The sequence below is a fragment of the Symmachiella dynata genome (genome assembly GCF_007747995.1).
In the GTDB taxonomy this organism is placed as follows: Bacteria; Planctomycetota; Planctomycetia; order Planctomycetales; family Planctomycetaceae; genus Symmachiella; species Symmachiella dynata.
On sequence record NZ_CP036276.1, the window covers coordinates 1,852,401 to 2,083,086 of the forward strand.

Genomic DNA, 230,686 nt, shown 5'->3' on the forward strand with positions numbered 1-230,686 from the left:
AAAATTCAGGAGCAGGGCGAAGCTAGCCTGACTGATGAGGAACGCAAAATCCTCACCGATGCCAGCAAGAAATACAAAAACCGCCCCTAGCAACATATCGAATAACGGGTGCCACTGGCGGCTCGTCCCAATCCTGTTCGGCACGGAATTTGCGCCATGGGATATGGTAGTCGATAAAACTGCCAATTTGACGGGGAGGCGCCCTGTGGCCAGGAAGAAAGCGAAGCGGGTTTCCGATGCGGATTTGACCGGACTGAAATATCTGAAACGAATCTCTTCGCTGCTCAAACGCTTGCGGCCCGTCGGCTGCGAACGGGACAAAGCCGGCAATCGTGACTTGTTTTTTGATCAGTATTGCGGGTTGATGCTGCTGTCTATGTTCAACCCGATCGTCACTTCGCTGCGCGGCATGCAACAAACCAGCCAGCTCAAAAAAGTGCAACGCTTGCTCGGTTGCCAACGGGCTTCGCTGGGTTCGTTGTCCGAAGCGGCACGTGTGTTTGACCCGGAATTGCTGCGGGAAATCGCCGGTGAACTGCTCCAGCGCGCTCCGCAACGCGCCGACTGCGACCCGCGGCTGAAAGACTTTGCGCAGACCTTGACCGCCGTCGACGGCAGTCTGCTGAAGAAGCTGCCGCAAATCACGCAGGCCTGTTTCGCCACCCGCAACGATCGCGGTTTTAAGCTGCACGCGCACTTTGAAATCCTTAAAGGCGTGCCTGTCAAATCGGCAGTCACTGACGCCAGCGGCCAAGGACCGGCCAATGAAAAAAATGTGTTGCGCAGCCAATTGGAACCGGATCGCTGCTACGTGATCGATCGCGGTTACGAACAATTTTCGCTGTTCAACGCGATCGTCGATGTCGGCAGCAGCTACGTTTGCCGCATCCGCAACGACCGCGCGTTTACGGCTGACGAGGTTCGCGAACTGGACGAGGAGGCGCGGGCGGCGGGCGTGTTGGAAGACGCCATCGGCCAACTCGGTTCGCCCAAATCGCGACGGATTGAGCATCCGCAGCATCGCGTGCGGCGGGTGGTGATTCGCGCCGAAACGCATCCCAAGCGAGGCGGACGCAAGCGGGCCGCTGCCACGCACGACGTCGTGCTGGTGACGAACTTGCTGGACGTGCCGGCGGAAATCATCGCGTTGATTTATCGCAGTCGCTGGATGATCGAATTGTACTTTCGGTTTTTGAAACATGTGCTGGGCTGCCGCAAGTTATTAAGCGACTGTGACAACGGAATCGAAATTCAAACGTACTGTGCGATCATCGCTTGCCTGCTGATCAGCCTAGTGACCGGCCGCAAGCCGACGCTGCGGACGTATGAAATGCTTTGTTATTACTTCCAAGGTTTGGCGGATGAAGAAGAACTACTGGCCCACATAAACCGTTTGCCGCCGCACGCCACGACAAGCGTCTAACCCCACTCGCTCCGCGACTCCCCGCAGATGACGAGCCGCTCAACGCTGCGCTGAGACAACTCCCCACCCCACCAACCGCAGCCCTTGCAGCCACGCCCTCCCCCAAAAAACAAGCAAACACACCGCCACCTTGCCATCACGCCCAACAATAGCAACAATCGAGCCGAACAGGATTGGGCTCGTCCGCCAGTGCGGGGTGCATTCCCTGAAACACACAGGCGGGCAAGCCCAATCCTGTTCGGCACGGAATTTGCGCCATGGGCTTTGGTAGTCTTTCATAACTGCCAATTTGACGGAGAGGCGCCCTGTGGCCAGGAAGAAAGCGAAGCGGGTTTCCGATGCGGATTTGACCGGACTGAAATATCTGAAACGAATCTCTTCGCTGCTCAAACGCTTGCGGCCCGTCGGCTGCGAACGGGACAAAGCGGGCAATCGCGACTTGTTTTTTGATCAGTATTGCGGGTTGATACTGCTGTACATGTTCAACCCGATCGTCACTTCGCTGCGCGGCATGCAACAAACCAGCCAACTCAAAAAAGTGCAGCGCTTGCTGGGCTGCCAACGGGCTTCGCTGGGTTCGTTGTCCGAAGCGGCACGTGTGTTTGACCCGGAATTGCTGCGGGAAATCGCCGGTGAACTGCTCCAGCGCGCTCCGCAACGCGCCGACTGCGACCCGCGGCTGAAAGACTTCGCGCAGACCTTGACCGCCGTCGACGGCAGCCTGCTGAAGAAGCTGCCGCAAATCACGCAGGCCTGTTTTGCCACCCGCAACGATCGCGGTTTTAAGCTGCACGCGCACTTTGAAATCCTCAAAGGCGTGCCTGTCAAATCGGCAGTCACCGACGCCAGCGGCCAAGGACCGGCCAATGAAAAAAACGTGTTGCGCAGCCAATTGGAACCGGACCGTTGTTACGTGATCGATCGCGGTTACGAACAATTTTCGCTGTTCAACGCGATCGTCGATGTCGGCAGCAGCTACGTTTGCCGCATCCGCAACGACCGCACGTTTACGGCTGACGAGGTTCGCGAACTGGACGACGAGGCGCGGGTGGCGGGAGTGTTGGAAGACGCCATCGGCCAACTCGGCTCGCCCAAGTCGCGACGGATTGAGCATCCGCAGCATCGCGTGCGACGGGTTGTGATTCGCGCCGAAACGCATCCCAAACGAGGCGGACGCAAACGGGCCGCCGCCACGCACGACGTCGTACTGGTGACGAACTTGCTGGACGTGCCGGCGGAAATCCTTGCGTTGATTTATCGCTGCCGCTGGATGATCGAATTGTACTTTCGGTTTTTGAAACATGTGCTGGGCTGCCGCAAGTTATTAAGCGACTGTGACAACGGAATCGAAATTCAAACGTACTGTGCGATCATCGCTTGCCTGCTGATCAGCCTAGTGACCGGCCGCAAGCCGACGCTGCGGACGTATGAAATGCTTTGTTATTACTTCCAAGGTTTGGCGGATGAAGAAGAACTACTGGCCCACATAAACCGTTTGCCGCCGCACGCCACGACAAGCGTCTAACCCCACTCGCTCCGCGACTCCCCGCAGATGACGAGCCGCTCAACGCTGCGCTGAGACAACTCCCCACCCCACCAACCGCAGCCCTTGCAGCCACGCCCTCCCCCAAAAAACAAGCAAACACACCGCCACCTTGCCATCACGCCCAACAATAGCAACAATCGAGCCGAACAGGATTGGGGCAAGCCGCCAGTGCCACCCGGTCGGCGGGGGGGGGCACCCACTGCTAGTCGGTTTGTTCAATCGACGAACAAAAACTCGTTCGCGTTAAATAACAACCGGCACGCATTGGCTAGGCCATGTTGTTCGGCGTAAGCAGTCAGCGTCTGCGATTCTTGCTCGCTGGGCGCGCGTCCCAGGGCGGTCTGAAAGGCGAAGGCAATTTGCGCCGGCAGCCCTTCGGCTTGCGCTTGGGCGCGTGCAGCAAAATGTTCCGCTTGTCGCACCATGAATTTGTTATTCAGCAGCGATAGCGCCTGCAGCGCCGTGACGGTGGAGTTTCGCACCGGCACATTCTGCGAGGGATCCGCACAGTCGAGCGTTTCCATGAAGGGATCGGGGACTGAGCGGACGATGAAACGGTAAATGCTCCGTCGCAATCCACGGGGATCGTCGGGATCATATTTGTCGTACAAATAGTGCGGCGAGTGGTCATCGATGAAACCAAACAGATCAAAGCCCGGCCCATACATGGTCGTGTCCAATTTCCCACTGGTCGCCAACACAGCATCTCGTAGCGCTTCGGCTTCTAGTTGTCGGCGATTCATACGCCAGAGGAATTGGTTCCCCGAATCGATCTTCGAATTCTGTTCGTCATGCGCCGTCGATTGACGATAAGCAGCGCTAGTGACGATTAACTTGTGCAACCGTTTGAGCGACTGTCCGTTGTCACGAAAATCGGCCGCCAGCCAGTCGAGTAGTTCGGGATGCGTCGGCGTCGCCCCCATGTGACCAAAATCATTGGGGCTGTCGACGATTGCGCTGCCAAAATGGTAATGCCATACGCGATTGACGATTGACCGCCAGGTGAGCGGGTTTTTGGTGTCGGTAATCCAGGCTGCCAATTGGACCCGCCGCGCTCCTTCGTCATCGGGATTGTCGAGTTGGAATCGCGATGGCAATCCGGGGATGCAACCGACCGTTCCGGGTTGCATAATATCGCCCGGCTGTTTTTCGCTTCCCCGATTGAGCAGATGAATCTCGCGCGGCTGGCCACCGGTGGGGCGAAAACTTCCCGTATTAGGAAAATTGGTCGCAGCGGCATAAACCAACGGCGGTTTGGGCAACTTGGCCAAGGCCGCCTCAATGGGGGCCAACTGTTTTTCCAATTCCGCCACATCGGTTTTGGCTTTTTTGGCCGTATTGATTTTCGCACGGAGGTCGTTTCGCTCTGCCGTCAATTTTGCGCGTTCTGCCTCTACTTCGGCATCGATTTTATAGGGACGTGGTGCGCGATCGATCCCGGCGAACACTGCTTGCAAGCTGTAGTAATCCGCCTGGGTGATGGGATCGAACTTGTGGTCGTGGCACCGCGCGCAGTGCACTGTCAAACTGCAAAAGGTGGCCATCGTGTTCGTGACCATATCGTCCCGGTCGAGGTTGCGGGTGATCGTTTTATCAAGTGTCCCTTCACGCAGTTCTACGTGGCCCACAAAATCCCACGGCCCGGCAACGACAAAACCGGTGGCGATAATGCCATCCGGTTCGTTGGGAAAGAGCACGTCACCGGCTAATTGTTCGCGGACAAATTGCGCATAGGGTTTGTCGTCGTTGAGTGAACGGATCACATAATCACGATAGGGCCACGCATTAGGGCGACGCTTGTCTTTGTCGTAGCCGTGCGTGTCGCCATAATGCACCACATCGAGCCAATGCCGCGCCCAACGTTCGCCATACCGCGGCGAAGCCAACAACCGGTCGACCAATTTGTCATAGGCGGCCGGATCAGAGTCGGCCACGAATGCGTCAATCTCCTCCTGTGTCGGCGGCAGGCCGTGCAAATCAAACGTCAACCGGCGAATGAGCGTGCGGCGATCCGCTTCGGGGTTGGGAGTGAGTTTTTTCTGCGTAAGTTTTTCGAGAATGAACGCATCAACCGGCGTGCGGATCCACGGCGACTTCGCTGGCGGGACCGGCGGTTTAGCAAGCGGCCTGAGCGACCACCAATCGCCATCGCCCGGCTTGGGTTGGAGGATTTTTGCCTCGGGCCAGTTCGCCCCGGATTTGATCCATTGCCGCAAGTCTGCAATTTGTTCTTGGGTCAGGGGAGGGCCCCCTTCGGGCATCGCCGGATCCTCGCCGGTGACCATCTCCAACAGCAGACTTTCCTCGACCGCAGCGGCAAGCACCTCACCACTATCACCACCCTCGTGTAAGCCCTTGGCTGTAGAAAGATCCAAGCCCCCTTTTGCGTTGTCTCCATTGTGGCAACGCACGCAACGCCGTTCGAGCACTGGTGCGACCCGTTTGAGAAACAAGTCCTCATCAGCCCGTACCGCGGGCGCGAGTGCCAGGAAGATCGACAGTCCAACGAAAACGATGACACGCGGGTGCCACTGGCGGCTTGTCCGCCAGTGCGCACGGTTCTTGACTTCACGACGGCTAGAAACCGCGTCCGTAACTTGCACTGGCGGGAAAGCCGCCGGCGGCACCCGTCTTAGTGAGGCTACCAAACATTGTTGAATTGTTGCCATTCGTATTCGCATCATGCGCCTTCAACTGAAGTACTCAAATTACCTTCATTCAGTATATCTCGAACGGAAGGAAATGCCGAGTAACAACAGTCTATTGGCGTACTTTGCGGCCTTCAAATGCGAATACAAGAGAGTCCTTCATTTTTCGCACAGCGGCGCTTTTCGACATCATGCCTCGGCGGTAAACTCGGTGACTGCGAATTCAGCGATCAACACATTTATGAGGAAACAGCGATGGCATTTTTCACAGACATTTCCAAAATTGAATACGAAGGTCCCACAAGCAAAAACCCTTTGGCGTTTCGGCACTACAATGCCGACGAGATCGTCGAAGGCCGCTCGATGCGGGACCAGTTGCGATTCAGCGTTTGTTATTGGCATACGTTTCGCGGCACCGGAGCCGACCCGTTCGGCGCTGGGACCTTGCAGCGGCCGTGGGATGACGGGACCGAAAGCGTAGAGAATGCGATCAATCGCGTGCGGGTCGCGTTTGAGTTTATCGAGAAACTCGGCGCGCCGTTTTATTGCTTCCACGACCGCGACGTCGCCCCCGAAGGCGCCACCTTGGCCGAAAGCCACAAAAACCTCGACGCCGTCGCCGATGTCTTGGCCGAGGAACAACAGCGGACCGGCATCGATCTGTTGTGGGGAACTGCCAATCTGTTTTCGCATCCGCGGTATTTGCACGGAGCGGCAACCTCCTGCAACGCCGATGTCTTTGCCTACGCCGCTTCGCAAGTCAAAAAAGCGATGGAAGTCACGCATCGACTCGGCGGCGAGAACTACGTCTTTTGGGGTGGACGCGAAGGGTACATGAATCTGTACAACACCGACATGAAACGCGAGCTGGATCACTTAGCCGCGTTCATGCACATGGCGGTCGACCATGCAAAGAGCATCGGCTTCACCGGTCAGTTTTTGTTTGAGCCGAAGCCCAAAGAGCCGACGAAGCATCAATACGATTTCGATGCAGCCGCCTGCCTGAATTTTCTGCGGCAATACGATCTGCTGGATCATGTAAAACTCAACATCGAAACCAACCACGCCACGCTGGCCGGGCATACGATGGCGCATGAATTGATCTATGCGTCGATCCAAGGCGCGCTGGGAAGTATCGATGCCAACACTGGTGACCTGTTGCTGGGTTGGGATACGGATCAATTCCCGACCGACATTTATCTAACCACGCAATGCATGTTGGCTATTTTGGACCAAGGTGGCCTGGCGCCGGGCGGCGTCAATTTTGATGCCAAGGTTCGTCGCGAAAGTTTTGAGCCGATCGATTTGTTCCACGCACACATCGGTGGCATGGATGCCTTTGCACACGGGCTAAAAATTGCAGCGGCGATCCGTGCCGATGGCGTGCTGAGTGATTTCGTCAAGAACCGCTATCGCAGTTTCGACGAAGGGATCGGCGAGAAGATCGAGGCGGGGTCGGTCACCTTTGCCGACTTAGAGACCTACATGTTGGAGGCGGGTGAAGTCAGTCCCAACGAAAGCGGTCGTCAGGAGATGTTGGAGAACCTGGTCAACATGTATCTATAGCCGGCAGAACGGCTAACTCGTTTGGCTCCCTAGAAATAGAAAGAAGCGGCTGGCGCAGGCCAGCCGCTTCTTCTCGTTGTAACCCGTGTGCCGGTGGACCCGGCAGTCGTTTGTACACCAATGAAGTATGACTACTTCTTCTTTTTCTTCTTTTTGGCGGTTTTTTTCTTGGCCGCCTTCTTCTTGGCTACCTTTTTCTTAGCGACTTTCTTTTTAGCGGTTTTTTTCTTAGCCGCTTTTTTCTTGGTCGCTTTCTTCTTCTTCACGGCCTTTTTCTTGACGGCCTTTTTCTTGGTCGCCTTCTTCTTCACGGCCTTCTTCTTAGTCGCCTTTTTCTTTGCTGCCTTCTTGACAGCTTTCTTCGCTGCTTTTTTCTTGGCCACAGAAGTTCCTCCTTACAGAGCCAATTTGGTAGTCGTCTCGCCGCTGGCACCGGGCTTTAATTTCGGCAAAGACAAACCACACAACACCGAAACATGAATCCATTCCAACTTGTCGTACATGACAAGTGGCAGGAACGCTCATTGATCAACAGTCGCGTTATCAACCGCAAACATTGAATCGAAATTCAAGCAATTCATAACCGTCGAACTCTTGAAAAATTAGAGTGTTCACTTGACACGTCGACATGGTAAGCATTTCGAGAGATTGTGCAAGACGTCTGTGGAGCATTTTTCGTTTCAATTGCTTTGCTGTGAATGCTTTGCGCGAAGCGTCGCAACAATGCACTGTCATAGAATTCTGTATCGCAACAAAGAACGCGCGCAACAGCGCGCATGAAAAAACGCGAAAAACGCCTATAAAACAAGCGTTAATCGCGTACGTCGTTTTTCAGGATGCGCTGCGCATGCTACGCACGATCGCATTGACGCACTGTGAAGCATGCCTTCGAAGTAGAGTATTTCCTCTGCAAAATTTTTTTTGCAAACTTTCATTTTTTTTAAAAATACGCGCTCAATAACATGCTATCGACGTCTAAGAAACCGCGTTGAGCGTCTCTTGCATGTAACGAAAACTTTCGCGCGCGATCAGTTCAGCGCCCGGTTTGTAATCAAAAACTTCCACCGAAACCCAACCATCGTATTCAGTTTCCAACAACGCTTTGAAGATCGGCGCGAAGTCCGTTTCGCCCATTCCCGGTCCCAACAAGTTGCTGTCGTTGACATGAAAATGTCCGGTCACTTTTGCGTGACGATGTATCAATTCCGGAATCGAATCCGACTCGCTCAACATCGCTTTGACATCTTGATGCAAAATGAAATTCGGATGGTCTACCAACCCTATCAACTCCACCCCCTCGGCACAGGTGGTGATGAAGTTTGTCTCCTTCGGCGTGAGCGGTTCCATACATAACTTCACATTGCGATCACTCAAAACCGGCATCGCCTTGCGGAACACCTCAGCCGCATTGGCCAGCGCCTGTTCCCGCGACATCCCCTCCTCGAGATTCCGTTGTTGAGGTGAGCCAAACACAAGAACCTCACCCCCCAAATCAGCACATGCGTGGGCCAATTCGGCAATATAGTCCGCCGTATTACTGCGAACGCCTGCGTCGGCTGTGGTCAGATGTAGGCCTTCGGTTTTTGCCAGAAGCCAATGCAAGCCAACAACTTCCAACCCAGCGGCCTCCGCTTGCTTACGCAAGGTTTGTCGCTGTTCAGCGGTGACGTCGGTGACTCGGTCAGCCAGTGTGAACGGAGCGACTTCGATCCCCGTGTACCCCACATCAGCGATAAACTTGCATTGCCGTTCCCAATCCCAATCAACAAACAATTCTTGGCAAATGGCGAATTTCATCTTCGGTATCCTTCAATTCATTAGTACTGTTTTGCGCGGGACTCCCGACCCAGTCGGGTCATGACGGCAGTTCTTCCACTGCGCAGATTGTGTCGTCAATTTGTGAATCACCCCTCGGATTATGAATTCTGCATCGCTATGTACCCTGGCAAGCTTGGTACATATTCTGGTGGCGAGCAGGTCCTCCGCATCCGGGTTGATTACGGTCTGTAGGATAACAGTGATCACTGACGACGACGAGTCTCCTCAGCCGGTTTGTTGTTCGTGTGGCGAGAACCGGTAGAATGTTGCGTAGCCGCGTGTCTCCAATTCACCATGCCGCTGATTTGTTTTGTTAACAATCGGGGCCAAAGTGGCACATCGGTGGAATTGGATACCAATCGGCTCAGAATAACACGACCGCGACAACACGGCCGCGACACCTCGACTGAAACGCATCATGCTCACTCTTTATTTCTGGATCACACTTTGCGGTTACCTCGTAACGTTGCTATTGATCCCAGTCGTGCTGTTGCAGAAGAAGCGGCCGGTCTCAACCGTGGCTTGGCTGTTTTTGATCGTGCTCGCTCCCTATTTCGGCGCGTTGTTCTATCTCGTCTTCGGTGTCAACCGCGTGCAACGCCGCGTGATGCGTAAAACGGTCTCCGATCGCCAAATCTCGCGGCTCCTTCCTGAACTGACGCACTATCAATTGCTCCCCGGCGAAGGTCTCACCGCCAAGCAGCAGAACATTGTGCGGTTGATCAACCATCTCTCTTCCACGCGACCGACCATCGACAATCGTATCGAGTTGCTCAACGATACCAATCAGACCTTGGGATTGATCGAACAGGCGATCCTTGCCGCTGAGCATTCGTTGCATTTGGAGTACTACATTTGGCAAATGGATCGCACCGGCACACGCGTGCGGGACTTGTTGATTCAAAAAGCCGGTGAAGGCGTGACCGTCCGGTTTCTGTATGACGGAATCGGCTCGATGTTCCTTAGCCGCAAATTTCTGCGTCCAATGATCGATGCGGGCATCCAAGTCGCTGCGTTTCTACCGGGAAGATCGTTTCGTGAACGTTGGTCAATCAATCTGCGCAGCCATCGCAAAATTGTGATCGTCGACGGTCAAATTGGATTCACCGGAGGGATGAACATCGGCGACGAATACTTGGGACGCGATCCGCAACTGGGGTATTGGCGGGATACACATGTGAAGCTGCAAGGCCCGGTCGTCTTGCAGTTGCAACAAGTTTTCGCCGAGGATTGGTTTTATGCGGTCGGCGAGGAATTGACCCAACCGGAACTCTATCCCGATCCGCGCATCAGCGGCGACAACGTTGCTCAGATTGTCTCGTCGGGGCCGATCGATGAATTCAATTCGTTTCACGCGTTGTTCTTCGCCGCAATTGCTAAAGCCGAGCAGAACATCACGATGGCGACCAGCTATTTCGTGCCCACGGAACCGTTGATGTCCGCATTGACCACCGCCGCATTTCGCGGGGTCAAGGTCCGCTTGTTGTTGTCCGGACACGGGAACTATTGGTGGATGTTGTACGCGGGCCGTGGATACTACGACGAACTGTTGGACGCGGGAGTCGAAATCTTTGAATACCAAAAAGGTTTGCTGCACAGTAAGACGCTAACAATCGACGGCAATTGGTCGCTGGTCGGGACGGCGAATTTCGACGTGCGCAGTTTGTTGCTCAACTTCGAAGTCGGCGTCGCTGTCTATGATCAGGAAATGGCGCGGCAACTGGAAACCGCATTCGAGAAAGACATCGTCTCAGCGCGGGTGATTGACAGGGAGTCTTGGAATAAACGAGGTCTCGGCCGACGGTTGAGCGAAAACTTGATGAAGATCTTTTCGCCGGTCTTGTAACGTTCCCGCCATAAAGCTTACCCCCTCTCCCTCTGGGAGAGGGCCGGGGTGAGGGTTTTCGCATTACCAAGCGATGATCCATCTCACCGCATCGACCACCCATCATCTGTTTTGCACTCAAGGCAATGCATCATTCGAAGCTGTAAAAGAACGCGCGCAGAGTCGCGGAGGCGCAAAGAAGACAAAGAAAGGTTTTGGATGCTGCGTTCTTGAGAACTGAGCGGATCAGGTTCTCTTGGAGCTGCGCGTGACCAACCAGCGTTCATCAGCTCTTCACCTCAAAACGGTACCCCTCTGCGGCTCTGCGCGCGGCTTTTTCCAGGACGGTTTATCACTCGTCCTGCATCGAAAGAGGAGTCGCACCCACGGGGCAGGGGATGGATTAACTCTCCTGTTCGCCGCGTTCTTTTTCAGCAGCATCTTTCCAGGGTGATTCGGCCGGTGTGTCCGGTTTGACGTAGAACTCGCTAATGTCGAGTTGGTTTTTGGATTCACGTTCCAAGAGCGTCAGCCGTTTCTCCATGTTGATGAGCTTGGCTTTTAATTCCCCGACAAGTGACTCTTGCGAAGTCTTGGGTTGCGGACGGGGGACGGCCGGGTATCCCAGGTGCCGCTGCAGGGCGGCGAACATGTACAACGGATCGCGACCGCGGTTCGCATAAGCAATGCGTCCTGCCTTGTGTCCGAACAGCACCGGTTCGGCCGGCTGGTAGTCGGGATTGCGATTCTTGCGGCGGTACTCATCCACGGAGTACTGTGAACGCATGCAAATCAGATCGGCGAAATCAGTTGTCCCTAGCTGAAGACGCGTGCGCATGATCCATTCGGACCAATGTTTGTCATAAATCGGATCACCCGCCATCGCCTTCATGCCCGCGTCGTAGCCGAGCTTATTGCGGCTGAGGCATTCGAAGTGATAGACGAACATGCCAGCGGGGGTGGGATCCTTGATGCGATATTCCGCTTCGTATTGCAAAATCTCCAACGCCGTCCGCTGATCAAAGCGGGAATAATCGTCCTCGGCGGCTGAGATGATGTAGGTTTGAAACTCGGTGAAATAGTGGTCCAGCCGCGCCATTCCCTCGCCCATGCGTCCATTGAGAACCATCTCACCCACCAAAAATTCAAGCGCCATCGGCAATTTTGTGGTGGCCAGAATTTCCTCTTTGAGGTCGGCCAGGATCACTTGCGACGGTACGCTATCTTCTAACCGCTGACGAAACACGCGAAAGAAGTACGCCTGTTCCACATATTCTTCGGTTTCGAGCAAGGCGTGTGGCATGGGCCGCCAGGGGTCAGCGAAAGGAAACGATAATCGCCGCCTGTGCGACGCAATCGAGGAAAACCGCGGGGTCTGATGCGGAGTCGCAAGACTATTTCAACAACAATTCCGCCGCTTTATTCATATCGAGCTTCTCATCGATCAAGGTTAACTTGCCTTGCGCGGCGTCATAGACGGTTTTCAACGGCTGTAGCTCAGCGGTGGGTACGCCTTTGGTGCCGGCGACTGTCAATTCCGCCGGTGCGGCGAGTGCGGTCAGGCCTCCCAGTCCGCCATACTTCAGTGCGCCGGCCAACAGCATGGGGTCGTTGATTGACGTCACTGATTCAAATCCGAAACCGTTGGCGTCTACGATCGTTTTGTCGACCGTTTTTCCTGCCAGTCCACGAGCCAACATCGCCCACGGGCCAGCTTCGCCGGTCCCGATCAGATGAATCGTGTTGATGTTTTCATCTTCGACCATGGTGCCGATCACCGTCAAAATATCGCGAACACGATTGGCGAGTACCGAGCGGTTATAGGCCAACGTGTAGCCCGCATATTTTTCATCCAGCGCCGGGTACTTGGGTTTTTCACCCTCAGCAACAAACTCTCCGGTCAAAAACAGATCGGCCCCGACAACAGCAAAACCCTCGTCAAGTAAATCTTGCACCGCTGACTTCGGTTCACCATCTTCGGTGAACAATCCCGCCTTACCATCGGGATGCACCCACAAGACCGCTTCGCCGTTAAAGTTTGGCGACACTAATGCAATCAACGGCACTTGCTCCTGGGCACCCGTACGACCGACCAGCAATTTGTAGATGTCATAACCCGATTCGTGGACTGTATCCCGATCTTCGCGTTCCAGGTCCATCGCCTCAGGGACCCCTGTGTCCAACATCACATTTGCGGCGGCGCGAATTGTTTTGTCATACCGGGCCACGTCTGTTTGGGATTTGGGGAGGAGGCTGTCGAACATTTGTTTTTGATATTCCGTGACAGCTTCACGGAGCGACGCCGCGTCGGATGCGTTTTCGGGCAATGGATGGGCCTCGTCGAACACGCTCAATTCGGCAGGGGGGATCGGTTCAAAATCGGTTTCTTTATAAGGAGTGTCGCGTCCGATTTTGAGGTGCTGGTTCATCCAGTCATACATCCGTTCCCGGGCCACTTGGTTGTAATTGTGGCCGAACTGCGGATATGCCTTGGCGTCCACATTTTCCTGCGCTCCATACAAGGAGTACACCTGTTTCAATTCCGGCAAGCCTTTGGTTTCGATATCAATCGTCCAGTCGTTGGCTCCGGTCATGCCCAGCGGACGCGGCGCGAAGAGTGCGGCGATGGCGACATTGTTGATACCCAACCGCAAGTAGGAGGCATTCTCGCAAATGCAGCCCCCCTGCATGTTGCTGGAGACCATGACCGCGGGAAAGGCGGCCGCTGGACGAGGGTCGATCGCGCACAGCATAAACGTTTGTGTCCCGCCGCCACTGGAACCGGAGACGCCGAGACGGTCTGTATCGACATCGGGCAGCGAGGCAAGAAAGTCGAGTGCACAGAGTGAATTGTAGGTCTGCAATCCCATGAAATTTTGTAGCCGCGATAAAGCCTCAACATCGCGGAAACCTTCGGTATGGCCGATTTGCTTGCTGTCGGCGTTGCCCACCATGTCATAGTGAAAGACAACGCACCCCATGCGAGCCAGTCCCACCATGCGGGCCTGCAGCGGATACCGCGCGGCCGACATCAGGCTTTCGCCACCTCCTTCAATTTGTTTTTTTGCCGCCTCTTCACCGGCATCGTAAAAGCGGCCTTGGTTCCAGTGACCATGAGGGGCAAGCACCGCCGGCAATCGTCCGGGCCGATTTTTGGGGCGATACAAATTGCCCGTCACATAATGTCCGGGAGCCGAGGGAAGAAATACCTTCTCCACGGTGTAGTCATCGCGCTCGATTTTTCCGTGAATCGTCGGATTCGGTTCCGGGCGGGGAGGCAACGGCCACAATCCGGTGCTCACCAGCACCTGCTTGCGAATCGCGTCCGCTTCTCGCAACCAAGCCGCTTTGGTCGCTGGAGGTGCCCAGGGATGATTCTTGTCTCGCAAATGACGAGGCGTTCCCAGCCGCGCGTCCGCCGGCAATTGACCGGCGGGCAACACCCGCGTCACGTCCGCTGCCTTGTCCGCACCGCGAACGTCCGTCACGCAAATTGCAGAAACAAGGATCAAACTAACAACCAAGTATCTCATAGCAATGCTTTCCGGACCAACAATTGAGGATTATCTAAATCGAAGACAAAATTATAGTCGGCAAGTCGATTCTCAACTCTCTGACGCATGACCCGCTGTTTGGGCGTCACAAGAACAGACAGCACGCAGAAGGTTCATTGCTCGCCACTGGAGTCTTTCGTAGCCGGAGTTGAATCGTCTTCGCTGTCGGTATTGGGCTGCGCTGGCTCCTCCGCATCATTTTCATCAGAGGGGGGTGTCGCACCTTCATCGGCGGAGACATCGGCTGTCTTTCTGGCCTCTTCATTTTTTTTGAGTACTTCTAAGAGTTCCTCCTCACGTTTCATTTCTTCATAGATGCCGGCCCCGCGGCTGATGAGATCCGGCCGTTTGGCAACGATATGAAAGTCCAATCCGTCCGCTAAGGAGGGGGAACCGGTGTACATGGCCAACGATTTGGAAAACACGGTTCGATGTTGCGACTCAATTCCGAACAAAACTTGACCGGAGCAGACGATTTTCGCATCACCCTGCAAATTCGTGGTGAAATCGAATGCGTCGTCGTTGGTGTAAACCGTCAACAGCGTCTTGGCGAGCGGTCGTCCCTGTTCGTCTTCCAGGTGCACGTGGACGGTGTTGGGGAAACCATTGGTTTTCCAAGTCACATCCGCCAACGGTCCGTACTGGTTCGGAGACAATTCCTTCCAGAACCAGTTGCAGATGAGTCCCACCACAAAAATAACGACGATAAAAATAGCCCAACGTTTCAAGACGAGACCACCTTTTAACGAATACGTAAATAACCGTAGATGAACTGTTATCATACCAATCCCCTGATCGAACGTCGAGTAATTGTCGCGTTCACAGGGCGGGGAGGGCTTGACCCGCAATTCGGTGTCCCCGCATAATGCAACCAAGCAAACGGACCTTGCCGAGAGGGCAATCTATTGACATCGGAACGTACGGAACCCGAAACAAACAAATTCGCGGCACTCGCCGGAACCCTGTGGAGCGTGGCGGTCAAAGTCGCCGCCGTCGTCCTCAGTTGGATCTGGCGGAAGTCGAGGATCGTCTGCGCCTATTACTGGGAACGCCGACAGAATTTTTGGCAGCATTTCACCGAATACGCCCGTGATTTGCGTCCGGAACGGTTTGTTACCCGCGAAATTCGCGTTTCCAGCGAGGAACAATACCTCAACGCCGAATACGACGACGAGACGTGGAAAGTCCGGCTCCCCAAAATGTGCGTCGTCTGCGGCACGCCGGGTGAAGGCGCGCCCTTGACGGAAAACTATCAGGTCGAAAACCTGACCGCCCCCTTTTGGAGTGTCGTGGTCGGAACACTCTCCGGATTTGTGCTATGGATGTTGGTTTGGAACTGGTTTTTTCCAATCGGAATCATTCTCGGTTTCGCGATTGGCTACGGTCGGCATGCGACCGTCAATGTGAAGATCAAACAATGGAAGTGCGATAAGCACCGGGACTCAACCCGTTATCCACGACTACGGACATTCGCCGACTTTTTGATCATCAGTGTCGGCAGCAAGGAATTGAGACAAGAATTCAGGCATCAACGCAAAGGGGATCGCGGAGATTACGGTTCCCATGTCCCCGAGCAGACCTATGTGCCGGCGGTGGCGACTGAACCGGTCACGCCCGAGATCGAACCCATCCCGTTAGCGGAGGAAGCACATGACTCCATCGAAATCGACGAGCGGGAACGCCTCGATCCTTCCGCGATCGAGGATCAGGAACCACCGCCGTTATGACGGACCGGGAAGTCGCGACTCAACACGACTCTGGAAACCGAACATGATTTAAAGGCCACCTTGAAGTTGCGGACAACTTATTGAGTGGCACTCAACGCGTTTTCGCCTCCCGGCGAATCATTATTGCTATTCCACATTTGCCACAACGTAACAAATCGTTTTGTGGCACTGATCGGTGAGATCGAGAACATGGCTGCCAGCTCGCGCTTTCGCAGAATCTTGTCCAAAGTGGAAGGATATCTGGAACTCGAAATGCCCGAAAAAGCGCTGGAGGAGTTGGCGAAAATCGACGAACAGTATCGATCCCGCTTCTCCGTTCAATATTTGCATGGCATGGCGTATCGCGATCGCCAACAGTACGACCAGGCATTGCCGTATTTCTTACGGGCCTTGGCTGAAAAACCGGAGCGCGTCGAAGTGCTCTTGGCATTGGCGTGGTGTTACAAACGCATTGACCGCTTGGACGAGGCCATCTCCGCGATGGAGCAGGCGTATCGCGTCGCCCCACAGGAGCCGATCGTGCTCTACAACATGGCCTGTTACTGGTCGCTCGCCGGTGATAAAACCAACGCCCTCTCTTGGCTGGGCCGCGCCTTACGCATGGATCAGGACCTGCGGAAACTCATTGAAGATGAGCCTGATTTTGATACCTTGCGGCACGACCCCGATTTCGAGATGATCGTGCGCAGTAAGTAGTCATCCGTTTCACGTGCTAAGTAGTGGCCACCCGATCATCGCCTTCGGTTATGATTGTCTGTACCGCGGTTGCGTCCCGGCCACAAGCAGCATTCTCGCGTGAGGGTGCCTAGCGAGTTGCGATGAGCCCACGTCGACAACGCTCTGTCAATTTGTTGAAATTCACCTAACCTCCGCAAACTAAAAAAACTATACGTCGGGTGCCACTGGCGGCTTGTCCCACAACTGTCCGGTTTAATTCTTCGGTTCTTGTCGTAACTCTCTATGAAATTCAACACTTTCGGCAATTTTCAGGCGCGCACGACTTCAACTCACGGGGGTGATGTCGCCATCCTTTTTGTTCTCTCTGGCAAAAAGGAGCCGCGTAATGTTCGAAGGTCAGATGGTGTTTCCACAACTGTTGGCGTTTCTTCCGCGACGGATATTGGACAATTGCGTGCGACGCTATCACGGCAACAAACGTGTTCGTGCGTTGTCGTGTCGCGATCAGTTTTTGGCCATGATGTTTGCGCAATTGACCGCGCGGGAAAGTTTGCGCGATATCGAAATCTGCCTCACCGCCGTACAGTCGAAACTGTTTCATGCCGGGTTTCGCGGGCCCATCAAACGCAGCACGTTGGCCGATGCCAATCGCCTCAGAGATTGGCGGATCTGGCAGGACTTGGGATTGGCTTTGATCGACCGGGCGCGACAACTGTACGCCGCCGACCCGTTGCCCAGCGAGTTGCAAACCGCTGCCTACGCGTTGGACGCCACGGTTCTCAATCTTTCGCTGACGTTGTTTCCTTGGGCTCCTTCGCAGCGCGACAAAGCGGCGATCAAACTGCACACGCTGCTCGACCTGCAAGGCAATATCCCCTGTTTTTTGCGGATTTCGGGCACAAGAACTCGCGACTGCGCGATGCTCGACGAAGTGCCCGTCGAAGCCGGATCGCTGTACGTGATGGATCGCGACTACAACGATTACGGCCGTTTGCACCGGCTTCATCAAGCGGGAGCGTTCTTCCTGGTGCGGGCCAAAAGCAATCTCACCTACCGCCGCCAGAGATCGCAAACCGTGGATCGCACAACGGGATTGCGGAGCGATCAAATCATTCTGCTCAAAGACCGCCGAACGTTTCGGAAGTATCCCGACCGCCTGCGTCGCATCACATTTTTCAATGCCGAGACGCGCCGCCGTTTTGTTTTCATTGGCAATCAGTTTTTGCTTTCGGCAGCCGACCTGGTGGAGTTGTATTGGCGGCGTTGGGACATCGAACTGTTTTTCAAATGGGTCAAACAACATCTGCGAATCAAACACTTTGTGGGCAATACTCCCAACGCAGTGCGGACACAAATCTGGATTGCAGTGAGCACTTATGTGCTCGTCGCCATCCTCCGCCGAGAATTGCGGATCGAACGGACGATGTCCGAAATCTTACAGATTCTGAGCGTCACAATTTTCGAGAAAACCCCTATAAAAACAGTGTTAAACGAGATTCAGTTTCAATCCCAGGTACGGCAAAACCATAAACAGTTATCATTGTTCGACTTATAACCGGACAGTTGTGGGCTTGTCCGCCAGTGCGGTGGCAGGTCAAGTTTTCTATGCGAACCGACGACAAACGACGAGCACACTACTGGGCAAGCCAGCAGTGGCACCCAAAACGTGAACGAAGAACGCAATCACCCAGCGCTGTCGTACGAAACACGAACCACAACCGTTGAATTCACAAGAGTCGGAGACCGTTATGGACTCATTCGAGGATCAAGAACACCCGCCGATTACGGAACTATCCCGGCGACAGCGCCGCGTGCTGGGTGTGCTTGTGGAAAAGGCGTTCACCACGCCGGAATATTATCCACTCACCCTCAAAGCGGCGACCAACGGCTGCAACCAAAAAAGCAACCGGGCCCCCGTCTCCAGTTACAGTGAAGACGACGTCGAAGAAGCGTTGGACGAACTACGCGAAATTGGATTGGTCACAGTCATCCACACCGATGGCGGCCGTGCTCCGCGGTATCGACACTGGATGCGCAAACGTTTTGCACTCTCCGAACCGCAGTTAGCCATCTTGACCGAACTGCTGCTACGAGGCCGGCAATCGCTCGGTGAACTTCGCTCGCGCAGCAGTCGCATGGTCTCGATCGATTCCTTGGATCAACTTCGCGAAGAATTGGCGGGGCTGCAAGGACTCAACCTATTGCAAGCCAGCGGATCTCTAGCTCGTCGCGGCGTGGAAGTCGACCACAACTTGTACGTCGCCAAAGAAGGCATGACGCTCGCCACCGCTTCAGCCGACGCCCTAGACGAACCAGCCAGCCCGCGCCCCGCCCGTACACCTTCCCCAGCCCCAGCCCCGGTTCCGGCGACTGCCAGCGATGGTCGAATCGACGCACTGGAAGCCATCATTGGCGAACTCCGCACGCAAAATCAAGAATTCGCCGTGGAAATCAGTTCTCTCCGTGACGAAGTGCAGCGGTTGGAAGAGAACATGGAGCGGCTACGGTCAGAGTTGGGCGGTTAATCAGATCAGTACGAGTTTCTCGCGCTCGGTTTCGATCATCACCCTCCGACCGGTATGATTGTGGAGACATCCTCGCACTCGATTCGCCTGATCGCTGAAGGAATCCCCCCCATGAAAGCCCTCTTACTTTTTGCCCTGACCGGATTATTTGCAGCTTCAATGGCCATCACTGCTCAAGCAGCCGAGGAACAAGTTCCGCACGTCGTGTTCATCACGGGCGATGAGGAATACCGCAGCGAAGAATCGATGCCCATGTTGGCGAAGATTCTCAAGCGGGATTACGGTTTCAAAGTCACCGTCTGCTATTCGCTGGCCGAGGACGGCACGATCGATCCTGATAACCTCAGGTCGATTACCGGAATCGAAGCCTTGGACGATGCCGACCTCATGGTGCTGTTCACGCGCTTCCGCGACTTGCCCGATGAACAGTTCAACCACTTTTTGAATTACGTCAAAACCGGCAAACCAATCGTCGGCTTTCGCACAGCTACGCATGCCTTCAAATTCGACAACAACAAAAAGCACAGCGAATGGGGTTGGCGCGGCGAAAAGATCGCCCAGCTGCTGGGCCAAAATTGGATCACACACCACGGCCATTTCGGCGACGGCCACCAATTTTTAACCGACATTACAATCGCCCCTGGCGAGAAACAGCACCCCATCCTCCGCGGCGTCAAACCGTTTCAGGCCTATTCCTGGTTGTACCACGTCCAGGGTGGCGGCGATAAATTACGCGGCGACGCCCAACCGTTGATGATTGGTCGGGCCTTAATCTCGGGGCATGAAAAATCAGGCAAGACGGATCGTTATCCATTAACCAACCCTGTTGCCTGGACAAAGACCTATGAGGGCGAAGACGGCGTCCGCGGCCGCGTCTTCTTTTCCACAGCTGCGCATCCGTTTGACTTCAAAGATGAATCGGCGCGAAAACTATCAATCAACGGCATGCTCTGGGCGCTCGGCATGGAAGACCGCATTCCCGCCGCAGGAGCCAACGTCGAATTCGTCGGCGAATACGACCCCAACAATTCCGGCTATGGCAACAAGCCCAACCCCAAGGATCGCTTCAAGCCGAATCGCAAACCGGAAGAGATTTAGCCGCCAATCGATTTTGCCTGACCGTGATTATCTTGGCCACCGATTGAACACAGATAAAACACAGATTTCCGAAGTGACTTACTGAAATCCCAAACCGACGGCTTGCCGTCGCATTGTGCGTTCCGTGACAGACAACACGCCGGGTGTGTGTTTCGTGGTACGAAACCAATGGGATATGAGCAGGAGGGTAATTTTCCTAGGCTTGTAAACCCGCACTGAAACAAAGCTATTGCAAAACGGCAACCTCGCCCCACAACCATCATGCACAAATGGATCGATCCCCCGCGACTCCTTGGCGGCCTTTGCGGCTTTGCGTGAGGCTTTTTTTAGCGCAGACTACTCAACATTTCCCAGCACGTTGTTGGTGCGGAACTTGGACGGCGATTCACCCAAATTGCGGTGGGCAATCAACTCCGCCACGATGCTGATGGCGATTTCTGGCACGGTTTGCGAACCGATGTCGAAGCCCAGCGGAGCGTGGACGCGCTGTAGTGCTTCGCGCGAAATTCCTTCAGCCAACAGATCGTCGAAAATCAATTTGATTTTTCGCCGACTGCCGATCATGCCCACGTAGCTCGCTGAGGTTTCCGCCAGATGATACAGCGCCTCTTCGTCGTGGTTGTGTCCACGAGTGACAATCACACAAAACGTGCGGTGGTCAATTTCCAAACCACTCAATGCTGTGTCAATGTCGCCCACGATCAAGCGTTTGGCACGCGGAAAACGATCCAGATTGCAATACTCTTCACGGTCATCCACAACCCAGACATCGAAGTCGACATCGGCTGCCATTTCCGCCACCCGCTGTCCGACATGTCCGCCCCCAACGATGAGCAACCGACAGCGCTGCAGGAACGGCAGAAACGACACGCCCCCGGCGACATAGGCCCGTGGACGTTCCAAAATCGGCTTGAGAGACTCGATGAGTCCCGCGGGAGGGGATGTCACACTACCGCGACTGGCAAGACAGTGGCCATCGGCATCCACCAAAAACCGGTCTCCTTCGCATCCTCCGCCGGCACTTTCGGAATTAATAATCACCGCTTCGGTGCAGGGCGTGCCTGCCACGAGCGACTCATCAAGGATCCGGAAGTAATCGACGTCCTCGTCCGGACGGATCGGATCGACCAGCATCTTCATGCGTCCGCCACAGATCAATCCGTCGTCCCAACCGTAGTTGTCATCGAGTTGAAACGTCAGTAGCTCAACGTTGCCCTCATCCAATAAACGCAGCGCGCGGCGTTTGACTTCCGCTTCGACACATCCACCCCCCAACGTGCCCGCTTGTGAACCGTCGGGATAAACCAACATCCGCGCCCCAGCCTTTTGCGGCGTCGAGCCGCGGGTTTCTACCAGCGCTGTATAGGCAACCGGCCGCCGGTTTTGAATGTCTTCCTGCAATTGCCGCAACACATCTTGCATGATCGGGTCTCTTATGGGGGAACGTGAATCGCTCGTTCCTGTATTCTACGGCGGTAGCACCGCACGAACAACTGGCACGTCCACCCGCGATCACATTTGCGTTGGCGACACTGGCTGGCGAGTCACCAATATCCCAGAATTTCCGATCACCGTTAATACAGCGCCGAGGCCAATTTGCGACGGTATTCGTTGGCGACTTCAGAGTTGTCGCCGACAAGATGGAAAATATTCACCATCGTTTCACGCGCCTTGTCGCGGAGTTTGCCCACGTCGCGGGTGATGATTGACAGGCAGATATCAAGCGCTTCAGGAAATTGATGTGCTGCAGCCAAGGCGTCGGCGAGTTCTAATTGCAATTCTAGGTTGTCCGGTTCCGCGCCGGCTTTTTGGCGAATTTCGTCCACGCCACCGGCTTCGGCCGCGACAGCTCGAAATTCCAACTCCGCTTTGACCTTTTCGACTTCGTCTTCCAAATAGCCGCGATTTTCCAACTCCGCAATCATCGCCGAGCATTCCGCATCTTTTTGTTGAGCGAACAGTGCACTGATCAGGCCGACTTTAATTGCATCGTTGTTCGCTTCCAGCGCCATGGCTTCGCGAAACTTCGCCTCGGCTGCTGCCGGATCCGCTTCCTGCAGCGCGTGGCCTTCGGACAACAACGTCTGCGCCGGTGAGGGCATCAACGAATCGAGCCATTGCCGGATCTGTTCTTCCGGCAATAACCCCGTAAACTGATCGACCGCTTGCCCATTAACGACAGCGAAGACGTGCGGCACCGATTGCACGCCAAAGGCCATCGCCAGTTCTTGTTGCAGGTCGATATTGACTTTGACGAGCAGGAACTTGCCGTCGTATTCGACCGCTAGCTTTTCCAAAATCGGCAACAGTTGTTTACACGGCGCGCACCAAGTGGCCCAAAAATCAACGACCACCGGCATGCTCTGCGAACGCAGAATAACATCCTGTTCAAAGGTGTCCTTGTCCGCATCAATAATCCAAACCGATTCGTCAGCCATAATTTTCCCATTTCATCAACAAGAACGGCCTTGTGCGAAAGAGGTTCAACACCTCTTCCGCCAGCCTGTCCCCTTAAGCCGTGTTTAGGCCAACAAGTCCTTAACCGTGTCCCGTTCGCTTTGCAGTTCGGCGACGGTGGCGTCGATTTTGGCCTGGGCGAATTCGTTGTGCTCCAGCCCTTGCACGACACTCCATTTGTTGCCGTCGGTGGTCAGCGGAAAACTGGTGATCAGGCCTTCGTCGATGCCGTAGCTGCCATCGCTACAAATGGCGGCGCTAAACACGGTACCTGCCGGGGTGGGGGTGACGATGCTTTTCAGCGTGCCGAGAGCCGCATTGGCTGCCGAGGCGGCACTCGATGCGCCGCGGGCTTTAATGACGGCGGCACCGCGCTGTTGCACGGTGGCAATGAAATCGTTTTTCAGCCACTCATCGTCGCCGATCACCTCAACAGCCGACTTGCCGCCGATCTTCGTATTGAAGAAGTCCGGGAATTGAGTCGCGCTATGATTGCCCCAAATCGCCATGCCGGTGACGGCAGCGACTGGTTGTCCTGATTTTTGGGCCAATTGGGCAACCGCACGGTTTTCATCCAACCGGGTCATCGCAAACCAACGATCGCTCGGCACGTCGGGGGCATTGCTCATGGCGATCAGGCAATTGGTGTTACACGGATTGCCCACAACCAGAACACGAACGTCTTTGGCTGCAGCGGCTTGAATCGCTTTTCCCGTGCTGGTGAAAATCGGTCCGTTGATCCGAATCAAATCGCCCCGTTCCATGCCCGCTTTACGAGGAATACTGCCGACACAGACAACGAAGTTGCAATCGGCGAAGCCGGCTTCCAGGTCGTCGCTGCTGGCTTTGACGACACCTGCGAGTGTGGGATAGGCACAATCGTCCAATTCCATCTCAATCCCATCCAGCGCGCCCATGGCGGGGGGGATTTCAATGAGATGCATGATCACCGGCTGGTCCGGTCCAAAAACTTCGCCCGAAGCGATGCGAAACACGAGGCTATAGCCAATTTGCCCGGCGGCGCCGGTGACAGCAATACGGATGGGGGTTGCCATGAGGATGCTCCTGTGCAGCCAATCTTGTCAGTGAAGAGATTCCCGTAAAGGGAATCCTGGTGTTTGTTCTGTGTTTTCGCTGGATTCGTGCCTCTGACGCAGTCCGCAGCGTCAAGCGCAAGGCGAAGCATCGGTTTTAGCGATTTCCCAACATCGCGGCAACCAACGCACAACTGCGATAGGCATGAGCTGTGAGGGAACAGGCGTGAGGGCTGCTCGTGGTCGGTTGCCGGAGTTTGGCACACTGAATGTCTCCTACGAGACAGGTTCGAAATTGAGCGAAAATCTGGCTGGGTGAAAAAACGGTCGGATATCGCGCCGAACACGAAGCATGCGGTGAATGGGGGTTTTGCGTTGGGTTTGCGGCCGGCGGACAATTGCCAAATCCACCTCAACACCGTTACACACAGATCGTTTTAACATAACGACTTGCGACAATCGCCTTTGTGTTGACCCTGTAAAGCCAGCCGACAATGTCCGCCGTTGACACGTTCTGCAATGCCCAATACATTCCACGCCCTGTAGCCGACCGGGCGGATCTGTTGCCTGTTGGCGGGACCATTGTCGCCATACCCGTTATCATAGACGGGGAGAAAATTTTGCGGGCAACGTCGAGACGGATACTGCGAGCAACGTTGCTCGTGTTGCTGGGAAGCACCCTTTCCAGTTGCACGCGGCATCATGCGTCGTTGCCGCCGGATGTGGTCAGCACGCCGCGGCAAATTCCATCCGTCCCCTCGGTCGCCCGGATACGGGGGAACATTCCCACGACGTCCGTGCAACTGCCGACTCGGCCTGTCTCCCTGCCATCGGAAAACAACCCTTGGAAGCCGGACGGCCCTCCGCGAGAATGGAATTACATTGTTCTGCACCACACAGCATCACATGCGGGAAGTGTGGAACAAATTCATGAACAACATTTGGGAAAAGGTTGGGAAGGAATCGGGTATCACTTTGTGATCGGTAACGGCGACGGCATGGGAGATGGAGTCATCGAACCCACCTTTCGCTGGCGGGAACAAATGCATGGTGCCCATGCCGGTAAACGGGACTACAACCAACACGGCATCGGAATCGTGTTGATTGGTAATTTTGAAGAGACATCCCCTTCATCGGCGCAAATGGATTCCGTCATCCGACTGGTGGCCACATTAAAAAGTGAATACGGCATCTCCGCCGACAACGTGATTCCCCACAGCGAAGTCAAAGCGACAGCCTGTCCCGGCAAAAACTTTCCCTTAGCGGAAGTCGCTGCCGTTGAACTTGATCATCGCCTGACACAGAACCAACGAGACGAACCCAGGCCGAATCTGGCCGCTCAGTATAGGAGTACGACGCGATGAATACTCGATTTTCTCACAACACCGCACAAGTCGGCGGAGAGGGCCTCGACGCTTCAGCGGCCACGGATCTGATCCCAACGAGCTATTCCGCTGCGCTCCGGCGGCGGTTTGACATCGATGTCGATTCCATCGAATCCCCCGCGGCGACGTACGTCCCGGAATACTACGAATCCAACTATGCCTATCCGCTTTTAATCTGGCTGCACGACGAAGGGGGCACCGAACGGGACCTGCTCCGCATCATGCCGGAGATCAGCAACCGCAATTATTTTGGGTTGTCACTCCGCGGTCCGCTAGACGCCCGGACGGATCAGGATGGCTATCGCTGGTCGCATCTCATCGATGATGTGATCGCTGTCGAAAACGAACTGCACGAACAGGTCGGCCGCTTGCGACGGATGTACAACATTCATTCGGAACGGGTCTTCATCGGCGGCTGCGGCGACGGAGCGACAGCTGCGATACGCATCGCGCTGCGGCATCCAGAATGGTTCGCCGGCGTAGCATGCATCGGTGGAGGCATGCCGACCATGGACAAACCGCTGGCCAATTATCGCCAGATGCAAGGCAAGCGAATTCTCTTGGCGAGCGAACAAACCGCTGAGCCGTCGCATACCCGCGAATTGGGCACCTTGCTGCATACCGCGGGCATGACCATCTGCTCGCGAATGTACGAATCGGCAAAGCCGACGCATCACGAGGTTGTCCGCGATATCGACCGTTGGATGATGCAGGAATGCTACCGCACCGTGACGGTGGAATAGTTTCCTGTTACGGTTGCTCGGTGTCGCGAACCGGGCATCAGCGTCGACGCGCCTGCCGGTTTCGGTCTCGACTTGCATGCTCAGGTGCGACCAATGACGTGCGCACTGTCGGACGAGCCGACAGTGGCACCCGAACGGTGAAACGCTTACTTACCGGGATCTTGCGGATACACCAGCACGCGGTCGTGTGACAGCAGGATCAGGTCGTTGAGACCATCGCCGGTAACATCGGCAATCGCGGCTTCGCGGGGATTGGTGCCGGTCTGCTCCGAGGCATTGAGGCTCTTTTCTTCAAACACTTTGAAGTAAAACGCGTGTCGCAATCCTGTCTCGGGAGCAAAATCAAGCACCTCCACCAATTGCGACTTCGTGTCGAGGCAAGCGATGTCGACAAATCCGTCACCGTTGAGATCGCCGGCAATCAGATCCGCGAAGCGCGCCTTGTCCAACTCGGTTTCGTAGCTGGCAACCTCCTTCAACTGTGGATCGGTCTGCCCGGCGTACAGCACGCCAAACCGGCCGCTGCCGAACAGTAGCAGGTCATCACGTTCATCGCCGTTGAGGTCGGCAACATGTGTGGAGAGATAACGAAAATCGCCGATCTCCACCTCGCGCCAGGGACGAAATAGGTTGTCGACTTTCTTAAGTAATCGCAATTTCTTCACGCCCGTATCGACCAGGACGACTTCGTCCCCTGGGGTGTCATCGAGATTGATCGGAGCAGCTCCTACGATTTTGGCGCTGCTTTCCGCCGCATTAAACTGGTCGACCACTTGCCATTGTTGTTCCTCGTTGATCTTCATTTGGCGGGCGAAATTCTGTTGCGCCACCAACAAGACCGGGTTTTGCCCCGTGCTGGCAAAGACAGCACCGGCTGCGACTTTCCCCAGTCCCAAGCCGCGGCGGTTTTCCAACGGTTCGGGAACGCCCTTGTCGTTGGTCAGCAACAATTCCGGTTCAGAACCGGCAAAGACCAAAAAGTCGATCCGCCCGTCGCCGTTGGCATCGAGTTTCATCAGCTGTTTCGGTTGGTTCTTGAAGGTCAACTCGATGTCGTGCATGTCGCTTTGACCCCAATGCCGTGGCGACCACTGACCGTCTTCCTCCAATGACATAGCATGCAGGCGATATTTGGATCGGCCGCTGCGGGAAATGCAGACCAACTCCTCGCGACCGTTTCCATTGAGGTCGGCCAATTCGATTGCCATTGGCTCGTCTTCCAACGGGAGTACTATCGGAAACGAAAGTCGGCCGTGCGCCATCCGGCTGTATCCGATCGCCTTTTCCTTTTCACTGAGCACGACCACTTCGTCCCCTTTGGGATCGCCGTCCAAATTCCCAACGCGAACCTGTTGTGCATCGGTCAGACTCGGAAAGGTTTGACCTTGATCGAGGCCAGTCTTGGGATGTTGGCGAAAGACGACGATTTGTGCGCTGCCTGGATCGGTGACAACCACATCTTTCAGTCCGTCACCATTCACGTCGCCGATTCCCATATCGGTATCGCGACTGGAACTGCCCGAACCGAAACCGTAATAAATCATTTGCCCCGTTAAATCACTTTCCTGGGGCTGGGAGCGGACGACTTGATGGACTTTGACGCGTCCCGTGCGATTTTCAATCGTCAGGATTTCATCGCCCGGTTTGCCGTCGAGATTGTACAGCGTCGACGCGCGGGGCATTTCGATTTCGAAGCGATACTCCGGCCCCAAGCGGCCTTGCTGGTCTTGAAAACGGACACAAAACGGCCGGTCGTCCCCTTCCTGCGATTGATAGCTCAAATCCGCGCGACCATCCCCATCCAGATCGGTGATGCGGACCAGTCCCAATTTGCCCGATGTATTCATCACCGTTTGCGGCGCCGCCAACTTGCCGTCCGGTTGTTGATAAATCAGATAGGTTTCTTTTTTGCCCAAAACAGCAATGTCGTCTTTGCCGTCGCCGTTTAGGTCGCCGGCAGCAGTGTTCCAGCTGGCGGGGGTGACTTCGGGTAAGCGCAACCGCCGCATCGACTGCCAGTTTCCATCTTCGCCTTGGTAACGGACAATTAACTGGTCCCTCCCGCCGAAATAGGCGAGGTCGGTTCGGCCATCGCCATTAAAATCGCCGGTCGTCAACGCGGAGACCACTTTGTCCAACGTGACTTTTTTGTGTTGCAACCGGCCGTCGCTGCCGATGAAATTCGCGAGGCTCTCGCCAGGCGCCGGCTGTTCAGCCACCTGTTCGCCATCACGTTGCAACAGCAGATCGAGACGGCTGTTGCCATTGTCCACGATAATCAGATCGGTCCGCCCATCGTGATTCAAATCGGCCGGCAGCAAGTTGCGGGAGCGTTTGTTGAGTTTATAAATTTCGAGCGGCTCAAATCCGTAGTATTGAGCAAGATCGGATTTCGCAGTCTGATTTTCCTCGGCACGCGCCGGTCGGCGATATCCATCAACAAGTCCGGCAAGCACGCAGACAACAAGCAACGTCCATTTGCAAAAAGCAGCCATCGGGCGCGTCCCTTCATGGGGCTGAAAAACTATGTGAAACCCTAACTTCAAATCCGTCACGCCATGGTCCGGATCATCCTCGCAGGGGTGCCACTGGCGGCTTGTCCGCTAGTGCGATATCCCCAAGCGTCTACCGTTTGAATTCAAATCAACCGACGTGCACACTGACGGACGAGCCGCCAGTGCCACCCACCCTGTTAATTCAAATGCAGGTTGAACGGCATCAATACCAACACGCGTTGGTTGCCGAACAACCTCAAGAGTTCTAAACCTTGTAGTTGCCGTGTCAGTTCCGGGGCAATGCCATCCAACGTCCTGCGGAGCAAGGCTGTTTGGGCGGCACTACTCCGTGCATCGGCATCCATTGGCCCCAGAAATGCTTCCAACGGGTTGGGAGCTTTGGGCAGCACTTTGAGTTCCAGGTTTTTATCGGCGTCAAATCCTGCTTTGACTTTCACAGCAGTAATCGTATCGGCCAAGGTGCCGAGTTCGTCGACGAGTCCCACCTTCAAGGCTTGGGTTCCGGTATAAACACGGCCGCCAGCCAATTCCTCGAGCCGCGCCAAGTCCATCCCGCGACCCTTTGCGGCTTTGCTAGTGAATTGCTCATAAACCGTGTTGAGCAACTTCACCATCGCTGCCCGCTCGGATTCAGTGAAACCGTCGGTCGTGCTGAATACACCGGCATTCTTACCGCGACTGATGACGCTGGTGGTCACGCCGACCTTATTGAACAACCCGCCAATCGCCAATTTGCCCCCGACCACCCCGATCGAACCGGTGAGCGTGCCTGGCTCGGCAAAGATGCGATCGGCTCCCATCGCAATGTAATACCCACCGCTGGCTGCCGTATCGCCCATGCTGACGTAGAAAGGAACTTCCAGCAGTTCCAGTTCGCGCCACATCAAGTCGCTGGCCAGCGCGCTGCCGCCGGGGCTATCAACACGCAGCACAACCGCCTTCACGGTCTCATCTTCACGGACTTCACGAATCGCCTTGATCAGCGTTTCCGATCCGAGTGATTGACCGCCGAACATGCTGGATCCGCTGCGTCCGGAAGTAATCGCCCCGGTCGCATAGATCACGGCGATCTTGGGCCGTTTGCTGGAGCGTTTGGTGTCGATGCCCATCAGTTGATTCATCGTTTGTTGAAACCCGAATAACGAAAAATCGAGGTTCATCTTTTTCTTGCCGTACCGTTTCGACAATTTAACCTCAGCTTCCGGGTTTAGTTTTTCAACCGCGTCAATCAATTGGTCCTCGTAAGCCACATGGTCAATCAATCCCAGTTGATGCGCCTCAGCGGAAGACAGCGGAGCGGTATCGATGGCCGCCTCGACCGCTTTGGGGTCTAACTTGCGCGCCTCGGCGATCATCGAAATCATCTGCTCATAAAAATTGCCGATGATTTCGTTCATTTCCTGCCGAAACTCCGGACTCATCTCGGTCCGCGTATACGGCTCTGCCGCGGATTTGAATGCACCCACCCGCAACATTTCGGGTTGAATACCCGCCTTGTCGAACAGATTTTTGTAAAAGGTGATCTCAGCCCGCAGACCGGTGAGCATCAACGTGGCTGATTCGGGCATATAGATTTGATCGCAGGCGGTGGCAATCTGGTACTCGCCGCTGCTGCCTTGATCGACCCAGGCATAAACCGGTTTGCCTTTGGCGCGAATATTGCCAATCGCTTGCCGCAGCTCATTCAATTTCGCGCGCCCAATCGTGGGACCGCTGATGTTGAGAATCACACCGGTGATCTTGCGATCATCGGCCGCTTTGTCCAGCCGCTCGATAATGGTGGCCAGACTTTCTGATTTCTTGCTGAACAATGGTGGAGCCTGCGCCCCTTCGGGGTAGCTGCCGGTGATGTCCAGATGCGCCCAAGTGAGGACCGGTTTCTTTTCAGGTTTTTTCGCCGGCTTCTCAACAGACTTGGTAGCGGTTGCTTCCGCTGGCTTTTTTTCATCCGCTGCAACTACATAGGAGCAAAACAACGCGGAGACGACGAAGGCGATTGTGGCGGGCATGCGACGCATGCGAGGTTCCTCCAACAAATTCGGAAAGCCCAGCGGGCCGACGACGAAAACGCGAATTTCCGACAGGCGGCTGCATCCGGACGGGAAAATGCTCGAACCCATCCAACGGGATGGGTATCGCGAGCGATCTTTTTAAAATACGTAAAACCCGTTTCAAAAACCGGTTGCGCTTGTTTTAGAGATTTGCAGAACAGGGTCGGCAGAACGCGACAGAAGGTTTTGAAACGACTTAAGGCAGATACTTAAGTCTAAGACGCGGGATTGTAGCGGTCAAGAAGCGTGGACCGGTTACGCAGAATTGTGCAGCAGTAAACACCTGTTAAAAATCGCCGCTGATGTGCGGCGGAAATCACTTGCCAGCAGCGACCCGGTGTGCGAGACTGGAATGAACTGCCCAGCAAGGTCCTATTGCGGTCAGGTTGAATTGATCCCGCGCCACCGTCGTCGCGCGGGCAGGTGAGGAAACTCCTAAGACATTCCTGCGGAGAAGAATTCGATGAATCGTCGTTTTGTTTGGGCTTTTATAGCAATATTGGGTGCGTCACTGCTGGCCGCGCCTCAAACGGCATCCGCACAAGGTCTGATTTGGAATCTGCCCGAAGAGGACGGGACCTGGGTCCGTTATGAAGGCGATTTCAAAAACGTCGAAGCCCGGCCGGACGACGACGAAGACTTAACGATTGAAAGCAAACGCTGGCTGACAATTAGCTCCGTCGGTACCGAAACCCGCGAATACCAAGGCAAGGAAGTTCCCTGTCGTTGGATCGAACTGAAAGTCGAAACCGGCCGTTCCTCCGCCGAAGGAGTGGAAACCGGACGTTTTGGCACGATCATCTATAAAGTTCTGATCCCCGAACAAGCAGTGATCGGAAAGATCACGGACGAAGATGACATCCCCGTCACGTTTCTGCCGATTCTGGAAGGCTATCGCAAATACGGCGACCGGCCGGTCAAAAAAGTGACGGAGAAGGTTCTAGCGGTCTATCCGATAATCGCACTGATCGACCACTATCGCGACTTCAAAGCCAAGACCCAAGAGTCTGAACCGATCGACATCAAACTCGGCACCGTTCCGGCGCGAGTTTACGAAGGAATCAAACTTTCAGAAACGGAAACCAGCCGCACAAAAAATGTCGCTGACGTCGCCTTAAGCACCGATGTCCCCTTTGGAGTCGCCCAATGGTCGGTGACCGTCGAGCGCGACGAAAAAGACCAACTTGAGGACGTCGAACAGTTTCGACGCACCTCGCGGCTTGAGGTCAAAATGGAAGCGGTCGAAACGGGCAGCAACGCTCGTTCCGCAATCCAAACCCCCACCAACAACTAGCGGCTGTTGGAGTTCGAGTCGATCTGAAGCCCTGCTCGCTCACGTAAGTATTGAGCGCGCGTGCTTGCTGCCCACCTTCTCTCAGCCGCTCACACTGCGCACCGCCGATCCGACGGCAGACTGCGTCTCGCTCATTTTTTTGTGGGAATCGCGCCACTCCGCATGCTATAGAAGAGTGGTCGCACCGCGCGCAAATTGGATGGGGCGATTCCTAGCAAGTCTGCAGCAAAAAGCAGGGGGCGGATATGAGCAGAAAACTCGAGCTGATTCGAGAGAAGAAACTGCATAAACTCTTCCCGGGCAAAAAGCAGAAAAAGCTCGAGGCGAGTGGCGTCTACGTCGCGGACGAGTCGACCTGTTACGTCATTTTCGACAACCTCAACAAAGTCGGCCGGGTCGACCTGAAGTTGAAATCCTCGAAATCAAACAAGCTGATTTATCTCCTCAACGTGGGGACCGGATTCGAGGACATCACCTATGACCCGCTGAGTGATCGCTTTTACCTCATTGTCGAGGCCCTCGAAGACAAGTCACATGGCGGTTTCCGTGGACTCGTCTCGGAGTACGATGGGGATTTCATGTTTCATCGTTGCTCACAGCTTGAACCGGCATTCAAAAATAAGAACAAAGGCTTTGAGGGCGTTGAGCACATCCGCCGCGGCGACACCGAATACCTCGTCGGGCTGTGGGAAGACACGTTAGGCCAAGACGGCAACAAAGGCCGCGGCCGGTTGTATACTTGTTCCCCAAAGCCAGCGACGGCTCATGGGCCAAGCCCCGCGCCATCAATTTGCCGGCCAGCGCAAAATTCAAAGACTTCGCCGCCATCGCCCGCCGCGGAAACCGTGTCGCCGTGGTTTCACAAAAGTCGAAACGATTATGGTTGGGAGAGATTGATGAAACGTTCAGTCGGTTTGTCGAAGGGACAGGCACCACCTATCGATTTCCCAAAAAGTGCTACGGCAACGTCGAAGGGGTATCGTGGCTATGCGATGACCGCCTCGTGATGGTCTCGGATAAAAAGAAGAAAAAACAGAAAAAGTGCTGCGCCGACAAGGACCAGTCGATTCACATCTTCCGCATTCCCAGTTGCTAGCCCGCCAAGCTCCTTGGACAGCGCAGCTGTTTTTTCTTCAGCGCAGATTCGTGGACGTTGGAATGCAATGCCCCAATCCGACGGCTCGCCGTCGCACAGTGCGTTCAACGGCCTACTTGTTCGCAGACTGTTCACGCTTCTTCATTTTGGCGTGATCGATAAAAGTAAGTGTGCGATCGGTTCCACCTTTGCTGTTGGTTTCAATCCCATTACGAATGCTGCCCACAAACTTCGGCACGCCGGGACCAATCTCGACCGTCACGATTCCCCCTTGCGTCGTGATCTTACCCGCATGCAATGCTGCTCGGCAGATCATGCTGGAAAAGTCATAAGTATCCGTGCCGTAGACGATTCTTGGTCGCAAATTGCTCGGGGCAGGCGGGCACCGAAACGAGAAGCGTTGGCCGACCAGGCGCCGATAGGCAAATCCACTTCGGGTGAACTTGGTGTCCCAATCGATGCGCGGAATGTGCGCCAGGTGAATTTTATTGGTCTCATCCGAACCGGGGCCATCAACAAATGACATGCTGCGGCGAGTTTCAGGCAAGCTGTCCGTTTCGACGCCATTGCGTTTGCTGCCCGCATACTTCGGTTTGCCCGGGTTGAGCTGGATCGTCACCGTTCCACCCTCTTTCGTAATCATTCCGGCATGCAGTGCAGCAATACAAATGGAAGTGTCACTCGGATAAAAATCCGTGCCGTAGACACCGGAAAAACTTTGATCCACCGCCGCCGGCGGACACTTCACGGTGAGGCGTTGGCCGATAAATTTGTCCGCATCAAATTGAAACTTATTGAGCGTCGTGTCCCATTTGATTTCAGGAAGGACCCGAGAATCGTTTCCCGTCTCAGCGGAATAGGCCACCGCACTTCCCAAACCCAACAACAGCCCAGCAAAACTCAGCGTAAAAACTCGGCCAAACTTGGTACGGCGTTTGACCAGACCGGCGTGTGGGAGACGAGCGATTGTCATCGACATGGAAAACTTTCCTAAGCAAGTAGAGAGAGGGATTCAGCAGCATGAAGAAATATCTTCACCGAATACGGCAAACAGCTTGACGGCGTTGCACGTTGGCCTGTATTGATTCGAAATCAACAAAACGCAGACCAACGAGGCGGCAATCGCCAGGCTGTCGTGCTACTAATCCGATGGCTGGACCCATTTGGGGCAGTTTTTTTCCGCGACGCAACAACTTCGCCAGGTGGGATGTCGTGGATTCTCGGGACTGTAGAATCTTCGAACAGCTTCAGCGTTTTTCTGAGCCACTCTTGTCTGCCTGGAACTTGTTTTCCAGAAACTCTCGAAGTTCTCGATAGAGTTTTTCATGCCCTGTGGGGTTGCAGTGTAGTCCATCATCAGCCAGCAGGTTGCTCAGCTTCTCTGAATCCCAATTCTTGAAATAGTCAAGAATTGGACACGACCTCTCCTCACAGACTTGCCGCAAAACATCCGTGTAGCGCGCTGCATCTGCGCGAAGATAATACCAATCGGAGCCCAAATAAGGTGTCGTTTTCGCTTCCTCAAATGGGAATCCCGTCAGCATCAAGGTTGGGGATATTTTCAGCGAGCATTCGACCAAGGCCGCCATGGAATTTCGAAACTCTTCAATCGAGACGGCATTCTCAGAGGACTCAGCCCCTTCGCGTCGGATGTCATTAAATCCAGGATAGAGAATTAGAAGATGCGGGCGACGAACTCCTGCTTCCATCGGGAGACGCGCAATGAGACTTTCGGTGCTTTCGCCAAAAATGCCAAGTTGGTAGACAAAGTTCCTTGGACTTTGAGCTTCATGCCATATCCGCAATCGGTGAATAAATCCACCGAGTTCAAAGTCACCTCTTCCATGAATTGAACTGGAACCGAGAGCCACAATTCGCCTTGGAAACATGCTGGCGTCCCTCAGACGGTGCAAAGGAGATTCCATGAAAACGGTCTGCTACTGCAGTGATTATAAGTTGAAGCGGCTGATAACATTGCGGGAGCGTCCGGCTATGCAACGCCGATGTGTGTAAGGTGGCCCAAAGCTTCTTTAGTGTCGGCACAGCCGTGGGAGGCTGTTCGTGGCGGCCATGACCCCGTCCTCAGGAGAACCGGCTGATAGACTTTGTACTGCCGCGAAGAGTCTATCGGGAAGCCCCACGTTAGCTTGCCTTTTTATTTGTCGCGAGATACCAATTCACCATTTCCGGCGTGTTGCACAGCTTAATGAACCGGAGACGGTCCTCGTCGCTCATATCACCAAAGTCTACGTACAAGATTAGCCGCGTTGCCCCGCCCAGAACCTCAAGCCGAAAATAATTCAGTGCCCTCACAAGCGTTGACTCAAGCGTTTCGTAGTGTGTGTCGAATGCGGGGTCGTTGATCTCAAGCGAGTCGACGTATGAGAGCATTCCCTCAAGTCGCTCGTTCACGGAATCGAAGATTTCTAGGTAATCTCCACAATACGGCGTGTCGGCTACGGACCAACGGAGATCGATCGCGAGCTGTTCAAGCGATTGCTCATATCCGTGTTTGGTTTTGTATTCCCAAGCGACCTGTTTCAATCCCTGTTCGGTCAAAACAGACATCCCGATGGCTGCAATAAGCGGAACCGGGTAAATGACGTACGCATAAATCTTTTCGCCGCTGTGTTCGGCTACCCACTTGCGGTAGTGCAGTGTGAGGGCGTCGACGATTTCAGGCATCAAGTTGTCGTAATTTGGAGGCGCAAGCATTGGTAAGAGCGTAGGCATCTAGGATAATAATTGCAATCAATGCGTCGTTTTACAGCCCTAAGTCATAACCTCCGTTGAAGCCGCTGTCACAACTCCAGGCAAGACGAATAACCCCATTGCTTCGCCCCAGAGTCGCCCTCCGGCTGGATGCCACGTTTTTTCAACGAAAGCACCCTGAAGCGTCCTGAACTGCGTCACGAATTCCGGGCGGCCAACCCAATTGTTAACAGTAACAACCACAATGACATGCCCGGCAAGTGTGCCATCACTGTCCATCCCATCAACGTGGAGAAAGTCAAACAATCCATCGTCAACTGACGACATAAAAGTGGCAAGGTCGTGGCCGACGAAAAAATCGTACATTACAGAGTTGTGGTAATGCGAATATCTCGGTGCGATGGAAATCTTGTCTCGCTTGCTCTGAGTCGGCCACCAACTTGCCCAAGCAAAAATCAGCAAGCCCAAAATAGCGAAGACGCTTACCGCAACAACGCGTTCAGTCTCGGTCATTAAACATTGGCCGCATAAAGGAATCTAAAATGTCTACCATTCGTATCGTGCCGATGGACAGAATGTTTGCATGGAAAATAGCAATGCAAAGTTGAGAGCTAAGGCAACGTGGATTCGCGACATGTGGATTGAAACTCAAATTGTATACGTTGATCACTCACAATTCACGAAGATTCCCGCACGATCAGCCGTTTCCCCCGATCACACCTCAGGCCGACGCAACAACCGCGTCGCAATCGCTTCCGACCGTCCTCCCAACGCTGACAGCACCTCACGATACCCCAACAACGTCGCCAACAGCACCACCCGCTCCCAGGTCGCTGCCTCAGGGGAAACCTCGTCGGCGCGACAATCGGCGAAGAGTTGCACGACCAGCGCATCCAAAGCCTCGGTCGCCGCCTTGAGCGCCCAAGGCTCCACATCGCGCCCCATCCGCTCCAACAAGCTGCAAAAAATCGTCGCATCGCCCCGCCAAGCATCGGGCAACTGAGCATCGGTTGCAGCAGCATCCTCCCCCCGATGCAACTTCAAGCCCGCACCATTTGTCGCCGCACCATTCTCGCCCCCAACCGTCATCTATTCGCTCCCCCCTTTGAAATCGAGCCTCACACAAACGAATTGCGGTTGCGCACAAGATGGCGAGATAGGCTGTAGGGATTTCAAGCGTGAGCCCTGAGGGGACAGGTGTGAGTACCAACCAAGAGGGAAGCACGCGTTGTTTACGACGGGGTGGCAAGTGAAAAACCTATGTGCATTGAGGCTCGTTCACGAGCCTTCTCACTGCTCGGCTTGAGCCTGTGTGTCCATGGCTAAAGCCCTCACAGCGAGAACCTCCGTGGAACGGAGGTAGAATGATGAGAATGCCCCCCATAATCCCCGTCGTAAACAACGGGGCTAATACCGCTGCGCGGGAAGCCCGGTGAACCGGGCTTGCTGTACAGCGACAGTCCTTGCGGTCCGACGCAGGGTACTCGTCATTTGCCTGAACAGAGCCTTGAAGCTGTAGACTGTAGTCCATAGGGCTGGCAGATGATGGCCATTTGGAACGGCATTGAATTTACTGGCCACCGGCCACTCGCCACCGGCCACTTCGTCTGCCTACTGCCTACTGCCTACCGCCTACCGCCTACCGCCTACTAACCCTCCAGCACCCGAACCGCATCCCCCACACGCACCGTGCCCGCTTCAAGCACGATCGTGCAGATCCCGCCGTGCCCCCGCATAGCCGCATAACCACCGTCGCCAAGATTGTATTCCATTCGCGAGCAAGGGGCGCAGGGACCGGTTCCCTCTAGCACGACGTTGCCGATGCTGAACTTGCGATCCTTGAGCGCGATCAGGTTGATCCCTGATACGACAATATTTCGCCGCAATAGCCCGGGGTCGATTGGGTCGCGGCCCAAGATGGCGCCGATGAATGGCAAGTGCTCGTGCTGAATCAACGTCACTTGCCGTTTGGAATTGTCCCCTTGAGCATGATGCTCGCCCACAATGCCATGACCGACGACGATCTCGACTTCGTCCTTGGGTTGGATTGTCGCCATCCGAGCATCACTGATGCCGATCCACTCCACGCGTCCGACTTGCGGAACGTATGTTTTCAGGTCTTTATCAGCGGACATCCGGCTCTCTCCTCGTTCCATCGTCTTCGGTCGGGTTGGTGTTTCGCGGGCCAATGAGCCGCGGCGCTTGTTCGCTACAAACGGGATTCTTAGTATGACAAATGCGCCTCGGCGCGACAAACCAGTAACTAGGTCCGCCGCAGCCGGGTGATAGCCCCATGAAATGCTCGAAAACTCTGACTCTTTGTCTGTTATTCTCCCTAACCGCAGCGGCAAACGCCCAAACCGGTCCGCCGCTGGCGGGGACGAAACCGCTCCGGTTGCGGGGTGATCTTTCTCAACGGATGCGTGAGGGGATCGACAAATATCTCACTCGCGAAACGGCCGCCACTGTCCGCTCTCGTCAAAAATTCTGGAACCCCGATTATTCCTCCCGCGAAGCCTACGAAAAATCAATCGCCGCGAATCGGCGGCGCTTTGCGTATGACATCGGCGCCAGCGATGAACTTCACACCGTCGCTGCATTGGAGTTAATCGAAACGCTCGATCAACCCGCGCTCATCGCCCGTACCGACCAGTATGCCGTCTTCGCCGTCCGCTGGCCCGCTTTTGGCAATGTCTACGGCGAAGGCTTGTTGCTGGAGCCGTTGGCACAACCAATCGGTGTCGTCGTTGCCATCCCCGATGCCGATCAGACACCGGAGATGCTCATTGGTTCGGCGCCCGGTATCGCACCCCGATCGCAATTCGCCCGTCGCTTGGCCGAGCAAGGCTTCCGTGTGGTCGTGCCGGTGCTGATTGATCGTAGCGACGAATGGGCGGGCAATCCGGCGGTGATGATGACCAACCAAACACACCGCGAATGGATTTACCGCAGCGCATACCCCATGGGCCGCCACATCATTGGATATGAAGTGAACAAAATCCTCGCCCTGGTCGATTGGCTCTCACGGCAAGGCAAACCGGGCGATACGATCGGCGTTGCTGGTTATGGCGAAGGCGGGCTGTTGGCCCTCTATACGGCCGCCCTTGATCCTCGCATCGACGCCACCCTGGTCAGCGGATATTTCGATTCGCGGCAGGATGTCTGGCAAGAGCCGATTTACCGCAACGTGTTCGGACTGCTCCAGGAATTCGGCGATGCCGAGATCGCCGGGATGATTGCGCCGCGAGCTTTGATTGTTGAACATAGCATCGCCCCGGAAGTCGATGGCCCACCCAAGTTGCGGCCGGGCCGTTTGGAGTCAGCAGCACCGGGACGCTTGACGACTCCGACATTCGCCTCGGTCGACGCCGAAGTCGCTCGCGTTCGGACCCGCTTTCCCGCCCAAGCGGAGATCCGCCCGAACATCACTCTCATCGCGGGCAAGACCGGCGACCCAATTCCGTTGGGTTCCGACGACGCACTGTCGGCATTTATAAAAGCGCTGGAGATTGACCAACCATTGAGACCCGCAGGGAATCTCCCAGTCGATACCCGTAGCGACTTCGATCCCGGACCGCGCCAACAGCGGCAAGTCCAACAACTGATCGATCACACGATGCACTTGCTGGCTGACTCGCATCATGTCCGGGAAAAATTCTGGGAACCGATCAAACCAACGTCGATCGAAGATTGGCAGCAAGGGACCGCCCGCTATCGTGAAGCCATGCTGGAAGAACTGATCGGCCGTTTGCCCCCGGCGACGCTGCCCCCCAATGCCCGCACGCGGCAAATTGACGATCAGCCGAAATGGACCGGTTACGAAGTGGTCCTGGATGTCTATCCCGATGTGATTTGTTGGGGGTATTTGTTGGTCCCCAAGGACATTCAAGAGGGCGAGAAACGTCCCGTCGTCGTTTGTCAGCACGGTCTCGAAGGGACGCCAGAATCCGTTGTCACCGACGACCCCGACAAGCGCGACTCCCAGATCTATGGCTCGTACGCCGCCAAATTGGCCGACGAAGGCTTTGTGACGTATGCTCCGCACAATTTCTACGCGGGAGGCAATGAATTCCGGCAATTGCAGCGAAAGGCAAATCCGCTGAAAAATACGCTATTCGGCATCACGACCGTGCAGCACCAACAGATGCTGGATTGGCTGAGTAGCCTGCCGTTTGTCGATCCGCAGCGAATTGGGTTTTATGGGCTTTCCTATGGCGGAAACACGGCCACCCGCGTGCCGGCGATCCTTGAGCAATACGCCTGTGTGATTGATTCCGGAGATTTCAATGAGTGGGTAACGAAAACCGTCTCCGTCCATTACAATTATTGTTTCCCCCCGCTGGGCGCCTACGAAGTTGGCGAGTTCAATCTCGGCCACACCTTCAATCATTCCGACATGGTCGGCTTGATCGCCCCGCGACCGTTTATGGTCGAGCGGGGACACAAAGACGGCGTCGCGCCGGATGAATGGGTCGCAGCAGAATACGCCCGCGTCCGCCGCCTGTACGTCGAACTTGGCATCCCTGAGCGAACTGAAATTGAGTTTTTTAACGGACCTCACAAGATCAACGGCGTGGGGACGTTTGAGTTTTTACGGAAACATTTGAATTGGCCGGAGCAGTAGGCAGTAGGCAGTAGGCAGAAAAAGTGGCCGGTGGTCAGTGGCCGGTGGCCAGAAAAAAACGCCGTGCCAAGCAGCGATCATCTGCCAACCCTACGGCCTAAAGTCTACAGCCTAAAGCCTAACCACAGGCCTGTCACCTTTTTTAAAAAACGGAATCAACGCGATGCAACCTGCTAAAGAATTAATTGCGAAAGTCAATCGGGGCGAACTGACGACGGGGCCGCTGGTGATCGATCATCTCTGGCCTGGACTGATGGATCATGTGCTGCGTGCCGAAATGGATTACATGATCGTTTGTATGGAACACAGTTGCCACAACACCGAACGCGTGGCGGAGATGTGCGCGCTCGGTCGGTTGGCCAATTTTCCGGTCCTGGTTCGTCCGCCGAAACTCGATTTCAGTACGATCTCTCGCACGATGGATCTGGGCGCTTGCGGCATGTTGTTGCCGACGGTCGAAACGCCGGAGCAGTTGGATGTCGTCCGCGATGCCATCCGCGTCCCCCCGCGCGGCCGCCGCCGTCCGGGTGGAATGGGAAATCGTTGGATCAAGGATATGACCGCCGCCGACTGGGAAAAAGACGTCGAACAAGATGTCATCATCCTGCCGCAAATCGAGAGTCAAAAGGGCATGGACCACCTCGACGCAATCGTTGGCCACGAAGTGACCACCTGCGCCGCCATCGGTCCCTACGACCTTTCACACGACCTGGGCGTCGGCGCGCAGTGGGACAATCCCAAATTCCTCACAGCCCGCGACGAAATCCGCGCCGCCGCCAAGCGGGCCGGCAAAGTCATGTGGATGATCGGCGACGGCCCGTCCCTAGCTAAAGAGGGATTCACCTTTCTCTGCGTCGGCGAACCCTCGGTGATCCTGGAATCGGCGATGACACAAATCGTCAAACAAACCCGTGGCGAAGCGAGCGAAGAGTCACTGCGCGGGTACAATGCGTGAGGCAGTGGCCAGTAGGCAGTAGGCAGTAGGCAGTAGGCAGTAGGCAGTAGGCAGTAGGCAGTAGGCAGTAGGCAGAAAAAGTGGCCAGTGGCCGGTGGTCAGTGGCCAGAAGAAGGAGTGGTTGTTGGTGAGTGTGCGTGGGTGGTTTACGCCGGTTGACCGGCGTTTCCGCGAAGCGGTATTAGCCCCGTCGTTTACGGCGGGGGAAAGCTACCTCGCACAGGTAGCACACGAGGTTCCCGGCAATGTTGTGCGCGGGTCTCCCGACCCCGCACTGCCCCTGACCGAAGGTCTCCCTGCCCCCCCACCGCAAGAATACGAATCGGAAAGCCAAACAACTATGGAACGCTACCGAATTCGAACCGATGCCGTCGTCTATTTTGTGACCTACAGCATTGTTGATTGGCTCCCAGTGTTTGTTTCCGAGCAAGCATGCAAAATTGTGACCGACAGCTTCAGTTTTTGCCATGGCCAGAAAAACCTGCGCATCAATGCCTACGTGATCATGCCGACACATCTCCACGCGATCGTTTTTGATAAAAATTTCGATTCCAAGAGTTTAGAAAAAACTTTGTTCGATTTTCGAAAGTTCACCGGTCGTCAACTGAGCGATTACTGCATGCAACACGCTCCCCCATGTTTTGTTACGACCCTCAAAGCTGCGGCGAGCAAAGATCGTGAGCGCCGCTTTTGGCAGTCGAGCCGACATCCTGAGGCGATCGAAACGGAAGCATTCTGGAAACAGAAGTTGGACTACATCCACGAAAACCCTTGCCGTAAAGGGCTGGTCACTCGGGGAGCGGATTGGCGATTTTCATCCGCGCGGTATTTCGTGTCGGACGGACGAGAGAACGGTGATGTGGAAATTAGTGCTTTGGATTGGGGGTAACTGAGGGGCGTCTGTTTAGTCGTCCGGGAGACCTTTGGTCGCGGTCTGTGCGGGGTCGGGAGACCCGCGCACAACTTAGGGGAGACCCGCGCACAACATAGAGGTCACCCGCGCACAACATTGTCACCTGCGCACAACATTGCCCTTAGTCGCTCAGCCTTAACCAACCGACGTTCCGCAAACGCTCGAACTCCGCTTCGATCTCCGTTCCTTCGTAAAACGACAACCACCCGTGTAGCATCCGCTTTTCGCCGGGGGCGCAGTTGGGGAATTTGGGGTCGGAGTGTAAGCAGGGGCAGCGGGTGTTGCCCCAGGGGCGGTGGCAGTGGTCCCAAGCGGTGATGATCCAGCGGTCGCCCGCTTCATTGCGGGCGGCGCAGAATGGTTTGGAGAAGACTTTGTTGTCGTTGGTCTGTTCATTGAAACCGATGGCCGCTTTGAGCATTACACAGTTTTGCACGCGCAGGTCGCTGAGCGTTTCTTTGGTTCCGTTTTCCAACCACAGTTCCATTTTTACACCATCCCGGCCGGGCATGATCTTCGCACCAAAAGCAATGCCGTTGGGCAGTTTGCGCGTCATGTCAAACGTCCCATCGTTGCGGCGATTCCATTCGAGCGGTTTCAGCTCAATACCTTGCGCCTCCCAAATGGTGGGCACGTGCGTATGCGCCAGATAAGTCAGCCCCAGGTTCGACCAGATCGCTTCGGGAATATCGGCCACGACGTAGCTGTGATCGTCCCACGGCGTAAACACGCTGATCTTCGTATCGCGCTGCGGCCGAATTGCCCCTTCGAGAAATCCAATCCGCGGATGCCGTCCGCCCGGATAAGGCAACGTCAACAACGGTGCTTCGGCCCGACGCTGCGGTTTGGTCTCCGCTGAGATGCGCAGTCGCTTTAGAGATGATTGGATTTCCGCTTCACTCAGCCCGGTTGCATCAGCGATTTCCGCGTTGGAAAAATTGTGGTACCAGACCATATTCTGCAGCCAATACCTAAGTTCTGCGTCTCCAACCGGGGTGCGGAAATTCTCTGGGGCTGTCTCGTCGGCGCGAACGGGAGCAGCAGGGGCGATAATGGCCAGGACGACGCAAATGAACCGGAAATGGGTCAACATGGTTTTCCCTATGTGCATAAATCAGAGATTGCGGTTACCGTTCTTCGCAAGAATCTACAACCTGCGCGAATTGCCCTGGCGGCAAACTGACCGTTCGAATCCAAAAGAGTGGTCGACTTCCCGGCTGGCTGCCGACTTTATCCAACAGTCAACTGATGAAAAGGCGTAGTCCCCTCAGGGACGGCCAAGCGGGTTTTCGCTTCATGTAAGTGTCCTGAACAGTTTCTCGCTTATGGGAAGGTGGATGTCAATGTGGCACAACACCGGGAGATTCTAGCAACTGCGGGAAATTCAGTGCATTGTTGATGGCCACGAAGGAATAAAAGAATGAACATGCGATCAGTTCTTTGAGAATCGTCTTGCCTTGAAGCCAGATTCTCTTAAAATTAACAGTGGTATTATTCTAAATTTGGCCGCGAGGTGGTGAAATGAGTCACCGTGATTCATCTCCCGGGAATCCTTTGTTGTCGCCGTTTATTGCAATTTTATAAGTTCATTTTGGAGTGGAGAGCAAAGCGTGGCATTAACGCAAATTGATCGCACACTGCTCACCCGCTGCCTCGAAAAAGAGCCAGGTGCGTGGAAGGACTTTGTTGACCGATTTATGGGACTGTTCGTGCATGTCATCACGCACACCGCCCATTCTCGTAGCATCCGTGTTTCACAGGAAGACATTGACGACCTGTGTGCGGAAGTCTTCGTTACATTGTTGGCCAACGACTTTGCCGTACTGCGGCACTTCGCCGGGAAGAGCTCCTTGGCGACCTATCTGACCGTGGTGGCGCGGCGCGTGATTGTGCGCGAGATGTCGCAACGGCGGATGGCTCAAGCCATGGGGCACACACCGCCCAGCCCCGAAACCGTCGACCGTAGCGAATCGGGTGAGTCGGGACGTGTCGCGGATGAGGAAGAAGTCGAGCGGATGCTCGAAGGTTTGGACCCACGCGAAGCGGACATCGTCCGGCAATTCCACCTGGAAGGCCGTTCCTACCGTGAAATCAGTTCGGGATTAGGTGTGCCGCAAAATACGATTGGCCCCACGCTCTCCCGCGCTCGTGCAAAAATTCGTCGCAAAGTCGAACAATAATTCGGATTGTTCGCAGAACCCAATTCCTACACAAAAAAAGGGGATGGCTTTTTGAAGCCATCCCCTTTCTTATTTATCTTGCGGTTCACACTATTCTGCGGATGTTTCAGCAACGGCTGTCTCTGCTTCTTCCGTCACTTCCGGTGCGGCCGTGGCGGCGACTGCTTCAGCAGCTTCCGCGGCAAGTCGTGCTGCTTCAGCTCGTGCCGCTTCTTGAGCAGCGATTTCGTCTTTGCGGAACCAAACGCGGTCCAACGATTCAGAGACCAATTCCACAACGCGATTCTTGTTCAGCGTGCGGACGCCGGCAGCAAACGGCTCTGCGGTCATCGGGCCTTCATAGCCAGTATCGCTGATCGTCTGCAAGAACGTATCGATGTCAATCACACCGGTCGAACCCGGCAAACGACGGACGTTGTCGATTTGTTCGTCATTGGGAATATCGGCCGGCGCGTCGTTGACATGAATCGCGACGATTTCTTCAGCTTTAAGCGAGCTGAGGTCGGCCGCTGTTTCGCCCGCCATGTGCCAATGCCACGAATCGAGCAGATAACCCACGTTATCACGGGCAATTAGCTCTTTCAGTTGCTTCAAGCCAGCCAAGGAGTGGATGAATTCATGCTTGGCATCTTTGCGTAATGTGGGGGTTGCCAAGTATTCCAGTCCCAACTGCTGACCGCATTCGCCCACGACATCGGCGATTTGTTGCAGCCGGTTTTTGCTCCACTCGAGGTTTTCTTCCAGGGGACGCACATTGGAGGTCGGCGGCACGGCGGTCGTCACGCGTGTGAAACCGGTGTCCTGAGCCAATTTGGCCAATTCAGGCAGTTCCGCCAGATCCCGTTGGAATAGCGCTTCATCCTCGTCTTGCCACCGTGTGGGGAGCACCCAACTTCCGGGGGTGGAGTCGGCCGCTTGAATGATTTGCTGGCAGTACTTCAAGCCCATGGCGTTGGCCAGGGGGAGCACCAACTCGATTTGGACGTCAATCCCGCCAAATCCGTGCGTAATGGCGGCCTCAACAACCTCGGTCAAGGTTGCTTTTAAACCGATAGCTCGTGCACTTAGTGATTTGTACATCATGTCTCCTCAGTCGCTGACTGCGGCAGTGCCGCCGGTGTGATTTCTGTTTTTGGGGTCCGTATCATAGAAAAACGGTTCGAAAGTGCAAAGCTACCAGGGGTTTCCGTAGCTGATTGCCGGAGAAAAACCGCGATCGGGGTGAAATTGGCCCGGTTTCACTCCGTGCCCCGACCGCAGACCCAACTCAAAACCGTTTGGCAGACTTTAACGGTTAGGCTCAAGTTGACGGTTGTGCCGGTTCGATAGAAACCTCTGGTGGGGGGATTTTCGATTTTGACAGCAGCATTGTGTACCCAGGTTTTGGGATACCGGTGTCGCTGATTGGTCGGCGTACCCTGTCTCAGAGGCGGCGAATCTATCATGATCAACGGTTTATACCTCTCCGCTCAAGGCGCGCATACGCAACAAATCCGTCTGGATGTGGTTTCCAACAACCTGGCGAACGCGTCCTCAACAGGCTTCAAACGGGATATGACCGTTTTTGAGTCTCATTTGCCCTTTGATTTCGTCGAGGGCAATCCGAGTGATACTCCCGAGAAATTGGCCAACTCGTGGGGCGGGACCACCATTGCTGAGATCAAAACAGACTATTCGCAAAATCCGTTGCAAGCGACCGAGGGAACCTTGGACGTTGCCTTTGCGGGGCCTGGTTTCTTTAAGGTCGCCACGAAAGCCGGCAAGTTTCTGACGCGTGACGGAGCGCTCACGCTCCAGCAAGACGGCACGCTGGAAACCGCGGGCGGAGCGAAGGTCCTCAGTGACGAAGGGGGACCCATTACGGTCAATCCCTCGGAAGGGGAAATTTTCATTGGTGCCGAGGGAATCGTCAGTCAGGAAACCGAAGGCGACTTAGAAGAAGTCGGCAGGATCGCGCTGGTGGAACCGCGGTCGTATGAGACTTTGAAAAAAGTTGGGGACAACCTGTACAAAAACCTGGGCAGTGAACGACCAGCCGGGCCGGAAACTTCGCTGAAGCAAGGCTTCCTCGAAGCATCGGGGGTCAAGCCGGTGAATGAAATGGTGAACTTGATTGAAACCTCGCGGGCCTTTGAAGCCAATCTGAACATGATCAAATTTCAAGACGAAGCCCTGGGAAACTTGTTGAGTACGGTGCCGAGACTGTAGCCGGCGACAAACAACCATGAGTGACAAGATTTTATTGCGAAATGAGTCAGGAACGGTTCTGCGAAGATCGGTCGCACTGTTCACAGGACTGCTAAATAGATTTGGGGGAACCAAACCGTGTTACGAGCGTTGAATTCATCGGCGACGGGGATGCAGGCTCAGGCCTTTAACCTCGATGTGATCGCCAACAACTTGGCCAACGCGGATACGACAGCCTTCAAAAGCTCGCGGGCGAACTTCGAAGACACCTACTACGAGCAAGTCGTCTTACCGGGCCAGCAAAACGGCGTGGGCCAGCGGACTGCTGTCGGACAGGCGGTCGGCTTGGGAACGCGGATTCAAAGTACGCAGCTCGATTTTAGCCAAGGGGCTTTGCAAGCCACCGAGCGGCCATTGGACTTGGCGATTACGGGGCCGGGATTTTTTCAGGTCCTGGATCAAAATACAAATCAAATCATGTACACGCGGGCCGGCAACATTACCAAAAACGTGGATGGCCAACTGGTCATGGCATCGTCCGATATTGGACGCCCCTTGGATCCATCGATCACGATTCCCCAGGACGCGACCAACATCGCCATTTCATCCGATGGGGTCGTTTCAGTCTTGCAGCCGGGAAACCCCGACTTGCAACAAGTGGGCCAGCTCCAACTGTCACGGTTCATCAATCCCGAAGGGCTCGTGCAAGTCGGCGATAACCTGTATCAGCAAAGTGCGGCTTCGGGGACTCCGATCGTTGCCTTCGGGGGACAAGACGGGATGGGGGTTGTTCGTTCGGGCTTCCTCGAAAAATCTAATGTCGAACCGGTGAAACAACTCGTGGGGTTGATTCGCACGCAGCGCGCGTTCGAGTTGGCCAGTCAGGCAATTCAAGTCGCGGATGAGCAACTCTCGTTAGTCGCGAACTTGCGGCGATTTTAATGCAACTTAAACACGCGTCTCATAGGCACAGTCATATGTCCGTTGTGCGTCCCGTAAATTTGGCGATCTTTCTGCTGGGAGTCATGATTTCCCAGTCGACCGCTGGCGCTGCGCTGATTCATTTAAGATCGCAGTGCACCGCCTCATCGACGGTCGTGCAGTTGGGGGACATTGCAGAGATTCGAGATGCGGATCCCGCAACGGCGCAGCGTTTGGCAAACGTCACTTTTCAGCCCGCACCTGGTAGCGGGCGAAAAACTCGCGTGCGGGTTGAGGACGTCAAGTCGCGGTTGCAGGCGTTGGGCGAAAACTTGGCAACGGTACAATTCAGTGGCGCATCCATCGTACAGGTGCATGGGCCGCAACCGGTCCGGTCCGAAGCGGAGCCGCACGTCACCAATCATCAACTCAGCCAAGCCGAAAGGCGGGTGACCGGCGCGATTCAACAACACTTGGACAAGCAGGCGACCGGTGCGCAAATCACAGCATTGATGCTGCCGCGCGATGCAACCACCTTGTCCGACCTACTCAGTACTAACGTGGCCTATTGGGAAATTTCCGGCGGTCAGGCCCCTTGGACCGGTCGGCAAACGATTCAAATTCACGCCAGTTCGCCTGATGGAGGACAGGTTTTTGAAGTGGTCGTGGAGTTGTCCCCCAAGCCGCGGGCCTTGGTGTTGCGGCACCCTGTTTCGCAGGGGCATGTGCTTGGTCTTCAAGATTTGGCTTGGCTACCCGTGGCGGAATGGCCGCGACAACAGGCGGTTCTGACGGATCCCCGAGCACTTGTCGGCCAACAAGCTGTGCGGGCATTGCCTGAGGGGCGTCCATTGACGGAACGAGATATCAAACGGTTGCCGCTCATCAAACGCGGCGACACGGTGACGGTTTATTCGCGGTTTGGAGCGGTCTCAATCAAAACGGTCGCCCGCGCCGTGCAAGAGGGCGCCTATGGCGATCAAATCCCGCTCCGGACGTTGGAAGGCAATACAACGATCTTAGCCAAGGTGATTGATTTTCATATTGCGGAGATCACACCCGAAATGTCACAGCCGGATCATAACCAAGCTGGGTTGAAGGTGCGTTTCGCACCGGCGGCACGATACGGCGGTCAATAGCACACAGTATACACAGCGGACGAATCCTGCATATGGATTCGAAGTAACGATCAACAAGCAGGGAGGGCTTGGAGATGCGATGGATCATAGGATGTTTATTGGTGTACGGGGCGTTTCCGCTCACGGCGGAGGCGCAGACGACCCCCTTGGCGATGTTGAAGCGGCCCTATGAAAGCGAGCCGGTTCCGCTATTCGGCATCGAAAACCGACCGCCGCAAATACTCATGCGCAACCACGGTAGAAAAATAGTCGATAGCTCTTGGGTCTTAGCGCCGGCTCCGGTGCCTGAAGAGATCAAGATTCATGATGTGGTTCTGGTTTTGGTCGACGAACGAGCGGTGCAACAACAGCAGCGGCAATTTCAACGACAAAAGCAAGGCATCTATGCCGTGGAATTGGCCGACTGGATTGGCCTCGACAAAAAGGGAAATTTGGTCAACGCGGCCACCAATCAGCCGGCGGTCGAAGTCGAATACGAAAACCGATTGCAAGCACGCGGTAATCAAAATGTCTCAGAGTCGTTAACGTACCGCATCGCTGCCAGCGTGACATCGATTCGGCCCAATGGAAATCTGATCATCGGAGCTCGCAAGTCGATCATTACCAACCACGATGCTTGGGTGTATCACATGACGGGCGAATTGGATCCCAAACACATCGATGGCAAAGACACAATTAAGAGCGAGTACATCGTCAATCTGCAAATCAACAAACGTTCTACCGGCAAGGTGCGCGACAGTGTCAAGCGGGGTTGGATGATTCGCTTCCTCGATTTCGCCAGCCCGTTTTAATGCCGACAATGCCCAAGACTTCCTGCAACTGAGACGATTGATTTCAAAATGTTTCAGACGTTATCGCATCGCAAACTCGGAATTTCGAACATGAACACGCTCTTACGATTTGCCGGACTGCTCAGCCTGACGGCGTTGATCGTCTCGGCCCCGTTGTCGAGCGTCAGCGGAGCCGTACGTGTGCGTGACATTTGCACGATTTTGGGTCAAGAGGAGACACAACTGACCGGGCTGGGGATGGTCACCGGTTTGGAAGGCACGGGAGACAGCAAGTTCGGTCCCACGTACAAAGCCCTCCGCACGATGCTGGGCAGCCTCAATGATCGGGATCCGCGGAAAAATGCAATCGACATCAAAGGCTTGCTGGGTAGCAAAAACGTGGCCTTGGTGATTGTCTCAGCGACTGTTCCCGCGCGGGGCGTCAAACGGGGACAAAAAATCGATTGCATGGTGACGGCGGTCGGATCCGCTAAAAGCTTGCGGGGAGGCCAACTGGTGATGACCCCGTTGAGCGATGTCCGCAACGAATACACCATGGCGGTCGCCGCAGGGGCCGTTCGCATCCATGGCGAAGAATCCAAAACCAAAGGCAGCATCTCGTTTGGCGTGGAAATCAAACAGAACTTTACAGCGGACGTCATTTATGACATCGGCGACGGTGGACAGCGGCGACCGGGGTTTTACCTGCTGTTAGATCCTTCACGGGCCGGTTTTCAGTTAGCCAGCGTGGTGGCCGATTCGGTGAATGAAGATACCAAACAAGAAGCGGCAAGTTTCGGCCGTCGGGATATTGCTGATTTCGAATTGCAACAACGTTTGGCGCGTGTCCGTGACGCAGGCACGATCGCCGTTGCGATTCCACCCTCGTATCGCGACGACCCGGAAGCCTTTATCGCCATCGTGTTGGATGTGCGGATCGAGTCAGCGACGACCGAAGCCCGCGTGATCGTCAACAAATCGACCAACACGGTGGTCATCTCCGGCGAGGTGGAATTGAGCCCCGTGATTGTGACCCACAAAGGACTGAAAATCGAAGTCACCGAGGACGACGTGGCCCGCATCGATGCCTTTGTGGCGCTGGTCGATGATCAACCGGGGCAAAACGGCGTCGCCATCGCTTCGCAAGACAAAAAACTAGCACAACTGCTCGGGGCCATGGAACAACTCAAACTCCCCGCAGCGGACATCATCGACGTCATACTCAGCTTGGAAAAATCGGGCCGTCTGCACGCTCGAGTGATTGTTGTCGAATAAGCCTCGCGGGACTTCCCGGCCATTTACAAAACAAAAAACAAGTACGTCGTTCCCGAAAGAATTCACTCATGATTTCGCCTATTTCTTCCGGCATCTCCAACAACATTGCCGCCTCGACGCAACTGCAGCAAACACAGCAGGCGGTGCCGGACGAGAAAGCATTGGAAGAGAAGCAGGCGTTTCAAAAATTCGCTGCGGGGACCTTTTATCAAACGATGATCAAATCGCTCAGAAGCACCGAACGCGAAACCAAATACTTCAACGGCGGGCGAGCGGAGAAGATTTTTCAAGGCGAGTTCGACCAGCGGATTGCTTCGTCGATGGCCGAGGAACATGGCAGTCCCTTTGCCGGACCGTTGTTCGATCAATACTCCGCTATCCGGAACCGCGAGTCGATGTTAGCGGCGGCTGCTCAAACCACCAGCACTAGCGGAGCCAACCTATGAACAACCGATTACTCGAAGCGACCACGCTGTTTATGACACAGTTGGAAGTCGTCCAGGGCGAGCTGTCTGCCTTGATGGCCGAAAAACGGACGGCCATGACGCAGATCCAGGGCCACGATCTCGCCCGTATCTCGGCCGATGAAAGTGTGTTGATTACCCGGTTGCAAAAACTGCTGCGCGAACGGAATCGGATTTTAGAGTTCGCGCAAGAGCGAAATTTACCATCGCAGTCGTTGCTGCACTTGGTCAAAGCCATCGGGCTGGAGACGCGCGACGAGTTGATCGCACGGATCGAACAGGCGCAACACACAGCAGCGCAGTTACGGCACGAAAGTTGGGTGCATTGGATCATTTCGCATCGCTCATTCAATCATTACACAGAACTGATCGACTTGATCGCTCATTGCGGACAACCTTCACCCACGTACCACGAAGGGGATGATCAGTCCCACACAGGCGGCGCATTACTCGATGCTTCGATATAAATCTGGATGAATCTGTGGCGAATCGTCGGGTCTCGGCTGTGCCGGGTGGCGGTTTCACTTTACCAACGATAATGGAATCCCTTCCATGGGACTGAATTCAGCATTAGCAATTGCAGGCCGTTCGCTGGAGGTGTTCACCACCGGCATCGAAGTCGCCGGCAACAATATCTCCAACGCCAATACGCCCGGTTATATCCGTGAGCGGTTGTATCTCAATCCGAGCCAAGGGACCAAACAAGGAGCCCTGGTCGTCGGCGGCGGTGTGCTGGTTGACGGCATCCGGCAGGAGATCGACAAGTATTTGGAAACCCGCATTCACGCGTCTTCTTCTGATTTTTATGGCTCGCAACAACGGGAAGACATCTACAAGCAATTGGAAGCGACCGTTAATGAACTCAGCGACGGCGATCTCTCCACGGGCCTGAATGAATTTTTGGGAAAAATTCAGGACTTTGCTAATCAACCCGAGGTCAGCGCCGTGGCCCAGCTCGCGGTTCAGCAGGGGGTAGAATTCGCGCGGGAAATCTCCGAAATGCGGGCGCGGATTAACGACCAACGCTCGAGCCTGGGCGTCAAAGTGACCGACTTGGTGAACGAAGCCAACGTGCTGATTGATCGCATTGGGGAGCTGAACAGGAAAATCACCGAGACCGAAGCAGGCGGATTGCTTCACAGCGATGCGGGGGGATTGCGGACCGAGCGGTACAACGCAATGAACCGTCTGGCCGAAATTGTCCCGATTCGTGCAGTGGAACGCGAAACGGGTTACTTCGATATTTTCGTTGGCCCCGACCATTTGGTTTTGCAGGGAGAAGTGCAGCATCTAGAGACCGAAGTGAGCGTCGACCGCGAGGCCCAAGTGCTGAACGTCAAGGTCGAGGGGTCCATTTCCAATCTTCCCGGAACCTCGGGCGAATTGAATGGCGTGATCGACGGCCGGGATCAAATCCTGGGCGGCTTTATCGACGAGCTCGATACGTATACGCAAAATATTATCTTCGAATTCAACAAGATCCACGCTTCGGGGCAGGGGACCGAAGGATTCGATACGGTCACCGGGACCTATAGTGTGGAGGACACTGCTGCCAGTTTGGATGATGCTGGTTTGACCTTTGCACCCGAACATGGCAGTTTCGAGGTGATCATTGAAAACAAGCTCACCGGTGCCCGTGAAACAACAACCATTCAGATCGACCTCGACGGTATCAACCCCGGGCCGAATACCTCGTTAGACAGCCTGCGCGCTGATTTGGATGCCATTTCGAATGTGACTGCGACACTCACGCCGGACCGGCGCTTGGAACTTTCGGCAGGAGAGAACTACGAGATTTATTTCGCCAACGACGATTCGGGTACGCTGGCTGCATTGGGCATCAATACTTTTTTCACCGGATCCGGCTCGTCCGACATCGGTGTCAACCAAACGGTCCTAAATGACACGTCCAAGTTCGCGGTGACCCAAGGAGGCGGTTCGGGCGATGGAAGCAATGCACTGAAGTTAGCGAAGTTCATTGAGAATCCGGTCGAGGGGTTGGGGGGCGTGAATCTCAACGACTATTACGATGGGATGATTTCGGAATTGGCCCAAAACTCCGCTTCTGAAACGGCGGTCCGCCAAGGCTTTGAGTCCTTTCGAAATTCCTTGCTGACGCAAAAGCAGCAGTTTTCCGGCGTCAGTCTCGACGAAGAGGCGATCAAGGTCATGGAGTTGCAACGGTCTTACCAAATGGCAGCGCGGTTCATCGGCGTCATCGATGAATTGTTATCCACGCTGGTTTCGTTATGAGATATGGGCCGTTATGAGACACGGGCCGGAAAAGGGGGCCACTGGCGGCTTGTCCGCCAGAGCGGAATCACGAGATCCACAAGACACTGCTGGACCAGCCAGCCAGCAGAGGCACCCCACTCACCAGTGAGGTCTTGTTTTCATCGGGCTGTTCGCTTGCACGTTCCCGTTCGACCTGGGGGTGAAGTCTGGTATCCGCCCTTTTCCTATTTGAGACGCGTTAAACCGGGTGGTGTTGTCAAGATCTGCCGGTCCTGCCGGTTTTTCCCCAGCTTCCGCTGCAATGCGACGATACCGATGACACGGCGTTTTCGATTGTGCGCATCGACGATGCACGGAAACGCAGACGGAATCTGCTTACCCATACGGTAACGACGATGAGCCTTGGTCCAATACTATCTGGCAGAATTCCCAACGGAATGGTTGCCTCCCGGCTCAACTCCAATATTCAAGAACAAACGCGCATGCTGGCGCAACTGCAAGAGCAGATCTCCAGCGGAGTGCAGTTTCAATTTGCCAGCGAAAGTCCCGCTGCAGCCATACGGACAATCACGCTGCAAAAGACCTTGGAGTTGCAGGCGCAAAACCAAACCAACGTGCAGACCTCTTCGTCGTTGTTGGCAGCCAGTGATCAGGGATTGGCCACTGTGTCCGACGCGCTCAATCAGGCCAAAGCGTTAATCGTGGCTGGCATCGGTGATTCCAGTACGCAGGCCGAACGGGATGCCATGGCGTTGGAAGCGTCCAGCTTGAAAACACAAGTGCTCAACGCAGCCAACACACAATTCCGCGGGCGGTTCCTGTTTGGAGGGACCCAAACGGAATCGCCGCCGTTTACTTCGCAAGACACCTTCGTGCGTTACAACGGCGACCAGTTCAATATCAATTCCTATGCCGACAACAACTTGTTGATCACCAATAACCTGGATGGGCATTCCGCACTGGGAGCTCTGACCGAACCAGTCGGCACGGATATCGATCCGGTGCTCACGCTCGATACGCGGATCAGCAACCTGCAGGGCGGGCAGGGCGCCAACTTGGGGGATCTGACGATCACCCTCGACAACACCCCCGAGACGGTCACTGTCGATTTGAGCTCGGCTAAGACCATTAAAGATGTACAGGCGATTCTCGAAAATGCTTTCGCCGGACAACCCACAACGCTGACAGTCGCAATCAATGCCGCGCAAGATGGATTGGAATTGACGCCTTCGGCGGGCAACATTGAAGTGACTGAAGTGGGCGGAGGGACAACGGCCGCGCATTTAGGAATTGTGAGTGGCCCTGCAGCATCAGTCACCGGCGGCGATCTCGATCCGGCGATTACGTTGGGAACGAATCTGGCCGACCTCAATGGAGGGACCGGCATTGGCGCCACCGCTGGCAATGGTTTGTCAATCACCAATGGCTACAAAACTCAAGTCGTCGATATTTCGGCAGCGGTGACCGTCGAGGACTTGTTGAATACGCTGGAATTGGCCGATTTGGATCTCGATGTGGGCATCAATGAGTCAGGGACCGGCTTGGCGATTTCCAGCCGACTGAGTGGTGCCGGCTTTTCGATTGGTGAGAACGGCGGCCAAAACGCCACCAACCTGGGCATTCGTACGACGCTGTCGAGCACGTTATTAGCTGATTTCAACTTTGGGCAAGGTGTGCCGGTCGATGACGGTATCCCCTTAGAGATCCAACGACGCGACGGCACGACCTCCAGTATCGATCTGGCTGGTGCAAGGACTGTGCAGGACGTGTTGGATGCGATCAATGCGGAGCCGAATCTGACCGCAACGCTCAACACCGTCGGCAATGGGATCTCGATCGATGATACCTCTGTCGGCGGCGATCCGCTGACCATCGAGAATACACCCTTGGCCGAAGCGCTCGGCGTCGTCGGGACGGAAGCGACCGGTCCCGGCACTCCGCTCGTGGGCAGCGACACGAATCAGCGGGAAGTACAGGGAAGTTTGACGATCCTCTCCAAATTGGAAACGGCATTACTCAATGGTGACGATAAGGAGTTGCAGCGACTCAACGAAATGCTGGATGAGGAACTGCGGCGAGTGAATTTGGCCCGCGGTGATGTGGGATCGCGATTGAAAGTGCTGGATGAGGTCGGCAATCGTCTCGCCGACCAGGAAGTACAAATTCGCGAAACATTGTCGCAAGAATACGAAGTCGACATCGCCGAAGTCATTACGAACATCGCTCAATTGCAGACCTACATGCAGGCCTCCTATCAAATTTCGGCCTCAACATTGCAATTGAATCTGTTCTCATACATCTAACCGTCCGTCCGAAATGGCCTGCGGCGGTTGTTTCAAAAGTGCTCCCCTGTCGACTCGACAGCCCGCTAAATGCGATACCTGTTTTGAGAGCGATCTTAAAACACATTTTCTGGGAAAATGATCTTGTCGCAATGGGGGGCAATCGCGACACTACCGCCCCGAAAACCGAGCGCCTCTGAGCGCTGCGTGATCTTTGTGTTGGGTTGCCCCACATGTCCTGTCGAAAATTTTTGTTCCTGGCATTGATGCTACAAGCGTCCCTGACCGGCTGCGCGACGATGTCGCCCGTCCCGGCCGGCGGGCAGGTGTTTGTGCGCGGACAAAACGACGAGATGGTGTGGGAAAAAACGGTCGATGTGGTGCACGACTATTTCTACATCGAGCGTGAAAACCATTTCGATAATGTGATCGAGACACAGTACAAGGTCGGCGCCGGCCTGTTGGAGCCGTGGCAGCACGATAGCGTCGGATTCGAAAACCGATTGGAGAGTACCCTGCAGTCCATTCGGCGGAAGGCGTTTGTACATGTGACGCCGACCGGAGATGGGTATCTGATCAGCGTGCAGGTGTACCGCGAACGGGAAGACGTGGCCAGCCAATCGCAAATGTCGCCCGGCGGAGCCACCTTCCGCCAGTACATCCCGCTACAACGGGAGTTGGAAATCGATTCGACCGACATCGCACGTGGTCGATGGATTCCCCTGGGCCGCGACCCAGAGCTTGAGCAAGAGATGCTACAGTCTCTGCAGGTTCGCTTGTCCCGGTAGTCATCTGCTGGCAGTCGGAACATAAGTCCCAAACCGACGGCTTGCCGTCGTGCACGGCGTTGCTTCTCAAGCACGGTATTGCTTGTCGAGCAGAGTGACCAAATGATTTCCGACGTATAAAACATTCGGCCGAATCGTCCGCCGCCGATTTTCGAAATAGCCTCAGCACACCTGAACATCCATAAGCCTCTCCGTACGAAAATTTGCGGAGGATGCAAGGCATTTGAGATGTTCGTAGCACAGAAGCTACAGGGCAACCGGCTGTTGCATACCCCGTCGCTCCAATTGCGATGCCATAGCAGTGCCAGAGCATGCTCAACATTACGCACGAGTGTGCCAGTGCGAATTCAAAGGTGTGCGGTATCTGCGAAACACTGGCAAAGCCAGTGGCACCCCACCCAATTAGCAAATCGTGACAAACAGCTAACCGGGTGGCAAAATGACCAGTGTGACGGGAAATTGCCGAAAATCGATCACAAAGTTCGCAACGAGGATTGACAGCCTTTTTGGACTCGGCCATACTTGGAATCAAGTTGAGACTGAGTCTCAGTATCTGCCCTGGCCCTGTTTTTTGGTGCCGTTGTTGGCTGGGTGTCAAGCAATTGTCGTTGTTGTTAACTCGATTAGGATTTCGGATATGCTTCCAAAACGTGTTTCGCCAAATCGTCGCAACGGGTTTACTCTCATTGAGTTACTGGTTGTGATCGCCATCATCGCCATACTGATTTCGCTGTTGCTCCCCGCAGTGCAGCAGGCACGCGAAGCCGCGCGGCGGACACAATGTCGCAATAATCTCAAGCAAATCGGCTTGGCTTTGCACAACTATCTCGACGTCAACCGGGCGTTTCCGCCGGCATTCTCCCTCGGCAACGGTCCGGGGGGGCAGTGGTCGTTGCATGCCCGCATTCTGCCGTACATCGACGGCGTGAATCTCTACCAGACTGCCGATTTGGAGCAGTCCTATACTGCGGGGACTGCTCCTGCCAACGTACGGGTCGCTACGTATCTGTGTCCCAGTGATATCAACGACAAGCCTCGCGGCAGCGATTATTATCCCACGTCGTACGGGTACAACGGCGGGACCTATACCGTTTTTACGCACAGCAGCGACACAGTGGTGGTCGGCTCGGATACGTATATTCTGGGGGGGCAGCTGAGTGATGGTTCGTTTGGGCCGAATAGCAACACCAAGATCAGAGATTTCACGGACGGCACGAGCAACACGCTCTGTTTTGCGGAAGTGAAGGCGTTTACGCCTTATATTCGTGATGGTTTGGATGGGCCGGCAGCCGCTCCGACGGACTTGTCAGTTCTCACTGCAGGTGATTTCAAGGCCGACACCGGGCATACGGAGTGGGTCGATGGCCGCGTGCATCAGACCGGGTTCACCACGGTCTTCACGCCCAATGCGATCACGCCGATCACCGACGGGACCGATTCAGCTGAGAGTGGCGACTTCACATCGTGTCGCGAAGGGAAGACCCCCTGCGTGGGTGAGCCCGTCCGTGCAGCGGTCACCGCTCGTAGTTATCACACCGGGATGGTCTTGACCTTGTTGATGGATGGCTCGGCGCGCTCGGTCAGCGAAAACATCAGCCTGTTCACATGGCGCGACTTATCGACCCGTGCCGGTGGCGAAATCCTCGGTGAGTTTTAAGGGGTGACGGCAGAACATGCTGGCAGCGCAAATCGGCGGTGCGAAAATGTCGGTGCGGCGATTGCGTTCTGTCGATTCTCCGGCGAAGAAAACTGCCAGTCAAACTTGCTTTTGGCCCGTATTTGCTTATCATCACTGTGAGTTGCGACTCAGCGCGTTGTGACTCCATCGGGAGAGATGGCTGAGTGGTCGAAAGCGCCGGTTTGCTAAACCGGTGAACCCAGCAATGGGTTCCGCAGGTTCGAATCCTGTTCTCTCCGCCTTGTAAAAAGCCGCAGGTCACTCTGTTGTGAGTGGTTTGCGGCTTTTTTTGCGCCCCGCCTGGCTTGGCGGAGCGGCGCACTCTTCCCCTTGAGGTCTGTGGGCCTCCGTCATGGGGTGTACAAACCACTGGTTTCCGCGTGGAGGGTAGCTGGTGTGGATTCAATGTGATTCTAGTTGTGTGTTCACATTGACTCTATTCTTTGAGGTGCTGCTCTCTGCTGTTAACTTGCTTGTGTTTCGTAAGTCGCTTACCAGTATGGATATATGGTGTATGCGTGTCTGTGGGGCGTCGATTGGCATGCCAAATGCTTTATGTCATTGAAGTCTCAAAACGAATTGAGAGCAACAAGGCAATCAAAACGAACCGCGGCTGTTGCCGGGTTTCGGAACATCCAATCGAAAGGGGTAGTTATGAAAGTTTTAGCAAAAGCCGCAGTTTTGGCATTGGTCGTGGGTGCGGGGCTGTTTGTCACCGATCAGGTTTCGGCGGAACAAAATGAGATTCGTCTCGCCAGCTCACACGGTCACCGGGGTGGATTTCGCGGTGGATACCGTGGCGGTTATCGCGGCGGGTTTCGTGGGGGCTACGGTCATGCCTATCGGGGCGGATATCGCGGCGGGTTCCGTGGTGGGTACCGTGGCGGATTTCGAGGGGGTTACGGCGGTGGATTTCGCGGTGGATACCGCGGCGGATTCCGTGGTGGTTACGGTGGGTCCTACTACGGTGGATACGGTAGTGCTTACTGTGACTAGTCACACCAAGTAGCCGACCAATTTCCGGCAGGGGAGCGCACGGGGTTTTGGTATCGCCACGCTGCGATGCTGAAGCCTCGATTGCGACTCCAGGCCGAAGCTTGCTGCTAGGTTTAGCAGCGTTCTTAACAGTCACTCATCAACTCAAAAGGGCAAAGCGATGTCCACGCGTATCCGTGTCTTCATGTTCTTCGCCATCGGCCACATGGCGTTGGTCGCGCTGGGGATGGCTCATATCGGCGTGTTGCCGACGACGACGATTCCCGGCAAGGCGCTCCGCGTGTATACGGGGGTTTCCGGGGCAGACAAAGGTTACGGATTCTTTGCGCCGGGCGTGCGGCATCAGGAACGAGCGGTGTTCTTGATGACCGACGCTGAGGGGCGGCAATGGGAAGGGGACCTGGGTTTCGGGGAATCCGCGGAAGCCAACTTGCGTTTGGGGAGCACGGCAAATGTACTACGCGAGGTCGATGATGAAACGGCTTTCCACTTCATGCGTTCGATGGCGGCCAAGATGTTCCAGCGACATCCAACGGCGCAGACAATTAAAGTTCAGGTGCAAGCCTATGGAATCAAACTTCCCGGCACGTCCAATGGGGTGCCGGCGATCGATTTTCCTACGATGGCTGAATTTCGCAGCGGGCAACAGCCGGAGTGGATCGACCTTTATTCATTGACCTTTCAAGCGGACGAAGCGGGGCAAACCGTCGCTGTTTTAGATAATCAGGGGATGCTGAAATGATTGAGCGTGAAACCATAAAACGTGGCGGCCGGCGGGTCGCAGCTGCGATGACTGAATTCTTCACGGCACCCGCCTCGGCAAAACCGTTGGCCGTGTTTCGCATCGGATTGGCAACGGTGTTGTTGGCGCAGGCCTTTTCCTTGGCGGCAAATGTCACCGATCTGTTTGGGCGCGAGGGGTTGATTCAATGGGACGTCACCTACGACGGGACAGACCGCTCTGCGATGGCCTGGGCCTATCCGCATCTGAGTTGGTTTGACGGGCTGTTTGCCGCACTGGGCTTGAGCGAGTCGACCGGGGTGTATGTGATGTTTTCGCTGTATGTCACGTCCTTGGTGTTTTTGCTGGTGGGTTTCAAAACCCGCGCCGCGTGCATTGCGACGTTTGCATTGCAATTGATTCTGTCGAATAGCAGTCCGGCAACCGTTTATGGCGTCGATTCGTTTGCCCGCGTGTCGTTGTTTTATGCCCTGTGGATGCCGTTGGGAGCGGTCTATTCGATCGATGCGATCCTGCAGCGCGGCGGAGCGGTGAACTCGTCAGCGGCGCGGATTGGCCTGCGGTTCCTGCAGTTGCATATGGCACTGATGTATCTGGCGTCGGGGATTGGAAAAGGGATGGGCGCGCAATGGTGGAACGGCGAAGCAATCTGGCGAGCGGTGACGATGCCGGAACTCGCGCAATACGACATGTTGTGGTTGGCCAATTATCCGTGGTTGCCAATTTTCTTGGGTTGGGCGACGGTGATTTTAGAGGTGGTCTACATTGCTGCTGTCTGTAGTCGTCGCACGCGGCTACCGATCGTTTTGGCGGTGATTAGCATGCACGTGGGCATCGCACTGTTTTTGGGGCTGGTGTCGTTCGCGTCGCTGATGATCGTGCTCAACGTTTCGGCCTTTCTCATTCCCTCGGAACCGACCGGTTTGAAGCAAACCGCTGCCTCGTTTGACCCGCAATCAATGGTCGCCGTAGCGGCTTAATGCAGCGGGGAAGGGTGAGGCGTTTGTGCCGCGGCGACATCGTGCGTAGAATCAGAAGCATGACCGTGAGGCGTTCGCGCCGTTGGCCCGATGTTTCTGAGGATGACACACGATGTTGCGAATCTTGTTTTTCGTGGGATGTTTGACCGTTGGTTTCGCAAGCACACTGTCGGCTGCGGAGGCGCCGCCGAATATTGTATTGATCATGGCTGACGATCTCGGCTATGGCGAACTGGGGTGTTACGGCCAAAAAATCATCCGCACGCCGAACATCGACCGGTTGGCGGCCGAAGGAATGCGATTCACGCAGTGTTACTCCGGCAGCCCGGTCTGCGCGCCGTCACGGTGTGTGTTGATGACGGGCAAGCACACGGGGCACTCGTTTATTCGCAACAACAGGGCGACCAAGCCGGAAGGGCAATGGCCGATGGACGCCGCCGAATTGACGGTGGCTGAGTTGCTCAAAGCGCAAGGCTACGCCACGGCGGCGATTGGCAAATGGGGGCTGGGTATGGTCGATACGCCCGGCGATCCCAACCGGCAAGGCTTTGATTTGTTCTTTGGTTTCAATTGCCAAACCCATGCACACAATCATTATCCGGTGTATCTGCGGCGCAACGATCAGCGGGTGGAACTGGAAGGCAACACCCGTAGCCTGACCGGCAAGCAGTATTCGCAGGATCTGTTTATTGACGAAGGGCTGCAATTCATTCGCGCGCATCGCGAACAGCCGTTTTTCTTATACCTGCCATTCGCTGTTCCACATTTGTCGATTCAAGTCCCCGAAGAATCTCTGGCGGAATATACCGACGAGATTCGCGAAGAGGACTACATCCACAAGGGGTATCTTAAGCACCCCGCGCCGCGAGCGGGGTATGCCGCGATGGTGACACACATGGATCGGGGCATGGGGCAAATCATGGAATTGCTCAAAGAGTTGAAGCTCGACGACAACACGCTGGTAATTTTCACGTCGGACAATGGGCCGACTTACAATCGGCTCGGTGGTTCAGATTCCGACTTCTTCCATTCCGCCGGACAGTTCCGCGGATTGAAGGGCAGTGTCTATGAAGGGGGAATCCGCGTACCGCTCGTCGCCCGCTGGCCGGGACATATTGCTGCGGGAACCGTGAGCGATCATCTCTGCGCGCTGTGGGATATGTTGCCGACATTGATGGACGTTGTCGGAGCCGGCGAAAAAACGCCGACTGATATCGACGGCATCAGTTTGGCGCCCACTTTGTTGGCTGGTGGTGATCAACCCGTGCATGACCATCTGTATTGGGAATTCGCCGCCTACCGTGGACAACAGGCAGTTCGCTGGGGCCGGTGGAAGGGGGTGCGGCAGAATATGTTTCAGGGAAATCTGGCGATCGAACTCTATGATCTTCAAAACGATCCCGGTGAATCGAATGACGTGGCCGCTGAGCATCCGGAGGTGGTGAAAAAAATCGAGCAGCTCATGCAGTCACAGCGGACTGTCTCGGCAGCGTTTCCCTTCCCACAACTCGACGGGGATACGGCCCCGTAAACGCCCTCTAAAACAACGTTAGGACCTGCGGATGCCTCAAGCGGTTCAGAGTGGTGAGGATCGGTCTCCTGCGGCACAGCGGCCGACGAATGTGCGGTTGCTCGTCGTGATCATCGCAGCGGCAACGTCGGTGTTGTTGTATCTCGATCGGTTTTGCGTCAGCTTTGCGGCGGATTATATCAAGGAGGATTTGCACCTCACGCAGGAGCAGGTGGGGTATTTTCTGAGCGCCTTCTTTTTCTCATATGCATTGGCGCAGGTGCCGGCGGGGTGGCTCAGCGACCGTTACGGCGCGCGGATTATGCTGGCGATATACATCCTCGTCTGGTCGGTCTTCACCGCCATGATCGGAGCGGTGCATAGTTTTGCGCTGCTGTTGCTGACGCGGTTGGCGTGTGGATTAGGGCAGGCAGGAGCCTATCCCACGTGTGCCAGCGTGTTGAGCAAATGGGTACCGTTTCGCAAACGGGGGGCGGCCAGTGCCTGGATTTCACTCGGCGGACGCTTTGGAGGTGCAATTGCGCCGCTGCTGACCGCGTTTTTGATCGTGCAGTTTGTTCCCAGCGATACGCCTGTTGAGTTTCAAGCGGACGATATTAAAAATGGGCCGCGACTGTGTGCCAAGATCTTCCCCGGTGATGAAACCGCCGCCGATGGTTTGTCTGGTGTGAATGCTGATGCAGTGGGGCGGCATGTGTGGTCGCTGCTGAACGAAGAATCGCAGCACGTGGTTCGCCGCGGGGCAGCGGATTTCGAAAAACCACAACTCGCGCCGCAAGATACGGTGAAGTTGGTGGCGGCAATGAATGAACTATTGGCATCGCCGCAGCTTTACAATGAAGAGGCATTCAAATCGGCGAACTTGGCGCGGGAAACGCTGAGCACATTGAGTCGGGGGGACGACCAACGACCGCTGAGCGGTATGCAACTACGGCGGTTCAACCGGTTGCTGCTCGAAGCGGGATTTCCCAACGAGGTCAGCAAACTCTATGTGCGTGGATGGCGGCCGGTGATGTATGTGTACGGCTTCGCGGGCATCATCGTGGCAGCTGCCGTGTGGATCGTGTATCGCAATCGGCCGGAGGTGCATCCCTGGTGCAATGCGGCGGAGTGCAAGTTGATCGCTGCCGAACGTCCCGCCAATGCGCCCAGCCCGCACGGCAAGGCGGGGATGATTCCGATTGGCCGGTTATTAAAAAGCCGTAGCATGTGGCTGTCCTGCTTGGCACAGTTGGGGACCAATATCGGTTGGGTGTTTTTGGTGACATGGTTCCCGCGGTATTTGATTTCGCAACACAACGTACCGATCTTGCAGCGCGGGCTGATGGCGATGACGCCGCTGATGGTGGGAATCGCCGGGATGTATTGCGGAGGGTGGTTGACCGACAATTTGACACGGCGTTTGGGGGTACGGTGGGGGCGGCGGTTGCCGATGTCGGTCACACGATTCGCAGCGGCTGGGGGTTACGGATTGTGCTTGTGGTTTTCGACGTTTGGGGCGGAGTCGGCGATGAATTCTCCCTGGATGTATGTTGCAGCCTTTTCGCTGGTGGCGTTTTCGACCGACATGGGTGTCCCTGCCGCTTGGGCATTTAATCAAGATGTCGGCGGGCGGTACGTCGGCTCGATCCTGGGCTGGGGCAATATGTGGGGCAACTTGGGAGCCTCATTTTCGCCGCCGATCTATAATTATTTTCTGGGCGAAACACCGGGGCCGAACCAATGGAATGCGATGTTTGTCTGTTGTCTGACAGCGTTCGTGTTTTCCGGAATCTGTGGACTCGGTATCGACGCCTCGACACCCATCGCGCCGCCGGATGAAGTCTCCGTTGAGGAGGGATAGGCTGCCGTCCGCCCGTGCGAACCGTGCGACCTGCAAAGCACTGCTGGGCAAGTCAGCAGTGGCACCCGCGGTACTGCGGAGATGCTGCGCTATTGTTCCACACGTGCGGTGGCGGTACTCTAATGAAAGGGGACGACGCACATCTCCGGGAGCAATAGGGAGACGACTGGATGTTGAGGATACCGGGAAGCGGATTTCGGCTTTGCGACGGGGTTTCCCGGCGGTCGTTCCTCCAGGTCGGCGGATTGGCGCTAGGAGGCTTGAGTCTGCCACAATTGTTGCAAGCTGAGGAGCAGGTTCCCGGCGGCAAGTCGCACAAGTCGGTGATCATGGTGTTTCTCACCGGCGGGCCGCCGCATCAAGATATGGTCGATCTGAAGCCGGAGGCGCCGGCGGAGTATCGCGGCGAATTTTCTCCCATTCATTCCAATGTGCCGGGCCTCGACGTTTGCGAGCATTTGCCATTGATGTCGCAGCGGATGGACCGGTTGGCGGTGATTCGCACACTGGTCGGTTCCGAGGGGCGGCATGCGGCGTTTCAATGTTTGCATGGGCACCCGGTGCTGAATCAGCCGCCCGGCGGGTGGCCTTGTTTTGGGTCGGTGATTTCTAAGTTGCAAGGTCCGCTGAATCGCGAGATTCCCGCCAGTATTAGTTTGCAACCCCGCATCGGCATTCAGCCGTGGAGCGATCCCGGACAGCCGGGGTTTGCGGGCATGAAACATGCGCCGTATGCACCCAACGCCACCGGAACACAGGATCTGGTGTTGGAGGGGATGGATATGTCGAAGCTGAACGATCGCCGTGCGCTGTTGGATCGCATGGACCACTTGCGACGCACGTTGGATACCAACGACGCCGTCGACGGCATGAATACGTACTACCGGCAGGCGTTTGATATCTTGACCTCGGGCCGTTTGGCGACCGCTTTGGATGTCGAACAGGAAGATCCGGCGGTGCGCGAGCGCTATGGACGCGGGTCCAAGGAACCGGCCGGTTATGGCGATGCAGGTTGGATGCGGAATGAAGACTTTATCGTCGCCCGGCGGCTTATCGAAGCGGGGGCGCGGGTCGTGACGCTGTCGTTCGGACGCTGGGATTGGCACGGCCAGCCGCACGGTACGAATTTTGACAACGCTCGCGATCATCTGCCGGCGTTGGACCAAGCGTTGACGGCACTGTTGGATGATCTGCGCGACCGCGGCATGGAGGATGACGTCTCGGTCGTGGTCTGGGGTGAATTTGGTCGCACGCCGTTGATCAACAAGCGAGGCGGGCGGGACCATTGGCCCAGCGTGGGATGTGCGCTGTTGGCCGGCGGCGGTATGCGCACAGGGCAAGTCATCGGTGCGACGAATGCGCGAGCGGAACACCCGATACAACGCCCGGTGCATTTTCAAGAGATCTTTGGCACGCTGTATCACAATCTCGGGTTGGACGTGGGCAATCTAACGATCAACGATTTGACGGGTCGCCCGCAGTTTTTAATCGACTACGGCAAATATCAACCGTTACCGGAACTGGTTTAAGCCACCATGACGACACCTATCCTCAGCCTTGGTCACAGGAACGCCGCCTATTCGGTCGCGTTTGCTCGTGATGCGCAGCTGTTGGCCAGTGGTTGTCTAGATAAGACGATCTCAGTGTGGGATTTGCCGTCGGGAAAACAGCGGATGCAGTTGCGTGGACATCGCGAGGCGGTGTGTGAAGTTGTCTTTTTACCCGACGGCGTCACGCTGCTGTCGGCGAGTTTGGACAAGACGTTGCGGCTGTGGGATCTGGAATCAGGCAAACTGAAATCGACGCTGACGGGAGTGCACCAGACCTATCTGACCTGCATGGACGCGTCGGCCGATTGCCGTCTGGCAGCTTCCGGCTCGCACGACAAGAGCGTGGTTGTTTGGGATATTGCTGGTGGACAGCCATTGGGGGAACTCAAGGGGCATACGGATCTGATTACCGCCATTGCGATGTCGCCCGACGGAAAAGTGATCACCTCGGGTGGACACGATGTGCTTGTGCGACTTTGGGATGCAGAGAAGCGAGAGCCGCTTAAAGAGCTCGGTCCGCACACCGCAGCCATTCAAAGCCTCGCATTCTCGCCGGACGGAACGACCGTCGCCGCTGGTGATGACGATGGTGTGATTCGAATTTGGAATACCAAGACAGGGGACTTCACAAAGATTCGCGGCGGGCATCAGCGGACGGTGAAGTCGCTAACCTTTTCTCCCGATGGAACTCAACTCGCCTCCGGCGGGGCGGACACGACGGTGCGGATTCACGACGTGGCCACGGCGCGCGAAGTGAGGAATCTCCAGGGGCATCGCAACAGCGTCTACGATGTGGCCTTTGCCCCCGACGGCAAACAGTTGGCCTCCGCCGGTTTCGATCGAACGGTGCATGTTTGGAGCCTTTGAACGCCAGGAAGCGCGATTGGGCTGTTGAAAAAACAGCGTGCGGATATAGCGAACCACAAAGATTTTCCCTCAAGCCTGTCCCCTCAAGCCTCACGCCTTTTTCCAGACGAAGTCCAATCAGCTCTTAGACCGAATTTCGCTACGCCACTTCTCTTTAAGCGGACTTCTCTGAAATAACAGGACCTATTCAAATGGCACGTCAAAAACAGGCGCAGGTGGCGGTCACGCCGCGGGCGAAGGTCTGGTTGGAGGTCGATGGCACTTACATCTTTGGGTTGGGGATTTGCCGCATCTTGGAGGCGGTAGAAGAGACCGGTTCGATCAAGAATGCCGCTGCTGCTGTCGACAAAAGCTATCGGCACGTGTGGTCGCGCATTAAAGAGGTCGAAGCCCGGCTGGGGATCGTGCTGGTGGAAACGCAGGTGGGGGGCGGCGATCTGCGGCGGAGCACGCTGACTGAACCCGCGCGACAATTGACGGCTCGCTATCGAGAGATGCGACAACAGGTGTTTGAAATTGTCGAAGAGCAGTTTACGGCGGATATTCAGGAGATTGTGAATGGCGTGAGGAGTGAAGGGTGAGACGCGCGGTCTGCTCCTCTTTCTTGCGTGTCGCGGCGGTTTGCGTTACGATTCGACCAATTGGCACGGGCTTGCCATTTGGTCGAATCTTTGTACGTAAATGAGAGTAACGCATGACGCCGGCACTAAAACCGCATCCTGGGCTGTTGGGCAAAACCAGGTTACATCGACTGGCCCGCGCAAGCGATGTGCCATCGACCACGGAGTGGCTGATCCTGATTGGATTTGGCGTTCTCACCGCCGCCATGTCGACGCTGATTGACCTGCATCTGCGCATCCCCGGGCATGCGATTTTGAAGGTCGTCTTTCCGGTGGCGGCGGGGTTGGCATTGGTTCCGCGACAAGGGGCCGGATCGATCATCGGTGTCTCGGCGCTGGCGACGGCGATCGCTTTACGGATGCTTGGTTTTGGCGGTTCGGGTTTGGGATTTGGGGCGTTGACGAGTCTGACGGTCATCGGTCCCACGCTGGATTGGATGTTGCGGCATGCACGTTCCAGCCGCGCGGTTTATATCGGATTCGTGCTCGGCGGACTGTTCACCAATTTAGCTGCGCTGTTGGTCCGCGGGACGTTAAAGGGGGTGGGGCTGGAACACGCGGGCGGGCGTCCGCTGTCGGTCTGGCTGTCGCAAGCGGCAATCACTTATACGATCTGCGGTATCGTAGCCGGATTGTTGAGCGCCTCGGTTTGGTTTGGTGCGAATCCGCCACAGAAGCAGGAGTCGACACCGTGATTATTGTCGGCATTGATGATACGGATATCATCGGCTCGCGGGGGACCAATCAACTGGCGCGGCAAATTGTCCGCGAACTTTCAGCGGATTGGAGTTGTCTGCGAATCGTCCGCCATCAACTTCTAGACGATCCCCGTGTACCGTACACCTCAAAAAACGGTTCGGCGTCGATCACGCTTCAGCGTCGGCAAGATTCGTTGCGCTCGCCGGATCTTGTCGGCGAAACGCCGTTGGCCGTCGATTCGGTGCTGCAATGTTGCCGGCGGGTGATGCGGGACTGGTTTATCGAAGGGAGTGACCCGGGATTATGTCTGCTAACCGGGGAGTGCCCTCCGGAGGTCGTCGAATGGGGCCGCCGCTGCCAAAGCGAGTTTGTTGAGCGCGAAACCGCGTTCGCAGTTGCCGCCGCTGTCGGCGTGCACCTAGAAGCTTTGGGCGGCACCGAAGATGGAGTGATTGGAGCATTGGCTGCGGTGGGGCTGGCATGGGCACAAAACAGCGGTCGCATCATCCAGTTGGGTGAGTGGCCCGATGATCTTTCCGGAGCACAACCCGTCGACGCGCTCCGCAGTCGGGATGTGTGCGTTCAGGGATACGGGACGGACCAAAAAATCACGGATGGGACTGTCGACGTAGGAAAACATCTCCGTCCGAACGTGCGGCACGGGGCGGCGGTGCTTTTTGTTGAAGCAACCGCCACACAGTCGCCGCAGCTGTATCAAGCAGTCAAATTACCTTAAAGGTTCAATTTCGATGAAGTTCAGTGCTCCAGGTTCCACACGTTCACCGCAGCCAGCGGCTGGCAAAGGTTTTACGTTAATCGAATTGTTGGTCGTGATTGCGATCATCGCGATTTTGATTGCGTTGCTGTTGCCAGCCGTGCAACAAGCCCGTGAAGCGGCTCGGCGGACGACTTGCAAAAACAACATGCGGCAAATTGCGCTGGGACTGCACAATTATCAATCGACGCACCTCGTGTTTCCGATGGGCGTGTTGGGGACTAGCGGCAGCACGTCGAATGGACATTTGCTAACAACCTGGCAGACGCTGATTTTGCCCTACATCGAACAAGTCGCTGTGTACAACGAATACGATTTCAATGTGCGTTTCGATGACCCCAACAATGCCGCTGCGGTCATCCATGTCATTCCGACCTACCTGTGTGCCTCACAACCCGAAACCGATGTCGTCGATTTGCTGTACGGCCCCAGCCACTATGCCGCTGCATCCGGCACGACTCCCGGCGCGGATGACGGGATCTTGTATCCGCTCTCCGCAACACGTTTCCGGAATGTGACGGATGGCACGACCAATACCTTGGCGGCTGGAGAAATCAATTTCGAATTCGGCGGTTGGGCGCGAGGAGCGATCAATTCCGGCGGAGGTGGCGGCGGCGGCGGTGGGGGAGGAGGCGGAGGCGGCAGTCAAGGTTTCGCACGGGGCGTGCTCCGCTGGTGGAAGGCCTCACCCAATTGCGCCCAGCCGGGAATGAATCCGCCGGGAACGAGTTGCTCCAGCAGCGCCGAGCGACGTTTCCAGTTTTCCAGCCCGCATGTAGGCGGCAGCCACTTCTCGTTGGCCGATGGCAGCGGACGGTTTATCAGCGAGTCGATTGATGTCGACCTGTACCGCGCGCTATTCACGGTGCAGGGTGGCGAGATTGTTAATGAGTTTTAGCGGTGACCGGTTTGGCTTCTGCCTAGCCGTTTGGGTTGGGGGTATCGTTCGTCCTGCATAGAAAGGTGCGTCACGACGCACCCTACATTGTCCTCAGGCCTGTTCCCTCACGCCTCATGCCTTCTAAAACAAGCGATTGAGTCCGTTGAGGGCGGCGACGCGGTATGCTTCGGCCATGGTGGGGTAGTTAAACGTCGAGTTGACGAAATAGCGAAGCGAGTTTTGTTCGCCCGGCTGGGACATGATGGCTTGGCCAATGTGAATAATTTCCGACGCGTTGGCTCCGAAGCAATGAATGCCGAGCAGTTGCAGCGTCTCACGATGGAACAGCAGCTTGAGCATGCCCACGGTTTGGCCAGTGATCTGCGCGCGGGCTAGGCTCTTGAATGTGGATTGCCCCACTTCGTAGGGGACGCCCATCTCTGTGAGTTCGCGTTCGGTCTTGCCCAACGAACTGATTTCCGGGCTGGTGTAAATGCCTGTGGGAATATCTTCGATCAAAGCCCGCTCGCACTCGCCGTGGACCAGATGAAAGGCGGCGTAGCGGCCTTGCACATAGGCGGCGCTGGCCAGCGAAGGTTGGCCGATCACGTCGCCCACTGCATAGATGTGTTCAACGGACGTGCGGAAATGCTCGTCCACATGGAGCAGCCCGCGCGAGTCCGGTTCAATGCCGACGGACTCTAAGCCCAGGTCGTTGGTATTTCCGCTTCGTCCCGCGGCCCATAACAGGATGTCGGTTTTGATTTGTTTTCCGGACTTGAGATGCAGGATAACGCCGTTATCCACAGGTTCGACGCGCTCGTAGGACTCGCGGTGCCGGAGAATCACGCCGCGGTCCCGCAGGTGGTAGCTGAGCGCGTCAATGATTTCATCGTCGAGAAACTCCAACAGTTTGTCCCGGGTGTTGATGAGATTGACCTTCACGCCGATGTTGCGAAACATCGAGGCATATTCACAACCGATAACGCCTGCGCCAAACACGCTGATCGAACGGGGGGTTTCCTGAAGATCCAAAATCGTGTCGCTATCGTGGACCAGCCGGTGGTCGAAGTCGATTTCGGGGGGGCGAAAGGGGCGCGAGCCGGTAGCGATCACAAACGTTTTTGCGGTTAATGTCCGTTTGCCTCCCAGTTCGTCGTAAATATCGATGGTATGTGGATCGCGGAACTTCGCGTGCCCGTCGTAAACCGGGACGCTGTTACGATCATAAAAGCTTTGCCGCATATCGACCTGCCGCTCGATGACAGATCGGGCGGAGCGGCGGAGGTTGGAAAAGGATCGCGCTTTGGCGAGCGCCTCGGAATCGACGAGCCGACTGGTGAGCAAGTTGGCCACTTGGAAGACAGCGAATCTGAGCGCTTTGCTGGGAATGGTCCCTTTGTGCGTGCAGTTTCCGCCGATCATCTCCATGCGTTCGACGACAGCAACGGACCGGCCTAGCTTGGCCGCCTGCATCACGGCCCCTTCACCGCCTGGTCCCGTTCCGATTACAACAACATCATAAGTATGGTTATTCAATGGTTTTGCCGTCCGTTCACGTATCCGATAACTTCCCGCACAGTGACGCAAAGTCGTAAAAACAATTCAAAAGGTCAGGACGCAAATCCAGTGCCGCGATGAGCGTCCGGTGCTGAAATGGCAATCCCAACCGGGCCGGGGAGGGGGGATCGGTTCACGCGCCTCAGGGACTCCACAGGTTGTGGTCACAATCGAGTTTTCAGAATCGTGGTTGCCGGGAGCTTGGTCGTTGTGCATTGTTTGCAGGCAGTCGGTGCCAGCTTATTTGGCGTTTGATTGATGAGTTGGAGTTGGGACGATTTGTCGCAGCTTGAATTGTGCGAATTGCTGGGATTGCTGGTGATAGGTTCGGGAGTCTTCATTCCCCGCCACAATCGTCTGATTTCTGCAGTTATTCCGGCTAAATGTGGTTTCGGAGTCGTGAGAACGTCGAGCGTGACCTGCCCTGGTGACCGTACCATCGGTCATGGTTTGAGAAATCATACACGTTGAAGCGATGTTTGGCACGTGCTCTGCTATCAAATTGCTCAGTATGCAGTTGTTGATAGCAATAACGGCATGTTCAACAGTTAATGGGTAGTCGACGTTTGTTGAGTATTTTCTTGCGGGATCAGAAAGCACTTGGTCGGTCACCGGCAGTTTTAAGCCCCGGCATTTTTGGGCGAGGCGTCGGTAATGACCAGTATGGATATCATCGCTGTTCAGGAAGAACAGCTTGTTTTGGTAGGGAGACTGACACCCGGTGGAGATGTGGGAGTCGGCGCGACGATCGCCGCGAGAAAGGTACTGACACAGTGAGTACGGTTACACACCAGAACACTAATAAAGACGGCACATACGCAACCTCCAGTAACGGATCGAAGACGACGGTTGGCACAGCGCGGGCTGCGGCGATCGCGGCGGTGACCGGCTATTCGCCGAGTCCGTCGCCGATGAATTTTAAGGATACGCCGACCGGCGAGCTCTTTAACGCCAATGTCTTTTCCAAGGCGGTGATGAAGCAGCGGCTGCCTAAGCCCGTTTTCGCGACATTAAGCCGTACGATCGACGCTGGTGAAAAGCTGGATTGTTCTACTGCCGACGCGGTTGCGTCAGCGATGAAGGACTGGGCGATTGAAAAAGGGGCTACGCACTACGCCCACGTTTTCTACCCGTTGACCGGCTTTACTGCCGAGAAGCACGATAGCTTTCTCTCGCCGGATGGCGAAGGGGGCGCGTTGGCTGAATTCTCCGGCAAGCAGTTGATTCAAGGCGAACCGGATGGTTCCAGTTTCCCGACCGGCGGGATTCGCGTGACGTTCGAAGCCCGGGGTTATACGATTTGGGACGTCACCAGTCCCGCGTATATTATGGAAAACCCCAACGGAACGACGTTGTGTATTCCGACGGCGTTTGTCTCCTGGACGGGCGAAGCACTGGACAAAAAGACGCCAGTACTGCGTTCGATGCAAGCGTTGAACATACAAGCCCAGCGGATTCTCAAACTCTTCGGCCACACAGACGGAGCCATGGTTTCTTCCACAGCTGGTCCGGAACAAGAGTATTTCCTGGTCGACCGGAACTTCTATTTTGCCCGTCCGGACTTGTTGAACGCCGGTCGCACGTTGATGGGGGCTCCGCCGCCAAAAGGTCAAGAATTCGACGATCATTACTTCGGTGCGATTCCCGATCGCGTCTTGGCGTTCATGCTCGAAAGTGAGCGAGAGCTGTTCAAACTGGGGATTCCGGTCAAAACGCGGCACAATGAAGTGGCTCCGGGCCAATTCGAAATTGCGCCGATGTTTGAATTCGCCAACATTGCGACCGACCACCAACAGTTGTTGATGACCACGTTGAAACGGACGGCTGAGAAGTACGGCATGGCCTGCTTGATGCATGAAAAACCGTTCGCGGGCGTCAACGGTTCTGGTAAGCACGTCAACTGGTCCATGGGGAGCGCCACGCAAGGCAATCTGATGGATCCGGGCGACACGCCGCATGAAAACGCGCAGTTCCTGTTGTTCTGTGCTGCTGTCATTCGGGGCGTGCATAAATTCCAAGGCTTGCTGCGGGCTGTTGTGGCTTCGGCGAGTAACGATCATCGCTTGGGGGCCAACGAAGCTCCGCCGGCGATCATTTCGATCTTCTTGGGAGATCAACTCACCGACGTCTTCGAACAGATCAAAGGGGGAGGTGCCAATTCTTCGATTCCCAAGGGAACGTTGACCGTTGGTGTCGATGTGTTGCCGCCGCTGCCCAAGGATGCCGGCGACCGCAACCGGACCAGCCCGTTTGCCTTTACCGGAAATCGTTTTGAATTCCGTGCTGTGGGATCGAACCAGTCGATCGCCGGTCCGTTGGTGGCCATGAATACGATCGTGGCCGATTCACTGGACTACTGTGCGACGCGATTGGAAGAAGCGACCGGTGGTGATCCGAGTAAACTACACGGTGAGTTGCAAAAACTGCTGACTGAAATCATCAACGAACACGGCGCGGTTGTGTTCAATGGTGATGGCTATAGTGACGCTTGGCACGAGGAAGCTGAAAAACGCGGCTTGCTCAATCTGAAGACCACGACCGATGCTCTGCCTGTTCTGCAATCGGAAGAGGTCAAGGAATTGTTCGGTAAGTACGCGGTACTTTCTGAACGTGAATTGTCCAGTCGTCTCGACACGTATCTTGAGCAGTATTGCAACTCGATCAGTGTGGAAGTCAAACTGACACTCGAAATGGCCAGGACCATGATCTTCCCGGCTGCGATTCGGTATCAGAACGAGTTGGCTTCGACGTGTGCGAACTTGAAAATGTTAGGTTACGAATTCGATACCGATACGTTGGATACGATGACCAGTCTAGTGAAGGCGTTGCAAGACAGCATTGCTGAACTGGAAGCGACATTGGAAGAGCCGGAAACGGATGATCTGCTGGCAGAAGCTAGCAATTATTGCCATGTCGTGTTGCCGGCAATGGGCAAGGTTCGCTCGATTGCTGACAAACTGGAAGCAGTCGTGGCCGATGACTTGTGGCCGTTGCCCACCTACCAGGAAATGCTGTTTATCAAGTAATATTCGCGATTTCAAATTGCTGAACAGACAACGCGACCGGCTTCGGGAATGTGTACACCCGTGGCCGGTCGTGTTCGGGTCTGGAGCAATACAGCGGGTCTTGAAACACCATTTTCGGTTGTAGAGTGGGATGAAACGATTGTGGGATCCGAAGCCTCCGCGCCCCCTCGGGCAACGTTATCGCCTTCCTTGACGGACTCGGGACCGTTTCGCAAGATCGTCACGGGCATGTCATTGTTCTTGGCGATTTGCGTGATCGCAGTCACCGGCTATGTGGCAGCGGGCTGGGAATTGGATGATTCGATTTATATGGTGATTATCACCATCTTCGGCGTCGGTTACGGCGAAGTGCACCCGATCGATTCGCCAGGTCTCAGAGCGCTGACAATTCTGGTCATCATCGCTGGTTACGGCGCGGTGATTTATACCGTCGGTGGATTCATGCAGATGTTGATCGACGGCGAGCTGAATAAGGCATTGGGAGCCAGGAGAATGGCCAAAGAGATCGAACGCTTGGAGGGCCATACGATTATCTGCGGTGTGGGCCGCATGGGAACGATATTGGCTCGCGATTTGGCTGCGGCAAAAAAACCGTTTGTGGTCATCGATAGTGATGAGCGGCGGATCCAGGCGGCCGAGGCCCAGGGTTATTGGGTGATCAATGGCGATGCCACCGAGGAATATATTCTTGAACAGGCCGGCATCCGCCAAGCATCAGTGCTAGCCACGGTCCTTTCGGCTGATACCACAAACGTGTTCGTCACGATTACTGCCCGGGAAATGAATCCAGCGGTTATGATTATCGCACGCGGCGAAAATCCTCGAACCGAAAAAAAACTGCTGGGCTGTGGCGCGAATCGGGTCGTATTGCCGACGGCCATCGGTGCGACCAAAGTCGCACAGTTGATTATTCGACCCAAAGCCGAGAATATGTTGGAGCAAATGACCCATCAGGGGGACATGCAGGAGGAATTGGGCCACATTGGATTGCAGTTCGATGAGTTGGAAATTGGTCCCGGATCGATCCTGTTAAACAAACCGTTGAGCACGATTGAGGTTCGCGGGAATCACGGTTTTTTAATCGTAGGGATTCGGCATGCGGACGGGACGATGACATTCAACGCCAAAACGGATACGAAGCTAACGCAAGGCGACGTGGTGATCGTACTTGGGCACAAATCCGACATCCCTCAACTCGAGGCAAAATTCTCAGCCCGCGCGAATGTCCTCACCTATCGCGGAGTGAAAATAGAAAATTAATGCTGCCGCACCGCAGTTTGTCAAACGAATAGCCACCAGCGAGAACAAGGTGGATTGGTCCACAGCTCAGTCGGACGGGAAACTTGGTCTTCCCGAGTCGTTGTCATGCCATTACGATCTTTTTGAGCCTACTCGATTGTACACCCGGCAATACTGTGAGTCGCGTCTGTCGTTTTCGGAAAGTGTCTAGCTAAGCAAATGCCTCAAGCGGAATTGAATCGACTGGCCGCCGAGTCGCGGCGTGAAACCGGTGCGAACTGGAAACGGTGGGGGCCTTATCTCGCAGAACGGCAATGGGGCACCGTCCGCGAAGATTATTCCAGTGACGGCAGACCCTGGCTGCATTTTACCCATGAAGAGGCAGTTTGGCGGGCCTACCGTTGGGGCGAAGATGGGCTACTGGGGATCACCGACCGGCAATGCCGACTCTGCTTTGCCGTCGCACTGTGGAATGGTCAAGATCCGATCCTGAAGGAGCGTCTGTTCGGCTTGACCGGACCGGAGGGGAATCACGGCGAGGACGTCAAAGAGGCTTATTATTACCTCGATTCCACACCGACGCATTCTTACCTCAAAGCACTGTACAAATATCCGCAGGCCGAATATCCCTACCAGCATTTGCGGTCCGAGAATGCGCAGCGCACGCGGCACGATCCGGAATTCGAACTGACCGAAACGGGGATCTTCGACGACGGTCGTTATTTCGATGTGCAGATCGAATATGCCAAAGCGGCCTGCGAAGATATTCTCATTCGGATTCAGATATCGAACCGCGGGCCGGAGGATGCTCCGATTCATCTGCTGCCAACTTGGTGGTATCGCAATACATGGTCCTGGGGACCCACCGATGAACAGCCGAGCGTGAAACCGAGCCTCCGCCAAATCGACGGCAGCAGCCTATTGGCTATGCACGAAACGTTGGGCGAGTTTCAGATTCACGCAGATGCCGGGCCCGATCAGCAACCGCCCGGTTGGATGTTTACGGAAAACGAAACCAATACCTGGCGGATCGATGACCCAGAAAGCCGTCGTCCCTCGTGTAAGGATGCCTTCCACTTGGCCGTTGCTGAGGGCATCGAAGGCGTGGTGAACCCCGAACCAGAGGGCACCAAGGCAGCGGCGCGGTACCATGCGCTGGTCCCGGCAGGCGGATCTGTGGAGTTCCGCTTGCGGATGACAGCGACGAATCAGATTCCTGACCAACCGTTCGGTGAAGAATTTGACCGGACGTTTGAGCAGCGGATAGCCGAAGCCGATTCATTTTCGGCATCACTGGTGGACCCGGGATTGTCCGTCGACGAGCAGCGCGTTTTACGACAAGCCAATGCGGGACTGCTATGGACCAAGCAGTTCTATCATTACGTCATTCCCCGTTGGCTGGATGGAAAGAGCCCGCCGGGTCAGCATACCGGACCGCGGACCGTTCGCCGCAACAGCGATTGGGGGCACCTGTTCAACCGCGACATTATTTCGATGCCGGACAAATGGGAATACCCCTGGTATGCCGCCTGGGATTCTGCGTTCCACATGATTCCGTTCGCCGATTTGGACCCGGATTTCGCCAAGGATCAGGCGATCCTGTTTTTGCGTGAATGGTATATGCACCCTACAGGGCAGATTCCAGCGTACGAATGGAATTTGAGCGACGTCAATCCGCCCGTGCACGCCTGGGCCTGCTGGCGGGTGTATCAGATTACGGCGAGTCTGGGAGACCGGGACCGCATTTTTTTGGAGCGGGTCTTTCAAAAGCTATTGTTGAATTTCACCTGGTGGGTCAACCGCAAGGATGTTCGCGGCAAGCATGTCTTTACTGGCGGATTTCTCGGACTGGATAACATCGGCATCTTTGATCGCTCCAAGCCGTTACCGACGGGCGGACATCTGGAACAGGCCGACGGAACAGCCTGGATGGCCTATTACTGTTCCAGCATGTTGTCGATCGCGTTTGACCTGGCGGACGACAATCCGGCCTACGAGGATATGGCCTCGAAGTTTTTCGAGCATTATGTTTCGATCGCCGAAGCGATGAATTCGCTGGATGGGACAGGGCTGTGGGATGAGACCGACGGGTTTTACTATGACCATTTGCATTTGGATGGTCACAGTATGCCGCTGCGAATTCGTTCGATTGTTGGTTTGATTCCGCTATTGACCGTCGATGTGATTTACGACCGCGTTCTGGATCAGTTGCCGGGATTCCGTAAGCGGATGGACTGGTTTTTGAATCATCGTCCCGATCTCTCGAAATTTATGACCTATATGGAACGGGGCGATCCGAACCAGGATGGCAATGGGTTGCGATTATTGGCAATTCCGACACGGGAACGGTTATCGCGGTTGTTGTGGTATTTGCTCAACGAAGATGAGTTTCTCTCTCCCTACGGAGTGCGGTCGCTCTCGAAATATCATGAGGAGCACCCCTTCGAATACGATTTGAACGGTGAAAAACTGCGAGTGCAGTATTTGTCCGGCGAGTCGGACAGTGGGTTGTTCGGCGGCAATTCCAACTGGCGAGGGCCGGTTTGGTTTCCGTTGAATTATCTTCTCATCGAAGCATTGGAGCGGTATCATCAGTTCTACGGAGAGACATTACGGGTTGAATGTCCTACGCGTTCCGGTCGATATATGAATTTGCGGCAGGTCGCGGATGAGATCCGCAAACGGTTGGCGAAGCTGTTTTTGGCGGATTCAGAAGGGGATCGTCCTTGTTATACGCGGGGGGAGCGTTTCCTGAATGATCCGCATTGGCGTGACTTGGTTCTGTTTTATGAGTACTTCGACGCCGAGACCGGCAAGGGCCTGGGCGCGAGCCATCAGACGGGCTGGACGGCGTTGATTTCCCCGATCCTAAAAACTTTGGCGAGTCGTCGAGAACACGATTAGCAGCTGGCGAGATCACTGGTTGCCTGTATTTCAGTCATGTGTGGTTGATGTGCGCGTTCAGGCTTCGGTTTCGGGCTCTGCGAATGGATGCGAGTGGCCGATCATGGTGCGGTTTCATGGCTTTCGATAGCTGTGCCTTGATGCGTGCTGCCTTTGCGTAAAGTTTGGGCATGTTGAGCGGCGCGTCTTCAGATTCCTTTCAATTGGTGTTCGCTGGTAAACACTACGGAGCGCAGAATTGTCTGAGTTGTATGCAATTCCGTTTTCTGGGCTGTGCACGGCATGTGACTTGCACATGTGAACAATATGGTTGTACGTGCGGAGGTTTTTTGGACCCTAGTATTCGTTGGAAAACTCGAGGATTTCTCAGATGAGGCAAGCTTCCTATCAGTCGAAAGGCGTCTTCGACGAAATGTTTGCTCCCAATGGTCAACCCCGGGCCAGTGGAGCTCAATTCGTAGAACGACTGCAGACGTTGTCGGACGGCAGTTTGCAGCAACGGCAAAAAGCGGCTGAGTTGAGCCTGGAAAACATGGGGATTACTTTCAATGTCTATGGGCATGCCGCCGGGACGGAGAAGGTGTGGCCGTTTGACCTGCTACCACGAATCATCGATGCGACCGAATGGGCGATGGTCGAAAAAGGATTGCAGCAGCGCATTCGCGCGTTGAACTTTTTTGTCAACGATGTCTACAACGAACAGAAGATCTTCAAGGATGGCGTCGTCCCAGACGAACTTGTGCTGTCTTCAAAAACATTGCGGAAGCAATGCCAGGGGTTTCAACCGCCGCAGGGGGTATGGTGTCATATCACCGGTGTCGATCTAATTCGTGATAACGACGGACAGATCTACGTGCTGGAGGATAACTTGCGCTGCCCGTCGGGGGTCTCCTATGTGCTCGAAAATCGCGAAATGATGAAGCGGACGTTCGCGCATGTGTTTCAGGGCATGTCGGTTGCTCCGATCGAAGACTATAGCGAGCAATTGTTGCAGACGTTGTTAGATTGCGCTCCTCCAGGAATCAGCGATCCAATTGCCGTGGTTCTGACGCCGGGGATTTACAACTCGGCCTATTTTGAGCACACATTTCTCGCCCAGCAAATGGGTGTGGAACTCGTGCAAGGCTCGGACTTGGTTGTCGAAAACGGCTATGTGCACATGAACACGACGCGGGGACTACGCCGCGTGGATGTGATTTATCGCCGAATCGACGATGATTTTTTGGATGCCAAGTGTTTTCGCAAAGACTCGACGTTAGGCGTCGATCATTTGATGGACGTGTATCGCGCAGGACGCGTTACGTTGGCCAATGCTCCTGGTACCGGGGTGGCGGACGATAAAGCGGTCTATGCTTACGTGCCTGAAATCATCAAGTACTACTTGGGCGAAGATGCGATTCTGCCGAATGTTCCCACGTTTTTGTGTTCCGTGGAGAAACAGCGTAAGCACGTGCTGGCCAACTTAGACAAATTGGTGGTCAAACCGACGAACGAGTCGGGTGGATATGGGATTCTGATGGGGCCGCAAGCTTCGCAAGCGGAACGCGACAAAACGGCTGAGGCGATTCGCGCAAATCCCCGCGAATGGATCGCTCAACCGATGCTCAAGCTGTCGACCGTCCCCACGTTGGTGGGTGATGAGTTGAAGCCTCGCCATGTTGATTTGCGACCCTTTGTGTTATGCGGCAAGGAAATCTACGTGATGCCCGGCGGACTGACGCGTGTGGCGTTGCGTGAAGGATCCATGGTCGTCAATTCCTCGCAAGGAGGAGGCAGCAAGGATACTTGGGTGCTGCGGAACGGTGATGCCGTACCTCCGCTCCCAGCGATGGATGCCGGAGGAATGTTATAATGCTGAGCCGCGTTGCGAATTCTGTGTATTGGTTGAGTCGTTATATTGAGCGGGCGGAGAACGTCGCCCGTTTTATCGATGTGAATTACAACCTGACTTTGGGGGAGACCGATTCGCTCGGCAACCAGTGGGCGCCGTTGGTCTACACCACCGGTGACCAGGAGCCGTTTGAAAAAAGGTACGGGGCACCGACACGGGAAAACGTGTTGAAGTTTTTGTCGTTCGACGAGGATAACCCGAATTCAATCATCTCCTGTGCGGCCTTTGCCCGAGAAAATGCGCGGACGATTCGCGAGAGCCTGCCGTCCGTGGTTTGGGAACAACTCAACAAATTTTTCTTCATGGTCCGCACGGCCGCCAAGGTCAGTTCGACGTTGGATCAACCTCAGGAATTCTGTGAGCGGGTCCGCTTGGCGAGCCATTTGTTGGTGGGCGCCACCGATGCCACGATGTCTCACGGCGAGGCTTGGCACTTTTTGCGGCTGGGGCGGTTGCTGGAGCGGGCTGACAAGACCTCGCGGATCGTCGACGTGCAGTATTATATTTTGTTACCCGATGCACACGATGTGGGATCGGCGCTCGATGTGGTCCGTTGGTCGGCTTTGTTGAAATCGGCCAGTGCATTGGAAATGTATCGTCGGCAACATGGCAAAATTGTTCCCGAGCGTGTGGCGGATTTTCTGGTGCTGGATCGCCATTTTCCACGCGCCATCCATTTTTGTCTGATGAAAGCGCAGGAGTCGTTGCGGAATATTACCGGGAGTACGTCCGGCACGTTTTGCAATCTGGCCGAACAACGCATGGGACAATTGTGTTCGGCGATGGATTACACCAGCGTGCGGGATATCGTCCAGCACGGGTTGCATCAATATATCGACGACTTTCAAAACCGATTGAATCTGGTAGGCGCTGCAATCAGCGATGATTTTTTTACAACGCACCAGCAACGACAGGCACGCAACGCCGAAGCGTCCGGTCAATCACAGGCACAAACGCAAACACAAACACAATCGAGTTGAGATGATCCAGCGCGTCGGTGCCGTACTCAAGCTTGAAAAAAAATAGCCACAGAGTTCACAGAGGACACAGAGAGAGCGGGCACGGTGGCTGGAGCGGTTGTTGGTTGATTCGATCTGAGGCTGCGTGTGTTGCACGATAGGGAAAGTTTGCGTGATTCGTCGCAAGGGGTTTTTCTGTGGCTAGTACCTGCGTGCGTGAACGATAGTACGAAAACCACACCGCTCGGCAATTGGGTCGCAAACAGAGAAAGTTTAAACCGCAGGAAAAAATATCCACGAAAAAAACGAAAGACACGAAAAGAACTAAGTAATTCTATCTGGGATTTTCTTTTGATTCCTACTTCAGCGGCGTAAGTCCTCGTTGTTTTCTTTGAAGGTTTTCGTGTCTTTCGCGTCTTTCGTGGTTGTATTTTGATGGCGGAAAAAGCCGATTCCGGGGTGTCGTGCCCCACGAAGTACTATCTGAAAATGGATTGCCAGTAGATACAGACGGATCGCATTTGAGAGTATTTGAAACCAGTCGTTGGCATCCGTTGAACGGACAACTGATATGATACGCGTTGCACTGAACCACAAGTCCATTTATGAGTACGACCGCGCTGTCGAGATGAACCCGCACGTCGTACGACTGCGGCCCGCGCCGCATTGCCGTACGCCGATTAACAGCTATTCGCTGCGGGTGCTGCCCGGCAAGCATTTTCTCAATTGGCAACAAGATCCGCACAGCAACCATTTGGCGCGGCTGATCTTCAATGGAGAGACCACGCTGTTCGAGGTGGAAGTCGATCTGGTGGCGGAGATGACGGTTGTTAATCCGTTTGATTTCTTCCTCGAACCGGATGCGGAAATGTTCCCGTTCCAATACGAGGAATCGCTCGCCAAGGATCTACTGCCATTCCTGCACGTTCATCCGGCCGGCCCGGAATTGACGGCGCTGTTTGAGTCGGTCGACATGACACCGACGAAGACGATCGACTTCATTGTCGATTTGAACCGGCGTCTACAACAGATTGTGAGTTACGTCGTGCGGTTGGAACATGGCGTGCAAACGCCAGAGGAAACGTTAGAGTTGGGTAGCGGGTCTTGCCGGGACAGTGCGTGGTTGATGGTTCAACTATTACGGCGATTGGGGTTGGCCGCCCGCTTCGTGTCGGGGTATCTGATTCAGCTCAAGCCGGATGTCGAATCGCTGGATGGTCCCTCGGGCGCGACGGAGGACTTTACGGATCTGCATGCCTGGGCGGAAGTCTATCTACCGGGGGCCGGTTGGATTGGGTTGGATCCCACGTCGGGGTTGTTGGCCGGCGAAGGGCACATTCCGTTGGCGTGTACGCCCGAACCAATCAATGCTGCGCCGATCACGGGAACCATCGGGGAATGCGAAGTTACTTTCCGGCATGAGATGACCGTCACGCGGGTTCACGAAGATCCCCGCGTCACTAAACCGTATACCGAGGCTGAGTGGCAGCGGATCGAAGCGACAGGACATGAGGTCGACGAACTGTTGGAGCAGGGGGATGTGCGGCTGACCATGGGGGGCGAACCGACGTTTGTGTCGATCGACGACATGGATGGCGACGAATGGAAGACCGCCGCTGTCGGGCCGAACAAACGCCGCCTCGCGGGCAATTTGATCAGTCGTCTGCGACAGCGCTATGCTGAGGGTGGGTTGATTCATTACGGACAGGGCAAATGGTATCCCGGCGAACCATTGCCCCGCTGGGCGCTGACTTGCATGTGGAGAACGGATGGCCAACCGCTGTGGGACAATACCGCGCTACTGGCTGATCCGGATCAGGACTATGGGCACACAGTCGAACATGCGGAACAATTTTCTGCGGCGTTGGCAAAACGTCTGGACGTCAATCCCGACCACATTGCACCGGCGTACGAAGATGCCATGTATTACGTCTGGAAAGAGCGGCGACTGGCGGTGAATACCGAAGTGCACAAAGCCGATCTGGAAGACAAAGAGGAACGCGCACGGTTGGCCCGCGTGTTTGGACAGGGACTCACCGCAAAGGTCGGTTGTGTGCTGCCGTTGGTGCATCAATGGTGGAATGCTCAACCGCGCTGGCTGAGCGGGCAGTGGCCCGTCCGTCCCGAGCAGATGTTTTTAGTCCCGGGCGATTCGCCCATGGGCCTGCGTTTGCCGCTGGATTCGTTACCGGTTGAAGGGCCGGGGGATTATGTGTCGGTGCCGGTCGTTCCGTTTGAGCCATCCAAACAGCTTCCCGATTTCGAATTCTTTCGCCAAAACTACTCGGCCCGCCTCAATTCTCAATCGACCCGCGCACGGACGCGCGACCACGCACTTCAGCCGGTCGGACCGGGAGGAGAACTCGCGGATTCCGGTGAGAATCCGTCCGAGGACAATTCGCCGCCCGAGGAGCAGACTCCCCAAAACGACAACACACGCAAAGAATACGAGAGCGGAATTGTCCGCACGGCCATGTGCTTTGAAGTGCGAAACGGGGTTTTGCATGTGTTCATGCCTCCGGTGGACCGTTTGGAAGATTATCTCGATCTGATTACGGCAATCGAACAGACCGCTGACGAACTTGAGATGCCGGTGATCATCGAAGGCTACTTGCCGCCGTCCGATTATCGTTTGCAACACGTGAAGGTCACGCCCGATCCGGGGGTGATCGAGGTGAATGTGCAACCGGCCGAGAATTGGTCGGAGTTGGTTTCCATCGCTTCAGGGATTTACGAGGATGCCCGTTTGTCGCGGTTGGGGACCGAAAAATTTGACGTTGATGGCACGCACACAGGTACGGGAGGCGGCAACCATGTGGTTATGGGGGCGCTGACACCGGCGGACAGTCCATTTTTGCGGCGTCCCGATTTGTTGCGAAGCTTGGTGGCGTATTGGCACAATCATCCTTCGTTGTCGTATCTATTTTCAGGGCGATTTATTGGTCCGACGAGCCAAGCCCCACGAGTGGACGAAGGCCGCGGCGATGCGACATACGAATTACAAATCGCGTTTGAACAGATTCCGGAAAAGGGGCCTTGTCCTCCCTGGTTGGTCGACCGCGTTTTTCGGCATTTGCTGGTGGACCTGACGGGCAATACACACCGCGCTGAGTTTTGCATCGACAAACTGTATTCGCCCGACAGTGCGACGGGACGATTGGGATTGGTGGAGTTTCGCGCCTTTGAGATGCCTCCACACTGGCAAATGAGTCTCACACAGCAGTTGTTGTTGCGGGCATTGGTCGCACGGTTTTGGGAAAAACCTTATCAGGCCAAGTTGATGGACTGGTACCGCTCGATTCATGATCGCTGGATGTTGCCGCATTTCATTCGGCAGGATTTCAACGATGTGATTGAAGAAACCACGAAGGCTGGGATTCCGTTGGATGCGGATTGGTTCGCGCCGCACTTTGAGTTTCGTTTTCCGGTCATCGGTGAAATGGAGCAAATGGGGATTTCGCTGGAGTTGCGGACCGCTGTGGAACCGTGGTATGTGCTGGGCGAAGAACCAGCCGGTGGCGCTACGGCTCGCTACGTCGATTCGTCCGTGCAGCGACTACAAGTCAAGGCGCGGGGCATGTTCGATGCGCGTCACGTGATCACTTGCAACGGTCGCAAGGTGCCTTTGCATCCCACCGGCACGGCGGGCGAATTTGTTGCTGGAGTACGGTATCGGGCTTGGCAACCGCCAAATTGCCTGCATCCCACAATTCCTGTGGATGAGCCGTTGGTGTTTGATGTGTTGGATACTTGGCTGGGCCGCTCGGTGGGCGGGTGCAAGTATCACGTGGGGCATCCCGGCGGTCGGAATCCGGACGATTTCCCCGTCAATGCCTATGAAGCGGAGGGCCGCCGTGCTTCTCGGTTCTTTAAGATGGGGCATACTGGCGGAGCAACGACGATTCCAGACGACGAGCAGAACGAAGTGTTTCCGTTTACGCTTGACCTTCGCCGAAATCGCGTCAAAGTATAGGCTTCCGATTTTTTTTGAGTAGCGAATCGGGCGTCATGGTACAACTTCAGGAACCGAACGACATCGTGCCCACATCCCCTCTGTCCGTGAACGGTCTAATTCAAAATTACGCGCCGCCTGCCGGGGTTTATGATGAATTTATTGCCGCCGATGGAACTCCCCGCGCACACACCCGTGGCTTTTTGGATTCCATCAACGGGATCGGCCGCGAAGAGTTTGCGCGGCGATGGCAGCAAGCGCAGCGAACGGTGCAGGCCAACGACTTTGCATTTGGCGGCTACGCCACACCCGAAGACAAGTTGCGTCCGTGGGAGCTGGATGCGATTCCGCTCATGATATCCGCAGCGGAATGGGATAAGGTCTCCGCGGCGCTGACGCAACGCGCCCGGTTGTTGAATCTGGTGCTGCAGGATTTGTATGGTGAGCAAACACTGGTCAAGCAAGGGTTATTGCCACCGGAATTGTTGTACGCGCATCCGGGATTTTTGCGTCCGTATCACGGACAATTGGATCCCTCTCGTCACATGCTCCACTTCTACGCGGCCGATTTGGCGCGTTCGCCCAACGGGGAATGGTGGATTCTGGCGGATCGGACGGAAGCTCCTTCGGGGCTGGGATATGCCTTGGAGAACCGGATTGTCGTCTCGCGGATGCTGCCGGACATTTTTCATCGCTGTCAGGTCGAGCGTTTGGCGCCATTTTTTATCGCGGCCCAGGAGACGTTGCACGGTCTTGCTCCGCAACATACGGAAAACCCGCGGGTAGTGTTGTTGAGCCATGGGCCGACGAGCCTGAACTATTTCGAAGATTCCTATCTGGCACGCTATCTGGAGTACACCCTGGTTGAAGGGGGGGATCTTGCCGTACGCAACGACCAAGTCATGCTCAAGACTTTGGGCGGATTGCTGCCGGTCGATGTGATCCTGCGGCGGCAGAACAGCAGTGACTGTGATCCGTTGGAGCTGGGTTCGAAATCGGGACTGGGAATTGCCGGGCTACGACAATCGACGCGAAACGGCGCGGTGGGCGTAGCTAATGCATTGGGGAGCGGTCTGGTCGAATCGGTGGCGTTTATGGCGTTCATGCCGCGCTTGTGCCAGTTGTTGCTCGGCGAGAAACTGTTGATTCCCGGGGTGGCATCCTGGTGGTGCGGACAACCAGATGGGTTGGCGCACGTGCTCAAGAACTTGGACAACCTGATCATTCAACCGGCGTTTCGCAATCGCGGAAAAGATGGCCCCACGCGCGAGGCATTGGCGCAAATGTCATCGACGGAGTTAGCAAACACCATCAAAGCCAATCCGGTGCAATTTGCCGCTCAGGAGAAAGTGGCCCGTTCTACAGTTCCCATCTGGAGACGTGATCTGAATCCGGCCTATTTGGCGTTGCGGAGCTATCTGGTAACCGATGGCGAAAAATATACCGTTATGCAAGGGGCATTAGCCCGCACCTCCTCAGCGCTCGATCCACTCGAACTGTCGGTTCGCAAGGGAGAAGGTAGCAAGGATGTGTGGATCTTAGCTGACGGACCGGTCGATCAGGTGACCCTGTTGGAAGAGCCGGGCCGGGCCATTACGCTGCGGCGCAGCGGAGCCGAACTTCCCAGTCGAACGGCCGACAACTTTTTTTGGCTGGGACGTCAAATGGAACGCGCCGAGGCAACAGCGCGGCTGTTACGCTCCGCGGCAAGCCGACTCAGCGGCGAAACGCGGTCGACCAGCGATGTGGAAGTCCCGGTGCTGCTGAGATGTCTGGCGGACCAGGGGCAAATCGAACCAGGCTATGCGATCAACAAAATGCGCGGCCAACTGCCGGCGATTGAATACGATTTGCCCACGGCGGTCTTCGATTCCTCACAGCCCTCGTGCTTGCGTTCGATCTTGGACGAAGTCTATCGGTTGGGGGCCATCGTGCGCGATCGCATTTCATTGGACACATGGCGAATTATTCATGGCATCGACGAAGATTTTCGCCCGGCCGAACATGGGACGACGACCCTGTCGGACTTGCTGGCGATGACCGACGAGTTGATTGCCAAGTTCTCTGCGTTTAGCGGAGTGATTATGGAGAGTATGACGCGCACGCAAGCGTTTCATTTCCTGGAACTGGGACGGCGGCTGGAGCGTTCGTTACAAATCATAAGCTTGGTGAAAAACTGTTTCATCCCCATGCCGGAATTTCCCGGACCGATATTTGGGACGGTTTTGGAAGTTGCCGACAGCCTGATGACATATCGCGCGCGCTATCTGGCGAATCGGCAATTGGCGGCAGTTCTCGATCTGGTGCTCACAGATGAAACGAATCCGCGTGCGCTGGCGTTTCAGTTTGTGCAGTTGGTTGAACATGTGGAACAGTTGCCGCGCGACCAAACCTCACCCGATTACGCAGCCGAACAACGGCTGGCCATGTCATTGCTGCATTCCGTCCGCCTCATGGATATTCAGGCCATCGCCGAAGTTCATGCGTTGGGTGATCATGAACCGTTGGAACGACTGACGGCCGAATGGGAGTCCCAATTACCAAAACTTGCTGAAGCGATTTCGCATCGGTACCTCGTTCATGCAGCCCCATCTCACCAGCTTGCTGATATTAGCCCGCAGTGAATTATCACATCACCCACACCACGAAATATATGTACTCCGAAGCGGTCCCGGTGTGCCATAATTTGGTGCATCTCGCTCCGCGGACGTTGCCCAATCAAGTCCCTGATGAATTCCGACTACTGATTCATCCCGAGCCGTACTCGGTCAGTTATGGCAAGGATTACTTCGGCAACGACGTCTCCTATTTTTCGATTTATCAAACCCACCGCGGTCTCACCGTGACAGCGACGAGCGATGTGGCGGTTTCCGCCGCCCCGGAAGTTGTCCCGGACGATACCGCACCTTGGGAACAGGTGGCAGCGCAATTGAAAACGGATCGCGCGGTCGAAGTGCTCGATGCGTATCAGTATGTCTTTGACTCGTCGAGCATTCAGCGATTCCCAGAATTAGCGGAGTACGTCAAACCGTCGTTTCCCGCAGGGCGACCGATTTTGGCGGGTGTGATCGACTTAACCGCACGGATCTACAACGACTTCACCTATGATCCCCGGGCGACGACAGTCCACACGCCGATTCGGGAAGTTTTTGAACAACGCCATGGTGTTTGCCAGGACTTTGCCCATTTGCAAATCGGCTGTCTGCGCTCGATTGGGTTAGCTGCACGCTATGTGAGCGGCTATTTGAGAACCGAGCCGCCACCGGGGAAACCGCGACTGGTGGGCTCGGATGCGTCGCATGCTTGGCTAGCGGTGTACTGTGGAGAGGCCGGTTGGGTCGGCATCGATCCCACGAACAATGTCTTGGCCTCGACCGACCACATCACCATTGGATGGGGGCGTGAATACAACGACGTCTGTCCGATTCAAGGCATTATTATTGGCGGCGGCGAGCACCGCATGAGCGTCGAAGTCGATGTTGTTCCGCCCGAGGTGACGAGCTAATCTTGCTTCAGACAGCGTCTGTCACCCACACTGCAGCGCGGTGTACGAACGCAACGAACGAGTCAGTCTTCCCCGACCAATGCGCGAGATTGCTCGTCGAGATCAGTCAGATATTCGTAAACGTCGCTGGGGCGAATTTGATGATGCAGTTGCATGTTCACGGCTTTGTTCTGCATTAATGCGACCAAACGGCTCAGGAGAGTGATGTGCTGCTCCCGTCCGTCGCGCGGTGAGAGTGTCAGAAACACCAATTTGGTTAGCCCGCTGTCTAGCGCACTAAAGTTGATGCCGTCGGGGGCAACTCCAATGGCTCCGACAAAGTTTGTGACGTTTTGGGTGCGCAAATGAGGAAAGGCAAGTCCCTTGCCGATAGCGGATGTACCGTGCCGCTCCCGTTCCAAGAGTCCGTTGATGATCTCTTCAGCGTGGACGCGTTCGACTCGTTCTTCACAGACTAAGGTCTGAACCAGTCTGCTGATCACCGACGATTTCCCCGATGCTGAGCGAATCATCTCAATACAATTCGGTCGAAAAACACTGGTGAGATCCAAGTGAGGCGCAGCGGGCTTTTTTTCTGAAGGCGAGCCGACCGGGATGGCTCCGCTGTTTGGCATAGCGCTGGCACTGTTCATCGAACGTATCCCCCCCAGAATAGAAAGCTTGCGAATGGTGATACTGCGTTGAAGACGCAATCGACGTGCCAAAGTCGTCGCGAAAGTTGGGTGAGGGAATTTGTTGATGTTTCTCGCTGGAATACTTGAGTTCCTTACTAGAACGGGGCTTAAACATCGCAGTGGTTTGCAGTCCTGTGCAAGACTTTGCACGCAGTGAACCGTTAAGCAGTACTTGGACAGGGTGACCTATGCGACATTCTTCACTGAGAGACGCCGCCGCATTCTATGGGATTGGCAAGCGGCCAATGCGTGTGGAGTTGCCTCAATGCAGGCCGTAACGGCTCATTTTATAATGCAGCGTCCGCACACTGACTCCGAGTGCTTTTGCGGTTTGTTCGCGGTGGCAGTCGGAGGCAGCCAAGGCGGCTTGAATGGCATCTTTTTCGGCATCTTCGGCGACTTCCGTCAGCGAGCGGATTCGCGCCGGGGCGGTTGTGGAGGTGTGGCGAATCTCTTGTGGCAGATCCTCGACACCGATCACATCCCCCTGCACGGTCACAACCAAGCGTTCCATGACGTTGCGAAGTTGCCGTACGTTGCCGGGCCAGCGCGCAGCTGTCAACTGATGCATGGCTTCGTCCTGGAGTTGCTTGGGAGGACGATTGTGCCGTTGGCAAAAGTGCGTTAGGAAATGTTCGATCAACAGAGGAATGTCGTCGCGCCGCTGTCGCAAAACCGGGACGTGGATGGGGACGATATTCAACCGGTAAAACAGGTCATCCCGAAATGTGCCGTCGTCGATCAGCACCTGAATGTCTTTGTTCGTGGCTGAGATAATCCGCGCGTCGGAAGAGAGTAGTTCTTCACCACCGACACGATTGAAATGTCCCGACTCGAGGACGCGGAGCAGGTCGACTTGGCTTTTGGGCGGGATCTCCGTGATTTCATCAAGAAAAAGTGTGCCACTACGGGAGCGCTCAAAACAACCCGGTTTTTGTCGAGCAGCGCCGGTGAAGGCCCCTTTTTCGTGGCCAAAGAGTTCACTTTCCAGCAAGGTTTCCGGCAGAGCACCCAGGTTAATGGCGACAAATGGACCATTGCGGCGGTCGCTCAAATCATGCAGGGCGCGTGCGATCAGTTCCTTACCGGTGCCGCTTTCTCCTTGGATTAGCACTGTGGCATCGGTGTCGGCCACTTGGCGAATTTGATGAAAGACATCCTGCATCGCCGAACAATTTCCGATAATGCCGGAGATCTCACCCGCATCGGCTAGGCGGTCTCGGAGTTCGCGATTTTCCACTTGCAAGCGATGATGGTCGAATGCTCGATTGACCTGTTGGCGAATGAGGTTCAAATCGACCGGCTTGGAGATAAAATCAAACGCGCCGCGTCGCATTGCGTCCACTGCGGTTTCCACTGTGCCGTGCGCTGTGATCACAATCACCGTTGTTTCGGGCTTGCGCTCCAAGAGCAACGAGACGAGGTCCAGACCATCGCGATCACCTGGCAAGCGGACGTCGGCGATGACGAGGCGGAAATCTCCTTCATCAAACAGTTCCAGCGCCTGGTGGACGTCACGAGCAGTGGCAATGACATCCGCCTCTTTCATGAGGCCTTTGGCCAAACCGGATCGAATGTTTGGTTCGTCATCGACAATTAAAATATTGAATCCGTCGTGCATAGCGGCGTGTAATTCCGTCAATAAAAACCTTAACCCAACGGAAGCGTCATCGTGAAGGTGGTTCCTTCATCGGAACAGCGAAAATCGAGGCTGCCGCGGTGTTGGCGGATGATTTTGTCACACAACGCAAGTCCCATGCCAGTGCCTTCACTTTTGGTCGTGAAATACGGGTCAAAGATGCGGTCGCGGAGGTTCTGCGGGATGCCGGTCCCAGTATCGACGACTTCGATTTGAATCGCACTGCCGGTCGGGGTCTCAACAACTGAGGGGCGGATCGTCAATACCCCGCCTTCGGTCATGTTTTCCATGGCATTGACGAGTAGGTTGAGCAGTACCTGTTCTAGGCGTACGCGATCCGCTTGAATCGAGGGCAAGGTTGTCTCGGGAATTTCGGTGCGGAAAGCGATATTTTGCATGTCTGCGCGCGGCGCAATCAATTTGACTTGGCGATCAATCAATTTCGCGATTTCTACTTGAGAATGATTCAATTGTCCCAGCGACGCGTAGTCGCGAAAGCTTTCGAGAACTCCTCCGACACGCGTCATTTCAGTTTTGATAACGCCCAGCATTTCATGGACTTCATCCAACGTCTCGTGTCCCTCCAACTCCTCTTCCATCAATTGAACGTGCAGCGACAACGCTGCCAATGGGTTTTTGATTTCATGATGCAATCCGGCTGCGAGTGACCCAAGGCCGATGTAGCGCTCCATGCGGCGCAAGCTTTCCTCAACCAGCACGCGTTCCGTGACATCGCTGATTTGGACGACGTTTCCAATATCCTCGTTTACCCGATTTCGCAGCGGATGACAAAACGCGCGCAAGGAACGCGTTCCGCCGGTTTTGGTCACGGGAAAGTCGCGGACCAAGGGCAATGTTTCAGCAGCCCGAGATTCCTGCCGGAACTCCTCCAGCGGAATTCGCTCATCCAGCTGTCGCAACGGTCTGCCGATTTGGTCCTCATGCAGTGAGAACATCTCAATGCCGCAACGATTGATCCCGGTGACGTGACCGGTCGGATCTGTGGTGATGATCGCCTGATCGATACTGCCCAAAACGTCGTCGGCCAGGACCATGATATTTCGCAGCGATTCTTGCGAGGAGCGGTAAGCCCGCCACAGTAACACGACCGCAATTCCAGTCACAATCAGATTCAGGACGACGAGGATTGTCAGGCGGAATTGCCAGCGAAGTTCACCGGCGAGTTCTTCGGCAGAAGTCTCCGCGGCGCCAGCGGGCAAGAGTTGGATCAGATTTTGAACAATCTCTTGTTCCCGCAGAAAATCGACCATGACCCAGATGGTGACAGCCAAAGACACCACACTCAGCGTCAATAATCCGGCAATCGCCAGCCGGTAGGTACTATCGTTCTCTGTGGATTGGACTTGGAACATCGAGACTCATTGACCGGTTTGGGGGCCGGAATAGATAACGACCTGGAGGAAAAGAGACGCGATTCGATCGATTGTGGGCAGCAGACGCCCCAGGCCGATCCACGAATGTGCGTCGCCTGTCGCAATCGATCATACTGAGATTGCGATGTCGAGCCAATTACTCACTGCCGTTTTGTCTCGAGGGCCAAACCTGCCCAATCAACGGAGAATCTGGACGGATTATTGACAAGTCGTTTCAAAACCCTCCGGCGCGTCTCACTGACACTGGTCTGAACGATTCGAGAACAAGCACAACCTGTTTCTGAAACTGGTTTTAGGCCCTCAAATAGCCGGGAGCGACAAGTCGGATTGGGTTTGAGGCCGTTCCACATCTTCAACCGGCAGAAACTGAGTCTTGTCAGGGTCAAATGCGAAGACATCACCCGTCTCAAACTTATAGACCCAACCGTGCAGTTTTAGGTCGTTGCGACTCAATGCGGCTGCCACGGTGGGATGCGTGCGCAGGTTTTCGAGTTGGACGAGTACGTTTTCTTCGACTGTCAGTGTCAGGCGTTTTTCTGGGTCGGAGATATGAGTGTAGTTTTCCTCAACGATACGGCGTGTTGCTTCGGCGTGATCCAAATAGGCCTTCACGGCCGGCATTTTTTCGATGCTCGCTTGATCCAACAGTCCACTCATGGCTCCGCAGTGAGAGTGTCCGCAGATAATGATGTCCTTCACCTTCAGGGCACTCACCGCGTATTCAATCGTCGCTGCTTCTCCCCCCATGACAGCGCCGTAGGGGGGCACGATGTTGCCCGCCGTTCGTTGGATAAAGAGTTCCCCCGGTTTCGTTTGCGTGAGCCAATTGGGGTCGATGCGGGAGTCGGAGCAGGTGATGAATAACGCCAGCGGTGTCTGTCCATCGACGAGCGTTTCAAACAGCCGTTGGTTTTGGCTGAATAGATTTCGTTGGAAACGATGAATGCCTTCGATCAATTTTTGCATGTGTGTCTCCCATTGGAATTGGCTTCCCTACCGGCTCTTTTTGTGCAGAAAGTTGCATGCTTCCTGCAAATAATTGCACCCATTTTAGGGTGGACAGATCTTCACCCGTACTTTGGAGTATAACAGATGGACAGCGTCAAAGCAGGGGGGGACGGTCGTTTGGCAGTCAGTCTAATCCTCGGCAAACCCCATCGAATGCCGTTTCGGCGCGATATTGGATCCCGAAAATCCCGCTTTTTTGCTCTGAGCTGGCCCTACGACTCAACTGGCAGGGCGTTCAGGGCTTGGTCTACGTGCGACTGGTTCCGGGCGCCGATGAGGACGGAGGTCACGTCCGGACGGCTGAATGTCCAGGAGAGCGCCAGTTCAATCATGCTGCGACCGGTCCGTTCGGACTCAGCCCGCAATTCGTCCAATACACTGAACCCACGGTCAGTGAAGTAAATGGGTTGATGGCCGGGAATCACGTCGAAGCGGGTTCCGGCGGGGACCTCACCGTCGCGGCTGTATTTGCCGGTGAGAAATCCAGCGGCCAACGGGCTGTAGCTGATCACACCGATCTGTTGTTCGGCACACAACGGCAGCAGGTCGGCTTCGATATCGCGTTGCACGAGATTGTAGGGCGGCTGCACCGATTCCATCCGCGCTCCGCCGGATGCTTGGGTGATTTCCAAAGCGTCGCGTAATTGTGTAGCCGTCCAATTGCTGCAACCGATATAGCGCACCTTGCCTTGATCGACTAATGCGGACAACGCTGCCAGTGTCTCTTCCAGCGGCGTCTCGTTGTCCCAGCTGTGCAACTGAAACAGGTCAATGCAGTCGGTCTGCAACCGTTGCAGGCTCTCTTCGGCAGAGGAGAGGACCCGTTGCCGAGTGAGCGTGCCGGAGACCTTCGTGGCTAAGACGATTTTGTCGCGCACGCCACGGTCGGCGATCCATTCACCAAGGACCGTTTCCGAGGCGCCGGCGGCGTATGCTTCGGCCGTGTCGTAGAGAGTGATTCCCTGCTCATAGGCATGGTCCAGAATCGTGAATGAGGTCTCTCGGTCAATCTCGCGACCGAATGTCACGCAGCCCATTCCGATGGTGCTGACCTTCAAATCCGTGTTGCCGAGCGCTCGATATTGCACGTCGCGTTCCTTCGTTCTGGCAGAAAAATAGTGTTGATTGGGATGTCAGCGGTCGAATTGGAGTAACGATTGCCCTTCGCTGGGCATCGACTGCAGTGCGGCGGCCAGTTTTTGTTTGGCAACAGCGGCAGCGCTGCCCGCCTCGACTTGTTGTAAGGGCGATTTCTCAAGCACGTCATTCGCGACGTCATAAAACCGGCCATCGCCGTACAGTTTCCAGCGCTGGTCGCGGACGAAGCGGCTCGGCTTTGTTCTTTCCGGTCGCGAACAATAGTAGCAATAAATCCATTCGCGCGGCGTTCCAGTTTGTCCCTGCAATTGCGGCCAAAAACTACGACCATCCAGTCCGTCGGGAACGGGTGCTCCAGCCGCTTGTAATGTGGTGGGGAGCATATCGGAAAAATCGACCAGATCCTCACACACACGTCCCGCTGGGACGGTTCCGGGCTGCAGTGCGACCAGCGCCACGCGTGTCCCGGCGTCGGTCATCAGTCCCTTGCCTCCTTGGATCTCGCGACCGTTGAGCTGAGACGTGATTTTTTTGTTCGTTCCATTGTCGCCGACAAAAAGAATCAACGTCCGCTCAGCGATACCCAACTCCTCTGTCGTGGTGACAATCCGCCCAACGAGTTTGTCCATATAGGCGACCATGTCTTCGAAGTTCCGCTGCTTCTGTTTTTTATTGGCTGACTGGCTGTCGGGCGTCGGCACAAACGGGTTGTGCACGAGAATCATCGGGTAATACACCAAGAACGGTTCGTCCTTTGAGCGTTTCATAAAATCAATCAGATAGTCGCAAGCCACCTCTGGCCCGTAGTGGCTTTTGTCGAATTGGCGGTTCTTGCCATCGATCTGTAACAAGGGGGCTTTGTGCCGCTCCCCGAGACGATCGACTTGCCACAAACAGAAGTTCTCGAAACCCGCATCACCAGGTAGCGTCCCTTTGCCGCGGAAGCGCGGTTTGTAGTGCTCCGCGCCGTACAACTGCCATTTGCCGGCCACGGCTGTCCGAAATCCTGCGTCACCGAAGTAATCACCGATTGTTTTTTGACTTTTGTTGAGCACCGAGAACGCCGAATAGTTGCGGGCGTTGGAGAGGCCCGTCATCAGTTTGACACGACTGGGGGTGCAGAGCGGTTGTGAATAGCAATGCGTAAACCGCATCCCCTCTGCGGCCATTGCATCGATATTTGGGGTGCTGTACTGCCGGCTGCCGTAACAGCCAAAGCATTCGTAACCAATGTCGTCGGCCATGATCAGAATCACATTGGTCCGCGGCGTCTGCTCAGCAGCTCCGGCAACCGAGGCCAAAATGGTGGCCACAATCAGGCAAGCCATGCTGGGGGCGATTCGCATCGTCGATCCCTTTCACTCACAACGGGAGGTACAAAAGTGTCCGTCTGGACTTAGCATACCCAGAGAACCAACATGATTGAAGGAGGGCGACTACGGCGCCTCGATACGATGCTGGGAGAGTTTTTGTCGCAACGTCGTGCGGTGCATCCCTAACCAGCGAGCTGCGTGTGAGCGGTTCTGCGAACAGCGCGCGATCACCTCAGCAAGCAACGGGGGTTCGACGAGGTTGAGGAATCGTTCGTATAAGTCGCCCTCGTCGGACTCATTCTCCATCTGGTCAGTCAGCCAGGCCGCCATCAAGCCACGCAATCGGTCATCGGTCGACATCGTTTCAGCGTGTGTGGGATTCGCCGGCGGTGGTAAGTGTTCTGGAGCGATGGTCTCACTGCGAGCAACAATCGAGGCATGCTCGAGGGCGTTTCGCAATTCGCGGACATTTCCATGCCAAGGTCGCGCACAGAGTTCCCGCATCGTCTCCTCACTCAGCCGCAGGTTTGGCACACCGTTGCTGAACTTCCTGAGAAACGATTCTGCAAGGAGTGGAATATCGGTCGTCCGTTGGCGAAGCGGCGGGATTTCAATATGAAATACGCTCAAGCGGTAAAACAGGTCTTCGCGAAATTCTCCGGAGGAAACCATCTTCTGCAACGGACGGTTGGTCGCGGCCACGATGCGAAAATTTGCGGCGTGCGGCGAAGCGTCTCCGACCGGTGTGACTTCCCTGCGTTCGATGGCCCGCAATAGTTTGACTTGCAGGGGAAGGTGAATATCGCCAATTTCATCGAGGAAAACAGTCCCGGCATCGGCGATTTCTAGGAGTCCTTTGCGGTCCGTTTCTGCCCCGGTAAATGCTCCGCGGACATGTCCAAAAAGTTCACTCTCAATGACGTTGGAACTCAGCGCGGGGACACAGACCGGCAGTAATGGCCCGTTTGCCCGGCGGCTGTGCCGGTGGATGGCGGTGGCAACGAGATCTTTCCCGGTTCCGCTTTCCCCGGTGATCAGTACTGGCGTGTCGCGCGGCGCCACCAGCGCAATCTGCTTGAAGATATTCTGCATGACGGGCGACTTGCCGATCAGCAGATCCTCATTGTCCTCGGTTGGCAATTCAGGTTGTGTCGCCGAGGCGGCATCTGTTCCTTCCGTGGCGCGCAGCAGAACCTGAATGGCGTCTTCAAGCTCGAACGGTTTGGGGAGATAGTCGAATGCGCCCGCTTCGACCGCTCGTACGGCGATATCCAGACTTCCAAATGCGGTCATCACGATGATCGGCACATGGCCAAGGCGGTCGCGGAGATGTTTGATCGCCGTCAACCCATCCATCCCCGGCAATCGTACATCCAGCATCACCGCATCGGGAGCCTCCTCTTCGATCCGGGCCAAGGCTTCCTCGGCTGAGGGCGCCACGCTGACCTGATGGCCTTCATCCGTGAGCAACTCCCGGAACCCCCAACAGATGCTCGGCTCGTCATCAACAATCAAGACATGACTCATGGGGAATTCACTCCTTGCCGCAATGGTGTCGGCGTATTCAAGCGGGGCGATGCGGCTAATTCGTGGGCGGGGGTGTCGTCGTGGGCGAGGACTGGTATGGAGAACGTAAAGACCGTGCGGTTTTCATCCCGCCGCCAGGAGAGCGTTCCCCCATTGGCGGTCGCAGCCATCTCAGCGAGGAACAACCCCAGTCCAACCCCTTCAGGTTTGCTGCTAACAAAAGGCTCTAAAATACGATCCTGCATGGCATCCGGCGGACCCGGGCCGTTGTCGGAGACTGAAATCTCTAGTATGCCGTCGTTGCAACATGCCGATAACCACAACGATCCGCCAACCCCCGCCGCTTCAATGCCGTTGAGCAACAGGTTCAATATGGCCGCCTTAATGTCCGCTCCCGACGGGACGCTGAGACTGTCGTCCTGCAAGGTATCCGTGCGCTGAAAGTCGATTTGTGTGTGTCGGCAGACCGGATCAATCAGTGCGCTGACTTCATCGAGTAGCGGAGCAACTTCGGCGGGAGGGATTTTTTCAACACGGTCTTTGCCCAGCGCCAACAGGCCTCTCAACTGCTCTTCGGTCAGCGTCAATTGTTGCAATGCCACATTAAGGCTTTCGTCGTCGCCTTCATTGGGGAAGCGGCGTTGATGCAATTGGATCGCCATACGAGCGCCCGTAACGGCGTTGCGCAATTGGTGCGCCAAACCGCCGGCCAATTGCGCCAACAACCGCAATCGCTCAGTTCGCGAAAATTGATCGCGCAGTGTCGAGAGTTGGTCCGAAAGACAATTGGCCGACAAGAGAAGATCTCGGATTTCATCATCGAGCTTGCCAACTTTCGCGTGATCAAAATGTCCGTCGGCCAGCTTAGCAAACAGTCCGCGTACGGCCTGAATCCGTCGATCCAAGCGACGCGATAACATCATCGAGATGAGGCTCATGAGAAAAATGGTCACTCCGCAGACCAACAGAGGGGCCCAGATGGCATCGCGTTGAATTTGCAGCCAGTCCGCCTCGGGATAGAGGACGTACAACGAAGATGCATTTCCCATCCGCGCCGGTTTGACGTGCGCGACGAAATACCGAATACCGCCAATATCGACGGAAGGATAATCAGTCAGCGTTTCGATCGTGGCCAATTCCGGAGTGCGACTGCGGATGGCAGCGGGATCTACGGGATGGGTGAGCGTGGTGGCCAAAATTCGATCCTGCGGATCAATCGCCAGGAAATGAGACCCTGACAAGCCGCGCATTTTTTCCACAACACTTTTTGTATAGGGGAATGTTGACTGGCCGAGTGTTTCCACCACATTGCGAATTCCCCGCAAGGATTCCGCGCGGCTGCGACGGGCATCAAGGTAGGCGGTCGCCAGCGCGGTCGTGGTTACGGCAACAACCAGGGTCGCTGCGTAGGGGACCAAAATCTGGTTGCGAATGGGCCAACGCATGCGTTGCCCTCCTATACACGTCACTCGAGCAGTTTCATTGATGTCCTTACCATCATACACTCAACCTGTAGAAGATGCACACCGGGCAGGGGGCCGGAAAGTGAAACGGTGCTGTCGCAATAATGTCCGCCCGTGTCGAAAAAATGTTCAGCAGTGTTGAGCGAATTGCCAAGCCAAAACGGCTTAGCCCCCGGGAAATTCAAGTTTTCTCGCCGTTCGTGCCCTGAACATTGGCACGGCATGAGAATTGCATCTTCTCGTGATCTAGCGCGTGGCGAACTTCGTCTGCGCGAGTTGAAAGACGCTACTCGACTCCCTGGCGCTCGCGGAGTCTTGTTGACTAGATGGAATCACCTTTAGAGCTCGACAACCAGAAAACAGGAAGAAAGTCGCTCACTATGCAAAAATCCGTACACCGTCGTCAGCACGGCTTTACACTCATTGAGTTGCTGGTGGTGATTGCCATCATCGCCATTCTGATCGCCTTATTATTGCCGGCAGTGCAACAGGCGCGCGAGGCGGCGCGGCGGACGCAGTGCAAAAATAACCTCAAGCAGATCGGGCTGGCGATACATAATTATATGGATGTCGCGACCGTCTTGCCCCCCAGTGCCTGCATCAATCCCGATATCACGGCGACCGGGAACAACGGTTCATGGGGCGTGCATGGGCGGATTCTGCCCTTTTTGGATCAAGGCAATCTGTACAACTCAGTCGACCTGACCGAAGCCTGGGACTTTCAAGCCGCCATCGATGGTTTGAAGATTCCGACTTATGTTTGTCCGACCGATCCCCAAGGAGATAACGCCCGCGATCCTGGCAGCGGAAAAGTGACTTTGTATCCGACCTCTTATGCATTTAACTTTGGGACTTGGTTTGTGTTTGATCCGGTGACCGGCCGTGGCGGCGATGGCGCGTTCTATCCCAATGCCCGTTTGCGGTTTTCCTCATTCACCGATGGAACCAGCAACACGCTTTTGACTGCTGAGGTCAAAGTTTGGCAGCCTTATCGCCGCAATGGAGGACCGCCGGTCACGACCATTCCCGACAACGTCACCGATGCCGAAGCGGCAATTGCCAGCGGCGCCCAATTCAAAAACACCGGCCATACCGAATGGCCCGACGGCCGCGTCCATCACCATGGTTTCACGACGGCCATGACGCCCAATACGGTCGTCAATTGCACCGACGGCACGGACACCTTTGACTGTGACTACAACTCGTGGCAGGAAGGGAAAGACGGCGTTGCTGGAAATCCCAGCTATGCCATCATCACATCGCGGAGCCACCATACTGGAATGGTGAATGTTGTCTTGGCCGATGGTTCCACACGCTCGATTTCAGAAAATATCGACCGCTCCATCTGGAGAGGTCTTAGCACGCGATCCGGTAGCGAAATCCTCGGCGAGTTTTAGTGCGACAACGCTACATGAAGTATTTGGTGATCTCAATTTGGAGTGCCACTGGCGTCTCGTCCGCCAGTGCGTACTCGAACCGACTGTCCCAGGGACAGGGAAACCCCATCTGACACCGGCACTGGCGGGCAAGCCGCCAGTGGCACCCAATGCTGTGAGTCTCGTTTACGAGACTTGTCCCGCTGCAAGCGGGTATTAGGCCCGCCGTTTACGGCGGGTTCTGGGGAATTGATCTCCCAGGCATTTCAATCCTCGTTTACGGGGATTCCCGATGTGACGGCTTCAGCCATCATCGCATGTTTCCAAGCCTTGGCAGCGAGAAGCCTCGTAAACGAGGCTCTGTTGTGGTGAGTGATGCGTCGATTCAACCCGCCGTAAACGGCGGGCCTAAGACCGCAAAAGCGGAAACGCCGGTCAACCGGCGTCGTTGCCTCCGTTCGCCGATTGTAGTCGGAGAGCAAGCGAGTCTTCACTCCGATAGTGCGCGATGCTCCCATCCCCACACAAGCAGGACGCCAGTTCCGCTATTTCGTCGGCTTTTGCAGACGTCGTAACGAGGGGTAATACTGCACAAAGACATTGTCCACCGCACCATGTTCGGCGTGGCAGTCGAAGCATTTGTTGGTGGCAAAGGCTTTCGCGCTCTTTCGTAGTGCGGTTTGGCCCTCCTGCGGGGAGAAGTCGAAGTACGTCCAGGCATCCTTGGAATTCGCACGATCTTTGACGGCCAATTCCACCGCCAAGAATTCCCCTTCGAAGGCTCCTTGCAGTTTTCGTTTCCCCAGCGGCTTTTTCTTGCCTTGCCGATAGACGGCCATTGCGAGCATTGTTTTTTCGGGGAAGGTGCCGGTGCGTTGGAATTGTGCATAGGCGGGGGGTGTGATGTAGACGTTGGTGAATTTCTCTTCGTCTTCGTACGGGCCGTGTTCCGAATACCTCAACCCCAATGCGGCGCCGACAAAAATCCATTCGCGAAATTTGCTCGGCAGTTTCAATTCGCCCTTGTCGGTGTATTGCGGGATGTCTTTTGGCGCCTCCGTTTTTCCAACGGGTTGTTCATCACTCTGACCGCGATGTGTCCAGAATCCCAAACAAATGGCGAATGCAGCGGCGCTGATCGTGAGGCGTCGTTGGATCATGTGTGGATCGATCAATCTTCAAGGGGAATCGTGACAGGTTGTCCCTGCGCCGCCGATTGATAACCGGCCAGGATGACTTCGACCGCGTGCGCACCGAGAGCTACGGGAACGTCGCTCGGGCGGCCTTGCTGAAGGCAATCCAGAAAACTGACCGCATCGTCAGCGACCGCCGGTTGTACGGGCAGCCAATCCGTTTTCGGTTCCACTCCGCCAGCGGTTTGTGTGCTCGACCAAAATCCCATCGGATCTTCGGGATGCCCAACCGCCGGTTGCCGCCAAGCGGGGGCGTCATTGTGGATTTCTAAATGCGGCTCATACGCATCCAGATCAACCGATTCCGCTTCACCGACCAAATGGATCTTGTGAAATCCGTGCGAGGGGTGACTCGACCAGCCCGTGCGGCCGCAGGTGACAGTTGCTGTGAGACCTCCTTCCAATTCGAGCAGCAGGCAGGAAAAATCCTCGACGTTGTTGTTTTGGTGTTCGGCGAAAAAATAGTTACTCGTCGTCGCATACACGCTCGTCACGCGCCGTCCGGTGAGCCATGGGAAAAATATCAGCGGATACCAGCCGACGCAAAACAATTCCCGTTTGGAGTCGACGAACGTAAACCGATCAGCAACCGCTTTTTCCTGGCGCGGACGCGTCAGATCGGCCGTTCCGGCAATCCCCTTGGCGAACATTAGCTCATAGTGGATCGCTGACAAATCCCCTAGTCGGCCCGAATCGACGATCTCTTTTGCGCGGTACGCTGTTGGTGTATGCACCAAACTGAACAGTTGGTTGGTCACACCGGCGTCGTTGACGGCAGCGACGACGTGGCGCGCCTCTTCGACAGTCGTGCCGAGCGGCTTGTCGATGTACAGATGTTTTCCCGCCCGCGCGCACTGTGCGGCAATGCGTCCACGTCGTTCCGGTTCGGCGCAGACGCTGACAATCTGCACATCATCGCGCGCCAGCGCCGCGGCCAAATCGGGTAGCAGGGGGATTCCCAATTCCTCGGCCAGCATGCTGTTCAGCTCCGCTCGCCGCGGCGGAATATCCGCTTCATCCGTCAAGCCGATCAAACGGCAACGGGGATCGGCCGCCAGCGCCCGCGCATAATTTTCCTGATGCGTGAGATTTCCGGCAATCAACAGCAGGCCATAAGGCGGTTTGTTCGGCATGCGGCTAGCTCAGTTTGAGGACGCGGGTCGCATTGCCTTTGAAGATCTTCTGCTCAACGTCCGCGGGAAGTTTTAATTCGGTGAACAAATCAAACTGCGGAACGGCTTGTCCCGGGGCGAGATAGTCGGTCCCAAACATAATCCGGTCCTGCCGACGGATGAGGAATTCGCGGCCGAATTCCAGGTCGCGGGCAATGGAATTGTTTCCCGATCCGGCGGAGAGGTCCCCATAAATGTTGGGGTAGTTTTCCATCAAACGGTCGATGGCGCCTCCGGGTTGTACTTTGTCTTTGGGGTAGCCGCCGAGTTGTTTTTGATCCAATCCGCCGGAGATCGACGCCCACCAACCCGGCCCATGGCCGATGAAGTTCAATTCGGGAAACGTGCTGACCGCATGTTCCAACCGCGTCAATCCAGGCACATCTTTGCCGCGTATGTTGTCGATGTGAAACAGCAGGGGAATGCCGACTTCCTGACAGGCTTCGTAGACCCGCATCATCAACGGATCATCGAAATTGAGTCCCACCTTATGTTCGCCAAAACCCTTGGCCCCTTGGTCCACCCAGGCCTGTATGATTTTCACCAACCCCTTTACACCGCCACCGACCATTTGCCGCGGGTCGATGGAACAAAAGGGAATCAAGCGATCGGGATGTGCTTTGCCGGCCGCGAGGGCCGTGTCGGTCAATTGAAGAAAGGTGGTCGATTCGGGCGAAGTCAGCGGCAATACGACCGCTTTTTCAATGTCGTGTTCGTCCATCCAGGTCAGCAGGCCGTCAACAGTCAATTTTTTTGTCGGATCGGTATAGCTGCCGATGTGTGTATGGACATCGATGTATTTCGTAGCCCGCTTGGGAGCGGGTTCAGCGGCAAACAGTCCCGGCATCGTGAGCATTCCAGCCAGCGAAGCGGCTCCGGTGGCAATCGATGACGAGAATTCGCGGCGGTTAAGCATGGTGAAGATTCCTGGGGCAAGACATCAAAAGATGGTTGTTGGCGGATTTTTCAGTATAACGCACGTCGCAGCGGACCGCGAATGTCCGACTATGCCTTGGGTGTCATGCTGCTGATGCGGATGTGTCGGTCGTAATGCGCTGTGGCAATTCGCAGACCATCGGGGTGCAGGTCCATATCGCGGACCGTGTCGGGGAGCTTAACTGTATGAAACGGTTTGTCCTGATCCGGTTTCCAAAAGAACAACAACCCCCCGCCGCTGCCGCCGCAACCCCCGATCAAAAATGCGTCGGGATGATAAACCACCCGCCAAATGATGCCCTTTTTACCGTCGGAAATCTGCGAGACTTTCTTCTTTTGCGATTCCCATTCAAACAATTCCACCAGCGGCTCGTTCACTGCTCCCAGCGGATTGCTCGCCTTATGCAGACCGCCGCAAGCGAAGTACTGGCCATCGGGGCTGAGCGCCATACTGCGGATTCCGCCGTAATCGACCGCTTGTCCGCCGTTGTAGGTGTGTAACGTTTTGGCATCGAATTCCCGTACCAATTTTCCGGTGCCGACCTCCCATTGTTTCACCGCGCCGAGCAACGTGCCGGACAGGACAAACTCGCCCCCCGGATGAAAAAACGTACTGTAGACATTGCTGTCGTGCGGCGGGGATTCATGAATCAGCGTGCCATCGGCGATATTCCACAGCTTTAAGCGGTTGTCATTCCCGCCGCTGGCGAGGATCTTTCCGTCGGGGCTAACAGCCAGCGCGCGAATCCAACCATCGTGCGCAGCGACCGTGCGTTGTGGCTTGGGTTGCGCCTCGGCGACGGGCCACCAGACCAGTTGCCCATCGCTGCCGGCTGAAATCATCGTTTCGCCATCGGGGGTGAAGGCAAAGGCACGGACCCAGCAGTCGTGCTCGGGCAATGTCACCTTGATGCCGGTGTCGACCTCGAAACGATGAATCGCATAATCCTCCGCCCCGGCAAATACGTAGCGTCCCTGCGGATCGAATCGACAGCAAATGAAGCGGCTATCGTGTTTCCACTGCGTGGCGACGTGCGTTTGTTTCGGGTCGGCTGCCATATGAGGAACTTTGCTAACGGGATTTCAGGTTGCGGATTCTAGACCAACAATTCGTCGATTGCCGAAACCGCGGGATCGGCCATGGGCATTTCACGACCACCCACATGGAAACTTTGCGTGGAATCCAATCCGACCGCCTGCAAGTAGGTATGGAACAATTCTCCGTGATCGACTTCCTTGTCAGAGACGGCGGTGCCGTTCTTGTTGGTCGCACCGTAGACGGCGCCGGGATGGATGCGGCCGCCACCCAAAACCACCGACCAAGCTTTGCCCCAGTGGTCGCGGCCGTAGCGGGAGTTGATTCGTGGTGTGCGGCCGAATTCGGACATGACCACGATCAACGTGCTCTCCAACATGCCTCGCACGGCTAAGTCGTTGACGATGGCGGAAAACGAGCGGTCGAACTCGCTCACTTGTTCCAGGTGGAAATTGAAGTTTTCGTTATGCGTGTCGTAATTGGAGTGCGAGACCTGCACGAAGGTGATCCCGTTTTCCAGCAGCCGCCGTGCCAGTAAGCAATGTTTGCCGAATGCGTGTTTCCCGTAACGCTCGTGATCGGCGGCCGGTTCTTTCGAGACATCGAACACTTCGCCTTGCCGCATCAACTGTTGCGCCTGTTCGTAATTGTAGGTATAGACATCGGTCTCAGCGGTCTTACGGCGGGCCGTAAAGCGGTTGTTCAGTTGGCGGCGAAATGCGTTGCGGCGGCTGTCCGCATCCACGGTCAGTTCCGCGGCGCGTGCCGAATTTTGCGGCGGCTTGCCGTTCCCCAAAATAATGCTGGCATACTTGGGACCTAAGTAGGCGGCGTTGTCGCTGCGACCGCCGCTGCCGCCGGGAGTGATGTGGATGTGTCCCGGCAATGTGGCGTTTTCGGGAGCCAAGGCCTTGGCGGCCACTGCTCCGATATGCGGATATTTCGCCCCAGCCATTTGCCGGCGTCCGCACTCCATCATAAACCGGCCTTTGGAGTGCTCGTTCTCTTTGGTGTTCACGCTTCGCACGATGGCCAGATGGTGCATCTGTTGTGCAGTGAGCGGTAGCAGTTCGGAGATATGTGTCCCCGGCACGCTGGTGGGGATGGCGCGAAACGGTCCGCCGGTGTCGGTCTTGGGCTTGGGATCCCAACTTTCCAGTTGGCTCAAACCTCCCGACATAAAGAACAACAGCACGCGCTTTTGCGACGTTGCTAATTCCTTGGCGGCGGCTGGTTGGGTCAGAGTTCCGAGACCACCGACGATGCCCGCCGCACTCCCGGCCGCCAAGCCGCCGAGAAATTGCCGACGCGCAATCCCATGATCCGCCGTTCCACAAGCATAGTCACAACGCATGACGGTGATCTCCAGTGTTTGAGAAGCGTGAGGCTTTAGGGCTCAGTAAATTTGTCGGTTACGAAAACCACCCCCTCAAGCCTGTCACCTCAAGCCTCACGCCTATCGTTAATGTCCAAAACGAAATTCTGCCGATGTCAGCATCGCCCAGGCAATTTCCTGAAGGGCGGCTGCCTGGTCTGTTTCCGAGTCGACCTGAAGGTACTCGACCACATCAGTCGCCTCTTGCTCGGTCGGTCGTCGGCTGAAAATTGCTAAGTAGAGTTCCTCGGCGCAGGCCGCGGGGTCTTTTAATTTTTTAAGCCGATCCGTCAAATTACCGCCGGCGGGGTTCAGCCAACTTTGAATTTTTTTGCCGTTGGTGAAAAACAGGGCTTGGTCGACCGTGGCGAAAAACTCGTTCTGTGGCTGTCCGCCACCGGCGCCAAAGGTTTTTACGAACAGACGAACATTGCCTTTTAGTTTCTCATTCACTTTGGCTTCCACCAATGTTTCTCGTTGCGGCGGGGCGGGTGGATTCTTTTTATCTAATTTTGCGACAGCTGCGGAGGATTGTTGCGCGACGACTCCTGTTGCCTGCATGATGCTCCAGGACAATTGTTCCGGCGTCAGCGGCTTCAGCGCGCTGGTTGCGAACCGGCCTGCGAATTGTTCGGTCAGATCCTGGAAACTATTGTCGACCAGTGCGGTTTGCGTTTGCTGGGCCTGGAGAGCGGCTTGTAGTTTTGCGTCCGCATCGAGAGTGAGCTGTTTGGCCTGTTGCAGTTTTTCCTGCGCCGCTGCCAGTTTTTGTTGTGCGGCTTTCAATACGGCGGCGGCTTCGGCGACCTTGGCTTCGGCCTGTTTGAGTTGCTCGGTGAGCGGCGATAGATTGTTGTTTAATTGTGCGGCCAATTCTGCCAATTGCCCAGTGCTAGACTTGAGGTCTGCGTCTTCGGGGAGCACAGCCAACGCTGCCTGTCCGGCTGTGGCCGCTTCGGCGACCTGCCGGGCGAGTTTGTGTTTGTCGGCATGCTGCGCACGAATCAGCTGCGCATTCTTTAAGGCCGTGGTATGTCGTTGCTGCGGCGTGGTTACCTTGGCCAGAGCGGTTTCAACCTCCGACTCGGCTTGGAGGGCCGCCGTTTGCACGCGGGTCAATTCATTGCGTGCAGCGGCAATCTCGGCGACCAGTGCCTGTTGTTTCTCAGTCGATTGGCGATAGGCCACGATAGCGTTGAGATGCTCCCGTTGTTGCTCGCGATGTTTGGCGAGTGTGCGTGCGTCACGATAGGCATAGAGTTTTTGCAAGTACGGCTTGCGAAGTTGCTCGACCTGCTGTGTTGCCGCTGCCAGTTTATCCGCAGCGACTTTGGCGGCACTGGCTGGTGCGACCGTTTTTTCCGCGGCGGCCTTTGCGGCAACGGTTTGTTTCTCGATGAGTGTTTTGAGCGCCGCAATTTCGCCGGTCGATGTTTTTACGCGTTTGCGATAGGTTTCAGCGGCAGCCGTGAATTCGGCATCTTTGGGGAATTGTCTGACCACTTCATCCGCTTTGGTCAAAGCCTCGTTGAGCACTTTGAGCGCTTGTTCTTGTTTTGACAGCTTTTGCTTCGAATCTGCCAAGGTTTTTGCAGCGGCGGTGCTCTTTTTTTGGACGGCGGCCAGAGCGGCGATGGCTTTGGTGTTTTCCGATTCGACGTCGAACATCGCTTCCTGTGCCGCCAGTACGCCATCGAGCAGGGTGTCGACTTCTTTTTCCAACACAGCGACAGCTGCGGCCCGTTGGGCATGGTCGGCTGTGACGCGGGAAAGATGACTTTCAATGTCCGGCGAGTCAGCAGCCAATTCCGCCGGCATGTCGAATCCGCGACGATACGTTTTTGTCAGAGCCAATTCCCGCAGAAATGCGCGCATGTCAAAATTCATGGCGACGAATTCGTCGGCAAGCAGTTCCAACAACTCGGGATGCACAGGCGGATTGCTCGGGTGATGCAGGTCGACTGGTTCGACTAAACCACGGCCCATCATGTGTGCCCACAATCGATTGGCGATATTGCGATTGAAAACACGATTCGTGCCGTCGGTTGCGTGCTTCGCCAAGGCGGCGCGGCGGCTGTATTTGGGGACGGGGCGGACATCTTTGGCCGGCTTGACGGTGTAAGCCTCAGCAGCGGGAATGGCCGGGTCGTCGATGATCAATTGACCCGGCAACCGAGGACCGGTCTCGCCTTTCACAGCAGTGAATACCGACGTAAAGACCGCTTCGCCGGTGGCTGTTTCGGCGAAGAACGATTTCTTGGCTTTTTTGTCAACGAACAACGTGCCGCGTTGGAGGAACGCAAAAATGCCGTAGTAGTCATCTTGCAAGTAATCATCAATCAACGGGTGGTCGTGACATTGCGCGCATTGCATGTCGCGGCCGAAGAAAATGCGTCCGACATCGCGGGTGAGTAAATGCGGTTCACCCAGACGGTCCAGATAGAATTTGGCGGCCGGCCGCATCGCATCGTCCACGCCATCGGCACTGAGAATTTCGCGGGCCAGTTGATTGAACGGCTTGTTGGCGACCACCGAATCGTGCAGGTACGTGTGCCATTCGGGCGATTTGACATGCGTATCGCGGCGACGTTCCATCAACATCACATCCAACACCGTAGTCAGATGCCGGGCGTAACGTGGCCGGTTTAGTGCGCGGTCCACCAGGGCAGTCCGTTTGTCGGGCGAGGGATCATCGAGAAACGCACGGGCTTCATCGGCGGTCGGGATGGTGCCGTTGAGGTCCAGTGTGACCCGCCGCAAGAATTCGGCATCGGTGCAATCCCCGGCAACCGGGCCGATTTGCGTTTCGTCGATCAGCCGATCGATTCGTACATGCAGCGGATCATCGGCACGGGCTGCGGAGAGCGCTCCCAACAAAACCACCACGGTGAGACAACCGCGTCGGAGAGTCGAGGGAATGTCAAAATCCGCTTTTCGCTGCATCATGTCCCATTCTTCCGAGCGGTCATTGTGTGTAGGTTGTGTGAACTACGACACATAAACATTTATTGACATGTTACCAGACCCACGCAGCGAGCGTCAATTGTTAGATTCTATAGCGGCAATCTTTTAAACATGGTGGTGAAACAGTTTGCGCCGCTTTCGTGATTGCATTTCGGGGCGCACGCAGTAGACTCAATACCGGAGCGGCGAGCTACCAGAACAGTCTCAGCCGCGCGGTTCTTGCTAATGAATCGGGGCATACGCAGTGGACAGTCCGTCATCGCCATCGCCGAACGAACCGATAGACTCCGCTACCGATGTGGAGAACAACACAGAAGTCGAGGCCAATACAAACACCGGCAGCGAAGCTTGGACGTTATTGGCCGGGCATGTCGAGGGATTTGTCGCAGCCTGGGATGGAGAAAACGCGCCCCCTTCGATCAGTGATTTCCTTCCCGATACTGCAGGGCCGCTGCGTCGGCTGGCGCTGTTGGAAGCAATCAAGATCGACTTAGAGTACCGCTGGTTGCATCACAGTCTGCCGCGTAAGGTCGAGGAATACCTGACGGAGTTTCCCGACTTGTCCGACGAAGGGTTTCCCTGTGATCTGGTTTACGAAGAATTTCATATTCGCAAACAGGCCGGCGAAGACGTCGATCCGCAGGAGTATTTCGAGCGTTTTCCCCAACAGGTGGAGTTGATCGGCCGACATTTGGGGATTGATACGCCCTATACGCCGACGGCGCTGTTTCAGCCCAAGGCGGCGGACAAACTTTTGGAGATTCAAGCGGGGGACCGTCTGGAGGATTTTGATCTGCTGGCGACGCTGGGCAAGGGAGCGTTTGCCACCGTGTTTCTGGCCCGCCAGATTTCGATGCATCGCATGGTCGCCTTGAAAATCTCAGCCGACCAGGGAGCCGAACCGCAGACGCTGGCGCAATTCGACCACGAAAACATCGTCCGCGTCTACGATCAACGAGCATTGCCCGATGCGGGTTTGCGGCTGCTGTATATGCAATGTGTTCGCGGCGGAACCTTGCACCCCGTCGTCAATCACGTACAGGAAACACCTGCTGAGAAACGGACGGGGCGATTGTTACTCAAGGCGGTTGATCGCGCGTTGGATGATCATGGAGAAGCGGCACCGGCTGAATCGTCGCTACGCAAACGGCTGGCTGGCATGCGTTGGCCGGAGGTCATTTGTTGGATCGGCAGCCGCTTGGCCGATGCGCTGGATTATGCTCATCGTCGCGGCGTATTGCATCGCGATATCAAACCAGCCAACGTGTTGCTCACCGGCGAGGGGGCACCCAAACTGGCCGACTTCAACGTCAGTTTCAGTTCCGCCGTTTCCGATGTAACACCCGCCGCCTACTTTGGTGGCAGTCTGCCCTACATGTCACCCGAACAACTCGAAGCCTTCCATCCCGGTCACGTTCGCGAAGCCGCGTCGCTGGACGAACGGAGCGATATTTATTCGTTGGGGGTCGTGTTGTGGGAACTCTTGACCGGGTACCGACCGTTTCGCGACGGGCACTTGGAAGAGGGGTGGACGGCAACACTGGATCAAATGATCGACCGCCGTCGCGCGGGCGTGGGCGAAGAAGCCCTCAAGACGCTGCCTAGCAAAATCCCGCACGGTTTGAAGACCGTGTTGCTCTCCTGTCTCGCCGCCGATCCACAGGCCCGCCCGCAATCGGGCCATGAACTGGCGCAACAACTCGAGTTGTGTTTGCAGCCCCGGTTGCAGGATATTCTCAATCCCCCCGAACGGGGATGGCAACGTTGGGTGTTGGCGTATCCAATGGTCGCGCTGATTCTGGCGGCATTTGTTCCCAACCTCTTGGCGGCGCGTTTTAACTTTGTCGTTAACAACGTGGATATCATGCCGTTGATCGAGGCCGCTTCGCCGTTGGCCCGGCCCACGTTTGAGAAACTGGTGATGTGGATCAACGGCATCGCTTTTCCGCTCGGCCTGGGTTTGACGGGCTATTTAGCATTTCCCGTATTCAAAACTATTCGTGAGCGCGGTCGCGGCGTGAAGCACAGCGTGGAACAACTGGCGCAGATGCGCAACCGGTCTTTAGAACTGGGGCACTATGCCGCCTGCATCGGAATTCTATTATGGACGATCGCTGGGATCGCTTATCCAATTTGTTTTCGCATCGTGGTCGGCAGTAATATGCCATTGCGAGTCTATCCGCATTTTATCGCGTCCTTGTCGATTAGCGGATTGATAGCGGCTTCCTATCCGTTTTTGGTGGTGACGTTTTTTACGATCCGCGCTTATTACCCCGCCCTATTAACGCTCGATCAATTGCCGCGGCAAAACTTCGAACGGCTGTCCCGCCTGGGGCGTCGCACGCGGATTTATTTCGTGCTGTCGGTGTTGATCATTTTTGTCTCGATTTTAATTTTGGTGGCCATCGATACAAAAGCCAAATTCGCCGTCTCCTTATTGTGCGTCGCCGGAATCGTCGGTTCCTATTTAGCATTTCTACTCTATCGCGCCATCCAAGGAGACTTAGCCGTCCTCTCCATCCCAGCAATCCAATCGGGCGAGTCAGGTGACATCCACAGCGAATCGGTCGAAGCCCTTGCCTCCGGCACATGGAATCCATGATGGTGGAGGCGTGAGGCTTGAGGGGACAGGCTTGAGGAGGTAGGGGATCGCCCCCAGGCACCTTCTTTTCTGGCCACCGGCCACTCACCACCGGCCACTATTTCGGTGGAACGCCCAGCGATTTCCCGCCATCGATCCCGACAGCTGTGCCGGTGACCATGGTGGCGGCATCGCTGACCAGATACAGGACGCTCATGGCGATTTCGCGCGGGTCGGTCAGTCGGTTGTAGGCTTTAGCCAAGGGGCTGGCATCGATAAATTTTTGCGCCATCGCTTCCCGATCCCCGGTCGCTTGTAGGTCCGCTTCCATCATGCGTGTTTGACCGACCGGGCCGGGGCAGACGGCATTGATTCGCACGCGATCCGCCGCATGGCACAGGGCCAAGCTTTTGGTCAAGGAAATCAAAGCCCCTTTGCTGATCGAATAGACCGGATCGTGTGCCCGCGGCAGCAAGCCGGCATTGCTGGAGACATTCACGATGGCTCCCCCTCCGGCCGCGCGCATGTGGGGAATCGCAAATTTGCAACCAAAAAATGCGGCTTTGAAGTTCGTATCCAGGCAAGCATCCCAGTCCTCTTCGCTGACGTCGTCGATCTGCTTCACCATACCGATGCCGGCATTGTTGACGAGAACTTTCAGTGGACCAGCCGTGGCAGCTTCGTCGATGACTTGCTGTAACTCGTCGACTGCGCGGACGTCGCAACGGCGATGCTCGATGCCCAGATCGGCGAATTGCGATTCGTTGGCATCCAGCGGATCGTAGTCGGCGACAAACACCTTGGCTCCCTGTTCAGCCAGCAAGACGGCACACGCGCGGCCAATGCCGCTAGCGCCACCGGTCACAACGGCGACATGATTTTTTAGGTCGACAGAGAAATTCATGGGTGATTTCCAGTTGCAAGTGTGTGTGATGTCCGTGTTAAGCGCGAGTGATTGGAAAGGCGGTCACCTCGGCGATGTTGTCTGAGCCGGTCAAGACCATCATCAACCGGTCGAACCCGAGTGCGACGCCGGAGCAGTTCGGCAACCCGTGTTCCATTGCTGCCAGCAGCCGTTGTGGTTCGGGCAACAGCGGTAAACCCTCGCGTGTTCGTTTTGCCGATTCGCTTTCGATGCGTTGCCGCAGTTCGTCGGCGTCGGTCAGTTCATCGTACCCGTTACAGATTTCTAAACCGTTGATATACAGTTCAAACCGCTGCGCGACCAGTGGGTCAGCAGGATCGAGCCGGGCCAATGCGGCTTGGCTGGCGGGATAATCGTAAACAAATTCCGGCCCTTGCCGACCCAGGTGCGGTTCGACAAGTTCAGCGAGCAAGAGGTTCAACCAGCCATCACGGTCATCGGCGGCGAGTGTTTCCGGAATCGTCAATTGCCTTTCAGTCGCAAGCAGTCGCAGCTCTTCACAGCTTTTGTCTTTTACGCCACAGCCCAAGATGTCACGAAAGACTTCATCAAATGTGCGGCAGGGGAAGGGCGTGTCGGTGAGATGCAGTCCGGAGTTTTCAGCAGAATCGACGGCGACGGCGCGGATCAATTGCTCGACAAAATCCATTTGGTCATGGTACGTGTCCCCGCTGCGGTACCATTCGGCCATCGTGAATTCAGGATTGTGTAGCCGCCCTTGTTCGCCGCGACGGAAGGCGCGGGTGATTTGAAAAATCGCGTCCGCTCCGGCCGTTAGCAGCCGCTTCATTCCCAATTCGGGAGATGTCTGTAAGAAATACCGTTGTTCGACCACAAACGGATCGAGGTGCGCATCGACGACCGATTCTTGCGAGAGGAGCGGCGTCTCCACTTCCCAGTACCCGTGGTTGTTGAACGTTTCTCGCAGACGGCGCAGTAACTCCGCACGATATATTAAGAGCCGTAAATCAGCGGTGGGTAAAAAATCGGCAGTCATAGCGATCGGGGCCGGCGGTACGCGGTTTTCGGGAAGACAGCAATTCCCCCCTGTCATCGCGATTTTCATCCCGGCTGTCAACCAGCATCGAACCGATCGCTGCGATCCGCAATCCCTACAACTGGTTTCAAAACCCTCTGGCGCGTCGCGCTCGCACTTGAGTTCTTGATTCTCGAACAGGCGCAACCGGATTTTGAAACTGGTTCTAGTCTCATGCCAAGCAGAAGAAATCGGGTGCGATTGGCTCTGCCAGTGCAACTTCCATTGAGCGTGAAACTTTCAATGCACCGGCAAAGCCAGTGGCACCCAATTTTGGAATTAGCCCTGTGAAAGCATCAACCAAACCGTGCGCAATTGGAAGACTGGCGACGGCGCGCGATTGAGCAGGGGAGGGCGGTTTGTTTATTGAACCGTCTCGTGGGCGTTCGCGGTGCGCGTGTAGAACTCGCGATACAGCCAGACGAAGAAGAGGGTGAAGATGACCGCGGCCATGCCAATCATCATCCGCACGCCCAAGATGGAATACGGGCCGGGGACGATTTCAAACCAATCCAAACCGGCGTACCAGCGAAAGGCGGCGGCGTAGACCAACATCGGCGGCAGCGTCCACAACAGCACGTGGTAGACGCACAGAAAGTCGGACATCCGGCCCGGCACGATGTATTGTCGCCAGGAGAGTTTTCCGCCGCCGGTCGTCGCTTTGAGAAACTCGGCATAGGTGAGCGGGGCATCATTCATCACATCGGCAAACCAGGCATGGCGATGCCGGAGAAATCCCGCCCAAAGCAGGATCATGATGCAGCACAAAATCGACTGCAGGCCCAGCCCATAGACATAGATAAAATCGGGATCGTGATCGGTATACAACAGCGCGCTGATGACCATGTTGCCTTCTAGCGCAAGATCCGGAGATTGTAGCAGCGTCGCCCAAACATCGAACGCGATCCCGCCGACGATGAAACAAAAACCCATCCAAAACGGCAGCCGTGTCACGTGGCCTTGCCCTTTAACGACAAACAGCATGGACAGCAGCAACAAGCCGACAGCTGGGATCACCAACAGGTACGCCGCCCAGACATGCCACGTCACAGGAATGTCGACAATGAACAGCGCGGCAACGCAAGCGGTCGCGCAGACCGAGAGCAGGATCGCTAATGCCACCCATCGAGTTCGGTGGACAACATCCAGATCCGTTCCGTTATGATCAACAGCACTGCGCTCGACACAGTGGGGATCAGTACGGTGAAGTTCAGCCGGACGAGTACGGTTCAATCGTTTCCCCATATCTACAAAGTCAACGGGTGACGAGTTACGACGTCGATCGATTATACGCGAGAAGGTCAGGCACTGGAAAGGAAACTTTCGTCAGAATACCTGTTTCCCTAGCCAATGTGCGCAGCTTCCTCTCAATGATAACCAACGAAAAACCGGCACCAAGTTTTGCGCATTTCTGCGAAAAGTTGCAGGACTTCAGCAAAAATTTTATTCAGCACGTCATCGATTGCCGCAAAATGCAGCAGGTGCACGCGGCATAAGCAGTGCTGCGAGCCGATTCGGAAGCTTTGCCGAAAAAGGTTTCTGGGCTGCCATTGAAACGTTCAACGCCGGGAAGTGTTTTCGCCGATCTTAATACTATTCAGTTGTGTGTTGATAAATGGGTGTCGCTAGTGGCCAGTGGTCTGTTTCAGGTTATATTTCAGACTAAGGGTGGCTGGGGACGAGTACCAACTCGCCCCCAAGTCGTTTGACATCCAAACCTCTCACGCATTGAGGGCGGACTGCGTCCGTCCCCAGCCAAGGTTGTATCAGAACGCTGTGTCGATCTCGGGAATTCGAACGAGTGCAACTGTCATTAGGGAGTTAGCCATTTATGCCACCACGTAAAAAACCACGTAGTGCGGCGGCGGTGGCGGCGACGGGTGGGCAAAATCCGGCGCAGTATCTCACTTCGTTTTTGCAATACCTCGAAGTCGAATGCGGCATGTCGGCCAACACACTGAGTGCTTACCGTTCGGATTTGGTCCAGTTCTTTACCTGGTACGCGACACAACGGACCGTGCGAGTTGCGGATGTCGATCTCAAATTGCTGACCGGTTATCTGCAACATCTCAATGAACGGCAATTGGCCCCCACGACCGTGTCGCGACACTTGGTGGCGATCAAAATGTTCTTCCGCTATTTGGTGTTGGAAGGCATTTTGTTGCAAAACGTGGTCGACCTGCTCAACTCGCCCAAGTTGTGGCAGTACTTGCCGACGGTGCTTAGCCCCGGCATGGTCGACAAATTGCTGGCAGCGCCACAGGCTGAATTCGACCGGTACCCTCGACGGGATCGCGCGTTGTTGGCACTCTTGTACGCCACCGGTTGCCGGGCTTCGGAGGTCTCTGATTTAACGCTATCCGACTTGCATTTGGATGAGAACTTTGCTCGCTGCGTCGGCAAGGGAAATAAGGAACGGATCGTGTCGCTCAATCCGCTCACCGTGGCTGCGATTCAAACCTATTTGGAACAGGAACGCCCCGAACTGGCCCAGTTTCGTGATGCGGATTGGCTGTTCATGTCGCGGAGCGGCGGGGGACTGTCGCGGATTTCCATTTGGCGATTGGTGAAACGCTATGCCGCACGGATTGGCGCCAGCCAGCGGGTCAGTCCACACACACTGCGGCACAGTTTTGCCACACATCTGTTGGCCGGCGGCGCGGATATTCGCGCGGTGCAAGAACTGTTGGGGCATGCCAGCATTTCGACAACGCAGATCTATACGCAAGTCGAGCACAGTCGTCTCAAAGCAGTCCACCGTGCCTGTCATCCCCGCGGCTAATGGGCGAGACGTTCTCCCCGGCAGTCATTCCGGTTTGCGGGGTTGCGAGAATTTGATTTTCTCGATGTATTTCACCGGTTGGCCATTGGAGTTCATTTTGCCGGTGCAGGCGCTGATCGCTTGAACAGTGTAGCGATAGTGCAATCCGAAATCGGCGTCGATCTCGACCTCCATGTCTTTGGTCAGCGGATTGCCCGGTTTGCCGATGAGCCTGAGAATTTCGGTGTTGAGCCGTTCAAAGGCGACATCCGTGTTTCCCAATTGTTGGTTGTTCAACGAGACTCCGGCCAGTTGCCCTTTTTCGTCGGCCGTCAGACGAACCTTGATGGGCAGCATGGGGAGATCGTCATTCGACGGGGCGGGAGCACCAATCGGCATATTGATGCTGAAGTCTCCCTCGGAGGAAACGACTTTCAACGTCAACATGAAGAATATCAGCAACAGAAACACCACGTCGATCATCGGCGCCATCTGGGCTTCAATGCGGCGATAACCGCTGCGCTGTTTAGAAAATCGCATGGAATTCTTGTCCGTTCGACCAATCGTTGCAAAACCGAGTTGCGCTGCCTCCGTTGGGGAGCACGGCGCGATGACCTAGCGACCGACTTTGTGTCAGGCTGAGGATCGTCAAGGCTCTTCCGACTTGGCCTTGAGGTGAAATTTTTCGAACTTGGCTTCGCGACACAATTTAATCAATTCTTGAATCATTCCCGTGGGGACTTCGGCGTCGGCGCGGATGATCACGGTTGTTTTGATGCTGTCGTTGGCAACTTTGTTTTTGCGTTGAAAGAACTCCGCTTCGAGATTCAATTTCGCCGCCATGTCGGAGATGCGAATTTTTTCGTCACCGGCATAGAACACAAACGGTTCAGGATCGAGCGGGGTACCATCCGCATCCCGTACAAAACCGATATTGAGCACCAGTTCCTGGTCGGGCTTGACCTTTGTCGGACGGGCCAGGTCGCTACTGGGGAGTTTGACCCGCTCGTCCGCCTGAGTCGCCTCGAAGTTGATGATCACCATAAAAAACGCGATCAACTGAAACACGACGTCGATCATCGGCGTCATGTCCGCTTCAGACAAAAAAGGATCGTGTTTATGGAATCGCATGCGCTGTTCTCGAATTCATTTGTCGCTCGTGTGGAAACGCAATCGCCTAGCGGTCAATTGCAACCGACCACTTGTGTTCCACTACTCCTTAGACGCTTGTGAGGATCCGCCCGACGATTTTCGTGAAGGGGTCAACTGGGTGATTAAACTTTCGCTCACCATGCCGACTTCGCTCGACAACCGAGCCAAGCGGTTGCGAAGTACCAGATAAGCCACCATGGCGGGGATTGCCACAATCAACCCTTCGAGTGTGGTGAACAACGCCGTCGAAATCCCTTCGGCCAGTTGCGCCGGTTTGGGACTGGTTTCGCTGTTGGCGATCACGCGGAAGGAGGCGATCATACCGTAGACCGTTCCCATCAGTCCGAACATGGGAGCGATTGAACCGATCAACGCCAAAAAGCTTAGCTTGTGTTCGATTTCCATCGCTTCTTGCTCGCCAGCTTCTTGCATGCCTTCCATGGCTTCTTTTTGTCCCCGGCTGATTTTCCCCAACCCGGCCGTCATCACTCGTGCGAGATAGGAGTCGTCGTTGCGAGCTGTGTCATAGGCCGTTTGATAGTCTTTTTTCGCGATCTGCTGTTCGAACGTTTCGACGAAGGCGGGGGGGATGAAAATGTCGCGGCGGATTTGTAGCGCATTCATCACCGACAAGGCCACCATCACGAACGAGAGCAGCAATAGGATTAGACCAAAGACTCCCGAAGCTTCGATCATCCAAAACAGCAAGCTGCGATCGCCTGATTTCTTGGCGGGAGCAGCCGTTTCAGCTGCGGCCGGCTCTGCGGCGGCGGGAGCGGGAGCAGCGGCAGGGGGGGCGTTATCGTTGGCAGCCGCGGGATCCGCCTGAGCCTGAACCGAGGCGGGGCCGATTCCCGGAAGGTCGGCGGCCGCAAAGCCAAGCAAAATGGCGGAAAGTACCAACCACGACCCAAAGCGAATCCGGCCACCTGGCATACCAAAGCGGTTCAACATGTTCTGTTCCCCTCATGATCCGGCCAATTGCCGGACGTCATTGCGTAGAGCAAGTTTTGAATTTGTGATTTTTCGAACCGCGGAATCGGCGGAGACTTGGAGGCTTACATTGTAAACCTGATGGTGACTCAAAATCCAGCGGAGGTGATTGCAAACCTCAGTTGTCGTTTAATTGCTTGACCCACTGGCTATCCGGAAAATTTGTTTCCAACTTCATGCGGGCATCTTCGCCCCGCTTTGTTTTACCGACTTGCGGCCACAATCGCGTTAAATAGTACAGTGCTTCGGCATGCGGCCCTCGGGCTTGAAACAAGAGCGTATCGACATGCAAAAACGACAAGACGGCCAATTTGTTTTGATCGGCCGCCATGTGGCATTTGCCTTGTTGAATGTAGGCGTTGGCCAGAACCTCTTCGTCGGTAATGTTCGTATCGGAAACAACTTGGTCTAGGATTTCCAGCGCTTCGGCATATTCCTTCTCGCGAACCAAGCAGCTCGCCAGTCCCAACTTCGCTTCAAACTGTTTGTTTTTTTCACTGGGGGAGGATGCATCCATTTGGATCACAGCCTCGAATGCCGCTTTGGCAGCTGCTGTGTCTTCACCACCCTGCGAGAGCAAAATACGCCCTTCGCCAATTTTGGCTGTCATCTGGTATTCGGGCAGTGAGGATTTTGCCAGCTCTTTGTAGCTACGTTCCGCGTTGTCCCAAGCTTGTTGTTGCGCATACAAACGGCCCAAGAGGTCGAGGCTTTTGTAGTAATGGTAGCTTTGGGGGTTCGCCTTGAGAAATGCTTCGAGTTTAGCCACCGCATCGGCATTGTCCCCTTCGGATTGCAGTGCCAGTTCCGCCGTGCAATTCGCGATGCCGAATTCTAGGTCGGTTTTTAATTCAGCCGACGGAGAATCGATCGAACCTTGAATTTCCTCGTAGTCTTCCAACGCTTCGGCAAAACGTCCGCGGCGTTCATCGCCGCGCGCGATATTGAGTTTGGCCGGTTCCTTCGACCATTTGATTGCAGCCACGTCGTTGGCCGGAATTTTGACTGTTCGCGAGAGCGATTTTACCGACACCGAATCTCGGGTGATTTCAGAAACATCGCCGCTGACGGTCTTGTTGGTGCTTTTTATCGTAACCGTGTCGGCCCCATTGACCGTTGATAATTGTCCCGTCAGCACGACGAACATGGCACACAAACCGGCACGGAATACGCGGCCATTGGTCGCGTATGTGGTCAAAGCGACTGGCTGTTCCCGATGTTTTTGCGACGCGGGCCGACTTGTCCCGGTAGTGAAACTGATGTCTGTCATTTTGTTTTCGTCTCCCTGAAACCCAAAAAACGCCGCATATTTGTAGTAACGAGTTTTGAGGCGGCGCATTGCCGCAAAAAACAAAAAACCGCATCGGAAATATTCGATGAGGCTCCCTCGGTGGACCGGCCTGTGCCAACGGGTTGGTCAATTTGTGACTGAATCTGAGACGGTCACCTCTTTAGTTATACATTAGATATACACAAAAACACCCCCCTCACGGTACCGCGAGGGGGGTGTTTCTTTTCTAAATTTTATGATTCAAGCTCGAAGCCCATTCCTAGGGGAACGCGTAGATCATCCCCGTATAGAAGGCTCCTGTGCGGACGGCGGCGTCGGTATTCCACGGCACTTGATAGTACAAGTAAGGGGCACATGTGCCGGGACGGTACCAACCCAGAGCATATTGCTCCTCGCACATCGGATTGATTGACATCTGGTAGGGCAATCCGAAGAATTGCAGGCCGAATGTCCCAAAGGAGACAAAAGGTTGGAGCAGAGCATTGTGCGTATGGCCGTAGCGCTCCAAGCTCACATCCTCGAAATACAACGGATAATGCCAAAAGTCAGTGGCCATCCATTGAAAGTCGACGTGCGCCAAATTGCGGTGTTGATACAATTCATCCCCTAAGTCGACCACTTCAGGAAACTGTTTGCCCTGTTCGCTCTCGACGATACCATCGGGGCGCGGGAAGACGTTGCGGTAGGGATCGGTTTCCAAAACAGTCGGGTCCGGTTCGTAGTCGAAGTACGGTTGAATTCCGGACAGCGGTTTGAGGTCTTGGGGGCTGCTGATCGAATCGCCCAGCCGTTCTTGGTAGGAACGGTCTTCGAAGTTCGGAACTTGAGCAACTCGTGCCGGTTCGGCGTAGGTCGAATCGGTCGGCTCTGTTACGGGTTGTTCGACGGACAAGTATTCGTTGCCCGGTGTGTAATTTTCAATCGGTGCGTAATTCTCGACCGGTGTGTATGGCTCTACTTCAGGAGCTGCGGTCGTATTGATGCGGATCCGTGGGAATTCCTCTTCAATCTCCTGATAAATCGAGTCGTCTGCTTCGACGGGAGCTTGCGAGAACGTCGCTGTATCCTGTTCCACTCTTTCAGAAGCAGGAAAGTCGCGCGACATTTCGTCGTCTGCACCGTCGGCGTCGAATAAATCGGAGCGTTCCGCGGACAGAGACGGTTGTTCGTGCCCCGCATTGAGGAACTGATCGGCATCCGGTGCCGGTTGGCGGCGCGGTGTTTCAAACACTCCAATTGCCGCATCCTCACCCGGTGCAGGTTTTGCAGCGAAAGGCCGCTGCTGCGGATTGATTAGCGTGGCATCGTCCGCTGCGCTGTTGAGGTTTTCCCAACGTTGCTGAGGCGAACGATTTTTGAGCCGGTCCAACGGCGACAGATATTGCCGTTGGCCTGAGTTCGCGGGCGCTGCACTGCGCTGCGACTGTTCCTGGCCCTGAGTCCCGCTGGCCGTCGCAGCGACGAGCAGGAGGCACGAGGCGGTGACGGCGGCACATTTAGCCGGCATCCACCGGAGCGTGCTCCACCGTGTAGTTTGGTGCTTCTTGTGTGATACTAATGTCATGCGGATGGTTCTCCCTCACCGTCGCCGCGGAAATCTGAATAAAGCGCGCGTCTCTCCGCAACTCGGAGATTGACCGCGTGCCGCAATAACCCATGCCGGCACGCAGGCCCCCAATCAATTGATAGAGAAAATCATGCAGAGGCCCTTTGTAAGGGACTCGGCCTTCAACTCCTTCAGGTACTAACTTTTTGTCCGTCTTTGCGCCGTCGTTTGACAGGCTTTGTCGGTAACGTTCGCTACTGCCTTTGACCATCGCCCCCAACGATCCCATGCCGCGGTACCGCTTAAAACTGCGGCCTTGAAACAGGACCTGTTCTCCGGGACTCTCCGCCAAGCCGGCCAGCAAACCGCCCAGCATGACGGTGTGCGCTCCGGCGGCGATTGCCTTGGCAATATCTCCGCTGTATCGAATTCCTCCATCGGCGATCACCGGAATTCCGGCGTCTTCTGCAGCCTCCGTTGCGCTGGCCACTGCGGTAATCTGTGGCACTCCAACACCCGAAATCATTCGCGTTGTGCAAATACTGCCGGGGCCGATCCCCACCTTCACCGCATCCACTCCAGCGTCAATCAAATCACGGGCGCCTTCTTTGGTGGCGATATTTCCCGCAATCACATCAATTTCCCAACGGCGTTTGATTTCCCGTACTGTCTCCAAAACATTTTTGGAATGACCGTGCGCGCTATCAACCACGAGCACGTCGACCCCTTTATTGATCAAAGCTTCGACCCGCTCGAAATCACGAACACCGACGGCAGCCCCCACACGCAGGCGTCCTCGCAAATCCTTGGACGCCAGTGGAAACCGCAAATTCTTATCAATGTCCTTAATCGTTATTAACCCTCTCAGTTGATAATTTTCGTCAACCAGCAAGAGTTTCTCGACTTTATTTTCTCTTAAAATCCGCTGCGCTTCCTCCAAATCGGTGTTTTCTCCCGCAGTCACCAAGTTGTCTTTGGTCATAACCTCCGAGATCCGCGTCGCTTCCGACTCAAGAAACCGCAAATCGCGGCGCGTCAAGATGCCGCGTAAAGTTCCGTTTTCTGTAATCGGAACTCCGCCGATATTGCGCGAATCCATAATCTCGCAGGCTTCCCCGACCGTTGCCGAGGGAGGCAACGTGACCGGATCGACGATCACGCCATGTTCGCTGCGTTTGACGAGGTCGACTTCGAGAGCTTGGCGGTCGATGGGCAAGTTTTTGTGCACGATGCCAATGCCCCCTTCTTGGGCCAAGGCAATTGCCATCTCGCTTTCCGTGACTGTATCCATCGGGCTACTGATCACGGGCAAATGCAAGGGAATATTTTGCGTCAGCCAGGTACTGACATCGACGTCCGATGGCATTACCTCGCTATAGGCCGGCTCCAACAGCACATCGTCAAATGTAATGCCCCGGTAAGCCAATCGATCGCTAAATTTCATGACGCTCTCCTTATAAAAAATCATCCCTCCCCGATCGCGACCATTCCGTCGATGTCGTTGGTCGAGGCTCATTTCGAGCGGGACTGGGGGGGATCTAGGTTTTTGTACTTATCGTTTATGTGGGGTCCGCTGCGATTCGTGCCGGCACATCTAATGCGGCGCGAAATGCGGCGGCTAAGTCCACCAAGGTTTTGACGTCCAACTCCTCCGCCCGCGCCGTCTCCTTGAATTGGAACGGGGCCAGAATGGCGTCAATGTCTGGTTTGCTGAATTGTTTACGGTACATTCCCACCAACACGCTTCGCAGCAATTTGCGACGATGATGAAAGAGCCGGCGGACGAAATCTTGAAAAAAATCACGATCCAGAATCCGCTTTTTCAACTTCGCATCGGGCAGCAGCCGCACGATGGCGGAGGTCACCTTGGGGCGCGGCCAAAATACCGACGGCCGCAACCGTTTGAGCGTCTTCACCCTTGCCTGGGCTTGCAGCCAGACCGACAACGCGCCGTAGTGTGAAGATCCGACCCGAGCCCCCATGCGTTGTCCCAATTCCCACTGAATCGTGACGATTATCGCTGACCAGGGGAGTTCGGTCTTGACCAGATTCGAGACCACCGGCGTGGCAATCACATAGGGCAAATTGGCGACAAGCTTCAGTTTGCGACCCGGCCGCTCTTCCAGTTTTTCCGCGATCGCTGCCAGAACTTCCGGTGCGAAAGTGTTTTTGTTCTTCAGTGCGTCGCAGTTGAGCAACGTTACGTTATCGAACATCATGACCGCTTCGCCGGCCAATTTGTGCATCACTGGGTCGACTTCGACCGAAATCACATCCCCCGCTTCAGCAGCCAGCATGGCGGTCATGCTGCCTGTGCCGGAACCAATTTCCAGAACCAAATCGTCAGGCGTCAATCGTGCCTGTTCGACGATGTATTCCACCAGATTCAAATCGATCAAAAAGTTTTGACCAAGAATTTTGCGCGGACTGATCCCACGTGAATCAAAGAGATCTCGCAGATGTGATTGCGTTTGCCGCTCGGCTTCGGACATTCGTAGTAGGCTTGAGGCTTGAGGTTTCAGGCTTGAGGAAAGTGGCAGCGTCCTTAACGGGTCGCACCCAACATTTTATCCATGTATTTTCCAATGATGTCTGTTTCGAGGTTCACGCCATCGCCAACCTGTTTTTCGCCGAGCGTGGTCACCTCTAGAGTGTGCGGAATCAGGGCGACACTAAATCGGTCGGTTTCGACTTCGACAAGCGTGAGGCTCACGCCCTCGACAGTGATCGAGCCTTTGGCGACCATTTGATGGGTCAAGGCCGGCGGCGCGGAGAACCAAATCGTGATCCATTCACCATCGGATTCGATCTTTGCGACTTGGCCGACGCCATCGACATGCCCTTGGACGAAGTGCCCGCCCAATCGTCCGTCAGCGGGCAGCGAGCGTTCCAGGTTGACGTGACTTCCAACGGTCAGTTGGCCCAGCGTTGTTTTTGCCAGGGTCTCGGGTCCCGCTTGAAAACTCCAGAGGCCATCGTGTAGCTCGATGACTGTCAAACAACACCCATTAATCGCGATGCTGTCGCCCAGTTTTCCTTCGCCGGCAAATTCGGGGGGAACCTGAATCTCCAGGCGCACACCCACGTCCTCCTGACGAATTTCCCGCACAACACCTTGGCCTTCGATCAGCCCGGTGAACATTGATGACTCGACTATCTTTGGAAGGAACGGACTGCCAACTCTGTCTCCCGAAACGGCACTGCCGCGGCCGACTTCGGGTGAATCACTTAGCTTGACGAGTTCAACACAATTCGTCTAGGCCAGCGACCGCCAAAATCCTGTTGTCGTGACGGATTTCCCGTCAGCGGACTAGATTTTTCGCAATCACCGCCAAACAATCAACCTTTCCGATTTCCCAACCGATCCATTGGCCCATGGATTGAGCTCGGTTTCTCCAATCTCTGACACCTTCAACAGAATCAGTGTTCTCAACTATGCGAATTTGCGTGTTTTGCGGCTCCCAAACGGGTGGTCGCCCAGAATATCAGCAGCAGGCAGCCGAATTGGGGCGACTCTTCGTCGAACAGGGTCATTCCCTGGTCTATGGAGGAGGGCAGGTCGGCTTGATGGGGATCATCGCCGACGCCGTTTTGGCGGCCGGGGGAGAGGTCGTCGGGGTCATTCCCGAGCAACTGGCGACCAAAGAACTACTGCACACCGGTGTGACCGTCATGCATCGCGTGGATAGTATGCACGCGCGGAAGGCCAAAATGGAACAACTCTCCGACGCCTTCGTCGCCTTGCCGGGTGGCTACGGCACGTTGGAGGAACTCCTAGAAATCATCACCTGGGGGCAGTTGGGCATTCACCGAAAAAACATCGGAATTCTGAACACCGCCGGCTATTTCGACGGCTTGCTTGGTCTGGTCGATCACGCCATTGGCGAGTCATTTATTCGCCCAGGGCATCGCGAACTATTGGTTGTGGCAAACACACCCGCGGAACTGTTAGAACGACTTCAGGAGCATGAATTGCCAACGACGCGCAAGTGGTTCCGGGCCGAAGATTCCTGAAGCACATTTTCAAATCACGTTTAACAACTGCCATCCAGCATCCCGGAGCCTCGCCCTCCCATTTCGCAGACACTCTCATAGTTGGCCCCACAAAAGGAAACGAATCAACGATGCCCCGATTTCTCATTGCCATGTTGCTGGTCGTCCCGCTGGCCTCCTGCACCGATAACGATTCGTCGTCGCCCCCTGAGGCAGCGGGGGTTGCAGGGCAGGACCGGGAACCTGACATGGACTCCTGGGACTGGGAGGCCGAGTTTCAAGAAATGAAAACGGCATTGGCGCTCGGCAAGGAGGATGCGGCGAAATTGCGGGCTGCTTTTGAATCGACAGGACAGGAAATCGAAAAGTGGTGGACGAACAAAGGGGGCGAATTGATCGAACGTGAGGCGAAGATCAAACAAGCTGTCAAGGAACGCGATTTAGCGGGAGTCAAATCGGCCACCGCTGCGGCGCGCCCACTCCGGCAAGAGATCAGACAGCTGATCAAACAACGCAAACAGGAATTGCTACTGGTCCTGCCGCCGGAGTCGCAAACACAATGGCAGGCGCACCAAGTCGCTAACATGTTTTTTGACATTGCCGACGAGCTGCAACTCACCGATGAGCAAGTTGAACAGGTTCAGGCAGCGGCGCTGGCTGCGGTCGAGTCTTCAACTCAGGAAACAAATCCCCGCGCCGCTGCCTATCTAAAACTCGAGAAAACGATTGAACAATCCATTCTCGAAGGGGGACAGGTCGCTCAATTTGAAGCCATCAAACGTAAAAACCCAATGCGGTCACTCCGTGAATAATCAAGCGAACCTTTGAGTCTCAACGGCCTCCTCTGTCGTAGTCTGCCAAGATTCGCGGTTTGCCGTAACGCGCCGTCTCCGTACAATGATAGTTCAGGGCTAATGCCTGTTTATTGAACCGTTGAGCGACCTAATTTCGATGAGTACCCAACAAGAGAAAACCAACGCACCTCCCCCGTCGCGGCTCAGTCTGCGCCGGCATTGGGGGGGCGATCAGCCGATTAGCTTTTTGATGCAGCAGGGGGTCGCCAATCCCGACTGTATTTCGCTAGCGGCGGGATTGGTGGATCAAGGAAGCTTGCCCGCTCGCGAAGTTCAGGCAGCGCTACAAGAGATGCTGGCGGACGATCATGTCGCCAAACGCGCTTTGCAATACGGCACGACGCACGGCAACGCCGAGTTGCGCGGGCAATTGCTTGGACATCTCGCGGGATTGGAGCACGTTGGCGTTGACCAGTTGGGCGTCGATGTCAATCAGGTGATCCTGACGACCGGTTCGCAGCAATTGTTGTCGATCGTGGGGGAAATCCTGCTCGATCCCGAGGACATCGTCCTCGTGGCTGCTCCCACGTATTTTGTGTATCTAGGAACGCTCAACGGACTGGGCGCGCGGATCATCCCCGTGGCGACCGACGAGGACGGCATGCGGATGGATGCGCTGGAAGCAAAACTCGAAGAAATCGAAGCTGCCGGGGATCTGTATCGCGTGAAATTGATCTACTTGGTCAGTTACTACGAGAATCCCAGCGGCGTGAGTTTGTCCGCACAGCGGCGCGCTGAGTCGGTCGCGATTGCCCAACGGTGGTCGAAGTCGCAGCGGATCTACATTTTAGAAGATGCCGCCTACCGGGAATTGCGTTATGACGGCCCGGAATTGCCAAGCATTTGGAGTTTTGATGCCGACCGTCAAACGGTCATTTTGGCGAAGACTTTCTCCAAGACCTTTGCGCCCGGATTGCGGATCGGTTTCGGTGTTGTGCCGGCCGAATTAGAACGGCCGATTTGTGATCGCAAAGGGAATGAAGATTTCGGCTCGGCGAATTTCAATCAACATCTGCTATCGCAGGTGTTCCGCATGGGGCTGTATGACTCACACGTGGCGGGGCTGCGAGAGATGTATTCGGCCAAACGCGACGCCATGTTGCACGCTGCGGAAACTTATTTCGGTGACATTCCCGGGGTGAGCTGGGTTCATCCCCATGGCGGGCTGTATGTCTGGATGACCTTGCCTGAGTCGTGCGACACGTCGCTCGATGGCCAACTGTTTCGCGAGGCGGTGCAAACTCACGGCGTGATGTACGTGCCGGGCGAGTTTTCCTTTGCTGGCGAGCGCGCCGAGCGACCCAACCATCATATGCGGCTCAGTTACGGCGTGCAGGATGCAGCCGGGATCGACCTGGGGATGCAACGTCTCGCCGCCGCTGTCAAAAGCGTGCTGGCAGAGGCCTGACATTCACAGGTTTCTTTGAACCCGTTTCAAAACCCGGTTGTGCTTGTTCGTGAATCTCTGAGAGAAGTTTGGAGATATTGAGTCAGAGGGTTTTGAAACCAGTTGTAAGATGGCCCCGCGCCGCCTGTGGCTGTCTCCAGATCGCCGCACTGCTCCTCTCAATAGTTGTCGAATCATCAACTTCGACTCAACCGATGGTATCGATTATTTCGATAACAACGTTTGAAGGGTGGCTCGATTTTCTAGTGTCCACCTCACTTGCCGAGGCGCTTGCCAAGAATCCGAAAGGGCCATCCATGAGTATGTGTGACTCGTGCCATGCCGGCTGTTGTCGCTCATATGCCGTGCCGATTTCCGGTGCGGACATCATTCGGATTACGTCCGATTTGGGACTCTCCTTTTGGGACTTCGTCTGCCGTTGGGAGGATCCCGACGGGGAAATCGCCCAAAAGTATGCTCCACATTTTCATTTTGAAGATGAACCGGAAATGCCGTTTGTGATGTGCCTGATCCGCGGCGAAAGTCAAACTTGGCCCGGCACCGGGAAATGCATGTTCCTGGAAGAATCGCCCGTGACCAAAGAGCATCCCTTGGGGACTGCCAGTTGCGGTATCTACTCCAGTCGGCCCGCCGCGTGTCGAGCATTTCCCACAAAACTGAATCCGTCGTCCGAATTGGCCATCATCTCCGATGTGCCTGATCGCGGACGTCCCAGCACCGACCCGGTCTATGAACTCTGTCCCGGGCCGTGGGAAAAAGAAGATTTTGATGCCATTCACACGGTGCAAGATCTGATCGTCGCTGAATACGAGATGCAATTCTTCAATCGCATCGCCACAGTCTGGAATCGCCGACCCGGCCCATTTTCCGCATTCCCTGAATTTCTGAATACGGTGTATTCACAGCGGATTCGCAAGGAAACGGCCGAGGATCTTGCTCGCAACGACCGCCCGGATAGCGACCTCAAACACGCCGCTTAAGCGGAGACAACTCCCCTTAGGCATAACTTGAGCACGCGGACACCATTGCAGGTGATCAAAAATCATGCCGGCGCGTTGTCCGGTAAGGATCGCACAATGTGACCGCAAGCGGTCGGTTTGGGATTTCTGAGAGTCGCGCCCGAAATCCGTGTTCAATCTGTGGCTAAGAGAATAACCGGACGCACTTGATTGCAGCTCCTTTGCATTGCCTTCTCACTGCATCTGTCGACAAAGCTTCGCGCAATTTGCTAGGTTGACAGTCCGGCTTCTCCCGGCCGTTCACTCAGCAAATAAAAGTGAGAAATGATACGGACGTGGCGATTTTTGCCTGTTATAATGCCGCCAAGTTCGTAGTCACTTGAGTAGCGTGCCATTTAAAATGGGAGGCAAGGCTTCTGCCGAGTCGCGATGTACCGTATCGCTGGCCTGGGCCATGGAAATCTCCACCTTTACTTACATGAAACGTCCCAATGCGGCTCAGCAGGAGCTTCGCCCTCCCATGACGCAGCAAGGCGGTTGTATAGAACTATTTTGATGACGCACTCTTAAGATCTCCAACCCCGAAATTGTCAATCACGCTCTACCGCCGTCAGAGCGGCCCAAAAATAAATGCAGAGGATGCCAGGATGAAGTTGCCAATGTCGTTACGGGCGCGCGTTTTGTTGCTTACGTTTAACCTCGTGGTCGTCTCTTGCGGAGTGGGGATCGTTGCGGCTGCCGAAGAGAAACCGGACGCGCAACATGAAAACCGATTGGCCGATGAAACCAGTCCCTATCTGTTGTTGCATGCCCACAATCCTGTCGACTGGTATCCGTGGGGACCGGAGGCGTTGGCAAAGGCGAAAAAGGAAAACAAGCCGATCTTTTTGTCGGTCGGTTACAGCAGTTGTTATTGGTGCCACGTCATGGAACGCAAGGTGTTTTCCAATCCGGAAATCGCCAAGTACATGAACGAACATTTTGTGAATATCAAAGTCGACCGGGAAGAACGCCCCGATATCGATGAGTTGTACATGACGGCGCTGCGCGTTTATTACCAGGCCCTCGGCGCGCCGCAGGCGGGCGGGTGGCCACTCTCGATGTTTCTAACTCCCGATACCAAGCCGCTCGTTGGCGGAACCTATTTTCCACCCGTTAATGAAGGGGGCCGGATCAGTTTTCCTGAGTTGTCGGAGAAGGTGACTTCGATTTGGACCGACCAGCGCGAACAAGCGCAAGCCAACGCCGACTTTCTCACGACACACCTCAAGCGTGCGATGAAACCGCGTCCTGTGCTCAAAACGGTGACGCTGGATCGCGAACTACTCGACGGCGTCGCTACGGCGATCACAGCCGACTATGACGAGCAATACGGCGGATTTGGTTTTAGTGCCGACAACGATCAACAGCCGAAGTTCCCCACGCCGACAAAACTCGCCTACCTGCAATATCAAGCGGCCGCGCACGACGACAAGGCTGCGGCGGCGATGGTTAATAACACCTTAGATCACATGGCCGACGGCGGTATCTGGGACCATCTGGGCGGTGGGTTTCATCGTTACAGCACGGATCGATATTGGCACGTGCCGCACTTTGAAAAGATGCTCTACGACAACGCGCAGCTCGCCGACATTTATGTCGAGGCATTCGCTCAAACCGGCAACGAAAAATATCGCCGGGTCGCCGAAGGAATCTTTGATTTTATCAAACGCAACATGACCGCAGCCGAAGGGGGATTCTACTCAGCCATCGACGCCGAGTCCGAAGCAGTCGAAGGCAAGTCGTACCTTTGGTCAGTCGAGGAAGTCAACGAGGTTCTTCCTGAAGCGGACGCCAAGATGTTCGCCATGGCCTATGGCCTCAACGACGAGCCGGAACTTGAGGGTCGGCACGTCCTGCGGCGCGTGGCTGACACCTCTGAGGTGGCCGAGGAGTTCGGCATCTCCGTTGAAGAAGCCGACCAATATCTCAAGAACGCTCAAGAGAAATTGTTGGCAGTTCGCGATAAGCGGAAGACACCGCTCACCGACGACAAGGTGATGGTCGATTGGAATGGGCTGATGATTCGCGCCTTGGCCAACGCCGGTGCCGTATTGAACCGGCCCGACTACATCCAATCCGCCGAGACGGCCGCTGACTTTATCCTCAACACCATGCGCGACCCTCAAGGGGGGCTGTTGCACACCTATCGAGACGGCAAAGCTAAATTCGCAGCCTATGCGGATGACTATGCCTTTTTCATTGAGGGATTGTTGGCCTTGCATGCCGCCACCGGCAAGGAGAAATGGCTGGCTGAGGCGCAGCGGCTAACCGATCTGCAGTTGGAATTGTTCTGGGACAAAGAGCAGGGGGGCTGCTATTTCACGTCGCTGGGACATGAAGAATTGCTGGCCCGTAGCAAACAGACATTCGACTCCGCTCGCCCGTCGGGCAACAGCATCACCATCCGCAATTTGCTGCGGCTCGCCGCACGGACGGAGGACGCGAGTTATCAAGAAAAAGCCGCACAAGCACTCGAAGCCTTTACCCCGCTGCTGGAACAAGCCCCGCTGGGAGTGACCAACATGGCTCTGGGAGCGGCCGAATACCTCGACAAGCCGGACCTGGGCATTCGCAAATCCGCCAAGCAAGACCAGGGAGCGGTCACCGCCGCACAGCCGACGATTCTACTGGCTTCGGCACTGCAACAGAAAAAGAAGGAGCCGGAAATCGTTACCGGCAAGGCGTACCTGTCGGTCGACAAACTCCCGCCGGGCAAAACCTGTGAAGTGATCGTCGTGCTCCAAATCGACGGCGATTGGCACATCAACGCCAATCCCGCCGGCGACGAGTTTGCTTTGGCAACGGAATTCACAATGAAGTCCAAACTCAAAACCAAACTCAGCAAGGTGCAGTATCCCAAGGGCAAAAAAATGGCAGTCGCAGGCTTTGAAAAGCCACTGTCGGTGTATTCCAAATTCGCGGCCCTACGTGCCACACTGGAAGTCCCCGCTGCGGCAGCCGGTCAAAAGGAAGAACTACTGCTGAGTGTGCACTACCAAGCCTGCGACGACAAACGTTGCCTGCGGCCTACGAAAGTGGAACTCAAAGTTCCGATTGCCGTCGCCCGTGAAGGGGAACCAGTCAAAAAGATCAACCAAAAGTTGTTCGCCAAGAAGAGAAAAAGCAAAAAACGGGATGACAATTAATCGGTGCGGCGAAAACGATGGCGAATAAGTTTGCATCACTGCGCAAAACCTGTTTAGACTTTGTGTGAGTTTCACAGTTGCTGCTGTCTTGTCCCGGCACTTCGCGCCGTTCTGCGAACTGCTCAAGTCTCTCACACCCGCGCGGAGTTCTTACACTATGTCGCAAGTCGGCGTTGCCCTGATCGGTTCGCAGTTCATCTCCACTATTCACTATGAGTCGCTGCAGCGCGTCGCCGCCGCCGAGGTCCGCGCGGTTGCTTCGCGGACCGAAGAGCATGTCCGCCAATTCGCCGAAGAACGCGGCATCCCCCATTGGACCACCGACTACCGCGAACTGCTCAATCGCGACGACATCGACATGGTCGTGCTCGGCGTTCCGAATTATTTGCATTGCGAAATCACTGTCGCCGCCGCTCAAGCGGGCAAGCATGTTGTCGTTGAAAAACCGATGGCGATGAACGTCGCCGAGTGCGACGAAATGATCGCTGCCTGTCACATTGCCGGCGTGAAGTTGATGTATGCGGAGGAGCTTTGCTTTACCCCCAAATACGTGCGGCTCAAAAAACTGGCCGACGAAGGAGCGCTGGGCGATCTGTTTTTGATCAAGCAATCGGAGAAACACGATGGCCCGCACGCCCCTTGGTTTTGGGACGTGGAAAAAAGCGGCGGCGGCGTGATGCTCGACATGGGCTGCCACGGCATCGAATTCGCCCGCTGGATGTTAGGCCGCCCGCCGATCACGAGTGTCTATTGTGATCTGAAACTGAACATGCACGCCGACAAAACCCGCGGCGACGACACGAGCATTCTTATTGTCGACTTCGAAGGAGGCGCGACCGCCTACATTGAAGAATCATGGGCCAAACTGGGCGGCATGGATGATCGCGCCGAAGTCCACGGCACGGGCGGCGTCGCCTATGCGGACATCCTGCAAGGGACATCGATCCAAACCTACTCCAAAGAGGGTTACGGTTACGCCGTCGAAAAAGCGGGCGACACCAAAGGCTGGAGTTACACAATCTACGAGGAAGCTTGGAACTACGGTTTCCCGCAAGAGATGGAGCATTTTGTCCACTGTGTCCGCGACGACCAGCAACCGGATCTCACCGGCCACGACGGCCGTGCCGTCATGGAAGCCCTCTACGCCGCCTACGCCAGCGCCGGCCAAGGCCGCCGCATCGACCTACCATTTGAAACCGATGCAAAGACACCCTTCGAACTCTGGGGCGGCGTGAAGTAACCGTGTCGTAACGTAGGGCAGGCTCCCGCCTGCCATCGATGTGCGTTAGGCCAACCACGGCAGGCAGGAGCCTGCCCTACGCGGCTGCCTACGGATTCACGACTTTGCAACCCGATGCAAGATGTGAGACAATTCTCATCAAGGTACACCAAAATTCCTACAAAGCGAGAAGAGCCGATGACGACTAGCGATCGCGTTCAATTCATCGTCGGGGATATTACCGCGTTGGAGGTTGATGCCGTTGTCACTGCTGCGAATGAATCTCTCATTGGTGGTGGTGGGGTAGATGGAGCAGTACACGCTGCAGCTGGCCCCGGATTATTTGAAGAATGCCGGTCCATCGGGCTTTGTCCTGAAGGCGAAGCGCGCCTCACTGGCGGCTATCTCTTGCCCGCGAAACATATCATTCATACCGTCGGCCCAGTTTATGAGGACGGTTCATTCGGCGAAGCAAACGTGCTTCGCTCCGCTTACGAATCATCACTGCGTTTGGCGGAAGAGAATGCGATTCGATCCATCGCCTTCCCTTGTATCGCCACTGGTACGTATGGATTTCCCAACGCCGCCGCCTGCGAAATTGCGGTCGATACGGTCACTAAATGGCTAGAATGTCATGAGTATCCCGAACTTATCGTATTCTGTTGTTTTGAAGAACCGGATATCTCGCTCTACCGCGAGCGACTGAGTAACGCAGGGCAGGCTCTCTAACAGAGGAATCGTCAAATGCAGCGCTCGCTTCTCATCGTCTCTTTATGCTTGCTGGCCGGGTGTGGTTCCGCGACGAGCGCGTCGCAATCAAAGTTCGGAAGCACCGGCGACCTGACCGCGAATGAATTGGCACTCGCACTCGGCGCGCGATGGTGGAATGTACAGATCCCACCGGGGCATGAAAAAGATTTTCTCGCGGTGACCTTCGTTGATGAAACCGGCCCGATCGGCAATTCGGGTGGAAGTAGCGGTTGGAATCCCGACGGCGAAGTCGTCAAGTTTATACTGTTTGACACCAACAAGGACAGAATCCGATACGCCATCATTGGACGCAATGGAACGGGGCGTGGTGAAATGCCCAATGAATTAATGAAGGCCAAGGGACCAGATAGTGAGTTTTTCACAGGCACACCTAAAGTCAATGATCCCGCGCAGCTAGGAGATATTTTGTTCAAGGCCGGTGCAGATGGGGTCACGGTAATTCCTAACGATATTGCACCCGGCGAAATTGGAATCACACTTCAATTCGAGAAAAGGACGACCGACCCCGGCGACAAGACGACCGACGAGGGGAAATAGGCTTCGCTCGATTGGACTCCCGCCTGCCATCGATGTGCGTTAGACTGTCCACGGCAGGCAGGAGCCTGCTCTACGCTCAAAGCTCGTCTACGGAGGGTCACGCATGCTGCGAATCACGCTTGGAGGGCTGCTGCTCTGTCTCGCCGGTTGTGCCTCGGGGGATCAAGAACAGACCTCTCTCACAGCTCAATTCGAAGAGACAGTTTCCAAATCGTTGCCCATGTTGGCCTGCCTGCACCGCCTGTTAGACACCCCGGTTGCCGCCGATTCAGCGATTCCTCAAACGCTACCCGATAGTGTGGAGATTCCGACCCCCGAGGACCTGGCGCAAGACGGTCGCCGTTACACCTTGCACATCGACCGCAAATCGCAACTCGCCTGGATCTCGATCAACGGCGGCATCGGCGACCACCTGCACGACACCGCCGGCCCCTGGCCGTTGTCCAATCCGCATGTCGAGAACCTGATTGCCTTGCTCGAAGAATCGGCCGCCGAGTAACACAGGGCCTCCCCCGGTTACACCAACCATTCCGGCCTGACGATCATCACAACGCCCAGCGCGAGAATCAGTGCTCCGCTGAGGAGTTTTAACCAACGGCCTTCTTTCTCTTGAAGTTTGTGGCGTCCCAGCGTGACAACCGCAATCAAAACCATCACACCGTCATCGAACATATAGGCCAGGTTGTACAGAGCAATATAGGCGTAGTTCTTTGCGACCGGATAATCCTGCATCATGAGAACGTTGGTGTAGAGCGCCGGTAGACCGGCGGTGCATAACAGCTCCACGATATTGACAAGCACCGCCAGCACAATGGCGCCGGCCATGGCTGCCCACATCGTCTCAGCTGTCACAATACGACGCGTCCGCTCATAGATTCCAGGCTTGGCGGAGTCGGGAATCGACAGGGAGATTCCCTTCTTGAACGCGAAAAAATCTTTGACATGAATACTGCCCACCCCGATCGCTAGTACGCCCAGCGCGATTTGCACCCCCCGCAAGTAGCCCAGGAACATAAAGACGTTAAGCCAAGCCGCCATGAATGCAAAATAGGTGAGGCCACTAATCAGCACGAACACACCTGCAATCGCAAACATGCGGCTGCGACTCTTGAGGTTCACGAGCAGCGACAGCAAAAACAACAGGACCCACATCGCACAGGGGTTGAAGCCATCCACCAAACCGATTGTTATCGTAAAAGCAGGCATGCCGATTTCAGATGCGTTCACCCGGCCAAAGAGTGGCAGGTCCACTGATTCGTCATCGAGCGGGGGCTCCGATAGATCCAGCGGCGCACCGTCATCAGCAGCAGGGAAGGGGGGCTGCGTATCGTCCCCCGGTAGAGGAAGGTCGTCATCCAGTCCAGGCAACGGCACATCCTCCTCGGGAATGGGTGGGAGCCCGTTGGATGGAATCGGAAGAGCCTCCGACGGCGACCCGGGAAGAGGTGCATCACCTCCGCCTGCCGGTAACGGCAATTCCTCCGGTTCTGCGTCCGCGTCAGTGGGTGTGGCCGCGGGTGGGTCAACATCGGCAAAAATTAAACCGGCCAGCAAGACTGAAGCTGCCATCGAAGATTGTGTCGAGGGAAACCGCGCTGCCGAGACTTCCCGACTATTGCGATCGACTGGCGGATTTTTTTTGACTGCCGGACAGGGCTTGGACCAGAGGTCCAACTTCTGCAGAATTTGCCGTCCGGTAGTCGTATCGTGATCGAAGCCGACCGAGAGTTCATTGCAGTAATGCACGACCGGCAGACTCGCAGCCTGTGGCTTATGGCGGCGAATCAACGCATCCAACTCTTCGCGCGCTTTACTATCAGCGACAACGTCCTGGTGGACGATTTTCAGCGCCGGGTAACGGGACCCATACTTGCCCAAAAACTCTTTCGCTGCCGCGCAGTGGGGACAACCGCTCCGCACATAAACCGTGAGAGTCAGGATCCGTTCCAAACGTTTCTGTTGTTGTGCTTTTATCGACAAATCTGTGAGGAGGTTATTTAACCCATAGATGGCCGGCAGCTTCATCTCAGCGACCCCGAAATACTTCGCAATCTTCGCAGCCTTTTCTTGTGTTTTTTTGCTGTTGTGAAGGTCGCGAAAATAGATGCGGAGACCCGCACGCTTTGTGGCAAATTCCTCGAGAGCGGCCCGGAGTTCAGCGGCCTCGTCCACGCCGGAATCATAGAAAAAGTCCAGCGGAAAGCATCGCAGCTGCCTCGCGGGTTGCGCAGGTAGGTCGCTGCTGGCTGCACAGAGTACCGTTGCAGCCACAGCGATAAGCCAGACGTAGCGTCGGATACGCCGACGTCTCGCTGCGTTTTCAGACACTTGGATGGGATACTCGGGGTTTGGCTGCACGTTTCGATTCATTGAACCATCTCCGACGATTCTGTGAACTATAATCTTCTGTGGCGAGGCCTTGCTATGACAGTGCCTCTCGGCCATGAAAAAAGCCCTTCCGGCACCATGTGTGCACAGAAAGGCTCTCATTACCAGTTGTGTTAGCCAAACATCGGCTAGACAACCATGATTCTACCGACCAGTAGTCACAAATCAAACTGCTGGCATGGGACTGTGCGGCAAAACCTTGGTTTTTGGGTCACTACGCCTTCACCGCCCGAAACTGGGTGAAATCCGCAAAAGCTGGACAGGCTGCCACTAGCAAAATTCCTCTAACAATGTGGGCTACTGCGGCGTAGAATACCTTGAGAGGGCCTCACAATTCCGTCTTGTGTTCGTACTGGTCTTAAACCATGACTTCGCAACATCCCTTACTGCCTGAATGGCAACAACGGATCGATGAGTTGAACGAACAGATTGCGGCGCAGACGCGGTCGAAATGGCTATGGGAGATTCGTGCCAAGATTTTGAAGTACTTTGTCTCCCGCTACGGAAAACAGCCGCCCCGGAAGATCGCAGCGTCTCGAATGCTATCCACCGCCGCGCGCCGCCCGGCTTATATTGCTGCCAGGGCCACGACTCTGCGCAGCGGCCATCTCAAGCCACGGGAAACAATTCGCATGTTGCTTGATCGAATTCATCAGACAGCGCACCCCCCGCGCAGCAACAATCCCCAAAACAAGTCGAATTCTTAATTCTGCGGATCTCAGTTGCCGTGCAGGCAGGAATTTTATTTCTTGCCTTTATTCTTACCCTGGCCTTTACCTTTACCTTTACCTTTGCCCTGTCCGCCACCCTGCTTGGCGATCTTGGCCCAGGCATCCCGCAGCGTGACCGTGCGGTTAATCACCAGGGCGTCCGGCTTTGAGTCCTTGGCATCGATGCAAAAATATCCCAGCCGTTCGAACTGCACGCGAGTGCCCGGTTCTAAGGTGGCGACCGAGGGCTCGACGATGGCGTCGCTGACGACTTCCAAGGAGTTCGGGTTGAGGTTGGTTTTGTAATCGACTCCCTCCTCCACGTCGCTGGGGTCGGGGACACTAAACAGATGGTCGTACAACCGGACTTCCGCCGGCACGCCTTTTTCGGCCGAGACCCAATGCAGCGTCGCTTTAACCTTCCGTCCGTCTGGTGAAGAACCGCCGCGGGTTTCGGGATCGTAGGTGCAGCGCAGCTCAACGATTTCGCCGGTCGCTTTGTCCTTGATGACTTCCTCACAGGTGATGTAGTACGCATACCGCATGCGGACTTCCCGACCGGGGGCGAGGCGGAAGAATTTTTTCGGCGGGTCTTCCATAAAGTCATCCCGTTCGATGTACAGCTCGCGCGAAAACGGCACCTTGCGACTTCCGGCCGATTCATCTTCGGGATTATTGACGGCGTCCATCTCCTCGATTTGCCCCTCGGGGTAGTTGGTGATCACAACTTTCAGCGGATCAAGCACCGCCATCACCCGTTGCGATGTCTTGTTCAAATCATCGCGCAGGCAGTGTTCCAACAGGGCAAAATCGGTGGTGCCGTCGAATTTGGTGACCCCGATTTTTTTGCAAAATGCCCGCAGCGCCGCTGGTGTGTAACCACGACGTCGCAAACCGACAACCGTCGGCATCCGCGGATCGTCCCAGCCATTTACGAATCCCCCCTCGACCAATTCGAGCAATCTCCGTTTGCTCATCACGGTGTAGGTGAGGTTCAGGCGGGCGAATTCGGTTTGCTCAGGATGGTAGATTTCCAGTGCATCGAGAAACCAGTTATAGAGCGGGCGGTGGTCTTCGAATTCCAACGTACAGATGGAATGCGTGATCCGTTCGATTGAATCGGACTGTCCGTGCGTAAAGTCGTATAGCGGATAAACGCACCACTTGTCGCCGGCGCGATAGTGATTCACGTGGCGAATGCGATAAATCGTAGGGTCACGCAAGTTCATGTTGGGGGACGCCAGATCAATTTTCGCCCGCAACACGTAAGCGCCATCGGGAAATTCGCCCGCTCGCATCCGCTCAAACAAATCCAGATTTTCTTCCACCGACCGCGAGCGACCCGGCGAGGGCTTGCCCGGTTCAGTCAGCGTGCCACGATATTCCCGCATCTGGTCGGCGCTCAAATCGCAGACGTAGGCCTTATCGGCTTTGATCAATTTCACCGCAAACTCGTAGAGTTGCTCAAAGTAATTCGAGGCATAGTATTCGTGCTCGCCCCAATCAAAACCGAGCCAGCGGACGTCGGATTTGATCGCTTCGACGAATTCGACACTTTCCTTCTCCGGGTCGGTGTCATCCAAGCGTAGGTGGCAGACGCCGCCGGGGAATTCCTGGGCAATCCCAAAGTTCAGGCAAATCGATTTGGCATGGCCGATATGCAAATAGCCGTTCGGCTCGGGAGGAAACCGGGTGACGACGCGACCGTCGAATTTGCCGGTGCGACAATCCTCGGCGACTTTCTCGCGGACAAAGTCAGAAACTGTTTCAGTATTATCGGCAGCCATTAACGGCGTCTCCGTTCGCGTGTAGGTTTTCCATTGAACTCTATCACCAAAACCGTTGGTTTCGGATTTCTTAATTAAACGCGAGACAGCACCAATGTAATCCGTGACACGCACCGCTCGCGGCCCAACAGCTCCAAACAATCAAACATCCCCGGACCGGCGGGTTTACCGGTGACGGCGATCCGCAGCGCGTGGATGATCCGGCCGATTTTCGTGTCCTGTTCTTCGACAAACGACTTCAGCGCCGTCTCCAAGTTGGCCGCGTCAAACGGCTCCACAGTTTCCAAAACCGGCTGGAATTTTGTCAAGAGGTCTACGGCGTCCTCGGGCTTGGTGATTCGCTTGGCGAACGCTTTTTCATCGTATTGTAGCGCGTCGTCGGCGACGAAAAACTCTTCATAATCCAGAATGTCGCTGAACACCTTCAAGCGGTCCGCCACTGCGGCGATCAACCGGCCGATAAATTCCCGTGTTTTGTCGTCGTCAGGATCCTCGATAAATTTAGCGGCGGTCAAATACGGCAAACAGGCGTCCATCTTTTCTTCGTCCGACAGTTCGCCCATCCAGTGCGCCTGATAGCTGAGCAATTTATCGGGATCCAACCCTGCCGGGGATTTGATCACGCGATCTAGCGAAAAGTTATCGACGATTGTTTTCCGCGACATGATTTCCGTTTTGTCGTCCAACGACCATCCCAGCCGCGCGAGGCCGTTGACCATGGCGTCGGGCAGATAGCCCATCCGTTCGTAATACTCGACCATCACCGGATCGAGACCAGCCGAATCACCCAGACCGATTTTGGGTAGGATCTCGTCCCCCCGCTCGAACAGGCGTTTGAACTGGGGATTGTTGCGGTATTTATCCAGCTTGCGTTTGCTGAGTTTTTCTTTGGTTCCCGGAGCAGCGACATAGGGCACGTGGGCAAATAGCGGCGGGGTGTGGCCGAGCGCTTCGTGAATTCGCAGTTGAATCGGCGTGTTAGAAAGATGCTCTTCGGCGCGAATCACGTGCGAGATTTCCGCGTGGGAATCGTCAATCACCGTCGCAAAATTATAGAGCGGCGTCTGATCGGTCCGCATAATCACCGGATCGGAAATCAGTTTCGGATCGAATTCCACGCGGCCACGAATCAGGTCGTCGATCACGATCGCCTCGTCGCGGGGCATCAAAAACCGTACGACGTAGGGCCGGTTTTCTTCGTGGTATTGCTGGAGTTGTGCGTCGGTCAATTCCAACGACCGCCGTACATGCACATACTGCCGCTTTTCCGCCTCCGCAGCGGCGCGATCGGCGGCGATTTCTTCCGGGGTGGAATAACAGCGATAGGCCAAACCCTGTTCCAGCAGTCGTGCCGCGGCCGCTTGGTAAAGGTCGCCTCGTTGAGACTGAAAATAGGGTCCGTGCGGGCCGCCGACTTCGACCCCTTCGTCCCAATCGAGTCCCAACCAGCGGAACGCGCGAAGAATCGGCCCGATCGCCGCATCCATATTGCGTTGCTGATCGGTATCGTCGATTCGTAGAATAAATTGCCCCCCGTTGTGCCGTGCCCACAGCCAATTGAACAAGGCGGTCCGCATGCCGCCGATATGCATATAACCGGTGGGACTGGGAGCAAAACGCGTACGGACGGCGGACATCGAAATCTCGGTGGAAAACAGGGAAAAGCGATAGTGAGAGCCTAGGACGGTCGGCGATCATAGAAATCCCCGAGCCAACGGGTCAACCCCCACTGAACAAACTGGGGTTCCGGTCTGTCCTGTCATCGAATCCACGCTGAAAACAGCTTAGGATTCGGCATCAGCAACGTGGTTTGCTTGCAAACTCCCGCCCCGACTGCGACGCTATAAGCTGAACGCCCTCACCGAAATCCACTCGTTTCCCGGAGAATCGTGCTATGTCCGCCGAAATCACCCGCCGGAAATTTTTGGCGACCACCGCCACCACAGCTGCAGCCATCGCCGCTGCGTCGGAAGCATCCGCATTTGCACCACAGGCGGAACCGATCCGCGTGGGACTCATCGGTTGTGGCGGGATTATGAGCAGCCACGTCCGACGGATCGTGGCCCGCGGCCTGCCGGTGGAATTCACCCACCTGTGCGACGTGGACGACCACCAACCGGAACGGCGGGGGATTGCTAAGGCGATCAGCGGATTTCAAAAACAGGAGCCCCAACGCACTCGGAATTTTGAGGAGGTGCTGGAGGACAAAACCGTGCAAGCGGTCATCGTCGCCACGCCGCACCACCAGCATGCGCCAATTGCCCTGCCGGCCATGCAAGCCGGTAAAGACATCTACCTCGAAAAACCGGGATCGCACGTCTTTTCCGAAGGCCCGCTGTATATCGCCGCCGCCAAGAAATACAACGTCGTGTTCCAGCACGGGTCGCAAATGCGATCCAGTCCGGTGACCGAAAGCGCGGGGGAACTGTTGGCGTCGGGAATCATTGGCGAGGTCAAAATGACCAAAGCCTGGAATTGCCAAAACCGAGAGGTTCGCAAACCTGTCGCCGATGCAAAACCGCCAGCCGGAGTCGATTACGACCGTTGGCTGGGACCGGCCCCGGAGCGGCCCTTCAATGAAAACCGCTTCCATCAATATTGGCGGGTCTTTCGCGACTACGGCAACGGGGACATCGGCGACGATGGGATTCACGATATCGACATGGCCCGCTGGGGACTGGGCGTGACTAAGCATCCCAATCGCATCACCGCACACGGCAGCACGATCGCCAAACAGGGGGACCGCGATTATCCCGACAACATGATGGTCGCTTTCCATTACGACGACGGCAAGGTACTGCTGTATGAGGACCGGTTGTTCACGCCGTATGGCTATCGCGGCTTCGACAGCGGAAACACGTTTTACGGCACCGAAGGCTATATGATTTTTTCTCGCCGCGGTTACTATCAGGTGTATTTAGGGGCGAAGGAAAAAGAAGGGCCGACCGTCCCCCGGGAAATCCGCGGCGGCGCCGGACGGGGATACGATGAACACATGGACAATTTCCTAAAGTGCGTCCGCACCCGGGAAACAGCGAGCTGTACGCCGGAAATCGCGCACCTCTCTTGTTCGCTAGTGCACCTGGGCGAAATCGCCTTTCGCGCGCAAGACGTTATCAACTTTGACCCAGCGACCGAAACAATCCAAGACAATCCCGCAGCTACCAAACTACTGACCAAAACTTACCGTGCTCCCTACGGGTTGCCTGACACTATTTAACGTGGGATGAACACGAATTCCCCAATCAAGATCATTAGGTGCTCATGATGGACGATGACAATGAACTGCGTAAGGCCAAGTGGCTGTTATTTATGGGAGTGCTGTTTCTCTTTTCGGCATTCTTTGCATATAGCGAGTTGCGGTTCGCGATTTGGGGGAAAACCACCGAAGCCGAGATCATCGAAACCTTTGAAACCATTGAGCCCGGTCTCGGGCGGAAGGCCGTTGTACGCAACGTTGTGAATGGACCGGAGAAAGACATTCTCGCCGTGAAGTTCCGCTACAAGGAGGAAGGGGGGACGTTGCACGAAGAACGCGATGATGTGCCAATCACTTGGACGTTGGACGATCCCGAAAAGGTCACCGTGCAATACATTCCCGGGGAGCCTGAAAGTGCGCGGCTAGCCGGTCACAGCAACGATGGCAGCGTGTATTTGTTTCTCGCCATGCTCGCACTCCTGATGTTTTTTGGATATCGTCTGTATCGGCATGCCAGCGAAGCCGTCCACGGCAGCGGCCGCCGCCGTTAATTCTCAATGAGCCTGATCGTTGGTTTTCGCATCAAGATTGGCGTTTCCCGAATATCGAATGAAGTGATATCCCTCCTATGAGCCTTTTCCGTCCTAATATTGATCGCATCGAGGGCTACGTTCCCGGCGAACAACCGCAGACCACCGACTGGGTGAAGTTGAACACCAACGAAAACCCCTATCCCCCCTCGCCGCGGGTGTTCGAGGCCATCCAAGCCGCGGCGACCGATCGCTTGCGACTCTACCCCGATCCGATCGCCACAGAATTTCGGACGGTGGCAGCGGAGCTTTTCGGTGTCGACGCCGATTGGGTCTTGCCTGCCAACGGTAGCGACGAAAATCTGACGATCATCATCCGTTCCTTTGTCGACCCGGGCGAGTTGGTGGTCTCCCCGTACCCAAGTTACATCCTCTATGAAACGTTGGTCGAGATTCAGGGGGGCCGCCATCGTCGTTTGCCGCTCAATGCCGATTGGTCGTGGGACATGCAGACTTGTCGGCCGTTGATTGAACAAGCCAAGCTGGCGCTGGTCCCCAATCCCAATTCCCCCTCGGGCAATCGCTGGAGCTTAGACGAGATCGCGGAACTGATTCCGCCGCAGGGAATGTTCGTCCTCGATGAAGCCTACGGCGATTTTCCCGACCAGCCGCATTGCGGCGAAATCTTCTCCCGTCCCGCCGGTGAGCGGGTGATTGTCACCCGGTCGTTTAGCAAATCGTATTCTCTGGCCGGCATCCGCATGGGCTTCGCCGTCGCGCATCCCGATGTCATCACCGGCATGCGGAAGGTCAAGGACAGCTACAACTGCGACGGCATTGCTTTGGCCGCCGCTACTGCCGCACTGCGCGATCAACAATGGATGCTGGAGAACACCGCCAAAATTCAAAAAACGCGGGCGATCTTATCGGCGACGCTGGTTGAACTTGGTTTCAACGTCGTCAACAGCCAAGCCAATTTCGTCTGGGCCACGCACCCGCAGCGTGAACACCGCGAAATCTTTGAAGCCCTCAAACAGCGAAATATTCTCGTGCGGTTCATGACCTACCCCGACGTCACCTACCAGGACAAACCGCTCACCGGATTGCGGGTGACCATCGGCACCGATGAGCAAAACGAAATCCTCTCAGCCGCCCTGCGCGAAATCGTCTGACGACCCCGTCCCTCGGATTCGTCGTGAGGGCAGGCCGCTGGATTCACGCGGCCACAACGGTTGTTCCGGTTATAGCGCACAAATCGCCGGCGAACCGGGGGTGAATTTCCTCGGCCCCTACCGCGGCGCAATTCGCTGTGATACTAATGGGAAGAGGTTTCTCTCTCGACCGGACATTTTTTCTTTTGACGACGAGTCCACCATGAGTCGCACCGCCAACATCGACCGCCAAACCGCCGAAACGCAGATCAAGCTCACGCTGAACCTCGACGGCACGGGACAATCCAAAATTCAAACCGGCGTCGGTTTTTTTGACCACATGCTGACGCTGCTCGCGCGGCATGGATTGTTGGATTTGGAGATCGACTGCAACGGCGACCTGGAAGTCGACCAACACCATACGGTCGAGGATGTGGGCATCTGTCTGGGGCTAGCGATCGCTGAAGCGTTGGGAGATAAAAAAGGCATCACCCGCTATGGCGGCAAGACATTGCCCATGGAAGAGACGCTGATCACCTCAGCTGTCGATTTGAGCGGACGCGCGTGGTTTGTCTACAAGGTCGAATTTCCCACGGAGAAAATCGGCGAGTTCGATTCGCAATTGGTCGAAGATTTTTGGCAAGCGGTCTCGGCCAACGCCAAAATAAATCTGCATTTGGTCCTGCACCACGGCCGCAACAGCCACCACATCTCAGAAGGCATCTTCAAAACCACTGCCCGCGCCCTCCGCGAAGCGGTCAGCATCGATCCCCGCGAAACCTCGGTCCCCTCGACCAAAGGCACACTGTAGGTGCGCAGTTTCAGCGGCTGATGTTCAGGGTTTTTAGCCACGGATTAACACGGATGAAGCACGGATAAAGTTGGCTGTTGTAGGTCTCTTAACAGCTGCCAATCCCGTGTCGATCGACAGACGAATTTTGAAGATAACCAAGGAGCGCCACGGGACAAATCTTTTTTATCCGTGTTCGATCCGTGTTAATCCGTGGCTCAGTCTTTTTTGAAATGCACGTCACCGCTGCTAATAGCAGTAGGAGCGTTTTTCGTCGTCTTCGCGCGTATTCCAGGCGTCGCCAGGGACCGGATCTTCGACCGAGAAGAGGTAGTGATCGCTGCTGGGGCCTTCGCCGCGGTTGAGTAGCTGGCCCGATTCACATCCGACCACAGAACCAAACATCAACGCTGCAAGCGCGCAGAGAGGCAGACATTGCCGAATTCGCATGAGATTTTGCTCCTTGCCGAGGAAGTCCGGCGACAAGAATTGAGAGATGAAAGTAGAGTTGAGAGAGCGCGGATTCTATCGGCCACTGCCCAATGTGCCAAGACCAATCGCCGCCGTCTACTTTCCATCCCGAAACGCCGCATGGCATTGCGCGCAGTGGTTTTGCAGCCGCTGCATCAGTTTGGCAGAATCTTCAATCGTCGTTTGGGAACGGTCTTTTGCCAACGCGCTTAGACGTTTGCTCAGCGCCGTGGCTGCCTCGTTCGCAGCGGACAATTGGCGCAGGTAGTCACTGCCTTGTTGTTGACTATTCTCGTTGCGAGCCAGTTCGCGAAAATGTTCGGCCAGTTGCAACGCCTCCTGATCCGGCACGATATCGGGATGGTCGGGCAACGGGCGGAAACCATGCTTTTGAATTTCCTTCAGCAGTTCCCAACGAGTGTTAATTGCCACCATCGACTCAACCGTGGTGGAAAGCTGAGCGGTTTCGGGAAAGTCGGTCGGCACCTTAGCCAGGTCGTCTTTGGAGGGCATTTGAAACTCACGGACGACGCGAAACAGCCCCGCATATTTGGGCGAGGTCTCCGCTTCCCGCAACCAGGCCAGAGATTTCTGGTCATCCCATTTTTCCGTTGCCCGACAACAGATTGCTGCGGCAGCGGGACCGCGGTGGCGGCCGTGGTGGCAATGCACGAAGACCGGACCAGCAAGCGTTTGCGCCGCTTTGACAATCTGCAACATCCGCTGCGATTCAATGCCATCGTAACCAATCGGCAAATGCACATACCGCAGCCCATGTTTGCGCGCAGCTGCCACATCCGGCTTTGTCCCATCCACACTGATAATGGTTTTGACGCCAAGCTTTTTCAATTCACGAAACGCCGCCTCCCCCTCAGGTTGTGCTCCGCTCAAGAACTTGGGAGACAACCGATGCAACCGGTCAATGGTCGGCGATTGGATGGGCTCGGGAAATTCCTCGCTATGGCAAAGCACAGGATCGCTCAACAAACAAACCAGCAACCCAATCACCAGCACGCGCAACCGCCGCTGGTCTTTTGCAAAAAAGACGTCGCGCCATCGCGTGGATTTCATCAACACAACCATCATCGAGCGCCTCTCCTTCACTTTTCTGGCCACTGGCCACTGGCCACCGACCACTGGCCACTCACAGCCTGTCAGCACGCAGCCACCATCGTCATGTCCAATTCCATCACCCCGATCGCATCTTCAATGGCCGCCAACAGGTTCTCCACATCAGCCGGGAACATGTGTCCAATGGTGCCGATGCGGAAACAATCGACGTCGCCCAGTTTGCCGGGATAGATGATGCTGCCCCGTTCTTTAAGCACATTGTAAAACGTGTTGAAATTGAACTTTGGATCCGCGGGGTAATGAAATGTCGAGATGATGCAGCTTTGTTGTTCCGGCTGTAGGTATTCACGAAAACCGAGCCGTCGCATCCCGGCGATCAGGGTGCGGCGATTTTCTTCGTACCGTGCCGCACGCCCGGCCATGCCGCCTTCGGCTTCTAGTTCGACCAACGCCTGTTCTAATGCCAGAAAACTATGTGTCGGCGGGGAGTAGCGAAACCGGCCGTGTGTTTCAAACGCCTGCCATTGATCGAGTAAATCCAGACACAGACTACGGGCATGGCCTTCGCTCGCTTCCAAGACCGCGCGCCGTGCCAGTACAAACGAGAACCCCGGCACGCCTTGCAGACATTTGTTGGCCGATGAAATCAAATAGTCAATGTGGCAGGCCGGCAAATCAATGGGCAACGCGCCGAACGAACTCATCGCATCAACCGTATAAATCCGCCCCGCCGCAGCGACAACATTGCCGATTTCTTCGATCGGATTCACGATCCCCGTCGTCGTCTCGCAATGCACGACGATCACGTTCGTAATCTCTGCGTCATCGGCCAAGGTTTGCCGCAATTTTTCGACATCGGGGATTTCATGTTCCTCAGTGCGCAATACCACCTGATCGATTTTCAAGTGCTGCGCCATTTTGACAATTCGCTCGCCGTAGGCTCCGTTGACCAGCGACAACATTTTTCCGCCGGGCGGAACGCCGCATCCAATTGCCGCTTCGACGCCAAACGATCCACTCCCCTGGAGGGGAACCGCTTCGTAACCCGCTGCTTTCGAGACACCGGCGAGCGTCAGCAGTTGGCTGCGAATCCGCTGCACAATGTCAATAAATTCCTGGTCCCACGACCCCACATCGCGCAACATCGCCTGCTTAACCGTCGGACTGGTCGACAACGGCCCGGGCGTAAAGAGAACTTTATCGGGTGGGGAGGTTGGTGTTGAATTCATGAATCTAGTGTTCCAAGAAGAGTGATCCTGACCACCGGCCATTTTGTCTAAATCGCTCACCGATTACGACCGCAAGCGGTCGATTTGGGAAAACTTCGGCCACTTGGAAGAGGCGTGAGGCTTGAGGGGACAGGCTTGAGGTTGTGGTGGGAGAGCCACAAAACGGTGCGAACGTCTCTCTGGCCACTGGTCACCGACCACTGGCCACTTAGCTTAAAAGGGCAGCGAAAACGTCTTCACGTTCGACATGCACTTCATCGCCTCGATAACCCCCTCTTTGATGCCTAGACCGGAATCTTTGACGCCGCCGAAGGGTGAACATTCGATGCGGTAGCCGGGGACTTCATTGATGTTGACCGTGCCGGTACGAATGCCTTTGACCGCCCGCAGCGCATGGTCCAGGCTGTCGGTGACGACGCCTGAGGACAAACCGAAATCGGTGGCGTTGGCCAATTCGATCGCATCATCGATATCACGGACCGACATGATCGGCGCCAGCGGGCCGAACGATTCACAAACCACCATCTCCGCATCGCGAGGGACATCCGCAATGACCGTTGGCGACAACTGTGCACCGCGCCGCTCGCCGCCCAGCAGTACCTTGGCCCCAGCAGCGACCGCATCGTTGACAACCGACTCCAATCGCATCGCCGCCGCTTCGTCAATCACGGTCCCCACGCGCGTCTGTTCCTCGGCCGGATTGCCGACAACGTACTCTGCTGCCCGTTCCACAAATCGCTGTGTGAATTCGGCAAGGATTTTCTCGTGCACCAACAACCGTTTGACGGCCGTGCACCGTTGGCCGGAATTGCGGAAACACCCCTCGGCCGCCAAATGAACGGCCAAGTCCATGTCGGCATCGTCAAGAATGATCAGCGGCGAATTTCCGCCCAATTCCAACACGACCTTTTTGTATCCGGCTTCGTGGGCGATCTGTTTGCCGATGTTGACGCTGCCGGTGAAGGTGACCAATTCCACACGGGGATCAGTCACCATGGTTTTCGCCACCTCGTCTAATGGTCCCAGCAGCACGCTCAACATCCAACCGGGCAGTCCCGCTTCGTAGAGCAACTCCGCACAGCGAATGGCGGTGAGCGGGGTTTTTTCCGATGGCTTGAGCAAGACCGGCGCGCCGGCGGCAATTGCCGGTGCCAATTTGTGGACGACCTGATTCAATGGATGATTAAAAGGCGTGATCGCCGAGATCAATTTCACCGGTTCGCGCACCGTGAATATCTTCCGCGCCTTGCCGGTCGGGGAGACGTCGCAGGAGAAAATCTGCCCGTCATCCTTCAGGGCTTCCATGGCGGCGAATTGAAACACATCGCTCGCCCGGCCGACTTCGTAGCGTGTTTCCCGCAGGCAGAGTCCCGATTCGGCACAGATCAACCGCGCGAAGGCATCGCTGCGTTCCAATAGTAGGTCGCGGGCTGCGTTGAGAATCTCGTACCGCCGGTACCGTGACAACGGTTCGCCACCCTCAAGTGCCGCTTGGATGGCCTGCTCTGTCTCAGCCGGTGTGACCTGCGCAACCTGGGCGATGACTTCGTTGTTGTAAGGATTCGTAACGTCAAAAGTCGTGCTCGACGCAACAGCCTTGCCGGCGACGAAACAGGGGAATATGTCGTCCAAAATACTGCGCACCTATCAGAATTCAGCTTGGATGGAGCCAGTCGGCTATGGATTCGATGACGGTACAGGATTCACGCGCACCGTATAAAAAAATATTGAAATCTTACCACTCAGTAAAACTATTCCGCCTTCGATTCGGCAGTTGATTCGTCTGCTGCTTCTGTGGCCGGCTCGAGTACGTAACCTTCAATCGGATCAGCGGTGTCGGAGGACCATTCGCCATCCGGTCCTAACTCTCCGCTAGTTTCCAAGGAGAAGGAAATATCGAGCGTCTTGCCCAACTCAACGATCGGCTTGCCATTTTCGTCGACCAGAAATCCTTTCATTGGAAAACAGATCTCGGCTTCATGCTCGTCTCTAGAAATCGCTCCGGTCACTATCCCATGCACGATCGGTCCTTTATCGAGCACAAAGGTAATCGTGTCGTCCTTGTGGTAGACCCACTGCGTGTATTTTTTGTAGGTACCCGGTTTCAGCCGCATGAATCCCGCAGGGTAGGGACCATCCTTGCCCTTCACGTATTTCCCCGACGATTGCTCCAAAAATGCTTCTTGCAACTCGGCATCGTCGAGGCAGCAGTGATTCAAATAGGGCGCCGCATTGAATTCGCCGTTGTACCATTCCACTTCGCAATTCACGTCGTAGCCTCGCGAGGTGGGATAGTAGCCCCCCTCGTGTAGCCAATATCCGGTTTCGTCGTTGTTATCGACGTCGATGGTCAAGATGGCATAAAACCGCCCGGCAACGCGTACCTTCGGGGCTTTGCCCCTCCCGCGCCTGCGACGGCGGCGTGTGTTGACCGGTCCGGTCGCGCCGCGCTGCGTCCGGCCGAATTTTCCTGTCGTTTTAAAATAAGCGTAGAGATTCTCCGCATCGTGCGTGAATTTGAACTCGATCAAATCCGCCCCGGGATTCCGCACCGTCTTGGGTTTGTAGTCTTTGGTTTCTCCATCGGTATCGTGTGAGTCATACGCTGGATCCGTGTATTTGGGCAATTTGGCCCAGTCGAGAAATTTGCCATCGATCTTGATTTCCGAAGGCGGCGCAGCAACGCTCGTTATCGCCCCGCCCAAGGTCAGCACCATTACCGGCAAGATCCAGCTGCTCATTCGAATAAGTCGCGTGCTCATCGATCCCAAGTTCCTCGCTTGCAAACTCTTAACAGCGTAAAAAAAGTCACACACCGGACATTAAACCGGCAAGCCACGATTGTAACAGCCCACGCAGCCTGCGTATCTAGGCTCGGGCGGGTTTCACCAGAATTTCATCGTCAGGTATTGGGCGGCACGAACGACTCCTCAGGCCTGTCCTCGCAAGCCTCACGGCTTTGTCCCATTGACGGCGAAATCGAATACGTCGAAATTTCGCGGATCGCCACTCGCCTTGCGGCAGTACGCATCGTTCAATGGTTCCGAGACCAGCAGCGGGACCATCTCCTCGTATCGTCCGCCATGCGAGCGGAGTCCACTGGCAACGGCTTTGAGATCATGGTGCTCCGGGGACCGACCCAACACAACGTCGCGGCCCGACAGCACGACCAAGTCGCCGATCCGATCGGGGGCCAGTTCCAGTTTACGGACCGCCGAAGCTCGGCAATGGACTTCCGTAATCCCCTCGATTTCCATCAGCCGAGAAATTACTGGATCGGTCCGCACCGAATCGGGCAGGTGCACCATAGCCAACGACCCCAACGCCCCGTGATGCGCGACGTAGGGATCGGTGATCGGCAGAATGACCTTGATGTTTGCGTCGAATTCTTCGGCCAACAGCGGTTCAAGGTAAATCACATTCGGACTGCCGTCTGCAGTTTGTTTGGCGTTCATACCATGATCGGCGGTTGCCGCCACGATCGCACCGGCATCAAGCAGTCGTCCGATCTCGCGGTCGATCCCCGCATGGAACTCCAATGATTCTTCTTGCCAGGGATCAAACTTGTGTTGCATAAAGTCAGTCAGTGACAGATACAAAAAATCGGCCCGTCCCTGTTCGACCAATGCGGCTCCCGCTTGGAGCACATATAAACTGGCGTCGCCGCTATAAATCTCCGGCGTGGGGGCACCGACCAGTTCTTCGACGTCGTCGATACCGTGCGTGGACAGCTGGGCTTCGTTTGCCTTCTCCGCCGAAAAAGCGATGCCCGTTAAGTTGTGCGACAAAATATCCCGCAGTTTCTCTTTGGCCGTGACCATCGCAACCTTGCGTCCCGCATTGGCCGCAGCAGCCAGAATCGTTTCGGCCCGTAGATATTTGGCCGAATTCATCATCACCTCTTCACCCGTATCGGGATCGAGGAAGAAGTTGCCGCAAATCCCATGCACCGCTGGAGCGACGCCAGTGCAGATCGATGAATTATTCACGTTCGTAAACGACGGCAACGCCCCGCGCACCAGCCCGCGATATCCCTCACCAGCAATTCGCGCCACGTTTGGCATGCGGCCTTTGGCGATCGAGATGCTGAGATATTCGTCCGCACAGCCATCGATACAAATCACCACAATCGGCCGCGCAGGCGGACGATAGGTGCGGTCATTGATGGTAAATTCTTGGGTGGAGATGTCGCCGAATGTGGTCATGTGTCCTAATCGTTTTCCATTCAATCACAAGCATTTTCCAGTGGCGATGCACCACCAGAATCAAATCTCAAACACAAACCAACACCGTAACGCCCCCCACCGATCAAGACAATCCACGCCTCCCAATTCCCAAGCCAGATTGTGCTCTAAGTTGAAGTTCAGCTTTTTTCAAAAAGAAAAGCTCTGGTCCAGGCAAACATCCCAATCAGCCCTAAGGCGCACCCAGCGAAACATACCCACGGCCTTTCAAGGGGGACCATGGGATTTCCATTTGGCAATTCGCTAAAGGAAATCAAAATACAACTGGATAGCACCAAGATCGCTGCACTAACACTTTTCATTCTCAGTTATCCCATCGATTGGTCAAAAATGTCGTCAATCTTCCACATGATCGTAGGGCCAGTTGTACCGGCCGTTGCAGGCTCAGGGCTCAGGGTGGCTGGGGACGAGCCCAAGCTCGCCCCCAGGTCGTTTGGCATCCCTACGCCCAATTCACTGGGGGCGGACTGCGTCCGTCCCCAGCCACCCGGTTCTATGTATGAGATTTACAACGTTCCACCATTCATTTTTCGTGTCATTCGCGTCTTTCGTGGTTCTTCTTTCATTACTCCACCGACACCAACGTTCGTCCAGCGACTTCGCCGCGTAAGATCTTTTGCACCGAAGGCTCGATGTCGGCCAATGGCACTGTCTCGGTGAAGTCCGCTAGCTTGTCCAACCGCCATGCGCCGCCGAGTTTTTCCCACAACTTCAAACGCAAATCGCGCGGATACCATCCCGAGTCGATCCCCACCAACACCGCTCCGCGGAGGATGAATGGAAACACGGTCATGTTCAATTTCGGCCCCGCCACCAAACCGCAACAGGTCACGCAGCCGCGCAGGTCGGTCGCTCGCAGGATCGATGTCAGCATGTCGCCGCCGACACAATCGACCGCCCCCGCCCAACGTGCGGACAACAGCGGCCGCGAACTGTCATCCAAGATCTCATCCCGACCGACGACATCGGTGGCACCAAATTCCTTAAGCTGCGCGTGCATGCTTTCTTTGCCGGTCACAGCGATGACCTGATAGCCCAGTTGGGCCAGCAGCATCACAGCAATGCAGCCCACGCCGCCGGTCGCTCCGGTGACCACAATCTTTCCGCCCGCCGGTTCGATACCGTGATCCACGATCGCTTGTACCGACATCGCCGCGGTGAACCCCGCCGTGCCGTAGTGCATTGCCGACTCCAACGTGAGTCCGTCCGGCAAGGGAATCACCCATTCGGCCGGCACGCGAATGTATTCCGACCAGCCGCCCCATTGGCCGGCGCCCAGGTCATAGCCGGTGACAATTACCGATTGTCCGGCCTGAAAATCGGCATGGCTGCTTTCGGCGACCGTCCCGGCCGCATCAATCCCCGGCACGTGCGGATATTTCTTCGCCACCCCCGGCTGCCCCGTCGCTGCCAGCCCATCTTTGAAATTCAAAGAGGACCACTGCACACGGATCAACACCTCCCCCTCCGGCAAAGCCGCCAACGGCCGCCGCGTCATCCCGGCACGGACGGTGCCATCTTCGTCTTTTTCCACAAGATAACAGGCAAATGGTTCGGTCGACATATTTAAGCTCACTTTTTGATGTTTTCTTCTCGTGCTTTCCGGCGATGACGACGTTCGTAAACGCTCGCGATGAACAGAGCAATCACAAGGTAACATAAGACAAAGGGCACCCAATGCACGTGACTGGCAAGCAGCCGTCCCTTGTGTTTGATGAACCCATCTTCGTAGATGTTGCGAGTTTGGACAACGTCGTACGAAAACAAGTAATAATAAGCAAGTCCACTGCGGCACTGCGTCGGCTCACCAATCCCCTCGTTGATCTCCGAAGGGCAGTCTTCCCAATCAGCGTATGAATAATTGCCAGCGTTGCTCGTCACCGAATCTAAGACACCAATCGGCATCAAAGCGAGTCCAAAAATGGCGACGCAACCCATGACGAAAGCGCTGGCAATCACAGCACCAACAGTTTCATCAAACGTAATGTGAAACCAACGACGTTTTCCCTGATTGTCCACAAGAAGATGATTCATAATTCACGGACCTCAAATGCCAAACGCCAAGCAAACAGACATCAATCAACACCATAATCAGGGTCTCATACACGAATCAACCACACACAAAACCAACGGTCCCCCCCATACTGCCTACTGCCTACTGCCTACTCAAACTGGCCACCGGCCACCGGCCACTAACCACTCACCCCCCCATCGTTGTACCCCACCACCACATCGGTCGCAATCACTTCAGCGACTCGTTAGCATGCACTAAGACCCATTTATTGCGGAGATTCTCGATGAAACCACTCGCCCTGTGCTTGCTCGCCCTATTTGCATTACCGGTTATTGCCCAGGCTAAACCGCCCAATGTCGTGATGATCATCTCTGATGATCAGGCCTGGACCGATTTTGGATTCATGGGGCACCGGGACATCAAAACGCCCCATTTGGACCGACTGGCGCGCGAAAGTGCGGTCTTCACTCGGGGTTACGTCCCCGCCAGTTTATGCCGGCCTTCACTGGCGACAATGATCACCGGGCTGTATCCGCATCAACATAAAATCTCCGGCAACGATCCCCCCAAAGGGACCGATCGCCAATTGATGCTCAAGCATATTCAAAGCGCCCCCACATTGCCGCGACTGTTGGGAGAACAAGGCTACCGTAGCCACCAAAGCGGCAAGTGGTGGGAAGGCAATTACCGGCTGGGAGGTTTCACCGCCGGTATGACGCATGGCGACCCCAAACATGGTGGGCGACACGGCGATGATGGGCTAAAAATCGGCCGGCAGGGGATGGAGCCGATATTTGATTTCATTCGCGATTCGAAGGACGAACCATTTTTTCTCTGGTACGCCCCATTCCTGCCGCACAGCCCCCACAATCCTCCCGAGAGGCTGCTCAAGAAATACGAAAAACCGGGCCGCTCCATCCACGTGGCTCGTTATTTTGCCATGTGTGAATGGTTCGATGAAACTTGCGGAGAGCTGTTGGATTTTCTCGACAAGAACAATCTTGCCGACGACACGCTGGTCGTTTTCGTCACCGATAACGGTTGGATCCAGAGCACCGATTCACGGCGCTACGCTCCCAAAAGCAAACGCTCCCAGTACGATGGGGGAATTCGCACGCCGATCATGTTGCGTTGGCCGGGAAAAATCGCTCCCGGTGAAAATACGACCTTGGCCAGCAGCATTGACTTGGCGCCCACGATCCTCAAGGCGTGTGGCATCGATCCGCCGGCGTCTATGCCGGGAATTGATTTGGTCTCAGTCGCAACGGGTCATCCGACCCAAAGAACTGCGATTCACGGTGAAATCTTCGCTCACGACATCGCCGACATCGACAGCCCCCGCGCGAGTTTGCTATACCGTTGGGTCATTCAGGGGCATTGGAAATTGATCGTTCCCGCGGACAAGTCCGCTGGGGTGGAACTCTACGATCTAGATGCCGATCCGCATGAGACAAAAAATCTCGCGGCGGAACACGCTGACAAAGTTCGCGAACTGACTGCGAACATCAATGATTGGTGGGCGGCCCAATAAGGGCAACGAACCACTACACTAGAACTTATCCTCACAAGGGAAGACTCATGAAGACCGCGACCATCGTCACAAACAAAGGCACCATCACGTTGGAACTGTACGACGACAAGGTTCCCAACACCGTTGCTAACTTTGAAAAACTCGCAGGCGAAGGGTTCTACGACGGTTTGAAATTCCATCGTGTGATCGAAGATTTCATGATCCAAACCGGGTGTCCGCAAGGCACAGGTACCGGCGATGCCGGTTACAAATTCGACGATGAATTCCACCCCGACCTCAAACACGATGGTCCCGGTGTCCTGTCGATGGCCAATGCCGGTCCGAATACGAACGGTTCACAGTTCTTCATCACTCACGTCGAGACATCTTGGTTGGATGGCAAGCACTCTGTCTTCGGTCGCGTGACAGAGGGGCAGGATGTTGTGAACTCGATCGAACAAGGGGACAAAATGGAGAAGGTCTCCGTCGCCTAGTCCCGGTTGTGAAACCGATTATTCCGCCAAATCCTCGTCGGCCAATTCTTTGGACAATTGGTCGGCGACCAGTTGAAACACCGCCGCCTGCGGGCCGCCGATTTCGGCCAACAGGCGGTGGCATTCGATGGCGTGCTGGGTGAAGTCGCGTGAATTGACCGGAGGCGTGGGGATGGGCGAGCGGTTTCCTGAACATTCCGGCGCGCGGTCGGTCAGTTTGAGAATCAAATCCAATCGCGCCGAGACCAGTAACCGAGCGCGCGATTCTCGCGATGCAGCGACGATGAATCGCGGCCGCTCCGACAGAGAATACTTTTTGTGCAGCGAAATCAGGCCGCCCAAAAACGTACTGTCCATGTATTCGCAGCCATCGGCGCAGACGACCAATGCGGGTTCTTCCGCGTGATCGAGTAGTTGCGTTACGAACGTGTGAAAGGCAGGGCCTTCATTCATCGTCGCCCGACCCTCTAGAAACACGACGTAGCCAGCATCTGATCGCGCTACCGTCAAAGTCGAGGGGTCTGCCATGATCAGGTATCTCCAGGAACACGAGCAATCATTGCTGTGCCTGACATCATGACAAAATTTCAGGAACCGGCCAAGGTGATTTGTACGAACTTCCCTGGAATTTTCGGCAAATCCGACCGGTAGCAGGAAACCTTACTCCTTCTCCTGAGTGGCATCGGCCGCGGCCGGTTGGGGCTCCTCAGCAGGTTTTGCTTCGTCCCCCGGTTTTTCTTCCTTGGCTGGTTCTTCTTCGTTGGCCGGTTCCTCGATCTCATCCAGATATTCTAGATCGACGATGGCGGACTGCAGTACCTCTTTGGTCTTGTTGTTCTGCACAAAAGCAGCGAGTTTCAGTCTCACCGGTCCGATGGGATAAATCCCATACTTGAATTCTTTTCCAAGCAGATTGCTACGCATCTCTTCGTACTCTTGCAGTTCGTCAAGCAATTGTTGACGGTAGTCTTCCAGCAAGAGCTCTGTTTGAAATGCCAATTTTCCATCTTGGGGAGCAATGCCCTCAGCTCCGCCCGGCATGATACGCACGAGATTTTCATGCAACAGCACACCGCTGGGTGTCTCGACTGCGACCTCTTCCTCCACCAATACCAACCGCAATCGGATGTCGTCTCCAAATTTTGAATTGGACAAAGCCTCGACATCAATCTTCATCCGATCTGCTTCGACCTTGGTGTTGAGTTTTAGCTCAATGTCGACGGTCTCTGCCAAGAGCGGTTCCACAAAGTTTCGGATGTTTTCATAGATTGTCGCAGAGTGCGACAGACGTCCAGGCTCTACATAGATCTGTTTGCCATCTATGAACATCGATGGGACGACCCGTGAGTTGTAATAGCTGAGTCGATCCTTACACGGCGGACCAGCCATGGGATCGGGCTCTTCGGTGGGTAAATGGTAACGTAGGGCCACAAGTTCCGACGGGCCAAAAGCGTGCGTCAATCCCGACACCGCCACATCAATCCCCACGCCGAGAGGGGCGTCGGCCGTGGTGAAATATTCCAACAACACAACGCGGTTTTGAGTCCCTGGTTTTGTTGGCCGTGGCTCCATTTGGTCGGTCACAAAACTACGAATGCCATTGCGGTAGGACTTGAGGATATGTTGGATAAACGCGCCTTGATCACCGGCATTTTCGCCATGTTTCTCCCATAACTCCTTCAATTTTTTTGTCACCGGCGTATAACCTGGCCGCCCTTCAAAAGTTTGATCCAAGCTTTGCTTCATGTTGGGCAAACAGGCCAGTTCCGAATAGATCTCAAGAGCGCCGGCAAAATCACCGCGGGACTCCAGCATCTCAGCGGCGTAGTAAGCGCCCAGCGGTTCAAAGGGATGCGCTTTATGAAAAGCGATCATTCGCTGCAACGCTTCATCAGTCTCGCCAATTTCTTGGTACATCATTGCCGTATGAAACGGAACCAAGATCGTCCATGTCTGCGGCGACGTGTCGGACAAAAACTTTTCAGCTTCAAGAAGGTGTTTTAAGGCCAGTTGGGGGTGTTTCTTGTATTCGGCAATTGCGACGCCCGCTTCGACGACCGCTTGCTGACGCATCCGTTCCCCCCAGTATGCGGAGTTTTCGATGAGCGAATCCGCCAGTTCGCTGATTTCTGCCTCCTCCAAACCCCGGCCGGTTTCTGATTTCATCATCCGCATAAAAGTGTCCATCGCCAGTGGACTCTCTGGAAAATCCTTGGTGAATTGTTTATTCGCGGCAAATTCGTCTTCGGCGATGGTTGCATCGCTAAATTCCTTCAGTCCCAAGGAGGGTTTCACTCCGCCGGTTTGGGCCATCGATTTGGCTGCCGTCGCTCGCAACTTGCCGGGACGGGCCGCATTTTTATCGGCAATGAAATTCCCGATCACAGTTCCGTCTCGCAGTTGCCCTGTAAAGACATAGGTGTGTTCAATGGAGGAATTGACAGGCACCAGCACGACTCGGAGAGTTAAGATTCCGTCGTCGACTGCGATGGATTCGACACGCACTGACTCATTTTGATTGTTGAAATCCACCACTTCGGCCGACACCATGCCATCTTCGTCTCTGATGTCCAGGATCCAAAAGGGAATGTCGCGCCCTTGGAGCGAAACCATTGCGACCCAACGGCCATTCAGCGAAGTCCGGTTGGCAAGCATGGCATCTGGGGAGGTGGGATAGCGGTCGACGAATCCGATCAAGTCGGACAGTTGAACCGTGTCGGCCGGTTGGTCGTCCTCAGCCGGCAGGACCACCTCACCTGATTGGTAGGGCAGCACTGAACTGCCGACGTAAGTCCATCCCGCTGCGTTATCGAGGCTCGGTTGCAACAAAATCAGATATTGTTGCCCTTCGTCAAACTGCACAGTGGTCAACGCCCCGTCATGCCCCACGACGACCGTTTCCTCTTTTCGTCCCCGACCCCGCAAGGCGCGGTCGATCGCGACCTTCACGCTGCCTGCCTCCCGCAGATCTGCTGTCTCCAGAGCGGTTGCAATGAGAACCCGCTTGGCGCGAGGCAACAATTCGGGCAACTGGGATTCACTGCCCGCTACGCGATCCGCATAGCTGCCAAGCGTAACTGACGTAACGAACAGCGAAAACAACAATCGTGAAAACATCACTTGATTCCTAACTTTAGATCACCGTTCGAATCGGGTCGGGTATTCAAACTGTCTACGCAAAATTCCGCCTGATTGTTGGCAAAATCGAGGTCGGGCGGGATGTTGGCACTGGATTGGTCGATTAAACAGGGGGCACCATCATAAACCACGCGATCCGCCCTGCACAGCGTGACCGCTCCGGGCAAAACCTGCCGAAATCCAACCCCCCATTCAGTCGTGATCACAGCTGCAGGCTTGGTGAATCAACAGAGAAATTCTGGTGAGATTTTGAGTGAAAATAGGCGGCTATTGACGATTCTTCAGGACGGATCGCTCCTGCACCGCAAATTGAATTCCTCGACGGCGTATCGACCGGCATAAAAATCTGGTAAAAAAATGGTAATTGAGCACACGGATACACGCGGTCGGTCAAGGCCTCGAACGGAGCCTAAGACGTCACAACGAGGGGGATTCAGCGTCAGAATGCCTTAATCTGTTAGAGCGCGAGGTCGGGAGTCGTGTCCGCCGGTGCAGCGACAAATGGATCAGCCGGCAACAACAAAGCCCTTCAAATTTGAGACCCCTTGATGAAAAATATCATCTCCTTAATTCTCGGCGGTGGCCGTGGTACGCGACTGTTTCCTCTGACCAAATATCGCTCCAAACCGGCGGTCCCCTTCGCTGCGAAATATCGCCTGATCGATATTCCGATCTCCAATTGCCTCAACAGCGGTTTGAATCAGGTTTATATCCTCACGCAATTCCTCAGCGTGAGTCTGCACCGCCATATCACCTCGACCTACAAATTCGATACGTTCGCCGCTGGTTTTGTCGAAGCGCTGGCCGCGCAGCAAACCTTAGATAGCACTGATTGGTATCAAGGAACCGCCGACGCTGTCCGGCAAAACCTGCGATATATCCAACAGCGGGGGATCGAATATGTGCTCATTCTCTCCGGCGATCAGTTGTACCGCATGGATTACCGCGACATGTTCAAAACGCACATGGAGAACGATGCCGATGTGACGATTGGCACGTTGCCGGTACCGCGGGAGGATGTGAGCGGCTTTGGAGTGGTCAAGTTGGATGAAAACGGCCGCGTCGTCGAATTCGCCGAGAAACCTCAAACCGAAGAAGATATCAATCATTACCGCACGTCACCGGAATGGTTGCGCAGCCGCGGATTAGAACCGCGCGGACGCGAGCATCTCGCCAGCATGGGCATCTATCTTTTCCGCCGCGACGTCCTCGTCGACTTGCTGACGCGCTACGAACATACCGATTTCGGCAAAGAGGTCTTTCCCAGTTCGATCGCCAGCCACCACGTACAATCCCATCTGTTTGACGGGTATTGGGAAGATGTTGGAACGATTCGCTCCTTCATGAAAGCCAACTTGGATCTCGTTTCCGAAAACCCGCCCATGGCGCTGGACACCGAAGAATTCCGCATTTATACCCGGCCGCGGTACCTGCCCCCCACACGAATGGCGGGCGCAATGGTCAAAGACAGCTTGATTGCCGACGGATGCACGATCGGCGCGGGGACAGTCATCGAAAATTCCGTCGTCGGCGTTCGTTGCCGTATCGGACGGGATGTGACAATCCGCGATTCCGTAATCATCGGTGCGGACTACTATGAATCTGACGAAGAATTGCAGCATAAATCGTCGTCCACTCCCGCTGTCGGGATCGGCGAACGAAGCGTCATTCAAGGGGCGATCATCGACAAAAACTGCCGCATCGGCAGCGACGTCCGCATTATCAACGACTCCGCCACTCAACAAAAAGAGTGCGACAATGTCACGATCTGCGACGGCATCGTCGTCTGTGCGAAAGACTCCGTCCTGGCTGACGGCTGGAAACTAGAGCCGTAGCAGGAACACGATTTTGCGTTTCGCCACTAAAAAGTCTACGACGTTGTCGTGCGCCGGAATTCTCTCGGCTAGTCCTGCTCTTCCGTGGCCGCCGTTGCTTCAACCCGTGGTTGTCCCAGGCTTTGCAGATACCGGTACAAATCCGCCAATTCCTCCGGCTGCAAATCCTTAAGCAGCCCCGCAGGCATCAGCGAGGTATTCACCAGACGTTGCGATTCGATATCCGTCGCTTCGATCCGATACGTCTGATTCAGACCGTTCCGCAGCGTGACGCCATCCACGGAATGGTAGACGACCAATCCGGTGAAGAGTTTGCCGGACTTAGTCTCCACCACAGTCGTCTGATAGCGGGACGACACGTCACGATTGGGTTGTGCGATCGCCACAAACAAGTCGTCGCGGGAAAAACGCCGCGCCACACCTGCCAAGTCGGGACCAACCGATTTAGCTCCGCTGTGGCATTGGCTGCAGGAACGTGCTTTAAAAATCTCGGCACCGCGGGTGGCATCCCCCGCCTCCCAATCCACCGCCGCTAGACGCTGGCGAAGTTGCTCCGCATCTTCTTCGTTGCCGCCGGTCAATTCGGCAGCGCGATCGGGAAAGGTATTGGCCGCCCATTGCGTCCATTGATCGATCACCTCCTGTTGAGGGATCGCACCGCTATCACCAAATGCAAAACCAAAGTCCTGCTTGGTATCACGCCGCAGCAACCGGATCGCTCGTTCTCGCAGACGATAGTCCTGCTTCGTCCCCTGCAAGCGTCGCAGCACTCGCACCAAGGGGACCACTTCATCGGCTGAGAGATCCGCCGGCAATTGCCCCAAGGCGGCCAGCGACGAACTGATCACCTCAAATTGCGGTGACTCCAATCCGATCAGAAACTTCGAACGATCTTCGGCCTGTGGATCTTGCGACAAGGCGATCGTCACCGCTTCGCTGAGCGACATCTGTTCGTACAACTCCCGCAGGTAACTCCGCGTTTCATCGTTCATCACATTCGCAATGGCAAAGACGACATCGTTGTTCCAGGCATAATTCTCATCCGCTTTGACAGCTTGCAACAACCGCTCGACCGCCCGCGGAATTTCCTTTTTGCTCAGACCATTCATGAACACCATGTGTCCCGGATGCCCAAATTTTTCCTGCTCGATCAACACCGCCGGCAATTCCGTATCGAGTTCCACCAATTGCAGATACATCTCGCGAATCCGATCGGTCCAGTTTGTATCTTCCTTCCAATCGCGTGCGGTCATCTTGGGTTCAATCTCCACCAGCGCCTTGGCAATGGCCGCCCGCTGCGTGGAGTTTCGCGCGACCGGAATCCGGCCGGCGATGAGCAAATGATGAATATCATCCGTCGGGCTCGATTCGTCCGTAATCTGGGCGAGCACTTTGTTGAGCACGTCGGGATTGTAAGAAGTCAAAACAGCAATCAAGCGGCCCAACTCGTGGTCCAGCACTTTGTCTCCCGTGGGAAACAGATCGGCCAACACCGTGCGGGCATCGTCGAGTTGACGTTCCAGCGGCTCGATATCCTCAGCAGCGGTATAACCCGACATCGCTGCCGGCACGCCGCGACGTTGCGCCAATCCTCCCAAACCGAGTTGCATCAGCCGTGTCGCGCGGATTTTTAATTCAGCAGGATGATCGCCTTTGAGCGCCAACTGAGCCGCCCGAACCGCATAGAGACTAATCCGAGTTTGCGCGGGATCGCGGCGAAACAAAAAGCCGGCCGTGTTAGAAATAATGCCCGACCAACCCAATTGCGGGACCGCTTTTCCCAGCGCGCGAAATGTGGCGTCGTCCAACTCACCCACAGCCCGCATTGCCGCGTGCCGTACAAACCGATCCCGGTCCACCAGCGATAACGACATCGCCGGCAACAGTTCCCCGGAGTTCGCAGCACCGGCTCCGCTGGCAAACGACTCCACCGCAAACCGCCGCACGGTGGCGTCGGGATCGATCAAGTAGACCTGCAGTACCTCCGCATCCAATTCCGCATCCGGCTTGCGACCCAACGACCAAGCCACGGCAGCGCGGACCGCGGGCGACGCAGTCGTCGCAGCCTCGCTCGCCAATTCCCCGGAAATTCCGGTGTAGACTTCCGTCAAAATCTGCACCGCGCGAATCCGCTGCGCGTCGGACAACTGCGTGTCGAGCACCGCTTTCTCAAACGGTCCCACCCCCAATTTCTCCGCCACCGGCATCCACGCCTTGCGCGACCAACTGCTCAGTGGCTGCGGCGCATCCAAACAGGTCAGCAGTTCCTTTTGATCCGCAGTGGCTTCTTGGTCCGCAGCGACTTCGTCGCTTGGCTCTGCCGTGGTCTCCGCATCAGGTTGAGCATCACCTTCCGCCGTCGCTGTCTCCGGTTTCGGTTCGTCGCCGTCATATTGAATCCGATAAACCCCGCCCCGCGTCCCTCGTCCACCCACGCTGACGTACAGACTGCCGTCGGGGCCCACTTCGATATCAGTCGGCGCGAAACCAAATTCTCCTTTACCCGTAATAAACTCCACCGGCTCGCTGGAATAGGTCGAGCCTTCAGGCGCTAGCGGCATGGCGATCACCCGTCCGAAGGTCCAATCCTCGACGAACAACGCACCGCGATACTGTTCCGGGAACTGCGTGTGGCGATAAGAGACCACACCCGAGGGCGAACCCCGGCCGAATGCTCCCACCACGGGCGGCATGTCCAGAAAATAATCGGGAAATTTCCAATTCCGGCTGACCCAACCCGCATCGCCTCCCGGCACAACATGAAAGACCCGCGTCGGCCGATACCAAGGGAGCGAAACCTCGCGTTCGCCGTCGCTGTCGAAGGTGAACAGATCTCCAGCTTCGTTGAAGTCAAAGTCATAAGCATTGCGAAAACCATCGGCGAACACCTCGCCGCCCGTCAGATTTGGCTTGAGTCGCATCACCACACCCGCCCGTGGATGTTTCACCGGCGAACGGGGTAACGTCACATATTCGTCGTTCACTCCGCTCATATTGCCGGCAATCAGATACCACCAACCATCGGGGCCTTTGCGAATCGCGTGCGGACCGTGTTCGCCGCCGACTTCCGTCTTCAAAAACCGATCCGGCGGTCCGTCGGCGACTCCGTCAGCATCTCGATCGCGATAACGCAATAAGCCTTTCGCATCGACGCACAACAAATCATCGCCATGAAAATACATCCCCTGCGCGCCACTCTCGGGACCGTCAACAAACTGCTGAGCTTCATCCGCTCGGCCGTCCCCGTCACTGTCGATCAACCGTTTGACATACCCGCGTCCCGAAACGACCAACCGCCCCTGCGAATCGAACGTCATCGAGAACACATCGTGCGCCAAATCGTCATCGGCAAACAGCGTGGCCGTAAACCCTTCAGGAACCGTCAACGAAACCGGTTCGTCGGCCGGTAATGCAGCGGGCAGGAAAGCAGTAACGGCGAGAAAAAGCAAATGGCATCGCGAGGCAAGTCTCGGCATGGATCGGCGATCTACGAAGCATGAATTAGGAAGAGCACCGCACACGTTTCGGCGGTGGAGGGCACAACAGAATGAAGAGACCGGCAACGGCCGCACCATTCAATGCCCCGCATCTTACTCGCAGACCCCATTTTCAAGCAATGCGGCCTTTTTTGGGGGGTGGCAGTAGGCGGTAGGCGGGACAAATTGGGGTGGTTGACTTGGTTTGAGTTCTTATTCCGCTGGATTTACTGGTGAGTCCTGACCAGGAATGTCACGTTAGGAGAGCACTGCTTTGCGGATTGTTTTCACCAATTGTGGTTTTAAGCCCTCTTCTCGTCGAATCGATAGAAAGGAATTGATGACGTTGATGATTGACGATTGCTCCAACATTTCCTCATCCAGGAAGTTATTACCGTGAAGCCATGTTGCGACTTCTCCCCAACTCCACAGCTTCTGGCCCGATTTTGTGTCGCTCATGGGAGGCGGAAAATCCCCCGGGCCGCGTTGGCCCGAGACATATTGGTGCACCATTTGGCGGGAAACGGATAGACGGCGGGCGATGTCCGATTGCGTGACTTGGTCAGCCTCATCAATCCGCCACACTTGGTATCCCCCCCGATGCACGTCAGCGATGGCCGACAGCACGCCTTCAAGAAACGAATCCGCTTCTCGATCGAAGGCGATGAAGACACGACCGCAACTTGAGCCGCACGTCCCATCATCGCAGCCCGCCTCAAACATCGCATTGGCAAATTCGTCCGTGGACTCGGTCATGCCATCAATGAACAACGTGAATTCGTAGGTTTTCAAAAATCCCCCTTTAGTGCGGGCAACGGTCAACAGCTCGCATCAGTCGTCGCGCATGGTTCTGTGCATTGCGCGGTGTTGAGTAAATGTTTTCGATGCAGCCGCCTCGTTCATTGTGCGGGCAAAACATTCTCCCCCATGTATGCCCGTGCGACATCACAATCATCCAACCGTTTCGTTCCGCGTACTGGACGGCTTCTTCAATGTGCTGACTGGGATGTCGCGGTCGGCTCATGTGTATTTTGAATTGTATTGCCTGCTTGACGTTTGTCAATCTGATTGTCGCGAGGTACGCACCCAAAGGCAGTTTCACGCATATATAACGCTAGCCACAATCAAAACCACCGCGATACAAAAGCCCGCGGCGATGGCTTGTCCGATGGGAGTGCGGAAAAACGATTGGATGCCGACGGTGAGCGACCGTTGGGACGTGAACTCGAAACGATATCCCTGTTCGACGACGACATCATCGAGAACTTCGACCTCCGCCAATGTATCCGACAACAGTTTGTCCTGATCCTCAAGCCGGACAGTAGTGATGTCGGCTAAACTGACCGGGTCGCTAAGCTGCCACGTCAATCCGTCTGCCGCAGAGGTGTCCGGTTTACTGCCCAACCTCACCTGATCGCCTCGATTGAGAAGCAAGATCAACCGGTAATCCGGCAAAGCTTCCTTTTGCTTGAAGAACGGCAACTCATGGTCGCGCGGTTCAGCTGCCGGGTCGAGAGCGGTCACCGTGATCGACGTCAAACCAGTGCTGCGTATTGCTGCCAGGATCACACACAATGACACGCTGATGACAATCACACCGACGGCTCCCCAACCGGCAATTCGCCAAGGGGAAGTATTTGGCGGGATGGCAGCATCGGAATTCGGTTCAGCCTGAGTCGCCGTCATGGGGTTTCCTTTGGTTTCATTTAGTTCACGGCAGACAGGAGCTTGCCTACGGTCAAGTTTTTCTACTGATCGAACGATTGCACGATATGCATTTTTAACGCACCACCTGTTTGGAACCATCATACGTAATCGCTTTATTTCGGTCGGCAACCATTTCCCAATCCATCCGGTGCGGTGGTTCCAGATAGTGTTGGTAAGCGACCGCCATCTGGCGTGCGACCTCCAAATACGGGACTCCTCCAAAGCCCGCGCCCATGGCCGGGAACACAACAGTGTTGATCTTTTCGTCGCTAGAGGCATTGTGTCGGTATACCGTCAACAATGATGCCCACGTTGCCGCATAAACTTTGTCGGTGTTTTGAATCGATCCAGGCACCCGCATTGTTGGTGCGTGTGCTATGAACGGATAACCCACTTTTCCGGTCGGCTCGATCATCGCCGTGCCGATCGGCTGTTCGCCTAAATACTCGTCCAGGATTCGATTCTGGATTCGTTGCATTAAATTTTCACCGTGGAACCGAACGACCGCTGCGTCGATACCAGCGTTCATGATTCCAAAAGAATTGGCAGCCGTCACGAAGCAATCATGAGGCGGTAGATCCTCAAACCATGTCTCAATCACCGTCACGCAAGGTAAGTCCGCAAACCGCGTACGAAATGCATCGCACATTTCCGCTTCCGGGTGAATTAGCCAAATGTCGATGGGTAAAGGCATGCTTCAGGGATTTCGTTGAGAGGCGTGTGGAAATTTTCTGTGTGTTGGAATTATTCGTCACTATATTAGACGTTACCTGCTTAAACTCGGTTCGTAGCAGACATGAGCCTTGTCCTTCGGAATTTCGTGCGCAGAACGCGACATCCTACCCCCTCCACCCCACCAAGTCACGAAATTTCCATCACCCCACCACCCGCGGTCGCAATTCCCCGTCCTAGCCACCATCGCCACCCCGGCAGCGTATACACTGCCAAACTCGCCGCACACAGCCATTTCCGCTGCCAAGTTGCTTTTCTTCGGCCGCTGGATTTGCTAAGCATGGACCAACAGGAATCGGCGAAAGACCGCGGGGGACGCGGCTGGATGCCTTGACGTCCGTAGACATCGCTAGGAGTGAACGCTTCGTGTCCGGGAAGCTATCGCAGACAATCGAACCACTGAAACTGGCCAACAATCCCCGCAATCGGCGTGGCGCCTGGACTTGGCGCTGGATGGCCCTGTTGCTGTTCGCCGCTCTGATAATTTCCGGCGGCCGGCTCAATTCCGCCTGGGCGCAGGCAACCGCTACAGACCATCCCCCAGCTGCCGGGGAACAAGCAGCGGGCGACGCCGCCCATGCAGAAGGCGCTGCGGAAGACCACGAAGAAGGTCACGAAGAAGGCCACAGCGGGGGGCACTCCGATCCGGTCGCGCCGCTATTGGCCGGAATCTGCATCATCCTGTTTTTGGCCAAAGTCGGCGGGGATCTCGCCGAACGGGCCAAAATGCCGGCCGTCCTGGGCGAATTGCTCGTCGGCGTACTGATGGGAAATTTCTTGCTACTGACCGGCTCTGACGTCCTGGAATTCCTCAAACCACCCAACGGCGAACTATTGATGGGGGAATTGGTATTTGGGCCCCAGGAAAAAATCGGCGAGTTTGTCTCAAAGCGGATGGAACCCGGCGCGACGCTCGACATGCTGGCCCGCGTTGGCGTGATTCTGTTGTTGTTCGAAGTCGGTCTTGAAACCAGCGTGAAGCAGATGCTTTCCGTCGGCAAATCGTCATTGTTCGTCGCCGTGCTGGGTGTGATCGCCCCCTTCGCGTTGGGATACATCGTTTCCAGAATGATCATCCCCGACGCCGGTAGCAACGCTCACTTATTTATTGGCGCCACATTGTGCGCCACCAGCGTGGGCATCACCGCCCGCGTGCTCAAGGACTTAGGGAAGCATCAAGATAAAGAAGGCCAGATCATTCTCGGCGCTGCCGTGATTGACGACGTGCTCGGATTAGTGATTTTGGCAGTTGTGACCGGAATCATCGAACATGGCAGCGTTGATCCGACCGCGCTTGGCAAAACCATCGGCCTGACGATGGCGTTTCTGGGGGGAGCTGTGCTGTTGGGGACCATGTTGATCACCCGCCCGCTCTTCAAATTCGCCAGTGTTCTCCGGGGGCACGGGCTGCTTGTGGCGACGGCGTTGGTAATCTGCTTCGGATTCTCGTGGCTGGCGAACGTGGTTGGTCTGGCTCCGATCGTCGGGGCTTTTGCGGCTGGGTTAATTCTAGAACGGGCGCATTACAAAGAGCTTGGCCAGAAGGAACACTTCGAACTCGAAGAAGCTTTGGAACCACTGACCGCTTTGCTTGTCCCCATTTTCTTCGTGCAAATGGGCATCCAGGTCGATTTACGAAGCTTTGCCAACACCGATGTCCTGACCTTGGCAGCCGGTATTACCATTGTGGCGATCATCGGCAAACAGGTCTGTTCATTCGGCGTGCTTGAAAAAGGGCTGAATCGTCCCGCTGTTGGTTTGGGAATGATTCCCCGCGGCGAAGTCGGTCTGATCTTCGCCTCCATCGGCCGCGGCCTCAAAGCCCCCGGTACCGGCGAAGCGATCATCGACGACGGCACGTACTCTGCCGTGGTGGTGATGGTGATGGTCACCACCATGATCACCCCACCCGCGCTCAAATGGCAATTGACCCGCAAACAGAGCGCGCCGCCGCCTCCCCCGGAAGAGGTGTGAGGCTTGAGCGGTGAGGCGTGAGGGAGTAGGGTTGAACGTAATGACCGTCCGGCCCCCAACATCTGGCCACCGGCCACTCACCACCGGCCACTCTATTAAAACATGTCCGACGACCGCGAAGCCCGTTTGGCGCAACTGATTGATGAGCTATTGCTGCGCACGCGCGATGGCGAACAGATTGACATCGAACAGGCTGCCGTAAAGCATCCGGATCTGGCCGAGGAGTTGCGCGAACTCTGGACGACCGCCATGATTGCCGATGACCTGGGCTCCGTCGCCGCAGCTTTGCTCGAAGCGGACCTCTCGCTGACGGTCGATAGTCCCGAGAACGGCAACAATCCATCGACTCTCCCGATGCAAATCGGCAAGACGGTCGGTGATTACGAATTGTTATCCGAATTGGGTCGCGGCGGAATGGGGGTCGTTTATAAGGCCCGGCAAAACAGCTTAGGCCGAACTGTTGCCTTGAAGATGATTCTCCGCGGCGACATGGCCTCCGACATCGACTTGGCGCGGTTTCGCGGCGAAGCTGAAGCTGCGGCGCGGCTTGATCATCCGCACATTGTTCCGCTATTAGAAGTCGGCGAACACGAGGGTCGGCCCTACTTCAGCATGAAGTACATCCCGGGCGAAACGCTGTCGCAACGCCTGATTGCCGGGCCGCTCTCCTCAAAAGCAGCGGCGGAATTGTTGCTCCCCGTCTGCCGCGCCATCGCTGCTGCCCATGCGGGCGGAGTGCTGCATCGCGATTTAAAACCGGCGAATATCCTCATCGATACCGAGGGCCGGCCACACGTCACCGACTTCGGCTTGGCCAAGCAGATGCGCGCTGCCGAGGACCCGAGGACGATGGCGCAAAGTCTCACCCACAGCGGCGCGATTGTTGGCAGTCCCAGTTACATGGCCCCCGAACAGGCCGCCGGGAATCGCGGAGACATCGGTCCAGCAGGCGACGTCTATAGCCTGGGCGCGGTGCTGTATCACATGCTCACCGGTCGTCCGCCGTTTCAAGCAGCTACGCCCGTCGATACGTTGTTGTTGGTCCTCGAACAAGACCCATTGCCGCCCCGTGTCTTGAATCCGGCAGTCGATCCCGACTTGGAATTGATCGCGCTCAAATGTCTGCAAAAGCCGATTGACCTGCGTTACTCAACGGCCGACGAATTGGCTGATGACCTCCAGGCGTACCTACGTCACGAACCGATCTCCGCTCGCTCCTCGCACATCACGCAAATCGTCGGCCGCTTATTTCGCGAAACACATCATGCGTCGGTGCTGGAAAACTGGGGCGTGCTGTGGATGTGGCACAGCTTGGTGCTGTTGGTGCTCTGCCTGCTCACCAATTGGATGCAACTGAGCGGTATCGAATCGCGGTTGCCCTATTTAGCGGCTTGGGTGTTTGGATTGGGGACCTGGGCGGCCGTCTTTTGGAATCTCCGCCGCCGCTCCGGACCGATCACGTTTGTCGAACGCCAAGTCGCCCACGTCTGGGGCTCAAGCATGGTCGCCAGCACGCTGCTGTATCTGGTGGAATATTTAATGGGGCTCACGGTGCTGGAACTCTCGCCGGTGTTGGGCCTGATCACCGGCATGGTCTTCGCCGTCAAAGCGGGAATCCTCTCCGGCCGCTTCTATGTCCAATCCGCCGCGCTGTTCGCCACGGCAGCAGTGATGGCACAGTTCCCGACCTACAGCATCTCAATTTTCGGCGTGGTCTCGGCGGCCTGTTTCTTCTTCCCGGGGTGGGAGTATTACCACCGGTATCGCGGGAGGTGATATTCGGTAGGTCATGCTGTGCATGACGAAACTCTTTGCGGGTTGCCGCCATTAGAAAAGTCAGCAGTCGCACCGAGCGTCTTGGAAACCGCGTCCTCCCCTCCTAACCGCTATAACCGTTAAAGTCAAGCATCGCTAAGTGTCGAGACTGAAAGAGACGTCCTCTCCACTTCAGCGCGATTTGCCTCGCTGCATCTCAAAAACCTTCAAATCAGTAACTGCGCAATGCCGTGCATCCGCCGGACTACGTCTTTCATTCTGCGAACAATGCTGCTTGCCGGAGTGTTGTTGGGTTTATGCGCGTATGCGCAAGGTGACGATCAATCTCAAAAGTCCGAGCGTGATACGGTCTTGGAACTCTCGGAACGAATTGATACGGCGGAATCGGAATTGCGCGGGCTGAGGCGACGACTCGAGGAATTGGGGGCGCCGCAATCGGTTGAGGCCGCTGGCGAGGCGGGCGTTGTTCAAATTGGGGAAGCGGCTTTCCCGGAAGAAGAACCCGCGCTGCAAACGAACTTCGTTCGGCGTTCCTGGCAACAGGGATCTTCGTTCATGGATTCGCTTCAAGTTGTCGACGGAGAAAACCTGGATCCGCGCTTCACCAACCAGCAATTCGAGGGGGAAGTCACCTTTGATAGTCGCGGAGCGCGGTTCTATCGCTCTCCTGATTTTGATAAAGGAATCATCATCGAAGGCGAAGGCGCCGCGATGAAGATTGGCGGATTTGTCAAAGCCGACTTGATTCACGACTTTGATCCGATCGACTCGCAGGACACCTTTAACCCAGCCACAATTCCCATCGGAGCAGCCCCGCGACAAAACACGCACTTTCAAGCCAATACGTCGCGACTCAGTTTTGATACGCGGTGGCCGACCGAATACGGGACGGCACGAGCTTATATCGAAGGGGACTTTTTCAGCGAAGGAAATCGCTTCCGCCTCCGCCATGCCTTCGGCGAGATGGGCAAGATCATTGTCGGCCAAACCTGGACGACGTTTACCGACATGCGGTCATTGCCACAGACACTCGATTTCGAAGGTCCGGTCTCAGGAATCTCACGTAGACAGGCACAGATTCGCTGGACGGAATCGATTTTTATCGAAGAGCTCACGTGGGCCACAGCGCTGGAAAATCCGCAAGTTATTTTTGAACTGCCGGAAATGGTGCAAGGCGAACCGCGGACCGAGTCGCCGGATCTGGTTTCTCATTTGCGGTACACCACCGATAATGTGCAACTGCAAGCAGCCGGTGTCGCTCGCCAGCTTGGCTTTCAACCGACCGGCCAACGCGTGAAATCGGAAACAGCCTGGGGGTTCAACTTCACCGGTTATATCCAACCGACGGAAAGCGATGCTGCCTATTATCAAATCTTGTTCGGCGACGGCATCGGAAGTTATCGCGGCCTTCCCGATGTCGCCCCGACCGGTCCCACATCCGCCTTTTTGTTGCCCACGTTTGGTTGGCTGGTGGGCTACAAACACAATTGGACCGAGGAGCTGATGTCGAACTTCATCTACAGCCAAAGTCGCTTGTACCCCTCCGACTTCCAGTCACCCGATTCCTTGCGCGAGACGACGTATCTGGCCGTGAATGTGATTTGGAATCCGACGGAGCGGTTTTTTATGGGCGTCGAATACCTCTATGGAACCCGTGAAGACGTTGATGGAGGGCGGGGAGAGGCGAATCGCATCCAATCGAGTTTCGGGTTTTATTTGCCATAAGTAGTCCAATTCTTCTTCTCAGATCTGGACTCCTGCAGAAGACTGAATTCCCAAGATCGGGTCAATGCGCGACCGAAAGCTTGTCCGTTGTTCCAGCACGGCGTCATTGCACCGCTTGATCCGCGCGCCATGTATTTTATGGCAATCGCTCATCGGTTGGGGTACGATCGCTTCCGACAAGCATCGTCGACGGCAGGATTGCGTCGATTCCGATCGAGCGCATGCTAGATATGTCTTTCTGGACAAATCCCCAAATGGACAAACCCGAAATGGATAACGATGAAACGGAACGTTGGTATCGGGCAAGACTCGAAACCGACCCCGACGACGCTCAGACAATCCGCCTATTTGCGATTTTCATGCAATATACGCGGAAGGACCTTGACGAGGCAGAACGACTCTACCGGAGAGCCTTCGACGTTTCACCCACTGATGTCAAAATCATCGGGAGCCTTGCACGATTTCTTTCTTCGGTGCGAAATGAGTACAACGAAGCTGAACGTCTCTATCGGACCGGTCTCGAATTTGCCCCTGATGACGCCAGACTTAATAGCGGCTTGGCATTCCTTTTGGAACGTGCCCGGAAGGACTACGACGCCGCTGAGCATCTCTACCAGCGGTCGATCGAACTCGCTCCCAACAATAGCATGTACCAGTTCCGATTCGCTGAATTCCTCCATCATGTGCGCAAGGATTACACCGCGGCGGAATCATTCTACCGTAAAGCTGTCTCTCTCCGTCCCGACGACGAATATCTCAACGGCCAACTCGCGGGATTTTTATATCATGTGCGGAAAGACCTTCAGGATGCGGGGCTGTTCTATCGCGCGGCACTGGAACTCGACCCCAACAATCCTAACACCATCGACGACTATGCCTCGGCCCTCCTCGAAAATGGGCAGGTCACCGAGGCGGCGGCGATTGTCGATCGCGCTTGCGAGATAAACCAACAAGCCAATTCTCAAGCGGGAGCGATCGCCGTTCTGTATCAGTCGCTGATTCGTCGGTTGAGCCAAGAGGACGATCAAGCCTCGTTGGGAACTCTAAAGTCGCTCTTGGCAGTTGGCTTCACTCGTTATTCCGGTGAGCTGGAAAGTCACCTCACCTCCCTTACTACCAAGCTGTGTCCGCAAGACCAAACTCTGTACGAGACTCTCGGGGCAGCAATTCTTGACGAACAAAAAGTGGGCGATCTGGAGACCACCGAACGCTGGCAACAAATCCAATCACTGCCACCGAATTCGCCAACCTCGTAGGTCATGCTGTACATGACGAAACGAAGTGAGACCCTCTACTGACTATCAATCAGGTAGCTGCTCGACTTGCCGAGCAGTTAGAATTTAAAATCCAAATCGTCCGCTCCGCTTTCCGGGACGGTGACTTCGAGCGTCGATGTCTTCTCTGTCGCAAATTCAGCCGGAAGGATCTCGGTGGCTACCTTATAGTAGCTGGGCTCTTCTTCCGTATGGTGCTTGGTTTTTTTCTGGACATACTCACTTTTACGGACAGTCACAACGTGTTTGCCGGCAACGGCGCCGTCGTTGTCTTCATAGGTCGTGACGTAATACCGCCCATCCTCATCCGTCATGCCTTGAGCGGAGATGCTCTTTCTGACCGAGTGGAATATCACGGTGGCCCCTTCAACCGGCTGGCCGTCGAGTGTGACGACTCCCGAAGCGGGATAGACCGTTTCACGGGCTTCGACCCATTCATCCGTTCCACTACCACAACCAGCTAAGAAGAGTAGTGCACCGACGACAATCAATTGGAATTTTTGAATTCGTTTCATCATGATTCCTCAAACAAAAAGGGTGCCGTGTCGCGAAGCAATACGGCACCCACTATTTTAAACAAACCCATCCATTTTCGTTTAGAATTCTTGCGTTACTTCTCCGCCTTGCATCGTTCCCAATGCACCCCAGACGCCATACGGGCTGATCCCGGAGGTGACTTCAAGGGCACCTTGGTCGCCGGTGTCGATGTTTTCGTTGATGAAACGCACCGAGCCATCGGCCAAACAGGTGAATACGCCGCCGGTATGGCGACTTGACGGTGGAAACATTCCACCCGCCCAGTGGCTATCGGCTTCCTGGCAGGAAGGACCGTTCGGAGGCAGCATCGTATTAAACCGCGTAAAGATCGAAGCTCCATCATTCCAACGCGCGCCCCGGTAACCATCGTCAGTATTGATCGGGACCGCCGGTAGGAATTCACCATCGACAAATTGCGCCCGACAGTTGGCGGGCGTGTCCGTGGGGGCGCCGCCAATGTCCGCCACACGTCCCAAATCCCGGTCACCAAGAGGTGTCGCATGTTCGGACATCATGAGTGTGTTCGACGTGCCGTCGACGACGTCGCGGATTTGATTGAAGGATTGCTTGGAGAAGATTCCCCGCGCATTCGTGCAGTCACGACCATCCGACAGTTCATCAAATGAACACATCAGTTCGGATCCGTCACCCGAGCAGAAGTTGTAATTGGTCATCGCTTCACCGCCCGATCCGCCATTGAGCCGGTTTCCGTCCGAAGGACATTTCAATGCGGCAATCTGGTTGGCCCAATAAGCGGCGCCGCTCCAAGGTGCGGATGGTGCCGCTGTGTAGGCGTTGTGCAGGTTGGCTTGATCATAGTAGGGCATCAAGTCCACAAAGGCACTAATGCGGTGCCGTCCGGTCGTTGCGGTCGGGCAATCACTCGATGACCGGCAACCCGATCCCGTAGTCCCCCCTGGGAATCGCCTGTAAACGTCGTGATAGTTGTGGATCGCCAGTCCAAACTGCTTGAGGTTATTTCGGCACGTCGTTCGGCGAGCTGCCTCCCGCGCCTGTTGGACCGCCGGGAGCAACAAGGCAATCAAAATAGCAATGATGGCGATGACCACCAAGAGCTCGATCAGTGTAAAACCACGTTTCCGATTGCGCACGCTTACCATAGGGAACCTCCGGATTTCTTGAAAAGAAAACTCAGATAGAGAATAACGAGTCGCGTCTCGAAGGCTTGACCGACAAGGTGTCTACAGTTAGCGAATCAGGGAGCGACTCCGAACCTGCAACCTATTCGGTCTCTGGCCAAAGATCAACAAAAACTCACTATTTTCTGCAGGATTAACACTTCATTAACCAAGCAGTTGGCGTGCTTCATGCCGGTTACGCAAGGCAAGGGCGTAGGCCATGCTGTGCATGACGAAACGACATTGGACGTCCTGGGCACATGCGCCAGGCGGCTGACTGGTTTGCTCTTATACGCGCCGCTCGTTCCAATTCCGTGCGCACTTGCAGCGAAGTTGAGTTTGGGGATGAGGGGAAATGAAGTCGTTATTGATTCGGCTTCGATGCTGGTTTTTGTTTGATCTTGGCTGCTTTTGCCGTAAAATCGAACACGGCGTTGATCTGAAAACCGGATTGCAGCAAATACGTTTCCAAGTCAGGCATTCCGGGATGCGATTGCAACCTGTACTTGTATTTGTCCGTCCCCACCGGGATCACCGAGTTGAACTTCCAAAACGACTTCTCGAACCAGTGGTCAAGTTCCTCCTCATTCCGCCGTCCGTCACGCCACCCGATGTCAAACATTCGCAACCTGAACTCCACACGCCAATTCGGATCGAGCTTGACGTCATCGACAAAACAGGTTTCCGCGGCCGGTAGATCGCTCCCCGACTCATTCCACAAATAGTATGTGCCGACAAACCTGTCACCCTCATAAAAATCAAGACAATACTGTTTGATGATGTTATCAGTCTCGATGTTTTTGACGCGGTGAGCTGTACGATAATCGATCCTGAAGAATGGACGGTCCCCCTGCATCCACATCGAAAAGTCCCCTTTGATAGCTTTTCTAGTGGGTGACCTGTCCGTCTCGGCGGCTTTGGAAATACCAATGAAAATTGAAACCATGGAAATGCCGATTAGAAACGAACGCATTGAATTTCTCGCAATTTGGTATTCAAAAGGTATCCGTCCCGTAGGTCGTGCTGTGCATGACGATATTCTGTTAGTGATCCATTGGCACCATGAAAAATAGCGGCTGCATGATTAACGCTGCTACTCAGTTTCGCTTTGTGGTTTAGAAAGCTGTACGTCCCCAAACGTGATGAAAACGTACGAACTTCCGGTGGGGCCGCGATAGACGCCTTGCGATTCACACAGCTTCGCGGCCAATGCTGCCATGGTCCAGGCATCCTTTTCCGTCCCCGTCCACTTGCGGGTCGTTAATCGCTCCACATTGTTTGTTTCGCCATATTCCTTCACTTTGAGCGAATCAGCTTTCAGACTGTCCAAAATCGACGGATTGTCCCAAGCCCACAGCCAGGTATTGTCGTTGGTGCTAAACGAACCGATGATTTGAGCCGGCGCAACCGCTTCGGTGCCGTCGGCGTTGGAGAATTTGAGCATGCCTGTTTCTTGGTCGAGATTCCACCCATCAAACGTCCCCAAGCCCCAGGCTTCATTCGCTTCTGTCTTGGCGGACAATTCTTCCAAACTCGCGTCCAGAAACTCGCGGAACTCTTTCGATTCAGACGCAGACAGATTAGCGGTTTGATTCGAACCGCAACCAAGTACCGTCACCAACAATAAAATACTCACGATGCAGCAGGGGATTTGTTTGAACATTCTATTTCCAATTTTTATTTTAAATGGCGGAGATTTATTGGTTGGGATTATCAGTGGGACGCTGTTTATATTCGCCCGACTCAAGCATTTGTTTTAGACCGTAATAGAGCGGAGAAAAGAAATCAGTTTCACCAGAATCGATTCGCTTTTCGATGCTGTCGAACGGAAATGCCATGACCTCAACGCCTTTTGCTCGGATCGCAAATGAGGTGCCAAATGTATTCGTCACGCGGACCCATTCCATATCAAAATCCTGAACACATTTCTCACCGAACAAAGCACCAAGAATTTCCACAATCTGGGTGCGGGAATGCCGTTTCTCTCCCCGCTTCATCCATTCGGCAAAGGCTACGTCCATGTCCTTGACATCCGAGTCGGATGCCTCGCTCAAATAGGCGGAAATCAACTCCGGCCCCTGCCCGGCGAGGATCTTGAATTTCTTCCGCTCGTCATCGGTGACCAGACTCACCTCTTGGGGGACGGTTTCAAGTTCCGTCTTATGTGCGGTGGCGGGACCAGCTGGTGTTTGAATTGTGACCGGCTCGGGTTCACCAGCATTCTCAGAACATCCGGTCCCAGCAAGCAATACCATTAACGGCCAAATCTTTCGCATTGTGTCCTCATTCGCAAACGCTCGAGTTCAAACTGAAATACGCCATTTGCCGTCTGTCGCTTTGCGTATTCGAACCCAGGGCGCGCGTCGAGTCAAGCAGATTCCTAGACGAAACAAACTTCACCAAATCGCATTCCCTGGCGGAGCTTGCGTATCAGGGGAGAAGCGGAGCAATGTAACGGACGGTTTGACTCTCATCTCAACGATTTCACACTCGGAATCAGCGCCGCAATCTGATACCGTAGGAGCCAACGTCTTGTGGTGCTCGTTTTCCAATTGTTTATTATTCGTTCAGGAACCCCGCCTACCATGGCTGATTCGCATGCCGATGAAGTCGCTGCTATTCGCGCTCGGATTCGTGGAACTGGGTTGCGGAGCACTTCCGCGCGGATTGCCGTGTTGCAACATCTGCAAGCCGCCTCCGCACCATTGACGCATGCGGAAATCGCCACAGAACTTGTTCCACAAGGCTTCGATAAAGCGACCGTCTATCGCAACCTCATCGACCTGACCGATGCGGGGATTGTGTCGCGGTCCGAATTGGGCGATCACGTTTGGCGGTTCGAGGTCCGCGGCGAGGGAGCCGGGCACGATGGCGAACATCCGCACTTTGTCTGCGTCTCTTGCGGGTCAGTCACCTGCCTGGGCGATGTAAAAATCACGCCCACCAAGAAAAAAGAGTGGGCCGATATCGCCGACATTAGCGAAGTGCTGCTGAAAGGGCATTGCGTGAACTGCGCCTAAGGGCAGGGCGTGTTATTCGCCTGCGGCCAATTCGAGTTTGCCCTCAACGAAATCCAGCTCCACCAGTTTGCGCACAAATTCGCGAGCCAACGGCCCGGCGGCGTGGCCACCCGATCCCGCGTGTTGCAACACCACCACAAACGCAACTTGTGGTTGTTCAGCTGGTGCGTATCCGGCAAACCATGCATGGTCCGCACGATTGGCACCGACTTCGGCGGTCCCCGTTTTTCCGGCAATCGCTACGCCCGGCAAGCGGACCGTTTTATATCCCGTTCCGTGCCGTTCCTCGACGACACGCACCAGACCGGCGTGAATTTGTTCCAAGGTTTCACCCTTCAGACCCGCCACGCGTTGCGGATTTCTGACTGTCCAATCGTACTCGGATTCAGAATCGTTGCCCGCTGCATGAATCGACCCGACATGGCTGACCAGATGTGGCGTGACCAGATATCCGCCATTGGCCACGACAGCCATCAAGCGGGCAATCTGCAGCGGCGTCACCGTTAACGAGGATTGACCGATGGCCAGTCCTAAGGTGTCGGCCACTTGCCAACGTCCATTCCGTCCACTGCCCGACTTCAATGTGGGAAGATGGCCGCCCCGTTCGCCCGGCAAGTCAATCCCCGTTGGTTGCCCGAATCCCAGCCGAGCGGCCCAGTCCACAATCGGCTGCGGTCCGCTGCGTCGTGCGGCGGAGTAGAAATAAACGTTGCAAGACTGCTCCAGCGCCGCCTGTAAATCGATGTGACCATGCCCTACGCCATAATGCCGGAAGATATAGCAACGATGATGCTCCGGATCATCGAGATACCCCTGGCAAAAGAAATCTTGGTGCACACCGATCGCACCACTTTCTAGCACCGCCGCGGCTGTCAATGTTTTAAAGACCGATCCGGGGGGCAGCGTCATGCGTGTTACCCGTGGTAAAAAGGGGCTGCGCTGATCCTTCCGGGCGGCTTCAAAGACTTCCTGGTCCCCTTGAGCCAACAGGTCCAGATCAAACCGCGGCGCTGAGGCCGCTGCCAAGATGGCTCCGGAGTGCACATCCAACGCCACAATCGCGCCGCCGGCGGGAATCGGCAACTCATCCTTTTCTTCTTCGTCCGTTTGCGTGGGGCGACGATTCAATGCCGCGTCCAGCAGTTGTTCCGCATGACGTTGCAGCCGCGTGTCCAACGTCAAGTTGATGTCCGGACGCACCATCGGTTTGCGTTCAATTTCGGTGCGAATAATTTCCCCACGGTGGCTCAGATACCTCCGTCGCTGCCCCCGCAATCCATGCAACTGCCGTTCATAGACTCGCTCGATTCCTGTTTTCCCAATTCGGTCCCCCGTCCGGTAGTCCAACGGATCGGCCGAGCCGAAACGTGCTTTCCGCTCTGCCAATGCCTCGCCGCTGATCGGTTGGCGATAACCGATGACGTGTGCCGCCAATTCTCCGTGTGGATAACGTCGCCGCGTCGACTCGACCAGCTTCAGCCCGGGAAACCGTTCCGGGTGCGCTTCGATGTGCATCCCACGTTTCAGGTCGATTTCAAACAGGATCGTATGATAGTCCTGTTGTTCCCGCACAATAATCGGATCGAGACGTCCGCGATCCGGAGCTGTCGTCAACGCCTTCACAAAGGCGTTCCAGCCACGTTGCCAAGCAGATTGGCCGGATGGCTCCGACGTCGAAGCAGTCTCCGACGCCTGTTCCTCCTCAAATCGCTCAGCACGACGTTTTTCAACCAACTCAACAATCCGTTCCACACGTCGTTGGATGTCGCCTCTGCGCTGGGTGAGAACCGTTTCATCCATCCCGCTCAGCGCCGCCAATTCCTTCCACATGCGTTTTTGCTGCGCTAGGACTTCCCGCTCAGCGGCTTCCACAAGTTGCGTGTCGCGACGCTGTCCACGCGTGAGCCGTTCGCGGGCCTTCATCCGCAACCATTTGGGATCGGGAGGAGATTCCAGCCAGCGATAATACGCCGCCACTTGAAAATAGCCGACATCCTGGGCCAGAACTTGTCCATCCGCGCTGACAATCCGTGCATCCCGACTGGGCATCGATTCAACGGTTTCACGGATCGTGGCGAAGTCTTGTTGATACCCATCGGCCAAGTGAACCTGTAAATAGGCCACGCGGGCGATCACGATCGACAACAACACGAACACCCCGGCGAACAGACCCCACAATCTCCCGCGCGGATTTTCGTCAGCTGTCCAGGCGGAACTCGCCGAGGATCTCGTCGTATCAAAACTAGTGACACGATTCCGCATGATTGGTGTATTGGGTTTCCACATGGTTACCAGGGGATCGCCGGTCGACTCCACTGCCGGTCCTGCGCCTCATGCCCAGTGAGGTGTCGTGTGCCGCGGAGTAGGATGTTGTGCGCTAAAATCGAGGCTGTCGCAATCGCGAAGGTGTAGAGTGCATTGCCGGCCCACAAAACCCCCAACTGTTGAGCATGCTCGACCAACCTCCGCAACGGCCAATTGGCTGCGATCTCGATCCCACACAGCAAGACCACCGCCGCTGCGGCCGTGAGAAGAATTCGCATAGGCGAAATCGTTTTTCGTGGCTCCACACGTTGGAGTAAGAAGCCCACCAAGGTAAAGCCAATGAGGTTGATCCCCACAGGTCCCGTCCCCATCGCATCAACCGCCAGTCCCCAAACCGCGGCGCCGCAGACCGCCCATTGCGATCGCCGCCGATAAAAACAGGGCACGCACAGCGCGATCAGTAGATTGGGTGTGAACGGACCGAGAGCAATCGACGGGCTGAGCGTCGTTTGCAAAACCAGTAGAACATACGTCCCGATCACCCAAAACAGTATCTGCACGCGAATTCCTTTTCCAACTTGCGAACGTACAACAAACAATCTGTCAGTGCGTCTTTTGGCATGGAGTACCGAATACGACGGCAAGCCGTCGGTTTGGGAATTGAAGTGCGACGTCTTTGAATCTGTGTTTTATCTGTGTTCAATCTGTGGCTAATAACATCGTCATCTGAGAATCGGCTCCGCTGCGTGAGTTTATTGTGCCATCATTCGCAGCGGGTTGAGGCTTTGACGCAACACATGCACACTGCGTAGCGCATCAAGATTGCCCGCTGGTTCGATGAGGATGTCCCATTCCACCGCACCGGGTCGCAGTTCTGCTTCAATCACTCGTCCGTAAAACATGGGGTGGGGCAGGGCACCGTCTCCCTGGACGGAAAAGACCAAATCGCCCACGCTGACCAATTGCGTCGCCTCGATGGACCGCAGCCGACAATGCGCCGCTCCGTCACCTTCTAAACGCCCCGCAGCGCCCCAAAGCATGCCGCGATCTGATTTGCGCGCCAGCCGCGCTAATGCCTGATATTCCGGATCGGTGATCAGACGAATTGAACTGGTCCAACGCCCGACCGTATCAACTCGTCCAATCACGTTCCGCGCGCTATAGACATCCTGTCCGGCTTCAATCCCTGTCGTTGCACCCTGATCCAACAACGGTTGCTCGCCATCTAAAACGTACGCCAACGGATCCACGGCATCGCGATTTCCGACATCGATGGCTACCGCTTGACGCAGGTGATCGGCCGTTTTTTTGCTCAACACATTCGCACTTAACAAATTGGGGACAACCAACGGCAGACTGCCCCGCTTGGCGATAGGAATTCGCAGCTCCGCCTGCAATGTGTCGCGTTCCTGTTGCAGCGTAGCATTCTCGGCCAGCAATTTTCTTTCCCGCAATTCCGCACTGGCGAGATCTTGCCGTACCTGTTCCAACTCCGCGTATTCCTCGGCTTGGAATTGTGGAGCGGATTGCCAATCACGCACGCGCTGTTGCACGTCCACCAGAATGCGTTGTCCCGGTCTGAGCAGATCACGAAACGGACTGCGCAGCGCTGCTGCGGTCGACGCCGGTGATGCCGCCAGCACCAACCCGCCCAGGCAGAGCAGGCCCGCTGGCCAAATCGCGATATGTGAACGTTTCTGTCGCACGCCTAGAGACCGCTCCCTTTGCTCCCGGATTACTCGTCACCGGCATCCAGGCTTTCGCGCCATTTCGCCAAATGCTCGACACAAATTGCCGTCCCGCGGGCGACGGTTGTCAGCGGGTCGTCAATCACCCGGACGGGGATTCCCAATTGTTCGTTCATCAACGAATCAATACCCCGCAGCAACGCGCCGCCGCCGGTGAGGACCAATCCATTATCCACCAGATCCGAAACCAATTCTGGATCACATTGTTCGATTACGTTTTTCACACCGGCGATGATTTTTTCCAACGGATCGAGCAACGCCTGCCGGATTTCTTCACTGGTCACCATCGCCTTACGCGGGACGCCGCTGATTGTGTCCAGCCCACGCACATCGTGTGTCAATTCTTGTTCGAGCGGATAAGCGTTCCCCAGACCAATTTTGAGTTTCTCAGCGGTCTGCATGCCGATTTTGAGGGAAAAGTGCCGTTTCATGTAGTCGACGATCGCCGCATCCATTTCGTCGCCGGCCACTTTGAGTGACGTTCCCGCCACGATGTCGGACAGGCTCATCACGGCAACTTCGGTCGTTCCCCCGCCTATGTCGCAAATCATGCTGGCCATCGGTTCGGCAATGGGCAGGCCCGCTCCGATACAGGCGGCCGTTGGTTCTGGAATCACATACACGCGCCCCGCACCGGCGCGTTCGGCGCTGTTGAAAACTGCGCGGCGTTCAACCGGAGTAATCCCCGCGGGAACCGCAATCACCACGCGGGGACGCAACCCACGGCGTTGTCGACTCGCCTTACGCATGAAATACCGCATCATCGCTTCGCACAGTTCAAAATCGGTGATCACACCATCTTGCAACGGGCGGGCGGCGACGATCGAATCGGGGGTCCGTCCCAACATCTGTCGCGCGAGTTTCCCAACAGCCGTACCTTGCCCCAGAACGCGGCGTGTTCCCTTTTGCAGGGCAACAACAGACGGTTCGTTGACGACGATCCCTTCACCGGGCACTGCCACCAATGTATTGACCGTGCCGAGATCAATGGCCAGGTCTGGGCAGGCCCATCTGCGAAATCTATCGAGCATCCGTACTCTTAGGCGGGGTCAGGAGCGGCGTGACGTGCGGGCAGAGAAGGGGGGATTCCCGCGCGTCGCCACATTGAATTTCGGAAGGTTACGCAACGACGTCGTCCGCAACCTGTGCACTTTGTGCTGTCCAATCTGTAAATCAAAGCCGTCACGTGACTTGCAAGTCCGCAATTTGTACCGCTTGTCTCGAATTCTCGCAAGATGCACTTTGAACAGCACCGGTATCTCAAAACTTGCCTGCGGTCACAGGCAAACGGACATTGCCCTAAAACGGCGGCGCAGGTCTAATTGTTATTAGAAACTGCGGCCGATTCGTTTCGAGATAAGGCCGCCTTCCCGGCAATCAACTGTGACTACGATGAATCGACTGACACGACAACTCAATTTTCCGCCCTCTACGCTCACCCTAGCTTTGTTGTTGTCGGCCCTGGTTCTGTTGGCACCGCTGGGCGCTTGTGGAGACGAGGAGTCGCTCACAGCTCGCTATTTTGATGGACTGCGCAGCCGTCAGCTTTACGAAGTTGCCGAATTGTATGGCCGGGAGCAACTGCTTCGAGACGATTTACTGCCCGAAGAACGCCTGGAATTCACCATCGAATTGTCGCGGACTCTGGCCGACCATGCGATGCACGCCGGCGACGCACAGCAACAGGCAAAATTATGGACCGAGGCCCGCGAAATCCTCAACACGTTGATTCAGCAAACTCCGCAGCAGCAATTTTCGCTGGAGTTTCAATTGGCCCAGCTAGACGCCCTCCGCGGCCAATCGTTACGTTACCAGTCCCAAATTGCGCCCTACGATCACGTACTCCGCGACCAAGCGGCGAAAATCCTCGCCCAGGCGATCGAGCAATTTCGCGCTGTGCAACGTTCCGCAGACGCGGCTTTGAAAGGGTTGAGCCAAGCGACCAATTCCGCATCACCCTATACCGAACCGGAACTTGCCGGTTTGGTGGCGCAGGTCAAACAGTCGGAGGCAACGGCGCTGCTCGATTTGGCAATGGTGTTACCCAGCGATTCACCCGACCGCGCGGTTGCGCTGATCGACGCGGCGAAACGGTTAAAAGAGTTGCCCAGAAGCAGCAGTGGTCCGGGGAAAATCCGCGCTGCTGAAGTTCAGTTGCTGTACGCGCGCTGCTTGCGGCTGCAGCGTCACTATCAACAGTCGTTGGACTTGCTCAACCAGTTTTCCAAAGCCGGAGCGAATTCGGTGATCGGCGATCGCGCCACCGGTGAGCGGATTCGCGCCTTATTAGGCATGAAACGGACGGATGAAGCGGCCAAACTGATCGACGATTTCACAATCGCCGGCCGGGAACTTCCTGCAGAGTTGGAATTTCTCAACGTGCGGATCTTGTCCACGCAATGGCAACAACAAGTTGCTGAAGGCAATTCGGCCGCAGCAGCGGGCTTGTTGGAATTGATTCATCAACAAGCGGAAAAAGTGCAACAGCAAACCGGCGGGTATTGGGGAGCGCGGGCCTGGGCCTTATGGGAGTCCAATCAAGAATCGAGCCAATACGGAGCGGAAGTCGCGCTGGCGATTCGCGAAGCCCGCGCCCTATATGGGCATGGAAAAGTACTCGACGCGATCGAACAGTACGGCCAAGCGGCCTCGACGGCTTTTAGAACGGGACAGCGCGACTTGGCATTCGATTTGGCATTCACCCGCGCCTCGTTACAGCTTCGCACCAAGCAATACGAAGTCGCTGCCCGCGCGTTTGGCGAGTTGTATGAAAAATTTCCACTAAACGCCCGCGCCGCCGATGCGTCCTTGCTCCGCGCGTTTGCCTTGGGACAGGTCTATAACACGCGGCGCACCCAAAACAAGCGGCAAGCCTATACAGAGGCGTTGGAGCAACATCGCGAACAATTCGCCGAGCATCCAACATCCGCCGCCGCCACGTGGATGTTGGCAGAATTGGAAGAGCAGCGGTTACAAACAACCGTCGCGCTCCAATTATATCAGACGATCCCGGCCGACCATGCTCGTGGCCCCGCTTCGCGCGTCGCCATTGCCCGTTGCTATGAAAAAATCCTCAGACGACTGCAATCGCTGGGGCGACCGACGGACAGTTGGCAGGAGATTGCCACCAACGAGATTCAGGGTTTCCTGCCGCCCCAGTCCTCCAATCTAAGTTCCCCGCTCACAGAGCCGCAGTGTGAGATTGCGACCTACTTGGCCAAGATTTATTTGCATGCGACGCCACCCAATTTTGCCGCTGCGGATGCCGTGTTGGCGCGAGTGTTCGACGGACGTTCCGCTGGGGCAGCAACAAACAATTCGCCGCAATTACGAAAAACCTTGGCAGCGGCAATGCAACTTCGCGTGGTTTCGCTGGCTGGACAGAACCGGCTCGCCGATGCGGGCAAATTGCTCAATCAACTGTCGGAAACTAGCCCGGTGGAAATGTTGGGCATCCTGGGCGGCTTGTCCAAATTGGTGGAAGACGCCGGTGACGAAACAAGCCGCGATGTCGGGGCGCTCCAGCTGCAAGCGGTCGAAAAACTCGACACGCGACGCGAACAGCTGACCCCCGCCCAGGCAAAACGCTTAGACCAATGCCGAGCGCAAGCCTACGAAGCCCTGGGCCGGATTGATGCAGCGATTGAGCTCTATGAAGAGTTGCGGGAAACGTTTCCCAAAGATCGCGAGCTACAAAGAAATCTGGGGGAGGCGCTGATTCATTGCGGAACGCAACGCTGTTTGAATCAAGCAACGCAGTTGTGGGCGCGTCTGGAAACGGCAAATAAGTCGGGAACCCCGCAATGGCTGAACGCGCGCTACTATCGCGCTTTGACCGCCTTCAAGCTCAAGGATTACGACCTCTGTTACAAATTGACAGGAATCGCTGCGCAGCTTTACCCCGAATTGGGCGGAGCGGAGTTGAAGCCGCGCTACGAAGAGTTGTCCAAGCAATGTGACGCCCAGCGCGCAAAAAAATGAGACGCAATCGCCCTAAGCAGCGATTGCGTCCCGTCTGAAATTCCAATGGAACCTCTATAGCATAGACGCGTGGCTTACCACGGTGTCCGCATGTAGTAGGCACCTTGTTGCATCGTATCGGTCGGCCAGTAGACCATGGCGGGAGAGTTTTGTCCCTGCACCATCTGAGGGCGGGTCATTTGCCAGCCGAACGGAACATGTGTCTTTCGCGACGAGGGCAAGCCCCAGCCGTAATTGTATTGCTTGCAGACAACCGGCGCGAGCGGCACCGTGACCGGCACACCATACCCCTGTTGGGAATTGATGTATTGATCGCGGCAATCGTTGCGGCTAAACGGCTCATACCGGCAGTAGCGCCGACGGTAATCGGGAAGGAATCGCCTGCGGTGGCCATAGCCTCCGCCGTAGCCGTAGCCATTGCATTCGGCGCCGACATATCCCTCGGAGACAACTGTCGATGAGGTCGTTTCGGGGGTGCTGGTGGTCACAGGGCCGCCGGTCGGTTCGGGGACCGGCTCCTGCGCTTGCCCGCTATTCAGGCTGAGTGCTGAAACCATCAGGCAGGCCATCCCGCCTGTGGCAAGCACTTGAAAAAATCTGATTTGCATAGGTCAAATCCTAGGTCACGAGACGGGGGATTATTGGGAATGAGGCGGTCCGCATCACACGCGATTCCGCCCTGCGGCTGGTAGGCCGACAATCGCGGGGCTCAGTGCGGTGGCAGGAACAACGTTTTGAAGATCGAACGTTTCCGCTTGTACTTCACGATGATTTCTGTGCCCTTCAATTTGCAGTGGCCTTTGCAACCGCTCATGCCACACCGAGGACAGACATCTTCACCACATTCGTCGTTGCAGCGATTTCGGAGATGTTTGCCAGGCAGACCGAAAGGACCGGTCTTGTGCTTGTAGTAAAACGGGGGCGCCAGATAGTGATGCTCGTGAGCATACAGGTATTCGTGGGGATAGAACGCGGGGTTGGTGATGTAGGTGCCACCCATCCGCCGGGGGACGGTTTGGACCGGCATCGGATACAGACCGGCATTCATCACAGGCGCGGTCATACCCGGCCCGCCGTTGTAGCCTTTGTCCGAAAAGAAAATATCGCCAGCCTGCGCGGCTTGCGAAACGATCAGCGTCAAGGCGACCCCTGCCAGGGCCGCGCACATTATCCGTCGGGTCATCGGTTTCCCTCCTTGGGATCAGTCTGCCATTTTTGGATTCGCGCCGGGTGCGCGGTTCCGGAATGTGTTTTCGGCAACCTCACCTCCGGCGAGGCCGTTTCGAATCTGCCGTTTTGTCTCTTGGGTCGGAGCTCAACCGCACGAATCCATTCGTGATCCGGCTGAAAAAATAATCTCATCAATCGGCGCATCGCCTTGAGGCGGAACGGAGCCAATCAGTACAGAAATTCGGCTCATAATGACTACCGCAATTAGTCATTCCTTCCGCTCAGTTCGTATTCCGACCATTTTTCCGAATTCGCATGCTGGTAAGGCCTTACGACTGCCGTCGCTTGTGGAAATACCGTCATGAGGAGTACAATCCGAGCAATCGCGTAGAGTGAAAAAGTCGCTAAAATCGATACAGTCACGCTCGTGAAAAAGTAACGATTATTACGGTTGCATCAATCGCCGGAGTTGCCACAATTGGCGCCGCGGCATCGGCCCCGCATCCCGGCAATGGTGCTAACACATCGCAAGTAGTGCAAACACATCGCACGGAGGCCTCCGTCATCTCGCCGCAGTGTTCGGCAGCACGGACGCGGTTGCCTTCGCTAACTTTGACAGACAACTCGACAACTGACAGTGGCAACACTGTGTCATACGGAGAAGACATTGGCCCCGAAACGTACCCCGAAACGTAAGCAGAGCAAAAAGGCCGTCGCCGCGAAAAGCAAAGGCAGCAATTCCAACGGCAGCAATGGAAGTAACGGTGCAGATCGAATTGAGTACGTTTCCATCAGCCAGGAAACCCGTCGACGGTACCTCAACTATGCCATGTCGGTCATCACCGCCCGCGCTCTGCCCGACATCCGCGACGGCCTCAAACCGGTTCAGCGCCGTATCTTGTATGTCATGTTCAACGGTTTGCGGCTGACATTCGATGCCAAGCACCGTAAGTGTTCCAAAATTTGCGGCGATACCACGGGAAACTTTCATCCCCACGGCGATGTGGCTGTCTACGAAGCACTCTGTCGTATGGCTCAGGACTTTTCCTTGCGCAAACCGCTCATCGATGGCCAAGGCAACTTTGGCTCGATGATGGGGCTTCCCGCCGCCGCCTCGCGGTACACCGAGGCGAGACTGACCACGATTGCCGCTGAGTTGATGAGCGAACTGCGGTACCAGACGGTCGATATGCGACCGACCTATGATGCGGTCACTGAGGAACCGGTCGTCCTCCCTGCACGGTATCCCAATCTGCTCGTCAATGGCGCGCACGGGATTGCTGTGGGCATGATGACCAATATCCCGCCGCATAATCTGGGCGAGGTCGTGTCCGCCTGTATTCATATGATCGACCACTCAAACGTCACCGTTGCCCAACTACTGAGATACATCAAAGGCCCCGATTTCCCGTTGGGAGGACGGTTGATCACCGATCGCCGTTCGATGCGCAAGGTGTATGAAGAAGGCCGAGGATCGCTCAAGGTCCGTGGGGAATGGAAACAGGACCGCCAAGGCCGCAAAACCCTAGCCAACCAGTTGGTGATTTATTCCATGCCTTACAGCGTGGAGTCGGGCAACCTCGTTAACGAGATCGGCTCGGTCGTGCAGAATCGCAAACTGCCGCAACTGCTGGATGTGGTTGATGAAACCAGCGACGACAACGGATTGCGGATCGTGCTGGAAATCAAACCGGGCGCGGATCCCGAAGCGGTCATGGCCTATCTCTACAAACACACGTCGCTGGAACAAAATTTCAATTTCAATTCCACTTCGCTCATCCCCGACGGGCATGGCCTGACTGTGCCGGCGCGGTTGAATCTTGTTGAAATGTTGCAGCACTTTCTCGACTTTCGTTTCATCACCGTCCGTCGCCGTTTTGAATACCTGCTCGAGCAACTCCGCAAACGGATTCACATTCTCGAAGGTTTTGAAATCGTCTTCAATGGCCTCGACAAAGCCCTGAAGATCATCCGCAACAGCCAGGGCAAACAGGATGCCGCCCAAAAATTGATGCGGGCCTTCCCGTTGGATGAAATCCAAACCGACGCCATTCTCGTCATGCAGTTGTACAAAATCTCCACACTGGAGATTGATAACATCCTCGAAGAACTCGCCGAAAAACGCGCGGAGGCGAAGCGTATCGAGCGGATCCTCAAATCCGACAAACGACTGTGGGGCGTTGTCAAAAACGAATTGAAGGAACTGGCCGACGAATACGCTGACAAGCGACGGACCAGCATCGGATCGACCGACGAAATCGCCGAGTTTGATCCCGAAGCCTACATCGTCCGCGAAAATGCCAACGTGGTTGTCACGCAAGATGGCTGGATCAAACGGGTCGGCCGTATGGCGAAAGTCGAAAGCACGCGTGTGCGTGAAGGGGACGCGGTGCTCAACGTGGTTCCCGGCAGCACGTTGGACCAGATGATTTTCTTTTCGAGCGAAGGGGTCGCCTATACGATGCGGATCGACGGCATCCCTGCTTCGGCCGGATACGGTGACCCGCTGGGCAAGCACTTTCGCCTGGGGGATGGCGCCAAGATCGTCGCTGCCCTGTCCACCGATGTGCGATTTGTTCCCCAGGACAAAAAGAAACGCGGCCAAGCCACGCCCGCGCCGTATTTGCTCGTTGCCACGGCAAAGGGCCAAGTGCTGCGGATTTCGCTCAGCACCTTTCGCGCGATTTCCACCAAAGCAGGCCGCAAGTTCTGCCGACTCAGTAAAGGGGATCGAGTCGTCTTCGTCGAGTTGGCCACCGAGGCCGAAACCATGTTTCTCGCAACAAAGTCCGCCCGTATTCTGCATTTCCCGATCGAGGAAGTCCCGATCCTGGGCGGCCCGGGCAAAGGGGTCCGCGGCATTAAGCTCCAAGATGACGACGAGGTGCTCGGCGGCGTGCAACTGATCGCCGCCCGGGATTGCCTGCGGGTGAAAAATGAACATGACAAGCTGTTAACGTTTGGCCAAATGAAATACAACGTCACCTCCCGCGGAGGCAAGGGAGTCAAAACCAGCCACCGCACCGATTTCGTCGAAATCGTCCGTCCGCATATCGAACTCGTCGATTGGACAGCCATGGAAGAATCCGAATAACAATTTGGTAGGTCATGCTGTGCATGACGAAACTCAAGGTTTGCATCCAACGACATTCACGTCATGCACAGCATGACCTACTTTAGACTCTCTTCACAATAACTATGGCGACCGCGACATCGAAATCGAAATACACAGCCAAGAACATTGAAGTCCTGGAAGGACTCGAAGCAGTCCGCCGCCGTCCCTCGATGTATATCGGCGGCGTCGACAATCGCGGCCTGCATCACCTGTTGTGGGAAATCGTCGATAATGCGGTCGACGAATACCTCGCCGGTGAAGCGGATCGTTGCACCGTCACGCTACACAAAGATGGCGAGTCGCTCACCGTTCAGGATAATGGTCGCGGGATTCCGGTGGATAAACATCCCAAAACCAAAAAACCGGCGCTGGAATTGATCCTCACCACGCTGCATTCGGGCGGAAAATTTAGCGACAAAAACTACGCGCGCAGCGGCGGTCTGCATGGCGTTGGTTCCTCGGTCGTCAATGCCCTGGCCAGCGAAATGGTCGCCACGATTCATCGCGACGGGCATGAATGGGTGCAACGCTATAAACGGGGCAAACCGACAACTCCGGTCAAAAAAACGAAGCGGTTTCGCGGTCACGGGACGACGATTTATTTCCGCCCGGATGTAGAGATCTTTAAGCGTGTGCACTTCAATTCCACGGAAATCTTCCAACATCTGGAGGACATCTCCTATCTGCACGCCGGATTGAAGATCGTTTTTCATGACGAGACCAAGGGGGAAAAGCACGAATTCTCTCATCCCGACGGTATCGGGGCCTATGTCGACAAACTGATCGCCGACGGCGAAAAGAAATCGATTCACGAAGCGAAGTTTCAAGCGGAAAAAGACGACAAGAAATGCCGCGTCGAGGTCGCCCTCAAATGGACGCAGAGCACCGATGAGCAAATCCGCAGTTACGTCAACGGCATTCGCACCCATGGCGGCGGGACCCACGAAAGCGGCTTCCGCAGCGGCATCGTCAAAGCGGTCCGTAATTATATGGACGTGCACAAAATCAAGCCCAAGGGGATCTCGCTGACCGCCGACGACATCCGTGAAGGCTGCGTCGGTATCCTGTCGGTCTTCCATCCCGATCCCATGTTTCAGGGGCAGACCAAGGAAAGACTCAACAACCCCGAAATGACCGCCCAGTCCGAGGGGCTCGTCCGTCCGGCACTGGAAAGCTGGCTCAACAGCAATCCCACCGTCGCCGAAGAAGTCGTCGCCCGCATGGTTCTGTCCGCTCGCGCGCGGATGGCCAGTCGCGACGCCGCTTCCGACGTCCGCCGCAAATCCCCCGCCAACAAACGCGCCAATCTGCCCGGCAAACTCTTCGATTGTCGCACCAACAAACCGAGCGACGCCGAATTGTTCATCGTCGAAGGCGATTCGGCCGGCGGCAGCGCTGCCATGGGCCGCAACAGCAAAACGCAAGCGGTCCTTCCGCTACGGGGCAAGGTGCTCAATACCGAATCGATTTCCTCAGCCAAGGCCATGAACAGCCAAGCCATCAACGATCTCGTCGAGACGCTCGGCACCGGCATTGGCGATAAATTCGACCTACACAAACTCCGCTACAACCGCGTGATTTTGTTAATGGATGCCGACAGCGACGGCCACCACATCAGCACACTGCTGTTGGCATTCTTCTTCCGCCACATGCGCGATTTAATCCGCAGCGAACACCTCTTCATCGCACAGCCACCGCTGTACCGAATCGAATCGGGCAAACAGACGTTCTACGCCGCCGACGATCCGCACAAAGAAGAGATCCTCGCTTCTCTGCCGGAAAACCGCAATCCGGTCATCAGCCGCTTCAAAGGTCTGGGCGAGATGACCGCCAAACAGCTGCAAGAAACCACGCTCGATCCCAAAACCCGCACGCTCTTGCGGGTCGACATCGAAGCCCCCTTGGACGCCGACAAAACCTTCCAACAACTCCTCGGCAAAGACCCCGCCCCCCGCTACGAAGCCATCATGCAAGACGCCAGCTTGGTGGATGAGTTGGACGTGTAGACCAAAACACATCAGCTAGCACGCATTTTGCCGCCAAATCTACTATGCTGTACGTTATTGGCATCGCAATTTAAAAAATTGCGCGCAGAGACGCAAAGACGCTAAGAAAAGCTCCAGATCATAGCTTTCTTCTTTTCTTTGCGTCTCCGCGTCTCTGCGCGAGATCTTTTTTTTAATTTTTCAAACACCCCCCAGCAGGTGATCACCCCATGCCCCCACGCATCACCGCCGTTTTTGCATTGGCCATCCTCTTCTGCGCGACAACAAACCTCCCCGCCGCTGATCCACCGGCGAAGCCGAATATCGTGTTCATCATGGCCGATGACCTCGGCTACGGCGACTTGGGGTGTTACGGGCAAAAGCGAATTCAGACGCCGCACTTAGATGGCATGGCGCGCGAAGGGACACGGTTTTTGCAGGCCTATGCCGGGTCGACGGTCTGCGCACCGTCGCGGTGTTGCTTGATGACCGGCGTGCATAACGGACATGCGCGGATTCGCGACAACATTCCGCACGGCACATTTTTGCACGACGACGATATCACGTTGGCCGAAGTCCTCAAACCGGCCGGGTATCGCACCGGAGCCATCGGCAAGTGGAGCCTCGGCGTGCATGGTTCCCAAGGAAAACCCAATGATCAAGGATTCGACGATTGGTTTGGACACCTCGATCAGGACCAGGCGCATTTTTATTATCCGCATTACCTGTGGGATAACGACCGCATCAAATTGCTACGCGACAACCGCGCCGAAAAGCGAGGTGCTTATACGCACGACCTGTTCACCGAGCGGGCACTACAGTTCATTGAACAATCCGGCGACGAACCCTTTTTTCTGTATTTGGCCTACACGCTGCCGCACTGGTCCGACTTTCCCGGCAACACGCCCGAATCGCTCATTGTCCCCAGCGACGCTCCTTATACCAATCGTTCCTGGCCGCAGGTTGAAAAGAACTACGCCGCCATGATCACACGTATGGATCGTGACGTGGGCGCCATTTTAGCGTTGCTCAAAAAGCAGGGCCTCGATGACAACACGATCGTATTCTTCACCAGTGACAACGGCCCCTGTGCGACAGCCAGCCAATCGCATCGCCCCAAGTACTTCAACAGTCGTGGCCCCTTCCAGGGACAAAAACGCGACCTTTACGAAGCGGGCATCCGTGTGCCGATGATCGTCCGCTGGCCGGGACACGTTCCCGCCGGACGCGAAAGCAATCAAGTCTGGGCCTTCTGGGATGTGATGCCCACCCTGGCGGAATTAGCAGGCGTCCCCGCTCCGGAATCGACCGATGGCATTTCCATGGCGCCGGCAATTTTAGGAAAGCCGCAAAAACAACAACACGAATTTCTATATTGGGATTACGGACACTCACGCGGCAATTTCATGCAGGCGGTCCGCATGGGGGATTGGAAAGGCATCCGCAACGGCATCGATGCGGACATTGAGCTGTATGACTTAGCTGTGGATCCCGGTGAAAAGCAAAACCTCGCCACGGAGCACGCGGAGATCGTCCAAAAAATCGACCAAGCCATGCAAGATTCCTTCGTCGAAACCCCCGCCTACCCAATCGTCCATCCCGAAGACCGGAAAGGCCGTTGATGATCCTCCGGGGCTTCAGTTGCGCATACAGTCAACCTGGTTAGAAAAAGAAGACTCGCGCAGAGGCGCAAAGCCGCAAAGAAAAAGAAAAGCATTCGCAGGCACGACTTTGCGAGCTTGGCGGCTTTGCGTGAGGTTTATTTCTGTTACCAAAACATTTGCACTGAAACACAGGTCAGAACGCACGCGGCCCGATGCCTTGCATGATTTCGTCATTTAGCGAAAACAGTGCCGGGGTCCCGCCGGTATGCACGAACACCACGTTTTGATCCGCCGTGAATCGGCCTTGGCGGATGTGGTCGATCAGGCCGGACATCGCTTTGCTGCTATAAATCGGGTCGAGCAAAATGGCTTCCTGGCGGGCCATGAGGGAAATCGCTTCCAAACCGGCCGGTGAAGAGGTCCCGTAACCAGTCGGCCCGATGTACTCTTCGGACAGGTCAATGTCACTCGATTCCACGTCAACCGAAACGCCGATCAACTCGCCTGCTTCACGCGCAATCCGCGCCATATCGGCCCGTGTATCCCAGGGCCAGACGATCGGGGCACAATGCGTGATGGGTAAATTCAACCCCAAGGCTTTGCTCCCCGCCACCAAGCCGGCACCCGTCGACCCGGCGGAACACAAGTAGACCGCATCGGGTGTGAACGACTGCGCGGCTGCCTGTTCGGCGATCTCGATCATGGCCGTCACATAGCCAACCGCCGCCAACGGCTTGACAACTTTGCGGTCCCAGGAATACACCGTGCGTCCCGCCGCTGCGTATTCGCGACTGCGGTGCATGATATGTTCGTCGACTTCCGGACCGATCGCACCCTCAATGATTTCGACTTTCGCGCCGACCAGATAATCGAGCAACAAATTGCCTTGAATCGGATCAGGCCCGTTCGCCGGACGACCGCGACCGAGCACCAGATGAATATCAATGCCCGCTTTCGCGCAGGCGGCAGCGGTCTGGCGGCAGTTATTGCTGTGAATACCCGCCCCCCAGACAAAGATGTCCGCCTGCTTTTTGATCGCATCGCCCAGGATCAATTCATTGTGCCGCGTCTTATTCCCACCGAACGTCAAGCCGGTGCAGTCGTCCCGCTTGATATAAATCTGCGGCCCGCCCAACAGTTTTGAAAGTTTCGGCAGATGCTCCAGTGGTGTGGGAGTATGGGCCAACGGAAAATGCGGCAATTTCGCAACAGCAGCACGGAGTTCATCAGTGGTCAGTCGTGGCATGGTAGTTCTGTTATCGCTGTTTTGTCATTGAGTGAGAATTATAGGGAATATTTGAGCCGTACTATTACCATGCGCAGGCCAGTTTTTCGACCGGTAACAGAAATTTCAGTCATTCCCCCAAACCGTCAACCAGAATACTGTCAAACAGAATTCCCTGCAAAAACACCGAAACCCCGAAGGGGTGAGACATCCTAGCCCAGGGTAAGCGGCAAAGCCGCGCCACCCTGGGAACGCGTGTAACCGTAGAACGAACCCTGAAGGGGTTCCACATATTGACCTTTCGCTTTCGGTGAACCATGATTGCTCAACCCCTTCAGGGTTGCATCCTGATTACCTACTTCCAACCTGGGGTGCGCTCACTCCGTTCGCGACCCCAGGCTATGATGTTTTACGCCTTCAGCGAAAAACAATTTCGTCCCTTAATCATTATCGTTGAGAGTCAACTTTGGAACGACCGGCGTTGGATGTTGGCAATGCAATCAACGCGTGATCCACGCTCCGCCGCACATCGTGGCGGTGACTTCGGTTTCCGGAGCAAACAATTCATCCGCCGCCCCATTCAAGGCCACGACCGCCATGTCAGCGGATTTCCCCGACCGCAACGTGCCGATTTCGCCATCTAGTCCTAAGGCCCGCGCCCCGTTGATAGTCCCCAGCGCTAACAATTCCGCCAAGTCGACATCAGGAAACGTCTGTCGCAAAAATTGCAGTTCCCGCCACAGATTCAAATCCGGATTCGAGCCGCGGCTGTCGGTACCGATCGCGACCGATGCGCCTGCTTGCACTAGACGTTGCCAGGGATGGGGTGAGTGGCCAAAATAAGCATGCGTGCGGGGGCAGTAGACGACCGTGATGTTGGGATGCGCCGACAGGAATGCGATTTCTTCGTCATCCAGATAATTCCCGTGAATCGCCAACGCATGTTCGACATCCGCCAGCGGGCGGAGGTAATCCAGCGGCCGCGACCCAGCTGGGATGGCCGTCGGATCCCAGACGCCGAACTCACAGAGCATGTCGACAAACTCACCGCTGCCGGAGCTGAGTAATTCCAACTCCGCCCGCGTTTCCGCAAGGTGCACCGCCAAAGGGCATTGATGTTCCACGGCGAGTTGAACGAGCGCAGTGTACAACGGTGGACGCACGCTGTAGGGCGCATGGGGACTGAGACCATAAATCAGCCGGTCCTGTTGCAGTTGCTGCAAATGTTCACGAGCGAGTGCCAATTGCGGATCGTGTTGCGCAGCAGCCAGCCCCAGGATTTCTTGAAACACCACGACGCGGGCAGCGGGCGGGAAAAACTCCACAGCCTCCCAACCGGGCGAGGCGATTTCACCCAGCAGGGTCGTGCCGGTTCGTTCCGCTTCACGCTTGCCTGCGGCAACGGCACTTGTCGACGCATCGCGGCTGCGCTGATTGGCAACCAACGCGCGAATCCAATCTGTAAATGGTTTGGCCGGCGCAATCGGCTGTGATAGATCGCTAAACTCCAAATGCGTATGCGCATTGATCAACCCCGGCACAATCGCCACATCACCCAAGTCATGCGCCGCGCTGTCGGCGCGGTTATGCACAGCGGCAATCTGCCCCGCCTCAATTTCAATCACCCCACGCTCCAGCGGCGGCCCGTCTCCGGGAAACACCCACCGCGCGCGATATGTCTGTCGCTGGTTCATGCACCAAATGTAATCCAAACCAAGGCAAGATACCAAGCACCTCCCTCAAGCCTGTCCCCTCAAGCCTCAAGCCGAACTAACGCCCTGTCTTGGACAGCCGCGGCATTTACGTCATAATCAACATGTTGTCCGGCGGCGGTTGTCGTCTACGGTCCGCGTTCTTCAATGCCAACCACAAGGTCATAAAATCATGTCGCAACCCAATCGACGAACCTTTCTCCATCAAACCGCTCGTACAGGGTTGGCTCTGGCGGCCGGGGCGACCGTTTTGGGACAGTCCCGTTCAGCCGAAGCAGCGGAGGCGAAGACCGGAAATCCACTGGCCGTATTCAGCAAAAGTTTCCAGGACCGACCAATTCCCGAAGTCTGCCGCATCTTCAAAGAGATTGGCGCCGATGGCCTGGACCTGACCGTCCGGCCCGGCGGGCATATTGCTCCGGAAAACGTCGCCGAAGAATTGCCCGCAGCGGTCCAAGCGGCCCAGGATGCCGGATTGAAGGTCTATTTTTTAACAACCGCCATTACCGAGCCAAACGCGACTTCGGAAAAATTATTAGCAACCGCCAGTGAGTTGGGAATCGACCGCATCAAATTGGGTTACTACAAATACAAAAAATTTGGCGCAATGGCTCAGGAGATGGATACCGTCAAAAAACAACTGGCCGCTGTCATTAAATTGGCCAAACCGTACGGCGTGCTCCCCTGCGTGCACATTCACTCAGGCAAATCAATCCCCTCGCACGGCACGCATCTGTACGAATTGATTAAGGACTTTTCCCCCGAGGACATCGGCGCCTATGTCGACCCGCAGCACATGACCAAAGAAGGGGGCATCGACGGTTGGCGGCAAGGGTTGGATTTGCTTGGCCCCTGGATTGCCCTGTCGTCGATGAAGAACTTTGCTTGGGAAAAAACTGACCGGGACAAATACGGCCAACAACATTGGCAAACGATCAACGTCCCCGTCGCCGACGGCGTCTGCCCGGTTCCGAAATTCATCGAAGCTCTGCATGCCCTGGGATACAACGGCGTGATCTCAATGCACAGCGAATACAAAGGCCGGCACAGTTTCCAAAACCTGGACACCGACGGCTGCATCGCTCAGACGGCCAAGGACATTCAATTCGTACGGCAGTTTGTCTGAAGCATCCGACTCCCAAACCGACGGCTCTGCCGTCGCAATCGACTACCGCTTGGCAATTCAACGGAGCAAATTCATGAAGCGGTCTCTGTTCACCGTTTTCACACTACTCTCGCTTTCCACGTTCGTTGGGGCCGATGATCCGCTTGGCCCTGCGGAGGAGGCGCAGGCGAAGGATGCGCGCGATGTCATCCATACCATCTTCCAGGGCCAGTCTCCCGACAAACTTGTCTGCGACACCACGCTCCGCGCGCTGCCGGACGGGTCGTGGGTCATGGTGATGCTCGGTGGAGGGGACAAGGAACCATCGCCGCGAAACCGGATCTTTCTCACCCGGAGTCTGGACCAGGGGCGGACCTGGTCGGAGATGCAGCCGATTGATTTTGGTGTCAAGAAAAATGATCCCAACCGCGCTTTGGTCCCCACTGAATTGATGGTGCACGGCGAACGCTGCACCCTGTTTTTTACAACGCATGACGGCCGTTTCGGTGAGGCGCGGACATGGCAGGCACACAGCAACGACTCTTGTCGCACTTGGTCGGCAATGACCCCCGTGCCCGATCCGTTGCATAAAGCTAGTTTCATACGGAATCACATTGTGACCCGCGACGGACGCATCATGCTGCCGTTTCAGTTTTATGTCGGAGAACGTTTCCCCCACAATCCGCGTAACGGCGTGATGATCAGTGAGGACGACGGCAAAACTTGGTCCGTCCACGGATGGATTCGGCTGACCGACAATGACAAATACCGTGGCTGGGCCGAAAACAACATCGTGGAGCTGGCCGACGGGACAATTTCGATGCTGATTCGCGCCGACAATTTGGGGGGCGTCTTGTATCGCGCCGACTCGCACGACGGCGGCAAGACCTGGCCCGATTTCGCCACCAAGACCGACATCCCCAATCCCGGTTCCAAAGCCACGTTGTATCCTCTCGGCGGCGACCGCGTAGCGATCTTGCACAATCCCCACCCCAAGCAGCGCAATCCGCTCTCGTTGTGGATCAGCGACGACGGTATGCAAACCTGGCCGTATCGCCGCGTCCTGGTCGACTCTCCCGGCCGCTTAAATTATCCCGATGGATTCGTCAGCCCCGACAAAGAGTTTCTGCATTTCGCATTTGATGACAACCGGCACCGCGCGGTGTATGTCGGTGCCAAGCTACCGGCTGCGGATTAGCGGCACTGTAACGCAGGGCATCTATGTATTTCACACAACTCCTGCTGCTAGTGATTGCAACAGCGGCTGATGAACCACTCCGTTTGGCAGAGGAAATGGTCGCTATCAATGCCGATGAAGCAAGGATGTGAGCCATTTGAATTTGGGGACTCTTTGTCATGCAGTGGTTTCATCGCACAATCGAACTGTTGAGAAAACATTTTGACAATGTGCGTTTACGTGCGCCTATCACGGAGGACGAGATTATTGGTTTACAATTCCAACGCAGTACGGCAGCGGAGGAATTAAAGTATTTTTACACCCAAACGAACGGACTCGCCGTTGGACTCCATGATAGTGTAGTCGGGCTGATTTTCGAATTTGAAGAATCCCAGAAATTACTCTCTCTGATTTCACATAGGGATGGTGCGTATCAGCTACTGCCGGTTCGGGGCGACGGATGCGGTGATTACGACTGCTTAGTGATTGGGGGAGGCATCGCTGAGGGGGCTGTCGTTCTCTATGATCATGAAGTCAATGAAGCTCCCTCGCATTTGTTAGCGGGCTCGTTCGCATCCTACTTTCAGTTGTGGGCCGATTATCTCACCACGAAATATCAAGCTAATGGAGAAATTGACCAACGGTATGTCGCTCCTAAGCTTGAAGCATGGCCTTGGCTGGGAGAACCTCAGCGGAGGCATCCTTGGCCATTTGATGAGGCGTGGCTCAAGGTGAATGATGAGAAAGCGGCAAAACTTCTCGAAGACGCTGCCACACGGTCCTGGCTGAACAGACAGAATGATTTGACGTGATGAAGTACATAATTCATCGACAACGTATTATGAGGCAGGGCTGATGATGGAAAAACTTTGCAACTCGCTGATTGTGTCGTTTCTAATCACAGCGGCCTCTGCCGACGACCGTCTCGGCCCGGCCCAAGAAACCATCGACATCAAATCCGGCGACCTCACTGTCCAATTCCGCGACAATTCCGCCTCGCCCAAGATCCTCAGCGGCGTGCAATCGCTGTTCAATCAGCGCGACGCGCCGGGATACGATGCCTATGATCCCGACGGACGCGGCGCCTCGGCGGGGCTCAATTTTGAACACATCATTTCCGGACACCAAACGCCCCACAACAAATTCACGCCGCGTCATGGGCGCTACACACTGCACCGGTTGCCAGATCAGAATTCTGTGCAACTGGTGCGCCGCGCCGAAGACAGCCCTTGGAAGGTGAGTAGCACCCTGACCTATAAGGTCACCGCGCCACATTACATCGACTTCGAATTTCGCTGCCGGGTCCATGACGCACAATTGTTCGGTGAGCGGGGGTGGGCGTTGTTTTTCTTTGCGAATTACATGAACGACGTTGCCGAGGTCCCGCTGCATTTTCGCGGCATCAAGCAGCCCGGCGACGAGGAAACCTGGATCGCCGGCGACGCACCGGCCGGACCGGCCGATTGGAACGGCGGGGGCACCTATCGGCACGTCGACGCCGCCCCGTTGGAGTATGACGACGACGTGAAGTTTCGGCTCAATAGCTGGAGCTACGACGCACCGCGATTCACCAAACCGTTTTATTACGGGCGGGTCGCACGCGACATGACGTTGATCCTCATGTTCGACAAGGCGCACACGCCGGTCGATGAGATGCGGTTGAGCCTGTTCAAATTCAAACTCCCCCAGCATCCCCGCCCCGCTTGGGATTTTCAGTACGTCGTGCACCGCGTGGAAGAAAATCGCGAATACGGCTTTCGCGGGCGGCTGGTCTGGAAAAAGTTCGTCAGTCCCGCCGATTGCCTTGAGGAATACCAAACCTGGGCAAAGAACTTGCCAGCCGACCCTGCCAATGGCAAGCCGTCCAGTTGATTCTTCACAGCTTGAAGATTAAAAACACCACATGCCAACTTTAAAGAAAGCGGTCACCGCCGCCTGTTTGAATCTCCCGGTCCGGGAAACCCTAATCGCCGCCTCCGAAATCGGGGCTGAGGGGGTGCAGTTCGATGTACGGACCGAATTGCGTCCCTCCGATCTGTCACAAACCGGCCGCCGGCAGTTCCTGAAATTCCTCTCCGAAATGAATCTGGAGGTACCCTCGCTCCGCTTCTCCAGTCGCCGCGCATTTTACAATGCCAACGACCTGGAACGCCGCATCGCGGCTACCAAAGCGGCGATGGACTTCACCTATCAACTCGGCGCCAAGATCCTCACGCTCCGCATCGGACGCATCCCGACCGATGCCGAATCACCCGACTATTTGATTCTGCGTGAGGTGCTCAACGGCATCGCCCGCTATGGAAATCATGTCGGTGTCGCCGCCGCCATCACGCCCAGCGGCGATAATCCGGCCGATTTGGCGCGGTTGATGGGAGACATTACCGAAGGCCCGTTGGGACTCGATTTCGATCCCGCCGGTTTTTTGATGTCCGGACACGACCCGGTGCCGATGCTGCGCGAATTGCACCAATGGATCTTCCATGTCCAAGCCCGCGACGGACTGCAAGACGCCTCCGGCAGCGGATTAGAAGTGGAGTTGGGCCGTGGAGAGATCGATTGGCTGGAGTTCGTCGCCACGCTGGATGAAATCGCCTATCGCGGCTGGCTGATCGTCACCCGCACACAAGGCGAAGACCGCGCCGGCGACGCCGAACGAGCCCTAAAATACCTCCGCAACATCGACGCCCCGCAATAAGCCGGTTGCGTCCCAATAGAATTCGGTTCAATTCCCATTTTGTGCGGCCCCACACGGTCACGTTTTTTTTAATCCGTGTTTCTTCCGTGTTAATCCGTGGCTAAATAACTTGCCCTATGATTGCGTCCCTGACGTGATAATCTATTTGGGACGGCGTTCCTCCACCCAATCTTGTTGTGGAACGCGTTCCGGATGCTCTTCCGCCCAATCTGGTTTGGGGAACCACCGCAGCTTGCTGTAGCGGCGATAGGTTTCCCAGATGTCGCCGCCATCACTAGCCGTGACCCGCGCGTCGCCGGTCTGTTTGAGGTAATCCATCAATTGCTCGGAAAGCTGTCGCTGCACGTTGGCAAATTTTGGATCACCAGCCAGATTGTTCAAGCAGCCGGGATCGGTGCGGATGTCGAACAGTTCCTCCGCCGGTCGTTTGTCGACCGCTAGGTGGAAGAAACGCGAGATCTTCGGATCGTCGCGGTGTTCGATCAGAAAATCGAGAGCGGGGCAGGCATCAATGTCGTGGTATCCGCCGTGTTCCGGACCTAGATCGTCGTTCGTCACAGCGGCCGCTTTGGCGGACTGCCCCTTGCCAAATTTCCGCGGCGCGCCGGCCGGCCAACGTTCGGGGCGGAAGTTGCGAATGTACAGATAATCGGCCGTGCGGATACAACGTTGCGGATAGCCCAGCGAGTTGTAACGCGACGACGAATGCCGTTCGCGGCCTGAAAAAACAGCGTCCCGGTCAGGCTCAACGATGCCGCTTGCATCCGATTCCAACAATCCCAACAAACTCTTGCCCGAAAGCGGATAATTCTCCGGCGGTTTGACGTCCGTGGCAGCGTAGATCGTGGCGGTGACGTCAATCAAATTCACCAGATCATTCACCACCCGGTCACCGGGAATTTTTTCCGGCCAAGCGATCGCCAACGGCATGTGGATACCGTATTCGTAGGCGTTCGCCTTGGCAGCGGGGAAGGCCATTCCGTTGTCGCTGGTGACGATCACCAACGTATTCTCCAATTCGCCCGCCTCTTTCAGCATATCCAACATGCGTCCCAGATGCTGATCGAACCATTGGATTTCATAGCAATAGTCCAACAGGTCGTCGCGGATTTCCGGCGTGTCGGGCAGAAAGGGCGGAACGACGACCTTGTCCGGATCCAGCCCATTGCGGCGGCCGATTCCCTTCTCAAAAACCCGATGCGGCTCCGAGCCCCCATACCAAAAACTAAACGGCTGATCTTTCGGACGCTCCGCTAGAAAATCAGCGAAGTTGGCTGCGTAGTCGGTGGCACGAATGCCGGGTGGGGTCTTCGCGGTCCGCTTAGAATACTGCGGCCCCGCAGGATTTCTCGTCCGCCCATCGGCCTGCCAATTGCCCGGTCCCCACCCCTTGCCGGTAAACCCGACAAAATATCCCGACTGCTCCAACCGGTCCTGAAAGCCGACGTATTTCGACGGAAACGAACTAGCATGCGTCCCGGCATGTTCCAATTGCCAGATATTTCGGCCCGTCAGAAACGCCGCCCGCATCGGACTGCAACCCGGCGCCGGGGAAAACGCATTGTGAAATAGCACCCCCGCCCGCGCGACGCGGTCAAAGTTGGGGGTCTGGATCGCCTGATATCCATACGCCGACGCGTGCGGATAGGACTGATCGTCCGAAACGGCAATCAACACATTCGGCCGACGCTCGGCAGCGGCCAGACTTGCTGTGAAAGTGATTGCCAATAACAGACATCCAGCAATGCGAAAAAAAACGACCATGGTCATCTCACGAGGGTCACGAGAATGGAAAGAGTAGGGCAGTGCGACACGCGCTGACTATTCAAAACTTGAGAAGTCGGGCGGACGACGTTCAAAAAATGCGGTCATCGCTTCTCGGGCTTCGGGAGATTTCAGCCGCTGAGCAAATGCTGCCATTTCCGCCTGCATCGTTGTTGCGACCGTCGGAGTAGCGAACTGTTTCATCAGTCGCTTCGTCTCCCGCAGCGCCGAGGGGGGTAGCGCCGCCAACTCTTGGCAGCATCCCACGGCAGCATCAAGCACTTCGCCATCAGGCAAGACGCGATTCACCAGGCCATACGCACACGCCGTTTCCGCCGAGAATGGTTTGCCAAGCAACAGCAACTCCGCCGCCCGCTGATGACCGATCAATTGCGGCAGCAGATAACTGGAACCCGCTTCGGGACAGAGTCCCAGATTCACGAATGGCAATTGCAACGTCGCACTCGCCCCGGCAAACACCATGTCACAATGCAATAACAGCGTGGTGCCAATACCAATTGCCGGTCCCGTTACAGCTGCGACCAACGGTTTGGTGGCGGTGCTGATCGCCTGTAGGAATTGAGCGACAGGACTATCCGCCTCAGCGGGGGGGGAGCCTAAAAAGTCCTTGAGGTCGTTGCCGGCGGTAAAACAGTCTGCAGTGCCGTGGATGAGTATCGCCCGCACAGTCGGATCTGCTTCGGCTTGTGCGATGCCCGCAGCGAGTAACCCGTACATCTCGACGGTGATCGCGTTTTTCTTCTCCGCGCGATTCAAGCCGAGTCGCATGACGCCATCGTTGTTAGTGACGATAACCGGTGGTTGTTGATTCACGTTCCGTTCCCCCTGATTCCCGGATAAAAAGCTTCCGCAAACAAGTATGCACATTGCTTGGCGGGGTGGGAAGTGACTGACGGAATCTGCCGCGATTCAAATGTGGTTGGACAACTGTGGTCGCGTAAAAAAGAACGCCATTCACTAAGGAACGGCGTTCTTTCAGTTTTTCGACGTCAGTCGGTTACGGCGATGTGAATCCGTAGGCATCCAATTCAACCCACAAGAATCCAATCCCGGTCATTAACGCGGCGACGGATACGAACAACAAGGCGACGTAAATGTCCGCTTCGGGCGGGGGGCCTTGGGGCTTTTTCTTCGTGCGGCGACTGCTAGAGCTTCGTGGTGACATTGTCCCCCTCCTGAATCAGTCCGATTTTGGCGGTCGACAGCACTTCTGCGACAGCCATATCAGTCGATGTTTCTACAATTCTTAGTTCACCGAGGTATTTGCCGCCTCGATAGACGGTTAAAGTGTGTCCCTTGATCAAGCCATCGTCGGAGCCGATGTTCACTTCCACCAGGTCAACAGTGCCGCGACGATTTTTCTTCACGCGTTTCACACGACCATCGACATCTTGCGGAGGAGCTTGTGCAATCGGTCCGGGTGTGTCCGACAGTCCGGCCCGGCGTAGCGCTGATTTGAGTTGGGCAATGTCACGCAATTGATTTTTGAGCGTTTCATTCAGCAGGGCCGTTTTTTCCTTCTCAGCCGTGAGCGCGACTTCCAGACGCAACCGTTCCTTCAGTTCTTCATGACGCGAATCGGTGATCTGCTTGTTTTCTTTTCGCAGCGTGACCGCTTCGTTGGTCCGGTTTTCGGCGTGCTTCAGTGCGATCCGCGTCTGCTCCTGCGCCACATTGGCGTGGTTTTCATGGTCGTTTTGACGCGCTTTGTATTGATTGTTTTCATTCGTCAAATTTTGAACTTCAGCGACGAGCGTGTCCCGCTCTTTTTCCAATTCCGCCGTCAGCTTTTCGGTTTCGGCATCTAACTGCTCATAACGGTTCTGCAGCGCAGTCATTTGACTCGTCTTAGAGTCCAATTTTGCTTGGGTAGCTGCGTTTTCCTGTTTCCAGTTCGTATGCGTCGCAAAGACCGCACCGGCGAACGCCATGAAACAGACGCTCAACACGACCTGCAACACGACTAACAGTTTTCCAACGAACGACATGGAGGTGGCTCCCTCGAAAGTTGCGCTGACTAAAATTGCATGAAAGATCGGGTGAAGCGATTGGGATGGCCCCTTGGATCGTCAGCTCGTGACGAGGCCTCCCTTTTACTAAACGTTTTCTTCACCTGGGGATTGCCGACAATGTTCGGCAAAGTCTGTTTTTAAGTTTGTTTTTTTAAGGTCTGTCTCTTCTGGATGGTCGTCCCGTGGGACGTCACCGTGCAGCTAATTGTTTTTCAGTCTCTCGTTTCGCCGTTGGGTAGATTTCAACAACTCTTTGGCTTGGATGACTCGGTCTGCAAGTCGTCGGTCTTCCTCACGGGCGATTTCAATTTGTGATCGAAGTTCCTTCAACTGATTTTGCATGCGGACCACTTCTTCGTGTCGGGCGCTTGTTTGATTTTTAATCTCGAGCACCTTGTTGCCGGTGACCGTTGCTTCCTTGGTCGCCGCAATGACTTTTGCATTCAAATCTTCAACCGCTGCGACCAGTGCCGCTTCACGAGCGAGGATCGCGGCGGTGTCTACCTCACGTGTCGCTTTGGCATCGTTTAAAGCGGCTTCGGCAGCTTGGAACTCTTCCCGCAACTGTCGCAACTCGTCTTCTTGGGCTTTGACCTTCTCCGCATAGGTCATCGTGCCGCGGTCGACTCGTTTTTCAGAAAGAAACGTCTTCCAATTCGTGCTGCCTAATGACGTCACGGCGGCAAAGCCCATGAATGCCACACTGGCAAACGCCAGAAAGACGACCAGGCTTTTCCCCAATTTTGTCATCAAAACGAACCTTTCCGTGCCAATTACCGTTTGTCGCCGACACACACCCTCGAAAAGGGGGCGCCAGTCTGTTTCAGTTCAAAACAATATCTGCGCTGATGAAACGGCTGATTTCAACTGTAGAGACTTTCATTCGCACGCTCTGCCGTAATGTGAGAGACGTTTCACGGCCATGCGATTCAGTCTTTAGTATACGGATCGAAAAAAACGGATGTCAATCAGAAAAGCATATCTTACCGGATTCCCCCAAACGTCCCTGTCCCTGTCTCCGCCATCCCATGTGGCCGCTATAACCAACACGACCGGACCGACTTCGCCGTTCCTTCACGATTCCAACAGGCCCTGCGCCCCTGTTTTGGGGCGGAATTTGTAGCGAAGTCGCGGGAAAACCATAATATTGCTTGGATATTTTGTGCCAACTCGTGCAAAATAGCGGGAAACACTTTGCCTGCGAGTCACAACACTTTGCTGGCGCGGAGAAACGCGTGTGTTAGCCTCGTTTTCACTCACAGGGTACGTAGTCACTATCGGCACCGTTCAATCATAGGCTGCACTTAGCTGACGAATGAAGGGGAAGTTGTTATCCTGAACGGCCACAGGAACGCGTGGCTCGCGGAAATGGCATGATTGTCATGATCGACGAGTCTTCACACATCGATAAAGTCTGCGTTCGCTACGGGTTTGATTTGATTAGGCACTGCCACGGACTTCCGGGCCGGTCTAGGGCTGTCTTTTTGACCACTTCTTGAACAACCTCGGAGAGATCCACGTGTCGACCAGCGATGCCCCCTATACTCTCGAAAAAACGCGAGGGTACGTTGTCCTGTGCCTCTTGCCTAAGCTGAACGAAGTCCAATGGGGCGACGTTCAACAGGTTGGGAACGAAATTATTCCCGATTTGGATGCGCTGCGGTCCCCCGCACTCTTGGTCGACCTCTCGGCATTGGACTACATGGGTAGTTCAATGGTCGCGCTGCTCGTCCGGCTTTGGAAAGCCGTGCAAAAGAAAAACGGCAGAATGGTCGTTCAAAGCGAACAAAAAATGGTCACGGAGGTCTTGAGCATCGCCGGACTCAATTCGCTGTGGGATGTCGTTCCTACCCGCGATGAGGCCATCAGTGCCATGAAGCAATCTCCACTGGCTGCGCAGAATGGAACCACTCAAGCCTCGTGGACTGGACCCATCATCGCTCTGATCGCCGCTGCAGCCGCTGGCTGGGTCTGGTGGACCACACGCTCAGGCGACCCGCTTTTCGACGACGTCAAACAATCGGTGTACGTGTTATTCGCACTGGCGGCTGTAGCCGTGGTGATCAGCGGCTTGACGTTATTCCGCAATTCAGGAGCCGCGCGGATCGTCGGCGGGCTCATTCTCATCGCCGGTCTTGCCATCGGAGTGGGTGGCTTCCAACAACTCTCTGCCGCAAACGTTGCTCCCCCCGTGGTCGATTCTGATGCGGCCGCCCCGGCAGAAGCGACTGAGCAGACCCCCCAGCCACAGTTAAGAATAGACCGGCTCGACAACGATAAAAAAGATAAGTAATCCGTCGAATCGGCAAGCCCCCGCAAACTCGCTTGAATCGGACCAATCCCGGGGCACTGTTCGATCGGATTGACGCAGACAGACGAGGCGGCAACTGCCACTGAGTACGAAGTCATGCCTATTGTGAGCACAATACTAATCGGCAATACGCAACGACCGGGGAGAATGCCGATATGACACTCGTTGGCAGCGTGCGTTTATTGGCGGCGGAACATCCCACAGCATCGCGCTTTTCGATTTCAGCATCATCCGAGACATTCAGCACAATCCAAAAATCACGGTACTAGGGAGTTGCAACCATGGATTCCAAAAGTAAAGAACGCGACATTCGCCAAAAAGCCTTGCAACAAGAACTAGGCGAGTTGGTGGATGTTGTCGGCCCCGGTCCGTTGGTCGATTTGCTGCTCGAACGCGCCTTTCAACTCAACGCCACCGATGTCCACTTCGATCCCGACGAAGGCGGAATCCGCATCCGACTCCGCGTCGATGGCCTGTTGCACGCCATTTTGCACGTCCCTGCGGCCCAGGCAGCGCATATGGTCTCACGCATCAAGCTGATGGGCGGCATGGATATCACCGAGAAACGTCTGCCGCAGGACGGCCATATTTCCAATCTGGTCATGGGCACTCAACGCGATATCCGTGTCGCCTGTGGACCCACCAATTACGGCGAACGGGTCGTGCTGCGTTTGATGCCCGGCGAACAGGCATTCCACCGCTTAGACGATCTCGGCTTCGATGACGCACAACTCCCCATGCTCAAACGGTTCCTGAACATTCCCTACGGTATGATTCTCACCGTCGGTCCCGTCGGAGCGGGCAAGAGTACGACCATGTACGGTTGCCTCGACGAATTGAACGATCCCAGCAAGTCGATCTGCACAATCGAAGACCCGGTGGAACGCCGGATGGATGGGATCAATCAGACGCAGATCAATACGCAAATCGATTTCACCTTCGCCCGTGCATTGCGGATGCTGTTGCGGCAAGATCCCGACGTGCTCATGATCGGCGAAATCCGCGACCCCGAAACCGCGCAAATCGGTTCACGAGCCGGACTGGCGGGAACATTGGTCCTCAGCACGCTGCACGCCAACGACACTACTTCCACGTTCGACGTGCTCCGCGGCTTCAACGTCCCACCGATGGTGATCGCCGATTCTGTGTATTGTGTCATCACGCAACGCCTGCTGCGAAAAATCTGCCAAAACTGCAAAGTCGCCTATCAGCCCGACGAACCGCAATGCGAAATCCTGGGACTTGACCCGGCAGCCGCCGGAACGGTGGAAATCTTCAAAGGCAATGGTTGTGATACCTGTTTCGGCACCGGTTACCTCGGACGGACCGCCGTCTTCGAGGTCCTGGGCATGGACGCCGACCTCCGCCGCGCCGTCCTGCATCACAAACCACGATTGGACATTCTGCAAATCGCCAAAGAAAAGGGGATGGAAACCCTGGAAATGGCAGCGTCCCGCAAAGTCATCGCCGGACAAACCAGCTACGAAGAAATGAACCGCGTCCTCTCCGCCTTCCCCGGCGAATAGCCGAGGCGGCACAGCCGCTTGGTGCGAGCTTCCGCTCGAAGTGCAGGGGCCCCGGAGCCCCAATCCCCACTCCACCGGGCAACACACTCGCTTGGTACACACCGCTACTGGAATTCCTCACCGACAACCAATCCTACACCCACTGCATGCTGGCCTTTGCAGCCGTATTTATGTCGTACGGCTTCGTTGGTTTGCGTCGTTCGGTGGCATTGTGATTCGTATTCTGGAGAGTCGCAGCGGGTTATGGATCGGATCGGAAGCCCACAGCGCGGTCGGTTACGGCGTCGCCACCTAGCAGTTTTTGGTTTAACTTACCACCAATAAACAGCATTTCGTCGAGGGCAGCTTCAACGTCGGAGGAGGTAAGACACTCGGCATCTGGGCGTTCCAATTGAAACTGCAAAGCCCGTCGCATCAATTCTTTGATAAATGCTGCGCTAACGCCTTCAGTCCGCTTGACGACCAAGTTGATTAGCTCATCATCCAATTGAATCGCCGCCGCATAGAGTTGCACTAATTTAGCGCGTCCTACCTCATCGGGATAAGGAAACTCTATCGCCTGGTCGATACGACCCGGTCTTGATGCTAACGCTTGTTCTAATTTCTCGGGTCGATTTGTCGTCAAGATGAACAGGACATCGATATCTTCTTTGAGGCCGTCCATTTCATTGAGTAGCCGATTGAGAATGACCTCCTCGCAACTGTTTAAGTCCTCACGGTCGCGCGCAATTAAATCCGCGTCTTCAATGACCACGATACTGGGCTGCAGCAGTCGGGCAAGAGTCATGTATTCGCTAAGCAGTCCAATTTGTTCAGCGGTGATCAACAGGGTCGTGTGTTCCTGAAGTGCATCGGCGAGATAGTGAATCGTATGGGTTTTTCCAGTTCCAGGCGGTCCATAGAACAGGATCCCCTTTTTGGTCGACTGCTGAAATTTCGATAGTTGGGACCGCCGTTGCGAAAACTGAATGACGTTGCGGTCCAATAAGTCTAACGTGTGCGACGGTAGTACCACCTGTTCACGAGAAACTGTTCGTAGCTTGTGCACTGAAATCCCGCTTGATTCGCCAGAATACGAGTGGTCAGTTTGTTCTAGCGACAAGACCTTCCCACGGTAACACCCGGCCGTCGATACAAACTCTTCCAAATGCCGGAAAAACTGTTGGGCAATCTGCGTGCCTGCCGGACAATTCTCAGTGGCGATCTGAAACTGCACTCCGGTTACCCGCCCGAACCGCTCCGCCGATGAAAGCAAAACGACGTAACGCTGATCGTTGGTCTCCAAGAACCACAGTCCTGTCTTTAGGCACCGAATCGGAGATTCTTCGCCGACGTCAACCTCCTCGTATTGTGGCGGTACTGCGGTCGCTGCATAGTGGTCGCTGCCAACCATGCAGGCAGAAAGAGTAATCCCGTCGTGCGAGTATTCTTTCTTGATACCGCAAAAATGCGAGACCTTTGATGAGTCATTAAAAATTTCGTCGATGGCCCGTTGTAAGTCCGCGCGGACACGAAATGGGAAGAGACGCTCAGATATCGTTAAGTCGTCGAATTCATCGCGCCGAAAGTGCCGTCGAATCAAATCCGCCGTGAGCGTCTCGCCATCCCTACCCCAGCGTTTTCGAACTTTCTTGCCTGAAAATATCCGCTGATAGATATACCCGGTGACAAATAGCCCCCATAGAAACCACCCACCAGCCGCGAAAATGTTGTTCATAGGCACTATTTAAAAAATAGGATTTCCCAAGGGAGACACACTCCGGTTAAAATTGTTCGTTTCAACCAATGCGGATTTTCACAATTGCATATTTGAAACATTACGTCGCGACGCACCCTACATTTTTAACTCGGCTCGCCAATACTTGATCCGCTGTGCCACCGGTGCTTTGCCGCCGGAACCGTGACTTTGGAAGGCGGCGATGGCGTTGGCTGTGCCGAGGACACCGTAGACATCGTCGCTGATTTTATCGCAGGCGTTTTGTAATTCCGTCAGTGAGAGGTCGGCGAGTTTGCAGGATTTGGATTCGCACAGTGCGACCAGTTTGCCGACCGTTTCGTGGCCCGTGCGCATGGGAACGCCTTGTTTGATCAGGTACTCCATCAAGGTCGTCGCATCTAAGAAACCCTCTTCGATGCGGGCGTTGATCGTGTCGCGCTGCAGTTCGGCTCCCTCGACAACGGCGGCAGCCAATTCCAAACAGGCCGAGACGGTGTCGTGGGCGTCGAAGGCTGCCAGTTTGTCTTCTTGCAAGTCGCGGTTGTAAGCCATCGGCAGGCCTTTGATCAGTACCAGCAATTGCCCAACAGCAGCGATGGGGCGGGCCGATTTGCCGCGGATCAATTCCAATACATCGGGATTGCGCTTTTGCGGCATGATCGACGAACCGGTTGTGTACGCATCGGGCAGTTTGAGAAAACCAAACTCGGTCGTGAACCAAATGATCCACTCCTCAGCCCAGGTACTCAGATGCGCGGCGATCAATGACAGGCAGAACGTGAACTCCACCAGAAAATCGCGGTCGCTGGAGACATCCAGGCTATTGCCGGCCACAGCGGTAAAGCCCAGCAGGTCGGCCGTCATTTGGCGATCGATGGGCAGCGACGTCCCCGCCAGCGCCGCTGCCCCGAGCGAGCAGATGTTCACGCGCTTGAGACAATCTTGCAATCGAGCGCGATCGCGGCCGAATTTTTCGCAATAAGCCAACCAATAATGCGCAGCTAAGACCGGCTGCGCGCGTTGCAGATGCGTGTAGGCGGGCAGTACGACATCGGCATCACGCTCACAGCGGGCGACAAAGGCGGATTGCAAATCGCGGAGCAGCCCGTCGATTTGGCCGATGGCGTCACGGACATACAGCCTGAGATCAGTGGAGACCTGATCGTTGCGGCTACGGCCGGTGTGGAGTCGGCGTCCAATGTCGCCCAGTTTTTCAGTGAGAGCCGACTCGACGTGCATGTGGATATCTTCCAACTCCGTACGGAAGGGAAGTTGGCCGGCGGCGATCTGCCCGCCGATCTCATCGAGCGTCGCGACGATTTGATCCCGCTCGTCGTCACTGATCAGACCGACGTGCGCCAACATGGTCGCATGCGCTTGTGACCCCTGAATATCGTAGGGGGCCAATCTGGCATCGAAACTGATCGACTCGGTGAATTTTTCCACGCGCGGATCGGTCGCTTGAGCAAACCGACCACCCCAGGCTTTTGCAGCCACGGAACTGACTCCTGTTGACGTTACTGATGAATAACCGCGGATTCAAAAACCGCCTGACGCACTTTAGAGGCGTAGGAAACAGGAATCAACCACATCGCCGGTCAGGCCGTGATTGTGGAGGCAAATAACCAATGTTCTGCGTTTCCCTTGCGGATGAGACGCAATCGACGCGGGTAGGTTCAGATGATCCCACGCGGAATGCGGGGTCCGACCTGTGCGGGCTCTACCGGTTATTACGCAGCACGAAATCGGCCGTCGTCTCGCAAAAGCCATCGGCCGCAGTGGCCGTAAGCTATGCTATTAACTGCCTACTGAGGGCATCATCAAACTCAAGAAAGTGAGTGTCACTGGCTCTGCCAGTGTTTCACAAGTAGCGCACACAGTTGAAGTTGCACTGTCAAAGCCAACGGCACCCCATCCAAATCAGATATCGTAGCAAAGCAGTAGGCTAGAAATCCGCTCCCTCGTAGCAGGCTCAATTCTCCCATGTCCGATGCTTCGGCCCAAAAAACTCCCGAGCGACGTACCAATTACCGGCAGTTGTTCTCCTTTGCCGTTTGCTGTGGAATGATCTGTTGGATCATCGAGTACCCCATTCAGCCGGTTTTTGCCGCGGCCAATCAAAACACGTTGCTGATTGGCAAGCAGGCACTCTCCCAGGATTCCTATACGATTCCCATCGCCCCGCCGAGTCCGTTTGGTGGGATGACGGTTGAGGAAATCTTGCGATTGCGCGTCAAAGCAGTCTGGCAACAACCGCTACTGATCGGCATCAACTATCGGCCCTCCGAAGCAGTGTTTTGTCGCCTGCGCAGCCGGTCCGCCTGGCGAGAATTGCCCGGCGATTCCCTGTCAACAGATGACGGTGAGCCGCGACCATCGGCTGGGTCGGAGTATGTGTTGAATCCCTATGTGCTGGTCGCAGCGACGATCGCCGCGCCGCCGATCGAGTCAAACACCGAGGCTTCGGCTGGGCAACTGTTTCCCAGCTCTTTGTTCTGGGAATCCAGCCAAGCTCGTGCGACAGCGGTGTATGACGTGAGCAGTGCTCTACGGAATACCGATCGTGTGGACGCGGAACCGGTCTCGCTAGATCAACTTTCGCTACAGCTAGTGGCCATGAATGCGCGGGATATGAATCTCAATTATGCAGCCATCTTACCCAACGACGCGAACGGTGTGTCGCTACCACAAGAACTGTCTGAGGCGGTGCTGATCGAACAGTACTTGCGGCACGATCCGCACTGTGGCGCGGCAGGCGGGTGCAACGAAGTCAGTCCGCCGCAAAAGGAATTCACCGGGCTGCGGCTGACGGACTTGCCGGCGCGGATGATGATTCGCCTGTGGAGCGATCGCCCTGAGTCTGCGGATGCAGCGCCTGATATGCGGTTCGTGCTCACGTTCCGGTAACGACTACCGTGCCAGGAACCACCACCAGGCGGTTGCGGCGGCGGCTCCGACTGCGAGGCTGGCTACGATGGCCGGCCAAGTAATGCGGGCCGGCTGAGGCTGCTGGGCGGTGGTCATAAAGCGGAACCGCTGCAACTTGCCGAAGGTGAGTTCATCGCCGGATTGGATTGCGTGGGACTGGACCGATTGTCCGTTGATTTGGATGCCGTTTTTACTGCCCAGATCGGTCACCGTCCACTGCTGGCCATCACAGCGAAATTCGCAATGCCGGCCGGAAACACCCGCTCCGTCGATTGAGATGTCGCAACCTTCGTCACGGCCAACCACCAGATACGGTTGATAGAGTTTGATGGGGCGGCCGCCGGCTTGGGATGTCAAATAAGCCGGAGCAAATGTGGCTGATGTGGTCGACTGCGGCTTGGACGTAGGAAACGGTTGCGTGCCTTGCTGCGGCCTGGACTTGGCTTTCATGTCATTGGAGGAAATTTTTGAAGCGGTATACGAGTCCAGCGGGTTGACGAGTGATACGGCAGAGCGCCGCGGTCGCGTTTCGCCGGGCACCCCGGTGTCGACTCCCGCTTGCAGGTGCTGATTCGAGGAGTCCAACATCATCCGTCGCGCCATTGAACTTGAGGAACTCGCTTCGGCGATTTTTCGCCGCCGCTGCTTCAGTGCAGAGACCCGGCGCTGCGCGTCCTTGCAACGCTCGACAAGTATGGCCGGAAAATCGAACGGAATCAGTTTGCGTTCGGCGAATGGCTCGAGCGCGGCTTTGACCTCGGCAGCGGATTGAAACCGTTCACCGGGATCTTTGGCCATCAACTTTTCAACGGCGGCGATGACCGGTTCGGGGAGCGACGGTACGAGTTCGCCAATCGGCTGTGGTGTTTTGCTCAGGTGCGCACGTAGTTTTTCCGGCGTGGTCTTGAGTGGAAACGGCACCCGACCGCTGAGCAGAAAATACAGTGTGCACCCCAGGCTATAAAGGTCGGCACGGGAATCGACCGCATAACTTTCGCGGGCTTGTTCCGGCGGGATGAAGTCGTCGGTTCCCAAACAATCATGTCCGAAAATCATCGCCAACGAAAATTCGTCTTCGTCGTTGCGGGTTAGTGCCAAACCGAAGTCTAAAATCTTCACTGCCCCTGACTTGTCAACGATCAAGTTCGAGGGCTTGATATCGCGGTGCACCAGTCCGTTGCTGTGAGCATGTTGCAAACCAGCCGCGGCCTGGCAAATAAAATCACATGCCTGCGGAAACGGAGTGGGACCGGCCAGGTCTGACCATTCCTGCAGATTGATTCCCTCGACATATTCGGTGACGAGAAAGTCGACGTCGCCGGTGTGTTCGGCCTTGTAGGCGTGGACGATGTTGGGGTGATCGAGCTTTTGGCCGGCACGGACTTCCAGCTTCATGCGAGCCTGCATATCGACAATATGCTGATGGTGCTCGGAAAGCACTTTGAGTGCGACGATGCGGCCCGATTGCAGGTCCTCAGCCGTATAGACCCAGCCCATCCCACCGACACCGAGGATTTCCAGGACCTTGAAGTTGCCGATGAAAAAGCCACGATAGCGGCCCTGCATCAAGCGGTCTGCCTGAAATCGCGAGAGCACCCCGTTGAGCACCAAAGTCTTAGCGGCTTCGAACCCCGATGGCATTTCTTGAAGCTTGAACTTGCGCACCACCGCATTGAATTGTGCGGGTGGCAGCAATTCGCTCTTTTCGAGCAACTCCAAAAACGAGTTTGTCAGAAGCTGCGACGCCATTCTTCCCTCGCAAATAACAGCTGGGCTGAGCACATAGTACCGCTATCAGGATGCCGATTGCGAGTACAAATTCGCAATAGAATAACGATCTCAGGGTAGATCATTAGATTTCGGCACATCCCTGAAGAACCGTCCGGATTCCGGCGACCTGCAAGGAATGCAAACCTGGGGTTTACCACTACCAGCACGGTCGTCGTTTGTTTCTCCGTCCACAATTTGAAAAAACGCACGAAACGTCGCGGATTTCTGCCCGTTACTGACCGTGCAACGCCCCGTTTAAGGAGTGGGACCTACATAGGTAGTATTATACACCAATTTCACTCGGTGTGTACGCCAGGGGCAGTCTCGATCCGTATCTTTCATGAGCAGTCCGTACAGACGAAACAGTTGGGCAGGCTGGAGAACTGTGCCACAACCTGCTTGGAACGCCTACCTTGGGGCGATTCATATCGCGGGTTGGACACTCTTGGTTATGGCTGGAATGGCTTAGGTGGACAGCGTTTGATACAATGTGATGAGGCCTTTTGTGGAGGGTTCACCCCGTTCCCCGAAGGCTAACCGGTCTCAGATCCCCTCAATGGTCATGCGTCATGGCGTTTCAGACGTCGGCCTTCCTTTCAGGTGGAGATAAACCGATGACGCGAAAACCGGCAACTTTGACCGATCCGCGTCCCACTGCTGAGCGACCGGCATTGACCGAGGTGGTCAGCGCTCTCACACCGCTCCGTGAGGAAGTGCTGGCTAATCTGGCGATGTTGGCTCAGATCCCCGCTCCAACCCGGGGAGAATCACAGCGGACTCGCTATCTGCTCGATCGTCTTGTCGCTGCCGGCCTCTCCGAGGCGAGTTCGGATGCCGCAGGCAACGCGATCGGATTTTTACCGGGAAAAACGGGCCTCCGCACCGTGATGCTGGTCGCGCATTTGGGGACGCCGATTTGTCATACGACGGAGCAGGAGGTCGTTGTCGAGGCGGATCGCATTGTGGGCCACGGTGTGGCTGACAACTCGCTCGGCGCGGCGGTGATGTCCATGGTTCCTTGCTGTCTTAAGGAATTGGGCATCGCATTGGACTCGAACCTGCAACTCGTCGGCTCGGTCCGATCCCTAAAACGGGACCAGAATGAGGGACTGCGATACGTTCTTGATCACGCAGAACGGCCCAGTGACTTTGGACTGGTGTTGGAAGGCATCAGGCTGGGGCGGCTTACCACGTTCACGACCGGCACAGTTCGTGCAGACATCATCTGCAACGTCACTGGCGGGGGTGGAAACGCGTTGATTGCCTTGAATCGGATCATTGACCGGTTACTGTCGATCGCCATGCCGACGCGTCCGTTCACCAAGATCCGGTTGGGGCAAATCAAAGCGGGCGATTTATATCACGTGGAACCGGATTCCGGTGAGTTGGGACTGGAAGTCCTCAGCGATTCCAGCGAAGAGTTGGATCGCATTGTAGGTGAGATCGAAGAGATTGTTGCAGAATCCACAGCCAGCACCGGTATCGAGACCCGTCTGGATTGCATTTTCCGACGCGGACCGGGCGGAATCCCATTTGCACATCCGCTGGTGAAATCGGTGGTTGACGTGATGTCACAACTCGACATTCAACCCACCCAGGACGATCGTCCCTCCGAGCTGTCGGAATTCGTAGCTGCGGGGATCCCGGCGGTGACCTTGGGGATTACCGACGGCGAAACGCGTTTGCGCCAGCCCGATTTTGTGATGATCGAGCCGATTCTCACCGGCGTCGCCCAGATCATCGGCGTGCTGTTGGAAATCGATCGTGGGGCGTGCGACGAACATTAAGGCATGTTTCGTCGCGACGCGCACTGCCGTTGCGTTTCACCCTGCTTGCACCCAGCTGTCATGGCATGGGGGCATCGCCTTAGAAGTTGTACTGAGGATTGCGGCGATCGAAATCGGCGTCGCGGAGTCCGACGTTGGTCTTGATGTCGGAGTAGGTGAATTCCTCGACGATTGGCGGTTGTTGTCCGGCGCGGCTGGGCCATCCGTACTGTTCAACGCGAACGAGCAGTTTGGATTTTTTATCAATATAGACGCGAGTCATATGATACGTGAACTGCCGCCGCGGTGTGGGGTGGCTGCATTCGATCGCCATGCAGTCGACATTGCCCAATTTGGCGCTGTTGTAGTATTTGACGGTCGATTCGCGAAACTTGGATTCGCCTTCCCACTGCGCGATGACTTTGTCCACCATGTTTTTCAAACCGACCTTGGTGATCGGATAGCGGTTTTCTTTCATCACTTCACTGGCGGTCGGAGCAAAGGTGAGTGTGCCAACGAGCGACTTGATGCCGCTGCCTTCATGAACGACCAGTTGGTTGTTATTGCGGCCGTTGACGAAAATCACTTCGCGACCGGCAGCGTCCTTGTTTTGGAAGAAAAAGTAGACGCTGAAAGGTTCTTCGCGAAATTTCATCCGCATGGTTTGCGACAACAGTTGGCGGCCGCCGCGTCCCAGGCGTTCTTTTTTCGAGAACGTCGCGGTGTAGTCCTTAACGCCGTCGAGTGCTTTGCGGCTTTGACGGACGATTTTCAGCGGCTTGACCAGCGGGTGCTCTTTGGGGGCGTCTTGACCGAGTGCTTCACATGCGGCCATCCCCATCATGCCAGCGGTGATCGCAATGGCAATCGTGGTCCGAGACGTAAAGAGTTGTACTAAGAAACCAGTGACCCGCAACTGCCTTAACTGTCCCATGAACACACCTCGATCAAAATGATCATTCAAGCCGATGGAGTGGTTTGAGCTGCCGAGAACATCAAATTTCCCGTCCGCTCCCCACAAAAAGATATCCAAACCGAAACTTCAATTATCCCTGTCATCGAATGGACAGGCGTTTTATAGGCCGCATAAGAGACGGAGTTTTGATTTTAAGACAAACGCGTCCCTCAAATTATCCAAAATTTCTGCTCCGAAGCCAAAAATAGCCTTACTCGTTTTCGACAAATTTCGGCGAACTGTTCAACTGGAGCATCACCGCGCTGCAAAGTGACCCTAATTCTAAAGGTTGACGGTAATCGTGCCAACCGAACTTCAGGTCTGTCACACTGGGCGGTTAATCTCAGAAGTGAGGCGGAAGATAGTCGATTCACGCCGGGTCCTGCCAGCCCAATTTCGCAGAAACCGCTATGTGCGCATTCAGTGATCGAGCCAATCTCTTGGTAGGAATGCGCACGTGGCAAAAACGGCGAAAGGCAGCACTGTCAGAGTGGGGTTTCAGAAATAACCTGCAACTCCCCACTGGAAAGATAACCCCGTTGCCTGATCCCTACGTCCTTGAACCAGTTTCAAAACCTAGCGATCAGTCTCAATGGGACGGGGCAGAGGGTTTTGAAACGATTTGTAGCGAGAAAAGCTCCAGGGATGCGCTGCTTATTGGGTTCCACGGAAAGAGCGTGGAGGAAGCGAACGGCTCGCGGTAGCGGCGGCGTGACAGAAGAAGCAGTCCGATTAAAAAACAGGGCGATTAATTATTCGCTTCTGTATTGCTTGCCGTCGCACTGGAGAGGGTCCCGGGAGCCTGGGATTGATCGTCGCTGATGATTTCCTTAAAGGAATCGTGCACTTTGCGACTTGGCGGCTTGTTCGCCTCTAGCCATTGCAAAATGGCATCCTGATCCTTGGGTTCAATCGGTTTCTCCACAAGGATCGAAAGAATCAACGGCAGAACCTGACCATAGGCTGCATTGACTGTTTGTTTGGTTGCCCCGTTCAGGCCATCCTTGTTACTCAGGCCATGTCCGCGCTCAATATTTACCCGCTTGTCCCCTTTAAATGCCGTGTAAAGGTTGAAGAACGGTTTCTTCCAGGCGACATAGTTTGGATTCAGTTCGTTTTTCTGTGCCTCGGCCGCCTCTTTCTCGAAAGTGGTGGCCATCTCTTGAGCGAGCGCGGCGATTTCGAAGGCGATCAGCCGTACGTTGATCGTGTTGTCCAGCGAGAGTCGCCCCAGGGCAGCGGCGGCTTCGCTGCGAGACCGATAGCCTCGCTTTTTATCCGCCAAGGTTTTTGTGAGGGCATTGACGACGACCGGGGTGCGATCACTGCCATTGACGATTCCCAATCTGCCGAGTTCTTCGGCAATCGTGGTGGCGAGCGCGTCGTTTTTCGGATCGCCGTTTTGCAGCTCATTGACAAAAGCGGTAATAATATCGTCACGTATTTTTTCGGGGGGCTGACCATCCCGGATCACGCGTGCAAGGCCCCGTACGGCGGGAACACGCACGACACCGAGTTGGTTTTGCTGTCCCAGAAAATCCAACAGCGGTTCAGTCACCGCCAATAACGGTACGGCAGGTTTGTTACCTTCTGCTGGAGTCTCGTTCAATTCGGCCAGTAGCACAGCCGCATTCAGCCGAGCAACCATATGGTATTTAAATAACTTTGGGGTTTCCCGCACGAGGGTATCGACATACGCCTGGAAGATGGTTGGGCCCGCTTTACGGGCGCGATCGACGTCCCGCAGCCATTTTGAACGCATGGACCCGATTTGTTGCTGTTGGGGGTTGGCGGTCAAATACTTTCGCAACGTAAATTGCGCGAGACGCCATTGAATGTATTTTTCGAAGTTTTCGCGGTCTTCAGCGGACTCGAAGTTTCCTCGGTTGAACACGGAGAGGAAGTCTCGTCGTGCATTGTCGGTTGCGCGTTTGCCTCCGTCTCCAAACTGCACGACCCATTCTTCATCGCTCGATGCGCCGGGCGGGATGACCGAGGGTGGGGTATACCCGTATGGTAACTGCGAGTCGGGTTTATCCTGCTCTGCAGTTGCGGGACTTCCAGCCGGAACAGAATCCCCCGGCGTGCCGTCGGCAGCCATCAGCTGCGCCGGTCCGAACGCGGCTGCGAGGGACATCACCACCGCCATGGCACCAATCGGTAAAATCGGGGCCAGCCGGAGGGATCGGCGACGGAGTTGTAAACACATAGTCGGTTGATCGTCCGTGTTGACCATGCGGTTGCTAATTCCGGTCTCTTCGTTGAGTACTCGATTCATGTGTCGATTCAGTCGGGGCACGTTTAGAGAACCTAAGTAGTGGCTGAGTTTTCGAATTCTTTCTCAGGCACAATTCATGCAACACGTCGGTATCGCTGACATATTACCGCAAACACGCACAACATCCGACTGTTAGGAAGGATGCTGCAGTTCGGCCGATAACCGGTCAGAACTGACGTTCTGATATTATGCCGGAGATCAATGGCCAAGAGTAGCAAATTTGCAGTCTCGGAGTCTTTTTTCGCAGGAATGATCGATTCGCAAAAATTTCATGAAGACCATTAGGCCGCGATAAATCGACCAATTCCACCTTACCCAATGAAAAGTGACCGAAAAATAACTCGGTTCCGAGGACAGAGCCCTCTTAAGTCGGATGGCGCAAAAAATGCGAAACAAGGAATGACGTGGCCCTCGCCTTGACGGCGACCCGCAATGAAATGACTGAAAACGATAAAGAATAACAACAGTAACGAAAATCTACGTTATCACCGCAGAGTCGGAAGTGTCAAGTTGATTCCCTAAGAGAGCCACTAAATCTTTAAGACAAGTTTGCTGAAGTTCTGATTCTCAGGACGCAACAGGCTGTCTGCCGGCCTTGTCCCTTGGTTACCCCCCAGTTCCATTCCGGCCCATAAAATGAGTCATTTCCAGTCCTGGAGACCAATCGTTTTTTCCAGTTATCGTGGCTGGATCGATTGTCCTGCCATTCAAAATTCCGGATACTCTTAAACGTCTAAGCAATAATTGAGCATACGTCATACAACCGTAGGCGTCGGCTCTGAGTCGAACTGATTCCAGAATCGAGCTCCCCGGCCATGCCTTTACTCTACACCGATCCTCTGTTTCTCGAACACAAAACCGGCCATCATCCGGAGTGCCCGGAGCGATTGTCGCGAGTTTTGGCGAGCATCGACGAATCAGATCTCAACAAGCGTTTTACGCGGCCCCAGTTCGAAGCAGCAACCGGAGAGCAAATTGCCCGCGTTCATAATTCAAACTATGTGCAGTTGGTTTCCAAGTTCGCCGAAAAGGGGGGCGGCCGTATCGAGGCCGATACCGTGGTCAGTCCCCGGTCGTACGACGCCACACGCTTAGCATGCGGCGCGGGAGTCGCCGCCGTGAATGCGGTACTAACCGGCGACGAAATCCGCGCGGCCTGTTTGGTGCGTCCCCCGGGACATCACGCCTTACGGCACCAGGCGATGGGATTTTGCCTGTTCAACAACATTGCCGTCGCTGCCAAGCACGCAGTGGAACATCACAAGCTGTCACGTGTATTGATCGTGGATTGGGATGTGCATCACGGCAACGGCACACAGGCGACGTTTTATCGTTCGGAAAATGTGTACTTTCTCTCCATCCATCGGCACCCGTTTTATCCAGGCACGGGAACCGAAGACGAGACCGGTGAGGGGCCCGGTCTGGGAACGACGATGAATTTGCCGATCGAATTCGGCACCTCACGCGATGATTATTTTTCTCGCTTCCAAATCATGATCAAAGACATCGCCGCCCAGTGCCGGCCGGAATTGGTGTTGCTCAGCGCCGGGTTCGACGCCCATCGGCTTGATCCGGTCGGTTCGCTGGGATTGGAGACCCACGACTACATCATGCTGACGCAACTGGTCGCCGACATCGCCAATGAATACTCTGATCGGCGGCTGATCAGTTTCCTCGAAGGAGGCTACAACCTGGAAATCCTCCCCGATTGTGTGCGCGTGCACCTTGAGACATTGGCCGGTGATGCAGAAGGTATTTGACGGCAGACGGCTTCGACCACTAGGAGGGCCTATGCGGGGTGAATTCTCCCCAACGTCTCCCCTTCGGCAATCGATGCCCCTTCGCGAACATCAATCGCGGCCAAAGTCCCATTGCAGGTGGCTGAGATGTCAAACGTCATGCCGGGCAGCATGACTTCCACCAGGCGGTCCCCGGCGAGCACCTCCTGACCGACATCCACAAACCAGAGGCTCACCTGCAGCGGTTGACCTTCGAGTCCGAGTGGGGGGACAACGATCGCAACGGCCATTTGTCCTGCCCTTTGCAAGTTCTAGAATCCGTTTCAAACTCCGGTTGCGTCTGTTCGTGAATCTGTGGTTCAAGTTTGCAGATGCCGCGACAGAGGGTTTTGAAACCAGCTGTAAGAAGGGTCGTCCGATTGCGTTAATAGCGGGTCAGTGCGGTGTCGATCTCCATAGCCCATTGGTCAATGCCGCCGGCCATGCTTTTGACGTTGGCAAAGCCTTGTCCGTGTAGCCATGTGGCCACCTGCAAACTGCGGCCGCCGTGATGGCAGTGGATAACGATCTCGCCATTCTGGTGCGGTTGTAACTCTGTAATGCGGTCTTGAATCTCACTCATCGGCACCAGAGCTGCTTCGGTGATATTCACGAGTTGATGTTCGTCCGCTTCGCGGCAGTCGAGAAAGAAAAACTCATCGCCGCCATCGAGTTTGGCCTTCACACTGATGCAACTGATTTCTAACGGATGCAATTCCGGTTGTGACATAACAGACGACTCTCGCAGGGAATTTCTGTGGAATAACTTTCGACGCGGGGCAATTCTCCCCCATGGTTGCGATCTTAAGCCGGTCAGATACAAATGACAACGCAGGATGCATCATGTCGCGTCCCCCCGTCACTCTGGTTGGAATCGCCAATGGACAGACAACAGCTGCCGTTAACGCCTCCGGTCCAAGTCGCCTTGATCGGCTGCGGTCAGATTGGCCGCTTGCATGCCCAGCGGTTGGCCCGCGATCCCCGCGTTGAATTGGCCGCGTTCTGCGACCCGCTCCGCGACAACGCGCTGCAGCTCGCGGCGGAGTACGCGACCGAGGGAGATGTCTTTGACGATTTTACAGCCCTGTTGGAGTCGCCGATCCCAGTAGACGCAGCCGTCATCTGTACGCCGACGCAGTTGCATTTCGAACAAACGACCGCCTGTCGTGCGCGAGGGTGGCATGTGTTGTGTGAAAAGCCGTTGGCCGAATCACGGGAGCGGATCGTTAAGATGATCGACGCAGCCGGTGCGGGTGGTCCGTTGCTGTCGGTGGCCTATCAACGCCGTCACTGGGCGATTTACCAAATGCTGCGCCGCGAATTGCAATCGGGCCGCTGGGGACCGATTCAAACGGTGACCTTCGACTTGGCCGAGCGTTGGCAACAAACCATCGGCGGCACATGGCGCGACAGTCATGAACACAATCCCGGGGGCTTTCTAGGCGATGCGGGCAGCCACAAAGTGGACCTGCTGTTTTTTCTCACCGGGCTGCAACCGGAGGAGGTGTACGCTGTCAGTCATCGTCATGGCAGTCAAGTCGAAATCGTCACCGCCATCGCCGGGAAACTCACTGGCGACGTGACATTGAGCATGACGCTGACCGGCAATGCCGAACATTACCACGAAGACATTGTGATTTATTGCCGAGACGCTGATTTCATCGTCAAGCAAGATCGGTTGTGGCGTGCGGAGAACAATGACCTAGAGGAAATCCCCATCGACGAGACCTGCTCAGATCCCGATCGCGGATTCATAGACTGTTTGGTTGCGGGGGCGGCGAATCCGGCGCCGGCGGATTGCGCACTACCGGTGTTTGACTTCACCGCAGCAGTCTTGCGTTCGGCGGAAACCGGGCGGATGGTCCGTTGTGAATAGGGAATGCCAAAAACCGGTTGTCAATTTGTCGCCGTTCGGGATAACATCCAACTCGGTAACCTGTCGACGCTCGGCGACAAAGTCAGAATAAACAGATCTAGGGGCGAATCGCATGTCCGACTCCGACGCAGAAATTGTCGAACGCGTAAAACAAGGGGACACCGATGCGTTGGGGGAATTCATTGAATTGCGCCGCATGCAGTTGCTGGCCTTCATCAACCGCAATGTCAGTTCCGCATTGGCCAGCAAAGTCGAACCGAACGACCTGCTGCAGGAGGTGACCATTCATGCCCTGCGCGGATTGCCGGACATGGAGTTCAAAGACCGCGATCCGTTCAATTGGTTGTGTCAAATTGCCGAACGTCGGATTATTGATGCGCACCGAAAATACATCGGCGCCCAAAAACGCTCGGCCAATAAAGAGATCTCCGGCAATTCGCCGGTGGGCGGCACAAGTTCCACGACGGGACAAGGGGGGCTGATCGATATGTTGGTCGTGACCATGACAACGCCCAGTCAGGCTTTTTCCCGCGATCAACGTGAATTCAAATTGCAAGAAGTCCTCGCCACACTCCCGGCAGAAAGCCAAGAGGCGCTGCGGTTGCGGTATGTTGAGGGTTTGCCGACCAAGGAAATCGCGCAAAAAATCGGCAAGACCGACGGCTCGGTCCGCGTGCTGCTTAGCCGCTCGTTGAACAAGCTACAAGATCTACTCGGACCGGATGCCAACCCCATGGGGCGGTGATTGGGGCGCTTCCGGAAATCAAAGTTTACCATCCACAGGGACGAGACATTCATTCGCAAGGACGGACCTTTCATTGTCCAGACACCTCACACGGGATTTGGAAACACTGCACCGCAACATGCTGCTGATGTGCGGTATGGCTGAAGAGTTAGTACACAAGGCGCTGGCGGCGCTGCAAGAACCGGACTCAGCGGTTTGCCATGATCTGGTGACACAGGACGATGCCATCGACGATTTGGACGTCCGTTTGGAAGAGGACTGCCTGAAAATCCTCGCGCTCTATCAGCCGGTCGCCGACGATCTGCGGCGGATTACGACGGTGTTAAAAATCACCGGTGAGCTGGAACGCGTCGCCGATTTGGGTGTGAATATCGCCGAGCGGGCCGCTAGTCTCGCCTCGGGCCCAGTGGTCACGATTCCCGATACACTGGAGCGGATGGCTGCCGAAGCGTTGTCGATGCTGCACGATAGCATCGATGCGCTGGTCCAACTCGACAGCCACTCGGCGCGTCGCGTCTGCACGCGGGATGAGACTGTCGACGCGTACAATCGCAACATCATCCAGGAGTTGACCGAAACGATGAAACGCTCCCCGGATCTGATCGAACCGATGATGCATCTATTTTCGGTCTCGCGGCACGTCGAACGCGTGGCTGATCATGCGACGAACATTGCCGAGGATGTGATCTATCTGGTGGAGGGAGAAATCGTCCGCCACCGACCGGAAATCGGCGCGTCGCCCGATAGCGACGAATAGTTTTTGGCGAATGCGAGCCGATTTTGGGAAGAAGGGACGTTCGTCTCTCGTTTTGCAAAATCTCCTTACTAGGAGCACTCAACATCCGCGCGAGTGGATTAGTCCAAGCTCCAATCAATTTCAACTGTGAGGTACCATTCACCTCCTACTTTTTTCCACTTATAGATCGGTCCGCTCCAGAAACCTGTATATGTATTGTGGTTTGGATAAAGTTCAGCACGCCCAGCGAACACACTCAAGGATCGATTTGGGTATAACTGGAAAATGGAGTCCTGTGAAAATTCTGTTTCGAATTGGGCTAAGGAATGCTGTTTCCGATAATCCGGCGTCATGATCATAATCGCATCTCGAAATCGACCTTCTGAACGTGCTTCGGTGAATTCTTGATATCGAATGTCAATGCTCGTTTTATCTTCCAGATACCACCAGAAACTTGCCCATGAAAAGACCTGGTAGCAACCAAGAATTACCAAACCACCGACAAGTCCACCAATTAGTTTCGACCGTATCACGTGGGCCGAATTGTTGGGATGCTGACGCACTTGTAGCCAGATCCAGAAAGGAAACCCGCCGATTACGGTTAGGCCGACCAACAATAAAATGACACCCAAAATCACGCACATGGTTTGGCACCTTTTTTTGAATCAAAGTATCTTTGCCAGGCTGTGCTTCAACCGGTCTGTTCTTCAATTCTCATCTTGAGCATCGTCGCCGAGACTAAAATACTGGCCAAGGATTGCGGCAGGTCAACGTTTGCTCCCGATAGGCCAAATTATAGCGAAAACCGCAACCCCGCGTATCCTGTTCCTCTCTGCGTCGGGTTCTTGTCGCTGATCTGCGACAAAGCACAACCAAATCCACTCCGGTCTCGCCTATAAGTAGGTAAACCGCTAAAATTCCAGCGGAACTATTCACTGCTTTTTTACAGGCGGAGACAACAAGGTTGGCTGCTACGGATCTGCAAACAATGAACATCGCGAAATCGATCGTCGATGTACGGGCAGCGGTTGCTGCTGCACGGGGCGCGGGGAAGAAAATCGGTCTCGTGCCGACGATGGGGGCGCTGCACGAGGGGCATCTCAGTTTGATGCGTGCCGCCCGGGAAGAGTGCGATTATTTGGTCGTCTCGATTTTCGTCAATCCCACCCAGTTTAGCCCGCACGAGGATCTGGATCGCTATCCGCGGCCGATTGAAGAGGACCTGAGGGGCTGCGGCGACGAAGGTGTCGACCTCGTTTTTCATCCCGATGTGGCGACAATTTACCCGGCCGGCGACCAGACGATTGTCGAAGCGGTCGAGCTTTCGACCATCGTGGAAGGGGCACACCGGCCGGGACATTTTCGCGGCGTCACGACGGTGGTTTTGAAGCTGCTGAACATCGTCGCGCCCGACGTCGCCTATTTTGGTCGCAAGGACTATCAACAACAATTGATCATTCGCCAGATGTGTCGCGACTTGGCGCTGCCGGTGGAAATTGCCACCTGCCCCACCATTCGCGAGGCAGACGGATTGGCGCTGAGCAGTCGTAACCGCTACCTCAGTGAATCGGAACGGGAAACGGCGCTCTCCCTCAGCCAGTGCCTGCAGTTCGCTTGCGATCGCGTCGCAGCGGGGGAAACCGATTTAACGGCCCTCCGCCAGGAGATGGTACAGCGGATGCAGCAAACCCCCGGAGTCGAGTTGGATTACGCGACCATCGTGGATGCGGAGACGTTGAGCGAGGACGCGCAGCCAACGGCACGTCTGGTAGCGCTTATCGCGGCGCGAGTGGGGACGACGCGGTTGATTGATAATATGGTCATTGAGCCAACAGATTCGCTTTAATCACAAACCAGATTCATAAGCCTCTCGGACAAGGATACACGCAGGATGCGGCAAACACTGTTCGTCATTCGATTTGATGGTGAGATTCCGCTGGGGTCGCTGGGCAACCTGCCGGTCTTCGGTCTGGGGTTACTGCTCGCGGTCTGGGCTGTGATCGGCGCGAGCCTGCTTTATGTCCGTTATCGCGAAACCGAGTCGCTCGTACCTTCGCTGTACGGTGCTGGTTTGTGGACGGCGGTTGCGTTAGCCATTTTCTATGCCCCGCACCAGCAACGCTTGGTCGGGATCCCGATTTTTGGCTATGGGTTCATGTTGTTTCTCGGTTTCGTATTTGCGACGACCATTGCCTCATACCGTGCGAATCGGCAGGGATTCCCGGAGAGTGCTGTCTGGGATTTGACCTTTTGGGTCTTCTTGTGCGGGATCGGCGGCGCGCGGTTGTGGTACGTGATTCAATACAGCGAACGGTATTTCGGACCGGGTAAAAATCTGGCCAATCTGATCAATCTCCCGGACGGCGGATTGGTCTTTTACGGCGGATTGCTGGGTGGGGTTTTGGCGACGGTGATCTATTGTCGCGTTAAGAGTATTCCGCTGCTGAAGCTGGGAGACATCGCCATTACGTCGGTGTTTGTGGGAATGATGTTTGGCCGCATGGGCTGTTTTCTCAACGGCTGCTGTTGGGGAGATGCTTGTGCACTTCCCTGGGCGGTGACCTTTCCACCGGAGAGCGTGCCTTTCATGGCCGAAGTGCAGCGCGGGATCATCTTTCCCGACGCGGCCGGCAGTCGGCCGCTGCATCCAACGCAAATCTACAGTGCGATCAATGCGCTCGTTTTGGCGGTGCTGACGTTCTGTTATTACCCCTATCGCCACAAGGATGGTGCGGTCTTGGCCGTTGGCTGGTTGGCCTATCCGATTTCGCGGTTTACGATCGAGTTTTTACGAAACGACGAAGGGGGCAAATGGGGAACGCCGTTTACGCCGGCGCAGCTCTTCAGCTTCGGATTACTGGCGACCGCACTCGCATTTTTATGGTACGTCGCCCGCCAACCGGAACGATCGTTTCAACCGCCGCAACCAACCCCGCTCAACTCAAAACCACAAGTGAAATCATCCGCCAGCCCAGCGTGAACAAAGGGTGAGCGGATTGCGGTCTCCCACGCAAAACCGGTCGCTAAAAGCAAAGTCGGCAACCGCCGCGGAGTACTGACGATTGGACATGCAGCGAAAAACCGACCAACTTATCTACTGATTGGGCCTGCGGTTGTGTAAAATTGACGGTTTACGCGTATAAACGTCAGACGTAGGTGTCACAATAACTTCACAATTCTGTGGATTTAGGGAACTTTCCGCCGCCTTAGGGCGTCACATTGAACGGTAGACCGTGAAACAGGACGACCGAGAACTGATTGCCGATTGTCTCAGTGGCCAAACGCAGGCGTTTGGTGCGCTGGTGGAGCGCTATCAGGATCGGCTTTACAACAGTCTTGTTTCTGTGGTTGGATCCACGGATGAAGCGCTTGATGTGGCGCAGGATGCCTTTGTACAGGCCTTTGAAAAATTAGATTCATTCCGAGGCGATTCGGCTTTTTATTCTTGGTTGTTTCGCATCGCTCTCAACGCGGCTGTTTCCCGCCATCGCAAGAAACGACGTGCGACCGTCTCGATAGACGCCGCACGGGACAACACGGGACAGGAACCGGCTGACACACACCCACAAGCATTCCCCGGATTTGCACTCGAACAGACAGAACGACAACTTGCCGTCCGGACCGCTCTCGCCGAACTCCCAGAAGATTTTCGCACAGTGTTGGTCCTCAAGGAAATTGAGGGCATGAAATACGAACAGATTGCTGAAACGCTCGAATGTCCGGTGGGAACGGTTCGCAGCCGCATCCACCGGGGGCGCATCGAATTACGAGCAAAACTTCAGCGCATGCTCAAGGACGACGATATTTGACAGAAAGCGTCCTACGGAAAACGACCTATTTTATTTGAAGGGGTGAGCAGCGGTTTTTAACAGTCGGGTCGGGGGCAATAATTCCCCGACAGCTGTGGCCGCGTATGTCTCACAGAAAATCGACGTGCCTTAGGCACATGTGATCGGTGCGGTATGAACGACAAAATATCCGAAGAATTGCTATCCGCGTATCTGGATGGGGAACTGTCGCAGAGTGAGCGCGCGGATGTGGCGCAGCTGTTGGAATCCTCTCCCGCTGCGCAGCAACAACTGGCGGATTTCCAAAAACTCTCGCAGTGGATGCAGGAGTTGCCCCCCGCGCAACCTCCGCAAGGATTCGCGGAAGAAGTTCTCCTCCAAGCGGAACGGCGTTCATTGCTGCGCGAACCGACCCCGGCGGCCCCTGTGACCGCGACCCGGCGATCTTGGCTGAAACCGACATTGGGAATCGTCGCCGCAGCCGCAGCCGTGGTGTTTCTCGTCCGTGCGGTGCCCGCCCCCCAACCAGCGCAACAGCCGGTGGAAGAAGCGATCGTCATGGAGGACATGGTTTTTCAAAAAATGCAGGCCGAGACCGCTCCGGCTGAAGGTTTGGCGACTGAAGCCCAATCGGATCTACATACCGTTTCACGCAGTGTGGCCCCCGCAGCATTGCCGGCAATCAAAAACAGCCAAGCCGCTGACGCTGATAAATTCATTGCGACGGATGAGGCTGACAATTTGCTGCGGCAAAGCAAGAAACCCACGATTCAAAAAGAAAAATTGGTGAAATTACCCACCGGCCAAAAATGGAACCGTAGCCGAATCGGCGAAGTCATTCACATGACGGAACTGGACGAGTCGCAAGAGCAAGTGGCGGTTTTCAAGGCGGTTGTGGTTAATATCGATCAATGGATCGGCGGCACGCATGTGGAAGTCATTGGCCTGGAAGGCTCGCCCGATACGATTGCCATTCATTTAGAGGCCTCGCCAGAGGAATTGAC

General features: G+C 55.5%; 183 protein-coding genes and 1 tRNA gene (2 of these 184 only partly in view). 96 read left to right on the plus strand and 88 right to left on the minus strand.

All coding sequences use genetic code 11. The features are described 5' to 3' along the window. The 3 genes from Mal52_RS07100 to Mal52_RS07110 all read left to right on the plus strand — a co-directional run. Window positions 1–90 carry the 3' end of a rhomboid family intramembrane serine protease gene (locus Mal52_RS07100; protein ID WP_145375034.1) on the plus strand. Its footprint begins 795 nt before the window's first position, so the window shows 90 of its 885 coding nt (coding positions 796–885); its start codon lies beyond the left edge, outside the window; its stop codon occupies window positions 88–90. Window positions 91–205: 115 nt separating this feature from the next. Then, window positions 206–1,423, plus strand: a complete 1,218-nt coding sequence (locus tag Mal52_RS07105; RefSeq protein ID WP_197533420.1) for an IS4 family transposase — start codon at window positions 206–208, stop codon at window positions 1,421–1,423. A gap of 307 nt (window positions 1,424–1,730) precedes the next feature. After that, window positions 1,731–2,948, plus strand: coding sequence for an IS4 family transposase (locus Mal52_RS07110; protein WP_197534386.1), 1,218 nt, complete (start codon window positions 1,731–1,733; stop codon window positions 2,946–2,948). Between the two features lie 236 nt (window positions 2,949–3,184). Here the strand turns inward: Mal52_RS07110 and Mal52_RS07115 are convergent, their stop codons facing one another. Beyond that, entirely contained in the window at window positions 3,185–5,572 is a 2,388-nt protein-coding gene (locus Mal52_RS07115) for a DUF1553 domain-containing protein (RefSeq protein WP_197534723.1), read from the minus strand. A gap of 300 nt (window positions 5,573–5,872) precedes the next feature. On the opposite strand from Mal52_RS07115, the gene xylA reads away from it, so the two are divergent. Continuing rightward, window positions 5,873–7,183 carry a xylose isomerase gene (gene xylA, locus Mal52_RS07120; protein ID WP_145375039.1) on the plus strand — a complete coding sequence of 437 codons (1,311 nt, stop codon included), beginning with the start codon at window positions 5,873–5,875 and terminating at the stop codon, window positions 7,181–7,183. A 131-nt stretch (window positions 7,184–7,314) separates the two neighbouring features. On the opposite strand, the gene Mal52_RS29650 is transcribed toward xylA, so the two are convergent. Further along, on the minus strand, window positions 7,315–7,566 hold the full coding sequence (locus tag Mal52_RS29650; RefSeq protein ID WP_197534048.1) for a hypothetical protein: 252 nt from the start codon (window positions 7,564–7,566) through the stop codon (window positions 7,315–7,317). A gap of 592 nt (window positions 7,567–8,158) precedes the next feature. After that, window positions 8,159–8,980: a sugar phosphate isomerase/epimerase family protein gene (locus Mal52_RS07130; protein ID WP_145375041.1), complete on the minus strand. Its 822-nt coding sequence runs from the start codon at window positions 8,978–8,980 to the stop codon at window positions 8,159–8,161. Window positions 8,981–9,419: 439 nt separating this feature from the next. Here Mal52_RS07130 and cls point away from each other — a divergent pair, with 439 nt between their 5' ends. Next, window positions 9,420–10,847, plus strand: a complete 1,428-nt coding sequence (cls, locus tag Mal52_RS07135; protein WP_145375043.1) for a cardiolipin synthase — start codon at window positions 9,420–9,422, stop codon at window positions 10,845–10,847. Between the two features lie 382 nt (window positions 10,848–11,229). On the opposite strand, the gene Mal52_RS07140 is transcribed toward cls, so the two are convergent. The 3 genes from Mal52_RS07140 to Mal52_RS07150 all read right to left on the minus strand — a co-directional run bounded on the left by Mal52_RS07140 (window position 11,230) and on the right by Mal52_RS07150 (window position 15,108). Next, window positions 11,230–12,129, minus strand: coding sequence for a hypothetical protein (locus Mal52_RS07140; protein WP_145375045.1), 900 nt, complete (start codon window positions 12,127–12,129; stop codon window positions 11,230–11,232). A gap of 91 nt (window positions 12,130–12,220) precedes the next feature. Then, complete coding sequence (locus Mal52_RS07145) at window positions 12,221–14,359, minus strand: alpha/beta hydrolase family protein (protein ID WP_145375047.1); 2,139 nt, start codon at window positions 14,357–14,359, stop codon at window positions 12,221–12,223. Window positions 14,360–14,493: 134 nt separating this feature from the next. Beyond that, complete coding sequence (locus tag Mal52_RS07150) at window positions 14,494–15,108, minus strand: hypothetical protein (RefSeq protein ID WP_145375049.1); 615 nt, start codon at window positions 15,106–15,108, stop codon at window positions 14,494–14,496. 177 nt (window positions 15,109–15,285) lie between these two features. Here Mal52_RS07150 and Mal52_RS07155 point away from each other — a divergent pair, with 177 nt between their 5' ends. From Mal52_RS07155 to Mal52_RS07175, 5 genes are all read left to right on the plus strand, one after another. After that, window positions 15,286–16,107 (plus strand): hypothetical protein, encoded by an 822-nt coding sequence (locus Mal52_RS07155; protein ID WP_145375051.1) that lies wholly within the window; start codon window positions 15,286–15,288, stop codon window positions 16,105–16,107. A 189-nt stretch (window positions 16,108–16,296) separates the two neighbouring features. After that, entirely contained in the window at window positions 16,297–16,803 is a 507-nt protein-coding gene (locus Mal52_RS07160; protein WP_145375053.1) for a TPR end-of-group domain-containing protein, read from the plus strand. A gap of 367 nt (window positions 16,804–17,170) precedes the next feature. Then, on the plus strand, window positions 17,171–18,340 hold the full coding sequence (locus Mal52_RS07165) for an IS4 family transposase (RefSeq protein ID WP_145375055.1): 1,170 nt from the start codon (window positions 17,171–17,173) through the stop codon (window positions 18,338–18,340). A 193-nt stretch (window positions 18,341–18,533) separates the two neighbouring features. Further along, window positions 18,534–19,310, plus strand: a complete 777-nt coding sequence (locus Mal52_RS07170) for a DUF480 domain-containing protein (protein WP_145375057.1) — start codon at window positions 18,534–18,536, stop codon at window positions 19,308–19,310. Window positions 19,311–19,421: 111 nt separating this feature from the next. Continuing rightward, window positions 19,422–20,408, plus strand: coding sequence for a ThuA domain-containing protein (locus Mal52_RS07175; RefSeq protein ID WP_145375059.1), 987 nt, complete (start codon window positions 19,422–19,424; stop codon window positions 20,406–20,408). Between the two features lie 336 nt (window positions 20,409–20,744). On the opposite strand, the gene Mal52_RS07180 is transcribed toward Mal52_RS07175, so the two are convergent. The 3 genes from Mal52_RS07180 to Mal52_RS07190 all read right to left on the minus strand — a co-directional run bounded on the left by Mal52_RS07180 (window position 20,745) and on the right by Mal52_RS07190 (window position 23,920). Further along, on the minus strand, window positions 20,745–21,830 hold the full coding sequence (locus Mal52_RS07180; RefSeq protein ID WP_145375061.1) for an XdhC family protein: 1,086 nt from the start codon (window positions 21,828–21,830) through the stop codon (window positions 20,745–20,747). A gap of 152 nt (window positions 21,831–21,982) precedes the next feature. Next, window positions 21,983–22,846 carry a tetratricopeptide repeat protein gene (locus tag Mal52_RS07185; RefSeq protein WP_145375063.1) on the minus strand — a complete coding sequence of 288 codons (864 nt, stop codon included), beginning with the start codon at window positions 22,844–22,846 and terminating at the stop codon, window positions 21,983–21,985. Between the two features lie 84 nt (window positions 22,847–22,930). After that, complete coding sequence (locus tag Mal52_RS07190; RefSeq protein WP_145375065.1) at window positions 22,931–23,920, minus strand: malate dehydrogenase; 990 nt, start codon at window positions 23,918–23,920, stop codon at window positions 22,931–22,933. Window positions 23,921–24,393: 473 nt separating this feature from the next. Here Mal52_RS07190 and Mal52_RS07195 point away from each other — a divergent pair, with 473 nt between their 5' ends. Further along, window positions 24,394–25,263 carry a peptidoglycan recognition protein family protein gene (locus Mal52_RS07195; RefSeq protein WP_145375067.1) on the plus strand — a complete coding sequence of 290 codons (870 nt, stop codon included), beginning with the start codon at window positions 24,394–24,396 and terminating at the stop codon, window positions 25,261–25,263. Further along, window positions 25,260–26,027 (plus strand): alpha/beta hydrolase, encoded by a 768-nt coding sequence (locus Mal52_RS07200; protein WP_145375069.1) that lies wholly within the window; start codon window positions 25,260–25,262, stop codon window positions 26,025–26,027. Before Mal52_RS07195 ends, Mal52_RS07200 begins: the two co-directional genes overlap by 4 nt. Before the next feature lie 146 nt (window positions 26,028–26,173). Here Mal52_RS07200 and Mal52_RS07205 read toward each other — a convergent pair whose 3' ends face one another. After that, entirely contained in the window at window positions 26,174–28,522 is a 2,349-nt protein-coding gene (locus Mal52_RS07205; RefSeq protein ID WP_145375071.1) for an FG-GAP repeat domain-containing protein, read from the minus strand. A gap of 197 nt (window positions 28,523–28,719) precedes the next feature. After that, window positions 28,720–30,561 (minus strand): signal peptide peptidase SppA, encoded by a 1,842-nt coding sequence (gene sppA, locus Mal52_RS07210; RefSeq protein ID WP_197534724.1) that lies wholly within the window; start codon window positions 30,559–30,561, stop codon window positions 28,720–28,722. 496 nt (window positions 30,562–31,057) lie between these two features. Here sppA and Mal52_RS07215 point away from each other — a divergent pair, with 496 nt between their 5' ends. Next, window positions 31,058–31,888: a hypothetical protein gene (locus Mal52_RS07215; protein ID WP_145375075.1), complete on the plus strand. Its 831-nt coding sequence runs from the start codon at window positions 31,058–31,060 to the stop codon at window positions 31,886–31,888. Window positions 31,889–32,133: 245 nt separating this feature from the next. Further along, a complete protein-coding gene (locus Mal52_RS07220) occupies window positions 32,134–32,895 on the plus strand; it encodes a hypothetical protein (RefSeq protein WP_145375077.1) in 762 nt (253 codons plus the stop codon). A 201-nt stretch (window positions 32,896–33,096) separates the two neighbouring features. Here the strand turns inward: Mal52_RS07220 and Mal52_RS07225 are convergent, their stop codons facing one another. The 6 genes from Mal52_RS07225 to Mal52_RS07250 form a co-directional block, all read right to left on the minus strand. Further along, window positions 33,097–33,963 carry an LCCL domain-containing protein gene (locus tag Mal52_RS07225; RefSeq protein ID WP_145375079.1) on the minus strand — a complete coding sequence of 289 codons (867 nt, stop codon included), beginning with the start codon at window positions 33,961–33,963 and terminating at the stop codon, window positions 33,097–33,099. Between the two features lie 268 nt (window positions 33,964–34,231). Next, complete coding sequence (locus tag Mal52_RS07230; RefSeq protein WP_145375080.1) at window positions 34,232–34,909, minus strand: GDSL-type esterase/lipase family protein; 678 nt, start codon at window positions 34,907–34,909, stop codon at window positions 34,232–34,234. A gap of 217 nt (window positions 34,910–35,126) precedes the next feature. Continuing rightward, window positions 35,127–35,669: a DUF4303 domain-containing protein gene (locus Mal52_RS07235; protein WP_197534725.1), complete on the minus strand. Its 543-nt coding sequence runs from the start codon at window positions 35,667–35,669 to the stop codon at window positions 35,127–35,129. An 87-nt stretch (window positions 35,670–35,756) separates the two neighbouring features. Beyond that, window positions 35,757–36,209: a hypothetical protein gene (locus tag Mal52_RS07240; RefSeq protein WP_145375084.1), complete on the minus strand. Its 453-nt coding sequence runs from the start codon at window positions 36,207–36,209 to the stop codon at window positions 35,757–35,759. A gap of 201 nt (window positions 36,210–36,410) precedes the next feature. Beyond that, window positions 36,411–36,785 carry a hypothetical protein gene (locus Mal52_RS07245; protein ID WP_145375086.1) on the minus strand — a complete coding sequence of 125 codons (375 nt, stop codon included), beginning with the start codon at window positions 36,783–36,785 and terminating at the stop codon, window positions 36,411–36,413. A 560-nt stretch (window positions 36,786–37,345) separates the two neighbouring features. Then, window positions 37,346–37,831 carry an MOSC domain-containing protein gene (locus Mal52_RS07250; protein WP_145375088.1) on the minus strand — a complete coding sequence of 162 codons (486 nt, stop codon included), beginning with the start codon at window positions 37,829–37,831 and terminating at the stop codon, window positions 37,346–37,348. 158 nt (window positions 37,832–37,989) lie between these two features. On the opposite strand from Mal52_RS07250, the gene Mal52_RS07255 reads away from it, so the two are divergent. The 3 genes from Mal52_RS07255 (at window position 37,990) to Mal52_RS07265 (ending at window position 42,164) form a co-directional block, all read left to right on the plus strand. Next, a complete protein-coding gene (locus Mal52_RS07255) occupies window positions 37,990–40,320 on the plus strand; it encodes a dienelactone hydrolase family protein (protein WP_145375090.1) in 2,331 nt (776 codons plus the stop codon). Window positions 40,321–40,483: 163 nt separating this feature from the next. Continuing rightward, window positions 40,484–41,275 (plus strand): aldolase/citrate lyase family protein, encoded by a 792-nt coding sequence (locus tag Mal52_RS07260; protein WP_145375091.1) that lies wholly within the window; start codon window positions 40,484–40,486, stop codon window positions 41,273–41,275. Window positions 41,276–41,402: 127 nt separating this feature from the next. Next, the gene (locus tag Mal52_RS07265; RefSeq protein ID WP_145375093.1) at window positions 41,403–42,164 is read left to right on the plus strand and encodes an REP-associated tyrosine transposase; all 762 of its coding nucleotides are present in this window, start codon (window positions 41,403–41,405) and stop codon (window positions 42,162–42,164) included. A gap of 145 nt (window positions 42,165–42,309) precedes the next feature. Here Mal52_RS07265 and Mal52_RS07270 read toward each other — a convergent pair whose 3' ends face one another. Next, window positions 42,310–43,281, minus strand: coding sequence for an AsnC family protein (locus Mal52_RS07270; RefSeq protein WP_145375095.1), 972 nt, complete (start codon window positions 43,279–43,281; stop codon window positions 42,310–42,312). Window positions 43,282–43,798: 517 nt separating this feature from the next. Here Mal52_RS07270 and Mal52_RS07275 point away from each other — a divergent pair. Beyond that, the gene (locus Mal52_RS07275) at window positions 43,799–44,368 is read left to right on the plus strand and encodes a sigma-70 family RNA polymerase sigma factor (protein WP_145375097.1); all 570 of its coding nucleotides are present in this window, start codon (window positions 43,799–43,801) and stop codon (window positions 44,366–44,368) included. Between the two features lie 90 nt (window positions 44,369–44,458). On the opposite strand, the gene Mal52_RS07280 is transcribed toward Mal52_RS07275, so the two are convergent. Further along, window positions 44,459–45,451: a sugar phosphate isomerase/epimerase family protein gene (locus tag Mal52_RS07280; RefSeq protein WP_145375099.1), complete on the minus strand. Its 993-nt coding sequence runs from the start codon at window positions 45,449–45,451 to the stop codon at window positions 44,459–44,461. 360 nt (window positions 45,452–45,811) lie between these two features. On the opposite strand from Mal52_RS07280, the gene Mal52_RS07285 reads away from it, so the two are divergent. The 23 genes from Mal52_RS07285 to Mal52_RS07395 all read left to right on the plus strand — a co-directional run bounded on the left by Mal52_RS07285 (window position 45,812) and on the right by Mal52_RS07395 (window position 69,608). After that, the gene (locus Mal52_RS07285; RefSeq protein ID WP_145375101.1) at window positions 45,812–46,576 is read left to right on the plus strand and encodes a flagellar hook-basal body protein; all 765 of its coding nucleotides are present in this window, start codon (window positions 45,812–45,814) and stop codon (window positions 46,574–46,576) included. 117 nt (window positions 46,577–46,693) lie between these two features. Continuing rightward, complete coding sequence (flgG, locus tag Mal52_RS07290) at window positions 46,694–47,497, plus strand: flagellar basal-body rod protein FlgG (RefSeq protein ID WP_231962088.1); 804 nt, start codon at window positions 46,694–46,696, stop codon at window positions 47,495–47,497. Between the two features lie 35 nt (window positions 47,498–47,532). Beyond that, entirely contained in the window at window positions 47,533–48,615 is a 1,083-nt protein-coding gene (gene flgA / locus Mal52_RS07295) for a flagellar basal body P-ring formation chaperone FlgA (protein ID WP_197534726.1), read from the plus strand. A gap of 74 nt (window positions 48,616–48,689) precedes the next feature. Continuing rightward, window positions 48,690–49,406, plus strand: coding sequence for a flagellar basal body L-ring protein FlgH (locus Mal52_RS07300; protein WP_145375105.1), 717 nt, complete (start codon window positions 48,690–48,692; stop codon window positions 49,404–49,406). A 90-nt stretch (window positions 49,407–49,496) separates the two neighbouring features. Further along, window positions 49,497–50,660 carry a flagellar basal body P-ring protein FlgI gene (locus tag Mal52_RS07305; protein WP_197533763.1) on the plus strand — a complete coding sequence of 388 codons (1,164 nt, stop codon included), beginning with the start codon at window positions 49,497–49,499 and terminating at the stop codon, window positions 50,658–50,660. A 68-nt stretch (window positions 50,661–50,728) separates the two neighbouring features. After that, window positions 50,729–51,106: a rod-binding protein gene (locus Mal52_RS07310; RefSeq protein ID WP_145375108.1), complete on the plus strand. Its 378-nt coding sequence runs from the start codon at window positions 50,729–50,731 to the stop codon at window positions 51,104–51,106. Next, complete coding sequence (locus Mal52_RS07315; protein WP_145375110.1) at window positions 51,103–51,591, plus strand: flagellar export chaperone FlgN; 489 nt, start codon at window positions 51,103–51,105, stop codon at window positions 51,589–51,591. The genes Mal52_RS07310 and Mal52_RS07315 overlap by 4 nt, the downstream gene beginning before the upstream one ends. Before the next feature lie 85 nt (window positions 51,592–51,676). Beyond that, entirely contained in the window at window positions 51,677–53,377 is a 1,701-nt protein-coding gene (flgK, locus tag Mal52_RS07320; RefSeq protein ID WP_231962545.1) for a flagellar hook-associated protein FlgK, read from the plus strand. 419 nt (window positions 53,378–53,796) lie between these two features. Beyond that, window positions 53,797–55,662 (plus strand): flagellin N-terminal helical domain-containing protein, encoded by a 1,866-nt coding sequence (locus tag Mal52_RS07325; protein WP_197534727.1) that lies wholly within the window; start codon window positions 53,797–53,799, stop codon window positions 55,660–55,662. Window positions 55,663–55,874: 212 nt separating this feature from the next. Further along, complete coding sequence (locus Mal52_RS07330) at window positions 55,875–56,429, plus strand: hypothetical protein (RefSeq protein WP_231962548.1); 555 nt, start codon at window positions 55,875–55,877, stop codon at window positions 56,427–56,429. A 637-nt stretch (window positions 56,430–57,066) separates the two neighbouring features. Next, window positions 57,067–58,086, plus strand: a complete 1,020-nt coding sequence (locus Mal52_RS07335) for a DUF1559 domain-containing protein (RefSeq protein WP_145375113.1) — start codon at window positions 57,067–57,069, stop codon at window positions 58,084–58,086. Window positions 58,087–58,257: 171 nt separating this feature from the next. After that, a tRNA-Ser gene (locus Mal52_RS07340) sits at window positions 58,258–58,346 on the plus strand. A 415-nt stretch (window positions 58,347–58,761) separates the two neighbouring features. Next, window positions 58,762–59,103 (plus strand): hypothetical protein, encoded by a 342-nt coding sequence (locus Mal52_RS29655; protein WP_197534728.1) that lies wholly within the window; start codon window positions 58,762–58,764, stop codon window positions 59,101–59,103. A 160-nt stretch (window positions 59,104–59,263) separates the two neighbouring features. Next, on the plus strand, window positions 59,264–59,845 hold the full coding sequence (locus Mal52_RS07350; protein WP_145375115.1) for a hypothetical protein: 582 nt from the start codon (window positions 59,264–59,266) through the stop codon (window positions 59,843–59,845). Beyond that, complete coding sequence (locus Mal52_RS07355; RefSeq protein ID WP_145375117.1) at window positions 59,842–60,825, plus strand: HTTM domain-containing protein; 984 nt, start codon at window positions 59,842–59,844, stop codon at window positions 60,823–60,825. Before Mal52_RS07350 ends, Mal52_RS07355 begins: the two co-directional genes overlap by 4 nt. A gap of 112 nt (window positions 60,826–60,937) precedes the next feature. Continuing rightward, the gene (locus Mal52_RS07360; RefSeq protein ID WP_145375119.1) at window positions 60,938–62,356 is read left to right on the plus strand and encodes an arylsulfatase; all 1,419 of its coding nucleotides are present in this window, start codon (window positions 60,938–60,940) and stop codon (window positions 62,354–62,356) included. 31 nt (window positions 62,357–62,387) lie between these two features. After that, a complete protein-coding gene (locus tag Mal52_RS07365; RefSeq protein WP_145375121.1) occupies window positions 62,388–64,199 on the plus strand; it encodes an MFS transporter in 1,812 nt (603 codons plus the stop codon). A 170-nt stretch (window positions 64,200–64,369) separates the two neighbouring features. Then, entirely contained in the window at window positions 64,370–65,728 is a 1,359-nt protein-coding gene (locus tag Mal52_RS07370; RefSeq protein WP_145375123.1) for a DUF1501 domain-containing protein, read from the plus strand. Window positions 65,729–65,734: 6 nt separating this feature from the next. Beyond that, window positions 65,735–66,616 carry a WD40 repeat domain-containing protein gene (locus Mal52_RS07375; RefSeq protein ID WP_145375125.1) on the plus strand — a complete coding sequence of 294 codons (882 nt, stop codon included), beginning with the start codon at window positions 65,735–65,737 and terminating at the stop codon, window positions 66,614–66,616. 191 nt (window positions 66,617–66,807) lie between these two features. Further along, window positions 66,808–67,197: a winged helix-turn-helix domain-containing protein gene (locus tag Mal52_RS07380; RefSeq protein WP_145375127.1), complete on the plus strand. Its 390-nt coding sequence runs from the start codon at window positions 66,808–66,810 to the stop codon at window positions 67,195–67,197. Between the two features lie 113 nt (window positions 67,198–67,310). Then, window positions 67,311–67,931: a hypothetical protein gene (locus tag Mal52_RS07385; RefSeq protein WP_145375129.1), complete on the plus strand. Its 621-nt coding sequence runs from the start codon at window positions 67,311–67,313 to the stop codon at window positions 67,929–67,931. Further along, window positions 67,928–68,671 (plus strand): hypothetical protein, encoded by a 744-nt coding sequence (locus tag Mal52_RS07390; RefSeq protein ID WP_145375130.1) that lies wholly within the window; start codon window positions 67,928–67,930, stop codon window positions 68,669–68,671. Before Mal52_RS07385 ends, Mal52_RS07390 begins: the two co-directional genes overlap by 4 nt. A gap of 13 nt (window positions 68,672–68,684) precedes the next feature. Further along, window positions 68,685–69,608, plus strand: coding sequence for a DUF1559 domain-containing protein (locus tag Mal52_RS07395; protein WP_145375132.1), 924 nt, complete (start codon window positions 68,685–68,687; stop codon window positions 69,606–69,608). Window positions 69,609–69,731: 123 nt separating this feature from the next. On the opposite strand, the gene sthA is transcribed toward Mal52_RS07395, so the two are convergent. After that, window positions 69,732–71,066 carry a Si-specific NAD(P)(+) transhydrogenase gene (gene sthA, locus Mal52_RS07400; protein WP_420824946.1) on the minus strand — a complete coding sequence of 445 codons (1,335 nt, stop codon included), beginning with the start codon at window positions 71,064–71,066 and terminating at the stop codon, window positions 69,732–69,734. A 995-nt stretch (window positions 71,067–72,061) separates the two neighbouring features. On the opposite strand from sthA, the gene Mal52_RS07405 reads away from it, so the two are divergent. The 8 genes from Mal52_RS07405 (at window position 72,062) to Mal52_RS07440 (ending at window position 88,626) form a co-directional block, all read left to right on the plus strand. Next, window positions 72,062–74,176: a glutamine synthetase III family protein gene (locus Mal52_RS07405; protein WP_145380567.1), complete on the plus strand. Its 2,115-nt coding sequence runs from the start codon at window positions 72,062–72,064 to the stop codon at window positions 74,174–74,176. A gap of 228 nt (window positions 74,177–74,404) precedes the next feature. Beyond that, the gene (locus Mal52_RS07410; RefSeq protein WP_145380568.1) at window positions 74,405–75,436 is read left to right on the plus strand and encodes a potassium channel family protein; all 1,032 of its coding nucleotides are present in this window, start codon (window positions 74,405–74,407) and stop codon (window positions 75,434–75,436) included. Between the two features lie 198 nt (window positions 75,437–75,634). Then, the gene (locus Mal52_RS07415; protein WP_145375136.1) at window positions 75,635–78,319 is read left to right on the plus strand and encodes an MGH1-like glycoside hydrolase domain-containing protein; all 2,685 of its coding nucleotides are present in this window, start codon (window positions 75,635–75,637) and stop codon (window positions 78,317–78,319) included. Between the two features lie 370 nt (window positions 78,320–78,689). Beyond that, window positions 78,690–80,171, plus strand: a complete 1,482-nt coding sequence (locus Mal52_RS07420; RefSeq protein ID WP_145375138.1) for a circularly permuted type 2 ATP-grasp protein — start codon at window positions 78,690–78,692, stop codon at window positions 80,169–80,171. Continuing rightward, window positions 80,171–81,190 (plus strand): alpha-E domain-containing protein, encoded by a 1,020-nt coding sequence (locus Mal52_RS07425; protein ID WP_145375140.1) that lies wholly within the window; start codon window positions 80,171–80,173, stop codon window positions 81,188–81,190. The genes Mal52_RS07420 and Mal52_RS07425 overlap by 1 nt, the downstream gene beginning before the upstream one ends. A gap of 550 nt (window positions 81,191–81,740) precedes the next feature. Then, window positions 81,741–85,142, plus strand: coding sequence for a transglutaminase family protein (locus Mal52_RS07430; protein ID WP_145375142.1), 3,402 nt, complete (start codon window positions 81,741–81,743; stop codon window positions 85,140–85,142). Window positions 85,143–85,177: 35 nt separating this feature from the next. Then, window positions 85,178–87,745 carry a circularly permuted type 2 ATP-grasp protein gene (locus Mal52_RS07435; protein ID WP_145375144.1) on the plus strand — a complete coding sequence of 856 codons (2,568 nt, stop codon included), beginning with the start codon at window positions 85,178–85,180 and terminating at the stop codon, window positions 87,743–87,745. Next, window positions 87,742–88,626: a transglutaminase family protein gene (locus Mal52_RS07440; RefSeq protein ID WP_145375146.1), complete on the plus strand. Its 885-nt coding sequence runs from the start codon at window positions 87,742–87,744 to the stop codon at window positions 88,624–88,626. The genes Mal52_RS07435 and Mal52_RS07440 overlap by 4 nt, the downstream gene beginning before the upstream one ends. Before the next feature lie 62 nt (window positions 88,627–88,688). Here the strand turns inward: Mal52_RS07440 and Mal52_RS07445 are convergent, their stop codons facing one another. The 8 genes from Mal52_RS07445 to Mal52_RS07480 form a co-directional block, all read right to left on the minus strand. Beyond that, entirely contained in the window at window positions 88,689–89,258 is a 570-nt protein-coding gene (locus Mal52_RS07445) for a PTS sugar transporter subunit IIA (RefSeq protein ID WP_145375148.1), read from the minus strand. A gap of 304 nt (window positions 89,259–89,562) precedes the next feature. Next, window positions 89,563–90,921, minus strand: a complete 1,359-nt coding sequence (locus tag Mal52_RS07450) for a sigma-54-dependent transcriptional regulator (RefSeq protein ID WP_145375150.1) — start codon at window positions 90,919–90,921, stop codon at window positions 89,563–89,565. Between the two features lie 29 nt (window positions 90,922–90,950). Continuing rightward, window positions 90,951–92,312, minus strand: a complete 1,362-nt coding sequence (locus tag Mal52_RS07455; RefSeq protein WP_145375151.1) for a two-component system sensor histidine kinase NtrB — start codon at window positions 92,310–92,312, stop codon at window positions 90,951–90,953. A 321-nt stretch (window positions 92,313–92,633) separates the two neighbouring features. Continuing rightward, window positions 92,634–93,299: a carbonic anhydrase gene (locus Mal52_RS07460; RefSeq protein WP_145375153.1), complete on the minus strand. Its 666-nt coding sequence runs from the start codon at window positions 93,297–93,299 to the stop codon at window positions 92,634–92,636. A gap of 254 nt (window positions 93,300–93,553) precedes the next feature. Beyond that, on the minus strand, window positions 93,554–94,429 hold the full coding sequence (locus Mal52_RS07465) for an aldo/keto reductase (RefSeq protein ID WP_145375155.1): 876 nt from the start codon (window positions 94,427–94,429) through the stop codon (window positions 93,554–93,556). Window positions 94,430–94,474: 45 nt separating this feature from the next. Further along, the gene (locus tag Mal52_RS07470) at window positions 94,475–95,785 is read right to left on the minus strand and encodes a sulfatase family protein (RefSeq protein ID WP_197534731.1); all 1,311 of its coding nucleotides are present in this window, start codon (window positions 95,783–95,785) and stop codon (window positions 94,475–94,477) included. 90 nt (window positions 95,786–95,875) lie between these two features. Then, window positions 95,876–97,279 (minus strand): sigma-54-dependent transcriptional regulator, encoded by a 1,404-nt coding sequence (locus tag Mal52_RS07475; protein ID WP_145375157.1) that lies wholly within the window; start codon window positions 97,277–97,279, stop codon window positions 95,876–95,878. Further along, window positions 97,276–98,724 (minus strand): sensor histidine kinase, encoded by a 1,449-nt coding sequence (locus Mal52_RS07480; RefSeq protein ID WP_145375159.1) that lies wholly within the window; start codon window positions 98,722–98,724, stop codon window positions 97,276–97,278. The genes Mal52_RS07475 and Mal52_RS07480 overlap by 4 nt, the downstream gene beginning before the upstream one ends. A 398-nt stretch (window positions 98,725–99,122) precedes the next feature. On the opposite strand from Mal52_RS07480, the gene Mal52_RS07485 reads away from it, so the two are divergent. Continuing rightward, entirely contained in the window at window positions 99,123–100,139 is a 1,017-nt protein-coding gene (locus Mal52_RS07485; RefSeq protein ID WP_145375161.1) for a DUF1559 domain-containing protein, read from the plus strand. A 524-nt stretch (window positions 100,140–100,663) separates the two neighbouring features. On the opposite strand, the gene Mal52_RS07490 is transcribed toward Mal52_RS07485, so the two are convergent. The 6 genes from Mal52_RS07490 to Mal52_RS07515 form a co-directional block, all read right to left on the minus strand. After that, a complete protein-coding gene (locus Mal52_RS07490) occupies window positions 100,664–101,278 on the minus strand; it encodes a cytochrome P460 family protein (protein ID WP_145375163.1) in 615 nt (204 codons plus the stop codon). Between the two features lie 11 nt (window positions 101,279–101,289). After that, window positions 101,290–102,444 (minus strand): Gfo/Idh/MocA family protein, encoded by a 1,155-nt coding sequence (locus tag Mal52_RS07495; protein ID WP_145375165.1) that lies wholly within the window; start codon window positions 102,442–102,444, stop codon window positions 101,290–101,292. 4 nt (window positions 102,445–102,448) lie between these two features. Further along, window positions 102,449–103,399, minus strand: coding sequence for an amidohydrolase family protein (locus Mal52_RS07500; RefSeq protein WP_145375167.1), 951 nt, complete (start codon window positions 103,397–103,399; stop codon window positions 102,449–102,451). An 89-nt stretch (window positions 103,400–103,488) separates the two neighbouring features. Continuing rightward, the gene (locus Mal52_RS07505; RefSeq protein WP_145375169.1) at window positions 103,489–104,478 is read right to left on the minus strand and encodes a WD40 repeat domain-containing protein; all 990 of its coding nucleotides are present in this window, start codon (window positions 104,476–104,478) and stop codon (window positions 103,489–103,491) included. Between the two features lie 38 nt (window positions 104,479–104,516). Beyond that, on the minus strand, window positions 104,517–105,809 hold the full coding sequence (locus Mal52_RS07510) for a DUF1501 domain-containing protein (RefSeq protein ID WP_145375171.1): 1,293 nt from the start codon (window positions 105,807–105,809) through the stop codon (window positions 104,517–104,519). Window positions 105,810–105,917: 108 nt separating this feature from the next. Then, on the minus strand, window positions 105,918–108,776 hold the full coding sequence (locus Mal52_RS07515) for a DUF1549 domain-containing protein (protein WP_145375173.1): 2,859 nt from the start codon (window positions 108,774–108,776) through the stop codon (window positions 105,918–105,920). A 262-nt stretch (window positions 108,777–109,038) separates the two neighbouring features. Here Mal52_RS07515 and Mal52_RS07520 point away from each other — a divergent pair, with 262 nt between their 5' ends. Beyond that, a complete protein-coding gene (locus Mal52_RS07520; protein WP_197534732.1) occupies window positions 109,039–111,396 on the plus strand; it encodes a serine/threonine-protein kinase in 2,358 nt (785 codons plus the stop codon). 97 nt (window positions 111,397–111,493) lie between these two features. Here Mal52_RS07520 and Mal52_RS07525 read toward each other — a convergent pair whose 3' ends face one another. The 3 genes from Mal52_RS07525 to Mal52_RS07535 form a co-directional block, all read right to left on the minus strand. Then, a complete protein-coding gene (locus Mal52_RS07525) occupies window positions 111,494–112,279 on the minus strand; it encodes an SDR family NAD(P)-dependent oxidoreductase (RefSeq protein WP_145375177.1) in 786 nt (261 codons plus the stop codon). A gap of 37 nt (window positions 112,280–112,316) precedes the next feature. Further along, entirely contained in the window at window positions 112,317–113,297 is a 981-nt protein-coding gene (gene epmA, locus Mal52_RS07530) for an EF-P lysine aminoacylase EpmA (RefSeq protein WP_145380570.1), read from the minus strand. A gap of 402 nt (window positions 113,298–113,699) precedes the next feature. Beyond that, window positions 113,700–114,458 (minus strand): hypothetical protein, encoded by a 759-nt coding sequence (locus Mal52_RS07535; RefSeq protein ID WP_145375179.1) that lies wholly within the window; start codon window positions 114,456–114,458, stop codon window positions 113,700–113,702. Here Mal52_RS07535 and Mal52_RS07540 point away from each other — a divergent pair. Then, complete coding sequence (locus Mal52_RS07540) at window positions 114,452–114,832, plus strand: hypothetical protein (protein WP_145375180.1); 381 nt, start codon at window positions 114,452–114,454, stop codon at window positions 114,830–114,832. The genes Mal52_RS07535 and Mal52_RS07540 overlap by 7 nt on opposite strands. Before the next feature lie 335 nt (window positions 114,833–115,167). Next, window positions 115,168–116,118, plus strand: coding sequence for a site-specific tyrosine recombinase XerD (gene xerD, locus Mal52_RS07545; RefSeq protein WP_145375182.1), 951 nt, complete (start codon window positions 115,168–115,170; stop codon window positions 116,116–116,118). Between the two features lie 24 nt (window positions 116,119–116,142). Here the strand turns inward: xerD and Mal52_RS07550 are convergent, their stop codons facing one another. From Mal52_RS07550 to Mal52_RS07585, 8 genes are all read right to left on the minus strand, one after another. Further along, window positions 116,143–116,637 carry an ExbD/TolR family protein gene (locus tag Mal52_RS07550; protein ID WP_145375184.1) on the minus strand — a complete coding sequence of 165 codons (495 nt, stop codon included), beginning with the start codon at window positions 116,635–116,637 and terminating at the stop codon, window positions 116,143–116,145. Between the two features lie 108 nt (window positions 116,638–116,745). Further along, window positions 116,746–117,228 (minus strand): ExbD/TolR family protein, encoded by a 483-nt coding sequence (locus Mal52_RS07555; RefSeq protein WP_145375186.1) that lies wholly within the window; start codon window positions 117,226–117,228, stop codon window positions 116,746–116,748. Window positions 117,229–117,309: 81 nt separating this feature from the next. Next, window positions 117,310–118,203: a MotA/TolQ/ExbB proton channel family protein gene (locus Mal52_RS07560; RefSeq protein WP_197534733.1), complete on the minus strand. Its 894-nt coding sequence runs from the start codon at window positions 118,201–118,203 to the stop codon at window positions 117,310–117,312. 157 nt (window positions 118,204–118,360) lie between these two features. Next, window positions 118,361–119,512 (minus strand): tetratricopeptide repeat protein, encoded by a 1,152-nt coding sequence (locus tag Mal52_RS07565; protein ID WP_197534734.1) that lies wholly within the window; start codon window positions 119,510–119,512, stop codon window positions 118,361–118,363. Window positions 119,513–119,792: 280 nt separating this feature from the next. Then, window positions 119,793–121,040, minus strand: a complete 1,248-nt coding sequence (locus Mal52_RS07570; RefSeq protein ID WP_145375190.1) for a hypothetical protein — start codon at window positions 121,038–121,040, stop codon at window positions 119,793–119,795. After that, the gene (gene guaB / locus Mal52_RS07575) at window positions 121,030–122,523 is read right to left on the minus strand and encodes an IMP dehydrogenase (protein WP_145375192.1); all 1,494 of its coding nucleotides are present in this window, start codon (window positions 122,521–122,523) and stop codon (window positions 121,030–121,032) included. Before guaB ends, Mal52_RS07570 begins: the two co-directional genes overlap by 11 nt. A 115-nt stretch (window positions 122,524–122,638) precedes the next feature. Then, complete coding sequence (gene rsmA / locus Mal52_RS07580) at window positions 122,639–123,571, minus strand: 16S rRNA (adenine(1518)-N(6)/adenine(1519)-N(6))-dimethyltransferase RsmA (RefSeq protein WP_145375194.1); 933 nt, start codon at window positions 123,569–123,571, stop codon at window positions 122,639–122,641. A gap of 53 nt (window positions 123,572–123,624) precedes the next feature. Continuing rightward, window positions 123,625–124,221, minus strand: coding sequence for a riboflavin synthase (locus Mal52_RS07585; protein ID WP_145375195.1), 597 nt, complete (start codon window positions 124,219–124,221; stop codon window positions 123,625–123,627). Between the two features lie 293 nt (window positions 124,222–124,514). Between Mal52_RS07585 and Mal52_RS07590 the strand changes: the two genes are divergently transcribed. The 9 genes from Mal52_RS07590 to Mal52_RS07630 all read left to right on the plus strand — a co-directional run bounded on the left by Mal52_RS07590 (window position 124,515) and on the right by Mal52_RS07630 (window position 134,507). Next, window positions 124,515–125,093 carry an LOG family protein gene (locus Mal52_RS07590; RefSeq protein ID WP_145375197.1) on the plus strand — a complete coding sequence of 193 codons (579 nt, stop codon included), beginning with the start codon at window positions 124,515–124,517 and terminating at the stop codon, window positions 125,091–125,093. Window positions 125,094–125,203: 110 nt separating this feature from the next. Continuing rightward, window positions 125,204–125,884, plus strand: a complete 681-nt coding sequence (locus Mal52_RS07595; protein ID WP_145375199.1) for a hypothetical protein — start codon at window positions 125,204–125,206, stop codon at window positions 125,882–125,884. A 139-nt stretch (window positions 125,885–126,023) separates the two neighbouring features. Continuing rightward, a complete protein-coding gene (locus Mal52_RS07600; RefSeq protein ID WP_145375201.1) occupies window positions 126,024–127,334 on the plus strand; it encodes an aminotransferase-like domain-containing protein in 1,311 nt (436 codons plus the stop codon). A gap of 296 nt (window positions 127,335–127,630) precedes the next feature. Then, complete coding sequence (locus Mal52_RS07605; RefSeq protein WP_145375203.1) at window positions 127,631–128,314, plus strand: YkgJ family cysteine cluster protein; 684 nt, start codon at window positions 127,631–127,633, stop codon at window positions 128,312–128,314. A gap of 626 nt (window positions 128,315–128,940) precedes the next feature. Further along, on the plus strand, window positions 128,941–131,481 hold the full coding sequence (locus tag Mal52_RS07610) for a thioredoxin domain-containing protein (protein WP_145375205.1): 2,541 nt from the start codon (window positions 128,941–128,943) through the stop codon (window positions 131,479–131,481). Window positions 131,482–131,638: 157 nt separating this feature from the next. After that, entirely contained in the window at window positions 131,639–132,721 is a 1,083-nt protein-coding gene (locus Mal52_RS07615) for a Gfo/Idh/MocA family protein (RefSeq protein WP_145375207.1), read from the plus strand. A 177-nt stretch (window positions 132,722–132,898) separates the two neighbouring features. Then, the gene (locus tag Mal52_RS07620; RefSeq protein WP_145375209.1) at window positions 132,899–133,429 is read left to right on the plus strand and encodes a macro domain-containing protein; all 531 of its coding nucleotides are present in this window, start codon (window positions 132,899–132,901) and stop codon (window positions 133,427–133,429) included. A gap of 15 nt (window positions 133,430–133,444) precedes the next feature. Continuing rightward, a complete protein-coding gene (locus tag Mal52_RS07625; protein WP_145375210.1) occupies window positions 133,445–134,008 on the plus strand; it encodes a hypothetical protein in 564 nt (187 codons plus the stop codon). Between the two features lie 103 nt (window positions 134,009–134,111). Beyond that, on the plus strand, window positions 134,112–134,507 hold the full coding sequence (locus Mal52_RS07630; RefSeq protein ID WP_145375212.1) for a hypothetical protein: 396 nt from the start codon (window positions 134,112–134,114) through the stop codon (window positions 134,505–134,507). A 17-nt stretch (window positions 134,508–134,524) separates the two neighbouring features. On the opposite strand, the gene Mal52_RS07635 is transcribed toward Mal52_RS07630, so the two are convergent. Then, complete coding sequence (locus Mal52_RS07635; RefSeq protein ID WP_197534735.1) at window positions 134,525–136,180, minus strand: glutaredoxin domain-containing protein; 1,656 nt, start codon at window positions 136,178–136,180, stop codon at window positions 134,525–134,527. A gap of 581 nt (window positions 136,181–136,761) precedes the next feature. On the opposite strand from Mal52_RS07635, the gene Mal52_RS07640 reads away from it, so the two are divergent. Next, window positions 136,762–137,103: a hypothetical protein gene (locus tag Mal52_RS07640; protein WP_145375215.1), complete on the plus strand. Its 342-nt coding sequence runs from the start codon at window positions 136,762–136,764 to the stop codon at window positions 137,101–137,103. A 35-nt stretch (window positions 137,104–137,138) separates the two neighbouring features. Here the strand turns inward: Mal52_RS07640 and Mal52_RS07645 are convergent, their stop codons facing one another. Both Mal52_RS07645 and gltX read right to left on the minus strand, forming a co-directional pair. Continuing rightward, entirely contained in the window at window positions 137,139–138,893 is a 1,755-nt protein-coding gene (locus Mal52_RS07645) for a glutamine--tRNA ligase/YqeY domain fusion protein (RefSeq protein ID WP_145375217.1), read from the minus strand. A 74-nt stretch (window positions 138,894–138,967) separates the two neighbouring features. Further along, window positions 138,968–140,530, minus strand: a complete 1,563-nt coding sequence (gene gltX, locus Mal52_RS07650) for a glutamate--tRNA ligase (RefSeq protein WP_145375219.1) — start codon at window positions 140,528–140,530, stop codon at window positions 138,968–138,970. Window positions 140,531–140,787: 257 nt separating this feature from the next. Here gltX and Mal52_RS07655 point away from each other — a divergent pair, with 257 nt between their 5' ends. From Mal52_RS07655 to hisB, 4 genes are all read left to right on the plus strand, one after another. Continuing rightward, complete coding sequence (locus Mal52_RS07655; RefSeq protein ID WP_145380572.1) at window positions 140,788–142,113, plus strand: Gfo/Idh/MocA family protein; 1,326 nt, start codon at window positions 140,788–140,790, stop codon at window positions 142,111–142,113. Window positions 142,114–142,157: 44 nt separating this feature from the next. Next, window positions 142,158–142,643: a hypothetical protein gene (locus Mal52_RS07660; protein ID WP_145375220.1), complete on the plus strand. Its 486-nt coding sequence runs from the start codon at window positions 142,158–142,160 to the stop codon at window positions 142,641–142,643. Window positions 142,644–142,720: 77 nt separating this feature from the next. Beyond that, window positions 142,721–143,794 (plus strand): histidinol-phosphate transaminase, encoded by a 1,074-nt coding sequence (gene hisC / locus Mal52_RS07665; RefSeq protein WP_197534736.1) that lies wholly within the window; start codon window positions 142,721–142,723, stop codon window positions 143,792–143,794. Between the two features lie 202 nt (window positions 143,795–143,996). Further along, window positions 143,997–144,584 (plus strand): imidazoleglycerol-phosphate dehydratase HisB, encoded by a 588-nt coding sequence (gene hisB / locus Mal52_RS07670; protein ID WP_145375224.1) that lies wholly within the window; start codon window positions 143,997–143,999, stop codon window positions 144,582–144,584. 228 nt (window positions 144,585–144,812) lie between these two features. Here hisB and Mal52_RS07675 read toward each other — a convergent pair whose 3' ends face one another. The 8 genes from Mal52_RS07675 to Mal52_RS07710 form a co-directional block, all read right to left on the minus strand. Next, window positions 144,813–145,013 (minus strand): hypothetical protein, encoded by a 201-nt coding sequence (locus Mal52_RS07675; protein WP_145375226.1) that lies wholly within the window; start codon window positions 145,011–145,013, stop codon window positions 144,813–144,815. 117 nt (window positions 145,014–145,130) lie between these two features. Continuing rightward, window positions 145,131–146,120 carry a protein-tyrosine phosphatase family protein gene (locus tag Mal52_RS07680; protein WP_145375228.1) on the minus strand — a complete coding sequence of 330 codons (990 nt, stop codon included), beginning with the start codon at window positions 146,118–146,120 and terminating at the stop codon, window positions 145,131–145,133. A 68-nt stretch (window positions 146,121–146,188) separates the two neighbouring features. Further along, on the minus strand, window positions 146,189–147,334 hold the full coding sequence (locus Mal52_RS07685; protein WP_145375230.1) for a 2-aminoethylphosphonate--pyruvate transaminase: 1,146 nt from the start codon (window positions 147,332–147,334) through the stop codon (window positions 146,189–146,191). 213 nt (window positions 147,335–147,547) lie between these two features. Further along, on the minus strand, window positions 147,548–148,966 hold the full coding sequence (locus Mal52_RS07690) for an aldehyde dehydrogenase family protein (protein ID WP_145375232.1): 1,419 nt from the start codon (window positions 148,964–148,966) through the stop codon (window positions 147,548–147,550). Window positions 148,967–149,085: 119 nt separating this feature from the next. Continuing rightward, window positions 149,086–150,096: a hypothetical protein gene (locus Mal52_RS07695; protein ID WP_145375234.1), complete on the minus strand. Its 1,011-nt coding sequence runs from the start codon at window positions 150,094–150,096 to the stop codon at window positions 149,086–149,088. Between the two features lie 189 nt (window positions 150,097–150,285). Next, complete coding sequence (gene phnA, locus Mal52_RS07700) at window positions 150,286–151,539, minus strand: phosphonoacetate hydrolase (RefSeq protein ID WP_145375236.1); 1,254 nt, start codon at window positions 151,537–151,539, stop codon at window positions 150,286–150,288. A 604-nt stretch (window positions 151,540–152,143) separates the two neighbouring features. After that, window positions 152,144–153,142 carry an acrylyl-CoA reductase family protein gene (locus tag Mal52_RS07705; RefSeq protein ID WP_145375238.1) on the minus strand — a complete coding sequence of 333 codons (999 nt, stop codon included), beginning with the start codon at window positions 153,140–153,142 and terminating at the stop codon, window positions 152,144–152,146. 8 nt (window positions 153,143–153,150) lie between these two features. Then, window positions 153,151–153,612 carry a hypothetical protein gene (locus tag Mal52_RS07710; RefSeq protein ID WP_145375240.1) on the minus strand — a complete coding sequence of 154 codons (462 nt, stop codon included), beginning with the start codon at window positions 153,610–153,612 and terminating at the stop codon, window positions 153,151–153,153. Between the two features lie 263 nt (window positions 153,613–153,875). Here Mal52_RS07710 and Mal52_RS07715 point away from each other — a divergent pair, with 263 nt between their 5' ends. Both Mal52_RS07715 and Mal52_RS07720 read left to right on the plus strand, forming a co-directional pair. Next, window positions 153,876–155,123, plus strand: a complete 1,248-nt coding sequence (locus Mal52_RS07715; RefSeq protein WP_145375242.1) for a sulfatase family protein — start codon at window positions 153,876–153,878, stop codon at window positions 155,121–155,123. A gap of 47 nt (window positions 155,124–155,170) precedes the next feature. Further along, window positions 155,171–155,596, plus strand: a complete 426-nt coding sequence (locus Mal52_RS07720; RefSeq protein ID WP_145375244.1) for a peptidylprolyl isomerase — start codon at window positions 155,171–155,173, stop codon at window positions 155,594–155,596. Window positions 155,597–155,614: 18 nt separating this feature from the next. Here Mal52_RS07720 and Mal52_RS07725 read toward each other — a convergent pair whose 3' ends face one another. Both Mal52_RS07725 and Mal52_RS07730 read right to left on the minus strand, forming a co-directional pair. After that, window positions 155,615–156,124, minus strand: coding sequence for an STAS domain-containing protein (locus tag Mal52_RS07725; protein WP_145375246.1), 510 nt, complete (start codon window positions 156,122–156,124; stop codon window positions 155,615–155,617). Window positions 156,125–156,256: 132 nt separating this feature from the next. Beyond that, on the minus strand, window positions 156,257–158,713 hold the full coding sequence (locus Mal52_RS07730) for a hypothetical protein (protein ID WP_145375248.1): 2,457 nt from the start codon (window positions 158,711–158,713) through the stop codon (window positions 156,257–156,259). A 569-nt stretch (window positions 158,714–159,282) separates the two neighbouring features. Between Mal52_RS07730 and Mal52_RS07735 the strand changes: the two genes are divergently transcribed. Further along, on the plus strand, window positions 159,283–160,569 hold the full coding sequence (locus Mal52_RS07735; RefSeq protein ID WP_145375250.1) for a glucose-1-phosphate adenylyltransferase: 1,287 nt from the start codon (window positions 159,283–159,285) through the stop codon (window positions 160,567–160,569). A gap of 68 nt (window positions 160,570–160,637) precedes the next feature. On the opposite strand, the gene Mal52_RS07740 is transcribed toward Mal52_RS07735, so the two are convergent. The 4 genes from Mal52_RS07740 to Mal52_RS07760 form a co-directional block, all read right to left on the minus strand. Continuing rightward, the gene (locus Mal52_RS07740; protein WP_197534737.1) at window positions 160,638–164,045 is read right to left on the minus strand and encodes a PVC-type heme-binding CxxCH protein; all 3,408 of its coding nucleotides are present in this window, start codon (window positions 164,043–164,045) and stop codon (window positions 160,638–160,640) included. A 258-nt stretch (window positions 164,046–164,303) separates the two neighbouring features. Then, complete coding sequence (locus Mal52_RS07745) at window positions 164,304–164,867, minus strand: helix-turn-helix domain-containing protein (protein ID WP_145375253.1); 564 nt, start codon at window positions 164,865–164,867, stop codon at window positions 164,304–164,306. Window positions 164,868–165,143: 276 nt separating this feature from the next. Beyond that, a complete protein-coding gene (locus tag Mal52_RS07755; protein ID WP_145375257.1) occupies window positions 165,144–165,731 on the minus strand; it encodes a hypothetical protein in 588 nt (195 codons plus the stop codon). 94 nt (window positions 165,732–165,825) lie between these two features. Next, window positions 165,826–166,359 (minus strand): macro domain-containing protein, encoded by a 534-nt coding sequence (locus Mal52_RS07760; RefSeq protein ID WP_231962554.1) that lies wholly within the window; start codon window positions 166,357–166,359, stop codon window positions 165,826–165,828. Window positions 166,360–166,850: 491 nt separating this feature from the next. On the opposite strand from Mal52_RS07760, the gene Mal52_RS07765 reads away from it, so the two are divergent. From Mal52_RS07765 to Mal52_RS07780, 4 genes are all read left to right on the plus strand, one after another. Further along, on the plus strand, window positions 166,851–168,458 hold the full coding sequence (locus Mal52_RS07765) for a cation:proton antiporter (protein ID WP_145375261.1): 1,608 nt from the start codon (window positions 166,851–166,853) through the stop codon (window positions 168,456–168,458). 102 nt (window positions 168,459–168,560) lie between these two features. Then, window positions 168,561–170,234, plus strand: a complete 1,674-nt coding sequence (locus Mal52_RS07770; RefSeq protein ID WP_145375263.1) for a serine/threonine-protein kinase — start codon at window positions 168,561–168,563, stop codon at window positions 170,232–170,234. A gap of 267 nt (window positions 170,235–170,501) precedes the next feature. Next, window positions 170,502–171,959 carry a DcaP family trimeric outer membrane transporter gene (locus tag Mal52_RS07775; RefSeq protein WP_197534738.1) on the plus strand — a complete coding sequence of 486 codons (1,458 nt, stop codon included), beginning with the start codon at window positions 170,502–170,504 and terminating at the stop codon, window positions 171,957–171,959. Between the two features lie 269 nt (window positions 171,960–172,228). Further along, window positions 172,229–173,215, plus strand: a complete 987-nt coding sequence (locus Mal52_RS07780; RefSeq protein ID WP_197534739.1) for a tetratricopeptide repeat protein — start codon at window positions 172,229–172,231, stop codon at window positions 173,213–173,215. A gap of 77 nt (window positions 173,216–173,292) precedes the next feature. Here Mal52_RS07780 and Mal52_RS07785 read toward each other — a convergent pair whose 3' ends face one another. The 5 genes from Mal52_RS07785 to Mal52_RS07805 all read right to left on the minus strand — a co-directional run bounded on the left by Mal52_RS07785 (window position 173,293) and on the right by Mal52_RS07805 (window position 177,185). Beyond that, window positions 173,293–173,751, minus strand: a complete 459-nt coding sequence (locus tag Mal52_RS07785; protein ID WP_145375269.1) for a carboxypeptidase-like regulatory domain-containing protein — start codon at window positions 173,749–173,751, stop codon at window positions 173,293–173,295. 78 nt (window positions 173,752–173,829) lie between these two features. Beyond that, complete coding sequence (locus Mal52_RS07790) at window positions 173,830–174,891, minus strand: DUF1559 domain-containing protein (protein WP_145375271.1); 1,062 nt, start codon at window positions 174,889–174,891, stop codon at window positions 173,830–173,832. Between the two features lie 382 nt (window positions 174,892–175,273). After that, a complete protein-coding gene (locus Mal52_RS07795; protein WP_145375273.1) occupies window positions 175,274–175,882 on the minus strand; it encodes a hypothetical protein in 609 nt (202 codons plus the stop codon). A gap of 120 nt (window positions 175,883–176,002) precedes the next feature. Further along, window positions 176,003–176,572: a DUF6882 domain-containing protein gene (locus Mal52_RS07800; protein ID WP_145375275.1), complete on the minus strand. Its 570-nt coding sequence runs from the start codon at window positions 176,570–176,572 to the stop codon at window positions 176,003–176,005. A 34-nt stretch (window positions 176,573–176,606) separates the two neighbouring features. After that, window positions 176,607–177,185, minus strand: coding sequence for a DUF3806 domain-containing protein (locus Mal52_RS07805; protein ID WP_145375277.1), 579 nt, complete (start codon window positions 177,183–177,185; stop codon window positions 176,607–176,609). A gap of 309 nt (window positions 177,186–177,494) precedes the next feature. Here Mal52_RS07805 and Mal52_RS07810 point away from each other — a divergent pair, with 309 nt between their 5' ends. Next, complete coding sequence (locus Mal52_RS07810) at window positions 177,495–177,929, plus strand: Fur family transcriptional regulator (protein ID WP_145375279.1); 435 nt, start codon at window positions 177,495–177,497, stop codon at window positions 177,927–177,929. A 12-nt stretch (window positions 177,930–177,941) separates the two neighbouring features. On the opposite strand, the gene Mal52_RS07815 is transcribed toward Mal52_RS07810, so the two are convergent. The 4 genes from Mal52_RS07815 to mreB all read right to left on the minus strand — a co-directional run bounded on the left by Mal52_RS07815 (window position 177,942) and on the right by mreB (window position 182,973). Continuing rightward, the gene (locus Mal52_RS07815; protein WP_145375281.1) at window positions 177,942–180,215 is read right to left on the minus strand and encodes a penicillin-binding transpeptidase domain-containing protein; all 2,274 of its coding nucleotides are present in this window, start codon (window positions 180,213–180,215) and stop codon (window positions 177,942–177,944) included. A 2-nt stretch (window positions 180,216–180,217) separates the two neighbouring features. After that, on the minus strand, window positions 180,218–180,754 hold the full coding sequence (gene mreD, locus Mal52_RS07820) for a rod shape-determining protein MreD (protein WP_197534740.1): 537 nt from the start codon (window positions 180,752–180,754) through the stop codon (window positions 180,218–180,220). Between the two features lie 192 nt (window positions 180,755–180,946). After that, a complete protein-coding gene (mreC, locus tag Mal52_RS07825) occupies window positions 180,947–181,900 on the minus strand; it encodes a rod shape-determining protein MreC (protein WP_197534741.1) in 954 nt (317 codons plus the stop codon). Window positions 181,901–181,929: 29 nt separating this feature from the next. Then, window positions 181,930–182,973 carry a rod shape-determining protein gene (gene mreB / locus Mal52_RS07830; RefSeq protein ID WP_145375287.1) on the minus strand — a complete coding sequence of 348 codons (1,044 nt, stop codon included), beginning with the start codon at window positions 182,971–182,973 and terminating at the stop codon, window positions 181,930–181,932. 361 nt (window positions 182,974–183,334) lie between these two features. Here mreB and Mal52_RS07835 point away from each other — a divergent pair, with 361 nt between their 5' ends. Continuing rightward, window positions 183,335–185,923, plus strand: a complete 2,589-nt coding sequence (locus Mal52_RS07835) for a tetratricopeptide repeat protein (protein ID WP_145375289.1) — start codon at window positions 183,335–183,337, stop codon at window positions 185,921–185,923. 74 nt (window positions 185,924–185,997) lie between these two features. Here the strand turns inward: Mal52_RS07835 and Mal52_RS07840 are convergent, their stop codons facing one another. Together Mal52_RS07840 and Mal52_RS07845 are read right to left on the minus strand one after the other, a co-directional pair. Beyond that, window positions 185,998–186,531, minus strand: a complete 534-nt coding sequence (locus Mal52_RS07840) for a hypothetical protein (RefSeq protein ID WP_145375291.1) — start codon at window positions 186,529–186,531, stop codon at window positions 185,998–186,000. Between the two features lie 101 nt (window positions 186,532–186,632). Beyond that, window positions 186,633–187,106: a hypothetical protein gene (locus Mal52_RS07845; protein WP_145375293.1), complete on the minus strand. Its 474-nt coding sequence runs from the start codon at window positions 187,104–187,106 to the stop codon at window positions 186,633–186,635. A 654-nt stretch (window positions 187,107–187,760) separates the two neighbouring features. Here Mal52_RS07845 and Mal52_RS07850 point away from each other — a divergent pair. The 3 genes from Mal52_RS07850 to Mal52_RS07860 all read left to right on the plus strand — a co-directional run bounded on the left by Mal52_RS07850 (window position 187,761) and on the right by Mal52_RS07860 (window position 193,815). Then, on the plus strand, window positions 187,761–190,187 hold the full coding sequence (locus Mal52_RS07850) for a DNA gyrase/topoisomerase IV subunit A (RefSeq protein WP_145375295.1): 2,427 nt from the start codon (window positions 187,761–187,763) through the stop codon (window positions 190,185–190,187). A gap of 104 nt (window positions 190,188–190,291) precedes the next feature. Next, a complete protein-coding gene (locus Mal52_RS07855) occupies window positions 190,292–192,214 on the plus strand; it encodes a DNA gyrase/topoisomerase IV subunit B (protein WP_145375297.1) in 1,923 nt (640 codons plus the stop codon). A 209-nt stretch (window positions 192,215–192,423) separates the two neighbouring features. Further along, window positions 192,424–193,815 carry an arylsulfatase gene (locus tag Mal52_RS07860; RefSeq protein ID WP_145375300.1) on the plus strand — a complete coding sequence of 464 codons (1,392 nt, stop codon included), beginning with the start codon at window positions 192,424–192,426 and terminating at the stop codon, window positions 193,813–193,815. 175 nt (window positions 193,816–193,990) lie between these two features. Here the strand turns inward: Mal52_RS07860 and Mal52_RS07865 are convergent, their stop codons facing one another. Beyond that, on the minus strand, window positions 193,991–195,043 hold the full coding sequence (locus Mal52_RS07865; protein WP_145375303.1) for a D-cysteine desulfhydrase family protein: 1,053 nt from the start codon (window positions 195,041–195,043) through the stop codon (window positions 193,991–193,993). 479 nt (window positions 195,044–195,522) lie between these two features. Then, complete coding sequence (locus Mal52_RS07870) at window positions 195,523–196,716, minus strand: amidohydrolase family protein (RefSeq protein WP_145375305.1); 1,194 nt, start codon at window positions 196,714–196,716, stop codon at window positions 195,523–195,525. Window positions 196,717–196,906: 190 nt separating this feature from the next. On the opposite strand from Mal52_RS07870, the gene Mal52_RS07875 reads away from it, so the two are divergent. The 5 genes from Mal52_RS07875 (at window position 196,907) to Mal52_RS07895 (ending at window position 201,711) form a co-directional block, all read left to right on the plus strand. Continuing rightward, window positions 196,907–197,860 (plus strand): sugar phosphate isomerase/epimerase family protein, encoded by a 954-nt coding sequence (locus tag Mal52_RS07875; protein ID WP_145375307.1) that lies wholly within the window; start codon window positions 196,907–196,909, stop codon window positions 197,858–197,860. Window positions 197,861–197,933: 73 nt separating this feature from the next. Then, window positions 197,934–199,037 (plus strand): sialidase family protein, encoded by a 1,104-nt coding sequence (locus Mal52_RS07880; RefSeq protein WP_145375309.1) that lies wholly within the window; start codon window positions 197,934–197,936, stop codon window positions 199,035–199,037. Between the two features lie 158 nt (window positions 199,038–199,195). Next, the gene (locus Mal52_RS07885) at window positions 199,196–199,828 is read left to right on the plus strand and encodes an SMI1/KNR4 family protein (protein ID WP_145375311.1); all 633 of its coding nucleotides are present in this window, start codon (window positions 199,196–199,198) and stop codon (window positions 199,826–199,828) included. Window positions 199,829–199,871: 43 nt separating this feature from the next. Further along, entirely contained in the window at window positions 199,872–200,888 is a 1,017-nt protein-coding gene (locus Mal52_RS07890; RefSeq protein WP_145375313.1) for a hypothetical protein, read from the plus strand. A 31-nt stretch (window positions 200,889–200,919) separates the two neighbouring features. Further along, entirely contained in the window at window positions 200,920–201,711 is a 792-nt protein-coding gene (locus Mal52_RS07895; protein ID WP_145375315.1) for a sugar phosphate isomerase/epimerase family protein, read from the plus strand. Between the two features lie 141 nt (window positions 201,712–201,852). Here Mal52_RS07895 and Mal52_RS07900 read toward each other — a convergent pair whose 3' ends face one another. The 5 genes from Mal52_RS07900 to Mal52_RS07915 form a co-directional block, all read right to left on the minus strand. Next, window positions 201,853–203,475: a sulfatase family protein gene (locus Mal52_RS07900; RefSeq protein WP_145375317.1), complete on the minus strand. Its 1,623-nt coding sequence runs from the start codon at window positions 203,473–203,475 to the stop codon at window positions 201,853–201,855. 57 nt (window positions 203,476–203,532) lie between these two features. After that, entirely contained in the window at window positions 203,533–204,309 is a 777-nt protein-coding gene (locus Mal52_RS07905; protein WP_197534743.1) for an enoyl-CoA hydratase, read from the minus strand. A gap of 184 nt (window positions 204,310–204,493) precedes the next feature. Continuing rightward, window positions 204,494–204,661, minus strand: a complete 168-nt coding sequence (locus Mal52_RS29660; protein ID WP_197534049.1) for a hypothetical protein — start codon at window positions 204,659–204,661, stop codon at window positions 204,494–204,496. Further along, a complete protein-coding gene (locus Mal52_RS07910; protein ID WP_145375321.1) occupies window positions 204,642–205,484 on the minus strand; it encodes a hypothetical protein in 843 nt (280 codons plus the stop codon). The genes Mal52_RS29660 and Mal52_RS07910 overlap by 20 nt, the downstream gene beginning before the upstream one ends. Window positions 205,485–205,709: 225 nt before the next feature. Further along, window positions 205,710–206,258, minus strand: a complete 549-nt coding sequence (locus Mal52_RS07915; protein WP_145375323.1) for a hypothetical protein — start codon at window positions 206,256–206,258, stop codon at window positions 205,710–205,712. A 769-nt stretch (window positions 206,259–207,027) separates the two neighbouring features. Between Mal52_RS07915 and Mal52_RS07920 the strand changes: the two genes are divergently transcribed. Together Mal52_RS07920 and Mal52_RS07925 are read left to right on the plus strand one after the other, a co-directional pair. Further along, the gene (locus tag Mal52_RS07920; protein WP_145375325.1) at window positions 207,028–207,801 is read left to right on the plus strand and encodes an STAS domain-containing protein; all 774 of its coding nucleotides are present in this window, start codon (window positions 207,028–207,030) and stop codon (window positions 207,799–207,801) included. Window positions 207,802–208,100: 299 nt separating this feature from the next. Next, window positions 208,101–209,345 (plus strand): GspE/PulE family protein, encoded by a 1,245-nt coding sequence (locus tag Mal52_RS07925; RefSeq protein WP_145375327.1) that lies wholly within the window; start codon window positions 208,101–208,103, stop codon window positions 209,343–209,345. A gap of 241 nt (window positions 209,346–209,586) precedes the next feature. Here Mal52_RS07925 and Mal52_RS07930 read toward each other — a convergent pair whose 3' ends face one another. Further along, a complete protein-coding gene (locus Mal52_RS07930) occupies window positions 209,587–211,062 on the minus strand; it encodes an AAA family ATPase (RefSeq protein WP_145375329.1) in 1,476 nt (491 codons plus the stop codon). Between the two features lie 117 nt (window positions 211,063–211,179). Then, entirely contained in the window at window positions 211,180–212,559 is a 1,380-nt protein-coding gene (argH, locus tag Mal52_RS07935; RefSeq protein WP_145375332.1) for an argininosuccinate lyase, read from the minus strand. A 486-nt stretch (window positions 212,560–213,045) separates the two neighbouring features. On the opposite strand from argH, the gene Mal52_RS07940 reads away from it, so the two are divergent. Next, complete coding sequence (locus Mal52_RS07940) at window positions 213,046–213,969, plus strand: hypothetical protein (protein ID WP_145375334.1); 924 nt, start codon at window positions 213,046–213,048, stop codon at window positions 213,967–213,969. A 3-nt stretch (window positions 213,970–213,972) separates the two neighbouring features. Here the strand turns inward: Mal52_RS07940 and Mal52_RS07945 are convergent, their stop codons facing one another. Then, window positions 213,973–215,739 carry an FHA domain-containing serine/threonine-protein kinase gene (locus Mal52_RS07945; RefSeq protein ID WP_145375336.1) on the minus strand — a complete coding sequence of 589 codons (1,767 nt, stop codon included), beginning with the start codon at window positions 215,737–215,739 and terminating at the stop codon, window positions 213,973–213,975. A 635-nt stretch (window positions 215,740–216,374) separates the two neighbouring features. On the opposite strand from Mal52_RS07945, the gene Mal52_RS07950 reads away from it, so the two are divergent. Then, entirely contained in the window at window positions 216,375–217,547 is a 1,173-nt protein-coding gene (locus Mal52_RS07950) for a zinc-binding metallopeptidase family protein (protein ID WP_145375338.1), read from the plus strand. Between the two features lie 79 nt (window positions 217,548–217,626). Here Mal52_RS07950 and Mal52_RS07955 read toward each other — a convergent pair whose 3' ends face one another. Together Mal52_RS07955 and Mal52_RS07960 are read right to left on the minus strand one after the other, a co-directional pair. Then, window positions 217,627–218,460: a DUF1571 domain-containing protein gene (locus Mal52_RS07955; RefSeq protein WP_145375340.1), complete on the minus strand. Its 834-nt coding sequence runs from the start codon at window positions 218,458–218,460 to the stop codon at window positions 217,627–217,629. Between the two features lie 769 nt (window positions 218,461–219,229). Beyond that, a complete protein-coding gene (locus Mal52_RS07960) occupies window positions 219,230–220,759 on the minus strand; it encodes a HEAT repeat domain-containing protein (RefSeq protein ID WP_145375342.1) in 1,530 nt (509 codons plus the stop codon). An 815-nt stretch (window positions 220,760–221,574) separates the two neighbouring features. Here Mal52_RS07960 and Mal52_RS07965 point away from each other — a divergent pair. Then, window positions 221,575–222,519: a histone deacetylase family protein gene (locus tag Mal52_RS07965; RefSeq protein ID WP_145375343.1), complete on the plus strand. Its 945-nt coding sequence runs from the start codon at window positions 221,575–221,577 to the stop codon at window positions 222,517–222,519. Between the two features lie 29 nt (window positions 222,520–222,548). On the opposite strand, the gene Mal52_RS07970 is transcribed toward Mal52_RS07965, so the two are convergent. Further along, window positions 222,549–222,788: a biotin/lipoyl-containing protein gene (locus Mal52_RS07970; protein ID WP_145375344.1), complete on the minus strand. Its 240-nt coding sequence runs from the start codon at window positions 222,786–222,788 to the stop codon at window positions 222,549–222,551. Window positions 222,789–222,922: 134 nt separating this feature from the next. Beyond that, window positions 222,923–223,267, minus strand: a complete 345-nt coding sequence (locus tag Mal52_RS07975) for a rhodanese-like domain-containing protein (protein WP_197534744.1) — start codon at window positions 223,265–223,267, stop codon at window positions 222,923–222,925. 150 nt (window positions 223,268–223,417) lie between these two features. Here Mal52_RS07975 and Mal52_RS07980 point away from each other — a divergent pair, with 150 nt between their 5' ends. From Mal52_RS07980 to phoU, 3 genes are all read left to right on the plus strand, one after another. Further along, window positions 223,418–224,413, plus strand: coding sequence for a Gfo/Idh/MocA family protein (locus Mal52_RS07980; RefSeq protein ID WP_197534745.1), 996 nt, complete (start codon window positions 223,418–223,420; stop codon window positions 224,411–224,413). Between the two features lie 112 nt (window positions 224,414–224,525). Further along, on the plus strand, window positions 224,526–225,158 hold the full coding sequence (locus Mal52_RS07985) for an RNA polymerase sigma factor (RefSeq protein WP_145375346.1): 633 nt from the start codon (window positions 224,526–224,528) through the stop codon (window positions 225,156–225,158). A gap of 73 nt (window positions 225,159–225,231) precedes the next feature. After that, window positions 225,232–225,915, plus strand: coding sequence for a phosphate signaling complex protein PhoU (gene phoU / locus Mal52_RS07990; protein ID WP_145375347.1), 684 nt, complete (start codon window positions 225,232–225,234; stop codon window positions 225,913–225,915). Window positions 225,916–226,013: 98 nt separating this feature from the next. Here the strand turns inward: phoU and Mal52_RS07995 are convergent, their stop codons facing one another. Beyond that, the gene (locus Mal52_RS07995) at window positions 226,014–226,538 is read right to left on the minus strand and encodes a hypothetical protein (protein ID WP_145375348.1); all 525 of its coding nucleotides are present in this window, start codon (window positions 226,536–226,538) and stop codon (window positions 226,014–226,016) included. A gap of 344 nt (window positions 226,539–226,882) precedes the next feature. On the opposite strand from Mal52_RS07995, the gene panC reads away from it, so the two are divergent. The 4 genes from panC to Mal52_RS08015 all read left to right on the plus strand — a co-directional run. After that, window positions 226,883–227,740, plus strand: coding sequence for a pantoate--beta-alanine ligase (panC, locus tag Mal52_RS08000; RefSeq protein ID WP_145375349.1), 858 nt, complete (start codon window positions 226,883–226,885; stop codon window positions 227,738–227,740). 45 nt (window positions 227,741–227,785) lie between these two features. Next, window positions 227,786–228,874: a prolipoprotein diacylglyceryl transferase gene (lgt, locus tag Mal52_RS08005; RefSeq protein ID WP_145375350.1), complete on the plus strand. Its 1,089-nt coding sequence runs from the start codon at window positions 227,786–227,788 to the stop codon at window positions 228,872–228,874. 253 nt (window positions 228,875–229,127) lie between these two features. After that, complete coding sequence (locus Mal52_RS08010; protein ID WP_145375351.1) at window positions 229,128–229,703, plus strand: RNA polymerase sigma factor; 576 nt, start codon at window positions 229,128–229,130, stop codon at window positions 229,701–229,703. 153 nt (window positions 229,704–229,856) lie between these two features. Next, on the plus strand, window positions 229,857–230,686 hold the 5' portion of the coding sequence (locus Mal52_RS08015; RefSeq protein WP_145375352.1) for an anti-sigma factor family protein. The gene runs 679 nt beyond the window's last position; only the first 830 of its 1,509 coding nucleotides appear in the window; it begins with the start codon at window positions 229,857–229,859; the stop codon falls past the right edge of the window.

Excerpts from the sequence above, each read along its gene's own strand:
- Mal52_RS07510 (WP_145375171.1), bottom strand. The coding sequence starts at position 105,809 with ATGCGTTGTGACTATGCTTGTGGAACGGCGGATCATGGGATTGCGCGT.
- Mal52_RS07890 (WP_145375313.1), top strand. The coding sequence starts at position 199,872 with ATGATGGAAAAACTTTGCAACTCGCTGATTGTGTCGTTTCTAATCACA.
- Mal52_RS29660 (WP_197534049.1), bottom strand. The coding sequence starts at position 204,661 with ATGTCACCACGAAGCTCTAGCAGTCGCCGCACGAAGAAAAAGCCCCAA.
- flgA (WP_197534726.1), top strand. The coding sequence starts at position 47,533 with ATGTCCGTTGTGCGTCCCGTAAATTTGGCGATCTTTCTGCTGGGAGTC.
- Mal52_RS07300 (WP_145375105.1), top strand. The coding sequence starts at position 48,690 with ATGCGATGGATCATAGGATGTTTATTGGTGTACGGGGCGTTTCCGCTC.
- Mal52_RS07915 (WP_145375323.1), bottom strand. The coding sequence starts at position 206,258 with ATGACAAAATTGGGGAAAAGCCTGGTCGTCTTTCTGGCGTTTGCCAGT.
- Mal52_RS07590 (WP_145375197.1), top strand. The coding sequence starts at position 124,515 with ATGCGAATTTGCGTGTTTTGCGGCTCCCAAACGGGTGGTCGCCCAGAA.
- Mal52_RS07495 (WP_145375165.1), bottom strand. The coding sequence starts at position 102,444 with ATGCCGAACAAACCGCCTTATGGCCTGCTGTTGATTGCCGGAAATCTC.
- Mal52_RS07585 (WP_145375195.1), bottom strand. The coding sequence starts at position 124,221 with ATGTTCACCGGGCTGATCGAAGGCCAAGGTGTTGTGCGGGAAATTCGT.
- Mal52_RS07475 (WP_145375157.1), bottom strand. The coding sequence starts at position 97,279 with ATGAGTCATGTCTTGATTGTTGATGACGAGCCGAGCATCTGTTGGGGG.
- Mal52_RS07845 (WP_145375293.1), bottom strand. The coding sequence starts at position 187,106 with ATGACCCGACGGATAATGTGCGCGGCCCTGGCAGGGGTCGCCTTGACG.
- Mal52_RS07225 (WP_145375079.1), bottom strand. The coding sequence starts at position 33,963 with ATGTCGATGACAATCGCTCGTCTCCCACACGCCGGTCTGGTCAAACGC.
- Mal52_RS07840 (WP_145375291.1), bottom strand. The coding sequence starts at position 186,531 with ATGCAAATCAGATTTTTTCAAGTGCTTGCCACAGGCGGGATGGCCTGC.
- Mal52_RS07250 (WP_145375088.1), bottom strand. The coding sequence starts at position 37,831 with ATGTCCGCTGATAAAGACCTGAAAACATACGTTCCGCAAGTCGGACGC.
- Mal52_RS07315 (WP_145375110.1), top strand. The coding sequence starts at position 51,103 with ATGAACAACCGATTACTCGAAGCGACCACGCTGTTTATGACACAGTTG.
- Mal52_RS07565 (WP_197534734.1), bottom strand. The coding sequence starts at position 119,512 with ATGACAGACATCAGTTTCACTACCGGGACAAGTCGGCCCGCGTCGCAA.
- Mal52_RS07865 (WP_145375303.1), bottom strand. The coding sequence starts at position 195,043 with ATGCCACGACTGACCACTGATGAACTCCGTGCTGCTGTTGCGAAATTG.
- Mal52_RS07525 (WP_145375177.1), bottom strand. The coding sequence starts at position 112,279 with ATGAATTTCTCTGTCGACCTAAAAAATCATGTCGCCGTTGTGACCGGT.
- Mal52_RS07490 (WP_145375163.1), bottom strand. The coding sequence starts at position 101,278 with ATGATCCAACGACGCCTCACGATCAGCGCCGCTGCATTCGCCATTTGT.
- Mal52_RS07380 (WP_145375127.1), top strand. The coding sequence starts at position 66,808 with ATGGCACGTCAAAAACAGGCGCAGGTGGCGGTCACGCCGCGGGCGAAG.
- Mal52_RS07555 (WP_145375186.1), bottom strand. The coding sequence starts at position 117,228 with ATGCGATTCCATAAACACGATCCTTTTTTGTCTGAAGCGGACATGACG.
- Mal52_RS07895 (WP_145375315.1), top strand. The coding sequence starts at position 200,920 with ATGCCAACTTTAAAGAAAGCGGTCACCGCCGCCTGTTTGAATCTCCCG.
- Mal52_RS07415 (WP_145375136.1), top strand. The coding sequence starts at position 75,635 with ATGCCTCAAGCGGAATTGAATCGACTGGCCGCCGAGTCGCGGCGTGAA.
- Mal52_RS07140 (WP_145375045.1), bottom strand. The coding sequence starts at position 12,129 with ATGCCACACGCCTTGCTCGAAACCGAAGAATATGTGGAACAGGCGTAC.
- Mal52_RS07215 (WP_145375075.1), top strand. The coding sequence starts at position 31,058 with ATGAATCGTCGTTTTGTTTGGGCTTTTATAGCAATATTGGGTGCGTCA.
- Mal52_RS07680 (WP_145375228.1), bottom strand. The coding sequence starts at position 146,120 with ATGATGGTTGTGTTGATGAAATCCACGCGATGGCGCGACGTCTTTTTT.
- Mal52_RS07945 (WP_145375336.1), bottom strand. The coding sequence starts at position 215,739 with ATGGCGTCGCAGCTTCTGACAAACTCGTTTTTGGAGTTGCTCGAAAAG.
- Mal52_RS07255 (WP_145375090.1), top strand. The coding sequence starts at position 37,990 with ATGAAATGCTCGAAAACTCTGACTCTTTGTCTGTTATTCTCCCTAACC.
- Mal52_RS07810 (WP_145375279.1), top strand. The coding sequence starts at position 177,495 with ATGGCTGATTCGCATGCCGATGAAGTCGCTGCTATTCGCGCTCGGATT.
- Mal52_RS07160 (WP_145375053.1), top strand. The coding sequence starts at position 16,297 with ATGGCTGCCAGCTCGCGCTTTCGCAGAATCTTGTCCAAAGTGGAAGGA.
- Mal52_RS07900 (WP_145375317.1), bottom strand. The coding sequence starts at position 203,475 with ATGGTCGTTTTTTTTCGCATTGCTGGATGTCTGTTATTGGCAATCACT.
- Mal52_RS07310 (WP_145375108.1), top strand. The coding sequence starts at position 50,729 with ATGATTTCGCCTATTTCTTCCGGCATCTCCAACAACATTGCCGCCTCG.
- Mal52_RS07450 (WP_145375150.1), bottom strand. The coding sequence starts at position 90,921 with ATGCACGACGGATTCAATATTTTAATTGTCGATGACGAACCAAACATT.
- Mal52_RS07170 (WP_145375057.1), top strand. The coding sequence starts at position 18,534 with ATGGACTCATTCGAGGATCAAGAACACCCGCCGATTACGGAACTATCC.
- sthA (WP_420824946.1), bottom strand. The coding sequence starts at position 71,066 with ATGCAGGCGGCCAAGCTAGGCCGGTCCGTTGCTGTCGTCGAACGCATG.
- Mal52_RS07795 (WP_145375273.1), bottom strand. The coding sequence starts at position 175,882 with ATGCGTTCGTTTCTAATCGGCATTTCCATGGTTTCAATTTTCATTGGT.
- Mal52_RS07740 (WP_197534737.1), bottom strand. The coding sequence starts at position 164,045 with ATGCCGAGACTTGCCTCGCGATGCCATTTGCTTTTTCTCGCCGTTACT.
- Mal52_RS07645 (WP_145375217.1), bottom strand. The coding sequence starts at position 138,893 with ATGGCTGCCGATAATACTGAAACAGTTTCTGACTTTGTCCGCGAGAAA.
- Mal52_RS07785 (WP_145375269.1), bottom strand. The coding sequence starts at position 173,751 with ATGATGAAACGAATTCAAAAATTCCAATTGATTGTCGTCGGTGCACTA.
- Mal52_RS07660 (WP_145375220.1), top strand. The coding sequence starts at position 142,158 with ATGATGGACGATGACAATGAACTGCGTAAGGCCAAGTGGCTGTTATTT.
- Mal52_RS07445 (WP_145375148.1), bottom strand. The coding sequence starts at position 89,258 with ATGAACAGTGCCAGCGCTATGCCAAACAGCGGAGCCATCCCGGTCGGC.
- Mal52_RS07910 (WP_145375321.1), bottom strand. The coding sequence starts at position 205,484 with ATGTCGTTCGTTGGAAAACTGTTAGTCGTGTTGCAGGTCGTGTTGAGC.
- Mal52_RS07245 (WP_145375086.1), bottom strand. The coding sequence starts at position 36,785 with ATGACGGTTGGGGGCGAGAATGGTGCGGCGACAAATGGTGCGGGCTTG.
- Mal52_RS07605 (WP_145375203.1), top strand. The coding sequence starts at position 127,631 with ATGAGTATGTGTGACTCGTGCCATGCCGGCTGTTGTCGCTCATATGCC.
- Mal52_RS07180 (WP_145375061.1), bottom strand. The coding sequence starts at position 21,830 with ATGCAAGATGTGTTGCGGCAATTGCAGGAAGACATTCAAAACCGGCGG.
- Mal52_RS07705 (WP_145375238.1), bottom strand. The coding sequence starts at position 153,142 with ATGTCGACCGAACCATTTGCCTGTTATCTTGTGGAAAAAGACGAAGAT.
- Mal52_RS07930 (WP_145375329.1), bottom strand. The coding sequence starts at position 211,062 with ATGAACAACATTTTCGCGGCTGGTGGGTGGTTTCTATGGGGGCTATTT.
- lgt (WP_145375350.1), top strand. The coding sequence starts at position 227,786 with ATGCGGCAAACACTGTTCGTCATTCGATTTGATGGTGAGATTCCGCTG.
- xerD (WP_145375182.1), top strand. The coding sequence starts at position 115,168 with ATGCCACCACGTAAAAAACCACGTAGTGCGGCGGCGGTGGCGGCGACG.
- Mal52_RS07195 (WP_145375067.1), top strand. The coding sequence starts at position 24,394 with ATGTCCGCCGTTGACACGTTCTGCAATGCCCAATACATTCCACGCCCT.
- Mal52_RS29655 (WP_197534728.1), top strand. The coding sequence starts at position 58,762 with ATGAAAGTTTTAGCAAAAGCCGCAGTTTTGGCATTGGTCGTGGGTGCG.
- Mal52_RS07470 (WP_197534731.1), bottom strand. The coding sequence starts at position 95,785 with ATGCGAATCGCCCCCAGCATGGCTTGCCTGATTGTGGCCACCATTTTG.
- Mal52_RS07685 (WP_145375230.1), bottom strand. The coding sequence starts at position 147,334 with ATGAATTCAACACCAACCTCCCCACCCGATAAAGTTCTCTTTACGCCC.
- Mal52_RS07420 (WP_145375138.1), top strand. The coding sequence starts at position 78,690 with ATGAGGCAAGCTTCCTATCAGTCGAAAGGCGTCTTCGACGAAATGTTT.
- Mal52_RS07735 (WP_145375250.1), top strand. The coding sequence starts at position 159,283 with ATGAAAAATATCATCTCCTTAATTCTCGGCGGTGGCCGTGGTACGCGA.
- Mal52_RS07640 (WP_145375215.1), top strand. The coding sequence starts at position 136,762 with ATGACTTCGCAACATCCCTTACTGCCTGAATGGCAACAACGGATCGAT.
- flgK (WP_231962545.1), top strand. The coding sequence starts at position 51,677 with ATGGGACTGAATTCAGCATTAGCAATTGCAGGCCGTTCGCTGGAGGTG.
- Mal52_RS07860 (WP_145375300.1), top strand. The coding sequence starts at position 192,424 with ATGCCCCCACGCATCACCGCCGTTTTTGCATTGGCCATCCTCTTCTGC.
- Mal52_RS07715 (WP_145375242.1), top strand. The coding sequence starts at position 153,876 with ATGAAACCACTCGCCCTGTGCTTGCTCGCCCTATTTGCATTACCGGTT.
- Mal52_RS07165 (WP_145375055.1), top strand. The coding sequence starts at position 17,171 with ATGTTCGAAGGTCAGATGGTGTTTCCACAACTGTTGGCGTTTCTTCCG.
- Mal52_RS07630 (WP_145375212.1), top strand. The coding sequence starts at position 134,112 with ATGCTGCGAATCACGCTTGGAGGGCTGCTGCTCTGTCTCGCCGGTTGT.
- Mal52_RS07230 (WP_145375080.1), bottom strand. The coding sequence starts at position 34,909 with ATGGAATCTCCTTTGCACCGTCTGAGGGACGCCAGCATGTTTCCAAGG.
- Mal52_RS07985 (WP_145375346.1), top strand. The coding sequence starts at position 224,526 with ATGTCCGACTCCGACGCAGAAATTGTCGAACGCGTAAAACAAGGGGAC.
- Mal52_RS07965 (WP_145375343.1), top strand. The coding sequence starts at position 221,575 with ATGCCTTTACTCTACACCGATCCTCTGTTTCTCGAACACAAAACCGGC.
- Mal52_RS07955 (WP_145375340.1), bottom strand. The coding sequence starts at position 218,460 with ATGGGACAGTTAAGGCAGTTGCGGGTCACTGGTTTCTTAGTACAACTC.
- Mal52_RS07430 (WP_145375142.1), top strand. The coding sequence starts at position 81,741 with ATGATACGCGTTGCACTGAACCACAAGTCCATTTATGAGTACGACCGC.
- Mal52_RS07375 (WP_145375125.1), top strand. The coding sequence starts at position 65,735 with ATGACGACACCTATCCTCAGCCTTGGTCACAGGAACGCCGCCTATTCG.
- Mal52_RS07395 (WP_145375132.1), top strand. The coding sequence starts at position 68,685 with ATGAAGTTCAGTGCTCCAGGTTCCACACGTTCACCGCAGCCAGCGGCT.
- Mal52_RS07370 (WP_145375123.1), top strand. The coding sequence starts at position 64,370 with ATGTTGAGGATACCGGGAAGCGGATTTCGGCTTTGCGACGGGGTTTCC.
- Mal52_RS07995 (WP_145375348.1), bottom strand. The coding sequence starts at position 226,538 with ATGTGCGTGATTTTGGGTGTCATTTTATTGTTGGTCGGCCTAACCGTA.
- Mal52_RS07190 (WP_145375065.1), bottom strand. The coding sequence starts at position 23,920 with ATGGCAACCCCCATCCGTATTGCTGTCACCGGCGCCGCCGGGCAAATT.
- Mal52_RS07790 (WP_145375271.1), bottom strand. The coding sequence starts at position 174,891 with ATGGTAAGCGTGCGCAATCGGAAACGTGGTTTTACACTGATCGAGCTC.
- Mal52_RS07455 (WP_145375151.1), bottom strand. The coding sequence starts at position 92,312 with ATGTTCCAAGTCCAATCCACAGAGAACGATAGTACCTACCGGCTGGCG.
- Mal52_RS07770 (WP_145375263.1), top strand. The coding sequence starts at position 168,561 with ATGTCCGACGACCGCGAAGCCCGTTTGGCGCAACTGATTGATGAGCTA.
- sppA (WP_197534724.1), bottom strand. The coding sequence starts at position 30,561 with ATGCGTCGCATGCCCGCCACAATCGCCTTCGTCGTCTCCGCGTTGTTT.
- Mal52_RS07615 (WP_145375207.1), top strand. The coding sequence starts at position 131,639 with ATGTCGCAAGTCGGCGTTGCCCTGATCGGTTCGCAGTTCATCTCCACT.
- Mal52_RS07870 (WP_145375305.1), bottom strand. The coding sequence starts at position 196,716 with ATGAACCAGCGACAGACATATCGCGCGCGGTGGGTGTTTCCCGGAGAC.
- Mal52_RS07235 (WP_197534725.1), bottom strand. The coding sequence starts at position 35,669 with ATGCCTGAAATCGTCGACGCCCTCACACTGCACTACCGCAAGTGGGTA.
- Mal52_RS07560 (WP_197534733.1), bottom strand. The coding sequence starts at position 118,203 with ATGTTGAACCGCTTTGGTATGCCAGGTGGCCGGATTCGCTTTGGGTCG.
- Mal52_RS07725 (WP_145375246.1), bottom strand. The coding sequence starts at position 156,124 with ATGGCAGACCCCTCGACTTTGACGGTAGCGCGATCAGATGCTGGCTAC.
- Mal52_RS07505 (WP_145375169.1), bottom strand. The coding sequence starts at position 104,478 with ATGGCAGCCGACCCGAAACAAACGCACGTCGCCACGCAGTGGAAACAC.
- panC (WP_145375349.1), top strand. The coding sequence starts at position 226,883 with ATGAACATCGCGAAATCGATCGTCGATGTACGGGCAGCGGTTGCTGCT.
- Mal52_RS07285 (WP_145375101.1), top strand. The coding sequence starts at position 45,812 with ATGATCAACGGTTTATACCTCTCCGCTCAAGGCGCGCATACGCAACAA.
- Mal52_RS07130 (WP_145375041.1), bottom strand. The coding sequence starts at position 8,980 with ATGAAATTCGCCATTTGCCAAGAATTGTTTGTTGATTGGGATTGGGAA.
- Mal52_RS07425 (WP_145375140.1), top strand. The coding sequence starts at position 80,171 with ATGCTGAGCCGCGTTGCGAATTCTGTGTATTGGTTGAGTCGTTATATT.
- Mal52_RS07330 (WP_231962548.1), top strand. The coding sequence starts at position 55,875 with ATGTCCTGTCGAAAATTTTTGTTCCTGGCATTGATGCTACAAGCGTCC.
- Mal52_RS07975 (WP_197534744.1), bottom strand. The coding sequence starts at position 223,267 with ATGTCACAACCGGAATTGCATCCGTTAGAAATCAGTTGCATCAGTGTG.
- Mal52_RS07515 (WP_145375173.1), bottom strand. The coding sequence starts at position 108,776 with ATGATGCAGCGAAAAGCGGATTTTGACATTCCCTCGACTCTCCGACGC.
- hisB (WP_145375224.1), top strand. The coding sequence starts at position 143,997 with ATGAGTCGCACCGCCAACATCGACCGCCAAACCGCCGAAACGCAGATC.
- Mal52_RS07240 (WP_145375084.1), bottom strand. The coding sequence starts at position 36,209 with ATGACCGAGACTGAACGCGTTGTTGCGGTAAGCGTCTTCGCTATTTTG.
- Mal52_RS07145 (WP_145375047.1), bottom strand. The coding sequence starts at position 14,359 with ATGAGATACTTGGTTGTTAGTTTGATCCTTGTTTCTGCAATTTGCGTG.
- Mal52_RS07980 (WP_197534745.1), top strand. The coding sequence starts at position 223,418 with ATGGACAGACAACAGCTGCCGTTAACGCCTCCGGTCCAAGTCGCCTTG.
- Mal52_RS07485 (WP_145375161.1), top strand. The coding sequence starts at position 99,123 with ATGCAAAAATCCGTACACCGTCGTCAGCACGGCTTTACACTCATTGAG.
- Mal52_RS07835 (WP_145375289.1), top strand. The coding sequence starts at position 183,335 with ATGAATCGACTGACACGACAACTCAATTTTCCGCCCTCTACGCTCACC.
- Mal52_RS07480 (WP_145375159.1), bottom strand. The coding sequence starts at position 98,724 with ATGCGTTGGCCCATTCGCAACCAGATTTTGGTCCCCTACGCAGCGACC.
- Mal52_RS07775 (WP_197534738.1), top strand. The coding sequence starts at position 170,502 with ATGCTGCTTGCCGGAGTGTTGTTGGGTTTATGCGCGTATGCGCAAGGT.
- gltX (WP_145375219.1), bottom strand. The coding sequence starts at position 140,530 with ATGTCCGCCGTCCGTACGCGTTTTGCTCCCAGTCCCACCGGTTATATG.
- rsmA (WP_145375194.1), bottom strand. The coding sequence starts at position 123,571 with ATGTCCGAAGCCGAGCGGCAAACGCAATCACATCTGCGAGATCTCTTT.
- Mal52_RS07780 (WP_197534739.1), top strand. The coding sequence starts at position 172,229 with ATGGATAACGATGAAACGGAACGTTGGTATCGGGCAAGACTCGAAACC.
- Mal52_RS07365 (WP_145375121.1), top strand. The coding sequence starts at position 62,388 with ATGCCTCAAGCGGTTCAGAGTGGTGAGGATCGGTCTCCTGCGGCACAG.
- Mal52_RS07610 (WP_145375205.1), top strand. The coding sequence starts at position 128,941 with ATGAAGTTGCCAATGTCGTTACGGGCGCGCGTTTTGTTGCTTACGTTT.
- Mal52_RS07350 (WP_145375115.1), top strand. The coding sequence starts at position 59,264 with ATGTCCACGCGTATCCGTGTCTTCATGTTCTTCGCCATCGGCCACATG.
- Mal52_RS07625 (WP_145375210.1), top strand. The coding sequence starts at position 133,445 with ATGCAGCGCTCGCTTCTCATCGTCTCTTTATGCTTGCTGGCCGGGTGT.
- Mal52_RS07540 (WP_145375180.1), top strand. The coding sequence starts at position 114,452 with ATGCCACCCATCGAGTTCGGTGGACAACATCCAGATCCGTTCCGTTAT.
- Mal52_RS07435 (WP_145375144.1), top strand. The coding sequence starts at position 85,178 with ATGGTACAACTTCAGGAACCGAACGACATCGTGCCCACATCCCCTCTG.
- cls (WP_145375043.1), top strand. The coding sequence starts at position 9,420 with ATGCTCACTCTTTATTTCTGGATCACACTTTGCGGTTACCTCGTAACG.
- phnA (WP_145375236.1), bottom strand. The coding sequence starts at position 151,539 with ATGACCACATTCGGCGACATCTCCACCCAAGAATTTACCATCAATGAC.
- Mal52_RS07970 (WP_145375344.1), bottom strand. The coding sequence starts at position 222,788 with ATGGCCGTTGCGATCGTTGTCCCCCCACTCGGACTCGAAGGTCAACCG.
- Mal52_RS07695 (WP_145375234.1), bottom strand. The coding sequence starts at position 150,096 with ATGAGCACGCGACTTATTCGAATGAGCAGCTGGATCTTGCCGGTAATG.
- Mal52_RS07960 (WP_145375342.1), bottom strand. The coding sequence starts at position 220,759 with ATGAATCGAGTACTCAACGAAGAGACCGGAATTAGCAACCGCATGGTC.
- hisC (WP_197534736.1), top strand. The coding sequence starts at position 142,721 with ATGAGCCTTTTCCGTCCTAATATTGATCGCATCGAGGGCTACGTTCCC.
- Mal52_RS07270 (WP_145375095.1), bottom strand. The coding sequence starts at position 43,281 with ATGTTGACCCATTTCCGGTTCATTTGCGTCGTCCTGGCCATTATCGCC.
- Mal52_RS07855 (WP_145375297.1), top strand. The coding sequence starts at position 190,292 with ATGGCGACCGCGACATCGAAATCGAAATACACAGCCAAGAACATTGAA.
- Mal52_RS07305 (WP_197533763.1), top strand. The coding sequence starts at position 49,497 with ATGAACACGCTCTTACGATTTGCCGGACTGCTCAGCCTGACGGCGTTG.
- Mal52_RS07335 (WP_145375113.1), top strand. The coding sequence starts at position 57,067 with ATGCTTCCAAAACGTGTTTCGCCAAATCGTCGCAACGGGTTTACTCTC.
- Mal52_RS07655 (WP_145380572.1), top strand. The coding sequence starts at position 140,788 with ATGTCCGCCGAAATCACCCGCCGGAAATTTTTGGCGACCACCGCCACC.
- Mal52_RS07875 (WP_145375307.1), top strand. The coding sequence starts at position 196,907 with ATGTCGCAACCCAATCGACGAACCTTTCTCCATCAAACCGCTCGTACA.
- Mal52_RS07280 (WP_145375099.1), bottom strand. The coding sequence starts at position 45,451 with ATGATGTACAAATCACTAAGTGCACGAGCTATCGGTTTAAAAGCAACC.
- Mal52_RS07185 (WP_145375063.1), bottom strand. The coding sequence starts at position 22,846 with ATGGCTGACGAATCGGTTTGGATTATTGATGCGGACAAGGACACCTTT.
- Mal52_RS07260 (WP_145375091.1), top strand. The coding sequence starts at position 40,484 with ATGCAACCTGCTAAAGAATTAATTGCGAAAGTCAATCGGGGCGAACTG.
- Mal52_RS07205 (WP_145375071.1), bottom strand. The coding sequence starts at position 28,522 with ATGGCTGCTTTTTGCAAATGGACGTTGCTTGTTGTCTGCGTGCTTGCC.
- Mal52_RS07925 (WP_145375327.1), top strand. The coding sequence starts at position 208,101 with ATGGATTCCAAAAGTAAAGAACGCGACATTCGCCAAAAAGCCTTGCAA.
- Mal52_RS07805 (WP_145375277.1), bottom strand. The coding sequence starts at position 177,185 with ATGCGAAAGATTTGGCCGTTAATGGTATTGCTTGCTGGGACCGGATGT.
- Mal52_RS07360 (WP_145375119.1), top strand. The coding sequence starts at position 60,938 with ATGTTGCGAATCTTGTTTTTCGTGGGATGTTTGACCGTTGGTTTCGCA.
- Mal52_RS07620 (WP_145375209.1), top strand. The coding sequence starts at position 132,899 with ATGACGACTAGCGATCGCGTTCAATTCATCGTCGGGGATATTACCGCG.
- Mal52_RS07200 (WP_145375069.1), top strand. The coding sequence starts at position 25,260 with ATGAATACTCGATTTTCTCACAACACCGCACAAGTCGGCGGAGAGGGC.
- Mal52_RS07730 (WP_145375248.1), bottom strand. The coding sequence starts at position 158,713 with ATGTTTTCACGATTGTTGTTTTCGCTGTTCGTTACGTCAGTTACGCTT.
- Mal52_RS07595 (WP_145375199.1), top strand. The coding sequence starts at position 125,204 with ATGCCCCGATTTCTCATTGCCATGTTGCTGGTCGTCCCGCTGGCCTCC.
- epmA (WP_145380570.1), bottom strand. The coding sequence starts at position 113,297 with ATGACTGCCGATTTTTTACCCACCGCTGATTTACGGCTCTTAATATAT.
- Mal52_RS07940 (WP_145375334.1), top strand. The coding sequence starts at position 213,046 with ATGTCCGATGCTTCGGCCCAAAAAACTCCCGAGCGACGTACCAATTAC.
- Mal52_RS07500 (WP_145375167.1), bottom strand. The coding sequence starts at position 103,399 with ATGCTTAACCGCCGCGAATTCTCGTCATCGATTGCCACCGGAGCCGCT.
- Mal52_RS07675 (WP_145375226.1), bottom strand. The coding sequence starts at position 145,013 with ATGCGAATTCGGCAATGTCTGCCTCTCTGCGCGCTTGCAGCGTTGATG.
- Mal52_RS07385 (WP_145375129.1), top strand. The coding sequence starts at position 67,311 with ATGACGCCGGCACTAAAACCGCATCCTGGGCTGTTGGGCAAAACCAGG.
- Mal52_RS07570 (WP_145375190.1), bottom strand. The coding sequence starts at position 121,040 with ATGCCGGCTAAATGTGCCGCCGTCACCGCCTCGTGCCTCCTGCTCGTC.
- Mal52_RS07710 (WP_145375240.1), bottom strand. The coding sequence starts at position 153,612 with ATGAATCATCTTCTTGTGGACAATCAGGGAAAACGTCGTTGGTTTCAC.
- Mal52_RS07220 (WP_145375077.1), top strand. The coding sequence starts at position 32,134 with ATGAGCAGAAAACTCGAGCTGATTCGAGAGAAGAAACTGCATAAACTC.
- Mal52_RS07460 (WP_145375153.1), bottom strand. The coding sequence starts at position 93,299 with ATGCAAAAATTGATCGAAGGCATTCATCGTTTCCAACGAAATCTATTC.
- Mal52_RS07755 (WP_145375257.1), bottom strand. The coding sequence starts at position 165,731 with ATGACGGCGACTCAGGCTGAACCGAATTCCGATGCTGCCATCCCGCCA.
- Mal52_RS07720 (WP_145375244.1), top strand. The coding sequence starts at position 155,171 with ATGAAGACCGCGACCATCGTCACAAACAAAGGCACCATCACGTTGGAA.
- Mal52_RS07880 (WP_145375309.1), top strand. The coding sequence starts at position 197,934 with ATGAAGCGGTCTCTGTTCACCGTTTTCACACTACTCTCGCTTTCCACG.
- Mal52_RS07355 (WP_145375117.1), top strand. The coding sequence starts at position 59,842 with ATGATTGAGCGTGAAACCATAAAACGTGGCGGCCGGCGGGTCGCAGCT.
- Mal52_RS07550 (WP_145375184.1), bottom strand. The coding sequence starts at position 116,637 with ATGCGATTTTCTAAACAGCGCAGCGGTTATCGCCGCATTGAAGCCCAG.
- guaB (WP_145375192.1), bottom strand. The coding sequence starts at position 122,523 with ATGAAATTTAGCGATCGATTGGCTTACCGGGGCATTACATTTGACGAT.
- xylA (WP_145375039.1), top strand. The coding sequence starts at position 5,873 with ATGGCATTTTTCACAGACATTTCCAAAATTGAATACGAAGGTCCCACA.
- Mal52_RS07885 (WP_145375311.1), top strand. The coding sequence starts at position 199,196 with ATGCAGTGGTTTCATCGCACAATCGAACTGTTGAGAAAACATTTTGAC.
- Mal52_RS07950 (WP_145375338.1), top strand. The coding sequence starts at position 216,375 with ATGACGCGAAAACCGGCAACTTTGACCGATCCGCGTCCCACTGCTGAG.
- Mal52_RS07410 (WP_145380568.1), top strand. The coding sequence starts at position 74,405 with ATGTCATTGTTCTTGGCGATTTGCGTGATCGCAGTCACCGGCTATGTG.
- Mal52_RS07175 (WP_145375059.1), top strand. The coding sequence starts at position 19,422 with ATGAAAGCCCTCTTACTTTTTGCCCTGACCGGATTATTTGCAGCTTCA.
- mreB (WP_145375287.1), bottom strand. The coding sequence starts at position 182,973 with ATGCTCGATAGATTTCGCAGATGGGCCTGCCCAGACCTGGCCATTGAT.
- Mal52_RS07405 (WP_145380567.1), top strand. The coding sequence starts at position 72,062 with ATGAATTTTAAGGATACGCCGACCGGCGAGCTCTTTAACGCCAATGTC.
- Mal52_RS07800 (WP_145375275.1), bottom strand. The coding sequence starts at position 176,572 with ATGTTCAAACAAATCCCCTGCTGCATCGTGAGTATTTTATTGTTGGTG.
- Mal52_RS07325 (WP_197534727.1), top strand. The coding sequence starts at position 53,797 with ATGGTTGCCTCCCGGCTCAACTCCAATATTCAAGAACAAACGCGCATG.
- Mal52_RS07815 (WP_145375281.1), bottom strand. The coding sequence starts at position 180,215 with ATGTGGAAACCCAATACACCAATCATGCGGAATCGTGTCACTAGTTTT.
- Mal52_RS07600 (WP_145375201.1), top strand. The coding sequence starts at position 126,024 with ATGAGTACCCAACAAGAGAAAACCAACGCACCTCCCCCGTCGCGGCTC.